The organism is Mucilaginibacter gossypii (genome assembly GCF_017569325.2).
In the GTDB taxonomy this organism is placed as follows: Bacteria; Bacteroidota; Bacteroidia; order Sphingobacteriales; family Sphingobacteriaceae; genus Mucilaginibacter; species Mucilaginibacter gossypii.
Genome location: NZ_CP071878.2, coordinates 2,361,187 through 2,591,872 on the forward strand (window position 1 = coordinate 2,361,187; position 230,686 = coordinate 2,591,872).

Below are 230,686 nucleotides of genomic sequence, written 5' to 3' on the forward strand. Positions count from 1 at the left end.
GGACAACGCACCTGCAACCAGGCCGGCAACTGTAGCCAAAACAATAGGCTCTCTGGTACTACTTGCTGCCGCAACGCCGATCGCAAGACTCGAGATGGAGATGATCCCGTCGTTGGCACCTAAAACTGCAGCCCGCAGCCAGTTACTCCTATGGATATAATGGGATTCCAGGTAATTATCTATCGTTAACATAAATGATGATTAAAGTGTTACGAATTAACGGAAACTATATCGCATTTTTCATGACCAATATTTGTACAATAAATGACAGTTAACAGCCTCCGGAGTAATTTACCCAGATAGTTATCAACGTGATTGAAAGAAAAGCAACAAAATCAAATACCTTTTATGAGCAATATCATTTTTTACAACGTTGGCAGTCATACTTTTAACGATGGGTGGTTGCTTTCTTTGTAAAAAACTCTCATCATGAAAAAGCTAAAACACCTACTCACCGTTGCGGCAATTATAGTGTTTGCGGCGGGTGCATTTGCTCAAAAAGCAAAAGATTCAACCAAGTATAATTTTATCACCATTGATGGCAAAGGCGGTATACATAACCACGCCGGTACAAAACTTGGTTACATCACCAAAGACAACATTGTTAATGACAACCAGGGCCACAAATTGTATTTTATCGACCGCGACGGCAACGTTATAGATGCCAAAGGCAACAAGCTCGGCAAGGCTGCAAAAAACGGCAATTATTACAACAATAATGGCGAAGAAATATTGCAGCTAAAGAACGTTGACGAAGCAAAATGTGAGATACTTGACCCCAAAGGTCATAGCTGGGGCTATGCTCACCGAAACTATAAGCTTCACGCTTGCGCTGCACATTGTTTTTTCCTGGAAAAGAAAAAGTTGGAAGAAGCAAAAAGAGATTCGTTGGCTAAGAAAGGTAAGAGCTAATTAAATCCCATTTCAAGGTGAAAAGAGTTTATCAACGACATCCATAGCCCTGTTACCACCCTGAACTGAACCGATGCGCCTTGAACCACCACTGCAAGAATCATCCCCAACGTGTCAGCTATGATATGCCTTTTTATCCCTTTTATCCTTTTTTTGCATCAAAACCTTTGCTTTCACACTTACAATGTAACCCTCCCTTAGTTCGGACTGGTGTTTGTAGACTTATTGATTCAAAAATATAATTATCATTGTTGTTGTAACCGTTGAGATATTGAAAACTCGATCGAGTTTCCAATATCTCAACGGTTTATCAGCTTATACAGATCAGGAGTTATGTGTCGCAGTGCTTCATGCGGCCTACGGTAATTGTGATCTTCCATCCATTCATCGGTTAAAACCATACCTGATGAATATCTTTAAATAGGTAAGCATCCAAGATGTTTCCCCTAAAGTTTCTGTTAAAGCGTTCGATATAGCCGTTGGGCATTAGCTTGCCTGGCTGTGTAAATTGAACTGTAAAATCCTTACCCTCACACCAATCCTTGAACCCTTTGCTGTTGAATTCGGGCCCATTATCTACCCTCATACATTTTGGTTTACCTTGCTCACGAATAGTTTGCTCCAAGATCTGTGTTACTCTTATTGTTTACTGTTGTTCCCTCAATGGTGCTTCGGCATGAAGATGATGTGTTTTTTGGATCAGCACGTGAGCTTCGGTCCTGTTATGCCCCGGAGGCGCTAAAAGCAAACTTGTTTTGGATAAACCCGACCATAAGGTTTGATTTTGAAATGCAATTGTACAGCCGCCGCGCCTTCTTTGCGAAATCATGCGGTTGATATCGCCAACACAAACCCAGGGGTCATGCAATGTGACTCCCCATTTGGCATGGTCATGTGTTTCGGGCCAGGCCCAGTGTGCGCCCATGAAACCTAAATTGATATACTTGATATCAAAAGTTTTATGAATACCATCGCTATCAGCGATAGGAGGAATAGGACCGCGGATCCAGGTTTCAATGTCTAAATCATCGTTTAGGATAGGCCCTACCAATTCGTTCCAAAAATCTTTATTCCATTCACGGTTCTTGGCTATAACTTTGAATGACATACCGCCAATAGACTTTAAATCAATGGAGTCGCCCAAAGCAATCGGGTGGCTCGCCAAAGGCTGTGTCAGCGAATGCAACTCGGCAGTTGCGGGCAGATTAGCGGTATTATGAAGATAGATTTGCGGCTCCTGGTGGTTCAGCATCTGTTTGGCAATAAGATTAGCGGTATCCAAATCCAATGAAATGCACAAATAGGTTTGCCCGTATTTGGGAGTAGGATCTTTGATGGCACCAGGGTCTGCAAATTTCGGCCATGAGTGAAGTAACCAAAATGCAGTTTTAGATTCGGTATCAAATGCCAATACTCCCTTAGTATGCCCTTTGGTGCCATCATCATGTTTATTGGCACTTTCGGGCATCTCGTCATTATAAAGAACCCATCCGGTACTCGGAGCCGGTGATTTAATGTTTTTGAATACGGAGTCCATAGTCAGGTTGAGTGCTCCTTTATCGCCATTCAAAACATTGGGAGACTTGGTAATCGTCCTTTTTCGGGCGTCGGTATTGGCATCGATAGTTGAGTCGTAATAAACATATTCGTACCCTGTAGCTTTGTCATTACCCACACCTCCGTCAAGTTGAGGAACTTTGTAGATAAACCACCAGTCGACTGGTGCGCCGTTCTCATCAAGCGCAGAAATTTTCATAACTTTTTTGGTTAGGTTGAAAAATTAATTGATTAATTGTTTGCAGGCGTTGACGAGGTTTGCAATAAAGATAAAATAATATCGTGCATAAATGACCACGTAATTTCACGGAATTTTCAGAAGAGTTTCCCGTATTTTTACGCATAAAACAATTAATCGATCAATAGAAATTTAAGGCAATCAGGTATAAAAAACTCGCTATCTGGTTAAGAAAGCGAGCTCTAAGCATCCATATAATATGATACAGATGACCTGTGGAAGCGAGATTAAACCCAGCTATTTTCCCGATCAATCATCATCGTCTTGATCTTTGCCCGCCAGTTTAGCGGGATAAGCTTTTTTACCCTTAGCCGCAAACCAAAGTATCCTGTTCATCACATCATCATTACCACCGTCAATATGATCGTATTCAGGTCTTGATGATAATTGTGCAAAATGCAATGCAGAACCTTTGAGCGCAGAAAAAGGCTGGTTGATTTTATTGAGCGGAACCCTGTTTTTTAAACTGGTATAAGTGCATGCAGATGGATTGCCGGTAAAGCAATCAAACATAGGTAATGCAGTAGCATCGATGATATTCATTGGTGGTAAGCCCAATATTTGCTCAATAGAACGCACTATACAGGTTTGATTATAGTTTTTGCTCACCTTATGCTGTAACCTGCTATACTGACTAATCACAAACCCTGTAGTACGATATGCAGATACATGGTCCCACCCTGCCTGTGAATCATCTTCGGTGACAAATATTACCGTATTTTTCCAAAAACGACTTTTTGAGACTGCTTCAACTATACGGCCGAGCGCCAGGTCATTATCAGCTACCATAGCGTCAGGTGTCGGGTAGCCTGGCTTGGTGCCTACAGTATGATCGGCCGATAGGGCCATGATCATCAGTTGCGGTAACTGGTCGCCGGGCTTTTGCTCATATTCATGAAGCTCTTTAATAAAAGCGGTGGCCCGTAACTGTTCATTAATCTTATGCTCGTCGGATCCCGGGAAGTTTTGTGACAGCATTGGCCTCACCCGAGAAATAGTGCTGGTGTTTTTAAATGCGAATGGTTTACCTGCTGTGTAATTGTTATAAATATCGCTCCAGCTTAACTTATCATCAAAATGCACGGCACAGGCTTCACCGTAAATTCTGACCGTTTTGCCATGATCGGCGGCATTATTCCAGATAAAACCGTTCCCGTCATAAACTAAGGCGTCCTCCTGCACATGCGGATAACTTCTAAACCAGGAGCGTACACTTTTTTCAACATAATCGGTTACCATAGCGGCATCAGTCCATTGGTGCCCTTCGGCAGAGCATTTTCCTGAGGCATAATAATTATCAAGCAATAAAAAATTGCGCGCCAAATTATGCTGATTAGGAGTAACACTATCACCATAAATACAAAGCGATTTATTGCCTTCACCTTCAGGCATATCGCCCAAAACCTGGTCGTATGTACGGTTTTCCTTGATAATATAAAGTACGTGATTAAAAACCGAAGGCTCGCCAATACGCTCTGGTATGGGTTTAGGCGCAATATTTTTGCGGGGCAGCAGCTGCGCTATCTGCTGCCGGAAACTCAGGTTTAGATTTTGGACTTTTTGAGTATACTGTTTTAGCAAAGCATCATCCGGAATAGTTATTATTGATACGGTAGCTTTTGAATGGTGCGAGTTATAAGCCGTACCATCTGCTCCCGAGGGTAAATCACCTTTTAACTTGCTTTTACCTATCTCGTCGGTACCTAATCTTGAGCCCTCTCCTTCCAGATTGGTTACAAATAAATTATTACCGTCAACAGCCAGGCCTCCAGGGTATGCTTCCGTTGGAATAAAGCCTTTCACTTCGTTAGTGCCGGTTCCTTTAAGAGATGTTTTACTACCCAATTTTACCATGGCCACAGCGTTATCCAAACCATTTGCTACATAAAGTATAGTACCATCGGCATTAATGGCTAAGGCATTGGGCGTATCACCTATATAACTCTTTTTGCCAGGATTTAATTTAACATCAATCGCTGCTATATTTTGTAATGAACTTGTTGAAATTACCGATACCATGTCACTATTCCCATTCGCTACATAAACAAAATCTTCATCTGCACTGTTGACAATGGCATTAGGATGCAGTCCCACAGTAATTTCCTTGATCACATCTCCCTTAGCCAAATCCATAACCATTACTGTACCCTGCACTGTTGCCCCGGTTTTGGGATCGACGTAAGCATTACCATAGGGTACACCCGCTGTTTCACGCTTCAATGTATCAATAGCTTGCGGGCCGGCCCAGTTAGTTAAAAATATCTTGCCCTTTGCTATCGTCAATCCATAAGGTGCAACACCGGTCGATCTTGTCCAAACGGTTTTATTATCAGTTAAATTAATCTTTACCAGTTGATTATTCCCGTTTAAAACTACATATAAGTAATTTATGCTGTTTTCTTTATTGATGGCTAAATCGTTAGGTAATGCCAATGGCGATTCACCTTCAGCTTTAAAATTGAAAGTGTTTTGTATGCTGATGTTGCCATCTTTCCAGATAGCCTGGAAAACGTATGATTTTGAATCCTTACCCTTGCCTGCTGCAGCACTCCAATATATTTGAGTTTGATTGTCAATATTCACAACTTTTAAGCCGGAGTAAGTGCTTGTAAGTTCGCGATAGCGGGGATCTTGTTTATAAGTCCAGCGGTTGGAAACTTTCTTAGCTACAGTATCGATTATAGTAAGCCCATACCGGTCTTCGACAGCGATAAACCTGGTGCCGGGGATCAGCCTTACGTCCATGCTATGATTTTCGTCGGATGCATCGCCAAATGATATCACTGTTCCTGCCGGATCGATAATACGGTTGTAGGGCATTAAAATCGGCAATATATGGCGATTTAGTGTGCTGTCGTCATAAGCGCTATGCATATTAACCTGTTCATTATCGGAGGCTTGCTTATTGCCCGAAACGGTGTGGCATGCATAAAGGAAAAAAGAGATTGCTAATATGGGTAGATGCGATAGTAATTTGGAATACTTCATAGTACTGAACTAAGTGGCTAAATTAAGGCAGATACGTTTACTAAAGATAAATATTTGATAAAGAATATAATTGTTACATAGTTCACGAAAATGCGTTGGTGATTGTCTTCTTTTATATAATTGTTATGATATTTACCCGGTAACACATCAATGTACGAGTGATCAGGATAATCAGCTACCAGGAAGGCGAAAGCAACCATAATGTCATCATCAAAGGCGCAGCCATAACCGACCTTAGCGAAAGTGTTATTGCTGCTCACGCAGCCGTCAGCATTTATTTTGACAACCAAAGTTACAGGCAAATACTGGCCAAACATTTGGAAATTAACCACGGGGCTTTTACCAATCAGTCGGGTACGGTTGCCTTCCCCGAGGTAATCATTACCAGTCATGAAGGGCAGCTGGCACTTTCGTGCGGGTGCCATGCCACAGGTAATAAACTGTGCGAGCACCAGGCACAGGTACTATCGGCAATAACACAGCGTGATGAGTTTAGGGTGTTTTTTGATGATGAACTACGGCATACAAAACTAAAAAAAGCAGCGGTCGATTACGGGCTTGAAGAAGAGCCTGACCTGGACAAGTTTTTTGAGGTAAGACCATTGTCTAAAAATTTCGAAATAGTCCCCCGCTCCGCCGCGTTAACAGCCATTACTAAAGAAAGCCTTGCAAATTTGCAAGGTGTTATAGTTAATGACGTTTCCGAACCGGTTGGGCACGCCGGCGAGGACACCGATAAAACAACCTGTATCGTGCTGAAACAGCATAAATATTATAAATATTTATTTATTGAACTATACACCGCACAAAGCACCAAAGATGGAAAAATCAAGAACCCGCTGGTGCCTATAGCTCCTTTAGAGCTGATCTGGGAAACGAATGACGCACAGCAACTCAAATTCTTTACCGGGGTACACAAGTTTCAAAATCATATAAACACGCAAATAACCGCCGCCGATATTGCTGCACTAAAGGCTATCGTTAAAAACCCGTTGGCCTACAGTTTCTACGCGCATGACAACACCGTTTCAGACAACGTAACAGCTGGCTCAATAAATCCTGTATTGGTTAAGAATTTAAAAAGTGATATCGAGCTGAAAGTAAATACCTGGGATGATTTTTATGAAATAAGCGGCATTTTAAACATTGATGGTTTGCAGTATAATGTTAAGGATCTTGATATCAGGTATACCTATTTTATCGGCATAGGCAATACGCTTTATCTTATTGAAAGCCTACAGGTATTAAATATCCTCGACCTTTTGAAAAAGAAACAAGGCAGCCTGCAGGTACATAAGAGTAAGTTTGCAGAATTAAAATCACATTTGCTTAACAAACTGGAAAACAAGCTTCTTATCGACTATACTTACATTAAACCTGCAACACAGGAGCAAATAAAAAAAGAAGGCTTTGATCAGCCTGCCGAGAAGATCATTTATCTGTCGGACTTTGGCGCACATGTCATGATCATACCTGTGCTGCGTTATGGTGAGGCCGAGATACCGATTCGCACGCAAAGGCAGATCTACGGAACCGACGAAAAAGGCAACCAATTTTTAGTTAAACGGCGCGATGATGAGGAAATAGCCTTTACAGCCCTGCTTGTAAAACTCCATCCTTATTTTAACGAACAATTGGATAACGGCCTTGATTACTTTTATCTGCATAAAAGGCATTTTTTAGATGAGGAGTGGTTTTTAAACGTATTTGACGAATGGCATTACCACAATATCGAAATACTCGGCTTTAACGAACTGGAAGGCAACAAGCTGAACCCTCATAAAGTAAAGATTACTATCAACGTAGTGAGCGGGATCAACTGGTTCAATACAGTTATCGATATAAAATTTGGCAAAAAAAGGGCTTCGTTAAAACAGGTTCACCAGGCTGTAAAAAATAAAAGCAAGTACGTACGCCTTGATGATGGAACCCGGGGAATTTTGCCCACCGAATGGATAGAGAAATTCACCGATTATTTTAATTCGGGAGAGATTGCTGATGATGACACGCTGCATACTTCAAAAAGTAATTATACTGCTATACAGCAATATTACGACGAGGAAATGCTTGACGAGGACGTGCGAAACGAGCTTGCGATATACAACAGAAAACTTACCGGTACCGACACCATTGATGAAGTACCGGTTCCTCCCGGATTAAACGGAACGCTTCGCGCTTACCAGCGCCAGGGCTTAAACTGGTTAAATTTTTTAGATAACCTTAATTTTGGTGGCTGCCTTGCCGATGATATGGGTCTGGGTAAAAGCATTCAGGTGATAGCATTTGTACTTTTGCAGCGAAGTAAAACAGAAAACAACACTAACCTTATTGTAGTGCCCACCTCGCTCCTGTTTAACTGGCAACAAGAGGTACAAAAATTTGCGCCTTCAATCCGCATCCATGCCATTTACGGTGCTGAACGGCTTAAACATACCAAACACCTGCACCAGTATGAGATAGTGCTTACCTCCTACGGCACATTACTGTCAGATGTTAATTTTCTAAAGGATTTTAATTTCAACTACGTTTTTCTCGACGAATCGCAAAATATAAAAAATCCCGAATCGCAGCGTTACAAGGCTGTAAGGCTCCTAAAATCGCGCAATAAAATTACTATAACGGGTACCCCGATAGAAAATAATACATTCGACTTGTATGGTCAACTTTCATTTGCCTGCCCCGGTTTATTGGGGAGCAAACAATATTTCAAGGATATTTATGCTGTTCCAATCGATAAATTCAAGGGTAGCAAACGCGCGGCCGAACTACAGGAAAAAGTAAAGCCTTTTATACTTCGACGTACTAAACAGCAGGTTGCAACAGAACTGCCCGAGAAAACCGAAATGGTGTTGTATTGCGAAATGAAGCAGGAGCAGCGCCATATTTACGACTCATACGAAAAAGAATTCAGAGAGTACATTTCGGCCACAACAAACGAAGAGCTAAAAAAGAGCTCGATGAACGTATTAAAAGGGTTAAACAAATTGAGGCAGATCTGCGACTCGCCGATGCTCATAAAAGGCGAGAAAATGCCGGGTGATGCATCGGCCAAATTGGAAACGCTGATTGAAGAAATAGAAAGCAAAAAACACCAGCATAAGATCCTCGTATTTTCGCAGTTTGTTTCCATGCTTGATCTTATCCGCAAGGAATTGATATCCCGCGAGATTCGCTTCTCGTACCTCACCGGTCAAACCCGCAAACGGGAGCAAGTGGTTAATGAGTTTCAAAACGATCCCGGCATCAGGGTGTTCCTCATTAGCCTAAAAGCTGGTGGTACCGGTCTTAATTTAACAGAAGCAGATTATGTTTACCTCGTCGACCCGTGGTGGAACCCGGCTGTCGAAAACCAGGCTATAGACCGCTGCCATCGCATAGGGCAGGATAAAAAAATTGTGGCAGTAAGACTCATTTGCCCCGGCACTATCGAAGAGAAGATCATGGTGATGCAGCAATCAAAAAAGGATATCGCCAATAGCCTGATCAGGCCCGACAGCGCTGCTACAAGTTCATTGTCAAAAGATGACCTCCTTGATTTATTGAATTAGTTAATCATTGTTGAGCATTCAAGCTACCCGTCGCTATTGCATTTTAGATTTTCGTAACCACGGGATGACTAAAAAAGTAACAATAACGTGAGCAACTAATGACAGGCCGAAAGTAAAAAGCACGATATATGATCTCCTCATCCAGGTATTAAAATAATCAAGGAAGGCCGACCGGTTTGTACCACTATATAAGGCAGCTAAAGCAAACACAGATAAACCGGTAAGCCAAAGCGTTAGGTGCGAGTAAAAATAGCGTGATGGAATAATGCCGGCATTTGAAAACGAACTAAATAACAAAATAACGTGAGCAAAAAAAAAATAATTGCCACTGAGATTAAGATATAAAGCATAGTAAAGATTTTTAACTATGAAGATAAAACTTTAGCCGTCACAGCTAAAGTTTTTAAGCTGTATTTTTCTCTTTAAAAGTAAACAAATGTCAAATACTATTCAACCGGATCAGGAGGCGCCGGTTTCGATGGATCATATACAGCTACGGCTACCCGCGAATCTGCACAGCCATAATAAAGGAACCATTTCCTTTTAAAATAAACCATTCCTTCAATAAAAACTGTTCCGTTAATATATTGGCCGCTTTTCTCGAAAGGTTCCATTGGTCTTAAGAAAGGAATATCAAGGCGTGTTTTGAACTTAGAAGGATCTTTTGCATCAAACAAGGCTTGCCCCGCACAGTATGAATTAGGGTTAAACCGGGTGTCCCTGCCTTCGGCGGGCTTGTTTTTGCCATTGTAAAACAGGATTACACCATTTTTGGTCATCAACGCAGGCGGGCCGCATTCGGTTAAGTCGCTATCGAAATAACCATCACGTGGGGACATGAGTTCTTTCAACTCTTCTTTATTATCAACCACCGGGGCCCAGTCTACCAGGTTTGTCGATGTTGCCGCGTATACGTGATGTTCGCCCCAGTACAGCCAATATTTTCCATTTGTTTTAATAATCACTTGTTTACCATTAACCACCCGGGTTAATATAGAAGCCGATTTACTGGCGATATTGAAAAACTTGCCATGATAGGCAGCTTCAAATATCGGCCCGTGTTTTTTCCAATGGATGAGGTCTTTCGATGTGGCTACACCTAACCTTGGCAAGTCGCGGTTCCATTCGGTGTAAAAAACAACATAAGTCCCCCCGGCGGTAACGGCTACGCGAGGGTCTTCGCAGCCTCCGGGCCATTCGTACTTTTTAGCAATATCATTATCGGGATACAGCACCGGGGTTTTTCTTCTGCTAAACTGAATACCATCGGCACTTTCGGCATACCCAACACGTGAAGTACGGAAGCCAATACCGATGCCGTATAGGTCTTCCGCCCGGTATAATACTATTATTTTGTTGTTTTTTACGGTTGCGGCCGGATTAAAAGTGTCATTGGCCTCCCATTGCACCTGCTTTTTACTCATCGGATCAAGAAAGCGTGAAACCGTATCTGGTGAGATAATAGGATTGATATTTGCCGGCCGGACAAAACCACCAAACGCCCAGGAAGGCAGGGTATTCACTCGCAACTGTCCATAGCATAGCTGGGTAAGTAACAACGAAAATATAATACTTCCCTTCCGTAAAAAGTTTATCATAATAAATGGATTGTATATTTTGTTTTATAATTGGCCTATGCCCTGATATCTATTATTTCTCTGCGATAATATCGCACAAAAAACCTTGAAAACAAACCAAATACCAGTTATATTCTTTTCAAAAATAGTAAATTTATGGTCTGTTATAAACCAGTTACCCCTCCTGCAGCAGGGTATAATTTTAGGCCGATGAGAAAACTTTTTTTACTCGCATTTTTATTCTTTGTACTTAATGCAAAATCACAAACACTTACACCCCGGCAACAATTTCCAGGATTGTTTGAGGCGGTTCAAACTTCAACCATTTTCCCTGATAACAAAACTTTTGTCGACGCAACACCCAAACAGGATCCAGCACTGATCATGAAAGCTTATAACGAACAGAAAGATCAGCCGGGGTTTAACCTGCAGACATTTGTATTGGCCAATTTTAACGTACCTGTATCCCACAACAATTTTCAAACAGATATATCTGCAGGTATCCGCAAACATATTGATACTTTGTGGCAGGTATTACAACGCCGTCCGGATGAAACAAAACCTTTTTCATCAACCCTGGCGCTGCCTAACCCTTACATTGTACCTGGTGGCAGGTTCAGAGAAATTTACTATTGGGACTCTTATTTTACGATGCTGGGTTTACAGGAAAGTCACCAGGTTAAAGTGATCCGCAACATGGTCGAAAACTTTGCTTACCTCATTGATAAATATGGCTTTATACCCAATGGCAACCGAAGTTATTATCTTACCCGTTCGCAACCGCCATTTTTTGCTATGATGGTAAACCTGTTGGCAAAAATTGAGGGAGAGAAAGTATTGGTACATTTCAGGCCGCAATTAATCAAAGAATATGAATATTGGATGTATGGTTGGGAAGCTGTACAAGCCAATCAGGCTGCACACCGGGTTGTACGAATGCCGGATGGGCAGATAATGAACCGTTATTGGGACGAAAGTGATGAACCCCGCGAAGAATCATATATAAAAGATGTTAATGCCGCCAAAGAAAGCAAACAACCGGCAGCGCAATTTTACCGCAACGTACGGGCGGCTGCGGCTTCGGGTTGGGATTTCAGCACCCGTTGGTTTGATGCTTCGGGAAAACTGCCAGCTATACAAACCATTGATATTATCCCCGTAGATTTGAACTGTCTTTTGTATAATTTGGAAATGACAATCGCCCGCAGTCTGAACCAGGGTCAGAATGCCAAACTTGCTAAAATGTATCTAAAACGAGCCCGTGACCGTAAGATTGCTATCCTGAGATATTGCTGGAACCAGAAAACAGGCTGGTTTGATGATTACAACTGGCAGCTGAAACAACAATCTGCCGTGGAAACACTTGCCGGTGAGTTCCCTCTCGAATTTAAAATTGCCAGTGATGAGCAAGCCCGCCTTGTAGCCGACGGGCTTAAAAATAATTTCCTGAAACCCGGCGGACTAGTTACTACCCTCAACTTTTCCGGCCAGCAGTGGGATGCACCCAATGGCTGGGCGCCACTGCAATACATAGCTATAGACGGCCTTGAAAAGTACAATTACAATACGCTGGCTAAAGAGATAGCCACCCGCTGGCTTAAACTTAATATCCGGGTGTTTAAACAAACAGGCAAATTGCTTGAAAAGTATAACGTGGTTGATACCCAATTAACTGCAGGCGGTGGTGAATACCCCCTACAAGATGGCTTCGGCTGGACAAATGGGGTATTGCTGCACTTAGTAAACAGGTATCATATTGATACCCAGCAATTAGAAAGGGCTCCGGCAGAAGTTCAGAACTAACTACCTGGTTAGCAAGTTTCAGAAGCCAGACTGACGAAGTTTTTAAAACTTCGTCAGTCTTCCATTCGCCAGTTCTCTGTCTGTCAAACGCAGGAGATTTTAAAGGGCATAATGTATAAAGTTATAAAACAGTTACTTTATTGTATAAGTAGCCTTATTCATCCCCACGCCTGTAATTTTCAATGATTTCCAGTTAGCAGGCAACTTGCTTTTAACTTGTACTATGCCGGTTGGTGTAATATCCAAACCGCCAAAACCCATCAATAAACTTTGAATAATACCACCTGCACCTGTAGCAAAATACGGATTGGTTCCACCTTTTGTTTCGGCAATTACCCGGAATGGCGGGTTGAGATTAGGTTCGTAAGCATCCTTAAAAAAGTGAAATGCCTTTTCGCCATTGCCCAACCGCGAGTATAATAAAGCAAAAACGGCCTGGGTCATGGCAGGAGTACCTTCGTTAGGTACACGGGTTTCATAATATTCAAGGTCTTTTTTTATTTGTGCCGGATCGGTTATTGTTTTAAGCGGATAAGCTAACAGGTTAACATCAGCCTGCTTAATCCCTTCACCCTTATAAGAAGCATGCTCGCGGGTAACGCCGTTATCTAACCTGAGGATCGGGATGTTTTGAGCAACATTTGCCCAATCGGCATCGGCCTTCTCTCCCAAGATTTTGGCAGCAGCGGTAGCATTTAGCAAGTTAGCTTTTGCTGCAGCATTGGTGAAAGCATTGTTGTCAATATTTTCGGCCCATTCATCTGCAGCTACTACGTTTTTAATATCATAATGACCGGATCCATTGCGTTCAACTCTGCTTGCCCAAAAATCGGCAGTGGCTGAAAGTATCGGCCAACCTCTTTCTTTTAGCCATTGTTTATCCTGGGTTACGCAATAGTAATTCCACGCGGCCAGCGCTACATCCGCAGTAATATGGTGCTCAAACGGACCGCTCAACGCCCAAACCGGTGTTTCCTCTACCCCACTGTCAGCACTTTCCCAAGGGAACATCGCTCCTTTATAACCATGTGAAAACGCGTTTTTACGTGCGGCATCCAATCGTTCAAACCGGTATTCAACCATAGATTTGGCAATGTCGGGGTGTAAAACCAGCATAGCCGGATACATCCAAACATCACAATCCCAAAAAACATGACCATTATAACCTAACCCCGAAAGCCCCATTGGCGACGGCGAATAGGCTGTACCTGCTCTTGAAAAGGAATATAAATGATATAGCATGCTATGAATATCCTGCTGCGATTGGTCGTCGCCTTCTATTTGGATATCGCTTGTCCAAAGGTCGTCCCAGGCCTTATTATGAAATTTAATTAGCCTGTCCCGACCTTCCAATTTGGCAAAAATGGTGAGGCGTTCGGCTTCATTCAGTGGGTCGGCATGGTGTGCCGAAGTTATGGATGAACCAGTTACCGCATAATTATAAGTTTGTCCAGCGGCGATAGTTTTACTAAACTTCATGAGGTGCATGTTATTATCCCACATTTCATGAATAATACGCGGCTCCTGTCCGTGCGGTTCGCTGAATAAAAATGAGGTAGATGCACACAGCTGCATTTTGCCGGTAGGGGTTTTTGCTGTTGAAGTAAGCAAACTGATGGTTACATGCGGCCTGTCAATTTCGTTATAATAATTCTGCACTTCTTTGAGCGCATCGGGCGCTTCCATTACACTGGCCGATGTAATGTTGATGGCCTGTTTTGCCATTACCGAAACATCCATCAAAACGGTAAAAGGCAATTGCCGCAGCGAGTAATAGGTATATTTTATAGTTGCTTTATCAGCATAATCAAAAGTAGTGGTGAACGCAGCATGCTGCATATCCAGTTCCTGCTTAAAATTGCTGATACTTTTAGCATCGATCCGCCTGCCATCTATTTCAAGGTACATATTAAGCAGGTTAAAGCTGTTCAGGAAATTGCTTACGCGCCCCCTGCCGTACAGATCATAGGCGCCGGCCAGTACTACATTTTTAACCTTGAAAGGCTCCGGTGCTGATACTATCCCAATCATCCCGTTGGCTACGGTAATTCCGTAATAGTTTGCGGGATCAATTTTGTCGGCTTTAATTTTCCATGGATCGATGCTTTGCGCCTCAGACACAGCAGGTGTTAGCAAAGCGAAAAACAAGCTCAATTTAAATATCTTGTTCAAAATCAATTATTTAATGAAATAAATAAAATACTACTTAATTTTTAATTGTAGCTTTTTCACCACCAGTTGCCCAATCTCGGCACCTTGTTTATTGCCCACAATACAGGCATTCTTAAAATGGATCCCTCCCATTACCCTTGACATCCCTGCCGATTTCGCGGCCGCCCGGAATGATTTAAAAGAAAGCGGATCGATCCCAAACTCCATTTCTGATGAATCTGTATATGCAAAATTATCACCGATCCTATTGGTAAGTACTTCGGCCGCGGCTGCCGAAATTACGGCATGGCCGCTACTATACTCCGGAAAGGGAGGCGTTTGAATATATGGGCGCCATTCGGCATCCATATATTTGGTAATTATGGTTTCGGGGCGAACGTAATTTGAGCGGTATTTAAGGTACCAGCAATTGATAAAGCCATCAAACAGAGCGATCGCCGTTTCGGTATAAACGCTTACTGTGGTTCCAAAATCAAATTTTTTACTTCTTGTACCGATTGCAGTAATATTCATCCAGTGCCCTCCAGGGGAAAATTTCTTGGTTGCAAACGATGCATGGCCAACTACATTAAGTTTAAAAGCATTATCATCCCAAAAATCGGCCTGATGTTTCTCTTCTTTGGTTAAGCTGTCAACTATTTGTTTTACCTCAAGCGCTTGTTTATAAAACGGACTATTATGGTCTTTAACATTGAAAGCCGGCGGATCGGGCGGAATAAATTGGGCTGTGGAATCCAGCACCATGGGCCTGATCTCACCCCAATGGGCCTCAAGGGCCTGCGCGTACATGGGCGGCGTGGGGATCCAACGACCATCCTGCTGTTTTACCGTGTATTTACTTGCCGACCGGGTTTGTGCATAGTGATCGCCTTTGCTCCACTTCAATATAAATTTAGCGACTTTATCAGCGTAGTTTACGGAACCTTCAAACAAAACCGACGGCATACCTGCATCTTTGGCCTTGTTTTTAAGCTCATCAACATATTGATCCATACTGCCTTCCGGAAACGTTACCGCATTGCCGACTGTGCAAAAGGCAAGCAACGAAGCAAATTGGTAATCAACAGCAGTATCTTTTGACGCTTTGGGTACAGCCGGTAAGTGCTTAATTTGCCCGGCTAAAGATCTAAAATGCTCAGGATCGCCGGAAGCTACAACTTCATAGGCGGCTATATTGGCATATACATAATTACGGGAAGCTGTAACCGGCGGAAAGTTATTTTCCAGTACAATATCATTAAGTTTTTTAACGGTTATACGATAAAGTTCGGGATCGTGGAGTACTTTTTCATAGTAGGGCTTTTTACAGGATGTGAATAAAAATAATACACCGGCAAGACAAAATAAAAAGGATCTCATAAGTTATAAAATAGGTTAAAAACCGGGCAGATACACAAGGAGAAAATCTGTTGGTTTTTTGATTGATCAACAGCCAATATAGGCTTTTTTCAGTACGCTACAGCATATTTACATTAGTTTTTTAACCCGATCAGGCATTTTTTTTATTTAATCAAAAGGCAACATATTTTATAACAATATACACATGTTAATCCACCCGATATTATTAAATTTATCACCCCGGGTATCCGTCTTTTATAAACTAAATGAAGAAGATCTTTTTTATTGTACTTACCGTTATTATAATTATTGCGGCAGCTTATATTTTGCTCCCCGAAAAACCTGTTATAGCACAGGACCTGTCAATTGATACCTCCGATGTTATTGCCGGAAAATTCCTGACCACAGAAGGTGGATGGGATAAATGGTGGCCCGGTACCAAAACCGGGGACAGGCAATACAATTTTAAAGGTACAAAGATCAGCATCGATAAAATGACCAATAGCAGTACCTATCTTAAATTGAAAAAAGATAACCTGACTTTTGATGGCGAAATAAGTTATTTTGCCGACGCCGAAGGTTCTGTCAAATTTAAATGGGATGCTGTTGATAAGAATAACACCCAATTTTTTTCACGGATAACTAATTATTTCAAAACCAAAGATGCGGAAAAACTGGTTGGCGAAATTTTACTAAGCCTTAAACACTTCCTTGAGGATGAAAGAAACGCATACGGTTATAGGATCTACTTAAATCATGCTAAAGACACAGTTTTGCTCGTTTCAGCTAACACCTATCCGATATATCCTTCATTACAGGTAATTTACAACACCGTTACAACCCTGCAACAACAAGCTGGCAGCCAGGGGGCCAAACAAACAAACTTCCCTATGCTTAATGTTACCGAAACAGATGAGCACGAATACCAGGTTAATGTCGCCTTACCGATTAACAAAAGGATAATTCCTTTTCAAAAAACAAGTTTAAATAACATACCAAAGGGGGGCAATTTATTGGTGGCTGACGTACGTGGCGGCCAAAACACTGTCAATAATGCATTGGTGCAAATGAAAATATATATGAAAGACCACAGGCTGGTATCACCTGCCATGCCTTTTCAATCGCTTGTTACCGATAGGCTGGCACAAAAGGATACCTCAAAATGGATCACCAAAATATATTATCCAATATTGTGATATTACGCTACTTGCTTAATAACATTACCCGGCCATCATAGGTAACCGCGAGATAAGTATTCAAGTTAGTTGCTGTTTTCACTGGCACCAGATAATTGATTTCCTGTGAGTTGATTGCACCGTTAAAATAGTATGTCGGCGCATCAAATTGCTTTTGCTGTTTATTGTAGTGTAAACCAGCCAGGCCGAGTGCATCGTACTTTCCCTCATAAGGCACAACACCCCAAAAGTTTCCGTTCAGTAATATATCGCCATTGTTATATTTTAGCATCGATTTAATTGGAGCCTGCTGATAAAGATATGGCAGTGCAGTAATCGAAGCAGAATGCAATACATCGCTCACAAAAATACTATTGAACTGGTTTACACTTAAACGATCATTGTCATCCAGTTTGTCCTTAAATACCTCAGTGGTAGTTTTGTCAGCCATTTTTTGATAACTAAGCCATTCTTTTTTGAGATATGGAAGTTCCTGCTCCAAATCATTTTTGGGACGAAAAGGGAAATAAAGGCCTTTATAAAAATATGATAATATCAAATCGTTTTTACCATCCTTGTCCAAATCGGTATTATAGGCATACAGCGGCTGATCAGCAGTAACATTATATTTGTTATTCAATCCCCAATTACCGGCAATAAGGTCCGCCTTGCCGTCGCCATCCATATCGCTTATTATAGCCGACTGCCACCAGCCCTTTTCCTTTTCCAAAACCGATGATGAAAAACGACTTAATTTTTTTCCATCATTCAGGAAAATGTAAATGGGCTGCCACTCGGCCGTAATCAGCAGATCAGACTTGCCATTGTGGTCGATATCGACAGTTGTTATACTGGTGACATATTGCAGGTTCATGATTTGATCATAAGCTTTGTCATGACTTATTTCAAACTTTCCATTGCCTTTATTAATGAGTATTGAAGAAGGAATAGTAGCTGTATAATCTTTAAATGAAACGGCGCTGGTAAATAAAATATCGTTCAGCCCATCTCCGTTAAAATCAAACAACGTAATTTTTGATGCCTGGTAATTTAGCTTTGGTAAATGTTGATCTTCAAACTGAAAATTGCCTTTATTGATATATAACCGAGGCTGTATCAATTTCTCGGTTTCCTGAAAAGGATGGTTAGCGCTGATCACGATCAAATCGGGCTTACCATCGTTATTTACATCAGCCCATGTAGCCTGCTCGTCCGCAATATATTTATCCCGGTCAAATGATGACACTTTAACTTTGGTAAATCCACCCGATTTATTACCTGCAAGTATGTATTTTTCTTCGTCGGCTATGCCTCCTACGTAAATATCATCAATGCCATCATTATTGGCATCAGCTACAGCAATTGCGGGAGTATGCTGCAAATAAGTGTGCGGTAAAAGCGAATAATAATTAAAGTCGGGAGTGTCAAAAGTTTTAACGTTGGCCAAAAGCTTTGCTTGTATAGATTTGCTGTCAAACTGTTTTTTATCGCTGATGAAAGCTTCGATAACCTCAGCTATAGGTTTACTATTTTCAACTGCTTGAGGGTTATATCTTAAAGTAGTTTTCTGACCGGGCCTGAAATCCTTCACCACTTCGTAGCTATTGTCAGGCCAAACCACTAACAGCGATTCTGGTTTATCGTCAGGGGCAAATGTAAAAAGCAGCTCGTTATTCAAATTACTTTCGTACGCGTTGCTGGTTTGTATTTCCTGGTGATCGAGATGATGCTTTGACTTAAGGAAAAATTTAGTACCGATGCCATCACGGTTTAAAAGGTTATATTTTACAGTGTATTTAAGATAGCCCGGCTTGCTTTCTTTGCGGCCTTCCATTGTGGTATTATTATAGATATATGCCGGCTCATCCATATTGTTGGTCACAATATCCAAATCGCCATCATTATCTAAATCAACGGCAACAGATCCTGCCGATATAGATGCCCGCTGCATATCGTTGCCGTTAGAAACATCTGTAAATTTCAATTTATCCTCACCGTGATAAAAGTAATTATGTACGCCGCCTTCAGGCATTCTGTTGATCTTGTCTTTGTCAAAAACGCGATTTTGTTTATATGCCTGCATAACCATAGGGTCACCAAGGTATTTCAGGTAATCCATATCATTGAGACGGCGTTTGATACCGTTAGAGAAGAACATATCTTTCTTTCCGTCCATATCAAAATCCTGCACCAGTGGCGACCATGTCCAATCTGTAGCAGAATTCCCGCTATACAAGCTCAGGTCGACAAACTTATTGCCGTTGCCCACGTTCAATTGCATGCAATTTTTTGAATATTGATAGTAATACCCGGCATTAACTTCCTGGTTATAAATATCCAAGGGTTCATCGTTGATGGTTGATCGTAACACCTTCATTTCTTCCGGAAGCATGTCGGTGCTAAGCACATCTAAATGGCCGTCCTGATTGACATCACTGATAGTATTCCCCATTGAAAAAAGGCTGGTATGTCCGAACGCATTTTTCAACTCTTCCTTAAATGTGCCGTTATGCTGGTTGACATAGTAATAATCCTGCTCAAAAAAGTCGTTACTTACATAAAGATCATCCCAGCCATCGTTATTCAAATCACCTACACTTACGCCTAAGCCGTAACCGATCGGCGCCGAATAAATACCTGAACCCGCAGTTACATCTGCAAAGTGACCATTGTCATTCCTGAAAAGATGATCGCCGGCATCATGGCTGTATTTAAACCTTTGAGTTGAGTCACCATAGGTATCATTGCTATGAACTGATGAAGTAAGCAGGAACATATCCAAGTCACCATCCTTATCATAATCAAAAAAAGAAGCCTGGGTAGAAAGTCCTGCAAAATCGAGCCCGTATTTGGCCGCGCTTTCGGTAAAAGTTAAATTACCGTTATTGATATAAAGCTGATTTTTACCTTTAAAGGTTTTATAACCTGAAACCACGCTTACGTAGATATCTTTAAATCCATCGCCATTGATATCAATTACAGTTACACCGGTTTTCCAATTCCCGGTACCTGCAACACCCGCTTTATCGGTGATGTCTTCAAACTTCATCCCTCCTTTATTAAGGTAAAGTTTGTTAGAACCCTGGTTTGATACGAAATAAAGATCGGGCAAGCCGTCGTTATTAAAATCAGCGGTAGCTACGCCGGCACCGTTGTAGAAATACAAATAATCTAATACATTAACTGAATCGGATACTACGTTCCTGTTTTCGAAGCTTAGTCCCGTTTCATTAGCTGGGAGTAATTTAAATACACCTTCTCCTGTTTTTTGGGGTTTACAAGAAGACAAGCCGACCACACCAATACCAAGAAGGAGAATGAAATATCTAAGAATATATTTGGCAAACAGCATTAAATTGATGTTAACGTAGTTCATAAGCTTTAAGCGGTTCATCATTAATGCCAAACAGATAATAATTTTTACCGGCTGCATTTCTTATACCTAACGATGAGCGTACCTGTCCGTTTAAATTGAGGCCCGTTTTGGAAGCTGGAAAATAAGTAAATCCATTTTTTGTATATTGATAAACAAGCCCCCGATTAGCATCAAGCCGCCCGACTTCAGGTTTAAAGCCGTAAAAGTTGCCCCCTAAGATGATCTTCACAGCTCCGGTATTATCAAAATCTGCACACAAAATAGTATTTATCATAGATAACTGTGCATCGGCAGGCAGTGGTTTACAAATAAATTTTCCGCCTTTATTAAAAAATACCGCCGAAGCCAGGAAATTCATCTGGTGCTTTTCAGCGCCATCAAGCATCTCAGCAGGAAATACCTCGTCAAATGGTTTGCCCGCATAGTCAATATAGCGCAGAAAACGTTTTTTGAAGATTGGCATCTGGCCCACTAAATCAGGCTTCATATGAAAAACATAGTTTACTCCATCACTTTTATACATGGAAGTTACACATTCTTTTGTACCATTATTATCAAAATCCTTTACAAAAATTTCCATGGGCCGCTCAAACGAAGCCCTGAATTTTGAGTTAAGCCCGATGTTACCGCCAATAATATCAAGGGTGCCGTCGCCATCCACATCAGCAATTTCGAGACTGCTCCACCAGCCTTTGTAATTAGCCAATTGTTTATCTTCCGCAAATTTCCCTTTGTTGTTTTTGAAGATCTTAATCCCCATCCAATCACCTGCAATTATCAAATCTGGCGAACCGTTATGATCAATATCAGCCCATTTGGCTGCTGTTACCATACCAATCTTTGTATCCGTGCCCAATACTAATTTTGATACATCGGTAAAATGCCCGTCGCCTTCATTATGAAAAACAAATGATTGCGGCGAACATCCGTAAAGCCCGGGCACACTTCTGCCCCCAACAAAAAGGTCGGGCTTGCCATCGCCATCATAATCGGCCGAAATAATCACCGAGGCATTAACAGCCGCATGTAGTGTTCTCTCAGGGTCCCTATGAAAATTCCCCTTGCCATCATTCACAAAAAAACGAGGATTGTACACTGGTGTTTCGGCTTCATCGGCGTTACCTCCTACTCCTATTATCAGGTCCTGGTCGCCATCGCCATCAAAATCTCCAAAAACAGCCCCGGCATTTTCCAGGTATTCCTGCTTTTTAAAATCTTCAGGAATGGTTTGTTTAAACTTACCGTTCTTTTGTTGGATATAGATGCTGGCAAAACTGTTTTTTGAACTTCCGAAATAAAAATCAGTCAGCCCGTCGCCATTAACGTCACCGGTAACCATATAAGGGTTTTCTGTCGATAACATCTGGAGCATCAGGCGCTCGTTGTCGAAATCGATAAAATCGTCCTCCTTATGCTTAGGAATGCTGTCAAATATTGATTTGGTAACATCGGCAAATAGTGTTTTAACAGCAGGCTTTGTCCAGTTATATTTCAAGACGGCATCGGTTTGCTTAACCGGGTAAACTTTATCCGCGTTTACGTTTTTTAACAACTGATAAGTATTACCCGGCCAAATCACCTGGATCGAATCAATAGATTTGTATTTACCTATACCTATTGTAAGTAAATTGGGCGATGTGCAACTTTGAAAACCACGTGTTGGCTGATTATAATAAATTAGCGAACTGCCCTTCATAAACACTTTTACCGTAGTACCTATTCCAAAAGTATTCAGGCCTGTTCCCTTTAATTTTATCTGGATGTGGTGGTTCCCATTTTTTTCGGCATTGTTTTTAAAGATAGAAACGGGGGCATTTTCATTATTTATAATCAGGTCATTATCCCCATCATTATCCAGATCTGCATATGACGAGCCATTACTAAACCCAGGCCTATCCAAACCAAAATCAGTTGATTTATTGGTGAAAGTAAGGTTGTGATTGTTCAGATAGGCATAGTTAGACAAAGGCGATGAAGCCATTTTATCGGTAAAATCTTTATAATCAAATTTTTTCCGGCCTTCGGCTATTTTGGCCATGTTATCGCGATTACCCAAAAACTCAATATAATCTTGATCGGTAAGGTCTTTATAGATGCCGTTCGACACAAAAATGTCTTTCCATCCGTCATTATCCATATCAAACATCAGCGCGCCCCAGCTCCAGTCGGTTGCTGCTACGCCCGAATAGAAGGCAGTTTCGGAGAACGTACCGTCGCTATTACGCACCTGCAGGCAGTTTTGCATGTATTGGTTATAATAACCATCGCGCTGCTTAGCTTTGATCACATCGTACGATTCAAACGAGGTCATTTTCTTTAAACGCCGATCGCCTTCGGGCAGCATCTCCGTAGTAAAAATATCATACTGCCCATCGTTATTAATATCGGCAATATCCGATCCCATTGAAGCCAGGCTCAGGTGGCCGGTTTCATTTTGAATATCCTCTTTAAAAGTTCCGTTTTTTTGGTTGATATAAAGATAATCGCGTTCAAAAAAATCATTGGAGACATAGATATCAGGATATCCATCCTGGTTGATATCGGCTACAGAAACGCCTAAACCAAAACCTATATCACTTGAATATATGCCCGCTTCTTTGGTTACGTTGGTAAAATGGCCGCCATCATTACGATAAAGACGGGCACCACCCAACTCATCAACAACAGCGCGCAGGTTTTTACTAAAATCAAACGACTCTATAGGCCTGAAAGAATTATTTAGTACAAAGCAGTCGAGATCGCCGTCATTATCGTAGTCGAAAAAAATGGCCTGGGTGGATAACCCATTATCTACCAGGCCATACCTTTGAGCTTCTTCTTTAAACGTACCATCGTGCTGATTAATAAATAGTTCATTACCCTTTTCGTTGCCGCGGGCATTACCGCTGTGACAAACGTAAATATCAAGCCAGCCATCGCCATTGATATCAACCATAGTAGCCCCGGTGCTCCAGTATTTAGTACCCCTAACCCCTGCCTTATCGGTTATATTTTCAAATTTCCAATTTCCCTTATTAATATAAAGTTGATTGCCGCCCATGTTTGATGTCAGATAAACATCATTGAGGCCATCATTATTGACATCGCCAATGGCAACCCCGCCTCCATTGTAATAATTACGAAAGGTGAACACATTGGTACGGTCCTGGTCATTGAGCTGATTAGCGAAATTGATGCCGATGGTTTCATTATTCTGCTCGGTAAACAGGGTTTGTTTATCCCCCCCATTACAGGCGCAAAAAACAGTTGGGATCAAGATAAGCAGAAACAGGAGTATTTTTGGTTGCATATACTTTGCGAAAAAACAAACGTAGCGGAAAATTCCGCTACGTTCCTTTCAATTAAATAAATCTCAATTATTAATAACCTGGGTTTTGTTTAAGATTAGGATTTGTATCCACCGCACGCTGAGGAATTGGATAAATTGTTTTGCTTTTATCTGTTTTGGCTGGGCGCTGATCAACCGGATCATTAAATTTCTCAAAACGGATCAGGTCATTCCTTCTCCAACCTTCCCAGTAAAGTTCACGGCCCCTTTCAGCAAGCATCGCGGTCAAATCAACAGAAGTTAAGGCTGTGGCACCGCGAGGTACGCGGATTGAATTTACAAGCTGCAACGCTGTTTGTCCCATAGGGTCAGTACCACCACGTAAAATAGCTTCGGCTTTTTCAAGCACCACGTCGGCGTAACGCAAAATCACATAGTCATTAGATGTATTATCATCGTTAACTGTGTTATCAGCTTTTGGTTGAGGGAAATATTTAAATACCCTGATCCCTTGAGCTTCGGTTGAAAAGTTAAGGTTAACATCCGGTGTAAAAATCAGAGGCTTGCCACTACGTTGTGTTAAAGCTTTGTGACCAGGGCCATATTGTTGTCCCACAGCAAAACCTGCCCTTAAACCAACTTTATCAGTTAATCCCGGATAATCTACACCACGGCGTTCGTCGGTAGCTTCAAATGAGTTATAAAAATCGGCCAGTGTGGTAAAACCGTTCCAACCATCCGGAGTTTGGTTATAATGAAGGCCCATCCTCCAGCGGTTTTTGGCAGGCGCAGGAGAAGATGTGGCGGTGTTGTAGAAGCCAAATATGTTTCCGTGTGATTGTTCTGAGTTGTCCCATGCAAAATCCTGGAAATATTTGCCGGCCGGCTCCAAAGTATATCCTGCCGCGGTTACCTTGTTGGCATATTCTATCACTTTATCCATATCTGCCTTAGCAAATGTAAACGGACCACCAACTGTGGTTGCGGCATAAACCGCCCTATTTAAATAAACTTTTGCCAACAGTGCCTGAGCAGCTGCTTTATTAGCAACACCAATATTTGCGGTAGTGGCTGCCAGGTTAGCTTCCGCAAATTCCAAATCTTTGATTATGAAATCAGTTGCTTCTGCCCGTTTCATAACTGTAGGAATAGATGAGGTTGGCGCATCAGGATCACGCATAGGTTGCTGTCCGTACAAATCAACCACCTGGAACATAAAGTAGGCCCGTAAAAAGCTTGCCTGTGCTTTGATATTGTTATCGGTTGCCTTTGAGATTACCTGTGTTGCACGGAATACACCAATATTTAGCTGGTCCCAGGTATCATTTACCTGGTTGTGGGTAGGTGTCCAGGTATGGGTGTGCAATTTACGCCATGTACCAAAATCGCCCCAGTCAGTACCGCGGGTAGGACCCATCATTTCATCCGTTGGATGTTCCTGTAGGGCATATGTATTGGCCTGATCGGTTTGTCCATATAATTGTGTGTAAACACCATTCAGTTCGGCCGATCCGGCATTGTTACCATATAACGATTTCGATCCGTAAAGTTTTTCATCCAGTTTTGCACAACCGGCTGCGGTTATCAGAACTAAGCTACAAAGAGCTGCTCGTGATGTTATATTTTTCATTTTCATGTTATTAAAAGCCTGCGTTTAAACCTAAAGTAAATATACGGGCCTTGGGATAAGAGGTATAGTCGATACCCTTTGAAGCCACGTCATTACGTTGTTTATCTGTGTTAATTTCCGGATCCAAACCAGAGTAACCGGTGATCAGGAATAAATTCTGCCCTGTAAATGACACCCTTAAAGTTTTTATCGCCTTAGATTTAAGCGAGAAGGTATACCCTAAGGTGGCATTGCTTAATCTTAAAAAATCACCTTTTTCAAGAAAACGGGTTGATACCTCACCAGAGTTAAGCGGGTTTTCATTGGTTGCTGCTACTTCTTTTGTTACGTTACGACCACTAACAAGGTTGCCTTTGTAAAAGAACGCGTTTGCAGTGTTGTTGTAAATATAGAAGCCTGTAGCAGCATTTAGGAAGAAGCTTAAGCTCCAGTTTTTATAATTAAAGTTATTGGTTAAGCTGGCAGTGAATTTAGGATTAGGGCTTCCTTGTAGTGAAGAAACATCGACACCCTGAGGATAGATACTAAAGCCATTTGCGTCAAGCCCTTTATAATTCGGAACGTTGAAGGTATATAGCGGCACGCCGTTGGTAATTAATTGCGAATAAGCGCCAGAAAGGCCTTGTCCGTCGATATTACCCGTAACAATATAATTTTTAAAGTTTTTAAGCGTGTTGCTTATAAAAGTCATGTTGTAAGCAACATCCCAATTAAAGTCCTTGCTCTGTATAGCAGCAAGGTTCAATCCTACTTCGACACCTTTATTGATTACGTCACCATCCAGGTTTTTATAAATTCTCGAAGAAAACGTTGGCTGCGCAATATCCTGGAAGAAAAGCAAATCTTTAATTGATTTGTTGAAATAATCAACCGAACCCGTTAACCGTCCCTTTATGATCGAGAAATCGAGGCCTGCACCATAGGTGGTGTTAGTTTGCCATTTCAAATCGGGATTAGCCTGGTATAACGGAGCAACTGAATTACCTGGAAAATCCTGTAATTGCTGCACAGGTAATGAAGCGTACGCCGGAATTTCCTGGTTACCGGTTTTACCATAGTTTAACCTAAGGCTCAGATCATCAAATAAACCATCTTTAGGCATGAAGCTTTCATTGGTTATACGCCATTTTACAGCCAAAGCCGGGAAGTTACCATATTTATGGTTAGCCCCAAAGCGTGATGAACCGTCCCTTCTGATTGTACCAGTAATAATGTAACGATCTTTATAAGAGTAATTTACACGAGCAAAGTATGATTGTAATTTATAGCTCGAGCTATCGCCAACCGGATAAGGAAGATGCGTTTTAAAATCATCATAATTTTTAACTAATACACCGGCAGTTGATGTGCCGAAACCAAATTCATTACGGTTAAAGTTTTTGAAAGTCTGGTATGAATAACCGGCCAAAGCTGTAAGTGAGCTTCCATCCTTCCACTTCTTGTCATAGTTTAAGGTATGTTCGGTTGTGTAATTTGTTAACTCGTTATGTGTAAGGATAGCAGTACCATTACCTGTTGGCGACGGGAAGTTTATCTGCCTGATACCGATAGCATCTGTATAGCCAACAATTTTAGGATCATAAAAAGTCTTTCTTAATCCCCTTGATATATCAGCTCCAAAATTGCCCTTGTATGAAAGACCTTCAAATAACTTCAAGGTAAGTGTAAGGTTATTCAAAAACCTGTTTATATTATCCCTGTCATCTATCTGATTTAATAACGATACCGGGTTCCTGAAACTGTTACCGTTAGGGTAACCAGCATCGTTATAGCCGTTAAGGTTAAAATATCTTCCTTGTGAGTCAAATACCGGGGCTGTTGGGTTTAGCTGTATAGCTGCACCCACTAAACTTCCGTTAAAACCGGCATTATTAGTAATTGGGGCATACTGGTTTTTAACATTTGAATAGGTTGACTGGAGATCTAACTTGATCCTATCGTTTAAAAATGATTTGGAAGCATTAATACGTCCGTTTAAACGTTTAAGGCCTGAATTTTTCACGATGCCCTGCTGGTCGTCATAGCCAAAGGAGGCACGGTAACTTGCAGTATTATCTTTGCTTGCGCCACCCAGGCTTAAGTTATAGTTCTGCGATATCGGACTGCGGAAGATCTGTTTTTGCCAGTCGGTATTGGCACCATAATCAATACCTCCATCAGCTACCGGACCCGCATTAGCACCAACTGCAGCTACTGCTTTCAAAAACGCATCCCTGCCAAGTACGTCATAACGCTTTGCAGTGCTTGAAACACTTGTATTTGATGAAAATTGGATACCCTGACCTTTACGCCCTTTACGAGTGGTTATCAAAATTACACCATTAGCACCACGTGAACCATAAATAGCAGCCGAAGACGCATCTTTTAACACAGAAATGTTTTCAATATCAGCAGGGTTCAAGAAAGCCAGCGGGTTGCGTGCAGATGAGCTACCTGCTCCAACACCATAACCACCGCTTGTACCTCCACCGTTATCCAATGGAACACCATCAACTACATAAAGCGGGCCATCGCCTGAACGAATAGAACCAGCACCACGTATTGCGATTGTAGCCCCAGCACCCGGTTCACCGCTTGATGGTGTAACCTGTACGCCCGAAATACGGCCCTGAAGTAATTGATCAGGAGTTGAAATAACGCCTTTGTTAAAATCTTTTGTGCTCAATGAGGCTACCGAACCAGTTGCATCCTTAACTTTCTGTGTACCGTAACCGATCACTACAACTTCATTCAGCGCACGATTCGCTTCTTCCATCTGCACATCAACAGAAGTCCGACCGTTTAATGGAATAGTTGCGTTCAGGAAACCAACATAAGTAAAAGTAAGACTTGGGGTATTTGCCGGAACCGAAATTTTGTACGATCCGTCTGTTGCTGTTATGGCGCCACCCTGGGCACCTACAGCAGTTACTACCGATACTCCTATTAAAGGGGAGCCATCTTTTTTGTCGGTTACTTTACCTGTTATTATCTTATTTTGGGCCATAGCAGGCTCCATCAAAAAGAGAAAAACAGCAAAGAAACATACGTTGAGTAAATGTTTAATTTGCATAAAACTTGAGATTTAGTTGAAATTGGTTGTTGTTTGGGTTTAGTTTTCAATCCGTAAAAAAAGATCCCAACATTTATACGAAGTCACGCTAATATAGTTTCGGGTTATCATAATAAATAATACCCGAAGTATACGCATAATGGCCATGCAAACATCGCCCGTACCGGTAGATAAGAAGATGAGCACAGGAAAAGGCTAACAATGGCCGATCGTTTAAAAATGTAATGGTTTACAATTATTACAGGTTAAATTCTGATGCAATTTACTTATAAATAAACTCAGAAAAAGACTTATCCGTTGCGGTAATGGTGAAAAGGGCTTATTTTAATAATTTTATAATTTTTTTCGATGTTTTTCAAATTTAAAATATTGAAAAACAGATATTTATATAAAAAATGGCGATAAAAAATATAATGTTTTTTTAATCATTTATAATACTTTTTTTGCTAAAAACCCTGTAAGGTTTGGCTACTTTACAGGGTTTTTAGCATGTATCTTCAAAAAAAATCATTCGTAATCAAAAGCCTTAATATCCATAATCCGTTGTTCAAATTGATCAGGGTGCAACGATTTGGCTTTGATCCTCATTTTGTAAACATAGATTGTATTGACAGAATATTCCAATATTTTGGCAATAGTTTCATTATCAGCAATACCCATCCTTATAAGCGCGAATATACGAAGGTCGGTATTTAATACTTCGTCCTCATCAGGCCAGATCTGATCTTTCTCGGCAAACAAGCTATTGAACACCGTAATAAAGTTAGGGAAGATCTTTAAAAAAATATGATCAAAGCTGTAATACAAGCTCTCTCTTTCTTTTTTAATATCGATATTATTTACAAAAGTATGAATGGCATCATACTTCTTCATCGAGAGCTTGGCATCAATAGAGATTTTCAAATTTTCGAGCTTAACGATATAACCCGAAATGGCTTTAAAAAACTGCCCGATATATTCCTCTTTAATTTTCGCATCTTCTATTAGTTTCGCGTTTATGTGGTTTAATTGTACATTTTTCCCTTCAATTATTGCTTCTTTAACCTTCAACTTTTTTAATTGATTAATGATCATCACCAGGAAAAAGACAACCAGCAGTGCAAGCGCAGTAATAATTAACAGGAACACCAGGAAGCGGTTTTTTTGATGCTCTGTATTATTAAGCTCGGCTGCTGCTATTAATGGTAAAATTGAAGCAATTTGTATTTTACGCTGGCGGGCCCCGTAAAAGTCGGCATCAGCTTTTGCCAGTTGAATGAAACTGTAAGCATCTTTGATGTTACCCTGTTTGTACAATAATTCGGCCAGCGTATAAAGCGCAACCGTTTCACGGGTTGATGATTTGATATCGGCTATTGCAGCCCTCATCATCAAATTAAGGCCCTCCTGCCTTTCGTTATCTTCCAGGCAGATTGATCCCAATGAGCATGACACCATTGCACGTAGGTGCATGGAAATTGGCATATCCTTTTCCAGTAATTTTTTAAAGCGTATCCGCCCTTCTACATAATTCTTTTCCTGGTAATCCTTCAAACCAAGTAAATAAGTATGCATTATATGGTCGTTGCCGCAAAACGAGACCGCTGAATCAATGTATTTATTACCGGTCTTAATATAATCGGGGCTAAAATATTTGTCATTACTGTAATTCGCCAAGTCATAATTGCACCTGGCTAAAAAGAAATAGTAATCAACTTTATCGGCATTACTGAGGGCTTTTACATTTACTTTTCGCAAATAGTCAAAGGTCTCGTTAAACATCCCCGACGAAAGAAGAATAAAAGCCATCCTTACGTAACTATAATACTCCTTTGGTTTGTTACCGGTTACCTTGCTTAGTGATATCATTTTATCGACATAAACATATGCCGAATCAAACTGATATGATTTGTATTCGATGTAAAGCTTGTCCCAGGTATCAAACCGCGCATCATAATTGGTTTGCGAAAGGGTTGATTGATATGCCTTTAATTTTCGGATCCTTGCTTCTTTACTGCTATCATATATATTTTTTTTTGCGATTTCAGTTTTTAATTCTTCGAGTAAGGTATTAGGATCAGTGAATGCATTTGCCGAAAGAATAATTAATGAAAAAAGCAAACAGAAGATATATTTCATTTTTGTTATAAAGGTTTTTAATAACGCACCGATCCGATTAATCAAACACACAATTTCTGCAAATCAAATACGGCAATAAATTAATTAAACTGCAACCAACAAGGCTATCATTTCAGAAGATAAATTGCACACCTATCCCCGGTTTATATTCTCAAATATATGGATTTACAGTATTGCTAATGCGTTTTAGTTTTGTTTTTTGATCCACAGAAATTACACTGTCCGAACCTGAAAAAGATTGAGTCATGCCACCTAAACGACGAGTTTTATTTTTAATCTATTCCGGCCCGTGAGCGTATCTATTTAGATATTGATGCTAAACACGATGCAGACAATTGTATCCGTTATCAATATAAAGACAGCGGCCATTGATACAGGGAGATAGATTGATACAGGGAGATAGTTTGTTATTAGATGCAATAGGTTTCCGCGTTTACAAAAACAAAATAGTGAACATTTATCTTTTTTTTAAGATGGCTGACGCCTATAAAATACTGGACTATTTCTTAAAAGCATTTGGGCCATTTACCGGGCGTCCGAACGCTTATGCCGATATTTATAACTGGGATACAACCGCACTGAATTTGTCATTGAGATACCAGGTAAAAACCGAGATGGGGGTAGCTGTATTTAGCAATAAAAACCTTGAAAACGCAATTGCAGCCAACGGGCCTTCAGTACTTGTTAAAGATGTATACCAGTCGTTCTCTGTTTTGTATTGATGACGTCCTATTATTAAGAGTCACAAAATGCCTTTTTAGGACCATTACTGACTTGAAAACAACGAATTATTAAATAAACTTTGGTTTTAACGCGAAAACATCCTTTATTTAAAAAAAATCAAACGAAATTTGTGTACGGTGGTTATCTATCATCTTAATCTCAATTTATAAATGGTCAAATTATTTGTAGGCGGCTTTCCTCTGGAAATGACAGAGCTGGAACTTGTTAAAATGATAGGTCCACATGGCGATGTGGAAACGATTAAAATTGTACGCGACAAAAAAACAAGGATATGTAAGGGGTATGCGTTTCTTGAAATGAAGGACCGCACCGGGGCAGAAAACGCGGTGATCGCCTTAGACGGTACGCCTATTGCCGATCGGGTATTAAGTGTAAAAATAAACGACGACTTTGTAAAGAAAACTCCTCCACCACGTAAGTCATTTGGATACGGCAATAACAGAGGCAGCGGGGATAGAACTAACAATACCCGAAGCTATAATAGCCAAAGCAATTACCGGAGCAATAATGATCAGTCGCCCGGAAGTGACAGACCAAGGCGCCCCAGAAAAACGATGTAACGAACGACTGATAAATCATACATAAAAAATCCCGGCCGATTGAGATCTGGCCGGGATTTTTTCAAACATCATTATCCATAGTTAAACACCGAGATCCTGCATAATTGAGGCAATCTTAGCGTCAAGGTTTTTGTCTGTTTCACTATATGTATCTTTACTTTCAAGTTTGCCGTTCACACTGCAATAAAACTTAATTTTAGGCTCCGTGCCTGACGGGCGGGCCGAAATGATACTACCGTCCTCTGTAATGAATTGCAAAACATCCGATACAGGCAATTCAATTGGTTTGCTTGTATTGGTTGCTAAATCAGTTTCAATACGTTTTTCATAATCCTTAAGTGTGCTTACTTTTGAGCCGCCTAGGGTCGCCGGAGGATTGGTACGGAATTTCTCCATCATTTCCTTAATTTCTTCGGCACCGGTTTTACCTTTTTTAGTCAGGGAGATCAGCTTTTCTTTATAAAAACCATATTGCACATAAGTGTCAATTAATGCTTCAAAAAGGCTGCTTCCTTTGTCTTTGTAATAAGCAGTCATTTCTGCAATGAATGCGCTTGAAACTACAGCATCCTTATCCCTAACCAGTTCGCCTATCAAATAACCATAGCTTTCTTCACCGCCACCTATAAAGGTTTGTTTACCCTCAAAATGGGTCATCAACTCGCCGATATATTTAAAGCCGGTAAGGGTGTTATAGTAAGTAACATTCTTGGCTTCGGCTATGCGTTCGATTAGATTTGTGGTAACAATGGTTTTAACGATGTATTCTTTACCAGTAAGCTTGCCTTTTTCTTCCCATGCGGTTAATAAATAATTGATCAGCATAGCGCCGGTTTGGTTACCATTGAGCAGGATAAACTCGCCATCGGTATTTTTCACAGCAATACCCACACGATCTGCATCCGGATCTGTAGCCAATACCAGGTCGGCGTCAGTTTCCTTTGCTTTTTTAAGGGCAAGTGTAAGCGCTTCCTTTTCTTCGGGGTTAGGGTAAACTACTGTTGGGAAATTTCCATCGGGAGTTATTTGCTCATCAACCAGGATCACATTTTCAAAACCAAACCGTTTCAAGGCTTGGGGGACCAATGTGATACCGGTACCATGGATTGGCGAATAAACTATTTTAAGATCTTTTTGACGTGCAATAGCATCAGGCGAAACAGAAAGCTCAGTGATCTTGCTCAGGTAAAGCTCGTCAATGTCCTCCCCTATTTCTTCGATATTAGCATCAACGCGATTAAATTTGATGTCATCAATGCTGCTGATTGCAGCAACCTCGTCCATTACGGCTTTATCGTGCGGAGAAACAAATTGCCCGCCATCGGCCCCATAAGCTTTGTAACCGTTATACTCTTTTGGGTTGTGCGATGCTGTAAGCATTACGCCGCTTTTGCAACCTAAATGGCGCACGGCAAATGAAAGCTCGGGTGTAGGACGTAATGCCTTAAAAAAGTAAACATAAATGTCATTAGCTGAAAAAACTTCGGCCGTAATAGTCGAAAAAAAATCGGCATTGTTACGGCTGTCATGAGCAATAGCTACTTTGATTTTTTCGCCGGGGTAGGTTTTTTTCAGATAATTAGCTAATCCCTGTGTGGCGGCGCCTATAGTATACTTATTGATACGGTTTGAACCCGGCCCCATAATGCCGCGAAGGCCACCGGTACCAAACTCCAGATCACGGTAAAATGAATCCGTCAGTTCGGTATATGCCTTATCGTCAATTAATTTTTGAATTTCCTGCTTTACATCAGCATCATAATTTCCTTGAAGCCATGAGTTTGCTTTTTGAAGAATGGTGGGGTCTAATTCCTGCATAAGTGGTTGTATATTTTCAATTTATCAGATTCGGTTTTGTTTTAAATATGATAATAAATAATCAAAACAGAACGCCTTAAAGTTAAATCATCTTTTTAATTATGCCAGCCCAATATGCAATAACTTTTAAATATAATGCACGGCAAGAGCGGCAGCCGCCGAACCGTTATCTGAACAAGATACTCCAGTAAAAGTTTTATCAATTTCAAGCTATAAATGGCGCTGCCATCCTTCGCCCTCGATTTATCGTTGGCCGACGAACCGTTAATCAAATCTGTTAACGTCCTTTAGTAAACAAGTTGAGTATCGGTATATCAACTAAAACCCCAACCGACCAACGTGTATATAACTTATTATCGCCGTAAGTGTTAGTTATCACATCTTTATTGGCTCCTGTTAAACTAACGCTACGCAAATTTGGCGCAACCTGGAAACCACCCGAAATTGAGATTGGTGTAGATGGTATACCTATAGATAAAAACAAACCGGGGCTTATGATATTCTTCAGCTCAATTTTGGGCACCTGCGCTACAGTGGCGCTGGTATCTTTTGCTACTGGGGTACTTCCGGATGTAAAACGGTATGAAGCAAGTGCGCCGATATCAATTAAAGAAACAAAAACAGAAGTCGACCATTTTTTATCGCCCGTAGGAACAAATAATAAACGGTGCCCCCAGCTAAATGAAATTCCTACCGGTGCTGAGAGCCCGTATGTACCTTTATACTTTTCATCAATGCCATGCACTTTTTCTTTACCTACATAAGGGCCAACATAGGCGTTTAGAGCGACATTAAAAATAGCCTCGCGTTTAACGGTTGAACTGCCTACCGGTAAAGCAATTGCTTCAATAGCATTTTTTACTTCGTCACTGTTTTTCGCTTTTGATACCTCAGCGGCAAAATTGGCATATTTAATAAACATTTTATTTATTGCCGGCCACTCGGTGAACGCTGCAATTTTCGCTTCAAGTTCATTTATTTCTTTCTTTATGGCAGTTTTGGCGACTGCATCCTGCAGTTTATCATATTCTGCTTTTTTGTCTGCAAGATTTCTAACTAAATCCTGTTTTATTGGGTTGGTAACGACTTTATTAATAAACAGGTTATCGTAAACGCCGCTAAGCTCAACTATGGCCGCTGGGTACTGTTTTTCGTAAACATCAATGTAAACATTGCCAAGACTCCTGGCTGATGACAGGTACTGATCAATCTTTGTGTCTTTCCGGTCAATCATTGGTATAGTAATATTGGCCGGGTCGACATTTAAAAGCAATGGTGATTTCAATAATTGCTCAAAAAGGTTTAGTGATGAATTATAAAGCGCGTAATAATCCTGGTAATTAAAAGTATTCTCGCCTTTTTGCTGAAGTTGCTTTAAATTAATGAAATACCTGTTTACTATTGTTGCTTTTTGGATAAATTCAATATTATAACTCTGATAAATTTCCTCAAACTTTAAAAAGTCGCCACTACGATCTTTCAGAAACTGCTTCATTGACCCCTCTTTAAAATTAATGTCTTTTTTTTCCAATTGCTGATAAAGCAAACCAAGGTAGATTTGGAAAGTTACAGGGTTACTAAACAGCATCTTCGCCGAATCGGCATCGACCCAGTATTTATCTCTCTGATTTGACCGTAATGATTGTGAAAAAAGATCAAAAGCTTGCAATGCCGGATATACATTTTCATTTACAAGCTTTAAGGTGCCATTGCCTGCTTTATTAACCAGATAGGTATGAAAAATATCCCCGGGATGGGAACCCTCATGAAACTCGTTGGCTATATACAAGGCATCGATGAAGATTATCCTGACGTGGGGCATGGCAGCAAACAATTGATCCATGCACGGGTCGTCAATCAAATTGGAAACATTGGGAAGTAATAGTGCCAGGTCTTTCTGAAATGACTCCCGCAGCAAATCCGTATAGGCGGCGTAATTATAGATCTCAACATCTATAGCTGTAAGTGATTTGTAAGTAACCGGGAATAATAACTGCAACTGCCTGGTACTGTCCAGTTCTTTTTTAAACCGAGAAAAAAAAGCCGTTGAAAGTTCCTGCTTTGTTCGTTCGACCAAAAACTTTGCAAGACCGTCGGCAAGATTGGTAACATCAAGAGAGCCTATGGATTGTATTAATCCGGATGGGCTGGGTATTGTCCCTCCGCTTGCACCTCCGGCTTCATAAATCCCGCTCAAACTAAAAAAAGGGTTTTTCTTGATAATAGTATCTACATTAGTGGTGTTCTTGAGATTAAAATAATAGGCAAACAAGGGCTTGTTTTGTGGGCTGATCCTTATTTTTCCGTCTTTGTCGTAAAGGCTTTTCAAATATAATACATCATAAAAAACGCGCCTTTCGGGTTGTTGTGCAAACATTTTGCAGGACAGAAGCAAGAGCAAAAAAAGGGAGGCGTATTTATATTTCATACAACATCATTAAAAAAATTCCATAAAAGTTCGGGTTTTAGCATTGGAAGATCGAAGGATGCTGGCGGGTTTCCATCGTCGGTTATAATGAACGTTGTTTTCTGCGTCATAGCCGCAAATTTTTCAATGATCGTAGCAAATGAATAACTAAAATTCATTTTTTGAATCATCAGCGCAATTATACCCGATGTAATAGCCGTCGCAAAACTACTTCCGCTATCAGCTATCAATTCGTTATCCTGATCATATGATTTTATTTGCGAGCCATTGATCACCAGCGATAGGAACTCATTTATACAAGGATAGCCATTCTCCTTATCCGGAACCATGCCGACCCCGATTGTATTTTTCAAACAGGCCGGATAATATTTACTTGTATCTCCAAATACTATCGAATTTCCGATAGAACAAACAATTATTTTATTGTTAGCTACGGCATTGTTTATAGCTTCCTGAATTAAACTTAGAGTAACCGCATTACTTATACCCGACGACCAACTTATTGAAACTATATGAATATCAGGATTTTTTGCACACCAATTAATCGCGTCAGCATATCTTTGTGCATCTCTCTCCGTGTTTTCAAATGTTCTTTTTTCGGATATTTTACAGGCGAATAAATTACAACCCGGAGCCACACCGACATAGTTACCGCTGATATTCCGTAGCCCAACAAGGGAAGCACAAAACGTACCATGACCGGCATTGTCTTTTATCTCAACATCATCGCCATAAACATAATACTTACTCTGATTATAAAACAGGTCTGTTATGCCTGGCGCAATACCGGTGTCAACCACAGCAACACCAACGCCTGTGCCTGCATACCGGCCCCAAATCTCCGGCAGGTTCAAGTCAATCATCCATTGCTGATAATTGCTCCCGGCACTATCTATTTGTTCGGCACCACCGCTCCAATAATGACTATTAGCATCGTCGCTCGCTTTATACCAGGTGTTGTTTCCGTCAAGTTCCTCTCCCTGCACAATCCCCGTTACTTCTATAATGTCACCCGGCTCTCTTACAGCACCGGTTTGATAGGTTGTATGAGCGCCTCCTACCCTGGTATTAAGCAGCTTGGTTACTTTAATGCGCATTAGCCTACTGGTTTTACGGTTACAGTGGTATTTTTAGTTGGTGTGGTTGCTTCTTCTTCAGGCTTTTTGCCTGCCGCACGTAAACTTACAATTTTGTTGATCAAATCGAACCAAAAGGGAGCGCCTAACATTAAAGCTATAGCTGTTAATAATAAACCAGTTATCTTGATTAAAAGCGACAAAAGGCTTTGGCAGAATGTTTTACCCTTCAAATCTGGAGTGTTTTGTGCCGTCCAACCCACAGGGATACCAGAGCTTACCAGAAACGTACTAACTGTGCTGATTTGCTGGGCGACTTTTTTTCCGTTAGGTGCGTTTTTACTTGTATCGGCAGGTATGTTTTTAATAACCGTTACTTTGCTGGCTTCAAACTTTATCGTATCAGTTTTAGGATTATATCCTTTTTCATTTACTTGTTTAACTACGGTTTGTAAATTGTCGGCTGTATGTTTCAATGCTTCCTGGTTACCCCAAAGCTTGTTTACAATATTTATGGTGTCAACATTTAAAGAGGCGCAGATTACCACCGAAATAATAAACACAATAAGCTGAGATGATCGTTTATAAACTCCCGAAGCCCTGTCCATGGCCGAGTTATAAAATGTTTCGATCTGTTTTTGAAAACTCTGAAGATCGCCCTGGGCGCGCTCATAAAAATTAAGAAGAAGTTTCCTGATTCCGGCAGAGATGCCAACCTGTGCCGCTATGCCGTCATCTGTTAAAACATCCCTAATCTTATTCATATCAAGGATAATATTTTTATCGTCTTTAAACTGATCCATTAAAGCCGCAGCGAAATTGCCAGCTGGGATATAAGATGGCAAACTGTTTAAATCTTTCTTTAAAGATGTAATGTTAGGATTGTTATAAAGCTTTTCTGCTATTTGTTTCCAGTCCTGGTCAAATAGTAAACATTCAATAGCATTTTTCAGATACTCCCCCCGCTTGTTAAGCAGGGCAGACAGATACTCATGAATTGTACTAACAGTTAGGCTCAGTGAAAAATAGGTGAACGACAGCGTGAGCGCAAGATCGATAATTGGGGAATTAAACATAAGGTTGCGGGTTTAGCAGACATAAAAATGTTTACCAATTTACAAAGCAATCGACCAAATATCAATCCGTTAAAATACGGTATTTTCATACGTAATTTTGCGCAAAAATCAGATGTTCCCTTGTTTTAAATTGGCTCAAAACAGCGAAGGCGTAAATTTTTATGAGTTGCCGAAAAACTAAGATATTACGATGATCAGTTTTGAGGATCATCATTTACCGCACGCGGAATAGTCAATAGTACCTCATTTTTTATGGCCGGCGGAATAACCAGCATCGGCTGAGAAATGATCTCACTTTTACCATCCGGCGAAAGGCAGCTTGCAACTAAAACCAAACATCCCTTTTCAGCTTCAAATGTCACTGTTATTTTTAATTGCTTCAGGCACTCAAGGTCTTGGTAGGCTGTACGGGTACTGATATGAAAATGTGATTTCAGCAGGTCGATAGAAACCACATCCCTGGTTTGCAGCAGCACCAATACCTTGAGCAACCTGTCGGCTCTGTTCATAACGGATCACATTTTTATATACAAAGGTGTAATGCGCTATTGACAACAGTGTGTCAGCAGTAAAGATGCGTTTTTAAACCGGTCGGTTTGATGCTGTTACCTAAGTTAACTAGGTGATTGATAAACCATCAATATAACACCCGATGAAAAAACTTTCTTTAAAACCAGTTTTAAAAGCAAGTGGCTTTTTACCCCGTTGAAAAGTGCTTTACCATTGCCTAAAATTACCGGGTGGATCCAAAGCTGGTACTCATCAACCAAATTCGCGGCCACCAGCTTTTTGACCACACTGATGCTTCCGTAAGTAAGGATGTCACGACCCTGCTGCTTTTTTAAATGCTTAACAGCCTGCTTTAGATTTCCTTTGACCAGTAATGAATTGTTCCACAACGCGGAGGTCATTGTTGAGGATATAACCACTTTTTGGTAGTTGTTCATCATATCTGCATAAGCAATATCCGTACGCGGAAAATTTATGCACTTGGCCTGAAAGGGCCAATAGGCAGCCATAGCCTGATACGTGTTTTTGCCCAATAAAATAGTATCTGCCCGGCTAAGCAATTCTGTTGTTGTCTCGGCTATTTCATCCGTCCAGTATTGATAGTGCCAATCCAGGCCTTCGTTCTCCGCCGCTACAAAACCATCCAGCGTAATGTTTAAGGATACGATCAGTTTGCGCATGGTAATAAATAAGCAAACCGGATTTGATAAACCCGGGATTTATAATAAAACTGAAAACACTAAGCCAGTTCAGTATTTCCGGCAAGTTTAGTGTTGGTTAAGCCCAGTTCTTTTACCTGCTCATACCTTTTCCATAAATAGTAGGTAAAGAACATGACAAGCAGCATAACTACCGGCGGAATGAGCATGGCAGCCCCGGCTCCAATAGCAAGCCACGATAAAAATGCACCGATAAAGCTAATGGTGAAGCCAGAATAAGCCCATTCTTTAATAACCAGGTACCTGGTTTGCGCTATGGCCAGTACACCTGCTATTTTTGCCCACCCCATAATAACCATGAGGTAAAAGGGATAACCAAGTTTAGCTAATGAATCTTTGCCAGCCTGCTGCATAGTGATTCCCCCGTAAGCATCGCCCAGCATAGCCAATAAAAAAAGGACGGTAAAGATCCAGTACAGGGTTTTAATTGTTTTTGGTTTCATGATGATATTTGGTTTGCGTGATTATATGTTTGTTAACGGTACAAAGTTATTTGGTGCGATAAAGTTGTGTAGCACGTAAAAAGGACTTGTTAAGGGGTTGTTTGCGACTTTAGTGTTCATTATCTTTATCCCAGATAACCAGTTATACAATAACAAAATGAAACATGTTGCCATCCTGATACCCAATGAAGCGGTTTTAGCCAGCATAGTTGACGCCAGAACCATTTTCACAGGCGCCAACGATTTTTTACAATCGATGAGGAGGCAACCTGTTTTTGACGTACAGATGGTTGGGATTTCTAAAGAAGTTAAGGTGCATGGCGGCATGTTTTCGGTTCATACGGATATTTTATTAAGTGATCTGCAAAAAAGCGATATGGTGATCATCCCTGCCATAAGTGGCGATCTTCAAAACGCGGTAAACGTAAACCGGGATTTTGTACCGTGGATCATCAACCAGTACAATAATGGTGCAGAAATAGCAAGTCTTTGTATCGGCTCATTTATATTGGCCTCTACAGGGTTATTGAACGGTAAAGAGTGTTCCAGCCATTGGATAACAGCCGATGCGTTCAGAAATATGTTCCCGGAAGTGAAGTTGGTTGACGGGCGTATTGTAACCGAACAGCAGGGTTTATATTCAAGTGGCGGCGCTACCTCTTACTGGAGCTTATTACTGTTATTGATTGAAAAGTATGCTGGGCGGGATATAGCCATCATGGCCGCCAAGATCTACGCACTGGAGATCGACCGAAAAAGTCAGTCTCCATTTGCGATGTTCACGGGTCAAAAAAAACACGAGGACAATCCTATAAAGCAAGCCCAGGAGTACATAGAAAATAACGTTACCGAAAAAATCTCAGTTGAAGACCTGTCATCAATGTATGCTATTGGCCGCAGGCATTTTGAACGCCGGTTTAAAAAAGCCACCAACAATACGCCGGTTGAATATATACAGCGCGTAAAAATTGAAGCAGCCAAAAAACAATTGGAAAGTACCCCCAAAAACATCAATGAGGTAATGTATGATGTTGGGTATACCGATGCCAAGGCATTTCGTACAGTTTTTAAAAAGATCACCGGGCTCTCGCCAATTGATTACCGTAATAAATATAACAAAGAAGCGGCTGTAGCATAGGTATGTTCATCAAAATTTTAGGCGCTTGCTACCCCTTCCCGGATCACCTATGTTGTAGCTTGGTTATTATCGAAAATATCTATTGATTATTAACCGCAACATACTGTATTGCAGTGGGTAATGGCAAATCTGGCTTCTACGGCAAAAACATTACATTCTGTCAATAAAATTAATCCTAACAAATAGCCAAATATTCCGTTTAAAAATTACATTTTTGCCCAAAATTTTTAAGGATGCAGAGTTATCAGGAATTTCTTGACTTAAGTGTAGGCTTTCCACAGGATGGTTTTGAGATCATCGACGATGAACTATACTTTCAGGACCTAAATTTGATGGAGATGATTGAAACGTACGGTACTCCCCTACGCTTTACTTATCTGCCTATGATATCCAAAAAGATCCAGCAAGCTAAACTGCTGTTTCAACAGGCCATCATCAAAAACAACTATCGCGGTAGTTATAAATATTGCTATTGCACCAAGAGCTCGCATTTCAAGCACATTGTTGAAGAAGCCCTGAAAAACGAGATTCACCTGGAAACATCATCGGCGTTTGATATGCCTATGATTGACGCGCTGGAGAAAAAAGGCACTGTAACAAAGGAAATAACCGTAATATGTAACGGCTTTAAAACCTTCCAGTACAAAACATATATTATTGATATGTTACATGATGGCTTTAAAAACATCATTCCGGTATTGGATAATAAAGAAGAATTTAACCTTTACGACGACGAAATTGAGATGGACACTCCTTGCAACCTGGGCATCCGGATTGCAGCTGAAGAGCAGCCTGATTCTCAGTTTTATACTTCACGTTTGGGTGTGCGTATGGAAGATGTTATTGATTTTTATCATAACAAAATTGAGGATAACCCTAACTTCCAGGTTAAGCTATTACATTTCTTCATTAACTCGGGTATTTCCGATACACCATACTACTGGAATGAACTTGAAAAATATGTAACTCTTTACTGCAAATTCAAAAAAGTAAATCCACATCTGGATACGCTTGATATTGGCGGTGGTATGCCATTTAAAGATTCACTGGTTTTCGATTTTGATTATGAATACATGATCAACGAAATAGTAAGCCGGATCAAAGAGATATGTGCCGAGCATGACACGATGGAACCGGATATCATTACCGAATTTGGTAAGTATACTGTAGCCGAAGCTTCTGGTATCCTGTACAAGGTATTAGGCCGTAAACAACAAAACGACCGCGAACGCTGGCTGATGCTTGATGGCTCGTTCATTACCAATCTGCCAGACGTTTGGGCGCTGAACCAAAAGTACATCCTGTTGCCGGTTAACAACTGGGATTCGGAATACGAACGTGTAAACCTTGGGGGTATCACCTGCGACGGGCAGGATTATTACAACCAGGAAGCGCATATGAACAGCGTATTTATGCCTAAAACCCGTAAGGTGCAATATTTAGGTTTCTTTAATACCGGCGCCTACCAGGAAGTATTAAGTGGCTACGGCGGTATCCACCACTGCCTGCTGCCATCACCCAAGCATGTGATCATTCGCCGTAACAGGGACGAAACGTTTAACTTTGAGGTGTTTGGAGAAGAGCAAAACAGCAAGCAAGTATTGAAAATTCTGGGTTATACCACGTAATTTTATATATAATCATAACAGCAAAAAAAAGGTGGCCATTTCGGTCACCTTTTTTGCTTAACGGCCTATGGTGCCATCTCCGACACCTGCTCCTTCAACATTTGGATCCGGAAGATCAGCCAGGCTACCATCCTCATGTAAAACTTTAAAGTGTTTTCTTTGAGGACCTTTTGTTTCAAGACAGGGATTGTTTCGGGCAGCATAGTTATAGCTGTCTTTAATGTTACTTTCCCTGGTCTCCTTAATATTACCCTGCCGGGAAGCAGGATAGTTATTTTTATAATCATTCATGATTATACCCTCCTTTTACTAAATTCCTTCAGTTCCTGGTTCATGACCAACCATCCTGCCGGTGGTGCGTCCTTGCGGGCGGCTCTCAAAATCAGTTTTAGCGGGGCCTACCGACGGAAATTCCTTTTTATTCGGCGGTGTTACATCTGTTTGCTCACTAAATGAAGTATCGGCACTTCTGTTGGGTTGATCAATCTCCGATTGGCTATGGGTACCCACCTGTTCGTCTTCGGTTTTTTCTACCTCAGGCTGTTCATCATAGTCTACTATATCATTTACCTCATCCAAATCATCATCATTTTCAAGATCACGGTTTGGATCGGTTTCATCACCATTCACAGAAAATGAGTTGGTGTTGTTTTCAAAATCATTACGATCATTATCCTGGTTTCCCCAGTTTCCATTATTGGTATTCATAGGTTTTAATTTTAGTTGTTATTTAATAAACCTACGAAACAATTGTATTGTTTTATTTTTTATCCTTTTAAGAAATTAAATATCGTAAATTAAAACTATTATAGTTGTAATTATTAGGAAGCTTCAAAATAGTTTATAAATGTTATGCAGCATGGCATAATTGCTCCTTCGCGAGCCGAACCAGATTACAGAGCTTGATTCGGACTAATCTCGAACGATACGGCAGTTTATCCGCCAATATATTAAAAACGCTTTTTAAAATTAAAAAGTATGCTGAGGGCAAGTTACTTTATATCGATTATTAAGCAGGATGCCTAACACAATTTCATGCGAACCATGACTCACCGTATTTAGGGCAGATGTTGTAAAATCGTATGAGTAGCCAACATTAATAAGCGAACTCAGGTTAAATCCAACCAATGCCGCGTATGAATCATTACGGCGGTATGAACCACCAATCCAGAATCTGTCTTTGAATGACATTTTCATGTTCACATCAAAAGTTACCGGAACCGGTGCTATAAATTTCAACAAGGCTGAAGGCATAAGCGTAATATCATCAGATACAAAAAGCTTAACGCCGCCGGTCACAAAATAATGGGGTACCGTTTTGTTTTGTACAGCAGTTGTCGAAGTAGTTACATATAAATTTTGCGGAAGGATTTGCTGTACCGACGCACCAAAAAAATAATTAGATGAATAAGCCCATACGCCTACTCCCAAATCAGGTTTCCACTGCGCGCCCGCGATGCTATTAATGGTTGGGTCATTTTGATCAACATAGGTAAGTTTACTTTTATCTATAATATTATGACTTACCCCAGCAGACACCCCTACCGCTAAATTCAATGTTTCGGTAAGGCCGAGGTGATAAGCGTAAGTAGCGTCAATATTGGTTTGTGTTATCGGGCCTGTTTTATCAGACACCACCATTAATCCCACGCCATGATGCGGCTCGGCAGCCATGTAATTTTGTGTATATGACCTGCTTGATGGGTTTAAACCTCCACCCGCAGGAAATGCAGTGGCATCGCCCTGCAAAAACCGGTTACCTATAGGCGCGTTTACTGAAAAATAGGACGTTACCGGTGCACCTTCAAGCCCTGTCCATTGGCTGCGATAACCCAGTTTTACATCGGTATAGTTTTCAATACCGCTTAACGCAGGGTTTAAAAGGTAATTATTGAATACGTATTGAGTGTACTGCGGCCGTTGCTGTGCTTTTGCTAATTGAATTGTTACGGCAATAATAAGTAGAGTATATAAAATTCGCTTCATTTTATCTGATAATGGTCACATTACCTGCAATAACCTCCCGGCCATTTTTCGGATCAATAATATAATAATAAGTCCCGGGAGGCAAATATGAGCCTTTGTATTTCCCATCCCAGGGTACACTATAACCAATTGACGAATATACCTTTTCTCCGAATCGGTTGTATACGTCAACCTTATTATTTGGATAACTTTCTAAATATTTAACATTCCAAATGTCATTTACCCCATCTCCATTAGGCGTAAACACATTGGGAACGACTAAAAATTTTAAAACCTTTACCGATACGCTGGCCATAGCCTGGCATCCATGTGCCGATGTAACCACTACCTGATAGGTAATATCCTGCGACGGACTTGCAACAGGATTAGCCACATCATCATGATCAAGGCCTGTTGCCGGTGTCCATTTATAACTTAAGTTATTATCGTTTACTATGGGTTTTAAAACGCGCTTTGTGCCTTCAAGCATAGTAAAATCCGGCCCCAACGTTACAACAGGCGATACATCTACCTTAACCTGCTGCATAACTGTATCAGTGCACGCATCCCGGGTGGTATAAATGTACATGATATCAAATTCGCCGACGCCCGAAACAGCAGGGTTAAACACACCATCTGTACTAATACCAGTTCCTGAAAATACGCCCGAACCGGCAGGGGCTTTAATTTGGGGAATCAATTTTTTGGGCTCCGATTCGATACAAAAAACAGGCGCCTGATCAAAGGTGACTACAGGCGAAGCTTTTAAATTAACCGGAATTTCTGCGACATCAGAGCATGATGTACCCGAATATGCAATTACTCGCAAGATAGCCTGCCGCGATCCTGATGTGAACAAAGGATATTTATGCCTGAGTTGCCTACCATATGCCGGATGGTCATAAACTACCGTAGTTGATGGGTCGTTGATGTCATAAGTAACCTCCAGCCGGGTAATCTCGCCGAAATTAACCGAGGATTGGTTTTCAAAAAACACTTCCTGAGCGCTGCACAAACCTGCCGGATCCTTAATAATTACTTTAGCTTTTGGCTTACTACCGTTAATTGTTAATGACTTTGAAGCCGATGTAAAAGAGCATCCATTTTTTGAAGTAACCTTAAGTGTAACCTGGTAATTGCCGGCTAAAAACTTGTGCTTCGGGTTTTTATCGTGGGAAATATTCGGGTTAGCTGGTGCTGCATTAGGGTCACCAAAATTCCATTCGTAGGTAAAGCCAGCTTCTGTGGCATCAGCAATTGTACTTTGATCAGTAAACTGAACAAAGTCATCTTCACAGGCATCGGGCAACAAAAAATCAACTACCGGCACAGGATAAACTTTGACAGGCAGCGGGGCTATATTACTTGTACAACCATTATCATTTGTAACGGTTAGCTTAACCAAATAATCTCCCGGTCCACTAAACGTATGATTAAATGGGTTCTTGCTTTTAAGGGTTTCAACCGGTGTGCCATCACCAAAGTCCCATTGCCAGCTAATGATACTTCCTTCGGCAGATGTGGAGTTATCCGTAAATGTAACATCCTGACCTGTACAGCTTGGCGACGAATAGCTAAAAGATGCAAGAGGTGGTTTTGATATATGTATTTTTATTGGATCAGATGCAGCGCCGCATCCATTTTCATTGGTAACAAAAAGTTTAACCAGGTAATAACCGGGTTGGGCGTATTTGTGTACAGGGTTTTGCACAACATCAGTTAACCCATCGCCAAAGTCCCATCGCCATGTTTTAATTTGCCGTGTACCTGAGGTTGACTGGTCGGTGAATTGAACATCGCTGCCAAAACAGGTGTTTGCAAAATTGAACTTTACAATCGGTGGCACTGAGATATTAAAATCAAACTCTATATCTTCATTCGATCCGCATTCATCTGCAATAGGGTTAAATACAGTCGCCACTACACTATAATCGCCGTCGATATAGGTTTTATCTCCCGGACATTCATAAGTGTAAAGCACCTTCGAATCCTTTATGACAGAACCGGTTGGTATAGGGTTGTCTACAACAATAGCAGCACTGCCATCCTTAACGTCCCAGCTTATTTTATTGGTTTGAAATGGCAGCGTAAGCTGCAGTTTATAATGAGTATCAGTACAGCCATTGGCCTGCACCGTCTTGTCCGCAGGATTTAATAATACAATAAACTCATTCAGGTTTTTAAGGTTGGTGCCCGCAGCATAACCATATGATTCCGTTTTGCCAAACCCATAAGCAATTGCGTTGAACCCCTCGGATGCTTTGATATTATGTACACCTGCATTTACGCTGATTTGTGCATAAGAATAAATACTGTTCGGCACAGGAGAAAACTGAGTATAAGGTTCTCCATCGAGCGAAAACGTTGGCACCGCAGCTGTTTTAATAATAACATTAATAAAATTATTCAGGATCCTATAGTTTCCGGTTGAGTTTAGCGTAACGTGATCGAGTGTTTGTTCAATCGGGGTCAGATAGATCATTTCAGGATCACCTGTATCACCTTGAATAAACTGGCAATTTAAACCTTCGCCCTGGGTTACCGCATACTGCACTACCTGGATTGGTTTATCGGCAGCGATAACGTTAGTTGTGGTTGATGTAAACTCGTAATACAAGCCATTGTTTAGCCCTCCCGTTGGCGCGGCACCGTTTACAGTAACCTTTGTATCGGGCGAACTAAGCACTATTCTTAAGATATCATAATAGCGCCCTTTTAAAGGCGCGGTTACATAGTTCTTACCCCAAACTGCTAAAGGATAAACCTGCTGAAAGAGGTTATCTGATGATCCCTTATCGCCCTGACACCCTATGCTTATTTTTGAGCTGCCCGAAAAAACAGCAATTTTTTTACAGGCCCCGGCTGCGCTCACAATTGAGCGAATGCGGCTGCCGGTAAGGTCAGTAGCTGATAAGGCCTGGTATACTTCGCCTTTTTTCAAATTAACGGTAAATGGTTGGTTTGCAGGGATCCCGTTTAGCAGTGGCTGCGAGGGGGTTATTTCAACCGTGGTATTATCTTCTGTAGCTATTACCGCAAAGGTTGAATATGAGGGTACTTCTTCAGTATTTTTTGTACCGTTGTTTGAGTTTGATATTTGTTTATAGTTAATGGAGAGGTAATCTTTACCGAGCGTATTAACGGGCAGAAGAAGCGTTGCGCCGGATACGTTCTCTGCAAAAATATGCGCGTAAACTGCAATAGGTTTTAACGATGTGATATGAATCCCCTTTAAAAACTGCCCCTGGTTTCCTACAAAGGCTTCGGGGGGGATAGCTACCGTCAATATATCCTTTGCGTTAACCTGGTAGGTACTTGAAAAGCTGCCATCTGCAACTTTAACTGTTACAGTGGTATTTACGTCGGCAGTTATGTAAAGGTCCATCTGACTACCCCTGCCCAACGCGGTAGGACTGCCTGCTGCACCATCAACGTGGTCAATATATGCGGTATAAAACTCCGTACCCTGGTTTGAACCTTGCGCGTTAGTGCAAATGGCAATGCATATGAAAATAAAAGAGAGGCTTAACGACCGCAAAAAAATTATCTTGCTCAAAGGTGTACAGTTGGATTTGGTTTTGTAGTATTAAACTAACCCTTTAAAAATACAAAAACCTTTAATTTATACGGTATGATTATATAAAATAACCAGCCCGTTTAATTGCCCGGTCAATTTCATAATTAGCTACATTTAATTTATAACTAAGCTCAGTCGCTTTTCCGCAGATCATAAGCTTCAAGAGCATTTTAAATGATGTATTTCAGATCGTCACGCTATCATGGTATAGTAATGGTTTTGTGAATCCCCGCGATAACAGTATCAGAAAAAATATGGCTATTTAAAAACCCGGTCAGCAGGTTTAGGTGGTAATAAAAAAACACGTGCTAAAACAGGACACACGCAAATAACAGGGGTTAACACGACTTAACACATTTCAAACACCACGCATTCAATTACCTAATAATCATTTATTTATATTTTCATAGGGTTAACACTAAACTAATTTTTGAGTAATCATGCACATCCGAATGTTTGCGCCTGTTATTAGTAAAAACATGCTGACAAGACCGGGTGCATTTAAACCACATCAGGCCATAAAACAAGCATAATTTGATGTTAATTACCAACCCGACACCATTTCGTTAGTTATATGAATAACAAGGCGTTGTCACTAAAATATTAAAACGCATTTGTTCTGCATGTTAAAAAAACTTATCCGGGTTGGGCACCAGGTTCAGGAACTTTTCAAAATTTTCCTCGTAATGCGACTGATCAAGCTTATAGTAAAATGCACCTTTTTTTGATGAAAGCTTATCTTTTTCGGGAAGCTTTACAAGCAAACCTGTTGAAAGCAGCTTACGGCTAAAGTTCCTGTCATCAAACTTGGTTTGATAAACTCCTTCATAAAGGGCCTGTAATTGCGGAATGGTGAACTTTTCCGGAAGCAATTGAAATAAAATCGGGTGAAGCGCGGCTTTATAACGCAGTTGTCTTTTAGCCAGGCGCACCATTTCATTATGATCAAAGATCAGATCGGGCATCTCATCCAGTAAAAACCATTCGGGGTGATATTCTTCACTTAGTTGGGCTTCATATTTATGAATGTCGATAAGCGCGAAATAAGCAACGGAAAGGGTCCTTTCTACCGGGTCACGTTCCGGTTTACCGAATACCTGGAACTGCTCCATATACACATTCTTAAGCCCCGTGCGCAATTCAAGCACACGGTTTGCAGCATCTTCGGGTGATTCGGTTGGTTTTATAAAACCACCTATCAGGCTCCACTTGTGTTTTTCGGGCTCAAGGCCACGCTGAACAAGCAATAACTTAATATTTGCCCCGTCGAATCCAAATATGATACAATCTGTTGCAACTAAAATGCGCGTTTCGCCGCTGTACTTATGCATAACTTAGGTTAAGTTTATATGCAATTGTAAAAATAATTTAGCAATTATTTAGTGTTGATCGGACAACTATTTTATATACCGGCAATTTATCTCCAAAAATTTAAAACGATTTATCAAATCCGGATAAAAAACAAGGCAAAACCGTGATACCGCATATCCATATCCCAAGAAAGATCAGCTTACCCTCTTTCCTTGCAACAATAAATCCATAGCGTCATCAAATGATCCAGCCCTGATCACCTCACCCGAGTTTACAAAAAAGATCTCATCAGCATTTTCAATCGTATTTAAACGATGTGCTATGATTACCCTTGTAGTAGTTTTAGGCAGTTTATCCAAAATGTCGCTCAACAGTTTTTCGGTAATGGTATCAATGTTGGCTGTGGCCTCATCCAGTATCAAAATTTCCGGGTTGCGTAAAACAGCCCGCATAAAGGCAATAAGCTGCTTCTGGCCCAAGCTAATGCTGTCGCCGCCTGATAGAACTTTGGTGTCCAACCCTTCTTCAAAAATTGCCAGCAGGCTGCCCAGGTTGGCATCCCTGATCACCTGTTCCATTTCTTCGTTGGTATGATCTTCAAAAAGCTCGTTGCCATAAAGGATATTATCTCTTACCGTGCCTGTAAACAGGAACGGCTCCTGTAAAATAAAGCCTATTTTTCGGCTGCGTTCCTCGGCCGTAAAACTCCTGATATCTTTCCCGCCAAGTAACACCAACCCTTTAGTAGGGTCATACAAACGTGCTATTAATGAAGCCGTTGTTGTTTTGCCGCCACCTGTGGGGCCAACTAAGGCATAGGTTTTGCCGCGCTCTAATTTAAAGCAGATATTATGGAGGATCTCCCTGCTTTCATCATAACTAAAGTGCACATGTCTGAACTCTAATAAAGCAGCATCTGGTTCGTTAATGCCTACCTGCAGCACGGGCAAATCGGTTTCAAGGGATAAGATCTGCGAGATCCTGTCCCAGCCCGCCATCGCCAGCTGAAAATTTGTCCATAAGGCAGCTAATTGCCTTAACGGGTTATAAAAATTAGTAGCATATGATAAGTAACTCACCAGCAATCCGATAGAGAACATACCTTTACTGATTAGGTAGATACCAAAACATAGTACAGTAAGCTGGGCCATACTGGCAAGTAAACCATATACTGGTACAAACACGTTGTTAGCCAGGCCCGATCCAATAGCTGTTTTATAGTTTTGATTGTTAGCGATGTCAAAACGCTTCCTGAAATAATCGCGCCGGTTAAAAGCGATGATCACTTTAAAATTATTAATGCTCTCCTGGATCTCACCGCTCAATGCACCGGTACTTTTCAAATTTGCTGCATTTTTTCTTTTTATCCATGGTGATAATACCAGCGTTAAAAACAGGATGACCAAGGCCGGAGATAAAGCAGCTGCTCCCAACTCAATATTGATAGCCAGCAAAAAAATACCGGCGCCAATCATAATAGAGATATTGCCGATAAACTGCATCAATGACTGGGAGAAGAATTGATTAAGCTTGTCGGTATCGTTGTTAACCCTCGATATCAGGTCGCCGGCCTTGTTCTGATTAAAAAAGGCTACCGGCAACTGCTGTAACTTATTAAAGATAGAATTGCGTAGTGTAAATAACATCCTTTGCCCTACCCCTCCCATCAGCGTGGTTTGTTTATAGCTGGTAAATAACGCCACCAGGTACATACAAAATAAAATAGCCGCATTATGTAAAACTCCGCTAAAATCCTTGTGCTGCACATATTTGTCAATAGTATGACCAATAATGAGCGGCCCGAGCAGGTTAAGTGTAGAGTTAACAAGGATTGCAAAAAAAGCAATGATGAGTGTACGCTTTTCATGGGCTATCAGCTGGAGCAGCTTTTTTAACCCGGCCAGCGTAGAAGTTTTTGGCTGATTTTTACCTAATTGGTTAAGATCGTAGTTCATTATAATCAATATTTTTTCAGTCGTTAACTTTATGTTTAATGGTTAACACCCTGTTCGTAATTGCTGGTACTTTGCTGTGAATTAAAGATCTGTACATAATCCGGGCTGGTTTTCATCAGCTCATCATGCACGCCGCTGGCTACTATTTCGCCCTGCATCAATAGTATGATTTGGTCATAGTGTTCAACAGACGCAATTTTCTGGGTTACGGATATCAAGGTTAAACCCGGATAGTTCTTTTGGATATTAGCCAGGATCTTCCTTTCTGTGTTGTTATCAACCCTTGCCGTAAAATCATCAAGCAGCAAAACCTTTGGATTAACTGCAAGTGCCCGGGCCAGCATAATGCGTTGCTTTTGTCCGCCCGAAAGGCTTGAGCCCCGTTCAGAAACAATGGTGCTTAATTTATCGGGCAGGTTATCGATAAACGTACTTAACTCGGCCGTTTCAATAGCTTTTTGAAGCGATTCATCAGTTACCGTATCACTGAAAGCTATATTTTCACGGATGCTCATGTTAAAGATGATGCTATCCTGAAAAACAAAGCCAACCTGCCGGTGAAAGGTTTCGCTGTCATATTCGGCAACGTCTTTACCATCAAACAACACTTCTCCCTCGGTAGCGTTGATCAAACCTGTAAGCAGGTACAACAATTGTGTTTTACCGGCAGATGTAGGCCCGATGATGGCGATTTTTGAACCCGCATTTACTTTAAATGAGATGTTTTTCAGCGCCGATTTTTGGCCGTAGCTTATTGTAACGTTCCTCAGTTCCACATCGCCGCGTAAAGTATCCTTCAACGGGCCACCGTCGGTAACATCCGGCGCATTCAAAACCATGCTGATCCTCGTAAATGAAGCGGTAGCCTGGGCTATCAGGTTGCTCATGAAACCTAAAATGAATATCGGGAATATCAATAACGACAGGTAGCTGTTGAAAGCCGCGAAACTACCCAGGGTCATGCTGCCGCTGATTACGAAATGCCCGCCCATTACCAAAATAGTAAATGCTGCCATGTTAGCGGTAAACGTTACAATAGGAATGAGCCCGGCAAAAAAACCAAGGATCTTTAAACCGTAATCCTTTGCTTCGGTATTGGCAGCGAGGAATTTATTGTATTCCAACTGCTGCGAGTTGATCACCCTGATGAGTGCTGCGCCAAGTATGCTCTCGTTAATTACCTTATTCAACTGGTCGATAACGCCGCGGCTTTTCATAAACAACGCGCGCACGTTTTTCAAAACGTAAAAAAAAGTACCGCCAATGATGGGAATAATAGTGATCACAACCAGCGCAAGTTTCCAGTTAATGGTGAGCAGCATAACACTGCAGCCAATAATGATAAATAGCGACGATACAATAGAAACCAAAGCCTGCGATACGAATAGTTTGATCGAATCGATATCCGAAGTAAGGTTGGTTAACAGTTTTGAAGGGTTTGCCTGTTCGATAAAAGCATGGGTTTGGCGGGATATTTTATTAGCCAGTTGCTGCCTGAGATCACGCGCTACTTTTTCAGATGCATATATTTGCACAATTGCCTGTAAGCCTGCAAACAAAAATACCACAATTGTCGCCGTCAGAAATTTGGCCATAACCTCGTTTATCACAAAATGATGATTGGAGTAGGCATCAATACCGTTAGCTATAATTTTAGGCAGCCAAAGGTTCATGGCATTGCCCAGTAAAGCAAATAACAGTAACAGCGCCACAAGCCCTTTATATGGTTTCAGCAAACTAAATACGCCGGGAGGTTTACTGTTTGTTTTTTTTGTAGGATCAGGTTGCATAGTGATCTTTGATTTATAATTCTCTTCTGCGGGTATCAAATCGCGCTTTTATTATAGTTGACGACTCAGCCTGCAAAACATTTTTATTTCAATCTAAAATTATCGAAATAAATCAGAACAGAACGGCAAGCCATTCTCATTTTCCATATATTTCTATTTCGATATAGTTTGGCAAATATATTTCTATTTAGGAACAATTAAAACATTTTAGAAATAAATTTATAATTTTACACCCAAACCGTAATAAAATGAAACCAATAGTGCAATTAGTTGATGAATGGACTGCTTTTGAAGAAGTAAGTGAACAACCTACTGTAGAAGCGTTTTGCAGATATTATCTGCAAAAGCAACGCCCAAAACCTAAACAAGCCGGCAAAAAAGGTGAGCGCATCATGAACGGCGCATACCTGCTTAAAACCCTCGGCCGCATCCTGAGCGCTTATTCGCTTTATTTCCGGTCGGCAGTTAACCACATCGGCATCCCTCCTGCCGAAAGTTTCTATTACCTGAATGGTTTACTTCACCTTGGTGAAGTAAGAAAAAGCGACTTGATCAACTATATGTTTGCCGAAACAACAACGGGCATGGAAGTCATTAACAGGCTCATCCGGGAAAACAAGATAGATGAACGCACCTCGCCCGATGACAAACGGGCTAAACTGATCAAGATAACCGAGAAGGGCATTACGGCTCTTGACGAATATTATAAGATCTCTGGAAAAGTGGTGGAAATGACTTTTAAAGGTATCGATGATGATATTTTAACCGATTGTTATGAAATGCTAAAATATTGTGAGCAGCGGAACTCCGCTGTTGCCATCGAACTAAAAAATAAACCTTTTGACCAGATGTATGAGCTTGCAATGGCAGATAAAGCTTAACTTCAATCCCGGTTACGTCGTTATTATTCAGATAAAAGCCAACCTCAAAACTCAATGTCAGCTAAAAGTAAAGATGGCATAATACTTGGGTGTTTAATGGCCGGGCGTAGTAACAACCCCGGCTTTTTTGTATCTATACCAAAAAAACATCCGTGGACAATATCCTCAATATCTCTGATTTAAGTAAAACATACCAAAGTGCAGGTCGTACACTCACCGTGCTCGATCAAATAAATTTCTCAGTCGCAATAGGTTCAACCAATGCTATAGTCGGGCCATCAGGCAGCGGAAAAACCACCCTGCTTGGCCTTTGTGCCGGGCTTGACCGCTCAACTTCAGGCACCGTTGAACTCAATGGCATTAACCTTAACAAGCTTACTGAAGATCAGCGTGCACAAGTGCGGAATCAGCATGTAGGTTTCATATTTCAGAATTTCCAGTTGCTACCGACACTAACTGCACTCGAAAACGTCATGGTGCCACTTGAGCTTAGGGGCGAAAAAAACATCAAAGCAAGGGCTTTGGATCTTTTAGATAAAGTAGGCTTATCAGAGCGCAGCCATCATTACCCGCTCCAGCTTTCGGGCGGCGAGCAGCAGCGTGTATCACTTGCACGCGCATTTTCAAATGCTCCCCGGATCCTGTTTGCCGATGAACCCACGGGGAACCTGGATGCAGAAACCAGCGATAAGGTGATCAAACTTATTTTCGACCTGAATAAGGAAGCGGGCACTACCCTCGTGGTTGTAACACATGACCCTGAGCTGGCAGCCAAAACCCAGCGCATCATCAGGATCAAAGGCGGCAAACTGATTGCTGACGAGAAAACCATTAACGGATAAGCTAATGGACAATACCGCAATTGATTTTAAAAGAAAGATAAATATCCCCTGGCTATTCCGAATGGCCTGGCGCGATAGCCGGCGCAACCGTTCAAGGCTCTTCCTTTTTATATCCGCCATTGTGTTTGGGATAGCTGCACTGGTAGCCATTTATTCGTTTAAGTACAATGTACAAAATGATGTGAACGATCAGGCAGCCACGCTCATAGGTGCAGATCTCGCCATATCCGGAAACAAACCTGTTGATGATAAATTGAAGCATATGCTCGATTCATTAGGCGACGAGCGCTCACAGGAACGAAGCTTTGCGTCCATGCTTTATTTTCCGCGCACAAATGGTACCCGGTTGGTGCAGATCAGGGCTTTACAGGGAGGTTTCCCCTACTACGGCACTTTAGAAACTACACCCGAGGTAGCCGGACTCACCTTTAAAAAAGGCAGAATGGCGCTGGTTGATAAAACCCTGATGCTGCAATTCGATGCCAAAGTGGGCGATTCGGTAAAAGTTGGCAATCTCAATTTTCAGATTGCCGGCATTCTGAATAAAGCACCCGGTCAAAGCGGCGTAATGGCGGGTATTGCCCCGGTGGTTTATATCCCCATGCAATACCTGGAACAAACCGGGCTTGTAAAAATTGGCAGCCGGGTTAATTACAGTTTTTATTACAAGTTCAATTCATCTGTAAATGTAGATAAGCTCAGCAAAAAAATTGACCCAATACTCGACAGGGCCGGAATGCGCTTTGAAACCATCGAAACCAAGAAAGACAATACCGGCCGAGCCTTTGGCGACCTGAGCCGTTTTTTATCATTGGTTGGTTTTGTAGCCCTATTGCTGGGCTGTGTTGGGGTAGCCAGTGCTATTCATATTTATGTAAAAGAGAAAATCGCGTCAATAGCTATCATGCGCTGTTTGGGCGTTAAATCCTCTGAGGCATTTTTAATTTATCTGATACAAATTGTTGGGATTGGCATTATTGGTTCTGTTACGGGGGCAATATTGGGTACGGCTGTTCAACATTTATTGCCCCTTGTATTCAAAGACTTTTTACCGTTTACCATTTCCGTACAAATATCGTGGATGGCTATTGGCCAGGGTATTTTACTTGGGGTCATTATCTCCATATTATTTGCTTTACTCCCTTTAATTTCTGTTCGAAACATTTCGCCGCTTAACACGCTCCGAATTTCAGTTGATGAGAGCGTGAACAGACGGGATCCTTTGCGTTGGCTGGTTTACCTGTTGATACTGATCTTTATAATAGCTTTTACTTATTTACAGTTAGACAGCGTGATAGGCAGTATCCTGTTTACACTTGGGATCTTAATTGCATTCCTGATCCTTACCGCTACGGCCTGGCTGTTAATGCGCATCACTAAAGCAATAGTAAAAGGTTCATGGAGTTACCTGTGGCGACAAGGTTTTGCTAATTTATACCGTCCCAATAATCAAACAATTATTCTTATCGTATCAATCGGCTTAAGCACAATGTTTATCTGCACACTTTATTTTGTGCAGACGTTATTGGTACAGCAGGTTAATCTTTCATCCAGCGGTAATCAATCAAACATGATCTTGTTTGATATCCAAAGCAATCAGGAAAAAGGTGTTGTTCAGTTAACAAAACAACAGGGGCTTCCGGTACTGCAACGAGTACCAATAGTTACTATGCGTATTGAACAAATTAATGGCAAAACCGCTGCCGATCTTACGAAGGACACTACCATCAAAATACAGCATGGTGTTTTTGCCTGGGAATACCGGGTAACCTTCAGGGATTCATTAACATCTTCAGAAAAATTACTGGATGGCAAATGGATCGGTAAAGCTGATCCTTCAAAAGAAATCCCGGTATCCGTTGAAGAAAACCTCTCCAAACGGGGAAATCTTAAAATTGGCGACAAAATAGTATTTAATGTGCAGGGCGTACAAATGCCGGCATATGTTGCCAGTATTCGCAAGGTTAACTGGGGTAAGGTACAAACCAATTTTCAGGTGGTTTTTCCGAAGGGAATACTTGAGGGTGCACCGCAATTTCATGTGTTGATGACACACGTGCCATCAAACAAGGTATCAGCAGCTTTTCAGCAGGTTGTAGTAAGGGCTTATCCTAACGTTTCGATAATTGATCTGGGGCTAATTTTAAGTGTTGTTGATGAGCTGTTAAGTAAAATCAGCTACGTTATACGTTTCATGAGCGCGTTCAGTATTATAACAGGTATTGTGGTGCTGATAGCATCTGTGCGGATCAGCAAATACCAGCGCATCCAGGAAAGTGTTTTATTACGTACGCTTGGTGCAAGCCGTAAACAAATATTCACTATAACAGCGTTGGAGTATTGGTTTTTGGGCAGCCTGTCGGCCTTAACCGGAATCCTGATAGCTTTTGCAGGCACTTATTTCCTGGCAAAATATAGTTTCGAAATACCGTACAGTGTGAACATGTTACCGGCACTTGTACTATTTTTAACAGTAAGTTTGTTGACTGTTGTTATCGGCTTACTGAACAGCCGTGGAGTGTTAAACAAGCCGCCGCTTGAGATTTTAAGAACAAACGCCTGAGCGCATTGTATTTATTTTATATGAACAAAGTTACATTAAGCGGTATCTTGCTTGCGGCCCTTACAATGGCGGGTTGCGGTGACGGTGCTAAATCATCAAACAATGATCAGACGCAAGCTGCCACAGAAACTGCTAAAACTGATTCGGTTTCAAAAAAAATAGTTTTATTTTTTGGCGATAGCCTCACTGCCGGTTATGGTCTTGATGACCCTGCCGATGCATTTCCGGGTGTAATCAGTCGCCGGGTTGATTCATTAAAATTACCGTATAAAGTAATAAATGCTGGACTAAGCGGCGAAACTACTGCAGGCGGCAATGGCCGCATAGACTGGCTGTTAAAGCAAAAAGTAGACGTTTTTGTATTGGAGCTGGGGGCTAACGACGGCCTTCGCGGGATTCCGGTAAACGAAACCGCCAAAAATCTTCAGTCTATAGTAAATAAGGTAAAAGCCAAATATCCTGATGCTAAACTTGTTTTGCTGGGCATGCAAGTACCGCCGAACATGGGCGCCGATTATACCGGTAAGTTTAAAAACGTTTTCCCCCATCTGGCTAAAAAAAACAATATGGCCCTTGTCCCCTTTTTATTGCAAGGCGTTGGCGGGGTACCCTCACTTAACCAGGGCGATGGCATCCACCCTACTGCTCAGGGTGCGAAAATTGTAGCCAACAATGTTTGGAATATATTGAAAGATGAATTGAAATAATCAACCGTTCAGGACTTGGTACACCATCACCCTGAATTCATCCTGCAAAATAGTTCATTAGTTTGATGAATCCCTGATAATTAGTTCGGTTGCTAATGTTATGTGTTGATTTTTTTCTTCAGGGACAGTAGCGTTAAGCCTTTCCATCAGCAGCTTGATCACGTTGTCGGCTATTTCGTCAATTGGCTGAGCTATAGCGGTAACAGCCGGGGTATACAATTCAAAAAGTTCGTAATCGTCAAACGCGATCAAAGCAATATCACCCGGTATATTTTTACCTGCCTTACGGATGGCCTTCAAACCGCATTTACCCAAATGATTATTGGCGAACAGAATAGCATCGACATCCTTATTTTTTTCCAGGAAGTTTGTCATTAACTTAAGCATCTCCTGAACGGTAGTGTGAAAATCGACCTCGGTTATATTGGGTTTTAATTTGCTTTGGTGCATGGCTTTTTCATAACCCTCAAGCCTTTCTATCATTTGAGTTTGGATAGAGCTATAAGTTATAAAAGCAATATTTTTATGTCCCTTATCAATAAGATATTGTGTGGCGTTGAAGGTGCTGAACAGATTATCAACCACTACATAGTCGGTAGCTACTTTAGGCAGGTAGCGGTCAAAAAGCACCACCGGGAAACCATCTTTGATCAAATCGCTGATATCTTCTTCGATATTATCGGGCGGGGTAATAATGTAGCCGTCAACATGCCTGTCGCGAAACATAGCTATCAGTTCGCGCGTTTTTTGCGTATCGTTATCTGTACTGCTGTAAATGATCTTATACCCATTTTGGTAAGCGAGATCCTCTATGCGGCGTGCTATTGTGGCAAAAAAATGATTGGAAATATCCTGCACCAGCAAGCCAATGATATTTGATTTGCCGGTGCGTAAACTTTTGGCTAACGAATTGGGTTTATAACCAACCTCTTTTACATATTGAAGCACTCGCTTCACCAGCTCGTCGCTGATGCGTTTTTCCTGTGCGCGACCATTAAGGATAAAAGATACGGTAGTTTTAGATATATTCAGACTATTGGCAATGTCAACTATAGATAATTTCTTCTTCAAGGATTTAGTATTTTAAAACCAAATATATAATATAAATGGTAATGCTAAACAGGTTTAGTAGATAATAAATGGTTTATATTACTTATTAATTAATGCATGCAGCATAACTCAAAAATGCACAACAATATATAAAACAAAAAAGATCGCCCATACCAGGCGACCTTTCAGTTAATATATAGGGAGTTAGAATATTAAAACCTGCGCATGCCGCGGCCGTAATTTCCATTTTGAGAAAAACGCTCACCACCATTGCCCCTGTCATAACCGCCGCCGTTCGATGGTCGGCCACCCCAGTTGCCGCGATTGTCATGACCGCCATGGTTATCATTGTTGCCATTGTTAGGCTGTCCGTTACCCCATCCGCCATGATTACCATGGTTGTTATTGTCAGACTGGTTTCCATTACCCCAGTTACCACGGTCATGATTACCGTTGCTCCAGTTATGATCATCCCTGCCACTTCCCCAGTTACCACGGTTATCATATGGATTAGGCCTTCTGCCCCAGTTTCCACGATCACCACCCCAACCCGGGCGATAAGCATAGCCACCTGCAGGCCTTCTGTCAAAGCGGTGCCCCCAGTTACCGTGGTCGCCCATGTAACCGCCCCACCTTTGCCTGTAAAAATCGTGACGCAAGTATGGTCGTGGAGCTCTTACTTCGTAACGCACAGCGGTACGCCAGTTATAGTCCCGGTAAGCGCCTGGCAGGTAAGCACAGCTTACCCAGCGGCTTCCGTCATTGTAGTAGTAGCATCCGGCTCCTACATTATAGTAAGCTTCTACTTCCGGTAAATAGTAATAATCATCGTCGTCACTAACATTTACATTATCATCATAAACAGGCTCTTCTTCAACTACTGGCGGAGGAGGGGCAGGTACGTAAACGCGATGAGCGGGGATATTGATACCAAATTGTATAGATACCTGTGCGTTGGCTTTACTGATAAATAAGCTTCCGGCTGCTATTGCTGATAATATGGCTAACTTTTTCATAATTGTAAATTTTATATAGTTAGGACGATATCTATCAGCAATGGTTTAATCAAACACAGCATTATATGTCACAACATTAGTTAATTAATACTATATTTTATTCACAATGCATTTAACCAAATTTTATTTCAAACAATTAAGACCGCAGCCTATTGTTGCCAAATTTTATTAATTGATATGCTTAAATATAAAAACAACAATGTTACTCGATTACTACAAAACAGATTTTAGGATTATCGGTATATTTACTTAATTTGATAACCATTAATTTTTACCATGAAAAACCGCAAATTATTACGTTCCATAGTGCCTGTAGTTGCTATGGGAGGTATTATGTTTATTACAGCCTGCAAAAGTAATAGCGACTCAAAGAAAACTGCCGATAGCACTTCTACCCCTGCTCCATCAACAGAAAACGCGGGTATTAAAACTCCTGAAGGCTTTAGCGCCAGTATTATTGCTGAAAAACTTGGTGGCACCCGCCATATTGCCATTACACCGCAAGGCGACATCTATGTAAAGCTTACAAATGTTAAAAACAACAAGGGGATATTAATGCTTCACGAAGATGGCGGCAAGGCAACCGTAAAGAACAGCTTTGGCGCTTATAGCGGCACAGGCATGTCGATTAAAAACGGGTACCTGTATGCATCGTCGGATGAAGAGGTTTTTCGTTATAAACTGAACGATAAGGGCGAGGTAATCAATGCTGACCAGCCCGAAAAAATTGTTACCGGCCTTATTAGCCGTCATGAGCATGAAGCTAAGGCCATAACGCTTGATAACGATGGCAACATTTACGTAAACATTGGCGCTTACTCAAATGCCTGCCAGGTTGAAGACCGAAAAAAAGGTTCCCCGGGCCAAAAGGGCTGCCCTATTTTAGATTCGGCCGGCGGCATCTGGCAGTTTAAAGCAGATAAATTGAACCAGCATTATGGCGATGGTATACGTTATGCCACCGGTCTGCGTAATGTTGTAGGTATCACCTGGAACCAGCAAAACAACCAGCTTTTTGTAATGCAGCACGGCCGCGACCAGCTTTTTGAATTCTATCCACAATATTTCACCGCTAAACAATCGGCCATATTACCTGCCGAGTGTATGTATGCGCTTAAAAAAGGAGATAATGCAGGCTGGCCTTATATGTATTACGACCAGGAACAACATAAAAAAATGCTGATGCCTGAATATGGCGGCGACGGCAAGATTGAAGGCGGAAAAGATGCTATCGACCCTGCTGCTGCTTATCCGGGCCACCTTGCCCCTAACGGCCTGTTATTTTACACCGGCGATCAGTTCCCCGCGAAATATAAAAATGGTGCATTCATAGCTTTTCATGGCTCATGGAACCGCGCACCTGAACCGCAGGCTGGTTACTTCGTGGTATTTCAACCATTTAAAGATGGCAAGCCTGATGGTCAGTGGGAAGTTTTTGCCGATGGCTTTTCTGGCTCTGCTGCTAATACTGCTTCAGGCGCTGCGGCCCACCGTCCATGCGGCTTAGCGCAAGGCCCGGATGGCTCACTGTATGTTACCGATGATGTAGCTGGAAATATTTATAAAATCACCTATAAGAAATAATAACGGGCTAAAAAAAGCTGTCATTTTATTATTCATAATCTCACTTACAAGTATTGCCTCACAGGTAAAAACAAGACGTAAAAACCGGCGACAAGGTAACCTGTCGTCGGTTTTTTTTATTTTAATGGCCTTTGGCAATAAGGCAAATGAGGTAACTGCTGCACAGGTAAAGGTAGCAAGGGCTGCCAATAAAAAGTAATAACACGTAAATCAGACTGCGAAGTTTTTAAAACTTAGCAGGATCAATATCAACCTCACTTCTTTTTGATAACAGCCGTTGCTTTTATCTCAATTAAAATATCATCCCTGAAAAGCTTGCTTACCTGCACCAGTGTACTTGCCGGTGGCTGCTTTGTATTCACATATTTATCCCTGATATTACGAACTACCTGTACCTGCGATGCGTCTATGATATAGTAGTTCAATTCAATCAGATCATTCATGGTGCCGCCTGCAGCCTCAACAATGTTTTTGATATTAGTAAAAACCTGTTCAGTTTGGCTGGCCAGATCACCTTTGCCGGCATGCTTACCGGCCTGATCCAAACCAACCTGGCCCGACATGATCACCATTTTATTTTTACCCAGGTCTACAATTACAGCGTGAGAATAGCCAAATGGCTTACCGACTGTGGATGGGTTTAAAAAAGTCACGTCTTTATTAGCCTCCTGGGCAAAACAAGCCGACGATGTGCAGAACAAAATGAGATAAAGGATTTTTTTCATCAGGTGATTATTGGTTTGCACAAATTTGACCATATTAAAGCACACTTACAATATGGTGATACCGGCCGACCAACCGATCCAGCCCTTTGTACGGTTGCTCCAATCAATCAAACCGGGTTTGTTTTTTATGATCTGCTGAATATCGCTATCTCCGGGATGATTGCCATAATTAGTGTAAACATTAAACGACGGCCCTGCAAAGAAGCTAACTTTTGAACCTGCTCTGAAATTGAACAACGCGCTTACCCGGTTTATCTGATTTTGGTTTTTCCATCCTTTTGCCAATAGTAAGTGAGTCGAACCCTCAGCCGACAGTGACATATTATTATTGAAGATAAAATCGTGACCTAAGCCAAAACCTGTGCTGTAATAAACATGCTTATCTGTAAAATTAACGCCGCCCGATATAATGGAATACAGTTTAGCATTCCCCGATTTAAAGGCAATGTTTGTTGTAGTGATCTCGTTACTGTACACTTCAATTTTAGCATATCCATTACGCGAAATATTCAGTAAGCCGATGCTATAACCATCAAGCGTATCGGCAATATTTACCATAGCAAATGACACACCTTTTATCACCCTGGCTTTATTAAAAATTCCCGCCATCTGCATTCCGCTTGCTTCGTTGCCTGTAACATTGGCTATCCCCGCAATACTAAAACCTATGTTGTTTTTCCGGGTGTAATTGTAAATACCTGCCGCCTGGATACCTTTGCTATTGCTCACGTGGTTAAAGATCCCGGCAAGCTGAACACCCTTAAGACTGTCTTTTACCATATTATATATGCCCGCCGCCTGGATACCTTCTATGTTTTTCTGGTCGTTATTATTAATGCCGGCCAGTTGAACGCCTTTGCTGTTACCCCCAACAATATTAAAGAGCCCGGCCGCCTGTACATATTTAACTTCCTGTTTGTTGATATTAAACAGTCCCCCAAGTTCAACGCCATTAACGCCGCCGTTATATCCGCCTAAAATATTGAGCGAAAAGTTATTGACTATTTGCCCGCTCATGATACCATGGCTTCCTAAACTTGGTAGAAGCGAGGTTTGTACCGGAACTGTTGAAAGGTAACCGCCTAAATTAAGGTTCTGTATTTTCTGGCCGGATGAAAGGAACATTCTGCCCAGCCAGCTCCTGTCTGATTTTGAATTTGCGGCATCGGCGCTGTAATAATATTCGCGTGATTTTATGGATACGTTTACATTATTTAAAAAATTGATACTGGTATCACGATATAGCTCCTTACTTACATTAAGAGTAATCATACCATTGGCTTTTATCTTGAGCTGGAAGTAACCGTTCTGATCGGTAAGGGTTGATTCCAGCGAATTTTTTTCATAAACACTGGCATTGTAAAGTTTTTTGCCGGTGAAATCATCATACACGTAACCGCTGATGTAATAAACATTGCCTGGCCCGGCCAGGGTATCAGGCACAAGGGTTAACCTGTATGGGGTAGGCCGGAGTATAATATATCCCGGCGACTCCTTATAATCAACCCTGCCATGAAACAGCTCATCAAGCAGGCTTTTAATTGTTTGCCCGGATGATACTATGCTCACCACACTATCAGTTTCAATGACATCATTGCTGTACGAGAAATAAAACTTCCCTTTTTCGCCGATAATGGTGAGGATCTCGGCTATCTTTTTTTGTTTAACATTGAGCGCTACAGTACGGTTCAGGTTATCCTGCGCCAGCGCATTGGTAATGAGCAGGCAGCCCGCCAACACGAGCATTATATAAAATAATATGCTTAGTTTCTTTTCCATCAGTTTTTGATTATGATGAGATGAGGTTTTTTGATCACCTTAACATCGCCAAGGGTTTTGCTTATGATCTCTAATATCCCATCAAGTGAACCTGCTTTAAATGTGGTTGTTATAGTCCTGTTAGCCAGTTTTGTATTATCTATGACAATATTTGCGCGATAAGCCTCATTAAGCACATCCACAAGCCGCCATAGTGGTGTTTTATTGGCTACGAACTTTTGGGTACGATAATAATTATATAGCTCATCCTGGCTGCTGCCTTTCTGCAGGCGGCCGCTTTGTATCGATGCTTTCTCCTTAGGTTTTAGTTTCACCACTATCTCCTGCTGAATTACCTGCACAACGCCGGTTTCAACAATAACCTCGGTATTGGGGCCGGTAGTTTTGATATTGAACGATGTACCTACCACCTTCACAACCAGATCATTAACGTGGATCATAAATGGTTTTGATTTGTCATGAGCCACATCAAAAAAAGCTTCTCCTTTTAACGATATCTCCCTGGTATCGCCGGTAAATCTGTCCGGGTAATTCAACACCGAGTTTTTATTCATGGTGATCAATGATCCATCTGATAAGGTAACCTTGCGTACTATATTACCACTTTGCAGTGCAAGCATATTAACTTTTACCGGCTTGAGCAGGGTGTATAAGGTACCGGCAGTGCCTAATATCACCAGCCACATAGCAGCCATTTTAAGCCAGCGGTTTACCGGCTTTAAAGATTTAATTTTAGCCGGTGCTTCACCCCTGTTTTGTGCCAGCTGTTTAAATTCGACCCATGAAGTATCGGGATCAAGCTTACTTTCTATTTTAAGTTCGCGGCTGGTATCCCAGATCAGTTTAAAATGATCAAAATATTTCCGGTTATCATCATTTTCGCCAAGCCAGCGGTTGATGGTTTCATTCTCAACCGGTGTGGTCTCGTTTAGCATGTATTTGGTTAATAAATCGTCCATCATGTTAAATAATATTAAAAGCCCGGCTTATAAGCCAAATGATCAACGGCAGGTAGTCAACTAATTTGAGCCGTAATGTTTTCAGGGCCTTGCCCATCTGGTTTTCTACTGTTTTTATGGAGATGCCTAATTCATCAGCAATTTCCTGGTATTTTAAATCCTCAAACCTGCTCAACTGAAACACTGTACGGCATTTTTCGGGCAGGTCATTCAATGCCTGTTGTAATTTTTCTTTGAGGTCAAGCAGTTCCATACCGGCGGCCCCATCAACTTTATCCTTTGTCATATACAGTACGTGCTGCTGGTGATTAACCTTTACTTTCTGGTGCCTGAGGTTGTTAAGGCATTCGTTATAAACCGCGCCATACAAATAGGCCTTTATCGAGCCGGTAAAATTCAGCCGTTCCTTTCGTTCCCACAGCCGCATAAAAACGTTTTGTACCATCCCCTTCGCCGTATCTTCATCTCTTAAAATAGAGATAGCATACACATGCAGCGGCCTGATGAAGTGCTTATATACCTTTTCAAAGGTTGCTTCATCGCCCGAGAGCAGCAGCGGAATCAATTGTTCGCTATTTATATCCAAAATATGATCAGTTTGGGTTAACATTCAATTAAATCTTAATGCGGTAATTAATGGTTGTAAGGATGTTTATCCATTTATTTTCCTCCATTATCCGCCTGGCCCAATTATTATCGGAAGGGTAAATAAAAGTAATAAGAAGTAATAAGGAAGCTAATCTGTTCATTTTAGTAAAATTTATCCTGAAACACGCCAGGATCATTTTACCCCTATGAGTAAATGAAATTTTTATTCAGAAAATAAACAGGAAGTTTGATTCAGGAACATCTTACACATGCTCCTGCTTAAAAACGTGGTGCAATACTTTACTATGTAGTTCATCGGGTAAAAAAGGCTTCATCACAATGTCATCAAAACCTGTTTTATAAGCTTCGTCCTCTACATCTTTGGGAAGATTGGCGGTAAGCGCTATAATGGGGATGTTTATGCCGTTCAATCTCATTCTCTTTGTAGATTCATACCCATCCATCACAGGCATTTGCAAATCCATCAACACAAGACGATGTTTTGACGTATCCAGCTTGTCAAGTGCTTCCTGTCCGTTGGTTGCAACGTCGGTAGTAGCCCCCCAGCGTTTTAAATAAGTTTGCGCTACCAGCACATTCATCGGGTTATCATCAACCAGCAAAATAGAGATTCCGCTCAGCAGCTTATCATTTGCATCGGGTTTAACGTTAACATTAACCGCCTCGGATATTTTGCCCGCTTTTTCAAAGGTTTTAATAAAATAAAATACTGAGCCTACTCCTTCCTCACTAATTAACTGCAAGGACGATTCCTGTAACTCCAATATTTTTTTACTGATTGCAAGACCTAAACCTGTCCCACCAAAACTGCGTGATATGGACGAATCGGCCTGGGTAAAGCGTTCAAATATGAGTTTCTGTTTGCCGCGGGGAATGCCGATACCAGTATCTTTAACAAACACCATTAATGTAGCCGTAGTTTCGGTTTGTTCTTTCACCTCAATTCCTAAAACTACCTCGCCGCTTGGAGTAAATTTTATGGCATTATGAACGAGGTTGGTAATTACCTGCGATAAGCGGGTAGGGTCGCCAAGCAGTTTATGCTGCAATTTCTTATCAAAATCAAGGCGTAGGGTTATATCCTTATCGTGTGCTACTGTTTGCAAACCACCTACTACATTACGGGCAAGTGCAGCCAGGTCCATTTCAATGCTTTCAAAAGTTATCTTCCCGGCTTCTATCTTGTTATAATCCAATACATCATTCACTATCGCCAAAAGATTATTAGCCGAAAAAAGCATGACGTTGAGATGTTCAATCTGATCCTTGCGGGGCTCGTTCTTAAGCAGCAGATGGCTCATCCCTATTACCGAATTAAGCGGTGTCCGGATTTCATGGCTCATCGTGCTCAAAAATTCACTTTTAACCTTTAAACCCTGTTCGGCTTCAGCCCTCGCCTTTTTCAATACAAATGATACCCGGTGCGCTAACACCAGCGACTGCAAAAAGAAAAAAGCGATATATCCTAAAAAACTAATCAGCTGCAGCGGAGGTATTAATGCCCAGTAATGAAAAAGCGATATCGCAAATACCGACATTAAAGCAAATGCGCTCATTAAAGCATAAACAGATCCGGGCCTGTTATTGCGCCAGGCTTTTGAGTATACATATGGAATATAAACAAGGCAAAACAGCATCACTGCTAAAAATGGGTTCACGAGCTGGGTAAAAATCCACGGAGGACTAAATAATGTCATTAAAGTGAACGAAAAGCAAATGCCATTAATAATATTTACAACCCGCCGATTTACATCTGCCGGATATAAGTATAACGTGTAAAGCCCAAACAGACCTATCCCCGAAAACAAGCTCATATATTCCAACCGGGCCGTTATGTACCAGTTAATATTAGGCAATAAGGTGTGCAGCACATAGTTATCTGTACCTATGATTCGGTAACTATAAACTATAGAGAACAGGGCAAAAAGTAAAATGGCTTTATCACGGCTGCCCAGCAGATATAAACCGAGGAAAAACAATCCCCCCATCAGTAAACAGCCCGTCAGCATCAAATCAATTCCTTCGGCGCGATGCCGGGCCAGGTCAATTCTTTCCGCAGGCCCTATGAAAATGGGTTTACTGATCCCTCCTTTACTGTGTATAAAATTGGCAACTTGTAATGTGATATTGATGGTATCGCTGCTGGGCAGGTCTACAGCATGATATTCCCAATGTGCTTCAAATCCCTTTCGGGAAGTAGTTACTTTCCCGTTCGACGATACTAACTTTTTGTTAATATAAAGCCTGTACGCGCTGTAAACATCAGGCATGGCCAGCTTTAATTCGCCGTGTTTTTGGGGAAGTAAAATTTTAAGCCGGTAAGTACCATAGCCAAACGCAGGTAGCTTTTTGCCCCGCCAGGTATAGCCACTCCATTTAAATGGGAACTCAACCAAAAGCCTGTCTTTAATAGCAGTGGTGTCAGTGGGATTTATTAATTGGTTCCAATAAAACAGCCAGTTTCCCGTCAGTTCAATTTTATCGTTGATAGGCTGATTACGAAGATCGAGCACGCCGTGCACCGCGGCTACATAGGTGTTTTGTGCAGATACCCTTGCTTTGGTTCCGATCAATAATATAAATATAACATATAGAACCTTACTGATCTTCATCGATTTACGGCACCTATTATCAAACCAAAAGCTTGCAAATTGTTTCGTTCAGAAATATGAAACAGGATTTATTTTCCTTAATCTAACTTAAGAATTTCATAATTAAGCGTGAATATAACAACCCGTACGAATATTTAGAACTATTATTAAGGCTTATCTATTGATATAAACGATAGGTTAAATTACCCCTTATGTTTAAATAGTAATAGTTAAATATCAAAACCCAACCCTATTGAATAACAGCCATAAAAAAGACGCCAGGATAATTTCCTGCCGTCATTCCTTAAGTTAAATTATATTATTTACTCAGCGGGCCATCTAATACCGGCATGGTTACCGTAACAATCTCCGTTTGCTGGATATCATTCAACTGATCAAGTACAACGATACTGTTTGTACCTTTTTTAAGCCAGCAGCCGGGTAAATAAAGCGTTTGCTGTGGGCCAATTTTCCAATAGCGGCCAATGTTGATCCCATTTACAAATACTATACCCTTTCCCCAATTCTTCATGTCTAAAAAGGTATCTCCCACTTTATTCAGGTCAAATGTTCCCTGGTAAAGTTCTGGATGGCCGGTTGTGTTTGTTGTGCCTGCCCCGAGCGCCGGTACTTTATCCATAGGTAGCTTATACATTTGCCAGTTGCCGTTAATTTCATGATCATCAACCTTCACCGGGCTGATGATTCCTTTAAGATTGTGAATGATCTCGCCCCCGTAATTGATCCTGCCAAGGTTTTCAACAAAAATATCCAAACGCGCATTAAAAGGAATATTTATAGGGCAGCTGAATTTATTACTTTGCCTGTTAAGCTCTGCAACTTTTTCGCCATTTACATATATGATTGCATAATCCCGCAGGCCTTCCAGGTTTAAAGTGCCGCTGACAGGCTGGGTAAATTTACGACTGTATAATACATAGCCATAGCCCTGATTAAGCGCTTCAAATGTTTGTGGGGTATCGCTTTCTACTGCCTGCTGGGCTTTCGCCATCTCCAGCAAATCGGCCGTTTTGGTAAGCTTAATAGCCGGAATACGAATCACAGGGATCTGCGCGGGCACTTCAGGAATAGCATAGGCCGCATACTTTTTCATCAGGTTGCGGATAGCTGTAAACTTGGGAGTTATCCATCCTGCCTCACTAATAGGGGCGTCGTAATCATAGCTGGTGATATCCGGCTGAATTTGATGTTCCTTGTCATAATTAGCACCGCTTGTGAAACCAAAATTGGTGCCACCATGTGCCATGTATATATTAAATGATACGGTATCTTTCAAGTACTTCTCCACGTCTTTGATTACCGAGGTTTCTGATACTTTTTCAAATTTCTCGCCCCAATGGTCAAGCCAGCCAGGATAATATTCGGCCACCATATAAGGGCCTTTTCCTCCGTTATATTGGTTAATGAGCTTCTTCAAATTTTTGGTATCACCTTCGCCATTGGCAGTTGGCAATGCCCCTTTAATTACGCCGCCTTCAAACAACCAGTCGCCATCAGAAGTAAACAATGGCACATCAACGCCCGCTTTTAAAAGCAGATCTTTTATAGCTGCGCTGTAAATTTTATGATCGGCAAGCGGCACGTCCCTACGCTGGGCTACATATGATCCAAATTCATTTTCGGCCTGAACCATGATTATTGGCCCGCCATGGGTTATTTGCAGGTCTTTAACCTGCCCCATCAACTGGTTAATATAAGTTTTGCATGAATCAAGGAAGCGTTCGTTTTTACTGCGGATAACCAATTGTTTATCATTTTGGAGCCACCAAGGATAGCCGCCAAATTCCCATTCGGCACAAGCATAAGGCCCCGGCCTTAATATTACCATTAAGCCCTCCTGCTGTGCGGTTTTTACAAACTCGCGGATATCGCGGTTATCCGTTTTAAAATCCCATACACCCGGACTAACCTCATGATGGTTCCAGAAAACGTAAGTGGCAACCGCATTCATACCCATTGCCCTGAGCATTTGCAGGCGCTGCTTCCAGTAAGCTTTAGGGATTCTCGCAAAATGCATTTCGCCCGAGTGGATTTGGATAAATTTTCCATCATAAATAAAATTGCCTTCAGCAATTTTAAAACTATGTTTCGCCTGGCTAAAAACCTGTGAAATTATGAGGGTTAGCAATAATAAAGAGAGGAGTGTTTTTTTCATTTCCATTTGTAGGGTTAAACATGATTGACCGTGTGTTAAGTGTACCGACCATGATGTTTTCAAGTTCCTAAATTATAAAGGTTAAATAGGAATGCCTAATTTCCTGCAATCTTAATTTAGCGCAAACGTTTGCTTAATCCAGCGGATGCAAGATAAATAGTTCAGCAGCTCATTTTAATCGCAAATTAGCCCTGAATAATGGACTGGTGAAGTTAATGCAGGATAAAGTATCGAAAGAAATTAAGACGCAGAAAAAAATAAAATCCCTACCTGCTTATTTTAAATTTCAAGCTTTTTCAAATTAGCACTTTCCCTAAGCTTGTCAATAGCCCGGTTTCGTAGCTGCCTCACCCTTTCTGCGCTAATACCAAGCCGGTTACCGATTTCGGGAGCCGAGAGTTCACTGTGCCCGTCCAGACCATAATGATAAAACACAACAGATCGTTCAGCATCGTTTAGCTTATTAAGCAAATCATCGAGCTGTTGTTTAAGTTGGTAAGCTTCCAAAAGGCCTTCTATTCCGGGTTCATCTGTATGTAAACGATCAAGCAGGCTGTATCCGTCATTGCCGGGTGTATCGGCTTTATCATACGAATGTGTAAAAGGCGCCGCATGCAAAGCTTCTTTCACTTTCCATTCAGCAGTTTCCAGGAATGCCGCTATTTCATCCTGAACGGGCAGTCGCTCAAGTCGTTGTTCCAGAACCCCTGTAGCCCTGTTAACATGAACAATCATATCCACCTGGTTGGCAGGCAGGCGGATCATCCGCGTTTTATCTAACAGTGCTTCCATGATTCGCTGCCTGATCCACCAAACTGCATAAGATATAAACTTGAAGCCGCGGGTTTCGTCAAACCGTTTCGCAGCTTCAAGCAAACCCAAATTACCTTCGCTTATCAGGTCGCCCATGGGCATGCCCTGGTGCTGATACTTTTTTGCCACGGAAACCACAAAACGCAGATTGGCCTTTACCAACCTATGCAAAGCCGACAGATCTCCCTGCCGGATCTTCCCGGCTAACAGAACTTCTTCTTCCGTATTAATAGTTGGCTCGCGGGCAATATCACTAAAATACTTCTCCAACGAAGCAGCATCCCGGGCTGTGATCGATTGGGTAATATTCAGGTCTCTCATCAAACCCTTATTTAACTCACTGTTGCAATGTTGTTGTTTTTATAAACAGGTGTAAGATGATCAAGCATATCTGCAGTCATAGCGACAAGATCATATTCAGGGTGCCAGTTCCAGTCGCGCCTTGCTTCAGTATCATCAACACTGGCCGGCCATGAGTTTGCAATGGACTGACGCTTGTCGATGCTATAACTAATGGTAAAATCGGGCAGGTGCTTGTTCAGTTCTGTGGCAAGCTCGGCAGGTGTAAAACTTAAAGCACCGATATTATATGCTCCGCGTTCTTTGAGTGCTTCCACGGGCGCGTTCATCAGTTGAAGTGTAGCCCTTACCGCGTCATCCATATACATCATAGGTAATGCAGTGTTGGGGCTTAGGTAGCATTCGTAACGTCCATTCTGCAAAGCTTCGTGAAATACAGCTACCGCATAGTCTGTAGTCCCCCCGCCAGCCGGGGCGCTGTAACTGATCAATCCTGGATAACGCAGGCTGCGTACATCCACCCCATAATGCTCCCTGTAATAGGCGCACCATTGTTCACCAGCTTCCTTGCTGATACCGTAGACCGTTTGCGGATCAAGCAAAGCATTCTGGGGACTGATCTTACGTGCTGTTGAAGGCCCAAATACGGCAATACTGCTCGGCCAAAACACTTTATCCAATTTATGATCTTTGGCTGCTTCCAATATATTGAGCAGGCTTTGCATGTTCAGGTGCCATGCTTTTAGCGGGGTCTCTTCTCCTTTGGCAGATAAGGTAGCTGCAAGATGATAAATTTGAGTTACTCCATAGGTAGCAACCAGGTTTTCCAGCTCATCTTTGTCTAATACATTTAACTGATGATATGGCCCTTCTAAATCCACGATTGTCGTAGCATCGTGTAAGTCGGTGGCAATTACTTGTTCCCTGCCATAAACATTTCTTAAAGCGGCAACCAGTTCGGTACCGATCTGCCCCCGGGCGCCCGTAACAAGGATTACCGGCGATAGTTGTTTTTTGTCGTGCTTCATAGTATTACGATGTAAAATTGTATATTCACAATCTCATAATCCACACAGAACTTAAAATTTGGTTTTTAAGACTAAAAATATTCTTAAAAACAGGTTTTAAAACTTTTGACAAATATTTGAAGCTTATATTTTAGTTTTTATAACTCTTATGCTCAACCAACTCGATGAAACAGACATCCGCATACTCCAGCTTTTGCAGGAAAATGCACGGCTTACCGGCCAGGAGATAGGCCTTAAGCTTAACAAAACCACTACTCCTATCAATAACAGGATCCGTTCGCTCCAGGAGCGAGGTTATATTAAAAAATATGTTGCGGTGCTTGATCATGAAAAGCTTGAGCTGGATTTCATGACCTTTACGCATGTGCAACTGAAGGACCACAGCCAGCACAGTTTAAGTCATTTTGAAAGTGAGATCATTAAACTTCCGGAAGTACTGGAATGCTATCACCTCACCGGCGATTTTGACTTTATCCTTAAGGTAACCGTAAAAGACCGCAAAGAGTACTATGATTTTTTGATGAACCGGCTTTTCGCGGTTGTTGCCATTGGCAAGGTAGAAACCAAACTCGTAATGAAAGCTGCGAAAACAGAAACGGCTTTACCAATCGGCAAACAGTAGTTTTAGTGCATTAAAAATAGGTCTCCGTAGACGTCACAAGCGAAAGCAGCTCAAGCTTAGGTTCGACTTCTAAATCACTGGCCTCAAGTTCGTCAGCAAACTTATGGAACGAAGCCAGCCCTTGTAATACAAGGTGGGCTTCTTCATTTTCGAGTTGATCAAAATGCATGAATGTTTTACCGTCGGGCAATAGCCATGCTGTATATTTAATACCGGGATGATTTAAAGTTTTCAACTCTTCAACAATGGCAGCAATGTTCCGCTGATTGGTGGCCGCAAACTCCGCGCGTGTGGTGTATTGTACTCTTACTACTTTCATACCATAAAATTAAGATCAGCATGATTACTATTAAACAGGCAAATGTGCCAACAAACGGGTGTGTTTGTGACAAAATGAAACATCTGAGGAGCATCGCTCCCCCATAAGGCTTGCCCATATATCCTTTTATTGTCATTTATGCGCTTTAAATACATAGAAACATTTCTATATGTTAATATTATTTTACCTTTACACTATAACGTTGAATATATATAATTAACGGCAAAAAATGGACAACAAAAAAATAGAGAAAATATCCAGGGCGCTGAGCGATGCGAACCGGATAGCTATTTTACAACAGTTTAAAAAAAGGAAAGATTGCCTTTACTGTGCGGAGGTAAATGATCTGCTTGACCTTACGCAGCCTTCCGTATCACACCACCTTAAACAACTGGTTGATGCCGATTTATTACTATCACAAAAAGAAGGTCGGAACCTTAAATATGTATTGAACCAACAGGTACTTGACGACTACATTGCCTGCCTGAACGAACTGAAAAGCTAAGTACTGACATCTTCTGATTTGACTGGTTACTTCAACATAAAAACATCGAAACATTCAAATATTCAAATACATCTACTCATGAATAAATTAATCTACATTATGGCCCTTGGTGCCTTCGGCATCATAACCACGGAGTTCGGAGTTATCGGTATCCTTCCTGACCTGGTGAAAGAATTTCATATTTCCATTGATACGGCAGGTTGGCTGCTTAGTGCTTTCGCGTTAACGGTGGCGCTTGCCGGACCGTTTACCAATATGCTAACAGCACGTCTTAACCGCAAATTTGTGATGTGCCTGGTATTAGGGATATTTGTTATTTCCAACCTGTTATCGGCAATAGCGCCGAACTTCACCGTGCTTATGATTGCCCGTATATTACCGGCGTTTTTACACCCGGTGTTTTGGGCTGTATCCATGACTGCAGCTGCAAAACAAGCAGGGCCAAAAGACGCGCCAAAAGCCATCTCGATAGTAATGGCCGGACTTAGCGTTGCCACCGTGTTGGGCGTACCCTTAACCACCTATATGGCAGATCTTTTTAGTTGGAGGGCATCTTTTGTCTTATCGGCCATCATTAACTCATTAGCCTTTGGCGCATTGACGCTATTTGCACCTTCAATGCCGGTTAATGAAGAACAGCCAAGCCCCAAAAGCCAGGTAAAGCTGCTGCGGAGTGTACACTTATGGATTAAGCTACTGGCTTCAACCATTGTCCTTGCAGGCATGTTTGCCACCTATGGTTATCTTGCCGAATACCTGGATAAAGTTTCGCGTATGAGCGGGGCTCAGATTAGCATCATGTTGCTGGTATTTGGAGGAACAGGGATAGCGGGCAACTGGCTTATGGGTATAGCGCTTAGTAAAAATGTAACGCTTACAACGCGGCTGTTTTTGCTGTCTTTAGTTGCAACCCATGTATTGGCCTATATGTTTGGCGGACATTTTATTCCAATGGTTATTATTCTTTCAGTTTGGGGATTTATACACACCGGAGGATTTTTGGCGGCAAATATACAGCTTACCCATGGCATTCAGGAACCAGCGCTTGACTTTGTAAACAGCCTGCTTCCCTCCTTCTTTAACGCCGGTATTACATTGGGCACTTTACTGGGTGGTTTTGTGATTGCTCATTATGGTATCCATCAGGTAATCTGGATGACAGTACCCCTGCTTTTACTTGCATTTGGCATGAGTTTTATTACCTCAAATGCTACAAAAAAATCGATATCAGCTCAAATTGACGAAATACCAGAGGACGAACCTGTACAAGTAGCCATTTATGAATAAGCTCAATTGTAAACGATAGCTATATTAAAGTAAAAAGCCCCTGGCTAACACCAGGGACTTTTTATCACTTTTAATTTTTAAACAGTTTAATATTAAACACTGTAAAATAATTGCCCGGGTTTCCATTACCGACCAGATTACCCAGAAATCCTATGGACACCACCTGCGGTGAAGAGATTGTAAAGGTGAAGGTTTTTACGTCTCTTGAATTCGGACTGGTTGTACCTACATTTGCACCGTTATACATCTTTACAGATCCCAGCGCTGTTGAAAGGTTTGCGAGTATCGGGATGCCGTTCCCTCCGGCAGCTGCCACACAATAAACCGATGAATTTGATTGCACTTCCGAATAGGCATCAAATGACACAGTATAACTTCCTGCCGATAGCTGCGAAGAAGTAACCTGATATACGATACCGTTTACTACCGGGGTATTATTCCATGTTTCCCAGTTAATGGTACCACCGCCATCAGAACTATAGCCCCCATTGGTACCGCCATCTTTATTTTTGGCCGCCGTATTGGTTATCCAGGGCGCAGCGAGGGTTCCCCAACGGCCATCAAAGGTGTTTCTTTGAAAAGGCCCTGTGTTTAAGAGGTAAGCATTAGTTACATCGATTACCTTCTGATCTACGTAATCTGCATAAAAAGTATCAATGGCCGTTTTATTGGGTTTAAAACCTGTGCGGTAACTAAGCGTTTTTCCAGCATTAAATTTAGGCAGAGATGTGCTTAAACCAGTTGGCTGCGATACAATTACTGTATCGCGTTGTTTGTTGGCAGCGTCTGTGTATTTTAGTTCCATTGAAACCAATCCGTCATCAGCATTCACGTCAGCCCAGTTAATTAACGCTGAGCCATCTGTTTGTAATTTGACCGCGATTATACCTCTGTTGATAAGTGAACTTTGGTAAAGATTACCATATACATTGGCAGCCAACGTAACCGGAACGGAAATATGCCCCCCGTTATCAAAAGTGCGGACCTCGAAGGTCATTGTACCTTCAGGTAAATTGGGTATGAACAATTTAGCCGTGTCAACCCCTGATGTACGGGTTACCGGCGTTTCTATCGAATCTTGTTTACTATTCCAGTATACCCGGTATTTCACAATTTTAGGGTCAGATGTAAACAGACCGGTTAGCAAAACACGGTTCCTGCCAGAAAACACCTGAACGGAATCCAGTTTGCCCGGATATATTATTGCCCCATTGGGCTCATATTTCTTTTTATAATCATCCATTTTTGTACAGGCGCTCATAGTGAAAGCGGCCAGCACTAAAAGATAGCATGATGTTATTTTATATAGTTTCATAATTGTAATTAAATTGATAAATGCATCGGCCTTGTTACTTTCCAAACATGGTAAATTCACTGATACTCATAAAGTACGATCCTGTCCAGTTACGCAAGCTCCTGATCCTGATGTACCTGTAAGCACTTAATCCGGCAGGGAAATCAAAACCCCATCCGTCATGTGCATATTTGTAATCAGCAGCTGTTTCCGTACCTGAAGGGGAACCAGATGGTTTTACTATGTTACAGGTTAACAATTTTGTCCACGAAGCATCCAGCGCCCCATTCACATTTGGCGAATTTGATCCCCATATTTCAAAATCACGCAAATTACCCCGTACATAATATACGTTGCCGATCTCGATGAATGGATTGAGAATAAAGCGGCTGAATACCCTTTGTTTACCAAGATCGATTGTTACCATTTGCGGGCTTCCGGCACTTTCAACCGTGAAGAGGCAATTTGGCCAACCGCCGGTAAAGTTTCCATCAAAAATTTTAGTTACATCGGTATATGAATACAAGTTGGTTGCGTCGCCTGGCAGCTTGTAAACCGACCAATCCGATTTTGAAAACTGCTCCTCATAAAAAGGTGTAAGATTTAAAAATAAAGTGTCGGATTTATTTAAAAATCTATCTCTTACAAAGAATGCGTACTTACGCTCAATAGCCGGCTGACCTCTTACAGCAGCTTTTATTGAGATGCTGTTACTGTAAACATTATCCATACCCTTTGGCTGCACATATAAACCACTGTTAGCGGTATCAACCATTGGTACAATAACCAGGTTATCCTGGGTAAGGTTATCACAAGCAATGTTAAAACCACCGAAAGTAGCAGTTATTTTAAGTGATCGGTAAGCAAGAAGATACGGTGGCGTTAAAGGGTTTGCTGTGACACTAACAGGTGCCGAAACCTTTTCGCTTGAATTTACTGCGTAAAGCTTTATCACATGTGCCAGAGTATCGCCAAAGCCATCAACAGTTAATGTATTGGTGTAGCGTGATGCAATTACCTCGCGTGTTTTACCCGGAGAGGTTTCGTAAACTGCTTTTACGTAAAACAGATCATTATCTCCGGGTAACGTATAAGTTAAACTGGCTTTACCGTTTTCGTTTTGTACCTGCACGTTGGTAACAACTCCAGGCGGGTTGTTATTAGTTATAGTAGGTTTATTAAGTGTTTCCTGCTTACAGCCCGTTATTATTATTGCTAACAACCCGATCCAGAAAGCAGCCCGTAATTTCATTGTTTCCATGTGAATGTTTTTATTGTTAAACATATTGTCGCTATATCTACCAGTTAGGGTTTTGAACCAGGTTTTGGTTAACCAGTAAATCGCTTTCTTTTATCGGCCATAAGTAATCGCGCGGAATCACAAAATGCCGCGAAAAAATCAACCGTTCGCGATAATATAACTGAGGTGAATTTTCGCTTATTGTCCATCCTGTTACGTTTCCATTAAGTTCAACACCGGCTGTTTTCCAGCGTAAAAGGTCCCAAAACCGGTGGCCTTCAAAACAAAGTTCAAGGCTGCGTTCCCGCTGTATAATCGACCGCATTCCTTCTTTCGTAGTATATTTGGTTGGATTAATACTGTAATTAGTCCAGGCATCCTGAACCGTAGGCAGGCCGGCCCGCGCCCTTACGCGGTTTACGTAGGTATATACATCAGCTACAGGCCCCTGAGCTTCATTTAATGCCTCTGAATAAAGCAAATACAGATCAGACAAACGCATTTCGGGCCAAGGGTAATTGATATAGGTAACCGTTGCCCATTCGTAGTGCCAGTTAAGGGCTTTTTTCATATAAAAACCAGCAATTGGTATAGGTGAAGATTGGCCTACTTCAGCACCACGAGCCTTCATCCACCAGGTATCTTCATCGGTTTTAGTTGGGCTGTTGGCCATATACCAAACACCGCGGTCAAATCCCAGATCGGCATAGTAGCGCGGTTCCCTGTCAAAATTAAGCCTTGCAGTTGTTTCCCCTTCTTTGATGTTAAAACGCTCATCATGAGTACCAACTCTTAACTGGGCTACATCACTAAAATCAAGAGTTTTATCTTCGTTAATCGGCACCCCGTTTTTAGTGTAGAACATCTTAGCCATTTTTAAGGTAGGGCCAAGTAACGGGCGATTGGCTGACTTTGCTGCATCGGCATTGTTAAAATCATATTGCCCGGCGCACATCGACTGGAAGAATGAATTATAGTTGATGTTATTATTGGCAGTTAGCCCCCATATCAGTTCTTCATTCCACTTTTCGCTCATCGCGTTTCTGATACCCATTTGAGTCATAGTAGTTTGACTAAGTGGATTAGTAGGTGTAGGAAACGTATAAAGGCGTATATTTTGGGATTCGCAAAAATCAATGGCTGCTTTGCAGGCATCGGCAGCGCGCTGCCATTTTTCGACACTAAAAGTAGGGTTAAACAACTGCTCGCCATCCTTATTCTTGAATGAATTATAATCCGGGTTGCCATTAAACAACGGGCTTGCCGCCGTTACCAGCAATTTGGCTTTCATACTCAAAGCAGCCGCCTTGGTAACACGCCCCAGTTCACTTCCTTCATTCCTGATTGTTAAAGGTAGTTTTGCAGCAGCCTGATCATATAATCCGGCTATATAATTTACTACTTCATCAACCGGCCTGCGTTTTACCCGTATATCGTCGATGGACGCGTCAATGGGCAGATTTTTATCGATAATGGGTATTGGCCCATAAGCCCTGAAAAGTTGAAAATGATAAAAAGCCTTTAAAAATTGGGCTTCCGCTATCCAACGCTCACGTGTGTCAATATCCAAATCCAGCACCTTGCTTTTGTCGCTTACATTTTCAATAAAAACATTACAATCCCGTATAGCCTTATAATTCGCAGCCGCGTCCCTGGTACCATTCATATAATTGGCTATAGGGTCAGACGAGTTTTGGAATCCTCTGGGCAGTTGCAGTACGTTTGTTGACCGTATGTGATTTGCAGGGTCTTCCACCCAAACTTCATCACCGGCGGTAAGCCCAACGTTATAAGTAGGATCTGTTTCCGTTGGCAGGTATGAGTAGCAGGTAAATAAATACTTTTCGGCCTCGGTTTGTGAAACAAAGGCGTTGGCTATTGTTGATACGTTATCAGGCACAACATCCAAAAATGATTTTTTACAGGATGTTACCGGCACAATCATTATCAAGATCATTATTACCATGGAGATATTCCTCTTTGGTGTTTGACTTAATACCGATTGCTTAATTTTTTGTATAAAATTACTTTTCATATAATTAATTTGAAAGCTTTTAAAATTCTACGCGCAGGCCCACGTTAAATACTTTTTGAATCGGGTAACCCAATCCTGAGGTTCCCATTTCGGGATCCCAAAGCTTGAAGCTGCTGAAGGTTAACAGGTTTAAGCCGTTTAGATAGATACGTGCGCTATTCAAATGGATAAACTTGAGTTGACTCTTATTGAAATTGTATCCAAGTTCTGCCGACTTCAGGCGCAGGAACGAACCATTTCTTAACCACCATGTTGATGTTGGAGAATTTGGGGTTGCGCTGTTGTTGGCTTGTATGGTATTACTTAAGCGTGGCCAAAACGCGTAAGGGTTACGATTATCTTCAGACCAGTGATCATCGGCAATTGATTTTAACAAGCCGCTTTGGTTACCGGTGTTAAGACCGTTATCCTGCCTGCCGCTCACTAAATAAAAAGGAGAAATATCTGCCGAATTGATGACGAAAGAAGATCTCGCCGAGCCCTGGAAAAATGCACTGATATCGAAGTTTTTATACCCAACAGAAAAACCGAAACCGTAGATGATTTCCGGCACTTGCGGATACCCTATCGGCACTATATCTGAACTGGTTATTTTTCCATCGCCATTCATGTCGCGGTATTTAATATCGCCGGCTTTATAGTCGCCAAAGCTTTGGACGGGCGAGTTGGCTACCTCTACATTATCAATAAATAACCGCTCGGCTATAAGTCCATATATCTGGCTTAAGGAATTACCTACTTTGCTCAGGTATTGAAGGTTATTTGGGTAAACAGGTTCTTCATTTTTCAACAGCTTGCTCTTAGCATAAGTAAGCGTACCGCGCGATTGGATCCAGAAAGAGTTGTTAAAGTTTTTCTTGTAATCCATAGCAATGTCCACCCCTTTACTGGATGATTTACCTGCGTTTGAAGATATATCAGCCTGTAAACCCATAGAGGTTGGGATGGTGCTGCGTACCATTAAAATATTATCACGTTTTTGTTGGTAGGCATCAACTGTTAATGTGAAGTTTTTGGCCACAGTTAAATCCATACCGATGTTAGTTTGCCTTGATTGCTCCCAGGTGATATTTTGATTTTCATAACGATTGGTAACCACGCCCGGCCTGCTATACAGGTAGTTGGTACCAAACTGGCCATAGGCGCCATTATTTAAGTTAACATCAGACAGGTAGAAAAAACGATCTTCCGGCTTTCCTATCTGATCGTTACCCACTAAACCATAGGTAACCCTGAATTTAAGGTTATCGATAGTTGAAAGCAATGGCTCAAAAAACTTCTCGTTAGATACTACCCAACCTGCACCCACAGACGGGAAAAAACCAAAACGGTGATTACTTGCAAAACGCTCAGACCCATTGTAACCAAAGTTAAACTCAAATAGGTAGCGGTTATCATAACCATAGGTAAACCTGCCCGACACCCCTTGATTACGTGACGGCAATGATAATTGTAATGTTTTGGCATTACCTGTAAGATAGTTACGCATAGTCCCGATCAGTAACCCGCTAACAGCGTGTTTTTGGGCAAAGGTGCGGTTATAGGTTACCGCCGTTTCAATGTAAGCTATGGAATTAGAAACATTTAACGCCGGATCTTGATTATAAGTCAAATATTCGGTTGGCGTATTGCCAACGCTGCTGCCTGCCAATCCGTTATTAAGTAGCGTTAAGCCATTAAATGTTCCGTTAACTACATCCGATTGGTAATAATAAGGGCTATACTGACGCGAAACAGTGAAGTATGAATAACGCGTAGTATACGCCATTGCCCTTGCCGATAAACCCTGCGTTATAAAATCAAGCTTTTGACTTAAGCTTAATTGCGCTGTCAGTGTGCTGGTATTTGAGCTTTGGAAACCAGACAGAGATTGCGCATATGGATTCATATACAAACCGCCGCCGGGTATAATGGCATTACCGAAAAGCGGGTGGTTTACATATGGCAGCAAATTACCCGGATAAATTGCCGGAAAAGCTACAGGATTACTCCAAAGGGCATTTAAAAAAGTGTAACCGCCGCCGCCGATAGGGCCATGATAACTATCAAACTGACCTTTTAAGCTCACCACCGCCTCTGTGGTTTTAGTAAGGTTTAAAGTTGTATTTGATAAAAGAGAATATGATTGCAGCTTAATGTTGTTGCTGAAATTGTTAAGGCTGTTCTCGGCCAGGTTGCCATTATCAATATTATAGGTCATGGCCAGATAGTACTTAGCTTTTTCTGACCCGCCGCTGGCGTTCATATTAAACCGTTGGTTATTGGTTTTGGTTTTGATCAACTGCTTGATCCAATTATTACTGGGATATAACAGCGGGTCATCACCTTTTGCAGTATGATCTATTTTATTTTGAGAATAAGGCAAGATGCCCAGCGGATTACGGGTAAGTACCGCTTCATTAGCCAATGTCATGTAACTAATATTATCGGCCAGATCAATATTCTTGACGTTTGATGATGTTGAATTTTCACCCCGGATATTGAATTTTACAGCCCCTGTTTCACCACGCTTAGTGGTTACCAATATTACACCGTTTGCCCCCCTTGCGCCATATAGTGATGAGGCTGTAGCGTCCTTCAGTACCGAAAAGCCCGATATGTCATCCGGCTGAAGCCTTGCCAGATCGGTTGTGCCCATTTCAATGCCATCGATCAATATCAGCGGATCAACCTTACCAGCTCCAAACGTACCCACGCCCCTGATAAAGAACTGGGCATTATCAGCACCCGGTTCACCACTTCTTTGATAAGAGATCATCCCCGGTACAACGCCTGCCAACATGGTGGTAAGGTTACTTGACGGACCTTTGAGCTGTTTAGGGTTTATAGAGGTAATCGAACTGACAAGGCTCGCCTTTTTTTGCGTACCGTAGGCAACTACAGTAACTTCTTCAAGGCCATTTTTATCAGCGCCCATTTGCACATTTATTTTATAAACGCCGCCTGCCGATGGGGAATAATTTGCAAGATCAAATTCCTGCGATTTTGATCCCACAAATGAAAATACAATAATTGAACTTCCGCCTTCCTTTAAATTGAGAGTGTACTTTCCATCCATGTCTGACTGTGTGCCGTTCATGGTTCCCTTAACCTTAACACTTACACCTGGTAAAGTAAGCCCCTTGTCATCAGAAACAACCCCTTGTACCTTTTTGGGTACCGGAGCGGCCGAAGGCTCTTTCTTTGATGGAGGGGCAACAGGCGCGGGTTCACTCTTTTCAATAACAATGAGTTGGTCGCGCACTACATAAGTCAGGTTTTTTCCTTTTAAAAGAACGCCGAACACTTCTTTCAGTTCAGCGTTTTTAAAATCTACAGTAACCAATTCTTTGTCATTCAAAAGAGTGTTACTGTAAAAAACGGTTAGGCCCGTTTGCTTTTTGATTGATTTAAATACATCGGCCAAACTGATGTTAGCCTTTTTAAGTGTTATTGGTCCGGTACCCTGCGCTTGTACAGCGCTATACCGGGTTACCAATAAAAGAAAAATAAAGGGCAGTATAAGCCGCCGGCTGAATAGAATTCTCTCCATATTTATTGGGTTTACGATTTGGTTTTCTCTAAGACCTGTTCCTGCTAAAACGGGTGAACGGAAATAAGAAAAATTGTATTTTTTATTAAAATGAAAAACCAACATTGTTAATCAACACTATTTCAATACATTACTAATGCTATCCGTTTGACAAACAAGGGCAAATGATTCCCATGGCGCATAACGGCCAGGCATTAAATAACCAGGAAACAGGTTGTGGTTTAACCGTGGCGTTTTCTTACCTGATGTGTAAAACCCCTTCCTTTAAAAGGGCCGAAACTCCTGCAGATGCTTTAATATTTTGAATAAAAACTTCAATTGGTTTGTTTTTTTGAATAGCGCCACTAAATGCTTCATCAGCTTTCGCAGGATCGTCAAAAACTACTTTTACATCAAACCAGCGGAGCAGTACATCGCTTATATCGTGAAGTTTAGTGTTATGGAAATAATAAATATCATTCATCCAGGCCAGTTCAACGCCAGGATCAAATGGCTGAGCCCGGAACCCGGAACCCGATGTATAAACAGCCTGGTAGCCTGGTTGTAAAAGCATTTTTTGCTTATCCCCCCCGCTTGTTGATACCGAGCCTTCAACCAACGAAGTTACTGTTTCATCGGCATGGTAAGTATTTACATTAAACTCTGTACCTAAAACTTTCACATCAGTTTGGCCTGTATGAACTATAAAGGGGTGAGCAGCATTTTTTGCAACTTTAAAAAAAGCTTCGCCGGTTAAGTACACTTCCCTGGTTTTGCCTAAAAATGAAAACGGGAAGCGCAGGCTCGATACCGAATTTAACCAAACCTGTGTACCGTCTGAAAGTACTATCCGGTAGTTTAATTTTGAAGGAATAACGAGTGTGCTCCACTCCTCATTTTTACTATTATCTACCTGGTAACTTAAACCGTTAACACCTTTCTTTAAATGAGCAAACGACATATTAATCACCTTTTTGCTGGTATCAGACAGGTTGATATGCTCACCGTTTGCCAGCCGTAACTCAATGGACGGTTTTTTAAGATTTTTTTTTGCAGCAACAAGAGTATTAACCGGTATTTGCCGCCAATAATATCCGGCAGTAAAAGCGACACATAATAAAGCCGCTATAGAAAGCCATTTTATTGCGCCTGCCCATCCAGGCCTGATCGATCGTACCGGCTTTATTTCGGGCTGGATTGTATTCCAGGCTTTATTTTCATCAATATTATTAAAGAAGGTTTGAGCTTTATCTGAAGTAAGTACCTGTTGCATTTCATCCCACAGTTGTTTAATCCGGGGATCGTTTTGTATAGCCTGTTTAAGCAAATGACTGTCTTCCTCACTTATTACGCCTGCAATTTGCTCAATTATCAGTTCCTGAAAATACGCTTTATTGTATGTCATTATATATAAGACCTCATTATGGATAAAAGGGTGAACTTATTTGGCACTTTTTAACCCTTCTTTTAAAGTTTTTATCGCCAGTTTCAAATGAGTTTTCAAAGAATTTATACTAATACCCATTTCAAGGGCCGCATCTTTATACTTTTTATGCTCATAATGCACCAGGGTAAAAGCCTGCATCCGCTGTATCGACAAATCAGCCAGCACTTTTTCAGGATAAATTTCTGGTACAGGTGTTTCTTCCTCCTCTATTTCGGTAAGTGTATATTTATAATCTACCAATTTTTTTTGCGTTCGTGTTTCGCTTTCAACTTTTTTGAGGCATCTGTTACGGATTGCTGTAGTTAAATAAGCTTTTAATGACGAATTAATATTGGTGTATAATTGTCTTTCCCAAAGATCGACAAAAAAACCCTGAACGGTGTCTTCAGCTTCCATTTCATCCCGTAAAATATAAAAGGCCGATACATTAAGCAGCTTATAGTATTTTTTAAATACTGCTTCAAAGGCCTCCTTGTTCCCCAATTTTAATTGCTCAATAATATAAGCATCGTTCAAAATCTCCATGAATTGGTCTTAACTGGTTTATAACTAAATAGGTTGGGCTACTATAGAAAGCTAAATGTAAAAACTTTTATTGTCAAAACAACAATTATAAAAAAAATATTAAAAATTGTCACTTTACTCAAAAACAGGATCTGTAACAAGCCTTTTTTACTAAACGGGCCATTTAATTATAGCGGAGACATTCTTGATACATCGTAAGAAACGGGATATGCCTTGGTTTTAAAAAATGTTCAAAAGCAATCGATTTCATTCGGTAATTAATGTAATAAAAACAATTAAAAAATGAAAATAAGGCATTCCCTTTTAATTCTTTTTAACTTAGAATATCCAGTTCAGCATCAAAAATTCATCCGGCTCTTTTTTTACAAAATGAGCACAAACACTCGTTCTATTTCGCATTTCATTTAATCCGGCTTTGTTTTTAATTTTGTTTTGATGATAAACAGCTTGCAAATTAAACTTCACAAAGGGCAGCTCGATGAGTTAAAGGATGAACCTGCCAGCTTATTGAATTTTTTGAATACAATATTTGAGCCTCTTTCAGCAAACTACGAACAGCTTAAGTATGCCCTTGAACGTGAATTCAGACCTGAGGGCTCGCCGGAAGTGGTCAGCTTAAATTTTGACCGGATCAAATTTGATCAGAACACAGGCCAGGGAAGTTTCCGAATAGTATTAGATATAGATTATGCGTTCGGCTGCGAAGACCTGGTTACCCATAAAAAAAATCAAACATCAGAATGGACTTTCATCGTTGATTATAAGCTTTTAATTATAAATCCTTATAGTTCTCCATTTACAGACAGTCGCACAACGTTTGATGAATTTTAATTTCGCTATCACCAATATTGACAGGTATTAAATCTTTAACTACGTAATTGTATTTTTTTAACCGGCCGGATATTTTTCATCTCAAGCTATTTTTTCTGCCACATAACTTTTGGTTAAAATAAAAGCTTCCATTTCCATAACACCCACAACATTTAACCCAGGCGAAAATCATCTGATAAAGTATAAGTTACATGTTTAACCCTGCCTTAAAGAAACCTGACAATCAACGGTAGCAATCGCTGAATGATTCTATTATTTTTATCATTATCATTGTTCTTCAAAACCATTGGGAACGTCGGAATCGATTTTAAATTAATAAAGTCCGGCATACTGATGAAAATAAATATATGAACGTTTTATCAAGGAAAATCCTGCTTGCTTTTTTAGCATTTACAATAATTTTAGTCATCGCCGCCCTTTTCGTGAGGGACAAGATCACCGAAAGATTGGCGCATACGGCCCGGGTGTCGCACCTTATGGATCTTAACAACTCCAGGCCGCAGCAGGCGTTATTATTACTCCACGAGGCCGAAGATCTGTTTCAGTCATCGCTTGTAGATGCCAGTACCGCTAAAGCTCAGGCCTATCAGGATAAACTTTCAATGGCTTTTGCCGAAATTGACACGCTGCTTAATATGCAGCATGATACAACCATGCTTAACACAGCACAACGTGCGCAGCTCCACACATGGCACACTCAAAAAGTAAAGTTATCCGCCGAACTCTTCTCCGCCCGGCGCGACTTTGATTCCCTGTTAACCACTTATTCAGACCTCAATACGGCAACAGCTCAAAATAGGTTAGCAGTTAAAAGCAGCCGAACGGTGCAAAGCAGCAGCGACACTTTAACTCAACCAGGAAACGTAAAAAAGAAAGGTTTTTTTGCAAGGATCAAAGAGGCTATAAAAAATAAAAATGCCTATGCAACCGGCACCGGTAATGTTGTCATTAATCATCAAACACGCGTTTACATAGATTCGGTTACTCAAAAGCTCCGAACTAAAGATAAATACGCCTATCTCAACAAACTCAAACAGCTAGAACAGAGCAACTTAAAATTACAGGAAACACAACGGCAGCTCATTATGCTTAATATGCGTATTACTCATAAAATGGAGCAACTAATTGCGGCTATTAAAGATATCAACTACAGCATGACCGACGCCTTTAAGGGTTTGGCTTTTAATAGCTATCTTGAAACAACAAGCTTACTGAATAAACTTTACCTGATTACGCTATTGCTGCTTTTGGCTTTCGCCATATTGCTGATCGTGTTTGTTATTAAACTGGGAAAATCTGAAGAACTTTTACTTAAGGAGAACGAGCGCGCAGTAATGATAGCCCGGCAAAAAATGGACTTGCTGCTGCATATGAGCCATGAAATCCGTAATCCGCTTACATCAATAAATGGTTTTCTATACATTTTCAGCAGAACGACACTCACGCCCAAACAGGCGGAAATGTTGGGTACTGTGAGAGCATCATCCGACCTGTTGTTACAAACACTTAACGATACACTTGATGCTGCCAAAATGGAAAGCAGTGAACTAAAAATCCATCAAGACCCCTTTTGCCCTGATAAAACATTGAAAGAGGTTATCGAAAGTATGGCATTCAGCGCCGATAAAAAACAACTGGGGTTAAACTATCATTTTGAAGGCGACCCTGACGCTGAAGTTTTGGGCGACAGCTTCAGGCTTAAACAGATCATGGTGAACCTCATTAGTAATGCCATTAAATATACAGATACCGGCAGCATAAAGATCATTGCAACCCTTAAATTTGCGGAAAGTAAAGGCGAATTAACAATTGATATTACTGATACAGGGGCAGGTATCAGCCAGGAGCAGCAGGTTAACCTGTTCTCCAAGTATTATCAAACCAATTCGGCCAAAGGCAATACTGGTACCGGGCTCGGTTTGTATATCTGCAAGCAGTTGCTCGAGTTGCAAAAAGGAAAAATCAGTGTGAAAAGTGATGCAGGTAAAGGAAGCACTTTTAGCTTTGAGATCCCTTACGAAAAGTATGAAATAGACTAACTGCCGACGTTTTACTTAAAATTTGATGCAAATACCCAGAATCTTAAAAAGCTGTTCATTCTCCAGCTAATTATAAGTTACACCAGTACGTCCATTTTAACGTTAACTGTCTGTTTTTTACTGTATACGGTGATGGCGTGGTATTATCGCCATAAACAATAAACAGGTCGGAAGCAGGTTTATAGCGCCATTGCAGGCGGGTATTAATGTTGATATTATCCACCTGCTCATTATATTGTATATAGGTGGTAAAATACAAGCTATTGGTGAAGGTAACATCAATTTTTGGCCCTACCAGCCAGAACGTATTATGGCCAAATGGCTGCGGCAACCTTAAATCATTGAAGGAGGTATTGATAGCAATATTTACATAGGGCTGAAAACGATAGCCTATTAAACTTGTAACGCTATTACGAACGCCTTTATCATAATACCCACCGTGCGATACTTCCAGCAAATAGGTAAACACATTTTGCGGCTTCGATACAAACTGCACATCAATAGTGTTCCAGTTATGCTCAGAGCCGGTAGGTAATAAACCTTTACCTATATTGGTTGGATCATAAGGCCTCAGAAGGCGCACATAATCATTTATACCAGACACCGACAATGTTGCCCGGTTACGGAATGTGATCAAATATGACAGGATACTTTCATTATCAGTACGGTGAAACGACTCATCGAAAAAGTAATTGGAGGTAAGCTGGATGCCATGGCTCAGAATATTGCCCTGCTTAGGAAAAAAGTTACGGAGTAACAGCGGACTCAGCTTCACATAACCAACACGGGGAACATACCCCACTTCGGCATTGTAGTTTTCACCTACGTACTCCTCCTGCATATAAAGCGTCCAGTATTTGCTCAGGTATTGAAAATGATCGGATAACACGTAATCATGCCCGCTTACACCTGGTGTAAATGATTTAAGAGCGAGTACTTTGCCTGTCCAGATATTGCTGCGTGAGGCAAGGTTAAACTCGGCGCCTATGTTACGGTTATAAGCAGTTGATCCGGTATTGGTGCCGGGAATATTGGCAGTAGCGTCCTTATTTACAAATAGGAAAGCGACGTTTGAGCGATCAAGGATCCGTCTTTGCAGGGTAATAATGCCATAGTTTTCAGGAGCCTGACGGGCGCTGCCCGAGCCGCCTGTTTGAATATCCATAGCGCCTATACGCCAATCCTTATCTAATTTACCTGTCAATCTTGCTCCAAAATCAATCGGTACGTTGAGGCCTATCCGCCTTGAAAAAAAAGGGCGAATATCAGAGTAACCAAAGTTGGCAAACAGGTCGCCATTTTCTAAAAAAAACTGCCGTTTTTCAGGAAAGAAAAGTTCGTACCTGTTGAGGTTGATTACCTGTTGATCAACATCAACCTGCGAAAAATCGGGATTGACTGTTAAATCGAGGTTAAGGGATGGTGTGACGGAGATCTTGGCGTCCCCTCCTATTTCAGGTTTATATTCGGTTTTGGTATTATGCTGATAATCTTTAGATAAACCCGTAAGCGCGTATGGGATTATAGATACGTTACTGCTGGCTGTTGGGGGCGCTTCGTCCCAAACAAGTGTGCCGGTATAAGCCAATGAAGCTGTAGGAAATTGCCGTGGGATGGGTGTCCAGCTTGATTTTTCGGCAGTCTTGAGATCATTACGGCTAAAGTTGATTCCCCATTCCTTTATACCTTTTTTGTAACGGATACTCTTAAATGGGATGGATGCTTCCCAAACCCATTTATCAGGATAATTTTTTACTGCCGAATACCAGCGGTTATCCCAGCTCAGGTCAACCTTGCCGCCTTCATACATGCTGCCGTCCCACTGCCCTCCCGCCGCGTTGGCGCCAAAACTAAAGCCATCGGTGCGGGCATCAAATGGGTCCATGAAAATCAGGAAGTTATCATTTTTTACAAAACTGAAATCACGTTTTAACGATTCAACCATATAAGGCCCCGGGACCGAATTATAATTGATAGCCATGATGTACAGGTTTTTATCATCGTAGGTCATCCGTACCTCGGTTTTAACAGTAGCCTTGCTGGTATCCATCGGCAGTACCATAAAAAAATCACCCGCCGAATCGGCCTGCATCCAGGCTTGCTCATTCATCACCCCGTCTATATTAATAGCCGAAGCAGCCCTGCGGATATGGTACTTATACCCCGCGTTCTTTTTTTGAGCCGATGCATAAAAGCAGGTTATACAGCATAAGATGATGAGCAAGAATGTTTTTGCCGAAAGCTGGCAATAGCGTTTTAAGGGCATTAAGATAAGGGTATATAAACTTATTGGTTCACGAATTTTAAAACTACATTTTTTTAGTAAAAGTAAATGCCTTGTATCATATAATTTACCGCTTGGTTTCTCTATGTAATTGGCTATATACCTACTAATCAGTAAAATATGCTCAACTCGGGTAAATTAAGTTTATTCTTATAATGAAACAGCCAGCTTAACCGATCTGTTAAGCTGGCTGTTTCATTATAAGCCGTCATCGTTAGTTTTGGAATCCTGCGGACTTTGAAAGGCAATGACAAAGCCAGAGAAGAAAGACTTACGAAGTTTGAAAAGTTCTTAAGTCTGGATTCTACAACGTGTCATGGCAAATTTTTATTTTGACAATGTTAATTAATACTTTCCAGCATCTTAATATACAACTCAATGCCTTCTCTGATCTCATCTACATAAACAAACTCATCGGCAGTATGTGAACGTGCGGAATCGCCGGGACCAACTTTTATGGAAGGGATATCCAGCAATGATTGATCGGATGTTGTTGGTGAGCCATAGGTGGTACGGCCAAGAGCTATGCCAGCCTGAACTATGGGATGTTCTTTAGGGATAGATGATGGTTTTAACCTGATAGAGCGCGGTTTTACATCGCTGGCAACATGCTCACGAATAATCTCCAGCACTTCCTCATTGCGGTAAGCATCAGTAACTCGCACATCAACGGTATAAACGCAGCTGGCTGGCACAACGTTGTGTTGTGAGCCAGCATTAATAATGGTAACCGACATTTTTATCGGCCCAAAAACTTCTGATTCTTTCGGAAACTTAAAAGTACGGAACCATTCAATATCTGTTAATGCTTTGTAGATAGCGTTCTCCCCTTCTTCGCGGGCGGCATGGCCGGCACGGCCATGAGCAGTGCAATCTAACACCATTAAACCCCGTTCGGCAATTGCCAACTGCATCAGGGTTGGCTCACCTACTATACCAAAAGATAGTTGCCCCAAATCGGGAATGATCAGCTCCAGGCCGTTCACGCCTGAAATTTCTTCTTCGGCGGTAGTCGCCAGGCAGAAATTATATTTCAGGTTCTCCTTATCATAAAAATAAAGAAATACCGCTATAAGTGAAACCAGGCAGCCCCCTGCATCATTACTGCCAAGGCCATATAATTTACCATCTTCAATTTTGGCATCGTAAGGGTCGCGTGTATAGCCCGAATTGGGCTTTACAGTATCATGATGTGAGTTAAGGAGGATAGTTTCTTTAGCCGGGTCGAAGTGTTTATTCCAGGCCCAGATATTGTTAAGCTTACGATGAGTGGTTACCCCATGCGACTGCAGAAATTCGTTGATCAGATCGGCTGTGCGATCTTCTTCTTTACTAAACGACGGGATGGATATTAGTTGTTGCAGTAATGTTACCGCCAGTTGAAATAAATTGCTTGTGTCAGTCATAAATTTAAGGGTTATCCCTTGTGATGAACGGGCAAAATTAATACTTTTTATTGATCAGAATTTTCAGAATTCGAGAATTCGCAGAATTGACATCAGAAATATCAGCCCCATTGATCTATAATTAACCATTAAATAACAATTAATTAACGCACCCATTCAGTTAATTCTAAAATTCTGTAAATTCTGATTCAAACTACTCATCTTCCATTTTTGAATGTTTGCGGGTATCATTCATGGTGATATATAAAACCAATGATAGCGCGATACAAACAGTTACATACCAATAAAACCATTGCGCATGATGTTCATTTTTGAACCACAGGGCAATATATTCGGCAGTGCCGCCAAACAGGGATACGGCTATTGCATAAGGGAAACCTACGCCCAGGGCGCGCACATTGGCCGGAAAAAGTTCGGCCTTAACAACAGCATTGATTGAGGTATAACCGCTTACAATGACCAGCGCGCAAAGGATCAGCGCGAATGCAACCCATACATCTTTAGTATGGCTTAGCAATGTCATGATAGGAATTGTACAAAGCGTACCCAATATGCCGAAACCAATTAGTAATGGTTTCCGGCCAACTTTATCCGACAGTAAGCCAAATAAAGGTTGTATCACCATAAATACAGCTAATGTTAAGGTTGAGATGAGCGTAGCGGCACTCTTACTAAAGCCGGATGTATTAACCAAAAACTTTTGCATATAAGTAGTAAAGGTGTAAAACGCCAGCGTACCGCCAATGGTTAATCCAATTACCGTAAAAACAGCTTTAGGATGCTTTGTTAAAGCTTTTATAGTGCCATTCAAGGCATCAGCTTTTTTACTTTCTTTATCAAACGATGCTGATTCCTGTAAGCTTCGCCTTAAATACATAGTAGTGACAGCCAGTATTGCCCCGATTCCAAACGGAATGCGCCAGCCCCAGTCATGTAATTGTTTTTCAGATAAAAACGCTCTTTGCAGCAAAACCAAAACACCCAACGCAAGTAATTGTCCCATAATGAGCGTTACATATTGAAAGCTTGAGTAAAAACCACGGTTTTTTTTTGTAGCCATCTCACTCAGGTAAGTGGCGCTGGTACCATACTCCCCTCCTACACTCAGGCCCTGGATAATGCGGGCCAACACCAGCAATATAGGTGCAGCAACTCCAATGGATTTGTAGCCCGGAGTTATGGCAATAATCAAGGAACCAACGCTCATGAGCAATACAGAAAATGTAAGCGCTGTTTTACGGCCGCGTTTATCCGCAAAGGTCCCCATTGCCCAACCGCCTATAGGGCGCATTAAAAAGCCGATGGCAAAAATACCTGCTGTGTTTAAAAGCTGTACGGTTTGGTTGTCTGAAGGAAAAAAAGCATCTGAAAAATAAAGGGAAAAGGCGGTGTAAGCATACCAGTCATACCATTCAACCAAATTTCCCAGCGATCCGCCTATGATGGACTTGACGCGTCCGCCCGTGGTTTGGGGTATTGGTGATTTTATTTCATTCATAGGTTTGGCAGATATTGTTGGTTTCCGTAATATTAGGGATTTTAAAATAGAGGCGCAATACCAATATAATAACCGGCATATTTGCTTTAATAAAACTTATTCACACAATAACGCTATCAACCATTCAGCCAAACCACAACCATGCTTTTCACCGAAGATTTTTTGCATTACATCTGGAAATTCAGGCTTTTTGAGCGCGAAAACCTTCAAACTGTAGATGGAGAGGAACTGGAAATCTTTTCGGCCGGGCTGCACAATTCAGATTCAGGTCCAGATTTTCATAATGCGAGGATCCGCATTGGCGAAACTGTTTGGGCAGGTAATGTAGAAGTGCACCTTTCCGCGTCCGACTGGCAAAAGCATGGCCATACTAATGATGGCGCTTATGATAATGTGATATTACATGTAGTTTATCGTAACGATGCGCAGTTGTTTTTACCAAATGGGCGCAAAGTTCCAACGCTTGAACTGCAAAGCCGTATTAGTGAAGCGCTTTACAACAAATATCATAAACTGGTTTTCGGTAACCAAAGCTTTATACCCTGCGAAAACGGCATCGCCACGGTAGATGGCCTCACCATGCAAAACTGGCTTACCCGCGTACTGGTTGAACGAATGGAAAAACGATCGGCTAATGTGGTGGCAGCTCTGGCACTTAACAAAGGCGATTGGGAGGAAACTTTTTACCAGTTTTTAGCGGCAAACTTTGGTTTTAAAGTAAACGCCCTACCGTTTGAGCTGATGGCTAAATCGCTGCCTCAGCTTATCCTCGCCAAAAACAAAAACAGCCCGATGCAAATTGAAGCTTTGATATTTGGGCAGGCAGGCTTTTTAGAGGGTGAATTTAAAGATGATTATCCCCTGAAACTCCAAAAGGAGTATGAATATCTGCGTAAAAAATACAATCTTAAACCTATAGAAAGCCACCTGTGGAAGTTTATGCGGTTAAGGCCTCAAAACTTTCCAACCATCAGGCTGGCGCAATTTTCCGCACTTATCGTACAGTCAAACCACCTGTTATCTAAAATATTAGAAATTAAAGAGGTAAAAGCACTGCGTAGTTTATTTACAGAGATCAAAGTAAACGATTACTGGGAGGATCATTACCGGTTTGATGTACAATCCAAGCCATCATCAAAAAATATGGGCGATGGTTCTGTTGATATTTTGCTGCTCAATACAATGGCTTTGTTCCTGTTCAGTTACGGCAAGCAGCATCAGCAGCAATATTATATTAGCCGTAGTCTTAAATTGTTAGAAAATTTACCAGCCGAAAAAAACAATATTATTGCTGATTTTGTTAACTTAGGAGTGAAAATTGAAACCTCGTTTGAATCACAGGCATTGCTTGAGTTAAAAAATAATTACTGCAATTATAAGAAATGCCTGCAATGCGGCGTTGGTAATAAGATACTAAAACTGGCCTGACACCATGCTACAACGGATACTTACTTTTTTTGAACGGTACTCTTTTGGTGTATGCACCTACCTTGGCGAACGCTTTAATATCTCGATCTCCAAGATCAGGCTTTTCTTTATCTACTCCTCATTCCTGGCGGTAGGCTTCCCGCTTATATTTTATTTTTTTGCAGGTATTGTGTTGGATATCCGCAACTTTATTAAACGCAAGCATACCGGGGTTACTGATCTTTAACAGCTGATCATTTCAGATTGCGTTGATTTCGCTGATTTTTATTGGGAGATTTCACCGATTATTTCCTGATTTCACCGATTTTGATTAGTAAAAGCACATCTTCTCATTAAACCAATTTGCCAGTTTTTACGGCATCTTGTAAGTTGCGCACCTTAAATTTGGGAGTGTAGCAGTATTGAGCCAGCTGTTTAACCCATGTGGTGTTGTAGCCAAACATCAATTTTATCATTTTTACCCGCGTTGAGCCTTTGGGATAGCCATATTTATACCAACTGAATTTAGATGGATCTATATTGAACTGTTCGGTAAAATCGGCAAGAAAAAGGTCTATCTCAATGTCAAAAATATCCAGATCAAGATCAATACTGGTATCGAGGTTCAGGCTACGCGGATCAACCTTATGGATCTTATACCTGTTGCAATAATCAACTATAAATTCTTTTAAGGGTGGCAGTATCTCTTCCATTTAAACGAATGTTAATTTGACCATTTAAGTTATGAGACGTAGCTTTTTAAATAAGGTTGCATACAAATTTACTTTATTTTTAAATCGTTTAAATTGAACCTGATAGTTAATAAATGTTAAATATTTATTGCTGTACAATGGAGCTTTATGCTACTAAAATCAACCTGATGTATTATTATTGCACCAGGTAAACCAGATACTTCAAATGAACCTAAAAGTAATTGCCTTTGATGCCGACGACACCCTTTGGGTAAATGAACCTTACTTTCAAGCCACCGAAGAAAGGTTTTGCAGTCTGCTCGAAAATTTTTCGCCACAGCACACCATTTCCAAAGAGCTTTTTAAAGTTGAGGTCGATAACCTTCCGCTTTATGGCTATGGGATAAAAGGCTATATCCTCAGCATGATAGAGGCAGCGTTGAGCATTTCTGAAAAAAATATCACCGTTGATGTAGTGGAAACCATATTACAGTATGGTAAGGATATGCTTAATCAACCGATAGAGTTACTGAACGAGGTAGAACATGTTTTATCCTCATTAAAAGATCATTACAGGCTGGTGGTAGCCACCAAAGGCGATCTGCTTGACCAGGAGCGGAAGCTCAAAAAATCAGGGCTGGCACATTACTTTCACCATATCGAAATTATGAGTGATAAAAAGGAGGATGATTATATCAAGCTGATCAAACACCTTGACATCAATCCCGATGAGTTTATGATGATCGGCAATTCCTTAAAATCAGATGTAATGCCCGTGATCAACATTGGCGGGCATGCTGTTCACGTACCCTATCATACAACATGGGCACACGAACATGTAGAAACCGTTTTAACACACGAAAACTTCAAACATGTGCATAAGATCAGTGAAGTACTGGAATTTGTGAAGTTCTAAGTCTTGAGTCCTAAGTCGATTATACCAATTTAACTTTTGACTCAAAACTTAGGACTTAAACGCTCTTCTCCATTACAATTAGCTCAATATGCTGTTTGGCGTCACCAAAACGGCCATGTGCATGAAAAGGCTGAATTTCGCCGGTTGGTTTGTAACCGCGGCGCTCATACCAGCTTATCAGTTCGGAGCGGGTGCTGATTACTGTCATAGTTAAAGTATCGCAGTTATGCTTACGCGCGTAAACTTCAGCTTCTTCTATCAGTGCGCGGCCCACACCTTTATTCTGCAATAGTGGCGATACACTAAACATGCCAACATACAACTTTGGAGTTCTGACTTCAAGATAAACAGTACCTGTAATGTTGCCATCCTCATCAGTATGCTTTAAAATGATGATATTTTCATCATTCATATACCCCGTCAGAGTTTGTTCATCAATGCGGGCACCACCAATTAAGTCGGCCTCACTTGTCCAACCCCGTTTGGAGCTTTCACCACGGTAAGCGCTGTTTACTAAAACATTAAGTTCGGGTACGTCGGTAAGGGCAGCTTGGGTTATTACAGGCATATGATTAATTTAAGGATGCCAAAGGTAATGGTTGCGAATTTTAAATAAAAGCCATAACCCATAATTTTAAAGTCCGCGCACTTATATCAAATGACATTAAAAAAGCCATAAGTTTTAAAACCAAGCTGTATATTTAGTAGTTAATAACACATCTGTTTATATTAAACCCCGCCATGGCTTTTATAGATTATTACAAAGTATTAGAGCTCGACAAAAATGCATCCGAAAAGGATATTAAAAATGCTTACCGTAAACTGGCCCGCAAATATCACCCCGATCTTAACCCTAATGACGAAGATGCCCACAAAAAATTCCAGCAGCTAAACGAAGCAAATGAAGTATTAAGTGACCCTGAAAAGCGAAAGAAGTACGACAAATATGGCGAGCACTGGCAGCATGGCGAAGCATACGAACAACAAGCGCGCCAACAAGCCGGTGCACAAGGAGGTTTTGGTGGTTATGGCGGCTTTACCGGAGCCGAAGGATTTGGTAGCGCCGAAGGGTTTGGAAGTGACGATTTTTCAGATTTTTTTCAATCGATGTTTGGCGGTGCAGGAGGCGCACGTAGCGGCAGGCAGGCAAAATACCGCGGGCAGGACTATAACGCCTCGTTAAGTTTAAACCTTCGAGACGTTCTTGAAACACATAAGCAAACGCTGACTGTCAATGGCAAAAACATCCGGATAACCATACCCGCAGGTATTGAAAACGGGCAAACTATCAAAATAGCCGGGCATGGCGCCCCGGGTGTAAACGGCGGCCCCGCCGGAGATCTGTATATTCAGTTTAATGTTGCACCTGATGCAAATTTTAAGCGTGATGGTAATAATTTGTACACCACGTTGAAACTTGACCTGTACACTGCAGTTTTAGGTGGAGAAATAACTGCCGATACATTAAACGGCAAAGTTAAAGTGAAAGTAAAACCTGAAACTCAAAACGGCACTAAAGTAAAGCTTAAAGGCAAAGGTATGCCCGTTTACAAAAAAGAGAATGAATTTGGCGATCTGTACCTGACCTATGATATCCAAACTCCTACCAACCTTACTGAAAAGCAGAAACAATTATTTGAAGAACTGGCAAAATCCTCAGCCTAAATTAAAAACATTATGAAAACAGCAGAATTAATAGCAGCAAACGATTTTTGTGTATATCATAATGTTGAATACACGTTCATCACATCTTTACATGAAGCAGGCCTGGTTGAGGTGACCGTCATTAATGAAATCGTCTTCATCCCTCAAACTGAGCTTCAAAAGCTGGAAAAACTGGTGAGCCTGTACGAATTGGATATTAACGTAGCCGGCATTGAAGCTATCTCCCACCTGCTTGACCGGGTTGAAAAATTACAGGAAGATGTGCGGTATTTAAAAAACAGGTTGAGCTTATATGAATAAGAAAGCTTTCTTTTCAGGAATGCTTAAACCAAATATTTATTCATCATCCGCTCGCTTACAATATTGGCTTCATCGATAACACGTTCTGGATATCCCATGGATTTGAGTATGGCGATTCCGTTAGTGTTTTTAAGCAGGCCCTGCTTCAGGATATAGTCAAATACCAGCATGCGCCCATCTTTTGATTCTGAAAAGGAATATACAACAAAATCCTCGTCGAGCAGTTCGGCCAGTTCAAGGTCGTGGGTTGATACAAAAACAAAATTTTGGTTAGCGGTAATGTATGAAAGCACAGACTTAGCCGCCGCTATACGTTCGATGGTATTGGTACCCCTGAAAATCTCATCGATGATCACAAGGCTTTTTATATCCTCTTTCTGAGAACTGTTATCAATGATATCTAAAATAGCTAAGGCCTGTGCCTGAAAATAACTCTTGTGTTCATCAATGTTATCGCTGGTTTTGATGCTGGTTTGTATTTTGAGAAAAGGAGCCTTATAGGCCTTTGCACAACTTGTAAATATAGTTTGCGATAGCAGCGTATTTAATGCCAGTGCTTTAATAAATGTAGTTTTGCCAGACATGTTTGACCCTGTGATCAATGCCCCCCTGTCTGCATCAGTTGTATAAAGGGAGTTGGTTACACAATTAGCTACTAATGGGTGAAAAAGTTCGGTAATCTCTATTTTGCTATCAACACCCGTAAACGCGGGTTTTGAATAAAAAGGCATGCCGTCACGTATTGATTGTATGGCTATCAGCGTATCGGCCCGGCCAATAAATTTATACACTTCTTTAATGTCCTCACGGTATTTACTTACTTGTTTTAATGATGATGTATAAGTATTGGGCTCAATCACAAAAAGCAGTTTAAACAAATAGAAGGCTGCGTAAGCAATATCACTTTTACCATTCACGAAGCCGCTTTCTATATTTACAAACTTAAGCGCTCGTTTTAAAGCTCTTAGACTGGAAAGGGAACGCTTTACCTCGTTTACCTGACCAAATTTACCGCTTTTAACTAACGCCACTGCAACTTTATACATAACCAGCAATTGCGGTAACGATTTGGTATACCCTGAAATAGCCTTGCGGTTGCTGAAGTAAATAACAATGTTGTACGCAAACAACAATAGCAAAAAGATAAAGCTGAAAATGTTAGGAATAATAATCAGCGATAATAACGCAGCCAGGATCAGAAAAGGTGAAACCTTTATATAAAAATTAATTACCGATGCAAATACCGGTTCATGTGCCCTGAGAAAAAGATCAGCTATAAAATAAGCATCGGGGTGGTTAAGTTTTGACAATTCCACTTCAAGCAATTCGCGGCCGGGTATATCCATGTTAAGATCCTCAATATCATTGTCGAGGTCATGCAAAATATCAATGTCGGTTGTCGGGTGATGTAATAAATTAAACAAATATTGTTTACCAGGCTTACTGTTTGTTCTGTCGATATAATTGAAAACACCTATCAAATCAAGATCGTCGGCTGTTTGAGCCGAAAGCTTTTTTTTACTATCTTCCGAATCCAGGTAAATCTTTATTAAGTCAAAGTTTCGGCGGGCGTTAACCGGTTTGCCCCACTTCTCCTGAATTTTTATCAGCTGCTTTTTTGTCCAGTGTAATTTATCATAATACGACTTAATACAAAGCACTCCAATTACGATAAAGACAACTATCGCAGAAAAAACAAAGTAATACATATCTAAAAATATAAAAATTTAATTAAACCAACTTATCCATCGCCAGTCATAATTATGTATTACAATTCAGGTATTAACTAAAATTTATGACCATGAAATTTATCCGTTTTTCAATAATAGCTTTTGTGATGATGTTTTCATTTCAATTTGCAAAAGCTCAAAGTATAAGTATCAGCGCACATTTTGGCCGTCCTTATCATAGGGTAGTTTACACAAGTGGATATTACGAAGCACCTGTTTACTATGACAGGGACGTCTATTATGACCGGCCTGTTTATTATGGTCGTCCACGCTATTACGCAACAGGATATTATGACGCGCCGGTATACTATCAAAGGCATTATCGTGTTCATCGTTACTGCAGGCACTGGTAAAAACAAAAAAGCCTCCGGATTTCCGGGGGCTTTCTTACAATAAGCAACTATGCCAGTATAAAACGGTCATATAATTAACCAATACTATTTAGATATACACAAAATTAGCCCCATTAAAAATGAGAAGTATCAAGGGTTGTGTTAAAATACAGGCAGTTATTACTCAAATGTTACTTGGATCTATCCTTAAAAAAAGAATGTAATGCCCGTTGCGTAAATTCCGATAAAACCAATTCACCGCTTATAGCCGCACGTTGTTTAAGCAAATCATCCCAATCAGCAGTGCCTTCCCAAAGTACCTGTTTTAAGCCGGTAAGTGCTGCCGGGTTATATAAAGCTAATTTTTGAGTAAGCTCATATACAGCCGCATCAAGGCTTGGAGTATCTGCATAAACCTCATTATACAAGCCGTTTTGCTTTGCCCATTGGGCAGTTTGAAAATCTGAAGCCTTGATAGTGAGCTGGGAAAATGCTGATAACCCTATTTTACGGATCACAGCGGGGGCTATCACAAAGGGGCCAATACCTATAGTAAGCTCGCTTAACTTTATTGATGCCGCCTCGCTGGCCAGGCAATAATCGGCAGCGGCGGCAAGGCCAACCCCTCCTCCAACTGCTTTCCCCTGTACCCTCGCAATTATTATTTTGGGGCATTTGCGGCAGGCACTAATCACATTGGAAAACCCTTCAAAAAATAACGCGCCGGTTTCCCTATCCTTAATTTGCAACAGCTCGTCAAAGCTTGCACCCGCGCAAAAAGTACGATCTCCCGCGCTCTTTAAAACAATGACTTTTGTTTCCGGGTTATTACCGGCACTGAATATCGCATCGGCAAGTTGTTTTAATAGCGCCGAGGGCAGGGAGTTTTGTGCCGGATGATAAAAACAAATGGTGGTTATACCGTCAGGCTCATATGTAACGGATATATTTTCGTTTTCGGCAGACATATTTTATGTTTTATATCAGGTGGTTTTCCAACCAATATCAGAAGTATTTATGTCAACTGCAATTTTGAACCTAAATAAACAATGCTTACTTTTCAAGCAAGGGCAACTCAAAATAAAAAGTGGCGCCTGCACCAAGCTCACTTTCGACCCCTATATCGCCGCTATGATTATTAATGATCTCGGCCGAGATATAAAGCCCCATACCAAGGCCGCTCGTCATAAATTTTTTATCCTCAACACGATAAAACCGCTCAAAAATATGCTCGATCTGCGCAGCCGACAATCCGATGCCAAAGTCCGTTACTGATACACGTACCTTTCCGTTTATATTACCTGTTTCAATAATGATATTTTTATTTTCGGTTGAGTATTTTACAGAATTGTTAATGAAATTTATCAGTACCTGTTCCAGTCGCCCGGCATTTCCATCTATAAAAAAATCAGTTTCCGATTTATTGATAAAATTAAATTCAGGGTATAGGTGGATAGCGTTTTCTAAAGTTGACGCTACCAGGTCGCGAAGATTTATTTTCGCCCTGGCATATTCAAGCCCTCCCGCATGAATTTTACTTACATCAAGCAAATCGTTAACCAAACGCTGAAGCTTATTTAAAGCAGTGCCGGCCTTTTCAATATATTGTTTTACTATTGAAGGTACTTCCTCCTTTTTATAAGCCAAAATAAGCTGTAAATAACCTTTCAGGCTGGTTAAAGGTGTTTTAAGTTCATGGCTGGCCACACCAATAAACTCATCCTTCAAATCAAGCTGCTTTTTCTGTTCTTCGATATCTGTTGCGGTCCCTACCCAAAAAAGAATTTCTCCATTATCATCTCTTAACGGCACTGCGCGGTTAAGGTGCCAGCGATAAGTATTATCCCAGCGGAGGTACCTGTTTTCAAGTTCATAAACACTCCCGCTTTGCAAAGATTCGAGGTAAGCACTCATTGTTTTTTGCAGATCATCTGGGTGTACGATCTGTTGCCAGCCCCAGCCTGCTGTTTCACCATATCGCCTGCCCGTATAATCAAACCAGCGCTGATTATAAAAATCGACTTCGCCACCGGGCAAATTCGTCCAGGTCATTTGAGTAATGTTATTAGCCAGCAACTTAAAATGTTCCCGGCTGATAAGTAAATCATTGGTACGCTCCCTCACAGTATCTTCCAGATCATTATTCAGCCTCTCGGCAATATTCTGGGCTTCTTCAAGCTGATCATTTTTAATTTTCAGCTCCCATTCGGTTTCCTTTTGAGCAGTCAAATCGGTCAGGATCAAACTCAATGCCGTTCCTTCATCAAGGTCAAGCGTGGTAGATGATAATAAACAGGGAGTCAGTTTACCATCCCGATTTGATAACAAAACCTCGCCCTTACAATCGGCATTCCAGCCATCCCTAATTATCTGCTTATACTTTTCCACCGAAACTTCGGCAACAAAAGAGTTAAAATCCAGCCCGATCACTTTTTCTAACGGTTCATTAACCATAGCCGCAAAACTCGAATTGCTATATAATATAGTACCGTCGCCATTCAAAGTAACCGCTCCTTCGTTCATTTTTTCAATAAAAACGCGGTAGGTTTGGTCGGCCGTTTTCAACGTATAAAGCTGGTGACCTTCATCATCTTTAACTATAAAGGCATCAACCTGGCCATTACGAATAGCAGAAATGACGTCGGTAGCTTCTTCTAATTGATATCGAAGCTTATTGTTTTCCGCAAGCAACTGCTCATATGTAAGTTTGTCCGGCTCCATAATTAGCTTTCTGTAAGTATTCCCAGCCCTTTTAAAACTTTGTCGGTGTTTGACATATCTCCGATAAGCTTACGTTCGACGCCGGGAGATTTTTTAATAAGTAAAGGCAATGCTATGATCTGTTCTTCCTTGGCTATGAGCGGTTGCTGATAGACATCAATTATCTCGAGCTCGTAATTAGGCTTAAGGTACTGCTCACAAATAATTTTCAAGTTGGCTATTGCCCTGACAGAATTGGGCGATGCTCCAATTACAAATAAACGCAATCGAAAAAATTGACTTTCTCCCTGATCTAAAGGCAACTGGTTTTGCTCGGTCATCTAACTATTTACTTACTGGTATTATATTCAATCCAACCAAAACTTTTTCCTCATTGCTCAAGTCGCCTATTATTTTGCGAATCGGTTCAGGTACTTTTCTTACCAGCGTGGGGATTGCAAATATTTGATCCCCTTCGGCCAGTTGAGGCTGCTGTAGCAAGTCAATTACTTCAATAACATACTGACCTTTCAAATGTTCTTCACAATATTTTTTAAGGTTGGTGAGCGCGGTAACTGATTTAGCAGTTTTGCCCGCTATATATAGCCTTAACTCATATTTTATAACTTCATCCAGTTCCATTATTTTTTCCTTTTTGATTTACTTTTAAGCGTATCCGCATTTCCCCGGCGAATGTCGGTTATCTCTTGCCGGTTTCTTTCTATAATATCCTGTTTCAACTCTTCTTCCAGGTATATTTTGTTCAACTCCTCCTCTGTCGACTCAAATTCGGCCTGCAAGCTTGCAATTTTTGATTCAAGCATCATACGCCGGCGCAATATCTCTTTATCTTTACGAGATATAGCAAACTCCCTTAGTGCCACACCAGTTTTTTCCCTTAATTTTTGTGCTTCCCTTGCCGATCCTGTGAGCACTCCATCGGGGCCAAGATAAACATCAACCAGGCTCAGCCCCTTATCAGTAATGGTAAACTCGCGTACCTGGTTTGAATGGCTCATACCGCGCGACTTCATGATGTATAACCCCCTGTTGCGCTCTCCGTTCGATTCGATATCTCTTACAAGCAGCCAGGTATCAACTAATGATGATACACCTTCGTCGGTTTGTTCACTTACCACCGTATTTAAACTGAGAGCAGTAAACATAACCGTGATCTGTTCGTCCTGTAAAAAATCTATCAGCCTTATCAGCATCGATTTTACTTCACTTACCGAACCCACCGTAATGAGGTTTGTAATTGGGTCGAGGATCACCGCTGCGGGCTTAAATCTTTTAATGATCTTGTAAATAGCAACGAGGTGCATTTCAATACCGTAAAGCGTAGGACGCGAGGCATGAAACTCGAGCAAGCCATTGTCGATGTGTTTTTGCAGGTCGAGATTGATTGATTTCATGTTGCGAAGGATCTGCTTAGGCGCCTCCTCGAAAGCAAAATAAAGGCACCTCTTTTTGTTGCCGCAAACCTCATTGGCAAAGCTGGCCGCAATACTTGTTTTACCGGTACCGGCCGTGCCCGAAACGAGGATACTGCTGCCCTGAAAAAAACCTTTGCCTCCAAACATACTGTCAAGAGAGGGTATCCCCGATGAAATTCTTTCGGATGACACTTCTTTTTCCAAGCTTAAAGATGTTACCGGAAGTACAGAAATGCCATCTTCATCAATTAAAAAGGGATATTCATTGGTACCATGCTGTGTACCGCGGTATTTTACCACGCGCAAACGACGGGTTGAGATCTGATTTATAACCCTGTGATCAAGCAGGATCACACAATCTGAAACATATTCTTCAAGCCCCTGCCGTGTCAATGACGAGCCATCACCTTTTTCGCCGGTTATAATAGCAGTTACACCTTTTTCCTTTAAAAAAGTAAAAAGCCTTCTAAGCTCGGCCCTCAATATAATTTGGTTTGATAAACCCGAAAAAAGATTTTCCAGGGTATCCAGTACTACTCTTTTTGCCCCGATGCTGTCAATAGCAAAGCCTAAGCGGATAAACAAACCTTCCAGGTCATATTCCCCTGTCTCCTCAATCTCACTTCGGTCTATATGCACATGATCAAGTCTTAATTTTTTATCATCCTGGAGTTTAATTAAATCAAAGCCCAGCGATGCTACGTTCGAAGCCAATTCATCTGCCTTTTCTTCAAAAGCCATAAATACACCGGGCTCGTTAAATTCGGTAGCACCCCTCACGATAAACTCAAGCGACATAAGTGTTTTACCACAACCCGCTTCACCACATATCAGCGTTGGTCTTCCATTAGGTAAACCACCGCCCGTTATTTCATCTAAACCGGTAATACCGGTAGGAGTTTTGGGCAATTGCTCAAATGTTATAAGCTGCTGTTTTTTATGCAATTTGGTCATAACAAATCCAATCTGTTTAAACTACCCGCATACCACAACTATCAAGTATGCAGGATTTTGTTTTATTGGTATGGTAATAGTAATACTTATAAAATTGTTTTGGTATAATTGATTTTGTGAAGTAAAAAAATCAAAAAACATGGTGAAATTACCGTACTATTAATACAAATAATTCTCCCGATTATACAAACGTTTGAAACCTCATATTATAAAATTCTCTAAAAACAGATTTAAACATTTATACAGGTATACTGTTTAAAAAACAAGGTATACGCTTCTATAACCCGTTTTTATCAATAACTGCTATATAACGTCATACTCATTAATTGAAAATTATGATGTATGAATTGAGATTTTTATCTTAATTATTATAGCCTATATTTATACATATTATTTATATAATGAATAACGACGCCGGCCTTCATCAACAATTAAACGAAGATATTTTCCGTATTCTGTTCAGGGAATCTCCTACCCCTATAGCATTATATGTTGGCAAAACAATGGAGATCAGGATTGCCAATAAGGCCATGACAGATATATGGGGAAAGGGAGATGATGTTATTGGGCATAATTACTTTGACCTGCTGCCCGAATTCGAAGAGCCGGGCTTTCATGCAATATTATCAAATGTATACGATAACGGTACGGCTTATAAGTGGAGAGAGCAAAGGGTTGATCTTATGGTTAACGATAAGCTTGAAGAATTTTACTTCAACTTTATTTTTAAACCGTTACGTAACGACGATGGTAAAGTTTGGGGTGTGTTGACTACAGCTACAGATGTTACCGAACTGGTTAACACCCGTAAAAAGCTGGTTGAAAGTGAACAGCGTGCTCAATTTGCCCTGCAAGCTGCCGAACTGGGAACCTGGGATTTAAACCCCAGATTACAAACCGCAACATGGGACGACCGCTGTAAAGAGCTTTGCGGTTTTCGAAAAGATGATGAGATAAAGTATGATGATCTGTTGAAATTTGTCCACCCGGAAGATGAGCAACGCTTGCGAACAGCAGTAATGCAGGCTTATGATCCTGTAAGCAATGGAAATTATGATATAATCGTCCGCACCGTTGATGACACAGGATACCTGAAATATTGGATCCACCTGAAAGGTAGGGCTTACTTTAACGATAATCATGAGCCTATCCGCTTTGCAGGTACCGTACAGGATATAACCCGCGAAATATTAGATAAACAAGAACAACAAAAACTGATTGCACTGATTGATAAAACAGCCGACGTGGTTGCAGTAGGCAGCATGGATGGTTCTGTAACCTATATCAATAAAACAGCCTACACTATATTAGGTATTGGGAGTACAAAAGAAGCTTTAAAACCCGGCGTTGAATATTTTGCAGATCATGAAGCAGACAAAGTAAATAATGAGATAAACCCCGCGGTACAGCAGTATGGTAAGTGGGAAGGTGAAATGCACTACCGGCATTTTAAGACAGGAGAAAATATTCCGGTTTACGTTAACTGTTTCAGAATCGATGATCCGTTAAATGGCTTGCCTATTGGTATGGCATCCGTAGCCCGAGACCTGCGCCCTGAAAAAGCGGCAAGAAATGAACAGTATAAATTATTGTCGCTTATTAACCATACCTCAGATTTTGTAAGCCTATCCAACCTTGATGGTAATGTAACTTACGTAAATACCGCCGGGCGAAAAATGTTGGGTATCAAAGGCGCCAACGAGCACAGGAGGCACAACAGCGAATATTTAATGCCTGATGAGCTTGATAAGCTGAGGGACAAAGTAAATCCAATTTTAATGAAGCATGGTAAATGGAGCGGTGAAGTACATTACCGTCATTTCCAAACCGGCGAAGCCATACCTGTGTACGGCACCACTATGCTGGTTTATGACGCTGTAACCGGCTTGCCACAGGGCCGGGCTTCAATTGCTAGGGATCTGCGAAGGGAAATTGCCGATAAAAAAGCCCTTACTGATAGTGAAAGATTGCTTAAAAACATCACTAATGCATCGCCAACAGTACTTTGGATGGCCGATGCTCAAGGTAATATTACTTACGTAAATCAAACCTGGGTTGATTGGACTGGTATTAAATATGAGGATAATATGGGCGCAGGGTGGATCAACGCACTTTTAGAAGAAGACAGAACCAGGGCCGGTGAAAAGTTCTTAGCCGATTTAAATGCCCGCCGGTTCTATGAAGTTGATTTTAGGATCACACGCCGGGATGGTGAAATAAGATGGTGTATAGCCACCGGCAATCCGCAATATAATGAGCAGGGGGAATTTACCGGGTACATAGGTGCCTGTACCGATGTCACCGATAAAACACTTGCCGAAAGCGAAGTGAAATTACGTAACAGGGAATTGAATAACCAGATCAGGCAGTTTGAGTTTGTTACTGGTTTTATGCCGGTGCAACTTTGGACGGCCCGCACGGATGGTCAGGTCGACTACTTTAATCAACGTGCTGTAGATTATTTTGGTGCCCAAGCAAATGAAATAGCAGCATCCTGGCTCAATGCTATTCATCCCGATGATAGGGATGCTTGTGTTGAGGCTTGGAACTATGCAGTGAACACGGGTAATGTTTACCAATGTGAATTTAGATTAAAAGACAAAGATCAAAATTACAAGTGGCATTTGTCCAGGGCTTTACCTTTCATAATTGACGGAAAAATCATTAAATGGTTTGGTACCAATACAGACATTGATGAGCAAAAACAATTACAACGACAAAAAGATGATTTTTTAGGTATCGCAAGTCACGAATTAAAAACCCCGGTTACGAGCATAAAAGCATATGCCCAGGTATTGGGTGCTATGCTTACCAAAGAAGGCGAACAAAAAAAAGCCGAAATGGTGCTTAGGATGGATGCCCAGATTAACCGTCTTACAAACCTCATAGGCGATCTCCTTGATGTTACCAAGATTAACTCGGGCAGGCTACAGTTCAATAAAATATGGTTCGATTTTAATGAAACCCTACAGGAAACTGTTGAAGACCTGCAGCACACTACACAAAAACATAAACTTATCCAAAACTTTACACCAACAGGCCGTATCTATTCAGACAAAGATCGGGTAAGCCAGGTTATTACCAACCTTATTACAAATGCTATCAAATATTCGCCTCATACCGATACCATCATCATCAACACTCGCCGCGAAAACAATGAGGTGATTGTTTGTGTACAGGATTTTGGCATCGGGATACCCGAAGACAAGAAGGACCGGGTGTTTGAGCAATTTTACCGCGTAAGTGGGAACAAGCAGCATACATTCCCCGGTTTGGGGTTAGGATTATACATCTCATCAGAAATTATTAAGCGAGAAGGCGGCAGAATGTGGGTAAACAGTATTGAAGGCAAAGGGTCTACTTTTTGCTTTGCATTACCTGTAGACGATACCAACAGTTATTCACCTGTTGGATAGTTCACAATAAGGTAAATTTATCACAGCTAATTTCAGAGGGTTTAACCAAGCCTTTACGCCTAAAATGAATACAAAGAACAAGAAAATCATGATTGCAGATGATGACCCGGGCATTGTTGATGCTATGGAAATGCTGCTTGAATTTGAAGGCTACGAGGTAACATCAACCGTAGATGGTACAACAGTACTTGATATGAAAGACGAACTCCCCGACTTGCTACTGTTAGATATCTGGATGAGCGGCGAAGACGGTCGCGATATCTGCAAGAAGCTAAAACAAGACGAGCTAACCAAAGATATACCTGTTATCATGATATCGGCAAGTCGCGATATACGTGATTCTGCAATGATGGCCGGCGCCGACGACTTTTTGGCCAAGCCTTTTGACATGAATGAGTTACTAAAAAAAGTGGCCCATTTTGTTCGAAAAACTTAATAATAGACAAGCAACATCAATCAACTAAATAACAATTACCCCCCTCTTCGGAAAGAACCTTATAGCGGCCGTCTCACCCGGCCGCCGGTTCTTCCAGTTGCTTAAGTTATCCCTTTAAATTAATATAAACGTGGCATGCTAAATGCTATTACGCCTCCCGGAATGCCCCCGGCGATGTCTGTTTTATCCGGCTGCCGATTCATCCAGTTGCATTTATGGCATGTAGTTAAACTGGTCATTTCACTGGTCAACACCTAACTAAAATATAAAAACATTAACCCATACGGTATGTTATTTATTAAAACAAAACAACAACGCCATGGGAGTTTTACAGCACGTACAACATCAGATCTCAGCACTGAACGATCTGATCAAAATAAATAACGACAGGATAACCGGATATCACAAAGCTACCGAAGCAACAGATGAAGTCGGATTGAATTTACTTTTTAATGAATATATTGATCAAAGCAAAAACTACGTTAGTGAAATACGCGATTACATTCATGTATTAGGAGGAGATCCTACAGACGGTACTACCCTTGCGGGGAAATTTTATCACGCCTGGATGGATGTAAAATCGGTTTTTGTCAGTAAAGACAGTCACTCGATACTTTCGGATTGCGAATATGGCGAGGATGTAGCAAAAAAAGCTTATCGCGCCGCGCTTGACGATAAGGAGCTGATATGGGAAGATGAGCAGGTTGTAACCATGCTTAATAACCATTTAGAAGGTTTAAAAAAAACGCATGACACCATTAAATCGTTAAGAGATGCGGTTAATGCCTGATCATAATTTTGTTATATTGAGCAGATGAGCAATTCAAATCAATCATTTTTTTCGGCATGCCGCATGCCTGATCAATTCGCTAAGGTTACCTGCACACAGGATAAGGTGATTTATACGCTTTCGCAATTAAAGCAAGCCACAGTAGCTGATATTGCATTGAAGCTAAAGGAATACGAACCTGCGGTAAATGCTTTTACACACGAGAAAAACACGATTGAAGTACTTAATTATCTTTTTGACCGGGGATTGGTAAAGATCACCAAACAAAACGGCGAGTTAAACTACAACCTGGTCAACGCTTAAGCAGGTTGTAGTTTAATGTATTTTATTACATACCAGGCGCAAGTGGTTTGGCCGAAACTACGCTATCAACCACAAAAACGCTTACTCCCCGCCATGGCAGCGTATGCAGGTATTCTTTATAGTGAAGTTCTAAAAATGAGCCTGCGTTACTGCTCAGTTTTTTTGCCACTTTTTCATCGGTTACAGAAAACATAAATTCATTTGAGCCAATTGTACCCCCTGTTACCTGCGTACGGATTCCGCTTTGAATTAACCTACCTTCATAAGTTTTAAATACGTAACCTTTCTTTACAAAATAGTTCATGGTACCGGCTTTAGTTCCCTCGCCAAAAACAAAATAATATCGATAGTAAAAAAAGCCTACTATAATCAGTAGTAATATAAGGGTGATAATAACCTTGGTTTTTGTTTTCATCGGAGATTTTATTTGCTAACTAAGCTACAAAAACTTAGCAGGTAAGCAAACATTTATATAATGACAATGGCCTGTTTAGTTTGCCGGCTTCTCTCCTTCTTTAATTTTCGTGAGGTTTACTTTTTTAAAAGACTCCACTAAAAAGGTAACCAAACCAGTTAGGTTAAAAGGTGGATCATTGGTAGTTAGCGTAAGTTTGTCCTTATTGTTTTCAAAATCGATATCCAGGTAATAATTAGGTGCATCTGTAACCTGGCTACCCTGTTTCCAATCGTACATCTTTCTTAATTCACTCCGTTTTAGCCAATAGTTCAGGCTATCGAGCTGTAGCCTGGTAAGCTTTCCGGCATAATCACCTTTGTAGGGGTCAGCAAATTCGCCCCCTTTTAAACGATACGTACCATCTGCCCAAATATTAATCAGTAATTGAGGGCAATTGCCATAACAGGTTGATGATAGGAAACGAAGTTTTGAAAATTTGATCCCATTATCAAAACTGGATTTATAGTTTTTAAACTGCAAGGGAGGGCGACCGGCTAATTTTACAGCATTATCATTAACAGCTTTAATAGTTAATTTCTTGCCGTCGAAATAATTGATGATAAACTTAGAAACGTCAATATGCTGTTGTTTAAAATTATCTGCACTGGTAGTATATGTATCAATTATTTTAAGCGTATCATGTTCTATTTTGTATTTGTTTTCGTGTTTCTTATATCCATCCAAATTAAAATAAACCTTGCCGCTATTAAAATAAAGATAACCGAGATCTTCGGTTATCCACTGTTCTGATTCAACAGTAGCATGCTGGCCCATTACCGGGCCGCACAGGACAGTCAGAAATAAGATAAGCAGTGATACGCTTTTCATTTAAACTAAACTTACAAACTCAAATAATATTGGGTAAGGGATTCAAAATCGTCAAACTTATTGTCATAATCGTCGGTGTTGCCGAAACCGTAGCTAACAAACACAAAGGGTATACCTGCAATACGTGTTTGCTCGGCATCGCCATTAGTATCGCCTATGTAAACCGGGTTCTGCAAATTGTGTTTATTCATGAGCAGATGCATATTATGGTTTTTAGGCATCTGGTTGGTGCCATAAGCCATGCTATCTGTAATAACCTCATTAATGCCTGCCCACGTTAAAAACAGCGGTATGATACCTACCGCGCAATTGCTTAAAACAAAAAGTTTGTATTTGCTTGCCAATTGTTTTAAACCCTCTGTAACCCCACCGTACATAATACCACCGCTGGTTGGCAATATTTCGCGTCTTACCTGGTTTACAGCATTGTAGATCTCCATCCCCTTTTCCTCATCAAATTCGGGCAGCATTACCCGGGTAAGTTTTTTACCATCCATACCTATCACGTGCAGCAGTTCATCTCGTTTAATAGTCCTTTGAATGTCAAGCTTTTGAAATATCAGGTTCCATGATTCGGCGTAGGTGTCAACGGCATCCCAAAGGGTTCCGTCCATATCAAAAATAAGGCTATCGGGTTTCTGCATTAGCTAAAAGTATGTTTTTCGCTAAGATGAAAAATTAACGGCAATTAATGTTCATGTTTTCTTCATTATTAATCCTCACCTTAGCATTGTGATAAGGTTAACGCGGGTCGGCTTAGCAGGAGGCTGGGCTCGCAAAGAACCCCCGCCTCTCGGCGGGGGTTTCTTTTTTAAAGGGTTATATTTTTATGGTCTCAGGTTCTCAGTTATGGTTATCTCGCTAAGACTTCCCACTTAGAAGCTGTTTAAAAACGATTCAAGATTCTTTCAGGTAGAGACGCATAATTGCGTCTCCGGTAAGACAATCGCTTTTGCAGGCCATCTTACCACCGTAAATTGCATACGGGAGACGCAATTATGCGTCTCTACAATTAAAAACAACCACATTTAAACAGTTCTTGGAACTTAAGGCTTCTTATTAAAGACTTATCCCATCTCCTACTTTATAAATTTCATGAAACTTGATTCCTTGCTTGTCAAAATGTTTTTTGTACGCGGCATAACGCTGAAGTATGAAAAAATCTTTAGCAAACCCGTCGTGCACAGGCAAAATTTGCTTAGGATGCAGCTTATCTGCAAAGGCCGAAATTGTTGGTTCATTGGCAAATGGAGCCATCGAAACCATGATCAGCAACTCGATACCTTTAAAGTTCAAAAGCTTATCTTCCATCGAATCAACGGGGTGCAATACTTTGTTATTGATTAGGAAGCCCGTCATTTGCGGTAGCGGATTATCCATGATAAGTTCGTGCCTCACCGGGAAAGCCTGGAGTTTAAATGGCCCGGCTTTATGAGTTCCCTCTTCAAGCAATGTATATTGAAAATTGATTTTCTCCAGCTCCTTTCCTACCTGCGAATTAGTGACAACCGCTGCGCCGCTTAATTCTACAATACTTTTTAAGATATCTATATCGAAATGATCAGGGTGGATATGGGTGATCACAATAGTTTTTACATCAACAAACAATTGTGGAGTAACCAGACCTTCGGCAAATGAAAACTTTCCGGGGTCAAACAAGAGCTGATAACCGTCTAATTCAAAAAGCAGGCATGAATGAAGGTATTTTGATATTTTCATAAGCGCGTAGGTTTATTTCTTAAAGATACACAGGAAAGACTTATGAAATTTTAAAAAGTTAATCCTGATTGAAAAGCGGATATCACGCTCAGTGTTTGGACTCCAGGAATTTAGGGAGCGAATTATATATAAAAGCGTAAAGCCTTACGAGGTTTTAAAACTAAGTAAGGCTGATTTTTACAACAACTCCGTAGCCAAATTGGCCAGTTCGCTCCTCTCCCCCTTTTGCAGGGTGATGTGAGCATAAAGCGGATGCCCTTTCGCTTTATCTATTAAATACGACAGTCCATTACTTTCGGCATCGAGATATGGGGTATCTATCTGGTAAATATCACCTGTAAATACAAATTTGCTGTTTTCACCGGCCCTGGATATGATAGTTTTCACTTCGTGCGGGGTGAGGTTTTGCGCTTCATCAACAATAAAGAATATCTTACTGAGCGTGCGCCCGCGAATAAAAGCCAGTGGAGCTATCGAGATTTTATCATTATTGACTAACTCATCAATTTTGGCCTGCATTTTTTCGTCGTCACCGAACTGATCCTTTATAAATTTTAGGTTATCCCATATCGGGGCCATATAAGGATCAATCTTTGATTTAATATCACCAGGCAAAAAGCCTATGTCTTTATTGCTTAAAGGAACAATAGGGCGGGTAACAAAGATTTGACGATAATATTTACGTTGCTCAAGTGCGCTGGCCAAAGCTAATAGCGTTTTACCCGTGCCGGCGTTTCCTTGTATAGTTACTAATTTTATATCCGGGTGCAATAACGCATGAATAGCAAAAGACTGCTCGATATTACGAGGGTGAATATTTAAAACAGGCTGCTCGGTAACTTTTTCAAGCTGCTTAATTTGTGAATTGTAAAAACCTACAGTATCACCTTTTTTTCCTTTTAATACGTAAAAATGATTGTTGGTGTACGAACCTATCTTTAAATTTTCGGCCGGTAAATTTTCATTTTTATTCAGAGTGGTGATCAGTTTTTCCGTCACCTTATCTACATCCGTTTTACCCGTATAAAGTTCCTCCAGGTTTTTGATCTTGCCCGTTTCATAATCTTCGGCATGCAGGTTAAGGGCTTTGGCTTTGAGGCGAAGGCAAATATCTTTTGATACCAACACTACTTTTTTGCCAGGATTTTCTTCCTGTAAGCCGAGGGCCGCGTTGAGGATGCGGTGATCCGTTTTATCTGAACCAAAAATCTGCTCGGCATCCTGGCCGGTAGTTTTAGTATCCATGGCAACTTTAAAGCTGCCTTTAGTTTTACCGTTAAGCGGGATCCATTCGTTGATCAGTCCATTGTGCGACAGGTCATCCATCAACCGGATGAAGCTTCGGGCTTCAAAGTTGCGGGTATCATTACCGTTCTTTTTATTATCGAGCTCTTCCAATACCTGAATGGGTATGGCAACATCGTGCTCCTGAAAGTTTTGAAATGCGTTGTGATCATACAGGATCACAGAAGTATCTAAAACAAATATTTTCTTCTGGTTACGCTGACCGTCCTTCATATCCGCCTAAAATAACGATTTTAAGGTTTGAAGAAAAATTTCTCCTCAAACAAAAAACCTGTAAAAGCGAAAACGGGAGTCATCTCTTGCGATTTGAACTCCCGTTTCCAAACTGTTGTTTAACCGTAGTTGCCCAACAGCATCAAGTTTTGTGTATCTCTTACCGACATGATCTTCGTCCGTTGCTCTCACGAGCGGTCGACTATTTTCAATGTCACCGGTTTCTGTTGTTTCCCTCCGTAGAGTTCTTCTTCTTAATTCCGGTACCTCCTTTAATTGCTTTCTTTTTTCAAAAGACTTTCGCCTTTTTCATTTTTTCTTGCAACTCAGGGACTTCCCTTGATCTTTAGTTCCCCCGAAGGTTCACCCGATTCAATTTCTGTTTTCCTGAAAGGCTGTCAAAGTACGTCGTTCTTGATGATTTAAATATCGGGACATTACCGTGATTTGGCAAATATTTTTGGTTGTTTTTATTAACAGTTTATTAACAATAAATCAACACTTATCAACATTAAATTTCAGTCCTTCTCAAGTATAAATTAGGGTAATTAACTGAAATACAGACTACATTATTAACATCAACCTTTATTAACAAAATGCATGAAAAACCATTTGTATCGAAAAAGAAAAAATGCGCAAAATCTTAAAAACGTTAAATTTTCTCTGTTAAATGCCGCCAATATCGCCTGGGAATATGACGCACATGAAGCCTGGTATTTTTGCGTGAAGCGATGTTTACACTGGCAAAATAATTTTTCCAAAGGATTTGATAAACACCTTCATCCTCACTATAAGCGGCAATAACATTAATTGGTGTATTTAATTCGGCAAAGTCCATTTCAACGAATCGCGTATCATGCAGGTCATAATATAAGCCATAGGCTCTTTTAATATCATAGATCATCCATTTTTGATCAGCGTACCGGCTTTTGAAGTGTTTAATTAACAACGGCAATACATTAAAATCAGGCTCAATGGCAGCATAAAAAGTTCCGTCATTCAGTTTTTGAAACCTAACAAAAGCTTCCATCCTGTGTTTTTCGCGCCGCACCATTTTTAAAATTTCCGACAGGCGCATTACATATTTATTGCCATAATCTTCTTCAATGTTTTGGTCGCTGTCAAAAACATGACGGATAAAACCAAGCACGTTGCAGTCTTCGCCGGCAATTTCGGCCATGTGACTAATGTAAAGGCGCTGCACCCCAGCAGCTGAAAGTTTTTTCCGCAATCCCTTTAATACCCGGCCGGCGCGCGCCTCGTCAGTAACAATAGGAATTACCTCTTCAAACAACGTACCGCTACGCCACTCCCCTTTCAATAACTTTACAGGATACAGTTTACGCTCGTAAATCTCAAACACAACTGTAAGCAGCCCCTCAAACGATCCGTCGTAAACCAGTGTATTCATTGTTAAAACAGGTTAAGTTGGGTTTGTGTATTTTTAATGTACTTGCTTTGCGATTGGGCCATAATAAACTGCTTAATGTTTTGCCCCGTTAAATCCCGCCGTTCAAATTCATTGCTATTGCAGATAATAAAGTATCGCGCCCGGTTAATGGCCACTCCTATTTTTTTTAGCTGTTCCCAGCCCAGCCCGGCAAATTTACGTGCAGCCAAAATTTTTTGTGCCGATAACAAACCGATACCCGGCACCCGGAGGGTCAGTTGCAAATCGGCCTTATTGATATCAATAGGAAAAGCCTGCATATTGCGGATTGCCCAACTGAGTTTGGGATCAATATCCAGATCAAGTAAAGGGTTTTGATTATTGACGATCTCGTTTACATGGAAACCATAAAAACGCATGAGCCAGTCGGCCTGGTAAAGACGATTTTCGCGCACCAGTGGCACCGCGGTATTAAGGGCAGGAAGCCGCTTATCGGCCAGCACAGGTACATAACCCGAATAATATACCCGTTTTAAGTTAAAATTTTTATAGAAATAATTAGCCGATTGCAGCACCTGCTGATCGCTTTCGGGTGTGGCACCAACAATTACCTGGGTACTTTGCCCTGCAGGTGCAAACATGGGGGCATTTTTGAAAAGCTTTTTCTCTTCTGTGTTCCGGATGATCTCCTGGTTCAAAAAATGCATCGGGTCGATCATGTCCTGCCGGTTTTTATCAGGTGCAAGCAGTTTTAATCCAGCTTCTGTAGGCATTTCTAAATTCACACTGAGCCTGTCGGCATATAACCCGGCCTCCTGCATTAGCTCCGCACTTGCACCCGGAATGGATTTTAAGTGGATGTATCCGTTAAAGTTATGCTCAGTTCGGAGTTTTTTAGCTACCTGCACTAATCGCTCCATGGTATAATCAGCATTTTTAAAAATACCAGAGCTTAAAAACAAGCCTTCAATGTAATTGCGGCGATAAAAGTTAATGGTAAGGTCAACTACTTCCTGTACCGTGAACGCGGCCCGTTTGATATCATTATTCTTCCGAGACACACAATATGCGCAATCAAAAATACAATGATTGGTAAGCAGGATCTTCAATAACGAAACACAACGCCCATCTTCCGTATAACTATGGCAAATTCCGTTACTGGCATTTCCCAAACCCTTGTCCTTATTTTTCCTGTTACTTCCGCTCGATGCACATGAAACATCATATTTAGCCGCGTCGGCCAAAATATTGAGCTTTTCCGTTATCCTGTCTACATTCATACCAACCAAAATTACTAATATTTTTAGCAATCAATCAAATTGCGGGATAAATAATGGGAAGCCATTTTGTTTTTTTTCGCTGTATGCCTCAACAACTTTTTCCTTCACGACATTGATACCGCTTTTTAGCACTATTGTTCATATTTACTTCCAGCACCGCGTGAGCATCTATAGCGAAAAATGGAACCACCTGCCCATCGTTGCGGAATTAAATATTTTTTAAAAAAAGCTCCGCAGCTACATAGATAAGCCAGATCAAGCGTTTTTGGAGTCAATCAACGCAACAAACTCTAATGTATTTGCAACAAGCGCGAAAGTAAAACTGATTTAAATGCCGTTTTTTTGAATGCCTTTACTAATCATAAAATCCGCAATGCAAAAAATCTATTCAGTCCACATTTGCCTATATCCCACTTGGGACACCTATTGCCGTTGGTACAGTGAAAAGCCTTAAATGTGTCTTGTATACAAAACAAATAGAAAAATCCAAGTGGGCGCTTTTCGAATCAGTTAACCACTTGATAGAACCAATGCATTTTTCATCAAGCATTTAAGAAGATTTAAGCGGTTCGAGAATTTGAAAAAGGCTACTTGGTGGAGATTGCTGCATGCTTGGCCACGTTGTTCCGCGTTCATCAGATAAACAGTTGTGTCGATGAATACCTAATTTTAAATATGTAATTCAGAAAGATAGTATGTAAAAGTGTTACAGAATACAATGCCCCCTTCTCCGGAACACATTGATCAATGGCTCCTGGATATCCACTAAGACACGACAATCGCCGATGGAGTTTAGGCTTCATTCAAGTAATCAACGGTTAGGTGATCAGACGTTGAGCAAATGTGTCGCCGCAGCCTTGTTGAGTTTCGCCGTGTCTTTCCGACCGGTCGCCTGTGCTACCACCATTGCTCCCAGGATGAGACTGAGTAACTGTGGTAGCAGTGTTTTGGCCTGAGCAGGTTTAACCATTTGACTTAAACGTTCCTGAATAAACGCCGATGCTTTTTCCAGGTGCCGGTCTACCTTTGCCCGAAGCGGCTTTTCCTCGTCTGTGCTAAAATCACTCAAGCCACGCGTAAAAACACAGCCATTGAAATCCGGGTCCGCGATCCAGTCATCCACCGCGTCAAAAGCAGCCAGCAACTGCGCTTTAGGCTCATTACTTGCTTCCCCTACCCGTTTTTCCAGGATATCAAACCGGAAAGCGTCCCAAAACTCCAGGTAAGCTGCGGTCAGATCAGATTTTGAAGGGAAATAACTGTAAAAAGTTCTTTTAGATACCTGGCTCTCCGCAATGATCCGGTCAATGCCGATCGTGTGTACATCATGTTCATTAAAAAGACGAATCGCGGTCTTTAGTATCCGTTCGCGTGGTTTCAGTTCTTCGATCTTCTCCGTCCGCAAATCCCTGAAGGAGCTAAGTGTATCTGCCATATTCAAAATTAAAAATTTTAAGTGCATGGATTATCAGCGGAATGTAAAAGTAGACAGTTCTGTTTACTTTTAATTGCAAAAGTATACAGATCTGTTTACTTTTGATCCAACAAAATTCACAGACATGACAAATCTTAGCCAATTCGAATTCAGGAAGCAACCCTGGTTCGACCAAGAACATTTCGAAGGCTTCAATCAAGCCATTCCCATGAAAACCATAGTCATTCATTGCTTCGACCCCCGCGCTTCGGAAATACCGCAAGCGGTAGCCAACTACTTCGGAGACGAAGTGTACCCGGGCGAAAACATCCTTGACGCCGACGGTAACCGGGTGGGTAATACCCGCACGCTGTTCACGGTATCCAATGCCGGCGGCCGCGCCTTCTCTGCGCTGCAATCCGTCGCTACTATGGACTATCTCTTTCATTTTGAGAAGGTGGTTGTGGTTCACCACTCGTTCTGTGGCGCTACCGCCTTTGAGCCGGAACATCTCATTCATTCGTTTCATGAGCATCACCATGCCGACATCGCAACACTGATCGATCATGACAGCATGGCCATACTTGACTTCGAGCAATCCGTTAAACACGACTTGGAAATGCTGCGCAACAGTCCGCTGGTGCCAAAAAATATCAAATTGTATGGTTTCTTTTATGAAATCAACAGCGGTCAGCTCACCGAGATCGCCCGTGATATCCCGGGCGAAAATCAATAACCTGCAAGCAGGCGAGCCTTGTTCGGCGACCCGCCTGTTCATTTTAATATTTAGTTCATGAATTCAATAATTTTAAAACCGGATACACCACCGGTCCGCGCGGCGGAAGCTTATGCACGCAGCGTCTCCAGCCCGATGCTGTTCAACCACGTTATGCGCTGTTATCATTTTGCCGACCTGTTCGCCAAAAAGCACCAGGTAGCGGCAGACCAGGAACTTCTGTTTCTTTCCGCTGTTCTGCATGATCTCGGTTTTACATCATCCGTGTCCGGCCAAAACCGCTTCGAAATCGAAGGCGCCGAAGCCGCAAGGCAATTCCTGCTTGAACACGGCGTGAGCGACGAGCGCGCCTGGAAAGTATGGCACAACATCGCGCTGCACGTTGGCGACCTTAACCTGTTTAAAGATGATGCTACGCGCATGCTGCAATACGGCATCCTTTATGATATTACCGGGCTGCCGGCTGGGTTCGAACTGGATGCCCAGGCAGTAGACGATGTCGTACAGCATTATCCACGGCTGGGGTTCAAACAAGGCTTCCTCGAACTGTTCGAGAACGAGTTCGACCGTAAGCAGCCCTACCCGCACCGTTTCCATATGTGCGCCTGCATCGAGCATCACCGGACCGGCCAGCTCAACATCCCAGTTCCGCAGGCCTTTTTTAATAGCGCCCCTTTTGCCGACTAATGAAAAACTACCAACGATGGATCTGGGCGCTGGCCCTGGCGATCAACGGATTGATCGCACTCTCGGCTTTTTTACCCAAAGCAGCACTACCTGGCGGCATAAAAATTATGCTACTGCCACAGATCAATGCCATTTTAAATGGCCTTACCTTTGTGGCCTTACTGGCCGCACTGATAGCCATTCGGCGTAAACGCCGCGACTGGCACCGGCGTTTCATCGGAATCGCCTTTGCCGCGACCAGCCTGTTCCTAATCAGCTACCTGGCCTATCATTTTACCACACCATCTACCAGATACGCAGGCAAAGGCACCCTGCAATATGTGTATTATTTTATCCTTATCACGCATATCCTCCTGGCCATCATCATCGTACCGCTGGCGATATACACCATAGCGCTGGCTCTCAATGACGAGATCAACCGTCATCATAAAGTGGCCCGCTGGACAATGCCCATCTGGCTTTACGTCAGCCTTACGGGTGTTATCGTTTACCTGATGATGTCACCATATTACGCGCATTAATGACACCAGCCCTGTGCTGCAGGGCTGGTTAGCCAAAAGTTTGATTTACTTACCCAATAATAATGCCTCCTTAAAGCCCCGACAATCTGTGTCAGTAATTCAGCATTCCGGGTTAGCAGCCCCCGCCAGGCCCGGGCTATCTTTGATCATTCAATATAAAACAAATGGAAAAGCAAATCAAAGTACTCATCACCGGCGCGACCGGCAAGAGTGGTGGCGCCGCCATCGATGAACTATTAAAAATGGGCTATCCAGTGAGGGCGCTCGTCCATCAACCGGATGAACGTTCGGCGCGACTGGCTGCCAAAGGCGTTGAGGTGGTAGCCGGTGACCTGTTGAACCTCGACGACATCGCTGCAGCCATGCAGGGCATCGACACCGCATACTTGTGTTACCCAGTTTTGGTGCCCGGCGTATTACAGGCTACCGCTTATTTTGCCATAGCCGCTAAGGAGAATGGACTGAAAGGCATCGTCAATATGTCGCAGATATCCGCCAGGCGGGAAGCTAAAAGCAACGCAGCCCAGGATCATTGGGCAGGAGAGCAATTGCTCAACGCTACCGGCATTCCCAGCGTTCATTTAAGGCCTACCTTTTTTGACGATTGGTTCTTGTATATCCGCGACCTGATCCGGGAAAACAACGAAATCGCATTGCCTTTCGGCGACGGACTCTGGGCACCGGTGGATTCTGCCGACCTGGGACGCGTAGTCGCCAAAGTAGCCACCAATATAACCGCCTATGCCGGGCAGATCCTTCGGCTTTACGGCCCGCAGGAATACAGCCTGGCAGAAATGGCTGCGGTCATATCCGGCGAACTGGGAAGAACGATCCGGTACCAACCCGTGACCATAGCTCAATTTTTTGAACGTAATGCCAAAAGACCGGCCAGCAAACATTTTATCCAGCACGTGACCCACGTTGCGGAAGATTGTATAAACGGCGTTTTCGCCGGGACGAACGACCTAATTGAAACCATCACCGGCCAGCAGCCGGAGACACTGTCCCATTTTTTCAGAAAGAACAAAGCGGTGTTCAGCTAAACGGTAAATCTGTGTCAGTATTCGTGCGATCCAGGTTAGCAGCACTGGCCGGCACCGGGCTACCTTTGGTGTATAAGAAATCGGTAAATCATTTAAAATCAAAATCATGAAACAAAAAATTTGGCTAATCACAGGTGCCAGCAAAGGCTTGGGCTTGGAAATCGTTAAAACCGTTCTTGCAGCGGGCGACAAGGTCATTGCTACCGTTCGTAACGACGCCGCTGGCCTAAAGGTTGCCCTGGGTAACCCGACAGACCTGTTGGTTGTGAGTCTGGATGTCACCAAAGAGGCCGAAGTAAAACAAGGTGTCAGCGAGGCCCTTAAGCAGTTCGGACAGATCGATGTACTCGTCAATAATGCTGGTTTCGGCATCGTTGGCGCGATCGAAGAAGCTTCGGATGAAGAAGTGAAGCGACAGTATGACACCAATGTGTTCGGTGTGCTGAACCTGGTCCGCGCCCTGTTGCCAGGTATGCGGGAAAGAAAGTCGGGGCACATCATCAACATTTCTTCCCTGTTCGGCTACGGTGCTTTAGCGGGCTGGGCCTTATACGGCTCGACCAAATACGCTGTTGAAGGCTTATCCGAAGGCCTGGCTCTAGAACTAGCTCCCTTTAACATCAAGGTTACCGCCCTGGCACCCGGCCTGTTCCGCACACAGTTCCTGAATGCCCAGAGTTATTCTCTGACCAAAGAGTCGATCTCCGACTACCAGACTACCACGGTAGGCCAAATGAAGGCTGTACCGGAAGCCCTGCACGGTAACCAACCCGGCGACCCCGCCAAACTGGCGCGAGTGGTACTGGAACTGGCGAACACTGAAAATTCGCCGCTTCATTTACCGGTCGGAAAGGACTCCCTGCAAACTTACCGCAGCAACCGCGATAAAGTCAGCCAGGAAATCGAAGCCTGGGCCGGTAAATTCACACCCACTGAACTCACCGCCTGAATTGCCTGCCATGAAACGTAACCTCATCAACAAGGAACTATGGCTTTACGTTATCGCCACCCTTCGTTATCTGCCCAAAACTATTATTACGCTACAGGTAGACGGGTTGCTGTTTTACAGCCCGCAAAAGCAGACCGAGATCCGGCGGCGGATGCAAGGCCTGAGCCCGATCTGAACGGGTGTGGGGGACGATGGCTGCAGCGCAGATGTTGCACCACTTCAACCTTTCGCCGGGCGGGGCATTGGGTTATTTCAGCCTTTGGGATGAGAGTTACGGGCTCAGTCGTACGATATTCAAATGGTTACTGGTGGACTTCTTTCCTGAGCAGCCGCGGGGACTGCGTATGCCCCTGAATTTTGCGATACCGCATTACCAGCAATTTGATTTTGAGCAGGAGAACAAGCTGTTGCTAGATATCCTGGACAAAGCCTGGATCACGCCAACCGACGCCTGGGGGCCGCATCCCCTGTTCGGCAGGCTGACTAGCAGACAATGGGGTAAATTGGCGCTGATCCATATTGATTGTCATTTAAGACAATATAGTACCTGATCTTTTTTAAATTGGTCCTCATGAAACACTTCCGCTCACTAAGCGAGATGCACAGCGAGAATGGCCTGCCAGAACCGGAGCACCCCATGCTCAGCCTGCTGAAGATTACGCCCGGCCTGGTCCTGAACTTCCGGGAATTCACCTGTGATTTTTACATGATCGGCCTGAAAAATATCAAAGCCGGGCACTGGCTTTACGGGCGCACGCGCTTCGATCACGAAAAAGGCTCGATGGTGTTTTGGAAACCCCGCCAGGTTATCGAGATAAATAACCTGGAGCTGGAAGAAGGTGGCTATATCCTGTTGTTCCATGAAGACTTTTTACTGGGCAGCGCCCTGCAGCGCGAGATCGGGCGGCATGCCTTTTTTGACTATGAAGCGGATGAAGCCTTACACCTGGCGCCCAAAGAAGAAAAGATCATCGTGCGTCTCTTCGAATCGATCGACGCAGAATACAATAATAACCAGGACGAGTTTAGCCGGAACATTATACTGGTCAATATCGACTCCTTATTGAAGTACGCTGAGCGTTTTTATAAACGGCAGTTTATCAACCGCCGGGAATTAAGCGGCAAAACGGTTTCGGCTTTCCAAAGGCTGCTGGACGATTTCATCCGCCAGGACAAATTGATGAAAGAGGGGCTGCCCTCAGTATCCGCACTCGCCGCCGAGCTGAACATGTCGCCACGTTACCTCAGTAATGCGCTGAAATTGGAGACCGGGAAAACCGCGCAGGAACTGATCCATATTGCGCTCATCTCGGTCGCTAAAAACCGGTTGCGGGAATCTGGCGACCATATTTCAGAAATTGCCTATTCTCTCGGGTTTGAGAACATGTCTTACTTTTCCCGGCTGTTCAGGAAAGAGGTGGGCCAACCTCCGAAAGATTTTAAAAAGACGCTGTTGAATTAAAGCCAATTGCCTGAACTGCTTCAAGGCACTTTTTTCAACAGGATCTACAAGTTGGACGGCCGATTCGCCTCCGTATCAAACCTTATTCATCTACACGGCGCGCGCGCCAGAACATCAGGTCGCCCAGAACATAGATCATTTTTTAACCGAATATCACTACGCCGTATGCGATGGAAATATGAGCATGGTTGTAATTACGCACGAACTGTAGCAACTATTGTTATGGCCGACTACATCACCGCCTTAGTTAGATATCTCTACACCTGCTATGATTGCGGGCACCCAAAAATCAATTTTAAGAGAATTTAGACCAGATGAATCTGGATATATCGCAGGCGGTGCCTATGGGCCTGATATTAAACGAAGCTATCACCGATAGTATCAAATATGCATTTAATAAAACAGGAGGAGAAATACTATTAATGCGAAGCTGTCGGAACCAGAAATCATCGCCTTACTTATTAGTGACGACGACAAAGGGCTGCCTCCAGATTTTAATTTAACCGGGACCTCTTCATTAGGGATGGAGATGATTAAGGTGCTTAGTAAGCGATTGGGAGGTAGTTTTGAAATAACAAACAACTTTGGCGTAACAGTACTGGTAATATTTAAAGTTGAGAGGCAAATAAGAGAACTTTTTGATGATAACCGGATAAGAACATATGCCAAATTCAGAACTTCTCCGTTCCGAAAAACGAATTTACATTGGTTTGCTATATGTTCTTGTTGCGTTTTTCTTTTAACTCATTGACCAATCCTTCGGTAAGCGATTTGCTGAACGTGTCACCCGTTAATCAGAGTGGCTTTAACACCATGCGTGGTTGAAAATATAAAATATACGATCGCTTCATCAGATGGATCAGACATCATGGTATTCATTGTTTTTTATAAATATAGGTATTGTTAATGCTTAGTCCCAGTTGCCTGATAGCGTAACATCCATGTCTTTATTTTTGACATCCATCTCTAACGGAAAGACGATTTTATAACTGTCCATGTTCATTTTTTGCGAACTAATCAAACCTGTAGAGTCGGCCCACAACTGCACTATACATGTTTGTTTATATAGCGCTTGTTTGAGACTCGAAGTTATACCCAGCGTAACCGGCAATGGCAGGTTTGACGGATATGAAGCAGATTTACCGATAACTCGCTGCTGATCTGCGGCGTCAACAATCCTGACGTAAACATGCTGCAAGCCGGAGTTTTTGTTTGTGTAGGCGTTTATGGTAACCGTTTTTAATTTAAAGTTTTGGTTATCTTTTTGGCATGCAGTCGTACTAACGATGATAATAGCCAACAGGGTTATATATTTCATTTGTTGTTTAATATTAAGTAATTAGATTATGCAGGTACAAGCCGGCGCGAACGCAGGTAAACTGCTGTACGATTTAGATAAGGGAATAAAGCAATAAGCAGCAAGGTTGCTACTAACATCATTGACATCAGCTCGTAATAATCCATAGCGAACCTGATTTGGATTTGCTGATTAACGGCGCCTACCAACTGCTTGTTTGCGCCTTTACTGGCTTGCTTTAACGAAAGCCCCTTTGACAACAGTTCAGTCCCACGCGTGGCCAGCGCGTGCAATGCAAATCGGTCGACTTTTGTTAGATGGTCCTGAAATGCATTGTAATGCCGGCTTTTTTCGTAGAGCTCGCAAAAATTGATGATCGCAGCACTAACACAGAAACCAACATACCCCATAGTTGAACATATCGAAGTTGCTGACGGGCCAATTGTAACAGGCACTGCAGAGATGGCATACACAATGGTGGGTACCATGATCATCCCCACGCCTATCCCCTGCATAAAAAGCGGAGCGTAAAAGTTGTTTTCATTTGCCTCTGTAGCAAACAAAAAGAACATAATGACGTGAAAAGCCAGCAATAATATAAAGCCCGGAAACCAGATAAACCTGATATTTTTTTTCTGCAGGATCATAGCACCTGAAATTATAATACCAATTATGAGGCCGCCCAGGTTGCAACTGTTTATATAACTTACGTGAATAGGATCAAGCTTAAGTACACCTGTAAAAAATGAATTGGTGATATTAACCGCAAACCGACATATATAAAGTACGAAGATGAGAAAGGCCGCGAACTTAAAATTGCGAAAGCGAAATATACCCAGATGCAGATATGGTCTTTTTAAACCTCTTTGGCGTACAATGTAAATCAATGTGCTAACTATCATAGCGGCAACGCTATAGTAAATGCGGGCATCATCCAACCAATAATATTCCTGCCCATAAATACTAATATACCCCAACAAAGTGAGCATGATGCTCCAAAACACAAAACTTTGCCAGTCGAGTTTGTATAAGTGAAAGCGGGCGTTTAACCTGACGTTATTCATACACAGCATGATAAGGCACAGGCATGGCAGGTAAGAGAACAATGCGCCCTTGTAAACCAGGTTAAAATTATAAGAGTCTATCAAATCGGCGGTAACCAAATTGGTAAAGGGCAGGATACATATCAGCATTCCGAAAAAAACCGAGAAGCTTATTTCGCGGGCCCTTTCGCTGTGCAGGCGGGTAAACATGAGGGATAAAGACAGATTTACTGTACTGGAGAACAACATCCCCTGGAAAAAACGGATCGGGAATAATATATAAAGATCATTGGTTAAATAACATACCAGTGTTGTCAGCAACTCCAACATGGTAAAAATGATAAAATATTCTTTTGCTGCCAGGAAGTTAAAGAATCGCCGTTCAAGGCTGTAAAAGGCTATATACCCGGCATAAAACAAGGCTACCGCAAATTGTATATCTGCCGGTTCGCTGCCATAATAGCCTGCTGCCGCATTGATGTTTGCAAATGGCAGAAAAAAAAGCACCAGCGTGGGCAGGATAAGCGAAAACAGGATGATCTTAATAGCCCACCCGGGAACCCAGCGTCTAAAAATTGGAATCCCCCTATCCATGGCGCTGCTGTTTTTTTGGAACGTAAACATTAACATTCATCCCCACTCTAAGCATGGCCAGCTGCTTTTTTTCAGCATCGACCCTGATACGTACCGGCACACGCTGAACAATTTTCACATAGTTACCGGTAGAGTTATCCGGAGGCAGCAACGAGAAGCTGGAACCGGTCGCGGGCGACAATGAAATGATAGTGCCCTTAAACCCCTGGTCCGGAAATGCGTCGGCAACAATTTTTACGGTATCACCTATATGCATGCCGGCAATCTGGGTTTCTTTGTAATTGGCTATCACCCATTTGTCAGTTTCGTTATCAACTATATAGGCCAGCACTTCGCCAACATTAATCATTTGACCAACCTCTACCGTACGACGTCCCATTCTTCCATCATATGAAGCCCTGATAACGGTATATTCAACATCAAGCATGTTGCGGTCAAGCAAGGCTTTTAAACGTGCAATTTCTGCCCTTAATACCGTCTTTTCTGCTATAATATCGTCTATTTTTGATTCTGCGGCTCCGTAGTTTTCCTCTGCCGACTGGAAATCGCTATTGTTCACATCCAGGGCAGCCTGAACATTTTCAAGCTGTTGTTTAGTTGCTGACTCCTCTTTATAAAGGCGCAAATAACGTTCAAAGTCAAGCCGCTGTTTCCAAACTTTTGCAGCGCTTGCTTTAATTTGAGCTTTAGCAGAACCGGCAGTTTTTTGCGTGGTGTGTATGTTACTTTTTAATACCTCTAACTGTGCCTCGGCTTTTTGTATAGCTGCCCGGGTCTGCGCAACTTGTAACGTGTACTCCCGGTTATCTATAATTAATAAGGTATCTCCCTTTTTTACCGGCTGGTTCTCTTCAAACTTTACGGCCACTATAAAACCTCCCGCACGCGATATAACAGGGTTTACGTACTCCTGTACCTGTGCGTCATTAGTTTGCTCATACTCATGATACTCCCAAAGTGTAAATACGGCCCAAATTGCCAGGGCTATAATGGTAAGGCCGGCTATCCAACCGGTTATCTTGGTAATAATTCGATCTGTTACTATATGCTTTTTTTTCATGTTAAAGTACGCCGGTGATGTTTTGAAGTAGATAATATTTGTTTTGGGCCACAATACGTGCGGTTGCCAGCTCAAAGCGTGTTTGCAGCACCTGCACATCGGCATCAAGCAAATCGGTAATTAATGAAGTTTGATTGAAATAGGTATTTTTAATAATGCGGGCATTTTCCTGTGCATGGGCCACATCAACCTCGGCCACACCAATTTGCACCAGCGATTCCTTATATCGTAAGTAAGCCTCTTTAACCTGTTGCCGCACTTTGTCCTCAATGTCTTTATGAGTGGTTTCTTCTTTATCAAGCTCCAGTTTAGCCGAGTTCACTTTATGCCTGTTTTGATAAAGTTGCGATAGCGGCATAGTAACCTTGATACCGGCAACACCAAGCGAGTACCAGGCAGGATTGTAAGGAAATAGGAATATTTGCGGGTTAGCGTATGAAAAATCGCTGTAAAGCCCAACCTTTGGCTGATAGTTGGCTTTTACCTGGCTAAGATGCAGTTTGCTAACCTGCGTTTGCTTTTCAGAAATATGGTACGCAAAGGAATGTTCCATTGCGTCGGCGAGGTATTTTTCATAAGGCGATTCTGGCACGTCAACTGAATCGAACTCTGTGGGGATGATCACACTTTCATCCGGTTCGCCCATAATGATGTTTAGTTTCTGTGTAGCGATAAGAATATCATTCTCTATGGTTACCAAAGCCATCTTACGCCTGGAAAGATCCAGTTCAACACGCAGCACATCGCTTTTTAAGACCACCCCATTTTTTTGAAGGGCTTTTATCTCCAACAATTGCTTTTCCTGATCGGCAATATCCTTAATGATCAGTTTCCTGAAGACCAAGGCCTTTTGAAGATCAAGATACAGCGCGGCCGTTTTATACCTGATGACAGAGATCGCTTCGTTATTATGGATAACCGCAATCTGGTACAATAGCTTATTCTCTTCAATTTTAAGGTTAAGCTTATTGCCATTATAAAGGTTCAGATAAAAATCGGCCCCCGCTTTGTATAAAGTGTGTATAATTTCGTGTTCCTGCGTGTGCGAAGAAAAAAGGCCATTTTCATAAATGGGCATATTGGTTGCCTTTTCAATGCTGCCAAGCAAACTTACTTCGGGCAACCGTTCCATTATTGCGTCCTTAATCTCCTCGTCAGCAATCAAATTGGCTTTTCTGGTAATCTCAATCTGCCTGCTGTTTTGTTCGGCTTTGCGCCAGGCGTCCGGCAATGTAAGGAAGGCAGTGTTTTTAGACTGGCTATATGCGCTATTTGCGGCTAACAAACCAGCAAATGCGATCAATATTTTACTGTAGTACATATTTGTGGCAAAAATATGCCTCTCACAACTGTTCACTTTCGCCTAAGTTGCCAATATTTTCATCATTCCGGCCAATTTTTATTAACTTTGAATTGCGATGATATTCTAATGACGAAGATTGGATTAATAGCTTCCCTCCCCGAAATTGATAATAAGCCGGATTCGGTTTTTGTGATGCATGAAAGATCAGAGAAATTAATCCCTTTTCATACCCATACCAAGGGCCAGTTAAGCTACGTTGAGGGCGGTCTGGCTTACATCACCACACAAAACAAAACCTATGTAGTGCCTGCAAGGCACTATTTCTGGATTCCGCAGGGCTTGATACATGAACTTCGGGTGGGCGTCTTCGCAACAGCTTTAAGATCACTTTATTTTTATTCCACCAACGACGACGCGAACGAATTTTATGGCAAACTGGGTATTTATCCGGCTAGCGAGTTGCTAATTCAAATGATCAATTATACCGAGCGTTGGGACGAACTCCATATAGGCATTGGCGATCGTAATTTCGATTTCCTGGTAGCGCTGAAGAATATGCTGCCCGACTTAAACAAAAGGTCGTTGCCTATTATGTTGCCCAAAACTGAACATGAGCTAATGCAAAAGATCATCAATTATTTAGAAAGCCATATAAGCGAAAAATTAGTTATAGCTGATGTAAGCGGACATTTTGCCATGAGCGAGCGGTCGTTATCGCGCCTGTTTCAGTCGCAATTACGTATTTCGTTTTTGCAATATGTTAAGAGCCTGCGTATGATAACGGCGATAGAGATGATTGTGAAAACACAAAAACCTATCGCTGATATTGCTTTTGAGGTGGGGTATGCCAGTGTTGCATCATTTAGTGATACATTTTATGCTTTCACCTCATCACGTCCGTCTGACTTGCGGAGGCGTTGATCTAAAAAGTCAGCTGAACGGTCAAGCTTTCCCGCTACCGCTTACCCATACACCAGTACGCTTTGCACCTTCAAGGTAGAATACCAATCTCTACTTGGCTGTCTTAAGTCCACCTATCATAAAATAGATATCATTAAACCCTTGTCTTCATTTAATCCCATACAAAGGTCTGGGGCGCTAGCCCCATCCGACGAAACCATTAAAACAATTAAGTTTTGGTGCAATTTGGTCAACCTTTTGAGCAACTCTTAGTCTGAAATACTGCCGGTCTTGCTTAGCATCCACGGCGAACAAACCCAAGGCCAGCTCTGATCAGCCAGTATTTCGCTTACGCAAAAACCGTTCATGTAATTTTCCTTAACCCGGATACACCGTGACCGTTCAAATTTGCACAGGCAAAAGTAAATTCCTGCCCGCGCTTATGTATGGAAATTTTCGGTGATTTAGCTAATAGATAGTAAGTTTAATCAATTCAATGAAGATTTGAATTGAGCAGGCGACAGCTGCGTTTTGGTCTTAAAAAGGCGGCTAAACGATTGCGGATGCTCGAATCCCAATCGATAGGCGACCTGGCTAATGCTCAATGTAGATGTTGCAAGTAATTCTTTAGATCTCTCGATCAGTTGCTCCTGGATGTGCTGTTGTGCGCTAAGCCCGGTAAGCGAGCGCAACATATCACTCAGGTAATTTGGTGTGTAGTTTAATCGATCCGCCATGTGCTGAACGGTAGGCAACCCTCTTTTTGTTGGCATTTCTTTTTGGAAATAACTGTTGAGTGCCGCTTCGAACCGCTGAAGCAGGTCGCTGGTGGCGGCCTGTCTCGTCAGGAACTGACGTTTGTAAAAGCGTTTGGCGTACGTCAAAAGCAATTCGATCTGCGCAATCACCACCTCCTGGCTGAAATCGTCGATGCGGCTGTTCAACTCTTCTTCAATGATCTTAAAAATGGATGAAACGGTCGTTCTTTCCTGTTCAGAAAGGTGAAGCGCTTCGTTTGATGAATATGAGAAAAAACCATACTGCCTGATCTTGGCAGCTAAGGGAAAACCTTGCAAAAAATCCTGATGAAAGATCAACGAATAACCTTCATTTCCTTTATATACGGCTGTGCTGCCAACCACCTGGTTAGGTGCGGTGAATACCATACTGCCTTCGTCAAAATCATAATAGCCCTGCCCGTATCTAAACTTGCCGCCCAGCTTTTCAATAAAGGATATCTTGTACAGAGAGGTCACGTAACTGACCGGTAAGCAGCTTAAATTGGTCCGTTCGTCGCGTGTATCAAACAAGGTGATCAACGGATGCTTAGGCCCTGGGAGATTCAGCATACGGTGAACCTCTTTAATCGATTCTACTTTAGCGATTTTAGGATTTTCTATTTTCATAGCTAAAATTACTTAATATGACCGGCAACAGCCTCAGCCGCCGGTCATTTAAGCGTCAGGTAATAGCGATTAATCGAATTACCAGGGCAGTTTTCCTTCCGGGCCGGTAAATCCGCCTGTCGGGCCATCTGTCTCGAGTGCGACGCGTACCGGCTCACGCGAACCTACTTCCAGACTATCTGTTCCCTGGAAATTATTGAGCGCAGTAGCTGTATAACCTGGGCTGGTCGCGTTTACCTTGATCCCCTCTTTCTCCAACTCTAAGGCAAAAGCCAGGGTTACCGCATTTAAAGCAGTCTTAGATGCAGCGTAGACGATGCCGAAATGTTCACGTGCCCAGCATTCCGGATCGGAGATCCAGGTAAGGGAGCCAAGGCCGCTGGATACGTTAACGATGCGTGCTGCTGCCGATTTTCGCAGTAAGGGCAACGCCTTCTGGGTTACAGCGATCACACCGAAAACGTTGGTTTCCCAAACAGCGCGTACCTCATCCAGCGATACGTTAACGGCACGGCCGGTGGCCATTAACTCTTCCGGTTTTTTGGGAGATGTTCCTGCGTGAGAGATACCTGCGTTATTCACCAGCAGGTCCAGGCGTCCATATTCACTGGTTATTTTAGCTATCGCCGCATTGATACTTTCCTGCTGTGTGACATCCAGTTGAACCGCTTTTGCATTATCGCCAATCTCGGTGGCTGCCTTTTCGCCGTTCTCCAGGCTACGGGAACCCAAATAAACAATATAGCCGTTAGCGGCAAGTGCTTTAGCAATTTCATTCCCTACACCCTGATTAGCGCCCGTTATCAGCGCGATCAGTTGATTATGATCTTGACTTTCCATTTGCTTAATTATATTAATAGAACAAAGGTCTGTATTACGATCTGCACCGTTTAAACCAAATCAAGGATATTCCTAACCAAATTATTCTTTTATTAAAAGGGCTACCTATCCTAAGACATTGCCCTGACGCCATTCCGATCAAACGGGAGATACAATCTACGGTCATCTCTTTGGATGGTCTTTATTTAATTTAACTACTAAGTCATTAGTTAAAATATCTTACAACTACAGCTCGGTTATTTTGCAAAAAAAAAACGCCCCATAACAGGGCGGCCTTCAAACCAAACTAACTACTTTATGAAAACAGTCTTTAATTATTTAACAGCTATTTCTCTTGTTTGAAATTTAGCTTCTTCTCTTTTTGCTACAGTAAGCTTCAGGATACCATCGGTATAATCGGCTTCAATTTTTGATTGATCGGCACTTTCAGGCAATGTGAATGACCTTACAAATGAATTGTAGCTATATTCACGTTTGCTGAATTTTTTACCTTCTTCAACATTTTCGGCTTTCTTTTCTGCAGCTACGCTTAATACATTTTTGTCAAGATTGATTTTAAAATCCTCTTTCTTTAAGCCAGGTACAGCCAGTTCAACATGAAACTCATTTTCGGTTTCTGCGATGTTAACTGCAGGCACACGGGCAATCAGTTTATCACTTAAAAATGAATCATTGATCAGTGAATCAAATACATCGCTAAAAAATGGGTTAGCTGAAGTGTTTTTAAGGCCGTTGTTAAATTTTACTAATGTCATTTTTATATCCTCCTAAAGTTTTGTTTTTTATTAACTTCGTAACCTATTGATCAACTGCTGTACCAACAGCAAAACCGCCTATATCAAACGACAAAAAGTCACTATTAAATATTTTAGGCAGACAAAATGACCGAAAATGGCTGAAAAACTTACAGATTATAAATATAAAACCCTTATCCCTATCCGCTTTTCGGATATCGATTCATTTGGACATGTAAACAACGCCGTTTATCTTACCTATTTTGAAATAGCCCGGATTGGTTATTGGAAGGAAATTATCAACTGGGACTGGAGCAATACCGGCATTATTCTGGGCCGGTCGGAAATCAACTACCTTAAGCCTATTACTGTTCAGGATAATATTGCCTGCTATGTACGTACCATTCGTATAGGCAACAGCAGTTTTGATATGATGCATGTATTGGTAAAAATAACCCCCAATGGCGAAGAAATTGTAACAACCGGCAAAACGGTTTGTATCAGCTACGATTACTCGGCCAATAAATCTGTTTCTATCCCATCTCCCGAAAGGCACAGGATGATCAATTATGACGAACCGAGGTTAATTCTGAATACGAATTAATGTATTGATGTGCAAATTTCAAATGTGCTGGTAAAGCTTGTATTGCGCAGATTTCAAATATGCAAATGGAGCTTACATATCTAATTCAAACATTTACGCACCTGAAATCTGCACATTTGCACATCCATAATCCGCACATTTGAAATCTAAAATATCTTCCCGGGGTTCAAAATTCCTTTAGGATCAAACACGTGCTTTATCCCTTTCCACAACGCAAAATGCATTTCCGAATATTTTATCGGCATAAACTCTTTTTGTACCAGGCCAATGCCGTGCTCACCAGACAAGGTGCCGCCAAGTGATACAGTTAATTCAAATATCTCCTGGATGCCGGATTTGAGCTTGTTATTCCAGTCGTCATCGCTCATGTTGGCTTTAATGATATTTACATGCAGGTTCCCATCGCCGGCATGGCCATAACAAACTGATTCGAAGCCATATTTAGCTCCGGTTTCTTTTATTCCCTTAATCAGCGGTGGCAGTGCGGCGCGGGGTACAACAGTATCTTCCTCTTTATAAACCGAGTTTGACTTTACCGATACCGCCATGGTACGCCTTAAACGCCAAAGCTCTTCCTTTTGAGCAGTCGAATCGGCAAACAACACATCGCGGCAGTCAAACTCTTCAAGCACTGCATTTATTTTTTCGCAATCGGTAAAAATCACGTCCTGGTTGGTACCATCTACTTCAATCAATAAGAACGCTTCAATACCATCCTGCAAATCAAAAGCAATATCATCATGCTCCTTAACCCACTCCACTCCTCTTCGCTCCATAAATTCCAGCGCCGACGGAATAATACCAGCTCTGAATATTGCTGAAACCGCCGCACAGGCAGCTTCATTGGTTGGGAATGAGGCCAGCATCAAAGCATCTAAAGTTGGAGCAGGAATAAGCTTCACCACAATTTTAGTGACAATGCCAAGAGTGCCCTCCGAACCAATCATCAATTGGGTTAAATTATAACCGGATGCATATTTAAGGGTATTTGCACCCGTCCATATGATCTCGCCCGATGTTAAAACCACCTGTAAGTTCAGCACATACTCCCTGATGGTTCCATATTTAACAACCCGTGGCCCGCCTGAACCATGCGATACGTTGCCTCCAATAAAGCAACTACCTTTACTGGCCGGATCAACGGGGTACAACAAGCCTCTTGCAGCCACCGCGTTCATGAACTCTTCAGTTATAACGCCGGGTTCAACGGTAGCTTGCAGGTTTTGTTCATCAATTTCAAGGATTTTATTAAAACGCTCCATGGCTATCAGCAAACCGCCATTAACCGGAAGGGCGCCACCGCTTAAGCCAGTACCCGCTCCGCGCGGCGTTACGGGGATCAGGTTTTCGTTACAGATTTTCAACAATGCAGCAACCTCTTCGGGTGTTTGCGGACGCGCTACAACTTCCGGATAATAAACAAGATCTTCGGTTTCGTCATGGCTGTACTTTTCGAGGCTTTCTTGGCCGGTTAAAACATTACCGGTGCCAACAATTGCGGTTATGGCCTCTAATATTTGAGCCGATATTTTATTGAATTCCATGATCAGGATTTCTTGTAATTTATAATAACAGCCGAATGCGCTACCTTACCGCTTAAGGGCGGAGTAAGTTTTTTAATGGTAACCTCAATACTTTCAACAAACGGGTATTTCTTTTTTATACGATCAATAATTGCCTGACCAACGGTTTCAATCAATTTACGTGGTTGTTTCATCTCTTCGCATGTTATAATATACACACGTTCATAATCAACAGTTTTACTTAGATTATCTTCCAGCAAATCGCCGGGAGGCACAAAACCAACATTCACATCAACTAAAAAACGGCAACCTATTTTTTGTTCTTCGGGATAAAATCCGTGGTACGCGAAAAACTCCGCGCCCTGTAAGGCTATATTGATCATGGCCAAAAATAAAAAAAAGCCCTCTCTAAATCTCACTCTCTATAGAAAGACTTTTAAAAATATTTTTATTTCGGCTGATTTCCAGCAGCTCAAAAAATATTTTACAATCAAAAACATGTTTTAAACCGTTTAAACCTGCTTTTTATCATAAAGTGGCTTCGCATATCAAAAAACAGCGTTTTTGGCTTGCTTTTACCGGCGATAAATGCTTTATATTTGCCCACCAACTATAATTTTATGGCCAAAACAGATCTGTACGAAGCCCCCGATTACTATTTATTAGATGAGTTACTAACCGATGAGCATAAGTTGATCCGCTCATCAGTTCGTGATTGGGTGAAGAAGGAATTGAGCCCCATTATTGAAGAGTACGCTCAAAAAGCTGAGTTCCCTTCGCAACTGTTAAAAGGCCTTGCCGAAATAGGTGCTTTTGGGCCTACTATACCAGTAGAATATGGCGGAGCGGGCTTAGATTATACTGCTTACGGCATCATCATGCAGGAATTAGAGCGCGGCGATTCTGGCATCCGTTCAACAGCATCTGTTCAGGGTTCGCTGGTGATGTATCCCATTTATGCCTACGGCAGTGAAGAACAGCGTAAAAAATATCTTCCTAAGCTGGCGAGTGGTGAATTAATGGGATGCTTTGGCCTTACCGAGCCCGATCATGGCTCAAACCCTGGTGGCATGACGACCAACATTAAAGATGCCGGCGACCATTATATACTTAATGGCGCTAAAATGTGGATCTCCAATTCGCCTTTTGCTGATATTGCCGTTGTTTGGGCTAAGGATGAAGCTGGTAAAATTCGCGGGCTGATAGTTGAGCGCGGCATGGAAGGTTTCACCACACCTACAACCCATAATAAATGGTCGTTAAGGGCATCGGCAACCGGTGAGCTTGTTTTTGATCATGTTAAAGTCCCAAAAGAGAATCTGCTACCTAACGTAGCAGGTATAAAAGGCCCGCTGGGTTGTTTAAACCAGGCCCGTTATGGTATTGCCTGGGGTGCATTAGGTGCTGCGATGGATTGTTACGACACAGCCCTCCGTTACACCAAAGAACGCGAGCAGTTTGGCCGGCCGATAGCTGGATTTCAGCTTCAGCAAAAAAAACTGGCCGAAATGATTACTGAAATCACCAAAGGGCAGCTGTTAGTTTGGCGTCTTGGAGTACTTAAAAATGAGAACAGAGCTACGCCTGCCCAAATATCAATGGCTAAGCGAAACAGCGTTGAAACGGCCATTACTATAGCCCGTGAAGCCCGGCAAATGCTCGGCGGTATGGGTATTACCGGCGAGTACCCTATTATGCGCCACATGATGAACCTTGAATCGGTAATAACTTATGAAGGGACACATGACATTCACCTGCTTATTACCGGGATGGATGTTACCGGACTCGACGCTTTTAAGTAATAGATAATCGATATACTTTAACTTTCAGCAGCGCCGGTGTTATTCATGCGCATAAATATTGTTCATTATAATTATGAGCGTTATATTTGTGGTGTAACCACTTAATGTTGTCAACCCCTGATAGCCCAGTTAGTTTAAACAAACTGCTGGTCAACCATTTAATTTGGCTGGCCCTGGCTTTTTTATTGATATTTAATTCCTGCGCAAACAGCGTTAATGATACAGGCGATTACTCCAGGCACTTTAAAACACTATTTGATACGGTAAACCTGTATAATGGGGAAAGATCCCAACCACAGAAGGGCATTCAATACCTTGACTCAGCCTACCGCACTATAAAACACCCGTTTGTAAGCGACAGGTTCCGTTTTTATGCCTTCCATTTTCTTTACAATTTAAAAGGGCTGCATGACCCTAAAAAAGCCATGCTTTATGCTGATACTATGCGAGCTGTGGCTACCGAAAGTGTTACCCCGGATCAGCATATTAAATTAGCTGCCGAAGCTGATTTCGCAACCGGGGATACCTATTCGGCCCTGGTAAGATACGATGAGGCTTACAGGTATTTTTACAAGGGCTACTCTATCGGCAAAAACGCCATTGACGATGCCATCCTGGCCGAATACACTTACCGAATGGGTATGATTATGTTTAAGCAGGGGCATTTTAGGGAAGCGGCCAATTATTTCAAGATCAGTCATAGGCAAAGCTATGCCTATGCTGATGATTTTCGTGCCTTTTATCAGCGGCAGGAGCTTTTGGATAATATTGGCGAGAGCTATAAAAACAGTGACGATATTGACAGCTCAAGCCTTTATTTAAATAAGGCGCTTGTTTATATCAATGAAAATAGTTCAAGGTTTGCCGAAAGGGCAAACCTGCTTGAAGTTGCAAGAGGCGTAGTATATGGCAACCAGGGAGATCTGGCTTTATTAACCCATAATTATAACCAGGCACACGAATTACTGAAAAAAAGTATCGCCATTAATTTAAAACAAGGTTATGATAACCGCGATGCCGAACTAACCGAAATAAAACTTGCCCGACTATATTTAATAACCAATAAACCAAACGACCTTTTTGAACTACTGAAAAGACTCCGCGCCCAGCTCGATACTATCAAAAATGATGACGCTGAAACCAACTGGAATGGTTTGATGAGTAATTATTATCTGCAAAAAAAAGATTACCAGAATAGCTTGTTGTATTTAAAAAACTATTCATCGTTAAAAGATTCGGCAACAAAAAGAACTTCATCATTAAAACGGACAGATATTAATCAGCAACAAGCCAATTTTGATAAAGAAAATCAGATAGAAGATCTTAAAAGTCATAATAAACTGCAGTTGATATACATCTATCTTGCTGTGCTTTTTTCAGTGATGGCAGTGATTATTATCTTCCTTGTTTTTCGTAACCTTAAAAGGTCAAAACGAGATATGGTAGCTATAAAAATGCTAAACGACCAAATTAAGTTGCAAAAAACCGAATTAGAAAACACACTTGAAGAAGTAAACCGGGGAAGCAGGGAAAAAGACCGAATTCTACGCGCTGTAGCACATGACCTCCGCAATCCGCTTGGAGGAATAGCATCGTTATCGGCCTCAATGGTTGATGATGCAACTGATGAAGAACAAACAGAGCTGATCAACCTCATAAAAGAAACTTCCTATAATTCCCTCGAACTCATCAATGAAATTTTAGAGGCGGCAAATACTGCCAACATGACTTTTAATAAAGAATGGGTTGAAATTAATAGCCTCATTAATAAAAGTGTTGATTTGTTGCGGTTTAAAGCAGCTGAAAAAGACCAGGATATCATGCTGAGCTTATTGGATGCTCCCACTGAAATACTAATAAACAGGGAAAAAATATGGCGGGTTATCAGCAACCTGGTTAGTAACGCCATAAAGTTTAGTCCCAAAGGTGCCGTTATTTATGTAATTGTAAACCAAAAACATCAAGGTGTTGAAATATGTGTTAAAGATTACGGTATAGGCATTCCTGATAAATTACAGCAACAAGTGTTTAATATGTTCACCGAAGCTAAACGGCCCGGCACCGACGGCGAAAAATCATTTGGCCTCGGGCTTTCCATCTGCCGTCAAATAGTTGAAAAACATAGTGGCAGAATTTGGCTAAAAAGCGAATCAAATAATGGTTCAAGTTTTTACGTCTATCTTCCGGCCCAGGCATCTTAACATATCGGTTATTCCAAACCAATTTATTTTGGACAGGTGATAGATAAATAAAAAAATATTGGTAAAACAACCCGGTCATTTTTATTTTTTTTATAGATTACCCTTGTTTTACAATCAACTCTAAACCTCGCATAATTTAATATTGATGTTTATATACAAAAGCTTCAGGCAAATATGGCTATCCGGTAATATACAGGGTTGTTTGCTTTTTGTTTACTTTTTGTTGATAACCACTTCATGCGGGCAACAGTCAAAGGGCTTTCTTTCGTCTTCAGCTTATAATAAGGCTGTTGACACTGCAACGATAATGTATGATAATGGGCATCACAAAGCAGCAGTAAATTATCTTGATTCGGCCTTCCGTCATTCAAGCAACCTTAGCTTCAAACAGGTTTATAATTACTATTATTTTATCTATAATTATGCTTCGCATATAAAGGCCGATCGAAAAATGGCTTTGCTTTACGCCGACAGTATGCTTAATATTTTCGATACGCCGGAGAAGAAGCTAAAATTTACCAGTGAATATGGCCAGGCTCATCTTGCCAAGGGAGATGTGTTATTTGACGAGCATCGTTACAACGAAGCTTACAGTTATTTTTACGAAGGAAAAGTAATTGCCAATAATAACCTTGACGATTGTACCATGGGAGATTACAGCTACCGGATGGGCATGATCTTGTATAAGCAGGAACATTACAGCCGGGCCGCCGTATATTTTAAAAAAAGCTTTGATGAAACCAGGTCATGCGAAGGAAACTTCAATTATTTTTATCGCAGGCAGGAACTATTGAATAATATAGGTTTAAGCTACAGTAAAATGTTGATGAATGATAGTGCTATGCATTTTTACAACAAAGCCCTCGATTACATTAATGATAACATTGCAAGGTTTAAAGACAGGCCCCAAATGGGGGAAGTATCCAAAGGGGTTGTATATGGCAATATGGCTGATATAAGTATCAGGGAAAAAGATTATAACAAGGCTAAAAGTCTTCTCAGAAAAAGTATAGCTATCAATCTGCGCAAAGGAAACGATAATAATGACGCTCAACACTCCGAATTAAAGCTTGCATCTATATATGATCAGCAAAACTTAAATGACTCTTTATTAAACCTCCTCAATATTATTAGCCTCCAGTTTGATAGTGTCCAAAGTCGGGAAACAAAACAAAAATGGCACTTATTGATGTCAAATTATTTCGAGAAGCAGAATGATCATCAGCAGGCTATGACGCACTATAAGCAATATGATGAACTTAAGGACATCATAGCAAATGAAAACAAAAAACTAAAAGAAGCCGACGTTGCAGAACAGGTTAAAAGCCTTGAAAAAGATAACGAGTTTAATAACCTTAAAAAAAACAATGAATTGCAGCATATTTATCTGAGGGTAACTGTTGTTTTTGCCCTGATGCTCATTATTATCATTTCCCTGGTATTTTTAAACTGGCAAAAATCAAAAAAGAACATTAAAACACTTGGAAGCCTTAACAGCCAGATAAACCATCAAAACCACCATCTTGAAAACGCCCTCCGTGATTTAAAACTCAATAACCAGGAAAAGGACCGGATTTTACGTACTGTTGCACATGATCTGCGCAACCCTATAGGCGGAATAGCTTCGCTTACCAGTGTAATGACTGAGGAAAATTATAGCGACGAACAAAAAGAGCTGTTAAATATTATTCGGGAGACTTCATTTAACTCCATTGAACTAATCAATGAAATTCTGGAAGCCACTGAATCTGCTTCGGCTATATTACATAAAGAAGCGGTTGAAGTTAATTCTTTATTGGGCAACAGTGTTGAGTTGATGCGTTTTAAGGCCGCTGAAAAACAGCAGATTATCAATACTTTCCTATTAAATTCACCACTCGAAATTTATATTAGCCGTGAAAAAATATGGCGGGTGATCAGCAATCTGATAAGTAATGCTATTAAATTCAGTCCGGAAGGATCGGCTATTTTAGTTATGGCTATTGATTTGGAAAACGAAATCCAGTTTTCTGTAAAAGATCGCGGTATAGGGATTCCCGAAAAGCTCAAAAACCAGGTATTTAACATGTTTACAGATGCTAAACGCCCCGGAACCGCTGGTGAAAAATCATTTGGCCTTGGTCTTTCCATCTGTAAGCAAATTATTGAAGATCATAACGGCCGAATCTGGTTTGAAAGTGATACCGAAAATGGCACGTCATTTAATTTCACGCTGCCAAAAAACTAACAGCTTATTTCAGAAATTCAGCGTACCATCTGCCGGATGTTTTAACCGTGCGCTGCTGGGTTGCATGATCAACATGAATCAGCCCAAAACGCGGATGATAACCTTCGGCCCATTCAAAATTGTCGGTGAGGGTCCACACAAAATAGCCATTAACTTTACAGCCTTCGTTTTTTGCCTTTAACACCTGTGCTATGTAATCCTTTAAGTATTTTAATCTTTTGGGGTCATTTACTTCACCATCAGTAACCTCATCGGGAAAAGCTGATCCGTTTTCCGTAACGATAATCTTTTTAACATTAGGATATGCATCATATTTTTTTATCATATGGTAAATAGAAGGCGGGTAAACCTCCCAGCGCATAGCTGTAAGGTCAACACCCCTCTTTTCGGCTTTGACCATACTTGCGTTGATATACGGCGTAAAAAACGAATATTTTACAATTTCGCGGGTGTAATTCTGTATGCCGATAAAATCAAAATCAAATCTCAGCTTATCCTCGTCGCCGGGATAAAAATACTTTTTCAGATCTTTAAGTGCAGGCAGGTCTTTTATTGGGTAACCCATGCCCAACAAAGGTTCAATATATAGACGATTGATCAGCGCGTCGGCACGGACTGCGGCAGCTATATCCCTTGGCTTATCTGTGTAAGGCTCTATTTGCGAACACGAAAATGTGGTACCTATTTGCGCCGTTGAAGGCAGCAATTTTCGCAGGATCCTGCCACCTTCAGCAATACTCATGGTAACGTGATGTATGGCGGGCACAAAGTTTTTCATACCACTGCGTCCCGGCGCATGGATGCCGAAAAAATAGCCGGCTCCCGTAAAAACTACAGGCTCGTTCATTACCATCCAATGTTTTACCCTATTGCCAAAGTTTTGAGCACAAATAGTGATAAACTCACTAAACCAGTTTATTGCTTCACGATTTGTCCAGCCGCCTTTAACTTCAAGCACATGCGGAAGGTCCCAGTGATAAACAGTTAACCAGGGTTCAACGCCTTGCTTAATACAGTAGTTGATTACCCGGTTATAATAATCAATGCCGGCCTGGTTAATTTTCCCGGTGCCTTCGGGCAAAATACGGGTCCAGGATATAGAAAAACGAAAATTGGGGATATTAAGTTCTTTTATGAGGTCGATATCACGCTCATACAAATTGTAAAAATCGCAAGCTGTTTGTGCATGGTCGCCATTCAGGATCTTTCCTTTTTTTGTGGTAAAAACATCCCACACAGATAGTCCTTTTCCATCGGCATCATGAGATCCTTCTACCTGAAAAGCAGCAGTTGAAACGCCCCATTCAAAGTCGGCACCAAAAAGATCTTTGCTTAAATGTATTTCCCGGTCAGTAAGTTCCATTAATTTGAGCTACAAGCCCAAAAGTGCAATTATATTTATAAATGAAGAATTATAAGTGATAACTTAATGTATGAACGACGAACGCATACTTTTAAGCATCATCCACTGACGGAAATTAATCAGCAGTTTAGAGATATTGATAATGAATTTCATAACCTTTGTGTTTTAGCTATAAAATAAAGGTAACAAGCAGATGTTTGCTGAATGTGACAACTATGTTATTTAATTGTTAACCAGCATTTTCATAAATATACAAAATTGCTTTAATACATTAGCCATTAATTTACAAACGCTATGAAAACACACTTTATAAAAATGTTTGGTTATAACCTGTTTGCCAATCAGCAGTTGATACAGACAATGGAAGCAAACGGTTCGCCGGAGGTAACGCTTAAACTGATGGGCCATCTGCTGGCCGCCGAACAGGTATGGCTCGAAAGATGCAAACTTATCCCTTCTTCTCTGCCTAACACATGGCCCGAAAATGTTACAATTGAGCAATGCAAAAAACAGGTACCGGAGCGTTATGAAGCATGGGTCACATTTTTAAACGAAATCGATGAGGAAGATCTGAATAGCATAATTCCGTATCATAGCTTTACCGGCGACTATTTTGAAAACCAACTTGGCGATATTATTACGCAGGTTCTTAACCATGGTACACATACCAGAGCCCAAATTGGGCAACAGCTAAAGTTTGCGGGTACAAAAACTTTACCTGTTACAGACTATAGTTATTATTTAAGGGTGTTAAACAGCTAAACATTTAGCATATTTGCCAAGTTTTATCACGCATCAAAAACCATGAAAAAACATCTATTCGCAGCTGCAGGCATTGCCTTGTTATTAGGTTGCACCGACACTAAAAAACAGGAAAAAGATCTTTTAAAACAGGTAATTGCCGTACATGATAAAGTAATGGCCAATGACGAGCAATTGATGAAAAATAAGATACTGCTGGATAGCCTGATAAAAAAGAACGCTCCCAATATCAATAAAGACAGCGCGCAGGTTTATTTAAAACTGGTTGATGATGCTGATAATGCGATGAGCGACTGGATGCATAAATTTGATGCGGAAAACAAAGGCAAATCCCATCAGGAAATTATGGACTATCTTGAAGCTCAAAAGAAGCTCATCAGCAAAATAGATACCCAAATAAATGTAGCTGTTACCGGCTCAACTAAATATATAACCCAAATACCGGCAAAAAAATGAGGAAATTGTGGATAGGCATTGTTATATTAATGCTTTTCAATGCCTGCAAATCAAATACTAAAACCGCCCTTCCAATATTGGGTTATAAAACTCCGGTAACTAAAACGGTTAATGGCAAAACAGTAACAGATACTGAGTACGCCACTATCCCACCCTTCAAGTTTGTAAACCAGTATGCTGATACTATAACTCAGAAAAACCTGGATGGAAAAATATATGTAGCCGACTTTTTTTTCACCACCTGCCCTTCTATTTGCCCGGTGATGCACCGAAATATGCTTAATGTATACAAGGAGTTTAAGGATGATGATAACTTCAGGATCATTTCGCATACCATCGATCCCAAATATGATACCGTTCCTGTATTAAAACGCTATGCGGATAAATTAGGGATTGAGGGCAATACCTGGTGGTTGCTGCATGGTGAAAAAGGCGATACTTATAAAATTGCCAAAAGCTACCTGCAAAGTGTATCCGAAAAAAATCCCAAAGGCGAATATATCCATGACGGCTTTTTTATTTTGATAGATAAACAAAAACGTATTCGCGGTACCTACGAAGGAACAGATCCGGCAGAAGTAACCAAACTGATTGCCGATATCAAAACCCTGAAAGCCGAACCCGACCAAATTGCTGCCAAATGAAGATAAAGGCAATAGGCGCTATAGCTATTTTGTTGATCATAATTGGTGCATCATGCCAAAGCGAGGATCAAATTGAGTTTAAACGCTATTACTCGGGCGGAAGCCTTGTTTACCAGCAGCATTGTCAAAATTGCCATGGCGATAAAGGACAAGGCTTGTCGGCACTTATTCCTCCATTAACAGATTCAACGTATCTAAAACAGAACAAAGCTGTACTTGCCTGTTTTATCAAAAACGGCCTTAAAGGAAAAATAACTGTAGCCGGCAGAACATTTGACGATGACATGCAGGCGGATGATATTGCGCCCTTAGAAATTGCTAAAGTGCTTACTTATGTCTCCAATTCCTTTGGTAATAAGATGGGGACAGTTACTTTGCAGCAGGTTCAGGATGATCTTAGAAACTGCAAATAGTTTTTAGTTCATGGTTCATAGCAAAGACTTATTGGTCGGCTCCATTTTACCATGATCCATGAACTATCAGCCATGAACCACAAAATTTCCCTATCTTTATCCCCGCAAAACGTTCTATCGCTGCCAGCTTGTTTGGCGGAGGAAAGTCCGGGCAACATAGAGCATCCTGCTTCCTAACGGGAAGGCGCCGGCAGCCGGCGACAGCAAAGTGCCACAGAGAAAATACCGCCCGCTTAGGTGGGTAAGGGTGAAAACGTGAGGTAAGAGCTCACGGCATAACCGGGCGACCGGCTATGACGGTAAACCTCAGGAGTTGAAAAACCAAATAGGTCCTGAAAGCGGAGTTGCTCGCTCCCGTATCTGCCGCAAGGTAGGTCGTTAGGATGGGTAGGTTGTTTAAACCTGTTAGTGATAACAGGGCCAGATAAATGATAGAAGTTGCCCTTTAAAAAGGCAAAACAGAACCCGGCTTATAGGTTTGCTGCTGTATAAACCCCTTGCTGTAAAGCGAGGGGTTTTTTTATTTGTATCCATTTATTTTTAATAAATTTTATAACCCTGCAAACATTTATCCGCCTTAAACCTTTATAGCACATTAAAAGTGTTTGTTTTTCTATACAAACCCATATATTAGCAAACAACAATTACATATCGGTACATAATTACAAAACATGGCTAAAATTTTAATAATTGATGATGAACGGTCTATTCGTAATACGCTTCGCGAGATTTTAGAGTATGAAGATTACGAGGTTGAAGATGTAGATAACGGGGTTGACGGCCTTCAGTTAATTGAAAAAAAAGACTATGACCTGGTACTGTGCGACATTAAGATGAACCGCATGGATGGTATGGAGGTGCTTACCGAAGGCCTCGCCATTAAACCCGATCTTCCTTTTATTATGATATCAGGCCACGGCACGGTTGAAACCGCTGTGGAAGCCAGCAAAAAAGGCGCATTTGACTTTATTTCAAAACCACCTGATCTGAATCGCCTGCTCATTACCGTTCGTAACGCGCTTGACAGGGGAAGTCTTGTTGTTGAGGCTAAGGTCCTTAAACGTAAAGCATCAAAGGTGCGCTCGATTTTAGGCGAATCGCAGGCTATCCTCAAAATAAAAGAAACTATTGACCGGGTGGCCCCCACCGATGCCCGCGTATTGGTTACGGGTGCCAATGGCAGTGGTAAAGAGCTGGTTGCGCGTTGGTTGCACGAAAAATCAAACCGCTCAAGTGCACCTATTATTGAGGTAAACTGTGCTGCCATTCCATCAGAGTTAATTGAAAGTGAACTATTCGGTCATGAAAAAGGTTCGTTTACATCAGCCATTAAACAACGCATCGGTAAATTTGAATCGGCAAATGGCGGCACTTTGTTTTTGGATGAGATAGGTGACATGAGCCAGTCGGCCCAGGCTAAGGTATTGCGTGCATTACAAGAAAATAAGATTACACGCGTAGGCGGCGAAAAGGAAATTGACGTTGATGTACGTGTAGTAGCGGCAACCAACAAGGACCTGCTGAAAGAAATTGAAGCCGGTAATTTCCGTATGGACTTGTACCACCGCCTAAGTGTAATATTGATCCACGTACCACCGCTTATTGAACGCAAAGACGATATCCCGTTGTTAACTCAAAGCTTTTTGGATGAGATCTGCAATGAATATGGCATGCCCGTTAAAAAAATCTCTGATGCTGCACTTGAGGCCCTTAAAGCCCTGCCATGGACCGGTAATATTCGTGAACTCCGCAACATGGTTGAGCGTTTGATCATCCTGAGTGATAAAGTTATTACAGATAACGATGTTAGAGCGTTTGCCAACCCATCTGCACCAACAGCAGTTGGCACTGGCAGCGCCGCCGCTCCTGCACCGCAAACGGATTTTGATCAATTCAATAACTTTCAGGAATATAAAGACTTTGCGGAGCGTGAATACATCAAATTCAAGCTGGAAAAAAATAATTGGAACGTTTCAAAAACTGCTGATGATATCGATATTCAACGCAGTCATCTTTACAGTAAAATTGAAAAATTTGGCCTTAAGCGCGGCGAATAACATAAACTTTTGAAATTATTTTAAAAAGCATCGGCAAATATGATAGCCGGTGCTTTTTTTATGTTATTATTGTATATCAATAACCTTTATTAACACCATGAAAACCTATTACATAGCGTCTTTTTTATTGCTCGCGTTATGCTCATGCAGTAACCCGCCAAAGGCAACTACAGAAACAACCGAACCTGCCGGTAAGCTTGACGGGACCTGGCATCTGATATCAAGCAAAAGCATTATGAAGGGCGATACTACGGTAACCACCCCTCCTAAAGACCAGGAAATGTTTAAAATGTTTAACGCCACTAACTTCGCCTTTTTCACGCATGACCTGGTACACGGCAAAACAGCCAAACCGGTTTATTCGTCGGGCGCGGGCACTTATACCCTATCCGGCGACGATTATACCGAGCACTTGGCTTATTGCGATGCCCGCGATTGGGAAAACAGGGATTTCAAATTTAAGCTCACAATGAAAAATGATACCCTAACTCAAAAAGGAATTGAGAAGATAGACAGCCTTAAAGTTGATCATGAGATCATTGAAACTTATGTAAGAGTGAAATAAACGTTAAAACTTATATTTTAAAGCCCGGCGTGTTCCGGGCTTTTTATTTGCACTGTCCCGTCCTAAACGAACCGAACAGCATTTCAACCTTTACAATAACAATAAATCGTAACCTGCGCGGTAACCTATTCGTTAAAACCTAAATTATCCATGCTTATAATAAGTGAAATTTTATTGAAAAGCCTTCACAAAAAATTAGCCGGTTGTTGTTTGTAAAACGATGAAATTCATTGAAGAAGTCTTGTTATCGGCCCGGATTTAATTGTAGTTTACCCGCTAAAAACCACTCAAAGGATGAAGCTGTTAATTAACCATAAGATACTGTTAATGGTATCGTTATTTACTTTTTCATTTAATCGCTGCCGGCCGCAAAAAAGCTCAGAAGCCATTACAACTATTAAATCTATTCACACAATTTCAGCTACGAGTTCAAATATTCCGCTTAAAAACATGTTTGGCATAAACGCGTATGAATGGAATTTTTTGCGGGATCCCGCCAATCCGGAGCAAAAAGGAGCCATTTACGAAACCAACATGAACCTTATCAAGTCATTCAGTGCGGTAAGGCATTATTTAGGCTGGGCCCGGATGGAAAGCACTAAAGGCAGCTATACCTTCAACCCCACTCATAAAGACAACTGGAACTATGATCTCATTTATAGCCGTTGCAAGCAGGAAGGTATATTGGTTTTAGCAGATATAAAAAATTGTCCGCCATGGTTGGTTAATACTTATCCTAACAATATGCGGGATCTTGAAAATGCGCCGCTTATTTATGGCTTAAGTAAGGCTGATCCGGCAAGCTATATTGACCAGGCGCACATGGCCTTTCAATTTGCCGCCAGGTATGGCTATAATACCAATATTAACAGAGCATTTATAAAAGTTGACACCAGCATACGATGGACAGATGACTCGCCTAACCAGGTAAAAGTGGGCATGGGCCTTATAACTTACGTAGAGTGTGATAATGAGCGCGATAAATGGTGGAAAGGATCGGCAACACAACAAACCGCTGAAGAATATGCAGCTAACATGTCGGCCTTTTATGATGGCAACAAGGGGAAGTTAGGAAAAAATGCCGGTGTAAAAAATGCTGATCCTAATATGAAAGTGGTAATGGGTGGATTAGCTACAGCCGACATAAATTTTGTAAAGAAAATGGTAGAGTGGTGCCGAATCAACCGTGGTTACAGAGCCAACGGCAGTATCAATCTGTGTTTTGATATTATTAACTACCACTATTACAACAATAACGGTAATATTTTAACACATCAGTCTAACACGTTTGGCCTGCCGCCGGAATTGTCGATGGCGGGGCAAATTGCTGATTCGTTTGTTCAGTATGCAAATTCTTTTGTTAAACCAATCCCTGTTTGGGTAACCGAGTCTGGCTACGATATAAACAAGGGAAGCTATCAGAGAGCTTTAGATGTAGGGCAAAAGACATCGAAAAACACCCAGGCAGATTGGATTTTAAGAACTTCGCTTCTTTACATCAGGCATGGTATACAACGTGTATTTTATTACCAGCTTTTTGACGATGCTCCTAATGCTGCTGGTCAATATGCTACATCTGGTTTAGCCGAAAATGGCAAACGCAGACCTGCCGCCGATTTTATATTGCAAACATCAAAATTAATGGGTAACTATACCTACTCAGCCACCATTAATACCGACCCGTTGGTTGATAAGTATTCATTAGGTTTACAAAGCATGTACGTATTAACCGTCCCTGATTATCAGGCACGTACAGGTACATATACACTTAACCTTGGTACAGCTAAAGCAAATGTTTATACACTAAAAACAGGTGCCGATAATGTTGTTAAAACAACCCTAAAAACAGTTAACGGGAAACTTATTATTAAAGTAACCGAAACACCAATCTTTGTACAGGGCACAAACTAAATAAATGCCGAAAGATTCTCCTTTGCCTGCCTGGTGTACATGCTGCCAAACAGGTTTACGTGAACCAGCAGCGGATAAAGGTTCCAAAGTTTAAGACGCTGTTGCCAGCCGGGCCGTAACGGAAATTCCTGGTTATAAGCCTCATAAAAAGCGCGGTCAAAACCACCGAAAAGCGTGGTCATCGCAATATCAAACTCACGATTGCCATAACTAACCGCCGGATCGATCAGGTAAGGTTTGCCACTGGTATCAATCAAGTAATTGCCTCCCCAAAAGTCTCCGTGCAGTAATGCGGGTGGTTCTTCCGTAAATAAACCTGGAAGCTTTTTATAGAGCTGATCAAACTGGTGAATATCGGTTTGGGTAAGCTCTCTTTTATCTACAGCCATTTTAACCATCGGTTGCAATCTTTCTTCAATAAAAAACCGGGCCCAGCTATTGTGTCGATTGTTGCTTTGATGGAGCGAACCCATATAATTATCTGCCTCAAACCCAAATTGTGCAGCTGTGTCACGATGCATGAGAGCAAGTTGCCTGCCCAATTTTTGCGATGATATCGCATCGCCGTATCCTGCTTCAATCCATTGCAGCATAAGATAACTTTCGTCACCGGTATCGCCCTGTAAAACAACCTCAGGTACAGCTATTGTATTTGTTTTGTGGATAGCAGCTAAACCACTCTCCTCGCTTTTAAACATGCCCGGAAATTTATGGAGGCTATTTATCTTAATAAAAAAATCACCTAACGTGGTTTGCAAACAGTAAGCTTGATTAATATCGCCTCCACTTATCGGGCTTACATTCTTAATCTGAGCGTTTAGCTTACGTTCGATATCACTTATTATGCTTGCCGAGACAGCCATTTTGTTCTGATATTATTTAAATTAAACATTTCAAAATAGTTAATTTATTAGCCGATACAAATTATCGGTTTAAAAAGTTATTTTTGCGGTTCAATGGAGCACATTCGTAATTTTTGTATCATAGCACACATCGACCACGGCAAAAGCACACTTGCTGATAGGTTATTAGAGTATACTAACACCATAACGCAGCGCGAATCCCAGGCACAATTGCTTGACGATATGGATCTGGAACGCGAGCGCGGCATCACCATAAAAAGCCATGCCATACAAATGGATTATGTGCTTGACGGGCAAAAATACGTGCTCAACCTGATCGATACCCCCGGTCACGTGGATTTTTCATATGAAGTATCACGTTCAATAGCAGCGTGTGAAGGCGCTTTACTGATAGTGGACGCTGCACAGGGTATCCAGGCACAAACCATTTCAAACCTCTATCTGGCTTTAGAGAACGACCTGGAAATTATCCCGATCCTGAATAAAATGGACCTTCCCGGCGCTATGCCCGAGGAAGTTAAGGATCAAATAGTCGATCTTATAGGCTGCAAACGTGAGGAGATCCTTGCCGCATCGGGCAAAACCGGCATGGGTGTTCATGATATTTTACGCGCCATTGTTGAGCGTGTGCCCGCTCCGGTAGGTGATCCTAAAGCTCCGCTGCAGGCACTGATCTTTGATTCGGTTTTCAACTCGTTCCGTGGTATTATAGCTTATTTTAAAGTTGTAAACGGCGAGATCCGAAAAGGCGATAAAGTAAAATTCGTCGCTACCGAAAAGCAATACCTTGCTGATGAAGTTGGCACGCTTAAATTGCGCCCGTTAGCTAAAGACGTAATCAAAACCGGCGACGTAGGTTATATCATATCAGGCATAAAAGAAGCAAAAGAGGTTAAAGTTGGTGACACCATTACCCACGTTGACCGTCCCTGCGAAGTAGGGATTCAGGGCTTTGAAGAAGTAAAGCCAATGGTATTTGCCGGTATTTACCCGGTTGATACCGAAGATTATGAAGAACTTCGTGAGTCAATGGCTAAATTACAGCTCAATGATGCATCGTTGGTTTTTGAACCGGAATCATCAGCGGCTTTAGGCTTTGGTTTCCGTTGCGGTTTCCTGGGCATGCTGCATATGGAGATCATCCAGGAGCGTTTGGAGCGCGAATTTAACATGACGGTGATCACTACCGTTCCCAACGTATCATATCTGGCTCACACCACCAAGGGCGATTCGTTTACGGTAAATAACCCGTCCGATCTACCTGATCCAAGTAAAATTGACTTTGTAGAAGAGCCTTATATTAAAGCTACTATCATCACCAAATCTGAATTTGTTGGCCCGGTAATGTCGCTTTGTATTCAAAAACGCGGTACCATCGTAAATCAGTCATATCTCACATCGGAGCGTGTTGAGCTGATCTTCGAGATGCCAATGGGCGAGATCGTATTTGATTTTTACGACAAGCTGAAAACCATTTCAAAAGGATATGCTTCGTTTGATTATCACCAGATAGGTTATCGCCAGTCAGATTTGGTTAAACTTGATATCCGCTTAAACAGCGAACCTGTTGACGCACTTTCATCCCTGATCTTCCGCGGTAATTCATATGATTTTGGTAAAAAGATCTGCGAAAAATTAAAGGAACTTTTACCCCGCCAGCAGTTTGAGATTATTATCCAGGCTTCGATCGGCGCCAAGATCATAGCCCGCGAAACAGTAAAAGCTTTACGTAAAGACGTAACCGCCAAATGTTACGGTGGTGATATTTCCCGTAAGCGTAAACTGTTGGAAAAACAGAAACAAGGTAAAAAACGCATGCGTCAGGTAGGTAACGTAGAGATACCGCAGTCGGCATTTATGGCAGTTTTAAAGTTGGATTAATCTCTTAATTCCTTTGAAGGGGAGCGAGAGTGAATAAATTAATATATTCTGTACAGGTTAGTTACATATCTTACAGCAACCGGATTTGTTAAACATATTCATTTAGGAGACTTTGTTTATGGCAAATGGATTGTGTACGATTCCAACGAACCGAAATATTATATTGATGCCTTCAATAAAGACGCAGAATCAAATAAAATTATATTTGAAATGCTCCTGAACAACAAAACAGAAACTATTGAAAGTATCATTAGCAAGATCAATCAAAATCACGGATTAAAACTATCCCTGGATAACAGGCCTTTTATAAGAATACGAGTAAAATCAGAGCCGGCAAATTTAAGTTTGCCTCCGTTGCCTGATCACTTGGTTAAACACATTTAATAATGCAGCTTTTAGACGGAAAATACGTTTCAGAAAAACTTAAGGTTGAAATAGCTGAAGAAGCAGCTAAAATATTAGAAAAAACCGGCAGGAAGCCTCACCTGGTGGCAGTATTGGTTGGTCACGATGGTGGCAGTGAAACTTATGTAGCCAGCAAAATGAAGAACTGCGAAAAAGTTGGCTTCAAATCATCGCTGGTGCGTTATGAAGACGATGTTACTGAAGAAGAGTTGCTGAAAAAAGTTGAAGAGCTCAATGCTGATTCTGATATCGACGGCATTATCGTACAACTTCCGCTACCAAAACATATCGATCCTGAAAAGGTAACCGAGCGTATCGACCATCGCAAAGATGTTGATGGTTTTCACCCGGTTAATCTGGGCCGGATGCAGCGCAATTTGCCGTCGTTTATTCCGGCAACTCCTTACGGCATTACTTTAATGCTTAAAGAATATGGCATTGAAACAGCAGGTAAACATTGCGTGGTTGTTGGTCGCAGTAATATCGTGGGTTCGCCAATGAGCATCCTGATGGCACGTAACACCGCTCCGGGTAACTGCACAGTTACTATTTGCCACAGTCGCACACCCGATATCAAAAAATTCACCCTTGATGCAGATATCCTGATCGTAGCTATCGGTAAAAAGAATTTCATTACGGCCGATATGGTTAAAGATGGTGTAGTAGTTGTTGATGTGGGTATGAACCGCGAAACCTCAACTACAACAAAATCGGGCTTTAAACTTTACGGCGATGTTGATTTTGAAAACGTAGCACCAAAATCATCATGGATTACCCCTGTACCGGGCGGCGTAGGCTTGATGACCATTGTCGGTTTGCTTAAAAACACATTGGCTTCGGCTAATAAAGAGGTTTATAAATAATAAGTAGTTTATTGGGTTGATTAGGTGAATAGTTTTAGTTTATAGAATTAATTATTCACTTAATCAACCATTTACTTAAACCCAGACTTCAGCTTGTCCCAAAGCGTGTTTACACCTACGTAAACACCATCGTCCCTTACTTCCACAGGATAAGTTTCAATAAAATCATTTTGCCCTTCGCCACCTTTTCCTGTTTCAAGATTATAAGTATAGCGATGATATGGACAAACGATCAGCTTCCTCACGCACAGGCCTTCGCTTAAATCGGCTCCGGCATGGGGGCATTTTGCTGATACCGCATAAAGTTTACCTTCAAAGCCTACCAGGCAAATACTTTTACCGCCAACCTTAACCTTTTTTATAAATGTGCCTTCCATATAGACTAATCCCAAAACTTTATACCATTTCATTTATCGAATATATTAACAAAGGGATTTAAATCGGGATTGTCCAGATCAAAGCTGAATTTTTCATAAGCTATACGGGATAACAAGATCTTTACTGGCAGGGCTTCTTTAAACCCGTTCATATCATAATAATATACAAACTTTTTTTCCGCTGTATCCCACCTAAAGCCAAGATTTATTAAAGGATATCGAGATGCTATATCATCGTCATCAAAGTCTGTCGAATCAACAAAATTATTGTACTGTGAATCTAACTGATGGCTGATTTTTAAAAACTCTCCGGAGACTTCAAAATCAAGATTAAAATTTTCTTCTGCGCTCAGGCACAACCTGAATTTTCTAATTCGCCTTTCATACAAATCGAACAATGCGTTGTCAATTACCTGGCTATCATTAAAATAAAGATCTGTTTGCTGCCGGTTTAATTTTTCAAGTTCATTTCTCGTTTCAACTATTTGCTCTTTATCAAAAGCAGAACGTTCGCCATCTTCAAAAGAAGAGCCCATCCACCTAATCCATCTTTCAAGTAAACTCTTTTTAACGTAAAAAGTATCTTTAAACCGCTTTAATGCGCCAAGATGACTATCTAAACGCCAAAGGCCTTCTTGTTGATAATGGGCATATAAATAGTCATACTCAGCAAGGCTTTTCTTAATTGATACTTCAAGCGATTTCTTTTCACCTTCAAAATATTCGATAATTTGGTCAAGGTCAGATTTCATGAGTACAAGTTATGCACTGCAAGTTTCAAAATCTAATATTACGCCAACATTTCTGAATCTTATTGAGCCAACCAATTTTAAAAATCAATTTTCAGATTCATCACATTTGGATTCTTAATTACCTCGTCCATGCTGGTAACAAGCGTAACTTCCCTCCTGTCGGCCGAGAGCATTGCCTTTGAATTATTGATCTTCTTTACAGGATGAGCAAATCTCAGGATCACCTTATAGGGCATGTCGATCAGCATCGCCTTTGCCATCATAAAAGTAGCCTGAGTTTTCTTTAAAAAAGCGTTAAACTTAGCTTTATCAATGATGCGGTAAAATTTATGAGGAGTTATATCATACGAGTAGTAGTCCTGCCCTCCTACCATTTGCCGTGCGTCGAATGGCTTATTCGTTTTATCGGTGGTGGTGATAGCGCTTATCTGGGTATTAAGTGCAATTTTTGATACATTTTGTAAGTAATATTGCAGGTCTGCGGCGTTTTTTGCCGTATGATTAAGTGTTACTTTCATAACACTCTTTTTAAGGTTCATATTCACCGTTAGCTCACTGCTTTTGGCCATTTCAATTTCTTCAGCTTTTAGTTTTTGCTGCGCACTGTCGGGTATAGCACTATAAAAGTTAAGCGTAGTGTCCTTAACCAAACTAAATTGAGGCGTTTCCTTAACCGAATCAGACATCAAATTAACCAATACCGATACTGCCCTACTCATATCAAAGGCGTAGGCAACTTTACAGGTTCCGTCGCTTTTAAAATCGTAATGCTCTTCAATATCTACACATGAACTAAAACAAAGCACTGCCATTAAAAATAAAGGAAGGTAAAGCTTTTTCATCTCCGGATATAAATTAAGCGTTAACGATACAGTTATTGCATTTTACGAAAAGGGATTTAATTGGTTATCTTAAAATTAAAGTAATTATAACAATTATAAATGAAAATAAAAAAAGGCAAAAGGATAAAGGTGAAAGGCAAAAGGTATTTTAGCATGTACTTTTATTTTTTTTATAATGTAATTTGATGATAAAGCCAAGACCTTTCACCTTTGGCCTTTTACCTTTCGCCTTATTAAGGTACTTCCATATTACCTTTTGGCTTTCACCTTTTAGCTTTCGCCTATATTTCAGTACCTTTGCACCCTCAAATAACTATGGCACACCAAATACCAGACGACGGCACGCTGCTTCCTTTAATGGAAGAGTTTTATACGATACAGGGGGAAGGGTACAATACGGGCAAAGCCGCATATTTTATTCGCCTTGGCGGCTGTGATGTAGGTTGCCATTGGTGTGATGTTAAAGAAAGTTGGGATGCCGAGTTACATCCCCTTACCGCGGCTGATACAATTGTGAGCAACGCCGCCCTTCATCCTGCAAAAGCTGTTGTAGTTACCGGTGGAGAGCCGCTTATTTACAACCTTGATTATTTGACCCACAACCTCCACGAAAAGGGAATAAAAACATTTATTGAAACTTCGGGCGCGTATCCGCTTTCGGGCGATTGGGACTGGATTTGCCTTTCACCCAAAAAATTCAAAGCGCCTACGCCAAACGTGGCCGAATGTGCCCACGAGTTAAAAGTGATCGTTTTCAATAAATCCGATTTTGAATGGGCCGAATATCACGCCAAAATGGTATCACCCGACTGTAAGCTTTACCTACAGCCCGAATGGTCAAAATCCAAAGAAATGACCCCGCTGATTGTGGATTATGTAAAAGAAAACCCGCAATGGGAAATTTCACTACAAACACATAAGTATCTGAATATTCCATAATCTTTGTAACTTACGGTATTAATTATCCTAAGTTACAAATGAAAATTGCAGTATTATTGGTGCTTGCATTGTGTTTACCTGCTTTGCTTGGCGCCCAGCAGCAAACCCGGTATTCGTCATCCAATAAAGAAGCTGTAAAATATTTTGCTACCGCTTATCAAAACCTTGATGAACATCTTTATGATGAGGCGATTCAAAACTCGCTTAAAGCTATTAGCGAAGATTCAAAGTTTATAGAAGCGCGGTTATTACTCGCCGACCTGTACCGAATGAAGCGCATGTACAAGCCAGCTGTTGAGCAATACGCTAAAGTAATTTCACTTAGTCCGGAATTTAACAGGGGAGTTTATCTCAAAGCCGCTGAAATGGAAATCCACGATGCAAGCTATACACAGGCCCAGCAACACCTCGAAAAATATCTTACCTACCCTGATATCAGCCCTCAAAACAATACCTACGCAAAAAAACTGCTTGCCGATGCCAAATTCAGTGTTCAGGCAATGACCCATCCGGTGCCATTTAAACCTGTAAATATCGGCCCTGAAATAAACACTGTTAATGACGAGTACCTCCCGGTTGCTACAGCCGACGAAGGCACGTTGATATTTACCCGAAAGATCAATAACAACGAAGACTTTTATAAAAGCGAAATGATAAATGGCAAGTGGAATACTGCCACTTATTTAAGCAACCAAATTAATACTGAAAAATATAACGAAGGTGCGCAATCCATATCGCAGGATGGTAAATACCTGTTTTTCACGGGATGCAATCGCCCCGACGGTTTAGGCCGTTGTGATATTTATATTGCTCAAAAACGGGGAAATGACTGGGGTAAACCTGTTGACCTGAACCCACCGGTAAATACGTCGGGCTGGGAATCTCAACCCTCGATAAATGCCGATGGTCGCACGCTTTATTTTGTAAGCAACCGTAAGGGTGGTTATGGCGGTTATGACATTTGGAAAAGCACGCTGGGTGAAAAAGGATGGGGCGAACCTGAAAACCTTGGCCCCAATATTAATACCCCCTACAATGAATTATCACCGTTTATTCACCCTGATGACAGTACACTTTATTTTAGCAGCGATGGCTGGCCGGGTTTAGGCAGCAAGGACCTGTTTGTTAGCCGCATGGATAGAGACGGTAAATGGCAAAAACCCGAAAACCTTGGATATCCTATCAATACCAGTGGTGATGAGGGCGGCTTATCATTAACTGCCGCCGGAGATTATGCTTTCTTTTCATCGGATAATTTAAAGGGTTTGGGCGGTTATGATATTTATAAGTTCGAGCTGCCTGTAAAGTTGCGGCCCCATTTGGTAACGTATGTTAAAGGCTTTGTAAAAGACGTAAAGACGAAAGCCCCCCTTGAAGCTGCAATTGAGATTATTGACCTGGAAAGTAATTTGCCGGTTTACCAGGATTACAGTGACGATGAACAGGGGGACTTTTTAGCCACATTAACGTCGGGCAAAAACTATGCGCTTAATATTTCAAAAAGCGGATATCTGTTTTATTCCGAAAACTTTTCGCTTAAAAATTATAAGATTAAAAGCCCGTTTAACATTGTGGCACTGTTATCACCCATTGAAATTGGCAATAAGGTAATCCTTAAAAATATTTTCTTCGATACTAATAAGTTTGACCTTGAAAAGGAATCAAAAGCCGAACTTGCCAAGCTCATTGAATTTTTAGGGGTAAACTCAACTACCCGTATTGAGATCTCAGGTCATACAGATAATACAGGTAATCACCAGGGTAACCAAACCTTATCTGAAAACAGGGCAAAGTCTGTTTATCAATATCTCGTGTCGAAAGGAATTGCCCCTACCCGCCTTGTTTACAAAGGATACGGTGAAACGCAACCGATAGCATCCAACACAACAGAGGAAGACAGGGCAAAGAACAGGCGTACGGAATTTATGATCATAACTAAATAAAATTAAAGCCAACAGCAGTAATCAGGGGAAAAGCAAAAAGCCTTCAGAATTTAATCTAAAGGCTTTCTTTATCAGAACTTTTCAGCAACTAATTCCCCAACTCCGACATGAATTTGATACGCATTAACTGCACCTCTTCACGGGTGTAATCATCACTGCCCAGTTCGGCTAAGGCTTCATCAATAGAGTCGGCTTCTGCAGTGCGGAAATAATCAAATACTTCTTCCTGCTTATCTTCGTCAATCACCTCATCAATATAGTAGTTCAGATTGAGCTTTGTTCCTGAGTTAACGATAGTTTCAACTTCTTTCAGGATCTCCTCATAAGTAAGACCTTTTGAAGCAGCAATATCATCAAGGTTTAAATGCCTGTCGATATTTTGGATAATGAACACTTTAAGCGCCGATTTATTGGCAGCACTCTTGATCACCATATCAATTGGCCGGTCAATATCGTTATCCTCTACATATTTCTGGATCAAATCCGTAAAAGGTTTACCAAATTTTAGCGCCTTGCCTGCACCAACACCCGAAATTTGTTTAAGCTCTTCGGTGTTGATCGGATAATGGGTGCACATCTCTTCTAACGAAGGATCCTGGAATATTACAAATGGTGGCAATCCTTTTTGTTTGGCCAGCTTTTTACGCAGCTCTTTAAGCATTTGCAGCAATTGGGTATCAAGTGCACCGCCGCTTTGTTTTGGTCCGTCATCATCGTTGTCATCGTCAGCAGCCTCCATTACCTTATTCAAAACAAAACGGATACTGTGCGGATTCTCAATAAAGCCAATGCCACTTTTAGTGAGCCTTAAAAGCCCGTATTGATCAATGTCTTTTGAAATGTAATTGTTGAGTAACGCCTGCCTTAAAAGCGAGTTCCAAAGATTTTTACCTTGTTCTTTGCCCGAGCCGTAATAGTCAAGCTGATCATGCTCATAATTTTTGATCTGCGAATTTTCCTCACCCATTAATATGCTGAGGATATGGTGGTCGTCAAACTTTTCGCCAATATGCTTAATCAAACTTAATGCCCTGTGCAGGTGCTCCTCCCCATCAAAATGCTCTTTATGGGTGCAGCAATTATCGCACATATTATTACAGCCTGCCTCATTGAAGTTTTCGCCAAAATAATGCAACAACTGTTTACGACGGCAAACCGATGATTCGCAATAGTCAATAACTTCCTTAAGTATCTGAGTACCTATTTCACGTTCTGAAACAGGCTTGTCTTTCATAAATTTCTGAAGCTTATCAATGTCCTTCTCCGAATAAAAAGCCACGCAAACACCTTCTCCTCCGTCACGCCCGGCCCTTCCTGTTTCCTGGTAGTAGCCTTCCATACTTTTAGGCACATCATGGTGTATAACGTAGCGAACATCGGGTTTATCAATACCCATACCGAATGCAATCGTAGCAACAATAACATCAACATCTTCCATCAGGAATTTGTCCTGGGTTTCTGCACGCACTTTAGGATCAAGCCCTGCATGATAGGGCAATGCCCTTACCCCGTTAAGGTTCAACGCCTCGGCAACTTCCTCAACCTTTTTGCGGCTAAGGCAATACACAATTCCCGATTTGCCCTGGTTTTGTTTTACAAATTTTACAATCTCTTTGATAACATTACGCTTGGCCCTAACTTCATAAAACAGGTTGCCCCGGTTAAATGACGATTTAAATACGGTAGCATTATTCATTTGCAGGTTTTTTTGAATATCCTGCTGAACTTTTGGGGTAGCCGTAGCTGTTAGAGCAATTATGGGAATATTTTCGCCTATGTTACTGATCACCTGGCGTATTTTACGATATTCGGGCCTGAAATCATGCCCCCACTCCGAAATACAATGCGCTTCATCTACCGCCACGAATGAAACGTGGTTAAGGCGTAAGAAATCAATATTTTCCTGCTTGGTTAACGATTCGGGGGCTACATATAATAACTTGGTTTTCCCCGCAAGTACATCTTCCTTAACCTTGCCTATCTCTGATTTTGTAAGTGATGAATTTAAAAAATGGGCTATACTATCTGATCCTCCAAACGCCCTGAGCTGATCTACCTGATTTTTCATCAGGGCTATCAATGGTGAAATTACGATTGCCGTGCCATCGCTCATCAAAGCTGGTAACTGATAACACATCGATTTGCCGCCACCGGTAGGCATAATAACGAATGTATCATTACCGGCCAAGATGTTGGTTATTATCGCTTCCTGTTCTCCCTTAAAATTATCAAACCCGAAAAAATTCTGGAGATTGTCAAATAGCGATTTCTTTGTTTCTATCATTATTTTAACAAATTCTTAAATTGTATTTAAAAGTTTAAAGTAACAAAATTTTCTAAATAAACGATGGATTTACTTTTAAATTTTATGCAAAAATGATGATTAGATGAAAAACAATTTCATTGCTCGTTCATTTAAAGAACCAGACAAATTTGTGGTTATGCCCACCGTTAAATTATTTAGCTACACTTAATGGATAATTAACAAATTATTACACATTTTTACGGTCGATATACCAAATTAAAATTCTTTACTTGCTCATGAATAAAAACTATTATGCGATAATTATGGCTGGAGGGATTGGAAGCCGCTTTTGGCCGATAAGCCGTACATCGCACCCTAAACAGTTTATAGATATACTTGGTACCGGTAAAACCTTAATACAAAACACCTACGAACGTTTCCTGAAAGTTTGCCCCAAAGAAAATATTTACGTTGTTACTAACGAAAACTACACCAAACTGGTAAAACAACAATTGCCCGATATGGAGGATCAGCAGATTCTTACCGAACCGGTAATGCGTAATACGGCACCTTGTGTTGCCTATGGCTGTTTTAAAATTGAAAGTCTTAACCCCGATGCAGCTATTGTTGTAGCCCCTTCCGATCAGCAGATCCTGGATGAAGATGCTTTTGTTGCCGCTATCGAAAAATCATTGCAAACCGCCGCTTCAAATGATTATCTGATAACCCTGGGCATTAAACCATCAAGGCCCGATACCGGTTACGGATATATTCAATACACTGATAACGTTATCAATGATGAGTTTCATAAAGTAAAAACCTTTACCGAAAAACCCACTCTTGAAATAGCTAAAACCTTTATTCAAAGCGGCGACTTTTTATGGAATGCCGGCATCTTTGTTTGGTCGGCCAAAACTATTGTTAAGGCCTTTAATCAGTACTTGCCCGAAATGCATGAGATCTTTGCTGATGCGAAGCCGGTTTATAACTCAGACGATGAAAAGTCTTATATACACAAGGCTTACCAGCAATGCGTTAATATCTCGATAGATTACGGCATTATGGAAAAAGCAGATAATGTGTATGTATTACCTTCGGATTTTGGGTGGAGCGATCTGGGTACCTGGGCATCAATATATGACCTTGCCGAAAAGGATTATGTAGGTAATGCCGTTATCCCTGCCGAAAAAGTGATCATGTATGACTCTTCAAACTGTATGGTAAACGTGCCGGGCGAAAAACTGGTAATATTGCAGGGGCTGCATGATTATATCGTAGTAGAATCGAACAACTCCCTGCTCATTTGCCCCCGCGACCAGGAACAGAACATTAAACAGGTTGTGGCTGATGTAAAAAGTAAATTTGGAGCGAAGTATATTTAGCCCCCTCCGCCCCCTAAAGGGGGTACCTACTTACAATCACTCTTTAGCTGTAATGCTAAACAAGAAAAGCTTTGCCACGGCAAAGCTTTTCTTGTTTAAATACTTTTAAGTTTAATACGACAGATAAAAACCAGCCGTAAGTAAGCACCCCCTTTAGGGGGCGGGGGGGGTTCTCTGCCTCACTGCCTCATACAAAATCACCCCGGTAGATACCGATACATTCAACGATTCAATTTCGCCGAACATAGGGATCTTGGCCAGGTGGTCGGAGATCCGGATGATCTCGTTACGAATGCCGTCTTCTTCCGATCCCATAACGATGGCAGTAGGTACGGTATAATCCGGAGTGTAAATATTGTCCTGTGTTTTCTCGGTACAACAAACCAGTTGCAAGCCCGATTCCTGGAGGAAGCGTACAGTTTGCATAAAATTATCATGCCGGCAAACAGGGATTTTGTATAATGCGCCGGCCGATGTTTTAATGGCATCAGGATTTATCTGCGCCGAGCCTTTGGCTGGGATCACGATGGCATGCACACCGGCACATTCGGCAGTACGGGCAATCGCACCCATGTTCCTTACATCAGTAATGCTGTCTAAAACTAAAATTAACGGCGTTTCCCCCTTTTCAAATACTTCTGGAATGATGTTCTCTATCTTTTGATAAACAATAGGCGAAATCACAGCTATAACTCCCTGGTGATTTTTCTGGGTAATGCGGTTTAGTTTTTCAACCGGAACCTGCTGTGCGGTTATCTGATATTCGTTCATCAGTTCTTTGAGCTCCTGTATCAGGCCACCGCCTATGCCTCGCTGTATAAATAACGCCTCAATCTCTTTACCCGAGCGAATCGCTTCTACTACCGCCCTGATACCAAAAACCATCTGATTGCTTTCGCGCTGAGGCCTTGAATTAAATGCCATTTTATGATTTAAATTTTGGCAAAAGTAGCTATATTAATTGATTAAGCCGTTATTGAACTGATAACCCTTTTGGGTTTACCGGCGTTTGAGTGCAGATGCTATCAACACTTGAAAACTTTATTAACATTGACTCAATTAGCTGAAAATCAATCAGCCCAAATACCCTTAAAAAGTTATCAACACTGAGGTGTTTATTAAAAACCTTAAAATTATCACCCTGTGTATGATTATTTTAAAATGCCGATACACTATGTTAGGTGTTTACTTTGCCTGTCGAAGCGTTTTTTGTATATTTTTGTACCCTTATGAGTTTTGAGAATAACAACCAGTATAACAAGCCAAATACTTTTGAACGCCGCAGCCGGATCCCCAATCCTACCCCATTCATTGCAGGCGGCAAATTGCAGCCACAGGCTACGGATTTGGAGGAAGCAGTTTTAGGCGCCCTTATGCTGGAGAAAGATGCCCTTTCATCTGTTATAGATGTTTTAAAACCCGAAGTTTTTTATCAAACCAATCACCAAAAGATTTTTTCTGCAATAAAAATCCTGTTTGAAAAAACACAGCCTGTAGACATCCTTACAGTGACTGCCGAATTGCGCAGGCTGGGCGAGCTGGAAATGGTTGGCGGTGCTTACTATATTACTGAACTTACAAGCCGCGTTGCATCAGCCGCCAATATCGAATTCCATTCGCGCATCATCATTCAAAAATTTATCCAGCGCGAACTTATCCGCATTTCTACAGAGGTGATCAACAATGCATATGAGGATACTGCCGACGTATTCGACCTGCTCGATATGGCTGAAAAAAATCTGTTTGAAATAGCCCAGAGTAATTTACGCCGCGATGCCCGTAATATGGACGATCTTGTTCATGAGGCCCTACGCGACATTGAAGCCCTGAAGGATAAAAAGGATGGCTTAACAGGTGTTGCCTCTGGCTTTACCAACCTTGACCGGATGACGTCAGGTTGGCAAAAATCAGATCTGGTGATCATTGCGGCACGTCCGGCGATGGGTAAAACAGCTTTTGTATTAAGCTGTGCCCGTAACGCAGCGGTTGATTTTGACAAACCTGTTGTTGTATTTTCGCTGGAGATGTCATCTGTACAGTTAGTTAACCGTTTGATAGCCGGCGAGGCAGAAATTGAGCAGGAAAAAATACGTAAAGGCACACTTGAAGAATGGGAATGGCAGCAGGTACACTCTAAAATTGGCAGGCTTGAAAAAGCAACGTTCATCATTGATGATACACCTGCCCTAAACATCTTTGAGTTCAGGGCAAAATGCCGCCGCTTAAAATCACAGTATGATATCCAGTTAATCATTATCGACTACTTACAGCTGATGCATGGCAAAGCTGAAGGCAAAGGTGGCGGGGGCAATCGTGAGCAGGAAATCAGTAGCATTTCTCGTGCTTTAAAATCAGTTGCCAAGGAGCTCAGTGTGCCGGTAATTGCACTTTCGCAGTTAAGCCGTGCGGTTGAAAGCCGGCCGGGCAACTCAAAAAGACCAATGCTTTCAGACTTACGTGAATCGGGCGCTATTGAGCAGGACGCCGACATGGTATTATTCCTCTATCGTCCAGAATATTATGGTCTGACCGAAGATGAGGACGGTAATCCAACCCAGGGTGTGGGCGAGGTAATTATAGCCAAGCACCGTAACGGTGAAACAGGTACTGTTCGGCTTAAATTTGTGGGCAAATATGTTAAGTTCACAAATCTTGAAGAAGGTATGGATGGCTTCCCCCCTCCCGCAGGTAACGCTTTCGCAGGCCTTGCCCCTTCGCAGGATTTTGAAAAGCAGAGTAACTTCATTATACGTCCTTCAAGAATGGACGACATAGATGATGAGCCTCCGTTTTAATCTCATTTCGAATGTGGGATTTTCGATTTCGGATTTATTTAAAGACAATATCCGAAATCAAAAATGCGAAATCGCAAATCAAAATATTATTCCTAAAACCACACCGATAATGATCACTATCGGTGTTTTTATTTTGGTAAAATGCAGCACCAGGAAGGTGCCGATCATTAAGGCATAGGCTGTCCAATTTAAGCCAAAAGGCCTTACCAGTAAAATCAGCGCAGTAGCCATAAAACCTACAGCTACTGCATTTATACCGCTCAGTGAGTTTTTTATACGTGTAATCTTCTTCAGATCCTCCCAAAACGGCACAATAAACAGGATAAGGATAAGGCCTGGTGTATTGATGCCAATAACAGCAACCAGGCTCCCAATTACCTGCCCCCAAATAGTGTATCCCTTGTTGCCAAGCGTTATGCCGCCCAAAAACGAAGTAAATGAAAATGTAGGCCCGGGCAAAGCCTGCTGCAAGGCATATCCCGACAAAAACTCCGACCGGCTTAAGTAATGCTTAACCTCAACAAATTCGGTATACATGAGTGGTACCAGCACCTGTCCTCCTCCAAAAATAAGGATGCCGTTGCGGTAAAAGTTTTCAAATAAACGGATTGGTAAACTTAATGGGGACGTTTGATTTACAACCGCACCTAAAGCAGCAAAAAAAAGCAGAATCCCTATAAAGTAAGCTACTTTATTAGGGTTTACATTTGAATACAGCTTTACCCTCAATTCGTTTTCATGCTGCTGGGTTTCCATGGCCGATGATATAATGCCGCCAAGCAATATTAGTATCGGGAAGGCATAAGCATTTTGAAGGATGAGTGTCACAATCAGTGAACCAATAGCCAGCATGGTGCTGACCCTGGTCTTCAAAAATTTATTGGCAAATGTATAAGTGGCATAAGCAACTATGCCTACCGCTATAGGCTGTACATAACTGATTACATGAGCAAATTTGGCCTTATTAGCAACCATACTGTAACTGATAGCCGCCATACACATAATAGTAGCCGAGGGCAGGATCCAAATTAAAAATGTAATAATAGCCAGCCTAAGTCCACCCACTTTCCATGCTATCCCAACCAGCGTTTGGGTTGACGAAGGGCCGGGCAATACCTGCGATAAGGCATTAAGCTCCATCAACTCATCTTCGGTAATATATTTTCGTTTTTCAACAAACTCGCGCAGTAAAACAGCAATGTGGGCCTGCGGCCCGCCAAAAGCGGTAAAAGTATAAATTAGCACATCCCGAAGGAATATAAGTTGCCGTTTTTTCATTCTTTAAAAAAGATCATAGTTGATGGTTCATAGTTTGTGGTGATAGCTCTTAAGACCATGCTTTATAGCCTAATATCAATTATTATAAGTAAACTCATTTAGTTTATAAAGCTAAAACCTAAAGGTCATTATTCAGTTGCCATGAACTATGAACCATCAACTATGAACCCTAAAGGCTAATAATCGTCATCGTCTTCTTCAAAACCCATTGCTTGCCTGTACACTGCCTGCAATTCAGAAAAAGCATGGTTATCGCGCTTTTCTTTTGTCATTTTCATGCCGGTTTCATAAGTTTTAATGGCGTCATCCTTTCGGTTTAACGCTTCATAAAGCTTACCCAAATGATAATAGGTACCTGTATAGCCGGGGTGGTTATTTACCAGGTCTTCATAATAGGCAAGTGCCTTATCTGTCTCATTCAGACGCAGATATTCAGTTGCCAGGGCATATTTCAGAAACTCATCATCCGGTTCATTTTTTATAAATTCCAACAGCTTATTCAATCTGCTTAACTCCATTTTAAACTCTATCTTTTTTAACTAAATTTGCAAAAACCTATTGATATGAAGATTCTGGTATGTGTAAGTAATGTCCCTGATACCACCACAAAAATAACTTTTACTGATAATAACACGCAATTTAATACAAACGGGGTTCAGTTTATACTTAACCCTTATGATGAAATTGCACTTGCCCGCGCCATTGAACTAACCGACGGCGGTAAAGGTACAGTAACTGTAATAAATGTTGGGGAAGCCAATACAGAAGCCACTATACGTAAAGCCCTGGCCATTGGCGCTACCGACGCGGTACGAATAAGTGCTAAACCGCACGATGCCTGGTATGTAGCGTATCAGATTGCGCAATATGTAAAATCAAATCCTTTTGATCTGATCCTGACAGGTCGTGAATCTATTGATTATAATGGATCAAAAGTTGCCGGTATGCTTGGCGAACTGCTTGATCTGCCATCGGTATCCATCATTAAAAAATTAGATGCCTCTGACACAGATGCAACCGTTGAGCGCGAGATTGAAGGTGGTAAAGAAGTTTTAACTATCCCCTATCCTTTTGTAGCCGGTACAGCCGAAGGAGTGGCCGAACCAAAAATACCCAATATGCGCGGCATTATGTCTGCCCGAACCAAGCCACTTACAGTTGTTGAACCGGTTGAGGTAAAAACATTTTCGGAGATCATTAGTTATGAAACACCTGCTTCACGCGGCCAGGTGAAGCTTATACCTGCTGATGATACTGCTAAACTGGTTGAGCTACTGCATACCGAAGCGCGTGTTATATAAATTATGATCTAAATCATTAACAGATAAATATGTCAGTTTTAATATATGCGGAAAATACCGGGGGCAAATTCAAGAAATCAGTTTTTGAAGCCGTTTCTTATGCCCGCGCCATTGCCGATCAAAATAATACTTCCCTTACCGCTGTTTCAATAGGCAACGTTGACGCCACCGAATTAGCTTCATTAAGTAAATACGGTGCAAATAAAGTGCTTAATGTATCAGGAGATAAATTGAAAGACTTTGTAAACCAGGCCTACGCCTCTGTCATAGCCGAGGCGGCCAAAAAAGAAGGTTCTTCAGTTGTGGTACTATCAAACACATTTTCGGGCCGTGGTTTAGCGCCCCGTATAGGTATTAAACTGGAAGCCGGTGTTGCCGATGGAGCAGTAACGTTACCTGAACAGGCCGGTGGCTCGTTTAAAGTAAAAAAAACAGCGTTTTCTGGCAAAGCTTTTGCCACTGTTGAGCTTACTTCTGCTATTAAGGTTATCGCGCTTGTACCTAACTCTTATCAAGTTGTGGAAAAAGCTGTCGCTGCCCAGGTTGAGGATTTCAGCGTCGAAACCAAAGCATCTGACTTCAAGGCCATGATCAAAGAAATCGTTCGTTCAACCGATAAAGTTTCCCTGCCCGATGCAGAAATTGTTGTTTCGGGAGGTCGTGGTTTGAAAGGCCCGGAAAACTGGGGCATGATAGAAGATCTTGCCAGCCTTTTGGGTGCTGCCACCGCATGCTCAAAACCTGTATCAGATGCTGGCTGGAGACCACATAGTGAACACGTTGGACAAACCGGCATAGCTGTCAGTCCAAATTTGTATATTGCAGTCGGTATTTCAGGTGCTATTCAACACCTGGCCGGGGTAAGTTCATCAAAAGTTATTGTAGTCATAAACAAAGATCCGGAAGCACCGTTTTTTAAGGTGGCAGATTACGGAATTGTGGGCGATGCGTTTGAAGTACTCCCTAAATTAATTGCAGCCGTTAAAGAATATAAAGCTTCAGCATAAATACAGGTGTGATGGGGAATAACATGAAAAAAATAAAGCTTGATATTGTCGGCTTATCATACAGTCAAACTCAATCGGGTGCCTATGCACTTGTTTTGGGCGAGGTTAGCGGCCGTCGTCGCTTGCCTATTATCATCGGAAGCTTTGAAGCTCAGGCTATCGCTATCGAAATAGAAAAAATGACCCCAAGCCGCCCGCTTACGCACGATTTGTTTAAAAGTTTCGCCCAGGCTTACCAGATTGAAGTTCAGGAAGTGATCATCTATAATTTGGTTGATGGGATATTTTATGCCAAATTGGTTTGCAGCGACGGAAAGCGTTCTGTAGAAATAGATGCCCGCACTTCTGACGCTATTGCGGTAGCTGTACGCTTTGACTGCCCAATCTTCACTTATGAATTTATTCTTTCAACTGCGGGCATTGTTATAGAAGGCAACGATTTTGTTTATCTGGAAAATATCAACGAAACACCCGAAGAAAAATCTGTTAGCGCATCGGTGAGCGGTTATGCTTCTATCAGTACCGAGGAGCTGAAAACAAAACTCCAGGAAGCCCTGGCCGAAGAGTCATACGAAAAAGCAGCGAAGATCCGCGATGAACTGAACAAGCGTAAAGCTTCCTGATTTCGGAGTTCGGATTTTCTATTTCGGATTTAGCCGAATGTACTTTTTCAAAAAATATAATTTAATCGTGAATGACATATAACAGAAACTCACCCTGGGTTTCTGTTTAACAATCGTAATTTCTACACTTGTAGCTTTCTGATTTACATTTATTTCACTACTTTCCGCTTTTAATTTAACACTGACTAAAATTATTTAAACCCGGTACCATATGAATATTAAGTTCCGCTTAATACTGATGAATTTTATGCAATTTTTTATCTGGGGTGCCTGGTTGCTTACCATTGGTGCATACTGGTTCCAGGATAAACATTGGTCGGGCGCACAATTTGGGGCAATCTTCAGTACTATGGGTATTTCGGCAATATTTATGCCTGCCCTTACCGGTATTATAGCCGATAGGTTTATCAATGCAGAAAAGCTTTACGGTATCATGCATATTTTAGGGGCGGCATCCTTATTTACCTTGCCTTTAATTACCAGTCCTTCCGCCTTTTTCTGGGTAATGCTGATCAACATGATCTTTTATATGCCAACCCTTTCATTATCAATAACAGTGGCATATTCGGCGTTAAAAAGTAATAACAAAGATGTAGTTAAAGATTATCCTCCTATCAGGATTTGGGGAACTATTGGATTCATAGCTGCGTTGTGGACAGTGAGTCTCACACACAACGAAACCTCTCCCAACCAGTTTTATATTGCATCGGCTGTAGCCCTTGCACTTGGCATTTATTCTTTTAGTCTTCCTAAATGCCCGCCACTTTCGGCCAAAGCAAATAACAAATCGTTTGTTGATTCATTGGGGCTAAATGCCTTTAAACTATTCAAAGATGCAAAGTTTGCTATTTTCTTTGCATTTTCGATGCTTTTGGGCGCAGCACTGCAACTTACCAACGCGTACGGTGATACCTTTATACAAGACTTTAAAAATATAGCCATTTATAAAGATTCGGTCGGCGTAAAATATCCGGCCATTATCATGTCCATCTCCCAGTTTTCTGAAACCTTTTTTATTTTACTGATCCCGTTCTTCCTGCGCAAATTCGGCATCAAGTATGTGATGTTATTTAGTATGCTGGCCTGGGTACTACGTTTTGGCCTTTTTGCCTTTGGCGACCCCGCAGGCGGTTTATGGATGATTGTTTTATCATGCATTGTTTATGGCATGGCTTTCGACTTCTTTAACATATCGGGCTCTCTGTTTGTTGAAACGCAGGCTACCCCCGATATCAGGGCAAGTGCACAAGGCTTGTTTATGATGATGGTAAACGGCTTCGGGGCTTTTTTCGGAAGCATAGCAAGCGGCCTTATCATTGATAATTTCTTTTTGCTGCCGGGCGGTGGTAAAGACTGGCATGGCATCTGGCTTACCTTTGCAGGCTATGCCCTGGTAATAGCCATTGTGTTCCCTTTTGTATTCAGATATAAGCACAATAAGGCACTCGTTGAAGCGATACAACATGCGTAATTTCTGAACCATGATTTAGGGGATTAAAGGATTTTCTTACTTAAATAGAGAGGGCTCACGATAATTCGAGAGCCCTCTCTATTGCATGTTATCCGGGAAATCTCAAAAATCTCCCCAAATCCCGGTTCAAACTACTTCTTCCAACCCATTGCATATTTGATACCACCTAACAGATGGTTCAAATATAATGGATCAGCATATGATTCATCAGTATGACCTAATTCGGTATAAAAAGCCCTGCCGCCGGCGAAATTATGATACCAGGCCATTGGGTGATTATCGCCGTTTTCGCCACCAGTGTAGCTTTTCTCATCTATCTTGATCAGTACGTGCAGATCATTACCAATCCATTTATAGTTATACCATTCGTCCCAGCGTTTCCAGGTTTCAGGCAGGTGTTTGGTGGCAATAAAATTACGGTCGACCACATGTAATGTTGCTTCCTGTTGTTTTGGATGACTTTTAAAATAAGCCCCTACTAGTTTACCATACCATGGCCACTCATACTCGGTGTCTGTTGCGGAATGTACACCAACAAAACCGCCGCCGGCCTTAATATATTGCTCAAATGCAGTTTGTTGGGCATCATTTAAAACATCGCCGGTGGTGTTTAAAAATATTACTGCCTTATATTGTTTTAAATTATCTACCGTAAACCTCGCGGCATCAGTGGTGCTGTCTGCATCAAAATTATTTTCCCGCCCCAGTTTAATTATTGCAGTTACGCCTACCGCTATTGATTTATGAGGGAAACCCGCGGTTTTACAAAATATCAGTACTTTATCTTTAGCAAGTACCTGGCTTATTAGTGTGCCTATTAAAAGGCAAATGGTAAGTAGTTTTTTCATAGTTGATTGTTATTGGTTATCAGATTAAAAATGAACGTCATGCTGAACTTGTTTCAGCACCCCACATGCCAAGTAGCCGACAAGTATGGCGCATACTTAGCATGTGGGATCCCGAAATAAATTCGGGATGACGTGTTGGATAAATTATAAATTCCCTTTCTTCAATTCATCTACTGCAAAATGAGCAGCGCGGGCCGTCATAGCCATATACGTTAATGATGGATTTTGACAAGCTGCCGAAGTCATAGCCGCACCATCGGTAACGAAGACGTTTTTAGCATCCCATACCTGGTTGTTTCCATTAAGTACCGAAGTTTTAGAGTCACGTCCCATCCTCGCAGTGCCCATTTCGTGAATTCCGTCGCCAACATTATGACCTCGGTCGTGCGTTTCAACATTTTTCACACCGGCACTTTCAAGCATGGCTTTAGCTTCCTTCACAATATCAATACGCATTTTTTTTTCATTTTCTTTGATCTCAGCGTCCATCGCTAAAATAGGCAACCCCCATTTGTCCTTGCGGGTTTTATCAAGGGTAATTTTATTTTCGTGATAAGGCAGCAATTCACCAAAACCGCTTAAGCCTATAGTCCACGGACCTGGCTCTGTAAGTGCGTCTTTATAGTCGGCTCCAATGTTCAATTCAGCAATCTCACGGCTCCATCCCATACGGCTTGCCGCGCCCTGGTAACCGAAACCACGCAGGTAATCGCGTTTATCACCAAACAGGTTGGCAAAACGCACAACATAAATACCATTGGCCCGGCGACCGTAATAATATTTATCTTCAAAACCTTCAACCAATCCGCTTGCGCCGAGATTGTAATGATGATCCATAATGTTATGGCCTAACTCTCCGCTGCTGCTGCCCAAACCATCAGGCCAAATTTCGGTAGCCGAATTCATCAATACCCAGGCGCTGTTCAAAGCAGAGGCGTTTACAAAAACGATCTTTGAATAATACTCATAAGTTTGGTTGGTTTCGGCATCAAGCACTTCCACCCCTCTGGCCTTTTTAGTATCTTTATCATACAATATTTTAGTGACGATAGAATATGGCCTCACGGTTAGATTGCCTGTAGCCAAAGCCGCTGGCAATGTTGACGATTGCGTGCTGAAGTATCCGCCAAAAGGGCAACCCTCCCAGCACCTGTTCCTGAACTGGCAAGCCGTACGTCCCGGAATAGCAGCAGTTAAATTGGCCGAGCGACCAATGATCATATGCCTGGTGCCGTTGTAATTTTTCTTGATGCGGGCAGCGACATCTTTTTCCACCCAATTCATATCCATCGGGGGCAAATAATGACCGTCGGGCAGTTGTGGTAAGCCCTCCAATGAGCCGCTTATACCTGCAAATTTCTCTACATGATCATACCATGGCGCAAGATCTTTATAGCGGATAGGCCAATCAATAGCCCAGCCGTCCTTAGCATTTGCTTCAAAATCAAAATCGCTCCAGCGATAGCTTTGCCTTCCCCATAAAATGGAGCGACCGCCAAGCTGATATGAACGCCACCAGTTAAAGGGTTTGATCTCGGTATACGGAGCGGCTTGCTCGTCGGTCCAGTAATCCATAATAGGTTCGGAAGCTCCCCAATTACGTGAAATTACGGGGCGTTGCTTACGTTGGGCTTGCGTTGGCTTTCCGGCATGATGTCGGTCCCAGGGGTCCTGATTAGCAGTTTTATAATCTTTAATATGCTCAAAGTTTCGGCCCCGTTCAAGCATAATGGTTTTCAAGCCAAGTTCGGATAACTCTTTTGCTGCCCAGCCACCGCTGATGCCTGACCCTATTACAATGGCACCATAGGTATTATTAGCCTTAGCCTTGCCGTTTATATTACTTAATGGCATAGTTTATAAATTGGTTTTGAAATTGGATAAAACAATTATATTAATTAAAAATCGATATAGCAATCGATTGTGAAGAAAAAGAACCATGTTTTTTTTGATTGAAGGATTGACTTGATGGAAAGTCTGGATTCAAACATCCTTTAATCTCCTAATCCCGAAAATCATGCCTCAGATTTCTTATTTTTACCACATGCTACAAGTAAGTGAATTATACATCTACCCTATCAAATCATTGGGCGGCGTTGCTGTGCAAAATGCGGAGGTTACCCGTCGTGGTTTACAACACGACAGGCGTTGGATGCTGGTTAATGAACACGGGCATTTTATAACGCAACGCGGGTTTCCGCAGATGGCCTTATTGAAGGCATCAATCCAATCGGATGGGATAACAGTACATCATCAGTCAAGTGGGTCATTATTAATTCCGTTTAATTGCGAAAGAAAACCTTTGCAACAGTTTGCAGTTTGGGAAGACACGTGTTTTGGACAATATGTAAGCGAAGAGTTTGACGAATGGTTCAGCGAAGCACTTAATATGAAATGCCGCCTCATTTACATGCCCGATGACAGTGAACGCGAAGTTGACCAGCGCTACGCCAAGCCCGGCATGATCACTTCCTTTGCAGATGCCTATCCTTTTCTGCTTATTGGGCAAGCTTCGCTTAATGACCTCAACAAACGTATGTCGTTGCCTTTGCCAATGAACCGCTTTCGTCCCAATATAGTTTTTACAGGCGGCGAAGCTTATAGCGAAGACCTGATGAATGAGATTGAGATAGCAGGCATAACCTTTTACGGGGCAAAGCTTTGTGCACGCTGTGTGCTCACTACTATTGATCAGCAAACGGCTGTAAAAGCCAAAGAGCCTTTAAAAACCCTCGCCTCCTATCGTATGAAAAACAATAAGATCATGTTTGGGCAAAACCTGATACATGAAAATACCGGCATAATTTCGGTGGGTGATGAACTTAAGGTTTTAAGTACCCATACCGAAGAAAGATTTATTGTAGCAAAGAAACCAATCACAACTGCATGAAACCAACCATAACAATCGAATATTGCCCTAAATGCAACTGGATGATGCGTGCCGCTTACATGGCGCAGGAACTGCTTACAACCTTTACCGATGACGTAAATGGCGTTACCTTAAAACCAAGCGAAGTGAGCGGCAGATATACGATAAGCGTAGGTGAAGAAACACTATTTGACCGCAAACGTGATGGCCATTTTCCAGAAATCAAAGAGTTAAAACAGGCCGTTCGTGATAAAGTTAACCCGGGTAAAAGCCTCGGCCATTCAGACAGGCATACATTGTAACTTTTATATAACAATGTCTGTATAAAATATCCTTTCTATATAATCTATAATATTACTCGAAAAAATAGTTAATTTAGAAAATATCTTTATTTACCTTTGTGAGTTTTATTTTAGAAAATGCTTTCAAAAAAAACTAAGTATGCTATAAAGGCACTTGTGGTTCTTGGCAAGAACATGGACCAGCCGCCTATGCAAATTTCGAAGATTGCCGAAATTGAACGAATCCCTAAAAAGTTTCTTGAGCAGATACTGCTTGATTTGCGCAATGCAGGGTTTCTTTACAGCAAAAAAGGAGCAGGCGGTGGCTACAGTCTTAACCGCGATCCTAAAGAAATATTCCTGGTAAGCATTATGCGTATAACCGATGGGCCTATAGCCATGGTGCCCTGCGCCAGCTTAAATTTTTACCACAAATGTGATGAATGCCACCAGGAAAGCACTTGCGGCATAAGGGATGTATTTGTTGATGTAAGAGATGCCACACTTAAAATATTAAGCGAAACCAGCATCGCCGATATCATCAAACGCGAAACCACCCTCATCAGCGTTTAATTTTAAAACTTCATAAAACTGTCATAACGCAGTTTTTTTTAATTAAATGCTACTTTTTCCGTATACTATATATATATTTGGGAAATGAATCGTGAGAGCATTAATATTACTTGTCTTAACCAGCTGACTTATTGCTATATGTGCAATGAGAAAACGAGGCTGTAAACGTAATATTTAACCATATATGCCTCTTTAGCCACAGCCAAAGGGGCTTTTTTATAAAAGATTAATACTTAGAATATGCAGAGCTTCAGAACGGAACTGGAGAACCCTATTGTTGAGAAGGATATTATAGATCTTGAAAAAAAGATCCATGCTTTTCGTGAAGGTAAAATTCATGATGAAAAATTCAGAAGTTTACGTTTGGCGCGCGGTGTTTATGGCCAGCGTCAGCCAGGCGTGCAAATGGTACGCATTAAACTACCTTTTGGTAAAGTTAGCTTTAAGCAACTATTGAAGATTGCCGAGATTTCTGACGAGTTTGGGAGCAGTAATCTCCACCTTACCACCCGCCAGGACATTCAGATCCACTATGTAAGTCTTGACCGTACACCCCAGCTTTGGGCCAAGCTTGCACAGGATGATATCACTCTGCGCGAAGCATGCGGTAATACCGTGCGCAATGTTACAGCCTCTCCTACTGCAGGTGTCGACCCAAAAGAACCATTTGACGTTTCTCCTTATGCATATGCTACGTTTGATTATTTTCTGCGTAACCCGATATGCCAGGAAATGGGCCGCAAATTCAAAATCTCTTTCTCGTCAAGCGATGAGGACACAGCATTTTCATACATTCATGATATCGGTGCCATACCTAAAATAAATGCCAATGGCGAACGTGGGTTTAAGATCATGCTTGGCGGCGGTTTAGGTGCACAGCCAATTTTAGCCAGTATTGTTGAAGAGTTTTTACCAGAAGATCAGCTGATCCCTTATATCGAATCAGTGATTCGTGTTTTTGACCGTTACGGCGAACGCAATAACCGCAACAAAGCCCGTATGAAATACCTTATCCAAAAATTAGGTTTGGACGAGGTATTGCGTTTAACCAAAATCGAGCGTACTGCCAACAAAGTAAAATTATACCCTATCAACCGGGATGCTGTTGATGCTCCGGCTTTACCACCAACTGATAGCTATCCTGAGGTAACCATCAGCAACCCGTTGCGCTATGAACAATGGATGGCTACCAACGTTTTTGAGCAAAAGCAAAAAGGTTTTTACGGCGTGTATATTAAAGTGCCTGTAGGTGATATCTCATCGGATACTGCCCGCGCCCTTGTTAAAACATTAGAGCCATTGGTTGGTCACGAGATCCGCATTACCCAAAACCAGGGGTTACTTTTAAAATACGTTCAAAAAGAAGCATTGCCTGCTTTATATGAAGGCCTGGCTAAGCTTGATTTGGCTGCGCCGGGCTTCGATAGCATTGCTGATGTTACCACCTGCCCGGGTACAGACACCTGCAATCTTGGCATCTCCAACAGCATGACCATGGCCCGCGTATTGGAAGACCTGATCTATAACGAATACGAGGATTTTATTTATAACCGCGAAATCAAAATCAAAATAAGCGGTTGTATGAACTCTTGTGGCCAGCACGGCTTAGCCCACATTGGTTTCCACGGCAGCTCGCTAAAAGCAGGTGCCAAAGTATTACCTTCGGTACAGGTAATGTTGGGTGGAGGTACTGTTGGCGATGGTGTTGGCCGCGCTGCCGAAAGGGTGATCAAAGTACCTACCAAACGTGCTACCGATGTGTTAAGGTGGTTATTGAACGATTATAAAGAGTTTTCGCCCGAAGGTGAAACTTACCATGAGTATTACGACAGGCAGGGTAAAGATTATTTTTACCGTTTGCTGAAACCACTTGCCGATTTAACTACTCTTACCGATGACGAATACATTGACTGGGGCCACCAGGAAACATTTGTTACCGCTATAGGCGTAGGTGAATGCGCGGGTGTGATCATCGACCTGGTAGCTACCCTCCTGTTTGAATCGGAAGAAAAATTAGGCTGGGCTAACGAAGCTTACGCCGATGGCCGTTGGGCGGACGCTATTTATCATGCCTATAATGTGTTTGTAAGCTCAGCGAAAGCGCTATTGCTTGACAAAGGTGTTAATAGCAGTACACAAATAGGTGTAATCCGCGAGTTTGATACGCAATACGTTGAAAAAGGCGAGTTCGAATTGAACGGGAGCTTTAATGACCTGGTATTACAACTCAACCAAAATGAGCCGTCACAAGAATTTGCCACAACATATTTAGCACAGGCTACAGAATTTTTAAGCAGAAGCAAGGATAAGAGAGAGGCGCTTGTACAATAATGACTGAAACTAATAAAAATATAAAAGAACCACGCATCACGCTGGTGGGTGCAGGCCCAGGCGATGCCGACCTGATAACCGTAAAAGCGATCAAAGCTTTAAAAGCAGCCGATGTTGTTTTGTACGATGCTTTGGTTAATGAAGAACTACTTGAGTATGCCCCTGCAAACTCAACCAAAGTTTACGTAGGCAAACGTTCTGGCGATCATACTTTTTCGCAGGAAGCAATTAACAACCTGATGGTTGATTATGCGGTGAACTACGGTCACGTGGTTAGGTTAAAAGGCGGAGATCCTTTTGTATTCGGTCGTGGATATGAGGAATTGATCATTGCAGCAGCTCATAACATACCTGCGACCATTATTCCTGGGATTTCAAGCTCGATAGCGGTAGCCGAATTGCAGCAGATCCCAGTTACACACCGCGGTTTAAGTGAAAGTTTTTGGGTGGTTACCGGCACTACTGCAAATGGCAAGATCTCGAACGATCTTATTGACGCGTCAAGATCGAATGCTACCGTGGTTGTATTGATGGGCATTCATAAGCTGGCCGAGATCACTGAAATATTCAAGTTACAAGGCAAGAACAAACTACCCGTAGCCGTTATTCAAAGCGGTTCTACTGCAGACGAGAAGATCGCTGTTGCTACGGTGGATACTATTGTCGATACTGTTGAAGAAAGTAAGATCTCATCGCCTGCAATTATTGTTTTGGGCGAGGTAGTATCGCTTCATCCAAAATTCCAACTGATAAAAGAAGTTTATGACTTTGTTGCCCGGGGATAAGAGTTTAACCAACATCCAGGATGAAAAACAGGAAGGCAACCAGCTTTTTCCTGTGTTTTTAAAACTGAATGATCTGCATACGGTGCTTATTGGCGGCGGTAATGTTGGTTTGGAAAAACTTACGGCTGTACTTAATAACAGCAACAGTGCAAGGGTAACCATTATTTCGCGCGAGTTTTTGCCCGACGTACATAAGCTTGCATCGCAGTATCCGGGCGTCCGCATTATACAAAAATCATTTGCCGACGATGACCTGAATGATGCCGATATAGTTATTGCCGCTACCAATGATAGCGAGCTTAATAACTATATCCGCAATGCCGCCCATGACCGTAAGCTGCTGATCAATGTAGCTGATAAGCCTGCGCTATGTGATTTTTACTTAGGATCGATAGTGCAAAAAGGCGACCTGAAACTGGCCATATCTACCAATGGAAAATCACCTACTGTGGCTAAACGATTAAAAGAAGTATTGAATGAAAGCCTTCCTGCGGAGCTTGACATCACTTTGCAGCAAATGAGCGAACTAAGAAATACCCTTGAAGGCGATTTTGCCGACAAGGTAAAAAAATTAAACAGTGTAACATCCATACTGGTTGATCCTAAGGCTGCCAGCCGCAAAAATTTTATCTGGCTAATTTGGTCAACCATTATCATATCACTGGCCATTGGTATAACCGCACTTTATTTCAAAGAGCCTAACTTTAAGCACTTCGTAACCGGCATCGATCCTATCTTTTATTACTTTTTAGGAGCCGGGTTTGTATTTGCTATGATTGATGGCGCCATCGGCATGTCGTACGGTGTTACTTCAACCACATTCTCTCTTTCTATGGGTATCCCTCCGGCCTCGGCCAGCATGGGCGTACATCTTTCCGAGATCATGAGTTGCGGTATAGCCGGTTGGATGCATTATCGCATGGGCAACATCAACTGGAAACTATTTAAGTTATTAGTTATTCCCGGTATAATAGGAGCGGTAACGGGAGCTTATCTCCTATCTTCGCTTGAACATTACAGCATGTACACCAAACCTGTTGTATCGGTTTATACCCTGATATTGGGTATAGTGATATTCAGAAAAGCATTCAATACACAAAAGAAAAAATCGGCTGATAAGGTAAAACGCATTTCACTGCTGGGTTTAGGCGGTGGCTTTATCGATGCTGTTGGCGGCGGTGGCTGGGGATCAATCGTGCTATCAACCCTGATAGCCGGGGGCCGCAGTCCACGTTTTTCATTAGGCACTGTTAAACTTTCACGTTTTTTTGTGGCGATGATGGGATCAATAACCTTTATCGCCATGGTAAGCAGCGATCACTGGCAGGCTGTAGCAGGCCTTATCTTAGGCAGTGCACTTGCTTCACCAATTGCAGCTAAGATCTCCAATAAGATCTCTGCAAAAACTATCATGGTGGCGGTCTCGATAATCGTTATCCTCATCAGTATCCGTTCTATTATCATGTTTATTACTAAGGTTATATAAAATGAGCACTGCATTACAACAAATACAAAGTGTAACCACCGGACTTGGCCCTGTGGAAGCCCTCACTAAATTGGCAGAGCTTTTCCCTGGTGAAGTTATATTTTCAACTAGCTTTGGTTGGGAAGACCAGGTGATCAGTCATATGATCTTTGCCAATAACCTGCCAATTAAAGTATTTACGCTTGAAACCGGCAGGCTGTTCCGCGAAACCTATTCAGTTTGGGCGGCTACAATGAACAGGTATCAAAAACCTATACATGCCTACTATCCGAATAATGAACTATTGGAAGAAATGGTAAGCAAAAAAGGCCCAAACAGCTTTTACGAGTCGGTTGAAAACCGCAAAGAGTGCTGCGGGATCCGTAAAATAGAACCGCTCAAACGCGCTTTAAAAGGCAACAAAATTTGGATTACCGGCATTCGTGCCGAGCAGTCGGTTAACCGTCATGATATGCATGACATGGAATGGGACGAGCAAAACCAACTGGTAAAGTTCCACCCTATTTTCAGCTGGACACTGGACGAAGTAAAAGCCTATATCAAACAATACAACATTCCATATAACTCACTGCATGATAAAGGCTTCCCAAGCATCGGCTGTATGCCATGTACCCGTGCCGTAGCCGAAGGTGAAGATTTTCGTGCAGGCCGCTGGTGGTGGGAAGATCAATCGAAAAAGGAATGTGGTTTGCATGAGGTAACCGCTAAATAAGTCAAAGACGCTTTTTTTTATACGTAGGTCAATTGGTTGAAAAATCAGTTGGCCTTTTTTGTGTCCGTCACAATCTCCACCGTCATTGCTAGGCACGAAGCAATCGCGAACTACAAAGGCTAGATTTGCTTAGCCCCATTGTATTTAGGGGATTGCTTCGTGCCTAACAATGACGCTTTTATAATGACGATAGACAAAATAGAAAAGGGGACAAAGCTTATCACTCCATCCCCTTACAAACTATATAAAACCTTATAAAAGCTCTTACTTGTTGTTATTATTGCCTGCTAATAAGCCATCAAGCGTTACCGATACGTAATACAAGCCACCGATTGTCGGGCCGCCTGCATATTGATAATATCTTTTGTTAAAAATATCGGTAGCCCCCAACTTAAATGTTGCATAGTAAGAAGGCACGCGGTAAGTAACCTGTGCATCAACTGTTTTAATTGAAGGCACGGTACCGGTAACCAATGGGCTCTCCCACAGGTAAGACTGCTGCCATTTGTAAACCACGTTGAAACCGAAGTTTTTAACCACCTCACGGTTACCGAACGATACATTGCCCGACCACTCCGGGGTATTGAAACCTGTAACAAAAATATCTGAAGCTGTTTGGGCTTTCAGCTTATTGAAGCTCACGTTACCCGATACCGTGTAGTGCTGGTAGAAATTGTAAGTGATACCCGCCGAAGAACCATAATTATGGTAAATATTCTTAGCATTGGTATAAACGCGGTACCTGCTTTGCCCCTGACTGGCTGCGTTACTTGATGTGCCTGTTGTGGGATCACGGTTAATGTCAAGCATGGCTAATACAGCTGCGTCTGAACCTACGGTAACACCGTTTGGCACAAAAACTTGTACCTGGCCGAGGAAACCATCATAACGGTTGGTGTAAGCGTCAATATCGATGAACACTTTATTGTCGGCTACGATACCTTTATAACCTACCTCGAAAGAAGTAATTTGCTCCGGGCGGGCAGGTGGCAGGTCCGCTACTTTTAACAGGTTGCGGTTAGCCAAAGCTGCCTGGTCTGAGCCGCCTGCAGCGTTTACTGCAGCATTGAATGCCACTACCGATGTTTGGGTATAGCTATTACCAAGGTATCCTAAGCCTTCGTTAATGAATGGTAAACTACCCACACGTTTTACGCGACCATTATTTACATATGATAAAGCCTCAAACAATGAAGGGAAACGATAACCATTCTGGAATGTAAACCTGAAGTTATGGTTTTGATTAACGGTGTAAACAGCAGCTAAACGCGGTGTAAACTTAGGATCGAAGTATGGATTGCGGTCCCAACGGATAGAGCCGAATACTTTCAGTTTTTCGTCAAAAAAGGTTTTGGTAACCTGGGTAAATGCACCGTATTTTTTATAGATAACGTCTTTACCGAAAGAGCCATCAGCCAATGGGGTATTCCTGTCTGCAATAGGACGGCTGAAATCAACGAAGTTATTGCCATCAGGTGTAATACTGTACACACGTACATCAGCACCAACCAACAGGTCAACAAATTTAACCTTCCTGCTCAGGTCCCACTGGGCCTCGCCGTTGTACATATGGCTTTTTTGCCATAGAGCTGCACCGCCTGTTTCCGGGGCGTTGGGGATCAGGCTCGACTTAATATCCCAGTTATTGATACCAATGATGGTTTTGCGTAACGCGTCAAACTCAGGAGTGCCTGGTTCAACCCGGCCTTTATCGGCGGCAGCACGTGCAGCTTGTTCTGCCGCGGCAAGATTTGCGGAAGTAAGCACCCCTCCGTTATACGCTTTTAAAGCGTTACCATATAAAGTTGCCCAAGCCGAATTACTGGCGTGTTTAAGGTCGAGGTTATCGGCCAGTGGTTTTACGTTAAACGAGTTACCAGTGTTTTCAATTGATTCATAGCCTCGAACCAGGAAGTCTTTCCCTTTTAATTCAATTTTATGATTCTGAACTGTAGCTCCCTGTAACGAGATTTTATTACCCCGCTGAAACACGCCGTCAAGTCTGCCATAGCGATAAGTATACGACAAGATGGTGTTTGGCGATAATTTATAAGCCAGCGTACCATCCAGTTTTAAGTTTTTCACATGCGGATCAACCAGATCAACCTCGTTATAGCCCGTCCGGGCTACGGTAAGGTTTGGGCGGGCTTTACCATCAACCGTGATACCTTTTATTGATACAGTATTACTACCTGCAAGCGCGTCATCACCGTATTTGTTCCAGCCATCATAAGCTGCGTTGCTGGTACCTGTTAATTCAGGATAAGCAGGGTTGGCCGATTTAAGGTTGGTTGGATTTTGATCAAGACGGGTATCTGATTGCCAGTCCTGGCCTTGCATATAGCTAAAGTTTACTTTCACCGCAAACTTATCGTTAAAAGCTTTGGCATAGCGCAAAGCATCCTCGGTAAGTGAACTTGCCCCTAAGCGGTCTTTACCAACATGGTTTAAACCCTGGCGATGGTAAAAGCTTAAGCCCTGGTATTTGAATGGATCTTTAGTAAACAGATTTGATAAACCATTGATAGCGTTGGTACCATAAAGGGCAGCAGCAGCGCCCGGGGTGATTTCCACACTGGCAATATCCAGTTCAGTCGGCCCAATGGCATTGCCAAGCGGTACACCCAATGTAGCCGACTGCATATCAACGCCATCAACCAGTTGCATAAACCTGAAGTTGTTGGGACTGTTGAAGCCACGGGTGTTAGGCACTTTGAGGGTGATACTGGTGGTTGTCATCTGCACGCCTTTCACGTTCTCCAAAGCATCATAAAAACTTGGGCCGGGCGATTGTTTTAACGCCGTGATACTCAATTTTTCGATAGCTACGGGCGAGCGAAGCAATTTTTCCTCCTTACGGGATGCTGTTACTACCACCTCATTAACCAACAATGATTGTGTAGTTAGGGTAATGTTTACCGCGCTGTTGGCATTTTTTATATAAAATTCCTGGGGTTGATAACCTATTGCTGTAAAAATAAGCGTATAAGGAAGCTTTGCGCTTGTGGTTAAAGAAAATTTTCCGGTGGTATCGGTTGATGTTTTATTGGTTGTGCCTTTTATTGATACGGTTGCCCCTACCAGCGGCTTGCCCTGGTCGTCGTCAACTTTTCCGCTCAATATATATGAGCCGTTAAGCTGTGCATAACTTATACCCGGCAATAGTACCAGGAAGAGTACAAGTATTCTAACTATGTTTGTAAAAATTTTCATGAAATAATTTGTGGTGGTGGTAATTAAACTTGTGATTTTGGGTCGTGTATTATCGTTGATGGAGGCTATGCCTCAACAACAACACATTGCAGTTAGGAGCTGCATTTTTAACTTGGACAGAACGGCAATTGCATTAAAATGATACATTGTCTATAGAATTAGTCGACAAAAATATAAATTTAATACTGACTGTCAAGCTTTGCGGTCTGTTTTTTAAAATTTTTGATGACTTCCGCATCATTTCACTATAAAATCCATCACTTTACTGGATATTTCAAAATAAACAAAGCCTAATTTCTTCCAAATTTGTAATATTGAAGCCTCAACCTGTACTATACTAATGGCTTTCAATTATCAACGCATCGTTATCAAAATCGGCTCAAATGTTATTACCCAGGAAAACGGGCTCCCCGACCTGCCGCGAATAGCCCATCTGGTTGACCAGATAGCTGCGATAAAAAAACAGGGCACCGAAGTGATACTGGTTTCGTCGGGAGCTGTGGCATCCGGCCGCAGTTTGATCTCTGTCGCAGAAAAATCAGATGCTGTTGCTGCCCGCCAGGTGCTGGCCTCTATTGGGCAGGTAAAACTGATCAATACCTATTCGCACCTGTTTGAGCAGTTTCAGATATTATGTTCGCAGGTTTTGGTTACCCGCGAAGATTTCAGGGACAGGATGCATTACCTCAATATGAAAAATTGCCTTGAGGCATTGCTGCAATATGAGGTGATCCCTGTTGTCAATGAAAACGACGTGGTATCTGTAACCGAGCTTATGTTTACCGATAATGATGAATTGGCAGGCCTCATAGCATCTATGCTAAACGCTAATGCGCTCATCATCCTCACCAACGTTGATGGCATTTACAATGGCGATCCTAAAGCAGCTGGCTCGGCAGTGATAGATGAGGTTAGCGGTAATGAACTTGATTTTTCAAGTTTTGTATCATCTGGCCGTTCGCAATTTGGCCGGGGTGGCATGATCACCAAATCAACCATGGCGCAAAAAACAGCCCAGCTTGGTATTTCAGTGCATATAGCCAATGGTAAACGTGATCAGATCTTAACAGGTGTTTTGGAAAACCAGGTTACACATACCCGCTTCATTCCAAATAAAACAGCATCGGGTAAAAAGAAATGGATTGCCCATTCCGAAAAATCAGCGACTGGGAGTGTACTGATCAATGCCGGTGCAAAAGCCGCGCTCATCTCAAACAAGGCAACCAGCTTATTGCCGGTTGGCATAGTGGGGGTAATAACCGACTTTAAAAAAGGCGATATTATTAAACTGATAGATGATACCGATAAGCTGATTGGTTTAGGCATTGCCGAATATGGTGCCGATAAGGCCCGTGAACGCGTCGGCCAAAAAAACCAAAAAGCACTGGTACACTATGATTATCTTTACTTACAAGGCTAAATACAATGAACTATAACAGCTATTTTGATAAAGCACGTGAAGCAAGCCGCAAAGCGCCCCTTGCCCCTACCGTAATCAACGGGATTTTGGAGGATGTTGCTGCCGAGGCTATAGCACAAACCGAATATATCCTGGCTGAAAACCAACGAGACCTTGACCGTATGGATCCGGCCGATCCAAAATACGACCGCCTTAAACTTACAGCCGACCGCATCAAAGGTATTGCAGGCGATATGCAAAGCGTAGCCCAACTTGATAGCCCGCTTGGCAAACAGCTTTCTACTACAGAAATGTCCAACGGTTTATCGATATCAAAAATACGTGTCCCGCTTGGCGTTGTTGGTGTTATATATGAAGCCCGCCCCAATGTTACTTTTGATGTTTTTGCTCTTTGCTTTAAAACAGGTAACATCAGTGTATTAAAAGGTGGTAGTGATGCCGATTTCTCTAACCGGGCTATTATTTCGGTTATCCATAAAGTATTGGCAAAACACGGCGTTGATGTCAATGTGGTTACACTGCTCCCCGCCGAACGTGAGGCTACAACAGCTTTGCTGAATGCTATTGGTTATATTGATGTGCTTATCCCAAGAGGAAGCCAGTCGCTGATTGATTTTGTGCGGGATAACAGCAAGGTACCTGTTATTGAAACAGGTGCCGGTATTGTGCATACTTATTTTGATGAATCGGGCAACGTAGAGAAAGGTGCTGAAATTATTGCCAACGCAAAAACCCGCCGGGTAAGTGTTTGCAACGCTTTAGATTGTTTGATCATCCACTCCGCCCGCTTAAGCGACCTGCCGCAACTGGCACACATCCTAAACGAAAAAGAAGTAGAAATCTTTGCCGATGAACGAGCCTTTGAAGCGTTAAAAAGCAATTACCCCTCCAACCTTTTGCATAAAGCCAGTCCGGAACACTTTGGTACTGAATTTCTTTCGATGAAGATGGCTATAAAAACGGTAAGTTCATTTACTGAAGCGTTAGAATATATCGCTGTAAACAGTTCAAAACATAGTGAAGCCATTATCTCTGAAAATGCAGAAAACATTGCTAAATTTTTAAATGATGTGGATGCTGCAGCTGTTTATGCAAACGTATCAACAGCGTTCACTGATGGCGCCCAGTTTGGTCTTGGCGCCGAGATTGGTATCAGCACTCAAAAACTTCATGCCCGCGGTCCTATGGGCCAGGAAGAACTTACCAGTTACAAGTGGATAGTTAGAGGCAACGGGCAAACACGTAATCCGTAAGACATCCTGTAAACCATATGCATAAAAAAGGTGCTTACTCTGTGTAGTAAGCACCTCAACGTGTTTATTCGTATTGTTAAGCGTTACTTTATTAAGTAGTTGGCTGCTGCAATAAAGCAAATAATCACTAAAATTACGCCCTGTAATTTTTGTTCTAAAGTCAATTGAGTTAACATTGTTTTATTAATTAGGATATAGCAAATTTATAATGTAATAGGTCCGTTACAATAGGCAGCATCACTTTTACGTTATTTTTAATAAATAATGTTGCTTGTTTTTATAATAGTCAACTCTACATTTATTATTTAAAATTTTAGCAACAAATGTCTTTTAATGTTGAAATTAGTGTATCACCTACACCTGTTGCAAATACACTTTTTACAACGAAATGCACTCTTGGAGCGCCCGTTTAATTCCTTTTTTTAATCAGCCCTTTTTACACTAAGTAGATTAAATTTTATCAATTATTATACAATATTAATAGTATGTTAAGGAAATAGCTATTGGGGTATTTTAACTTATATTAAAGAAACAATAAAACTAAAGACGACGCAATCAGGATTTATGAGCAGTATTTATCCCGAATTTGTTTTGAATATGACCATCACTTTTGCTTAATATAATCTATATAAAATACTGAAATACAGCATTAATTAACTATTAATTAACACAAAGCAATACCTGTTGGCGGAATTAATTTCATAAAAATAAATAATTGGAGGCGATTTTTCAGATCGTCTTTTTTGTTGAAAACTTTAGTTGAATTTTAGCTTACAATAATAGTCATTTGCATTAAATAAATATTAACAAATGACAGCCGTTGAAATCTTAAAACAAGAGCGAGCAACACTTCTTCAGAGGGTAAAAGCAATTGATAAAGCCATCAATGCTCTAACTAAGGAGGCCCCTAATATCAGGTGGACAGAACGATCTCTTAGTTGTATTCGCGAGAAGGGACATGTTTGCCTTTCTGCTGAAATCCTCGAATGTTTATTTTGGGATGAACAGACAAATTTGGCTGACCCTAAAATCAGGAATAATTACATGACAGGCTTATCAATAGCCTTAAAGAACCTTGTTGAAAATGGAATTCTCAAAAAGATAAGCCGACCAGGTATAAGAGGGTTTTATTATGGCTTACCTGAATGGTTCGATGAAAACAACGTTGTAAAAGCGCAATATGATGTGTTAAAAGAAATAAACTACACTATCTCTATTTAAAAAACTGAGATTATGATATAAACGAAAGCCCCACAAGTTTGGCGACCGGGGGCTTTCTAAAGATCATAGTTTCTTATCGGTTTACTGACTCGACATAGCTATTCTCCCGTGTGCAAAGATACGGGATTAAATGGCTTATGACCAAATCCCATGCACAGCATCAAGTCAAATTTCGACAAGATATTATGCGCACTAAGAGAAATCTTAGGCGGGGATATGTCTATTAATAAAAAACAGGTCAAGCCCGGACCTAAAACCAAATTCAGTGATATTGAAGTAATTGCTCTGGCTTGCACCGCCGAATGCATGGGGCATAACAGTGAGAACTATTTCTTTTCTCTACTGAATAAAAAAGATTTTCCTGATTTATTAAGCCGCAGGCAATTCAACGATAGGCGAAAAAGACTTCATACTAAAATAGAAGATGTTAGAAAGCTTGTTTTAGCGCGAATAACCAAAAAGCAAGAGGCGTATGTTATAGACTCAATGCCATTAAGGCTTTGTAAATATGCTCGTCGTAACCGTGTTCAAATTGGCAAGGAAACAGCTGAAATTAAACCCAACATCGGTTATTGTGCTTCACAAGAGGAAAGATATTTTGGCTTCAAGCTACATGCTGTATGTTCACTGGAGGGTGCTGTCCAATTTTTTGATATAACTTCAGCATCAGCATCGGATGTGCAATATCTTTCAACCGTAGGGCAAAAACTTAAAAACTGTCATTTAATCGGTGACAAAGGTTATATCAGCGAGTCTTATAAGCAAACACTTAGAGAAGAATCAAAGATATTCTTGTTTACAGATTCCAGGTCGAATGCTAAGAAGCCTCATTTCATTCCTCCTATCTACAAAGGAAAGCGTAAAAAGATTGAAACCATATTTTCGCAGCTATCCGATCAATTTAACATTCAGCAGAATTATGCAAAGACACTGCTATCTTACTTTAACAGAATTAGATCAAAGCTACTATCCATGACTATTCTCAACTACATCAATCAGCATGTTAATAACAAGCCTATTAGCCAGATAAAATATGCGCTTAAGTGATATTTTATTTAATAGTATCAACAGCAACCTTTAAACAATCATAAGCAAAAGTGGCGGACGTAACACTGAGACTATCACCCGGAAGATTCCTTAAACCGTTAGGATATTTCGTTTTAAATTTTACCAACACACAATCGCACCATTTTTTTCGTTCTACATCATTCAAATGGATTTCAGTTGACTTTTTTTGAATGATGGTTTTCAACGGCAACCATTCATCATCAGGGGCGTTGTTAGTAGTTACAATTTCTGTATTTTCATGAAGAGCTCTGTAGGCCTCTTTACTTATAGCCATTATTACAAGGCCAATAACAATTACAATCCATTGAGGGAACTTTCTTTTTGGTTTCGTCTGTGTAGGGTTCACGGCTGGGCAAAAAAATGAGTTGCCATAAGCCCCTACCTGGCGGTGATACAAAAAAGAAGCGTGGGGCCTCACCGGACAGCAGGCACGACCAAGCGCCTATATACGAGTGATTCTCCCCACGCTGTTGCGTACGGCAAATCTCGGCTCGTATAGTTCGGGTTTGATTGTTTGGTCGTTTCGCTGCCCTGAACGAGTTCGCTAATAAAATTGTATCAAATATATGAAATGGCCGGCGAAAAGTCTGATAGCTTTGTTAATTTTATACCATGAGTATTGATGAATATAAAATAACCGAAGTTTCATTTTATCGAGATATTGATGATCTTGAGTTTGGACAAAATTTATCGATGCCGCTATTCAAATACATCGAATTAAGACCGCGATTTAAATCTGAATTAGTAAATATTTCGATGTGTTTTATCTCTAACAATGAATTGACGGTAGAACTGAGAGAAAAGTGTGCAACTATTTTTTCGAAGTATTTTCCCGAGCCAATTGGCATGCCTGTTCATATTTTATATCCATGTTAATACTACGTTGATGGAACATATCCCTTAATTCCTCAATGCCAATACAGCTAACTTCAAATGAATTGTCATCGCCTGCAAAATGGAATCTAATTACACGCTCACCATCAACGGATAATTCGTTATCACCATTCAATATTTTTAGTTCAAGTGCCATTATTTTGTATTTTAAATAAATCCCTTTTCAGGGCTATATATTAATAATTAATTCCGCCAACGGGTAAAGCAATAGTTATCTCAACACATTTTACCCTATACTGACCAAGCTTGTGTCAACATAAAAATCAAATAGGTATCTTTGCAGCATTATGAGTAAGCATGGCAGGATATTAGTGGCAATGAGCGGCGGGGTTGATAGTTCGGTGGCGGCAGTGATGCTGCATGAACAGGGCTATGAAGTTATTGGTTTAACCATGAAAACCTGGGACTATGCCTCATCGGGCGGAAGCTCAAAAGAAACCGGCTGTTGTAGTTTAGATAGCATCAATGACGCGCGTGCCCTTGCCGTTGGTTACGGCTTCCCTCATTATATATTAGATATCCGTAATGAGTTTGGCGATTTTGTGATCGATAACTTTGTTGATGAATATTTAGCCGGCCGCACCCCTAACCCATGCGTTTTGTGCAATACCCATATTAAATGGGAAGCATTGCTAAAACGTGCTGATAAACTCGATTGTGAATTTATTGCCACCGGTCACTATGCCAATATCCGTTTGCAGGATAATGGCCGTTATGTGATATCAAAAGGCAAGGATACCAATAAGGATCAATCGTACGTGTTATGGGGGGTATCTCAAAAAAACCTTGCACGTACTAAATTCCCGTTGGGTAGTTTTTCAAAACCCGAGATCAGGCAAATGGCGCTCGATATGGGCCAAATAGAACTTGCAGGTAAAAGCGAAAGTTACGAGATCTGCTTTGTACCAGATAACGATTATCGCTCATTTCTGCGCCATAAAGTTGAAGACCTTGACGAACGTATCGGCCCGGGTAATTTTGTACTTACCAACGGCACCGTAGTGGGCAAACACCAGGGTTATCCTTTTTATACCATTGGCCAGCGTAAGGGCTTGGGCGTGGCATTAGGACATCCTATGTTTGTTACGCGCATCGATCCTACCACCAATACAGTTGTTTTAGGCACCGCCGACGAGCTTGAACGCAAACAAGCCTGGGTAAAAAACCTCAACCTCATTAAATATGAAAATATAAATGAGCCGCTCGAAGCCATTACCAAAATCCGTTATAAAGATGCCGGAGCGCAAAGCACCATTCTTCAAATGGGCGAACATATGAAAGTTGATTTTCATCATAATGTATCAGGCATAGCACCGGGCCAATCAGCTGTATTTTATGAAGGGGATGACCTTGTTGGCGGCGGCTTTCTGATGTAAACACCCTATTTCCTGCATTTTTTAATGCTTGACAATGCGAGCTGCCGCATTTGCTTGTTATCATTTTGTTAAAATGAGTTTAGTTATTTTGCAAGAATATAATTTCCAAAGACATTTTTTCATAAAATTCTCAACTTAAAACATATTTTGCCTTCAACTTTTACACCTTTTACCAAAAACTAATTGGTGTTTCGCTTACTTTATGTTTTATTTGCAAAAACTAAAACTGATTAGATGGCCAAAAACTTACTGATAGTTGAATCACCAGCGAAAGCTAAGACCATTGAGGGATACCTTGGTAAGGACTTTACCGTAAAGTCCAGCTATGGGCATATCCGTGATCTGGTTAAGTCGGAAGATGCAATTGATATAGCTAATAACTTTAAACAAAAATACGAGGTACCTGCAGATAAAAAGCAGGTAGTTAGCGAATTAAAGAAGTTAGCTAAGGAAGCCGAAATGGTTTGGCTCGCATCGGACGAGGACCGCGAGGGTGAGGCTATTTCCTGGCACTTATTTGAAACATTGGATCTGAAGGACACACATACCAAGCGTATCGTTTTTCATGAGATCACTAAGCCGGCCATTTTAAAAGCAATAGATACACCACGTAAAATCGACTATAACCTTGTTAACGCTCAACAGGCACGCCGTGTTTTAGACAGGTTGGTAGGTTTTGAGCTCTCCCCTGTTTTGTGGAAGAAGGTAAAACCATCACTTTCGGCCGGTCGCGTACAATCAGTTGCGGTAAGGCTTATTGTGGATCGCGAGCGTGAGATCAATAAATTTAAATCAGAAGCTTCATTTAAAATTGTAGCCATATTTGGTAAAGGTAAAGAAGCTTTCAAGGCGGAACTTCCTGAGCGTTTTTCTAAACAGGAAGATGCTGAAAAATTTTTACAGGATTGTATTGCGGCCTATTTCGATGTAAAATCGTTAGATACCCGCCCAACAAAGCGTTCGCCAGCTGCACCGTTCACTACCTCTACCCTTCAACAGGAGGCAAGCCGTAAACTTGGTTACTCAGTAGCGCGGACTATGCAGGTTGCACAAAGGCTATACGAATCTGGTTACATTACCTACATGCGTACCGATTCGGTAAACCTGTCTGAACTGGCTTTAAATTCGGCTGCAAGCGAGATCGTATCTGCCTACGGCGAAAAATACCATCAGCAAAGAAGATATAAAACCAAAAATGCCAGTGCACAGGAAGCGCACGAGGCGATCAGGCCAACATATTTCAATAATCATTCTATCGATGGTGAATCGGCAGAAAAGCGCTTATATGAGCTAATATGGAAACGCGCCATCGCCTCGCAAATGAGCGAAGCCCAGTTTGAGAAAACCACAGCAAAAATCAGCATCTCAACCCGTAATGAAGATTTAGTGGCAAACGGCGAGGTAATGAAATTTGATGGCTTCCTGAAAGTTTACCTCGAATCGAAAGATGAGGAAGACGAACCACAACAAGATGGTGAAAATGCAATACTGCCTCCTTTAGCCAAGGGTCAGCGTTTAGCATTACAGGAAATGTCGGCTACAGAGCGTTTTTCACGTCCGGCGGCACGCTACACTGAGGCAAGCTTAGTGAAAAAACTGGAGGAGCTTGGTATCGGTCGTCCGTCAACCTACGCTCCAACTATCTCAACCATTCAAAACCGTGGTTATGTGGTTAAGGAAGAACGCGAAGGTAAACAGCGTAATTTCCGGGTGTTAACATTGAAGGCGGGCAGCATCACCAAAGAGGAAAAAACAGAGAACACCGGAGCCGAACGTGGCAAACTGTTCCCTACTGATATTGGTGCAGTTGTTAACGACTTCCTGGTACAATACTTCAAGGATATTGTTGATTTTAACTTTACCGCCAGCGTTGAAAAACAATTTGACGAGATAGCGCAAGGAATGAAAGAGTGGACTGCAATGCTCCATGATTTTTATAATCCATTCCATAAAGAAGTTGAAAGCACCATCGAAAAAGCCGACAAAGCAACCGGAGAACGCGAATTAGGCATCCACCCGGAAAGCGGAAAAAAAGTCTCTGTTCGGATAGGCCGTTTCGGGCCATTTGTACAGGTTGGAGAGAGCGCTACAGACGAAAACGAAGAGAAACCCCTCTATGCAAGTCTTCGGAGCGGACAGAGTATCGAGACCATCAGCCTTGAAGAAGCACTTGAGCTATTCAAGCTTCCCAAAGTTGTGGGCGAGTATGAAGGCAAGGTAATGAAAGTGGCCATCGGCCGTTTCGGGCCTTATATCAGTCATAACAGCGCTTTTGTATCTTTACCTAAAGAGATCGACCCGCACGATGTTACCGAGGAACAGGCCATTGAGCTAATCAACCTAAAGCGTAAAAAGGATGCTGAAAAGCTGATCAAATCTTTTGATGAAGATCCGGACGTTAAAGTACTGAACGGCCGCTGGGGGCCCTATATTGAATTTGGCAAACTGAACGTTAAGATCCCTAAAGATAAAGATCCTTTGACCCTGACCTACGAGGAATGCAAGGCACTCGCCGATGCAACACCGAAGGATGCAAAAAAAGGCCGCTTTGGTAAAGCTGCTGCCTCAGCTAAACCTACTGCAACAAAAGCACCGGCTAGGAAAAAGGCGGCAACTAAGAAGAAGTAGTGAATAGTTAATTGGGTTGATTAGGGGAATGGTTCTAATCGCATCTTTACTAAACCACTCACCTAATCACCCCGATTAACCCAATCAACCAAAAGAATGAAAAAAGACCTGCCCGAAAACAATGTAAAGGATATTGCTATTGCGGTAGCATTAGAGAGCGAGAGCGTGGAAAGTAAGGTATGGTATGTATATCTCATTAACCTTAAAAACGAGCCGATCGAAAACGTGCTCATAACCTCAAAAGGCTATGGGGAAAAGGACGGTGAACAGGTAAAAACCTCCACCCTGAGGCATATGATCCCTGTTGTTGACAGCAAAGCATATAAGCTTATTGAGCCTATTGATGAGCAAACCTTCGGCCTTAATAACGAATATTGGCTCAGCTATTATATAGGCAAAGACATTTTCGACAAGAAATTTATATTCCTTCCTGAAAGTATTGTGGAGATGAATTTTATCAAGATCCCGGTTTTAAATAAGCCCGGGGTTATGATAAAATAATTTTCGCTTTAAATTATTTATTGTCATAAATTTCATAATTTACCTGATAATAAATAAACCTATTCATGGAAAACGGATACAATCAATTCCGCAAACGCCGAACCTTAATCACTGTTGTCACTACCATTGCTCTTGCATTACTTATCATATACCTGGTAGCTCATGGCCATAAAAAAACAATAGTTGATCCTGCTTTCAACAAGTATATCGAGTCGTATACAACTGGTGTTATTTCCAAACAGAGCCCCATTCGTATCAGGCTGGCCAGTGACGTGCAGGTAACGCACCAGCAAAATGAAGAAATAAACGAAGATCTTTTCAACTTTTCACCAGCTATAAAAGGAAAGGCTATCTGGACGGATGCACGAACCATCGAGTTCAGGCCCGATGAAAAGCTCGACCCCGGTAAAAACTATACTGCCGATTTTAAATTGAGCAAGCTTATTGAAGTGTCGGATCATTTTGAGCACTTTAAATTTAATTTCCAGGTTATTCAGCCCGACTTTACCGTGTCATTTATCGGCATGCAAACCGCCAGCAGTACTTCAAATACCGAAATGAAGCTTACAGGTGATATTCAAACAGCTGACGCAGAAGACCCATCGGCTGTTGATAAGCTTATTGTACCCAATTATGATTCGCCGGTTAAAATAAACTGGGAACACGACGCGGCCCATAAAAACCATCATTTTACCATAACCGGTTTAACACGTATAGCCGGCAAAGCCAATCCACTTACAATTAACTGGGATGGCAGCAGCATTGGCGTGGATAAAAAAGGCAACCAGAATTTTGAAGTGCCCGCCATTGGCGATTTTAAGGTACTGAATATCCGCGCTGTGCAGGACAATGATCAGTATGTTGAGGTACAGTTTTCGGATAACATTTTAGTTGGACAGGAACTTAACGGCCTTATCAGCATCAACAATATCACTGATCCGGCGTACAGCATCGACGGTAGCCTAGTAAAAGTTTACGCTCCTGATCGCCTCCAGGGGGATTACACCATATCTGTGAGCGAAGGTATTAAAAATACGCTCCTGAAAAGGATCACGAAGGGCTATACTGCTAATTTATTCTTCGAAAATCGTTTGCCTGCAGTTACTATCCCCGGCAAGGGTGTGATCCTCCCCGATTCGGGCCGCATTATGATGCCTTTTGAAGCAATTAACCTGAACGCGGTTGATGTCACCATCATCAAGATCTACGAAAACAACGTACCGCAATACTTTCAAAGCAATGGTTTTGACGGCAGTGCAGAATTAAGGCAGGTTGGTAAGCCTATAGTGCAAAAAACTATTCGGTTAGATACTGATAAGGGTCTTAACCTGCACAAGAAGAACCGTTTTATGCTTGATCTTGACCAGATGATCCGAACTGAACCTGGCGCTATATATCGAGTGGTAATCGGTTTCAGGCGATCATATTCCTTGTTCAACTGCAAGGTTTATAGCGGTAAGGTTCAAAAAGACAATGGTGACGACGAAGAAGGCGGTTACTACGGCGGTGAATACAGCGACAATTCATCAAAAGTAAGCGACGAGGACGACGACTTCTGGAAACGCTACGACAATTACTATCCCGAAGGGTATAACTGGCAGGAACGCGACGATGCGTGCACAGATTCGTATTATAGTAAGCAACGCTGGGCTACCCGAAACATCATATCCTCAAACATTGGTCTTATTGCCAAACGTGGCAATGATAACAGTATGCTGATAGCTGTTACCGATATCCTAAGTGCCGAGCCTATGAGCAATGTAGATCTTGAGCTGCTCGACTACCAAAAACAAGTAATCTACAAAACCACTACCGACGGCGACGGTCTGGCTAAATTAAATCTTAAGAGGAAACCATACTTATTAGTAGCCAAAAAAGGCGTGCAGCGCGGCTATCTTAAACTTGATGATGGCAACTCTTTACCTTTATCAAGATTTAACGTGGGCGGTGAGGAAGTACAAAATGGCCTAAAAGGTTTTATTTACGGCGAACGCGGCGTTTGGCGTCCGGGAGACTCCATTTATACATCTTTTATTCTGGAGGATAAATTAAAAACTCTTCCGGCTGATCATCCTGTCGAATTTGAATTATATGACCCAAGCGATAAACTTTACAGGCGCATCACCCAAACCAAAAGCTTAGATGGCTTTTACAGTTTCCATACCGCAACAGAAACTTCGTCCCCTACCGGCAACTGGACGGCTAAAGTTAAAGTTGGCGGCGCCACGTTTGAGAAAAAAATTAAGGTTGAAACCATCATGCCTAACCGGCTTAAGCTTAGTCTGTCGTTCGGCGGGGCTTCCGAATTAACCAAGGGAAACAATGCCAATGGCAAGCTAAGTGCCCAATGGTTGTTTGGTGGCGCGGCGCAAAACCTAAAGGCTAAGGTTGATGCTTATTTATCGGCACAAAACACCAGCTTTAAAAAGTATAAAGACTATGTTTTTGACGATCCTACACTGGCCTTTAATACGCAGGTTCAAACTGTTTTCGATGGCAAACTAAGCGAAACAGGTACAGCCGATGTTGACGCAAATGTAAATGTGGAGAAACAGGCCCCTGGGCAGCTTCGCGCAAATTTCCTAGTTAAGGTATTTGAGCCGGGCGGCAATTTCAGCATCAACCAGGTGAGCATGCCTTATAACGTTTACCCAGGCTACGTAGGGATCAAGACACCTGAAGGCAGTGACCTTTCGGGCATGTTGTTTACTGATAAGGACCATTTAGTTGACATAGCCGATGTTGATGTAAATGGAAACGCCCTGCCGGGTAGCCGCGATGTGCAGGTTGAACTATACAAGGTACAATGGCGCTGGTGGTGGGACCAAACCGGCAATGAAATGAGTAACTTTACCCAGGATAAGTATAATAAACTTATCAAAACTGAAACCGTAAGGCTTACCGGTGGCGCAGGCAAATGGAAGCTGCATATCAACAAAGCCGACTGGGGCCGCTACCTCATTAAAATTAAAGACGAACAAACAGGCCATTCAACAGGAAAGATCATTTATGTGGATTGGCCAAACTGGTCGGAAAGGTTACAATCCACCAATCCTACCGAGGCAGCGATGTTATCTTTCACTTCAGATAAACCTGCATATAAAGTTGGCGATGAGGCAACTTTGACCATTCCAACAGGAGATGCTGGTCGAGCACTGATTAGTTTTGAAAACGGCAGCAAGGTTTTAAAAACAACCTGGATAGATACGAAAAAGGGACAAACCCGATATACATTTACTGTTGATGGAACAATGGCACCGAACGTTTTTGTTAACGTTACCCTGCTTCAAAAACATTCGCAAACGGTTAATGACCTACCTATCCGCATGTATGGCGCCATTCCGCTGCAGGTCGAAAATCCAGAAACAGTCCTGAAACCAATCATCAGCATGCCTGATAAGATCAGGCCGGAAACACAGTCAGCCATTACCGTATCCGAAGCATCGGGCAAGGAAATGACCTATACTATTGCAATTGTTGATGAAGGCCTGCTTGATATCACCAATTACAAAACGCCGAATCCACATGATACCTTTTATGCTCATGAAGCTTTAGGCGTAAAAACCTGGGACCTGTTCGACTATGTGATAGGCGCCTTTGGCGGAGGGCTGGATCGAATTTTAAGCATCGGCGGCGACGGAAACCTCGGTACCAACAAAAACGTATCTGTAAACCGTTTTAAACCTGTTGTAAAATTCCTTGGCCCTTTCCACCTCGGTGCAGGCGAAAAGCAAACACAGCGCTTTATATTGCCGCAATACGTGGGTTCTGTTAAGGCTATGATAGTAGCCGGTCACAATGGTGCTTACGGCATTGCCGAAAAAGCCGTAGCGGTTAAAAAACCATTAATGATCCTGGCTACCCTGCCGCGTGTGCTTGGCCCTTCAGAAAGCATTCAATTGCCGGTAACAGTATTTGCTATGGAGAACAATATCAAAACCGTTAACATACAGGTGCAAAGTAATGCCTTCAGCAATTTGGGCGGTAATAATCAAAAGACTCTCACTTTTGACAAGCCCGGTGACCAAATGGTAACTTTTGATTTAAATGTTAAGGATTTTGTTGGCGTAGGTAAAGTAAAAATAATTGCCAAAAGCGCTTCGGAAACAGCTGCTTATGATGTTGATCTTAACGTTCGCAACCCTAATCCGCCGGTTACCCGCATTGTTCAGAAAGAGCTTGCACTGGGCGAAGTGTGGAATACCGATTATCAGCCGGTTGGTATCAACGGTACTAATAAAGCCACGCTTGAAGTAGCTTACATCCCGCCATTGAACCTTTCAAAACGTTTGGATTACCTGATTGAATATCCACATGGCTGTGTGGAACAAACCACATCATCAGCTTTCCCCCAGTTATACCTGAACCAGTTGCTTGACCTTTCACCAAAACAAAGAGCCGAAACCGACCGGAATATTAAAGCCACCATTAACAGGCTCAATGGCTTCCAGGTACAGGGCGGTGGCTTAAGCTACTGGCCTTACGGCGGCGAAGCCGATGAGTGGGGAACCAATTATGCGGGGCATTTCATGTTAGCAGCACAGGCAAAAGGCTTCAGCATGCCGATCGGCTTTATTGACCGCTGGAGAAAGTATCAAAAAGAAAAAGCCCTGAGCTGGGCACCACGCAAGCAGCCATATTATTATGAAGATGACCTTACCCAGGCCTATCGTTTATATCTGCTGGCACTGGCCCGCTCACCCGAAATGGGCGCAATGAACCGGCTGCGTGAGTTTGCATTGCTGAGTGATGCAGCGGCCTGGCGACTTGCAGCGGCTTATAAGCTTGCGGGACAGCCCGAAGTTGGTTTAAGAATGATTGCGAGATTATCAACTACTGTTAAACCATACAATAGCCTTTATGGCACTTATGGATCCGATTTAAGGGATGAGGCAATGATACTGGAAACCCTTACCCTGTTAGGCCAAAAACAGAAAGCGACCGGATTGGTGCACACCGTTGCTGCACGTTTATCACAGGATGATTGGTACAGTACCCAAACTACAGCATACTCGCTGATAGCATTGGCCCAGTTTTACGGGCAAAACAAACCTGCAGGCAAACTTGAATTTAACTATGCAGCAGGAAGCGCCAAAGCCACCATTAGTACAAGTTCTTATTTATGGCAAGGGGCGCTGGCTGGCAATGGAGGTAAAGTATACCTTAAGAATAACAGCAATAATAAACTGTACATTAGGCTGATACAAAAAGGACAGCCATCATCAGGGCAGGATACCAAATCAATCCTTAACCCGGATGTATTACAGATGCGTGTCGGTTATTTCTCGCTTAAAGGTAAGCCTATTGACCCATCATCATTAAAACAAGGGACCGATTTTGTAGCACAGGTAAACATCAAAAACCCCGGTAAACGCGGCAGGTACGATAACCTGGCCCTCACCCAGATTTTTCCGTCGGGCTGGGAGATCCTGAATACCCGGCTGCTTGGCGACGAAGCGTTTAAATCATCACCATCTGATTACCGCGACATCCGTGATGACAGGGTGAACACATATTTCAGTTTATACGAAGGGCAGGAATCAACCTATTATGTAATGCTTAATGCAGCATACACCGGTAAATATTATTTACCGGCTGTTTATTGCGAGGCGATGTATAATAACCAAATCAGCAGCTTATTGAAAGGACAATGGGTTGAGGTGGTGAAGTAACGATAAATTCAAACTTACGAAGTTTTAGAGACCCCGTAAGTTCTTAAAAAACAAAAAGCGCTTCTAATTAATTGGGGAAGCGCTTTCTTTTTGCTGCGATAATAAAGTCTTACAACCTGCCGGGTCTTGAAGGTTGATCTGTCGCAGATATATGCCTAATGCTTTATTATCTTGTGGTCTGACTCGCTAACTTGTGTTGCAAAGCCTCTAACGCATTAGCCAGATAAGCCAGCGGGGCATTCCAGTTTATGGCTATTTCATTGGCGGCGTAAGCGTGCTCATCATCAATATAGTCCTCATCGGGCACTTTTGATGGCACTTTGACACCATCCTGCATACCAGGATTAGGGCCGCCAACAAGCAGGCCTGGTATTGGGTCAACTATACCGTCAGTTGCAGAAGGCCTGTGATGCGGATGCATTGGCGTTTTAGTACCATACCCTGTTACAAAGGAATAACCAGTGCCGTTACGACCAAGCAAGTAGTCAAGATTTGCTAAAGCATAATCCAGGTATTTTTTATCACCCAATAACTTGTAAGCCTGGATAAGCAGAACTCCTTCGTTTGCGGCCTCGGATGTGCTGCCCCAGCCAAAATGCCTGGCGGATTTAGTCATCACTGTTTGATAAGCGTTTGAGTCAACCCCATTGATCATATCATCGGCAGTGTTGATAAGTCGCTTCCTGATTTCAGGTAACGCGGGCACAGTTTTCGCTGTTATATCATTTTTGATCAGCGTATAATACCCCAACAGCCTAACCTGCGACCATGTAGGTACCGGCATCCGGCCATCAGGCAAAAGATCAATATTTTTAAGATAGTCAACCTCACCCGTGCTGACTGCCAGCTCGGATGCCGCCCAGATAAACTCGTCGGTAAAGTTATTATCGCCATACCCCCCTGTAGTGATCTTCGGTTCAAACTTTTTGTTCATCTCATCCTGCCGGTAGGTCACCATCGGATTTTTACGAGCCCAACCCCAGGCTTTTTGAGCAGCATTGATACATGAATCGGCTAAGCCTGGTAGCTCGTTAGGATATTGTTTAAAAATGCGGGAAGCTTGCGCCATAACGGCCGCAAAATCAAGCGTAGCCGCAGTACCTTTTTGTACCACATAACGTGGCGATGTGTCTTTATCGGGCATTTCAAACTTATCAAAAGCAGCATTAGTAAGCTTATGATATACGCCGCCATCGGCGGGATCTTGCATAGTCAGCATCCAACGCAGGTTCCAAAGCACCTCATCCAAAACATCCGGAATTTTATTGCTGCTTTCGGGGATATTAAGCTTAACTGTTTTCATGTAAGCGGGAAAATCCTCAAATAAAGAAAGCAGCGTACTTGTTGTAATACCACTGTTCACAATATACTTGTTATAGTCGCCGGCATCACACCAACCGCGCGGTGATGAGATTATTGAGCCAGCCTTCCGCCCTTCACTTTCGGCAGATGGATGGATCAGTACAACCGTATCAGGATGACCTGCGGCCCGGTGCCATTTGCCTGCATACTTTTCGGGTAAAGGTGTACCTGAGCGCATAAAATAATAGGCTTTGATAGCAGCGGCGGCCACAGTTTTATGAACCGAGGCCTTAACTTCAAAGGGATAGGAATAACCTGCAAAGGGGACATAAAGTATATATCTGCCGGGCTTGCCGAATGTACTAAAGTCGGCCAATTGAACAATATGACCGGCAAAGTTTGGTTTAAGTGATGGTTTAAGCTTACCGGTAAATACTGTTTGCTTTTGAAAGGTTTGGATAAAAAAGTCGCTTCCTCTGTCACTTAAAACAATGGCCTTTTTTATGGCACCAGGGTAAAAGCCTATTTGATTAAGTCGGATAAGCCTCGAAGTTGTATCCGTTTGAGCAGCAGCATTGTTCCCTATCAGCGATAGCGCAAACAAAATTTTGTAAAATGAGATTGAAAGGTATTTTTTCATCTGCCCTGAATTTTAGGAATGTCCGAAACCCGCGTTTAAACAGATAACCGACGCATAAATGGCACCTAAATATAGGTGTACATTGTACAATAAGCATAATACTATTCTATCAAATAAAAGCTAAAATATAATACTAAATATACAATCGATTGCGTAACTTGAACAATAGGAAAGTTCACACTCCGATCTAACGCAAAAAAGACCCGCCGTTACCGGCAGGTCTTTCAGTATTTTTGAGGGACTGGGAGATTATAATGAGAACAATTTATAAGCAACAGCAAGGCTGAACAGGCTAACACGCGTGTGTGAATTATCGTTGCCATAAGCTATTTTATTTAAACCACCTTCGTAACGAAGATCGATAGACAGGCTACTGATATCAACACCTGCACCCACCTGTATTGCGTAATTCGCATCTTTATACCTTAACGCTGTTGCATCATTAAATGCATCCCTATCTCTTCCGGTTGTAAATGAAAGCACCGGCCCACCATAAAACCTTCCACCTAAACCTAAAGCACCAACTTTAGCACCTACAAGTAATGGAACATCAAAACTTTTAAAGCTTTGTTTATTTGAAACACCTCCATTATTTACAGTAACGCTTTTATCAGTATAATAAAGCTCGGGTTGAAAAATTAAGCCTAAGCCGCCGATCCTTGCCCAAGCGCCAGCCTGATAACCAGCTTTATTATCGTTGTTAAAAACGCCGTTTGACGGAAAAGTTGAATAATTTAAACCGCCCTTAAGGCCGAAAGAAAAGCTGGGGATTACCTGGGCTTTTGATATGCCTATTGACAGCAAAAAAATAGATAAGGAAAGTAAAATTGCTTTTTTCATATTTATTAGGTGTTCGATGATGTATTAAGTTTATGAAAACGATATTGTTTGCAAAACTACCGCTAAAATAGAAATATCTGGTTAAACCCAACCGATAAGTTCGGTAAAAGTTAACCAGATATTTAACTAAAAATTGGGAATAAAAGTATAGGTTTTAAAAATCTTAAAGAGTTTATTAATTAAAGCGCCAAGTTTCCCTGGTAATAATCAAGGATTTTGGTACGGATAAAATAGTCATACCGGGCGTTGATCAGGTTGGTATTAGCCTGATCGAAGTTTGATTTTGCTATCACAAAATCTACCGAAGTAATAGCACCCGAATTAAATTTAACTTCAGCAATCCTGTACGATTCGCCATAGGCATCAACCTGGTCGCGCAGCAAGTGATAGCGCTCAAGGGCCGATGTCATATTGATATAAGCCTGATCAATATTTTGCTTCAACTGGATCCGGGTAAAGTCATTGTTATACTTTGCAGTTTGCAGGTCGATACGGGCCAGTGCCACTTTATTACGATTTTGGAAATAATTAAGGATAGGTATGCTTAAACCAACTCCAAAACCCGAACTGTAATTATTTTTTATTTGCGAATAATAACCGGTATTACCTGTACTTGAGTAATTGGATGCAAGCGATCCAAACGCAGTGATAGTAGGCCATAAAGCTCCTTTGGCTGATTTTACACCTTTTTCGGCACTTTTTAAACGCAAGTCATAGGCTTTAACCAAGGCAAGGTCGTTAAGTGCCTTGGTGTAGATCTCATCTGCATTTTTATCATAATTTCCAGGCAATTGATCGGCAGATAAACGCACAAGTTTAACGCTCTTATCCAATGGCACATTCATGATCTGCAAAAGGTTAATCTTTGAGATCCCCATCGCCGCTTTGGTATTAACCGCGCCTATCTTACTGGTAGCCAATGTGCCTTTCAAATCGTATAACGTTGCAGGCGGTGTAGCGCCGTCTTTATTCAATATTGTCAATCTGTCAACCTGTTTCTGTGCCTGCTCAACCTGTATATCGGTTGCCTTTAGCAAATCCTCATTATCAAGTACCTGCAAATAAGCAGTAATAACGTTCAGGGTAACAAGGTCCTTAGCCTGTTGAAAATCCATTTTACCTGCCTGGTATGCCAGCGAGTAGCGTTTGATATTATTAATGAGGCTCATGCCATTAAACAATGTCAGGTTACTGTTTAAATTATACTGGGCGTAAGTAATTTGCTGTGTTACGTAGTTATAATTTGTAGGATCCTGGCTACGGCCATTACTGATGTTGTGGCTCACATTGCCGTTAATTGATGGCAGCAGGTTTTCGCGGGCCTGGTTATAGGCAATTTCCTGTGTCTGCATCTGCAATTCGCTCTTTTTTACATCGAGGTTGTTTTTGATTGCAAGATCGATACATTGCTGTAAAGTAAGCACAGAATCTACCGGGGCCTGGCTGTAAGCCTTTAAGTTTCCAAATACAACAAGACCGAGAAATAGTAATTTATAGTATCGCATTTTATTATTGAGTTCAGAGTTTTCTTGATGAATCGATCTTGCCGTCCAGCAGATCGATAATGCGCGAACCGTATTCGGCATTTTTTTCGGAGTGGGTAACCTGAATAATGGTTACACCATCTTCCTTATTCAGCTTGCGGAACAGCTCCATAATCTCCTCCCCTTGTTTTGAGTTGAGGTTACCGGTAGGTTCGTCGGCTAATAACAACTTGGGTTTAGCAATAAGCGCGCGGGCGATACCCACTAACTGCTGCTGTCCGCCCGATAACTGTGCCGGGAAAAGATCTTTTTTGCCAACAATGTTAAAGCGGTCAAGCATATCTGCAACCATGGCTTTACGCTCCGCACTTTTAAAATCCTGGTAAATAAGCGGGGTTTCAATGTTTTCATAAACGGTTAGCTCATCAATTAAGTGATAAGCCTGAAAAACGAAACCGATGTATTGCTTGTACAAAGCCGAACGTTGTTTTTCTTTAAGCTGATGTACTGCATGGCCTTCAAAATAATGATAACCGTCTGATGGTTCATCGAGCATACCGATGATATTCAGCAACGTTGATTTGCCCGAACCCGAAGGTCCCATGATAGAAATAAATTCGCCTTCGTCAATGTCAAGGCTCAGATCATTCAGGATGATATTTTTGTTGCCCCCTACCTGGAAATACTTTGAAATATGCTGCAGTGATAACATTTTTAATTATTGAATTAGTTTGTTAGTAAATAAATGAGTTAAACAATAATACTCATCATTTTGCGATTAACATATCAATAACATACCAAAGTTATATCCTATTAATTATCAATAAATTACACCATCATACCAAAACTTCACTGTACGCTTATGTAACAGATTGCGTACGGTTATGATACAGTGTTTTTTGAGGTAAAAGGTAAAAGGCGAAAGGTTAAAGCTTTTTTCCATTGCCCAGATATGTACCGGCAGGTAGAGTATAATTACTTTTGATTCCTGTAACATGCTATAGCTTAATTAAACGGCGAAAGCTGAAAGAATTATTTAACACTGTATTTAATGTGTTATAAACCTTTCAGCTTTTGCCTTTTACCTTTCAGCTAAATAATCAATCTCCAGACCGCAAACTTTTAACCGGATTAGTAAGCGCTGCTTTAAGGGATTGAACGCTCGCGGTAATAAAGGCGATAAGTATAGCTACTGCACCCGCGGCTATGAATACCCATATTTGTATGCTGATCTTATACGCAAAATCCAGCAGCCAACGATGCATGGCATACCAGGCTATCGGCGAAGCAATGATAACCGATATGATAACCAGTTTCAGAAAATCGCCTGAAACAAGCTTTACTATACTGAAAACGCTTGCCCCCAAAACTTTACGCACTCCAACTTCTTTCACTCTTTGCCTGGTTGAAAACACTGCCAATCCGAATAAACCCAGACAAGAGATGAAGATAGTGACCAAAGTAAACGCAGTTAATATTGAACCGGTACGTTGCTCGGCCTTATACATATCATCAAATTCCTGATCAAGAAAGTGATATTCAAAAGGTGTGGCAGGATTAAAAGCGCTCCATTTTTCTTTTACTGCAGATATGGTTTTGGCAATATTATTTCCTGAGGTTTTGATAAGCACTTTACCAAAATAATCTTCAGTAAACATTACAATTGGTGTAATTTCCTGGTGAAGGGATGCGAAATTAAAGTTTTGTACAACACCTCTTACTTCACCGGTGCGTCCGTTAAGGCCAATATGTTTACCTACTGCTTCTTCGGCTGTCCAACCCAGTGCTTTGGCGGCTTTTTCGTTGATGATAAAACCGTAATAGCGCTTATTTTCATCAACATCCGTAGAACGTTTCTCATCGGCATCTGTAAAATTAATGCCCTGCACCAGTTTAAGACCAAGCGTATTTAAAAAATTCTTTTCTACCGGTAAAGCAGTTACCGAAAGATTATAGTCGCTGTTTTTGCCGTCGGCGTGGTTAATGCTATATCCGCCGTGAACATCAACCGGCGAATCGTACGAAGCAGTTGCATAAAGCACTCCCGGTAATTGAGTTACCTCGTTGTTAAATGATTTAATATCTTTTAATGATTTGCCGCCAACATCAATCACCATCACCTGCGACCTGTTGATACCTATATTGAGGTGTTGGATATACCGCAGTTGGCTACCCGCGATAACCGTACAGATCATGAAGAATACGGATACCACAAATTGAAATATAACTAACGATTTGCGTAAAGCCCGACCGCCGGAGGTATTTGTGAGTTTCCCCTTTAAGGTAACAATAGGATTAAATGCTGACAGATATAATGACGGATAAGTTCCGGCCAAAAAAGTTACCGTTACAAATAAGGCAACCATGGCCATAATCAGCCATGATGTATTCCAGGTTTGAAAGCCCAACTGCTGCCCCGAAAAATCGCTGAACCATTTAAAGCTCACATCCGCCAAAAACAGGCCCGCCAACAGCGATACGAGAGTGATCATGGCAGATTCGATGATAAATTGTGTAAAAAGCTGCGAACGTGCAGCACCCATTACCTTTCTTACCCCTATTTCGTGGCCCCGTTCTATAGCTTTGGCTGTTACAAGGTTCAGGAAGTTGACACAAGCCAGCAACAATAAGATAATGGCAACTGCCCCTAAAACGTAAATGTATCTGATATTGCCGGATGGCGTTAGCGGATATGTAGCCTGCGATTTCAGGTGGACATCGGTCAAAGGTTCGAGTTTGAACCACATTTTATGCCCTTGCCTGAAATCATCCTTAAACATCTCTGCTACATAGTTGTTCATTTTCTGCTCAACCGAGCTTATATTAACGCCCGGCCTTAAAAGCAGGTAAGAATAATCGTTAGCCGAATCCCATTTGCGCGTTTTAGCATGTTCCGAACCTGCGGACGAACCAATAATGTCAAACTTGATCTGCGAATACTCGGGTACATCTTCCACCACCCCTGTAACCATCATGTTTAGTTTGTTATTAACCTTCAAAACCTTACCGATAGCATCCTCAGTACCAAAATATTTTTTTGCGGTAGACGCGGTGATCACCAAAGCCGAGGGATCTTTAAGTGCGGTAGCTGCGTTCCCCATCAAAAACTTAAAGCTGAAGATCCTGAAAAATGGTTCATCGGCTAAAAAGAACCGTTTTTCATTGAATAGTTTATCCTGGTATTGCACCGGGTTATTATACCAGGAAATGCGCACACCATCCTCAATTTCCTGCAATTGCTGTTTAAATACGGGTACTGGTGCGGTTGGCGTTACTGCCACAGATTTTGCCTCCACATCATCAGAGGATTTGTAGTTATAAGCCACGCGCATAATACGATTGGCATTAACGTGAAACCTATCATACCGCAGCTCATTTAATAAATAGGTAGCTAATAATATAAAGCAACCTATTCCAACTGCTAAACCCGCAACACTTATTAATGAAGTAACCTTGTTTATAACCAGGTTACGCCATGCTGTTTTTATATAATTTTTAATCATTTACCCCTCCTAACCTCCCCAAAGGGGAGGAATTGTTGTTTGCTCTTCGACTCTTAAAGCCCTCTCCTTTGTAGAGGGTTTGGGTGAGGTTATTCGCTCCTCAAACTTTTAACCGGATTAGCTACAGCCGCCTTAATGGCCTGGAAGCTTACAGTAGCAAAGGCTATAACCAGTGATGTAAAACCAGCTATACCGAATACCCACCAGCTAATATCAATGCGATAAGCAAAATCCTGCAGCCATTTACTCATGGCATAAAACGCTATCGGCCAGGCGATGACGTTGGCAATGAGCACCAGTTTTACAAAATGCCCCGAAAGCAGCATCACTATATTCTGCACAGATGCCCCAAGCACCTTGCGCACCCCTATTTCCTTGATCCGTTTTTCGGCTGAGTATGAAGCGAGGCCGAATAACCCCAAACAGGATATAATGATGATCAGTCCAGCTAAAATACTTACTACAGTGCTTACCTGATTGTCTACACTGTAAACTTCTTTAAAATGATCGTCAAGAAACTGGTATTCAAAGGGTATCCCGGGAAACTCCTTTTGCCAGGTTGATTGGATAAATGCAACAGCATCTTTAGCCCTGCCGCCGTTGATCTTAACCGACATTTGGTTGAACCCTTTACCGTTTACCAGGAACAGCGTTTCAATTTTATAATGCAGGGAATTGAAATTGAAATCTTTGGCTATTCCGGTAATCACACCCAACGAATCAAAACCAAACCTTTGTCCCAGTAATGATTCCATATTTTTTCCTTTATGATCTTTCAGCAATTCCTTAGCCAGGGCTTCATTGATTATGTATTGCTTCCAAACGGCCGAAGTATCGGTAGAAAAGTTTTTGCCCATCAGCAGCTTGATCTTATACAGATCGAGGTAATTATTATCAACCACCAGCAAGGTTGAGGTTAGCTGGCGCAATGGTGAATCACCAAGTTTAAATGAAATGCCGGTTTGGTCAAGGTGACTGCCTAAAATATCCTGCGACGCGGTAACTCCCTGTATTATCGAGTTGGAAAGCAACTCCTGTTTAAACAAATCATATTTGTTTTGTGGGATCAAACCTAAAGGAACATTAACAATCTGATCGCGGTTAAAGCCGGGATCTTTTTTCTGCATAAACTTAAGTTGCCTGATAACCAAAACTGTAGCTATCATTAAGATTACAGCACTCGTAAACTGGCCAACAACCAAAATATTACGCAATGGCACTTTATTGCCACCCGCCGTTGCTAAAGCCCCCTTTAATACTTTAATCGGTTGAAACGACGACAAAAAAAGCGCAGGGTATATACCTGAAATAATACCAACAAGCACGGTGCTTATAAGAACCACTCCTATAAGCATGTTATTGTCATGCAGCGGTAAACTAATATCACGCTGGCTTAAACTGTTTATAAAAGGAATGGCAAGGCTTACAAAAATGCAGGCAAAAGCCAGGGCTATCAAGGATAATAACACGGTTTCGCCCAAAAACTGCATGGCCAGTTGAAAACGTCCGGCCCCGATAGATTTACGTACGCCAACCTCCTTAGCCCGCTCTGATGACCGCGCGGTTGAAAGGTTAATGAAATTAATACAGGCTATCACCAAAACAATGATCCCTATAACTGTAAACAGGTTGGTGATATGTTTATCAAATTTTTGATAATTGATATAATCCAGCCCTATATCAGCCGAGTTAGCGTGAACATCTTTCAGGGATAATAAGAATAGCTCGTAATTTTTAGGGCCGTCTTTACCTTTATATTTTTCAAGATAGGCTGGAAACTTTTTTTCAAGCGCCGCTATATTGGTACCAGGGGCCAATTCAAGATAGGTATTTAACCAGTTGCCGCCCCAGTTGGTAAACATCCATTTCTTATAAATACTACTGAATGAAAACAGGCAATCAAACTGCAATTGTGAGTTTTTGGGCACATTAGCTAATATACCGGTAACCGAATAGGTTATAGTATCCTGCCCGTAATTTGTTACAGTTTTACCTATCGGGTCATCATTACCAAACATTCGTTTGGCTGCATCTTCTGTTAATAAAACGATGCGGGGTTTTAACAAAGCGGTTGCCCGATCGCCCCTCAGCAGTTTAAAATCAAACATTTTCAAAAAAACCGAATCCACAAAGAATACCTGTGGCATGTATACTCGTTTAAGTCCGTTATTGAGCGGAAACTTTTGCTGCCAGCGAACACGCGTAAAATTTTTTATTTCCGGGAAATCGGTTTTCAGAGTCGGCCCCATCGGAAACATGGATAACGCAACCTTTTGTGAGGCGCCCATTCCCTCAAACTTTTGCACCTCGTTTAAGCGGTAGATGTTTTTAGTATGCAGATTATCAAAGCTTTTTTCATAATAAACAAAAAGCGTGATCACAATGCAGGCCGCCATACCAACGGCCAACCCAAAAATGTTAATAGCCGAAAAAAACTTGTTTTTCCAGATATTGCGCCAGGCGGTTTTGAAATAATTTTTTATCATTAGTTTATCTCGTTTAGGTCATTTTGCCCCGCATTCCATTAATAAGATGAAAGCATGGCTTAATGACAATTATTCGGAACGTAAACTTTTAACCGGGTTGCTTAATGCTGCTTTTATTGCCTGAAAGCTAATGGTAGCTACTGCCACCAAAACGGCTAATACACCAGCCAGCACAAATACCCACCATTGAATATCTATACGATAGGCAAAATCTTTGAGCCATTGATGCATAAAATACCAACCTACCGGCATGGCTATTATGCAGGATATCAATATCAGCTTTAAAAAATCAAAGGATAGCAGGTTAACAATACCGGGTACCGACGCGCCAAGCACTTTGCGGATCCCTATTTCGCGGGTACGTTGCAGCGTGCTGTACGAAGCCAAACCAAGCAAGCCCAAACACGAAATGAATATGGCGAGAACGGCGAAGTTGAAAAATAGCTTACCGAAACGCTGTTCAGAGCGGTACTGCCTGTCAAAAAACTCATCTAAAAAATAAAATGAGTATGGCCTGTTAGGGATAAATTGTTTCCACTTACCTTCTATCTGCGCCAATGTGCTATTCAGATTTTTCGGGGAGACTTTTACAGTTATCAGATCAAGACTATGAAGCTCGATTCGCATGGTAAGCGGCTTGATTACCTCCTGTAACGAACGGAAATGAAAATCTTTCATTACACCTACTATTTTACCTTCGCGCCCCCATTGTTTAAACCGGCGACCGATAGCATCTTTAGGAGAGCTATAGCCAAACAATTTAACAGCGGCTTCATTGATAAGCATCGCCTGGGCCGTATCAGTACCAAATTCACGTGAAAACGAACGACCCGCAACCATCTTTATCTTAAATTGGTTTACATAGTCATAATCAACAAAATACAGATCAAGGTTAGCTATTTGCAAATCGCCCATTTTATTTTCTATCTCGGAGTAAGCCCCGTTATTTCCACCTCCAGGGATACTTGAAGCAGATGCCGTTGATACTACGCCGGGAATTGAACTGATAGCATTTTTTAGGGATTCTTTAGCAGGATCGCTGTTGGTGTTGAGTACAAGCATTTGTTCTTTATTAAAACCAAGATCGCGGTTTTGCATAAAGCTCATTTGGTTATAAACTACTATAGTTCCAATAATAAGCGCTATGGAAATGCTAAACTGAGCAACAACAAGCGTTTTGCGTAAAATCCCGCCCTTCCGGCTTCCGGAAAAACGGCCTTTCAAAACCATCACCGGTTTAAAGGACGATAGTACCAACGCAGGATATAAACCGGCAAGCAGGCCGATGCAAATAGACGTTACAAACAGAATAACTACATAGTACCAGTTTGAAAAGATGCCGGAACTAACAGTTTTACCAGCCAATTGATTAAATGCAGGCAACAATAAAGCAGCGATACCAAGCGTAAGTAAAAAAGCTATGATACAAAGTACCACCGATTCACCGATGAACTGGCCTGCAAGCTGGCTCTTTTCGGCGCCCACAACTTTACGAATCCCTACTTCTTTGGCGCGTTCAACCGAGCGGGCAGTAGTAAGATTAACGAAGTTGATGCAAGCTATCAGCAAAATAAAAATCGCGACAATACTGAATATATACACATTGCTAATGCTTCCAACTTCCTGTCCGCCTCTTTTTGAGTAGAGGTAGGTATATTTTAAAGGCTCAAGCATGAGCCTATAGAACATCTGGCTTTTCTTCATTCCGTCCCCGTCACGATTTTGCAAAAAGGCAGGCATTTTAGCTTCAACAGCCTTTGGACTTGTACCCGGTTTTAACAAAAGATAAGTCGTAGCGCCGAAATTGCCCCACTGCCCGTCAATTCCTTTATTAAACTTTTGGGTTAACGATGTCATTGAGATGATCATATCGGCCTTGATTTGCGAGTTGCCAGGAAAATCCCTCATAACACCGGTAACCGTGGCAGGTACGGCATCGCCGGTAATTAATACGGTTTTGCCAATTGGCTCAGCACTGCCAAAATATTTTTTCGCGGTAGATTCGGTAAATACTATTGTAGCGGGCGCGGTGAGTACAGTCCTGGGATCGCCTTTAACTAATTTAAAATCAAAGACCTTAAAAAATGTCGAATCCGCGAACATGGAGTTTTCCTCCTGGAATTTTACATCTCCCCTGCGCACCAAAAAACTGCCGCCGCTTGTGCGTACAAATGCTTCTACTTCGGGCAAGTCTGCCTTAATATTAGGTGCAAACGCCCATGATGTGCTATTGGTATTAATAGTTTCGCTCGGGGTTTTGATATCGGTTACCAAACGATAGATCCTATCGGCCTTTGTGTGAAAGTTATCGTAACTCAGCTCAAAGGCCACGTATATAAAAATGAAAAAACAGGCTGTTATCCCTATTGATAAGCCCGTAATATTAATAAACGAAAAGCCCCGGTGGCGCCAAAGGTTCCGGAGGGCTATTTTAATGTAATTTCTGATCATATTTTTTATTTTTTAATGTCATGGTCATATGGTCATTTATCTTACCCGTTATAACAACACAAAGCAAACTGATACAATTACCTATTATTCAGAACGTAAACTTTTAACCGGGTTGGCAATCGCGGCCTTAATAGCCTGAAAACTGATTGTCGTTAGTGTGATGACAATTGCTGCTGTCGCCGATATAATAAACACACCAGGGCCAACGGTTACCCGGTAATCGTATTTCTGCAACCACCCCCGCAAAAAGTAAAAGGCTACCGGCGAGGCTATTACACAACTAACAAGCACCATCAACACAAAATCCTTCGACAGTAAAAACCATAACTGGCCTACAGTTGCACCTAATACCTTGCGTACGCCAATTTCTTTAGTTCGCTGCTCGGCGATGTATGCGGCTAATCCAAACAGGCCGAGGCATGAAATAAATATGGCCAGGCCCGCAAAAATGCCCGACAATTTCCCCACCAATACTTCCTGGCCAAACTTGCGGTTATAATCATCATCTACAAAGCGATATGTAAATGGATAAGCAGGACTATATTTTGAAAACACCTGCCCTATTTTATCAATGGCATCGTGCGGGTTTACTTCAGGCGAGAGGCGGTAGATCATGTTTTGATGCGGATCGTTATTATACAAAAACATGGTGGGATCGGCCTGTGCAAATGGAGATAACATCAGCGCGTTTTTAACTACCCCAATTATCTTGCGTTGCTTGCCCCCATAAGTTATTACCTGGCTTATCGGGTCGCCTTTAAGGCGCAGGCGCTTAACCGCTGCTTCATTGAAAATAATATTCAATGAATCGGACACCACATTATTATAATCTCTCCCGGCAAGCATTTTCATGCCTACAGTCTTGAAATAATCATTAGCTACAGCTATTACCCCCATTTCAACGGTTTCGCCGGTAAATTTACCGGGCCATTGGTCAAGGTTGTTGTGCATGTTAATATCTGTAATGGTGCTTGACGCTGTGGAGATACTTTCAATCACGCCGCTTTGCAATAATTCATTTTTAAAAGCGGAATAGTGCTTACCCAAATCTTCGTTGGCGTTAGTGGCTATTAACCTATTAATATCGTATCCCGCCGGGCGGTTTTTGGCATACTGAATTTGCCTGTAAATAACAGCTGTACTTATGATCAATGCTATTGAGCAGCTAAACTGCATTACTACTAAAACTTTACGCGAATACGATGCTGAGCGGCCAACCTGAATTGTACCTTTTAATACCTTAACCGGATTAAATGACGAAAGATAAAACGCAGGGCGGCTACCGGCCACCAGGGCTGTAAGCAATACACACCCTATGACAATCAGCCAAAAGATTGCGCTGTTAAAGGGGATGGAAATAGTAGTCCCGGTAAGCGAGTTAAACGGCCCGAGCGCTATTTGAACAAAAAGTATTGAGCATATAAAGGAGATCAGTGTGATCAATGTAGATTCTGTCAAGAACTGGAATATCAGATGCTGACGTTGTGATCCGATAGCTTTACGGATACCGACCTCGCGCGCGCGTTTTTCAGACCGGGCAGTTGTGAGATTGATGAAATTCACGCAAGCTATCAGCAGTACCAGTAAACCAACAATACTAAAGGTGCGTACATAATCAATAAACCCACTTACTGCAACTCCATTTTTATAATCGGCAAAAAGGTGCCAATCGGTCAGGGGCTGCATAATTACATCCGAGTTTTCGGCGTTAATATTTTTTTCGCCTTTTTCGATGTGAAGGATCTTTGGGGCCAGTTGTGCGTAAGTTACACCTGGTTTTAGCTTTGCAAATAGCTCGAAGCTATTGTTACCAAAGCTATCGTGGGCGTCTTTCATGTAAGGCTGTTGCTCCATCAAACTGAATGGAATAACATATTTAAATTGAAGCGACGAATTCAATGGTACGTCCTGAATCACGCCGGTAACCTTTAAATTGTAGTTATTATCAACCTTAACAACCTTATTAATCACATTCCCGGTGCCAAATAAAGCGAGAGCAGTAGTTTTGGTCAGTACAATTGAATATGGATCATTCAAAGCGGTTGTACGGCTCCCCTGTAAAAAATTGTATTGAAAAATTTTCAGGAAATCGCTACCTGCCTGCACGCCATCAATAGATAACTTTTTATCGCCTACCATTAACCCATGTGTGCCACCCCAATCTGTGGGTGCTACATATTCTATTTCGGGCATAGTTTTCAACACATCTGCCAGTTTTAGCGAGGTTGAACTAAACGTTAATTTTTCGCCATTACTGTTAAAATTACGGCGAACCTGGTATGCCCTATTGGCATCAGGCAAAAACCTGTCGTACGAGTACTCATTAGCAACCCAAAGTGCTATCATTAAGGCAACAGCCATCCCGGCTGCCAATCCCAAAACGTTTATAGCTGTATAAGCCTTATTGTTAGCGATGTTTCGCCAGGCTATTTTGATATAATTTCTAAGCATACTGTTGGTTCATTAGTTCAATTGTTCATTAGTTCATTGGTTTTATTCGCGAGTAAAAATTATTTGCACAACCTTGCCCGCGTTCGCTAATGAACTAATGAACAAGTGAACAAATGAACCCTACTCCGAACGCAAACTTTTAACCGGATTGGCAAGCGCAGCCATTGCAGCACGATAACCTACCGTAATCCACGCTATAATAAATGTGGATAGTATGGACATCACAAATATTTGTGGACCGATACTAATCCTGTATTGAAAATCCTTTAAGTAATTATGCATTGCCCACCAGGCCAGCGGAGAGGCTATTACAAATGCTATAAGCAGCAATATGCTGAACTCTTTGCCAAACAACCATAAGATGCTGCTGATATTTGCACCCAATACCTTACGAACCCCGATCTCCTTGGTTTTACGTACAGCCATAAATGACACCAGGCCATACAGGCCGAGACAACCTATAATGATTGCGATACCGGCAAACGCTTCAACCAGGATTAGTAATATATTATCCATCTGATAGAAACGGGCAATGGTATCATCCAAAAACTGGTAAGAATACAATTCTTCAGGGAAAGTTTGGTTCCAGATCTTATCAATATCCGCCAGTGTAGCTTTGGCACTACGCATATCTATCTTCACAGCAACGGTAGATAGTGATTGATAGTTAGGCATCACACATAATGGTGAAATCTCCGCATGGAAAGAGTAATTGTAAAAATCTTTCATTACGCCTACAATGGTACCTTTATAGTCGCGGCCATTAATTGCCATTTGTTTCCCTATTACATCCTGCGGTTTAAGGTGCAGTTTATTAACGAAGGTTTCGTTCACCAAAAACTCTTTAACCGAATCGCCTTTGAAGAAGTTTCTGCCGGCAATAAGTTTAATGCCGAAGGTTGAAATGTAATTTTCGTCGGCCTGTTTGGTGTTGATGCTCCAATGCTCGTCTTCGGCACGATTATCATATTGAATACCGGTATTACTATTTGAACGCGACGCCGGCGGGTTATAACAGTAAGATACATTTTCAACACCCTTAATTTCGCTGAGGCGATTACGCATCGTGCTCATTTTCATCTTATCGTTTTGAGGAAGCGGCACAAGCACTACGGCATTTTTATTAAAGCCCAGATCGGCAGTTTGTGAATAATGTAATTGCGATACTACGATGATAGTACCGATGATAAGTACCTGCGATATAGTGAACTGGGTAACTACCAGTACCCTGCGCAACGAAAAACCACCGACATCCTTTTGTGACAGTTTACTTTTAAGCGCTTTAATTGGCTGGAACCTCGCCAGTACCAAACCAGGATATGAACCCGAAAGAAATACAACAACAAAAGTAATAACAACTATAAAAGCGCTTAATTCAGCCCAGTTAAAGGTCATCCTTGCATGGAAGAGATTGTTTAATGGCGTCAAAGCAATCTCGGATAAACCAATAGCAACTCCCACAGCAATAATGCTGATGATAGCTGTTTCGGCAATAAACTGCCAAAATAATTGAAAAGGCTGACTACCCAATACTTTACGGATGCCTACCTCTTTTGAGCGGTTTAGCGCCTGGGCCGTAGCCAGGTTTATAAAGTTTACCGAAGCAGTGATGATCAGGAACACGCCGATAAAGAACAGCGCCCATAAATAGCTTTTATCGGCATAACCGCCAAGTTCACGGTCAAAGTGCATTTCAGCAATAGGTTGTAATTTAAAGCGCCAAACCTGCAAATCCCTGCCGGTGTAATTCTTTTTAACCAATTGCAGCATGGCTGTTTCAACCTGTGCTTTGGTTACACCCGGTTTCAACCTGGTAAAACCCTGACAGCCGCTGTAAACACCGCCCCAGTTATTTTCACGGCCCTTACCTGCGTACACCTCCATACTTGCATACGAAATAAAGATCTGTTGCTTTTGGTCGGTGTTATTTGGCAAATCCTGCAGCACACCGGTTATAGTAACAGTTATATTATTATCTAGCTTAAAGGTTTTGCCTATGGGGTTATCATTACCAAAATATTTTTGGGCCATTTTTTCGGTAACCAATGCTTCATTCGGGTTAACAAGCATGGTTTTCTTATCGCCTTTAAGCAATGGAAAATTCAGGATATCGAAATACTCGGGCTCAACAAAGGCAACACCGTCATCCTCACCAAATTTTTTCACTTCATTTCCCTTGGTAATCGTGATCAGCGTTTTATTAAAGCTGATATATCTCGCCGTTTTTTCGCTAAAGGCAAAGTCATTTCGATAACCCTTGGCCATCGGTTGCGGAATAGCGCCTACCCGGTCTACACCCTGATCGTGAAACTCGGTATAAAAACGGTAGATCCTGTCTTTATCCTTATGAAAGGTATCAAAGCTCAGGTGGTAAGTGATCAGCGTAAATATTAATACCCCACAGGCTATACCCAAAGCCAAACCAATAACACTGATGGTTGCGTAAGCCTTGTTACGCACCAAATTTCGCCATGCAATTTTTATGTAGTTTTTGATCATAAACCCCTCCTAACCTCCCCAAAGGGGAGGAATTGTACTTGTGATATATTTAGTTATTATTTATGTATTTTAATCTTCTTAAAGCCCTCTCCTTTGGAGAGGGTTTGGGTGAGGTTACTCACTTCTCAAACTCTTCACCGGATTTGTCAGCGCAGCTTTTATAGCCTGGAAACTTATAGTCACCAACGTTATAATTATAGCGGCAACAGCCGAAAGCACAAATACCCCGGGCCCTATTGTTATCCTGTAATCATATTTTTGCAACCAATCCTTCAAAAAGTAAAAAGCTACAGGTGTTGCTATTATGCAACTTAACATCACCAGCAAAATAAATTCTTTTGATAGCAGCAGCCATACCTGTGCTATTGAGGCACCCAATACTTTGCGAATGCCGATCTCTTTGGTACGTTGTTCGGCTACATAAGCAGCTAACCCAAACAAACCAAGGCATGAAATAAAAATAGCCAATCCTGCAAAAACACCTGCCAGCTTGCCAACTAATGCCTCGAGGCTAAATTTGCGATTGTATTCCTCATCAACATACTGATAGATATAAGGATACGCCGGGTTATAAGTATCAAAGATCTTCCCTATCTTCTTAATGGCATCCTGCATATTTACGTTAGGTGCCAGGCGATACATGATGTCGTTACCTCCCCTGCCATGATTAAATACAGCAGGCTGCACAGGTGTAAATGGCGATTCCATCAGAGCATCTTTAACCACCCCTATAATGTGAACCCGCCCCAAAAAGCTATAATTTATCACTTTGTTAATAGGATCTTTTAAGCCCATGCGTTTTACGGCAGCCTCATTGATGATCACATTTGTTGTATCAGCTGCCCATTCGGCCGAAAAGTCACGGCCTTCCTTCATGGTCATGCCCATTGTTTTGAAGTAATTAGGCGATACGGAGATAGCGCCAACGTTTATTCCTGTTTCGCCACCTGCTTTTCCGGGCCAGTTATCGATCCCGGTATGGCTATAGATATTGGTAACCGGGCTTGATGCCGACGCCACACTCTCTACCATTCCGCTTGCTATCAGATCGTTTTTTAATGCGCTGTAGTTTTTTTCAAGATCACCGCTCATATCGGTCATCATTAAACGGGTTGAACTATAACCGGTAGGCCTGTTTTTGGCGTATTGTATTTGCTGGTAAACAATAACAGTACTGATAATCAAAGCAACAGAACAGCTAAACTGCATTACTACCAACACCTTGCGCGGCAATGATGCCGAGCTGCCAACCTTAATGGTACCTTTTAATACCTGTACGGGATTAAATGACGACAAGTAAAATGCGGGGCGACTACCTGCCAATAAACCGGTAAATAACACATACCCTATCATCATCACCCAAAACCAAACATTGGTATAAGGAATATTAATGGCACTGCCTACGATAGCATTGAAAGACGGAATAGCCAGCTCCACTATCACAATTGACAGCAAAAATGAAATGAAAGTGATCATTACCGACTCCGCGAGGAACTGGGCTATCAGATCGCTGCGTTGCGAGCCGATGGCTTTGCGAACACCTACTTCACGGGCACGTTTTTCAGACCGGGCTGTAGAAAGGTTCATGAAATTAATACAAGCAATAAGCAGCACCAAAAAACCTATCACGCTAAACATGCGCACATAGTCAATGAAACCACCAACAGCTTTTCCGTTTTTGAAGTCATTATACAAGTGCCATTTTTTAAGCGGATGAATAATTACCTCTGGCTTTGCCGGGCGCATCTGCTCGCTGTGATCGTACACTATATTTTTAATTTTCGGTGCGATTTGCTCCATTGTTACACCGGGTTGCAACTCCAAAAACATATTGAATGAGTTATTAGTCCACATGGTGCGGGAACCTTTCATCCAATCTTCAGTGGCTTCTTTAAAAGCAAAGGGTATTAAAAAGCTAAACTGAATGGTAGCATTTTTCGGGATATCCTTTATAACACCGGTCACCTTCAGATTGTGGCTGTTATCGTAACGTATTACTTTATTTATCGGGTCTGCATCTCCAAAAAGTGCTTTAGCTGTCGATTGATTAATAATAATAGAATTTGGCTGTGCAAAAACGTCCTTAGCATTCCCTTCTATAAAAGGATATTTAAAGATCTGTAGAAAATCGGAATGAGCGGAGCCACCCGATACATAGAGCTTCTTATCCCCTACCAAAAGGTCGTGCCATTGCATGCCTACCCAATCGGCTTCGGCAACGCGTTTGATTCCGGGAATCTCTTTGCGCAATACTTCAGCCAGCGGCAACGAAACCGCGGTCTGTGTATGCTCACCATCATGCTGGGTAGTGAAATGTTGTTCAACCTGGTAAAGCTGCTCATAATTGGGCAAAAACCTGTCGTATGAATATTCATTGACTACCCAAAGACCAATCATCAGCGCAACCGCCATGCCTGCGGCAAGCCCCAATATATTAATTGCACTATAAACCTTGTTGTTAAGGATATTGCGCCAGGCGATTTTTAAATAGTTCTTTATCATGATTCAATTCATTAAGTCATTGGGTCATTATGTCATTTTTACCCGCGTTCAAATGAATAATGACGCGAAGCAAAATGACACAATGAAATTATTCCGACCTTAAACTCTCCACCGGGTTGCTCAATGCAGCCTTAACAGCCTGAAAACTCACTGTTACCAGCGCTATAACAATAGCAGCAATGCCGGCGGCAGCAAAAACCCACCATTGCACAGTCACCCGGTACTGATAACTTTGCAGCCAGTTATTGATTGCATACCAGGCAACTGGAAAGGCTATCAGGCAGGAAACCGCAACCAGCTTTAAAAAATCGCGGGATAATAATCCGGTTAAACCGGCTACCGAAGCACCAAGTACCTTACGGATGCCTATCTCTTTGATCCTTCTTTCGGCAGTATAGGCTGCTAACCCAAACAAACCAAGACACGAGATCACGATAGCCAGCGATGCAAATATGCCCGATAGCTTACCGGTAAGGGCCTCCGTTTTAAACAGCTCATCAAAATCAGCATCAACAAACTTGTATTCGAATGGATAACCCGGGTTGGCGCGTTTATAAACTTCGCCTGCTTTTGCCAGCGCCTCGGTTAAATTAACGCCCTGTTTAAAGCGGATAGTTAAAATGTTATTGTTTTGCGGACGGCTAAACAGCATCAGCGGCGCACCAGAAACATACATGTCATTATAAAGGAAATCTTTAATGATTCCCGCGATTTGGTAGGGTTTACTACCGCCATCCCTGATAATGCCACCTACGTGACCGGCCTTCCCCATTTGTTTGGCAAAGGCTTCATTAATGATCACGTTACTGCTATCGAGCTTTGCATTGGCATAAAAATCCCTTCCGGTAAGCAGTTTCATATTCATGGTTGATACAAACTGAGGGCTTACGCTTTCGATAGTGATCAGTGGATTTTTTGAGGCATCTTTTCCGTCCCATGAAAAATTATCAGTGTTACTCCAAATTTGTAAAATTGGATATTCACTCAATGAAGCGTCGGCTACAACCCCGGTTTGCTTTAATTCATTATTTACTGCAGCAAAATGATCAGTCAGTTTGCCTTTTGTATCGATATAAACAAGGTTATCTTTTTGATAACCCAGTTGTCTGTTTTTAACGTGCTGAATTTGTTGGTATATAATTACTGTTCCGATAATTAATATGATGGATACTGAAAACTGGATCACCACCAAACTTTGCCTGATAAAACCTGCGCCTGCTGCAGATGGTAGTTTGATATTTTTCAATACGGCAATAGGATTAAATGACGACAAGTAAAACGCGGGATAGCTGCCAGCCAGCAAACCGGTAACCAAACCTATCGACAGTAAATAAAACAAATGGAGTGGTTGTAAAAGGTCGATAGTAAGCTCTTTTTGAACCATATTATTGAACGATGGCAGAACTGCGTAAACTAAAAACACAGCTACAATTACCGCTATAAACGCCATAATCACCGCCTCGCCTATAAACTGGGCTACAAGCTTACCTTTACCGGCTCCCATCACCTTACGAACGCCAACTTCTTTAGCTCGCTTTTCGGACCGCGCGGTAGACAGGTTCATGAAATTGATACAGGCTATAATGAGGATGATAAAGGCAATTGCCGAAAACAGGCGAACGTATTCAATTCGCCCACCATCCATTTTACCATCAGTAAATTTATCGCGTAGGTTCCAATCGTTCATACCGAACAGGAACGAGATTGTTTTGTTGCCATTTTTCTTGGTACCGATGTAGTTGGCCAGTTTTTTATTAACGGCATTAACGTCTGCCGATGGTTCCAGCTCCACATAGGTACGAGCCCAGTTTGCTCCCCAGTCCTGCATCCAGGGCTGCATATGATCGATATTTTTCAATGGTGCAAACCATTGCATTTGGAATGTTGAATTTTTGGAAAAATCTGCAAATACCCCGGTAACCGTAAAATCCTGCTCATTGTTCATCTTCAGAGCCTTACCTACCGGGTTGGCATCACCAAAAAACTTTTTAGCCATAGTAGTGCTGATCACTACCGAATGCAGTTCATGAAAAACATTAGCCTCATCGCCTTGTAAAAGCGGCAGTTTCAGCATCGGAAAAATCTCAGCATCAGTATAGGAGCCATCTTCATTGATCACTTTGTCGCCCAAAGCAAATACTATATTATCAGAGCCGGCCATACGTGCCGCATTTTTTACACCGGGAATATCTGCTTTTAGTGCAGCGGCCATTGGCCCCGGCGTGGCGCGAAATGTGGAGGTTTTACCATCATAGGTTTGATTTTCACGAACTGTGTACAGATTATCGCGCTTTGCAAAGCTGTGATTAAACGTAAGCTCATCTTGCACCCACAAAAATATCATGGATGCGCAAGCAACACCTATAGCCAAGCCGGCAATATTCAAAAAGCTGTAAGCCCGGTTTTTCATCAGGCCGCGTACGGTTGTTTTAATGTAATTTCCTATCATAGGTTTAGTCATTAGGTCATTTACGTTGTGTCATTTGCTTCGCGTCATTTGCGTTACATCATAGGGTCATTACGTCATTTTTTGCTTTGCGTATTTGTCAATGACTCAATGACGCGCAGCAAATGACCTAATGAAATACTATTCCGACCTCAAGCTTTTAACCGGGTTAACAAGTGCCGCTTTAACAGCCTTATACCCTACTGTCACCCAGGCTATTATCAGCGATGATATTATTGCCGATAAAAAGATCCAGGCGCTCATCGAAATACGGTATACAAAGTTTTGCAGCCAGCCGTTCATAATATACCATGCGGCGGGCATGGCTATCAGGAACGAGATACCAATAAGTACCATAAACTCTTTTGAGAACAGGAATACAATGCTGCTTACCGATGCTCCTAAAACCTTGCGGATGCCAACCTCTTTTGTGCGCTGAACGGCCATGAATGATACCAGCCCATATAAACCAAGGCATGATATAAAAATGGCTATCCCGGCAAAAATTTTGTACACCAACGCCATTTTGTTCTCCTGCTCGTAAAATTTGGCAATATTATCATCCAGGAAATAACCGTTATAAGCATATTCGGGATAAGTATTCTCCCACAGTTTTTGCAACTGAGATACAGTTTTGCTCAAATCAGCAGTTTGGATCTTGATGCCTATCTGACCCTCAAATTTCTTAGCAGGTGATATTACTATTGGTTTTATAGCCTCGCGAAGTGAGTTGGTTTTAAAATCCTTAACTACCCCCACTATCGGCAGCCATTTGCCGCCGCCCAAACGTAGTGTTTTGCCAATGGCATCATTAGCATTCTGGATACCCAATTTATGGATAAAGGTTTCATTAACCACGTACTGTCTTGCGGTATCGCTTACGTCATATCCTTTGCCCGCTGCAAACTTTAACCCATAAGTTTTGAAGTAATCAACATCTCCAAATTTAAGGTAGGTATTAAAGCCAACGTCCTTGGTTGAGTTATTGAAATCGAAATTTGTACCCCAGTTATTTTCTGATGATGGTACATCCGAAGAGAAACTGATTGCTTTAACATTAGGATCCTGCAACACCTGTTGTTTAAATGATTCCATTTTACGGAGGCTTAAACTATCAGTATAGCCTGGAATAATGAGCAACGCATTTTTGTTAAAACCGAGATCGGCTTTATTTACAAAGTCCATCTGGTTTACCGCTACGATGGTACCAATAATGAGCAATTGTGATATGGCAAACTGTGCAATCACCAATCCCCGGCGAAGCGGAATACCGCCGATAGAAGCTGCTGTTATTTTATTTTTAAGTGCAAGCACAGGTTTAAAACCTGATACTACCAATGCGGGATAAATACCCGATAATAAAACGATAGTAACTGTACTGGCCGCTAAAAAAAATAAGCTCCCAGTAGTAAATAAGCTGATACTATCAGGCACATTGGCTATATTTTTCAATTGAGGCATGGCCAGCCGGGCAACTGCCAAGGCAATTAAAGCCGAAGCAATGACGATAATTGTTGTTTCGCCAATTACCTGAAAAATCAATTGCGGACGGGTACTGCCCAGCACCTTGCGGATGCCAACTTCTTTTGACCGGCCCACAGATTGCGCTGTCGACAGGTTAATAAAATTGATGGATGCCATGATAATGATCAGCAGCGCGATGAATGACAAAGTACTCAAAGTAGCGCGGCTGGTGCTGTGGTCACCAAGCGGGTTACCTATCCTGGTATCAAAATGCATATCGGCAAGCGGCTGTGGTAACAGCGTAGTTTGCGATGATCCTTTTTTAAAGTGTTTGGCCGAAAACGCCTTTAACTGGGCGTCAATATTATTTTTTGACATGCTGGCTGGCAACAGCATAAACACCTCATGACTGCTACTGGTTGATCCCCATTCGGCGCTGTAGTTGTAATCTTTAGGATGCTGTCTCCAGGTATCAAATGATACCATTACTTTAAACGGAAAATCGCTGTTAACCGGGGCATCTTCTACAATTCCGGATACTTTCAGCGTCAAAACATTATCCATTTTAAGAATTTTGCCTACAGCATTTGTCCAGTCGCCAAAATACTTAATGGCCGAGCTTTTATCCAACACAACCATATCCGGACTGGCCAATACAGCGGGACTTCCAGCCAGCCATTTGTAACTAAAAATATCGAAGAATTGAGGCTGAATAAATAACACGCCAATATTTTCAGTAAATTTCTTATCACTGCTACTACTTCCGGTGGCTTGCGGCACTGTGATCTGGCTACCATAGCTGCTGTTCAAAGCTGCCACTTTAGCCTGAGGTATATCCAAACGAAGGGCATCTGTAGCAGGAACAGCAACTCCGGGATTGGTGGTAGTTTCCGATTCGTGCTTTTCCTGGGTAACTATACGATAAATGCTTCTATAATTAGGATTGAAAGTATCAAAACTAAGCTCAAACTGAATAATCACAAAAATGAGCAGGCAGGCAGCCAGGCCAACTGTTAAACCCGCAACATTTATAGCAGAATAGCCTTTATGACGCACGATATTGCGCCAGGCTATTTTGAAGTAATTTTTAAGCATATCGTACAGTAATTTTCGAAACTGATGTAAAAGCTATACCAAAACCAAAATCAACTGAATATCAATTATTTAAATCAAATAAAAAACATCAACTGTTCGTAAGTGTAACACCTTGTGTACGGTATTGATACAGTGAGTTTAATTTCGGATTTGGGATGTTCGATTTAGAAATTTATTTTCCGGTCACCTCTACCCTCCACTGGCGCAAGTGTTGTGTGCAGGCAACTGTAAGGCTCACTTGTGCCCTCGCCGGTTAAATAAATAATCACGCAAAGGCGCGAAGACGCAAATTTATTTTTAGAATTTTCGTGTCTTTGCGAGAAATAATCTATAAAAATAAACTCTATTCTCCCGACCTCAAACTCTCAGCAGGGTTTGCCATCGCTGCCTTAACGGATTGAAAACTTACTGTGATAAATGCTATCAGCAGCGCTACAAAAGCAGCCAGCACAAATACCCACCATTGAATATCTATCCGGTAAGCAAAATTTTGAAGGTATTTGCTCATCATAAGCCAGGCAATAGGCGATGCCACAATAACAGCAATCAGTACCAATTTCAGAAAATCAACAGAAAGCAAACCTGTTATATTGGTTACCGATGCACCAAGCACTTTACGGATGCCGATCTCTTTGGTACGCTGAAGCGTTAACAGCGATATCAGGCCAAGTAAACCAAGGCAGCTGATAAAAATGGCAATTATCGCGCTCGAGATGATCAGCTTATTTAACAGATCTTCCTTTTGATAAAAATCGGCTATTTGCTGGTCGAGAAAGCGGTATTCAAATACATTATCCGGATAAACAGCCTGCCACTCTTTCTTAATACGGTCGATAACAGCTGAAGGGTTACCCGAACCGATTTTTACGCCTGCATATTGATATCCTTTTCTGAAGGTGGAAATATATTCGGGTGCTATAGCTGTGTATAATGATTTGGCATGAAAGTCTTTAACCACACCTACTATAACTCCCGGATTGTTGGATAAATCCCCGGCGGTAAAAAACCTGCCGATAGCTTGTTTCGGGTCTTTTAAACCTAATTTATGTATCAGCACTTCGTTAACCAGGTATTCACGGGCGGTGTCGGCTTCAACAATATTGCGGCCCGCAATTAACTGCATTCCAAAAGTTTTAACATAGTCGGCATCACCTATCTGAGTATACCCAACAAATTTTTCCCAGTCGCGGGTATCAAATTTAATTGATCCGCCTTTATCAGCAGTAGAAGATGGCGCACGATAACAAAATGAAATACTTTTTATCGCAGGATCGGCCAACAACTGGTTACGCAAATAATTGGTTTTACTTTTATCATTATCTGGCACCGGAATCATTACAACGGCATTTTTATTAAAACCGAGGTCAGCAGTTTTAAGATATTTAACCTGCATGGCTATCAATATCGTGCTAATGATAAGCACCTGGGCTATTATGTTTTGAACCACAATTAAACCTTTACGGGTAAAACCAGCAGCGTGCGTTTTACCGCCAACCTGGTTTTTCAAAGCGTTTACAGGCTTAAACCTGCTTAATATCAGTGCGGGATATGAACCGGCAGCTATTATGATAATGACTAAAACAACTACAGTAAAACCAGCAAGACGATAGTCATTAAAAAGCTTAAAGCTCAGTTGAGTTTGCAGCCAATTATTCAACACCGGGATGGCTGTAATCACCATTACAAATGATAACAATGCCGCAAAAACTACGATACATGATGTTTCGGAAATAAACTGGATAAATATCGCTCCTGGTGAGCTGCCTAAAACTTTGCGGGTACCTATCTCCTTGGCCCGCTTAAAGCTTTGGGCTGTAGCCATATTGATGAAGTTAACGCAAGCAATAATAATGAGCAGCAAACTAATTATACCAAGGGTTACCAATAAAGAGCGTTGGATAACACCCGCAAAGCGGCCGTCGAAATGCACTTCGCTTAGCGGAAGCATCATAAAATGGTATGGTTTTGCGGCTTCCGCACCATGTAATTTCACATTCAACCGATTGATATCTTTTTCTACCGATTGCGGATTTGCTCCATCCTTAAGTTCTAAATAAATTGAGTTAGTTGAATTGATAAAGCCCCAGTCATTTTGAAGGCCATTAGCAATATCGGGATAGATATTTTTTAATGTGGCGAGAGAAAGAAACAGATCTGCTTTGATATCAGTATTAGCCGGGTGATCTTTAACAACACCTGTTACCCTGAAGGTATTCTTATTATCAACCCTGATAGTTTTTCCGATAACCTCCTGGCTGCCAAAATACTTTTCGGCAAGATAGTGACTTAAAACTACGGTATTAGGTTCGGTAAGAGCGGTATTCTGATTGCCTTGCTCCCACCCGTAATCGAATAAATTAAAAAAATGGCCATCGGTTATGCTGATATTTTCATGCTCGGCAAACATTTTTTTACCAGCCCCATCATTTTGAGGAATGCTGACATTGATATCATGCATTCGTAATAACACACCTACATCTTTCACCTGCGGATTGTTCGCTTTCACATCTCTTGCCAAAGCCAAAGGCGCTCCCTGGTCATATAACGGCATGCCATCATCAAAAGTAAGCTGGTGAACAACCCTATATACCTGTTTGGCATCATGGTGATAAGTATCAAAACTCAAATGATAGGTAATAAACTGACAAAGTATAATACTGCAGCCTATGCTCAGCGCCAGGCCAAACATATTAATAAAGGTGTAAAACTTATGTTTCCAAAGGTTACGCCAGGCTATTTTAAAGTAGTTTTTTATCATATCAAATACTTTATACGATGATACGCAAAACCCTTTAAATGAGTAGTTAAAATGTGTTAAAGTTAGAGGTTAGAGGTTAGAGGTTAGAGGTTAGAGGTTAGAGGTTAGAGGTTAGAGGTTAGAGGTTAGAGGTTAGAGGTTAGAGGTTAGAGGTTAGAGGTTAGAGGTTGAACGCGTCTACCATTTCTAAGTTTCGGAGTATCAACAACAAAATGCCTTCAAATCATATCTGAAAGCATTTTGCTGTTCGCAAACTGACTGCTGTTCCAAAACCTAATCTCTAACCTCCCTATTCGCTCCTTAAGCTATTTACCGGGTTGGCCAGTGCAGCTTTAATAGATTGGATGCTTACAGTTATTAACGCTATTAAAAGTGCTATGCACGCGGCAACGGCAAAGATCCACCATGTGATATTTGTGCGGTATGCGAAATCCTGCAGCCATTTGTTCATCATGTACCAGGCCACCGGGAAAGCAACGATGTTGGCTATGACAACTGTTTTTAAAAACTCGGCAGATAGCAGTCCTATTATATTTTGAACACTGGCGCCAAGCACTTTACGAATACCTATTTCTTTTACCCGCTGTTCGGCGGCAAAGGCTGCCAGGCCGAGTAAACCCATGGCCGATATTGCAATGGCTATAATGGCGAAAGCGGCTATCAATGTTGACGAACGCTGTTCAGCATGGTAAAGTTTATTGTACCCGTCATCAATAAAACTATAATCAAACGGCTGGTCGGGAACAAATTCATTCCATACATTTTGGGCTATCTTTATAGCTACCGCCGTATTACCTGGAGTTGTTTTAATATAAAAGCTCCGTGCCCAATCGGTATGATTATTAATAAGCATAGGGCCTATCTTTTCATGAAGACTCCTGAAGTTAAAATCTTTCACCACGCCGGCTACTATGCCAGAGTCGCCGTTAAACTTAAACCGCTGCCCGATAACGGGTTTATGAATCCCAAGCTGTTTCACTGCGGTTTCATTCAAAATTACATTATGCTGATCCGAGCCATTTTTATCAAACCAATGCCCGTCGGCCATTTTAAGGCTTAGTATATGTTGAAATTTTTCGTCGGCCGATATGGTGGAAACCGAAGGTTTATAATCAAGTGGCCTGCCTTCCCAATCCATTGATCCTGAAACCTTGTTGCTATTATTAAAAAAGGCATCGTTGGCCGATTGAGAGACCTCAGCTATCGCGCTTTGCTGTGTTAATTCGCTGGCGATGCTTTTTAATTTCGACTCTCTTGTCTTATCGTCTAAGCCAAGCACCTGCCATGGTATAGTCATTACAAAAACATGTTCGCGCTTATAACCTAAATCAGCATTTTTCATAAAATTAAGCTGGCGATAAATGATCATTGTGCTGATGATAAGCATCACAGAGATACCAAACTGCAAAACAACCAGCGTTTTACGGATGCCACCATCTTTAAAATTCAATAACGACCTACCCTTAAACACACTTAATGGCTTAAATGACGATAATAATACAGCCGGATATAAGCCATTGAAAACAAAGCAAACTATCAGTGTACCCAACAATATCAACCATGTAATACCGGATGTTAGTGGTTGTACAAAATGCTTTTCGGTAACCTGGTTAAACCAGGGCAGGCAAATCTGGATAAATAAAATAGCAAATAATAATGATAAGAAACTAACAACCAATGATTCGGACATAAACTGGGCAAAAAGCTGCCTCCTGCCTGCACCTACAATTTTACGCACGCTTACTTCTTTTGAACGTACGCTTGCCCTTGCGGTAGTTAGGTTTACATAGTTAATGCATGCCGTTGCCAAAAGTAAAAAAGCCAGGATCAGGAAGATGTTAACCAATTTGCGGTTGCCGTTTTCAAATGAGGTGCTTAGCAAACCACTTTCAAAATGGATATCCTTGAGGCCTATCACACTCATG

Annotated in this window: 173 protein-coding genes and 1 other RNA gene (2 of these 174 running past the window's edge); 74 read left to right on the plus strand and 100 right to left on the minus strand. The window is 41.7% G+C overall.

What is annotated here, in order from left to right; genetic code table 11:
• A protein-coding gene (locus J3L18_RS10005) for a VIT1/CCC1 transporter family protein (protein ID WP_112652532.1) crosses the window boundary here: on the minus strand, nucleotides 1-192 show its 5' end (the start). The gene continues 510 nt to the left of window position 1, outside the view; 192 of the gene's 702 nt are visible here — the first part of the coding sequence; the start codon lies at nucleotides 190-192; the stop codon falls past the left edge of the window.
• A gap of 237 nt (nucleotides 193-429) precedes the next feature.
• On the opposite strand from J3L18_RS10005, the gene J3L18_RS10010 reads away from it, so the two are divergent.
• Nucleotides 430-912 carry a 5-fold beta-flower protein gene (locus tag J3L18_RS10010; protein ID WP_091162883.1) on the plus strand — a complete coding sequence of 161 codons (483 nt, stop codon included), beginning with the start codon at nucleotides 430-432 and terminating at the stop codon, nucleotides 910-912.
• Between the two features lie 391 nt (nucleotides 913-1,303).
• Here J3L18_RS10010 and J3L18_RS31090 read toward each other — a convergent pair whose 3' ends face one another.
• The 3 genes from J3L18_RS31090 to J3L18_RS10025 all read right to left on the minus strand — a co-directional run bounded on the left by J3L18_RS31090 (nucleotide 1,304) and on the right by J3L18_RS10025 (nucleotide 5,695).
• On the minus strand, nucleotides 1,304-1,537 hold the full coding sequence (locus J3L18_RS31090) for an integrase core domain-containing protein (protein ID WP_189549065.1): 234 nt from the start codon (nucleotides 1,535-1,537) through the stop codon (nucleotides 1,304-1,306).
• A 21-nt stretch (nucleotides 1,538-1,558) separates the two neighbouring features.
• A complete protein-coding gene (locus J3L18_RS10020; protein WP_129568041.1) occupies nucleotides 1,559-2,668 on the minus strand; it encodes a deoxyribonuclease II family protein in 1,110 nt (369 codons plus the stop codon).
• 288 nt (nucleotides 2,669-2,956) lie between these two features.
• On the minus strand, nucleotides 2,957-5,695 hold the full coding sequence (locus J3L18_RS10025) for a bifunctional YncE family protein/alkaline phosphatase family protein (RefSeq protein WP_129568042.1): 2,739 nt from the start codon (nucleotides 5,693-5,695) through the stop codon (nucleotides 2,957-2,959).
• Between the two features lie 158 nt (nucleotides 5,696-5,853).
• On the opposite strand from J3L18_RS10025, the gene J3L18_RS10030 reads away from it, so the two are divergent.
• Complete coding sequence (locus tag J3L18_RS10030) at nucleotides 5,854-9,243, plus strand: DEAD/DEAH box helicase (RefSeq protein WP_223266087.1); 3,390 nt, start codon at nucleotides 5,854-5,856, stop codon at nucleotides 9,241-9,243.
• A gap of 446 nt (nucleotides 9,244-9,689) precedes the next feature.
• Here J3L18_RS10030 and J3L18_RS10035 read toward each other — a convergent pair whose 3' ends face one another.
• Complete coding sequence (locus tag J3L18_RS10035) at nucleotides 9,690-10,841, minus strand: beta-1,2-mannosidase (RefSeq protein ID WP_129568043.1); 1,152 nt, start codon at nucleotides 10,839-10,841, stop codon at nucleotides 9,690-9,692.
• A gap of 189 nt (nucleotides 10,842-11,030) precedes the next feature.
• On the opposite strand from J3L18_RS10035, the gene treF reads away from it, so the two are divergent.
• Nucleotides 11,031-12,623 carry an alpha,alpha-trehalase TreF gene (treF, locus tag J3L18_RS10040; RefSeq protein ID WP_129568044.1) on the plus strand — a complete coding sequence of 531 codons (1,593 nt, stop codon included), beginning with the start codon at nucleotides 11,031-11,033 and terminating at the stop codon, nucleotides 12,621-12,623.
• 132 nt (nucleotides 12,624-12,755) lie between these two features.
• Here treF and J3L18_RS10045 read toward each other — a convergent pair whose 3' ends face one another.
• Both J3L18_RS10045 and J3L18_RS10050 read right to left on the minus strand, forming a co-directional pair.
• Nucleotides 12,756-14,795, minus strand: a complete 2,040-nt coding sequence (locus J3L18_RS10045) for a kojibiose hydrolase (protein ID WP_223266088.1) — start codon at nucleotides 14,793-14,795, stop codon at nucleotides 12,756-12,758.
• 30 nt (nucleotides 14,796-14,825) lie between these two features.
• Entirely contained in the window at nucleotides 14,826-16,154 is a 1,329-nt protein-coding gene (locus J3L18_RS10050; RefSeq protein WP_129568045.1) for a vanadium-dependent haloperoxidase, read from the minus strand.
• Between the two features lie 245 nt (nucleotides 16,155-16,399).
• Between J3L18_RS10050 and J3L18_RS10055 the strand changes: the two genes are divergently transcribed.
• Entirely contained in the window at nucleotides 16,400-17,329 is a 930-nt protein-coding gene (locus J3L18_RS10055) for a GyrI-like domain-containing protein (RefSeq protein ID WP_129568046.1), read from the plus strand.
• A 7-nt stretch (nucleotides 17,330-17,336) separates the two neighbouring features.
• Here the strand turns inward: J3L18_RS10055 and J3L18_RS10060 are convergent, their stop codons facing one another.
• From J3L18_RS10060 to susR, 5 genes are all read right to left on the minus strand, one after another.
• Nucleotides 17,337-20,684, minus strand: a complete 3,348-nt coding sequence (locus J3L18_RS10060) for an FG-GAP repeat domain-containing protein (protein WP_189549067.1) — start codon at nucleotides 20,682-20,684, stop codon at nucleotides 17,337-17,339.
• Nucleotides 20,671-23,973 (minus strand): VCBS repeat-containing protein, encoded by a 3,303-nt coding sequence (locus tag J3L18_RS10065; protein WP_129568048.1) that lies wholly within the window; start codon nucleotides 23,971-23,973, stop codon nucleotides 20,671-20,673. Before J3L18_RS10065 ends, J3L18_RS10060 begins: the two co-directional genes overlap by 14 nt.
• Before the next feature lie 70 nt (nucleotides 23,974-24,043).
• Nucleotides 24,044-25,582, minus strand: a complete 1,539-nt coding sequence (locus tag J3L18_RS10070; protein ID WP_208102466.1) for a RagB/SusD family nutrient uptake outer membrane protein — start codon at nucleotides 25,580-25,582, stop codon at nucleotides 24,044-24,046.
• A 10-nt stretch (nucleotides 25,583-25,592) separates the two neighbouring features.
• Complete coding sequence (locus J3L18_RS10075; RefSeq protein ID WP_091162870.1) at nucleotides 25,593-28,634, minus strand: SusC/RagA family TonB-linked outer membrane protein; 3,042 nt, start codon at nucleotides 28,632-28,634, stop codon at nucleotides 25,593-25,595.
• 507 nt (nucleotides 28,635-29,141) lie between these two features.
• On the minus strand, nucleotides 29,142-30,752 hold the full coding sequence (gene susR / locus J3L18_RS10080) for a SusR family glycan utilization regulator (protein ID WP_129568050.1): 1,611 nt from the start codon (nucleotides 30,750-30,752) through the stop codon (nucleotides 29,142-29,144).
• 473 nt (nucleotides 30,753-31,225) lie between these two features.
• On the opposite strand from susR, the gene J3L18_RS10085 reads away from it, so the two are divergent.
• Entirely contained in the window at nucleotides 31,226-31,474 is a 249-nt protein-coding gene (locus J3L18_RS10085; RefSeq protein WP_129568051.1) for a hypothetical protein, read from the plus strand.
• A gap of 171 nt (nucleotides 31,475-31,645) precedes the next feature.
• A complete protein-coding gene (locus J3L18_RS10090) occupies nucleotides 31,646-32,056 on the plus strand; it encodes an RNA recognition motif domain-containing protein (RefSeq protein WP_129568052.1) in 411 nt (136 codons plus the stop codon).
• An 81-nt stretch (nucleotides 32,057-32,137) separates the two neighbouring features.
• On the opposite strand, the gene J3L18_RS10095 is transcribed toward J3L18_RS10090, so the two are convergent.
• The 7 genes from J3L18_RS10095 to J3L18_RS10125 form a co-directional block, all read right to left on the minus strand.
• Nucleotides 32,138-33,874: a phospho-sugar mutase gene (locus J3L18_RS10095; protein WP_129568053.1), complete on the minus strand. Its 1,737-nt coding sequence runs from the start codon at nucleotides 33,872-33,874 to the stop codon at nucleotides 32,138-32,140.
• A 277-nt stretch (nucleotides 33,875-34,151) separates the two neighbouring features.
• Complete coding sequence (locus J3L18_RS10100; RefSeq protein WP_129568054.1) at nucleotides 34,152-36,251, minus strand: hypothetical protein; 2,100 nt, start codon at nucleotides 36,249-36,251, stop codon at nucleotides 34,152-34,154.
• A gap of 47 nt (nucleotides 36,252-36,298) precedes the next feature.
• Nucleotides 36,299-37,399: a S8 family peptidase gene (locus J3L18_RS10105; RefSeq protein ID WP_129568055.1), complete on the minus strand. Its 1,101-nt coding sequence runs from the start codon at nucleotides 37,397-37,399 to the stop codon at nucleotides 36,299-36,301.
• Nucleotides 37,399-38,454, minus strand: coding sequence for a hypothetical protein (locus tag J3L18_RS10110; protein WP_129568056.1), 1,056 nt, complete (start codon nucleotides 38,452-38,454; stop codon nucleotides 37,399-37,401). Before J3L18_RS10110 ends, J3L18_RS10105 begins: the two co-directional genes overlap by 1 nt.
• A 194-nt stretch (nucleotides 38,455-38,648) precedes the next feature.
• Nucleotides 38,649-38,963: an HTH domain-containing protein gene (locus J3L18_RS10115; RefSeq protein WP_129568057.1), complete on the minus strand. Its 315-nt coding sequence runs from the start codon at nucleotides 38,961-38,963 to the stop codon at nucleotides 38,649-38,651.
• 105 nt (nucleotides 38,964-39,068) lie between these two features.
• Complete coding sequence (locus J3L18_RS10120; protein ID WP_129568058.1) at nucleotides 39,069-39,644, minus strand: dihydrofolate reductase family protein; 576 nt, start codon at nucleotides 39,642-39,644, stop codon at nucleotides 39,069-39,071.
• Nucleotides 39,645-39,703: 59 nt separating this feature from the next.
• The gene (locus J3L18_RS10125) at nucleotides 39,704-40,126 is read right to left on the minus strand and encodes a DoxX family protein (RefSeq protein ID WP_129568059.1); all 423 of its coding nucleotides are present in this window, start codon (nucleotides 40,124-40,126) and stop codon (nucleotides 39,704-39,706) included.
• Between the two features lie 157 nt (nucleotides 40,127-40,283).
• On the opposite strand from J3L18_RS10125, the gene J3L18_RS10130 reads away from it, so the two are divergent.
• Nucleotides 40,284-41,264 (plus strand): GlxA family transcriptional regulator, encoded by a 981-nt coding sequence (locus J3L18_RS10130; RefSeq protein ID WP_129568060.1) that lies wholly within the window; start codon nucleotides 40,284-40,286, stop codon nucleotides 41,262-41,264.
• Nucleotides 41,265-41,497: 233 nt separating this feature from the next.
• Nucleotides 41,498-42,892 (plus strand): arginine decarboxylase, encoded by a 1,395-nt coding sequence (locus J3L18_RS10135; RefSeq protein ID WP_091162859.1) that lies wholly within the window; start codon nucleotides 41,498-41,500, stop codon nucleotides 42,890-42,892.
• Nucleotides 42,893-42,949: 57 nt separating this feature from the next.
• On the opposite strand, the gene J3L18_RS10140 is transcribed toward J3L18_RS10135, so the two are convergent.
• The 7 genes from J3L18_RS10140 to J3L18_RS10170 all read right to left on the minus strand — a co-directional run bounded on the left by J3L18_RS10140 (nucleotide 42,950) and on the right by J3L18_RS10170 (nucleotide 53,490).
• Nucleotides 42,950-43,183: a hypothetical protein gene (locus tag J3L18_RS10140; protein WP_091162858.1), complete on the minus strand. Its 234-nt coding sequence runs from the start codon at nucleotides 43,181-43,183 to the stop codon at nucleotides 42,950-42,952.
• A gap of 18 nt (nucleotides 43,184-43,201) precedes the next feature.
• On the minus strand, nucleotides 43,202-43,600 hold the full coding sequence (locus tag J3L18_RS10145) for a hypothetical protein (RefSeq protein WP_129568061.1): 399 nt from the start codon (nucleotides 43,598-43,600) through the stop codon (nucleotides 43,202-43,204).
• 261 nt (nucleotides 43,601-43,861) lie between these two features.
• Nucleotides 43,862-44,878 carry a PorP/SprF family type IX secretion system membrane protein gene (locus tag J3L18_RS10150; RefSeq protein WP_090525486.1) on the minus strand — a complete coding sequence of 339 codons (1,017 nt, stop codon included), beginning with the start codon at nucleotides 44,876-44,878 and terminating at the stop codon, nucleotides 43,862-43,864.
• Nucleotide 44,879: 1 nt separating this feature from the next.
• Nucleotides 44,880-48,413: a PKD domain-containing protein gene (locus J3L18_RS10155; protein WP_129568062.1), complete on the minus strand. Its 3,534-nt coding sequence runs from the start codon at nucleotides 48,411-48,413 to the stop codon at nucleotides 44,880-44,882.
• A gap of 647 nt (nucleotides 48,414-49,060) precedes the next feature.
• Nucleotides 49,061-49,765, minus strand: a complete 705-nt coding sequence (locus J3L18_RS10160; RefSeq protein WP_090525482.1) for an NUDIX hydrolase — start codon at nucleotides 49,763-49,765, stop codon at nucleotides 49,061-49,063.
• Nucleotides 49,766-49,939: 174 nt separating this feature from the next.
• The gene (locus J3L18_RS10165; RefSeq protein WP_129568063.1) at nucleotides 49,940-51,700 is read right to left on the minus strand and encodes an ABC transporter ATP-binding protein; all 1,761 of its coding nucleotides are present in this window, start codon (nucleotides 51,698-51,700) and stop codon (nucleotides 49,940-49,942) included.
• Nucleotides 51,701-51,735: 35 nt separating this feature from the next.
• Nucleotides 51,736-53,490, minus strand: coding sequence for an ABC transporter ATP-binding protein (locus J3L18_RS10170; protein WP_129568087.1), 1,755 nt, complete (start codon nucleotides 53,488-53,490; stop codon nucleotides 51,736-51,738).
• A gap of 248 nt (nucleotides 53,491-53,738) precedes the next feature.
• Between J3L18_RS10170 and J3L18_RS10175 the strand changes: the two genes are divergently transcribed.
• The 4 genes from J3L18_RS10175 (at nucleotide 53,739) to J3L18_RS10190 (ending at nucleotide 58,483) form a co-directional block, all read left to right on the plus strand.
• Nucleotides 53,739-54,371: a MarR family winged helix-turn-helix transcriptional regulator gene (locus J3L18_RS10175; RefSeq protein ID WP_112651272.1), complete on the plus strand. Its 633-nt coding sequence runs from the start codon at nucleotides 53,739-53,741 to the stop codon at nucleotides 54,369-54,371.
• Nucleotides 54,372-54,523: 152 nt separating this feature from the next.
• Entirely contained in the window at nucleotides 54,524-55,213 is a 690-nt protein-coding gene (locus J3L18_RS10180; RefSeq protein WP_129568064.1) for an ABC transporter ATP-binding protein, read from the plus strand.
• Between the two features lie 4 nt (nucleotides 55,214-55,217).
• Nucleotides 55,218-57,776 carry an ABC transporter permease gene (locus tag J3L18_RS10185; protein WP_208102465.1) on the plus strand — a complete coding sequence of 853 codons (2,559 nt, stop codon included), beginning with the start codon at nucleotides 55,218-55,220 and terminating at the stop codon, nucleotides 57,774-57,776.
• A 20-nt stretch (nucleotides 57,777-57,796) separates the two neighbouring features.
• Complete coding sequence (locus J3L18_RS10190; protein ID WP_129568065.1) at nucleotides 57,797-58,483, plus strand: arylesterase; 687 nt, start codon at nucleotides 57,797-57,799, stop codon at nucleotides 58,481-58,483.
• Between the two features lie 57 nt (nucleotides 58,484-58,540).
• On the opposite strand, the gene J3L18_RS10195 is transcribed toward J3L18_RS10190, so the two are convergent.
• The gene (locus J3L18_RS10195; RefSeq protein ID WP_091162851.1) at nucleotides 58,541-59,554 is read right to left on the minus strand and encodes a LacI family DNA-binding transcriptional regulator; all 1,014 of its coding nucleotides are present in this window, start codon (nucleotides 59,552-59,554) and stop codon (nucleotides 58,541-58,543) included.
• Nucleotides 59,555-59,745: 191 nt separating this feature from the next.
• A complete protein-coding gene (locus J3L18_RS10200; RefSeq protein ID WP_091162850.1) occupies nucleotides 59,746-60,549 on the minus strand; it encodes a hypothetical protein in 804 nt (267 codons plus the stop codon).
• A gap of 276 nt (nucleotides 60,550-60,825) precedes the next feature.
• Here J3L18_RS10200 and J3L18_RS10205 point away from each other — a divergent pair, with 276 nt between their 5' ends.
• Entirely contained in the window at nucleotides 60,826-62,133 is a 1,308-nt protein-coding gene (locus J3L18_RS10205; protein WP_223266090.1) for a PQQ-dependent sugar dehydrogenase, read from the plus strand.
• Between the two features lie 254 nt (nucleotides 62,134-62,387).
• On the opposite strand, the gene J3L18_RS10210 is transcribed toward J3L18_RS10205, so the two are convergent.
• From J3L18_RS10210 to J3L18_RS10245, 8 genes are all read right to left on the minus strand, one after another.
• Nucleotides 62,388-62,858, minus strand: coding sequence for a RidA family protein (locus J3L18_RS10210; protein ID WP_189549069.1), 471 nt, complete (start codon nucleotides 62,856-62,858; stop codon nucleotides 62,388-62,390).
• A gap of 45 nt (nucleotides 62,859-62,903) precedes the next feature.
• Nucleotides 62,904-64,637, minus strand: a complete 1,734-nt coding sequence (locus J3L18_RS10215) for a carboxypeptidase-like regulatory domain-containing protein (RefSeq protein WP_129568067.1) — start codon at nucleotides 64,635-64,637, stop codon at nucleotides 62,904-62,906.
• On the minus strand, nucleotides 64,637-65,599 hold the full coding sequence (locus J3L18_RS10220) for a FecR family protein (protein ID WP_129568068.1): 963 nt from the start codon (nucleotides 65,597-65,599) through the stop codon (nucleotides 64,637-64,639). Before J3L18_RS10220 ends, J3L18_RS10215 begins: the two co-directional genes overlap by 1 nt.
• A 1-nt stretch (nucleotide 65,600) precedes the next feature.
• On the minus strand, nucleotides 65,601-66,206 hold the full coding sequence (locus tag J3L18_RS10225; protein ID WP_091162847.1) for an RNA polymerase sigma-70 factor: 606 nt from the start codon (nucleotides 66,204-66,206) through the stop codon (nucleotides 65,601-65,603).
• A 241-nt stretch (nucleotides 66,207-66,447) separates the two neighbouring features.
• Nucleotides 66,448-68,817, minus strand: coding sequence for a response regulator (locus tag J3L18_RS10230; protein ID WP_129568069.1), 2,370 nt, complete (start codon nucleotides 68,815-68,817; stop codon nucleotides 66,448-66,450).
• A 298-nt stretch (nucleotides 68,818-69,115) separates the two neighbouring features.
• Nucleotides 69,116-70,972 carry a beta-galactosidase gene (locus J3L18_RS10235; protein ID WP_129568070.1) on the minus strand — a complete coding sequence of 619 codons (1,857 nt, stop codon included), beginning with the start codon at nucleotides 70,970-70,972 and terminating at the stop codon, nucleotides 69,116-69,118.
• Between the two features lie 279 nt (nucleotides 70,973-71,251).
• The gene (locus J3L18_RS10240) at nucleotides 71,252-72,106 is read right to left on the minus strand and encodes a sigma-70 family RNA polymerase sigma factor (protein WP_129568071.1); all 855 of its coding nucleotides are present in this window, start codon (nucleotides 72,104-72,106) and stop codon (nucleotides 71,252-71,254) included.
• Between the two features lie 11 nt (nucleotides 72,107-72,117).
• On the minus strand, nucleotides 72,118-73,113 hold the full coding sequence (locus J3L18_RS10245; RefSeq protein ID WP_129568072.1) for an NAD-dependent epimerase/dehydratase family protein: 996 nt from the start codon (nucleotides 73,111-73,113) through the stop codon (nucleotides 72,118-72,120).
• Nucleotides 73,114-73,261: 148 nt separating this feature from the next.
• Between J3L18_RS10245 and J3L18_RS10250 the strand changes: the two genes are divergently transcribed.
• A complete protein-coding gene (locus tag J3L18_RS10250) occupies nucleotides 73,262-73,735 on the plus strand; it encodes an Lrp/AsnC family transcriptional regulator (RefSeq protein WP_090525447.1) in 474 nt (157 codons plus the stop codon).
• Between the two features lie 10 nt (nucleotides 73,736-73,745).
• Here the strand turns inward: J3L18_RS10250 and J3L18_RS10255 are convergent, their stop codons facing one another.
• Entirely contained in the window at nucleotides 73,746-74,054 is a 309-nt protein-coding gene (locus J3L18_RS10255) for a hypothetical protein (protein WP_129568073.1), read from the minus strand.
• A 229-nt stretch (nucleotides 74,055-74,283) separates the two neighbouring features.
• On the opposite strand from J3L18_RS10255, the gene J3L18_RS10260 reads away from it, so the two are divergent.
• Nucleotides 74,284-74,559 (plus strand): ArsR/SmtB family transcription factor, encoded by a 276-nt coding sequence (locus J3L18_RS10260; protein ID WP_129568074.1) that lies wholly within the window; start codon nucleotides 74,284-74,286, stop codon nucleotides 74,557-74,559.
• Nucleotides 74,560-74,637: 78 nt separating this feature from the next.
• Complete coding sequence (locus J3L18_RS10265; protein ID WP_129568075.1) at nucleotides 74,638-75,846, plus strand: MFS transporter; 1,209 nt, start codon at nucleotides 74,638-74,640, stop codon at nucleotides 75,844-75,846.
• A gap of 70 nt (nucleotides 75,847-75,916) precedes the next feature.
• Here the strand turns inward: J3L18_RS10265 and J3L18_RS10270 are convergent, their stop codons facing one another.
• The 6 genes from J3L18_RS10270 to J3L18_RS10295 form a co-directional block, all read right to left on the minus strand.
• Nucleotides 75,917-77,161, minus strand: coding sequence for a DUF4998 domain-containing protein (locus J3L18_RS10270; protein ID WP_129568076.1), 1,245 nt, complete (start codon nucleotides 77,159-77,161; stop codon nucleotides 75,917-75,919).
• A 34-nt stretch (nucleotides 77,162-77,195) separates the two neighbouring features.
• Complete coding sequence (locus J3L18_RS10275; protein ID WP_129568077.1) at nucleotides 77,196-78,401, minus strand: DUF5000 domain-containing lipoprotein; 1,206 nt, start codon at nucleotides 78,399-78,401, stop codon at nucleotides 77,196-77,198.
• A gap of 37 nt (nucleotides 78,402-78,438) precedes the next feature.
• Nucleotides 78,439-80,415: a RagB/SusD family nutrient uptake outer membrane protein gene (locus tag J3L18_RS10280; protein WP_091162838.1), complete on the minus strand. Its 1,977-nt coding sequence runs from the start codon at nucleotides 80,413-80,415 to the stop codon at nucleotides 78,439-78,441.
• Between the two features lie 19 nt (nucleotides 80,416-80,434).
• Entirely contained in the window at nucleotides 80,435-83,947 is a 3,513-nt protein-coding gene (locus tag J3L18_RS10285) for a TonB-dependent receptor (RefSeq protein ID WP_129568078.1), read from the minus strand.
• Between the two features lie 238 nt (nucleotides 83,948-84,185).
• A complete protein-coding gene (locus tag J3L18_RS10290; protein WP_129568079.1) occupies nucleotides 84,186-85,331 on the minus strand; it encodes a FecR family protein in 1,146 nt (381 codons plus the stop codon).
• Between the two features lie 36 nt (nucleotides 85,332-85,367).
• Entirely contained in the window at nucleotides 85,368-85,898 is a 531-nt protein-coding gene (locus J3L18_RS10295; protein WP_091162836.1) for an RNA polymerase sigma factor, read from the minus strand.
• A 435-nt stretch (nucleotides 85,899-86,333) separates the two neighbouring features.
• On the opposite strand from J3L18_RS10295, the gene J3L18_RS10300 reads away from it, so the two are divergent.
• Entirely contained in the window at nucleotides 86,334-86,729 is a 396-nt protein-coding gene (locus tag J3L18_RS10300; RefSeq protein ID WP_129568080.1) for a hypothetical protein, read from the plus strand.
• A 347-nt stretch (nucleotides 86,730-87,076) separates the two neighbouring features.
• Nucleotides 87,077-88,768, plus strand: a complete 1,692-nt coding sequence (locus tag J3L18_RS10305; RefSeq protein ID WP_129568081.1) for a sensor histidine kinase — start codon at nucleotides 87,077-87,079, stop codon at nucleotides 88,766-88,768.
• Between the two features lie 70 nt (nucleotides 88,769-88,838).
• Here the strand turns inward: J3L18_RS10305 and J3L18_RS10310 are convergent, their stop codons facing one another.
• From J3L18_RS10310 to J3L18_RS10320, 3 genes are all read right to left on the minus strand, one after another.
• Complete coding sequence (locus J3L18_RS10310) at nucleotides 88,839-91,034, minus strand: carbohydrate binding family 9 domain-containing protein (RefSeq protein WP_129568082.1); 2,196 nt, start codon at nucleotides 91,032-91,034, stop codon at nucleotides 88,839-88,841.
• A gap of 359 nt (nucleotides 91,035-91,393) precedes the next feature.
• Nucleotides 91,394-92,458, minus strand: coding sequence for a M20 family metallo-hydrolase (locus J3L18_RS10315; RefSeq protein WP_112656903.1), 1,065 nt, complete (start codon nucleotides 92,456-92,458; stop codon nucleotides 91,394-91,396).
• A gap of 193 nt (nucleotides 92,459-92,651) precedes the next feature.
• Nucleotides 92,652-93,956, minus strand: coding sequence for an MFS transporter (locus tag J3L18_RS10320; protein ID WP_129571138.1), 1,305 nt, complete (start codon nucleotides 93,954-93,956; stop codon nucleotides 92,652-92,654).
• A 141-nt stretch (nucleotides 93,957-94,097) separates the two neighbouring features.
• Between J3L18_RS10320 and J3L18_RS10325 the strand changes: the two genes are divergently transcribed.
• On the plus strand, nucleotides 94,098-95,384 hold the full coding sequence (locus tag J3L18_RS10325; protein WP_129571139.1) for a DUF2851 family protein: 1,287 nt from the start codon (nucleotides 94,098-94,100) through the stop codon (nucleotides 95,382-95,384).
• 4 nt (nucleotides 95,385-95,388) lie between these two features.
• The gene (locus J3L18_RS10330; RefSeq protein WP_022830549.1) at nucleotides 95,389-95,610 is read left to right on the plus strand and encodes a PspC domain-containing protein; all 222 of its coding nucleotides are present in this window, start codon (nucleotides 95,389-95,391) and stop codon (nucleotides 95,608-95,610) included.
• 106 nt (nucleotides 95,611-95,716) lie between these two features.
• Here J3L18_RS10330 and J3L18_RS10335 read toward each other — a convergent pair whose 3' ends face one another.
• On the minus strand, nucleotides 95,717-96,076 hold the full coding sequence (locus tag J3L18_RS10335; RefSeq protein WP_129571140.1) for a DUF1493 family protein: 360 nt from the start codon (nucleotides 96,074-96,076) through the stop codon (nucleotides 95,717-95,719).
• 205 nt (nucleotides 96,077-96,281) lie between these two features.
• Here J3L18_RS10335 and J3L18_RS10340 point away from each other — a divergent pair, with 205 nt between their 5' ends.
• Nucleotides 96,282-96,971 (plus strand): HAD family hydrolase, encoded by a 690-nt coding sequence (locus tag J3L18_RS10340; protein WP_129571141.1) that lies wholly within the window; start codon nucleotides 96,282-96,284, stop codon nucleotides 96,969-96,971.
• A 55-nt stretch (nucleotides 96,972-97,026) separates the two neighbouring features.
• On the opposite strand, the gene J3L18_RS10345 is transcribed toward J3L18_RS10340, so the two are convergent.
• Nucleotides 97,027-97,539 carry a GNAT family N-acetyltransferase gene (locus J3L18_RS10345; RefSeq protein ID WP_129571142.1) on the minus strand — a complete coding sequence of 171 codons (513 nt, stop codon included), beginning with the start codon at nucleotides 97,537-97,539 and terminating at the stop codon, nucleotides 97,027-97,029.
• A gap of 173 nt (nucleotides 97,540-97,712) precedes the next feature.
• On the opposite strand from J3L18_RS10345, the gene J3L18_RS10350 reads away from it, so the two are divergent.
• Together J3L18_RS10350 and J3L18_RS10355 are read left to right on the plus strand one after the other, a co-directional pair.
• On the plus strand, nucleotides 97,713-98,636 hold the full coding sequence (locus J3L18_RS10350) for a DnaJ C-terminal domain-containing protein (RefSeq protein ID WP_129571143.1): 924 nt from the start codon (nucleotides 97,713-97,715) through the stop codon (nucleotides 98,634-98,636).
• 12 nt (nucleotides 98,637-98,648) lie between these two features.
• Nucleotides 98,649-98,936, plus strand: a complete 288-nt coding sequence (locus tag J3L18_RS10355) for a chaperone modulator CbpM (protein WP_129571144.1) — start codon at nucleotides 98,649-98,651, stop codon at nucleotides 98,934-98,936.
• Between the two features lie 23 nt (nucleotides 98,937-98,959).
• On the opposite strand, the gene J3L18_RS10360 is transcribed toward J3L18_RS10355, so the two are convergent.
• On the minus strand, nucleotides 98,960-100,645 hold the full coding sequence (locus J3L18_RS10360) for a MutS-related protein (RefSeq protein ID WP_129571145.1): 1,686 nt from the start codon (nucleotides 100,643-100,645) through the stop codon (nucleotides 98,960-98,962).
• Between the two features lie 92 nt (nucleotides 100,646-100,737).
• On the opposite strand from J3L18_RS10360, the gene J3L18_RS10365 reads away from it, so the two are divergent.
• Nucleotides 100,738-101,019, plus strand: coding sequence for a hypothetical protein (locus J3L18_RS10365; RefSeq protein ID WP_129571146.1), 282 nt, complete (start codon nucleotides 100,738-100,740; stop codon nucleotides 101,017-101,019).
• Nucleotides 101,020-101,189: 170 nt separating this feature from the next.
• On the opposite strand, the gene J3L18_RS10370 is transcribed toward J3L18_RS10365, so the two are convergent.
• The 5 genes from J3L18_RS10370 to kaiC form a co-directional block, all read right to left on the minus strand.
• The gene (locus J3L18_RS10370; RefSeq protein WP_129571147.1) at nucleotides 101,190-101,966 is read right to left on the minus strand and encodes an enoyl-CoA hydratase/isomerase family protein; all 777 of its coding nucleotides are present in this window, start codon (nucleotides 101,964-101,966) and stop codon (nucleotides 101,190-101,192) included.
• A gap of 85 nt (nucleotides 101,967-102,051) precedes the next feature.
• Nucleotides 102,052-103,719, minus strand: a complete 1,668-nt coding sequence (locus tag J3L18_RS10375; RefSeq protein WP_129571148.1) for a PAS domain-containing sensor histidine kinase — start codon at nucleotides 103,717-103,719, stop codon at nucleotides 102,052-102,054.
• 2 nt (nucleotides 103,720-103,721) lie between these two features.
• Entirely contained in the window at nucleotides 103,722-104,039 is a 318-nt protein-coding gene (locus J3L18_RS10380) for a circadian clock KaiB family protein (RefSeq protein WP_090526013.1), read from the minus strand.
• Between the two features lie 4 nt (nucleotides 104,040-104,043).
• Nucleotides 104,044-104,340 (minus strand): circadian clock KaiB family protein, encoded by a 297-nt coding sequence (locus tag J3L18_RS10385; RefSeq protein WP_091162821.1) that lies wholly within the window; start codon nucleotides 104,338-104,340, stop codon nucleotides 104,044-104,046.
• Complete coding sequence (gene kaiC, locus J3L18_RS10390; RefSeq protein WP_129571149.1) at nucleotides 104,340-106,088, minus strand: circadian clock protein KaiC; 1,749 nt, start codon at nucleotides 106,086-106,088, stop codon at nucleotides 104,340-104,342. The genes J3L18_RS10385 and kaiC overlap by 1 nt, the downstream gene beginning before the upstream one ends.
• 401 nt (nucleotides 106,089-106,489) lie before the next feature.
• Between kaiC and J3L18_RS10395 the strand changes: the two genes are divergently transcribed.
• From J3L18_RS10395 to J3L18_RS10410, 4 genes are all read left to right on the plus strand, one after another.
• Entirely contained in the window at nucleotides 106,490-109,504 is a 3,015-nt protein-coding gene (locus J3L18_RS10395; protein ID WP_129571150.1) for a PAS domain S-box protein, read from the plus strand.
• A 64-nt stretch (nucleotides 109,505-109,568) separates the two neighbouring features.
• Nucleotides 109,569-109,940 (plus strand): response regulator, encoded by a 372-nt coding sequence (locus J3L18_RS10400; RefSeq protein WP_129571151.1) that lies wholly within the window; start codon nucleotides 109,569-109,571, stop codon nucleotides 109,938-109,940.
• A 319-nt stretch (nucleotides 109,941-110,259) separates the two neighbouring features.
• A complete protein-coding gene (locus J3L18_RS10405) occupies nucleotides 110,260-110,730 on the plus strand; it encodes a ferritin-like domain-containing protein (protein ID WP_129571152.1) in 471 nt (156 codons plus the stop codon).
• Between the two features lie 63 nt (nucleotides 110,731-110,793).
• The gene (locus tag J3L18_RS10410) at nucleotides 110,794-111,033 is read left to right on the plus strand and encodes a hypothetical protein (RefSeq protein ID WP_129571153.1); all 240 of its coding nucleotides are present in this window, start codon (nucleotides 110,794-110,796) and stop codon (nucleotides 111,031-111,033) included.
• 25 nt (nucleotides 111,034-111,058) lie between these two features.
• Here J3L18_RS10410 and J3L18_RS10415 read toward each other — a convergent pair whose 3' ends face one another.
• From J3L18_RS10415 to J3L18_RS10450, 8 genes are all read right to left on the minus strand, one after another.
• Nucleotides 111,059-111,448 (minus strand): hypothetical protein, encoded by a 390-nt coding sequence (locus tag J3L18_RS10415; RefSeq protein ID WP_091162815.1) that lies wholly within the window; start codon nucleotides 111,446-111,448, stop codon nucleotides 111,059-111,061.
• 75 nt (nucleotides 111,449-111,523) lie between these two features.
• A complete protein-coding gene (locus tag J3L18_RS10420) occupies nucleotides 111,524-112,318 on the minus strand; it encodes a DUF6438 domain-containing protein (RefSeq protein ID WP_129571154.1) in 795 nt (264 codons plus the stop codon).
• An 11-nt stretch (nucleotides 112,319-112,329) separates the two neighbouring features.
• Nucleotides 112,330-112,962: an HAD family hydrolase gene (locus tag J3L18_RS10425; RefSeq protein WP_129571155.1), complete on the minus strand. Its 633-nt coding sequence runs from the start codon at nucleotides 112,960-112,962 to the stop codon at nucleotides 112,330-112,332.
• 415 nt (nucleotides 112,963-113,377) lie between these two features.
• Entirely contained in the window at nucleotides 113,378-114,037 is a 660-nt protein-coding gene (locus tag J3L18_RS10430) for an MBL fold metallo-hydrolase (protein WP_129571156.1), read from the minus strand.
• A 177-nt stretch (nucleotides 114,038-114,214) separates the two neighbouring features.
• Nucleotides 114,215-115,555 (minus strand): PhoH family protein, encoded by a 1,341-nt coding sequence (locus J3L18_RS10435; RefSeq protein WP_129571157.1) that lies wholly within the window; start codon nucleotides 115,553-115,555, stop codon nucleotides 114,215-114,217.
• A 652-nt stretch (nucleotides 115,556-116,207) separates the two neighbouring features.
• Nucleotides 116,208-116,966 carry a TIGR03915 family putative DNA repair protein gene (locus J3L18_RS10440; RefSeq protein WP_129571158.1) on the minus strand — a complete coding sequence of 253 codons (759 nt, stop codon included), beginning with the start codon at nucleotides 116,964-116,966 and terminating at the stop codon, nucleotides 116,208-116,210.
• A 2-nt stretch (nucleotides 116,967-116,968) separates the two neighbouring features.
• The gene (locus J3L18_RS10445; RefSeq protein WP_129571186.1) at nucleotides 116,969-118,225 is read right to left on the minus strand and encodes a putative DNA modification/repair radical SAM protein; all 1,257 of its coding nucleotides are present in this window, start codon (nucleotides 118,223-118,225) and stop codon (nucleotides 116,969-116,971) included.
• A gap of 826 nt (nucleotides 118,226-119,051) precedes the next feature.
• A complete protein-coding gene (locus tag J3L18_RS10450) occupies nucleotides 119,052-119,660 on the minus strand; it encodes a TetR/AcrR family transcriptional regulator (protein WP_129571159.1) in 609 nt (202 codons plus the stop codon).
• A 124-nt stretch (nucleotides 119,661-119,784) separates the two neighbouring features.
• Between J3L18_RS10450 and J3L18_RS10455 the strand changes: the two genes are divergently transcribed.
• The 8 genes from J3L18_RS10455 (at nucleotide 119,785) to J3L18_RS10490 (ending at nucleotide 125,037) form a co-directional block, all read left to right on the plus strand.
• Complete coding sequence (locus J3L18_RS10455; protein WP_129571160.1) at nucleotides 119,785-120,375, plus strand: carbonic anhydrase; 591 nt, start codon at nucleotides 119,785-119,787, stop codon at nucleotides 120,373-120,375.
• A 57-nt stretch (nucleotides 120,376-120,432) separates the two neighbouring features.
• Nucleotides 120,433-121,062 carry an HD domain-containing protein gene (locus J3L18_RS10460; RefSeq protein ID WP_129571161.1) on the plus strand — a complete coding sequence of 210 codons (630 nt, stop codon included), beginning with the start codon at nucleotides 120,433-120,435 and terminating at the stop codon, nucleotides 121,060-121,062.
• Nucleotides 121,062-121,583 (plus strand): DUF420 domain-containing protein, encoded by a 522-nt coding sequence (locus J3L18_RS10465; protein ID WP_129571162.1) that lies wholly within the window; start codon nucleotides 121,062-121,064, stop codon nucleotides 121,581-121,583. Before J3L18_RS10460 ends, J3L18_RS10465 begins: the two co-directional genes overlap by 1 nt.
• A 164-nt stretch (nucleotides 121,584-121,747) precedes the next feature.
• On the plus strand, nucleotides 121,748-122,626 hold the full coding sequence (locus tag J3L18_RS10470) for an NmrA family NAD(P)-binding protein (protein ID WP_129571163.1): 879 nt from the start codon (nucleotides 121,748-121,750) through the stop codon (nucleotides 122,624-122,626).
• A 106-nt stretch (nucleotides 122,627-122,732) separates the two neighbouring features.
• A complete protein-coding gene (locus tag J3L18_RS10475; protein WP_129571164.1) occupies nucleotides 122,733-123,575 on the plus strand; it encodes an oxidoreductase in 843 nt (280 codons plus the stop codon).
• Nucleotides 123,576-123,585: 10 nt separating this feature from the next.
• On the plus strand, nucleotides 123,586-123,750 hold the full coding sequence (locus J3L18_RS10480; RefSeq protein WP_189549412.1) for a hypothetical protein: 165 nt from the start codon (nucleotides 123,586-123,588) through the stop codon (nucleotides 123,748-123,750).
• A gap of 16 nt (nucleotides 123,751-123,766) precedes the next feature.
• Nucleotides 123,767-124,126 carry a DUF1569 domain-containing protein gene (locus J3L18_RS10485; RefSeq protein WP_129571165.1) on the plus strand — a complete coding sequence of 120 codons (360 nt, stop codon included), beginning with the start codon at nucleotides 123,767-123,769 and terminating at the stop codon, nucleotides 124,124-124,126.
• 20 nt (nucleotides 124,127-124,146) lie between these two features.
• Nucleotides 124,147-125,037, plus strand: a complete 891-nt coding sequence (locus tag J3L18_RS10490) for a helix-turn-helix domain-containing protein (RefSeq protein WP_129571166.1) — start codon at nucleotides 124,147-124,149, stop codon at nucleotides 125,035-125,037.
• Nucleotides 125,038-125,947: 910 nt separating this feature from the next.
• Here the strand turns inward: J3L18_RS10490 and J3L18_RS10495 are convergent.
• Genes J3L18_RS10495 through J3L18_RS10510 form a run of 4 tightly spaced genes read right to left on the minus strand, consistent with a single transcriptional unit; the run spans nucleotide 125,948 to nucleotide 130,352 of the window.
• On the minus strand, nucleotides 125,948-126,355 hold the full coding sequence (locus tag J3L18_RS10495; protein ID WP_129571167.1) for a hypothetical protein: 408 nt from the start codon (nucleotides 126,353-126,355) through the stop codon (nucleotides 125,948-125,950).
• 26 nt (nucleotides 126,356-126,381) lie between these two features.
• Nucleotides 126,382-127,971, minus strand: a complete 1,590-nt coding sequence (locus tag J3L18_RS10500) for an MFS transporter (protein WP_129571168.1) — start codon at nucleotides 127,969-127,971, stop codon at nucleotides 126,382-126,384.
• The gene (locus J3L18_RS10505; protein WP_129571169.1) at nucleotides 127,964-129,031 is read right to left on the minus strand and encodes an HlyD family secretion protein; all 1,068 of its coding nucleotides are present in this window, start codon (nucleotides 129,029-129,031) and stop codon (nucleotides 127,964-127,966) included. The genes J3L18_RS10500 and J3L18_RS10505 overlap by 8 nt, the downstream gene beginning before the upstream one ends.
• A 1-nt stretch (nucleotide 129,032) precedes the next feature.
• Nucleotides 129,033-130,352 (minus strand): TolC family protein, encoded by a 1,320-nt coding sequence (locus J3L18_RS10510; protein ID WP_129571170.1) that lies wholly within the window; start codon nucleotides 130,350-130,352, stop codon nucleotides 129,033-129,035.
• Between the two features lie 108 nt (nucleotides 130,353-130,460).
• Between J3L18_RS10510 and J3L18_RS10515 the strand changes: the two genes are divergently transcribed.
• Entirely contained in the window at nucleotides 130,461-131,255 is a 795-nt protein-coding gene (locus tag J3L18_RS10515; protein ID WP_208102464.1) for an AraC family transcriptional regulator, read from the plus strand.
• A 467-nt stretch (nucleotides 131,256-131,722) separates the two neighbouring features.
• Here J3L18_RS10515 and J3L18_RS10520 read toward each other — a convergent pair whose 3' ends face one another.
• The 3 genes from J3L18_RS10520 to J3L18_RS10530 all read right to left on the minus strand — a co-directional run bounded on the left by J3L18_RS10520 (nucleotide 131,723) and on the right by J3L18_RS10530 (nucleotide 134,235).
• Entirely contained in the window at nucleotides 131,723-132,640 is a 918-nt protein-coding gene (locus tag J3L18_RS10520; protein WP_129571171.1) for a helix-turn-helix domain-containing protein, read from the minus strand.
• Nucleotides 132,641-132,718: 78 nt separating this feature from the next.
• Nucleotides 132,719-133,480 (minus strand): SDR family NAD(P)-dependent oxidoreductase, encoded by a 762-nt coding sequence (locus J3L18_RS10525; RefSeq protein ID WP_129571172.1) that lies wholly within the window; start codon nucleotides 133,478-133,480, stop codon nucleotides 132,719-132,721.
• Between the two features lie 314 nt (nucleotides 133,481-133,794).
• Entirely contained in the window at nucleotides 133,795-134,235 is a 441-nt protein-coding gene (locus J3L18_RS10530) for an Hsp20/alpha crystallin family protein (RefSeq protein ID WP_090525968.1), read from the minus strand.
• 136 nt (nucleotides 134,236-134,371) lie between these two features.
• Between J3L18_RS10530 and J3L18_RS10535 the strand changes: the two genes are divergently transcribed.
• Nucleotides 134,372-134,818 (plus strand): acyl-CoA thioesterase, encoded by a 447-nt coding sequence (locus tag J3L18_RS10535; protein ID WP_090525969.1) that lies wholly within the window; start codon nucleotides 134,372-134,374, stop codon nucleotides 134,816-134,818.
• 146 nt (nucleotides 134,819-134,964) lie between these two features.
• Here J3L18_RS10535 and J3L18_RS10540 read toward each other — a convergent pair whose 3' ends face one another.
• Nucleotides 134,965-136,362, minus strand: coding sequence for an FAD-binding oxidoreductase (locus J3L18_RS10540; protein ID WP_091163958.1), 1,398 nt, complete (start codon nucleotides 136,360-136,362; stop codon nucleotides 134,965-134,967).
• 2 nt (nucleotides 136,363-136,364) lie between these two features.
• Complete coding sequence (folB, locus tag J3L18_RS10545; protein WP_090526249.1) at nucleotides 136,365-136,724, minus strand: dihydroneopterin aldolase; 360 nt, start codon at nucleotides 136,722-136,724, stop codon at nucleotides 136,365-136,367.
• Nucleotides 136,725-136,961: 237 nt separating this feature from the next.
• On the opposite strand from folB, the gene J3L18_RS10550 reads away from it, so the two are divergent.
• The 3 genes from J3L18_RS10550 (at nucleotide 136,962) to J3L18_RS10560 (ending at nucleotide 142,571) form a co-directional block, all read left to right on the plus strand.
• Nucleotides 136,962-138,143 (plus strand): acyl-CoA dehydrogenase family protein, encoded by a 1,182-nt coding sequence (locus tag J3L18_RS10550; protein ID WP_090525972.1) that lies wholly within the window; start codon nucleotides 136,962-136,964, stop codon nucleotides 138,141-138,143.
• 104 nt (nucleotides 138,144-138,247) lie between these two features.
• Nucleotides 138,248-140,344 (plus strand): ATP-binding protein, encoded by a 2,097-nt coding sequence (locus J3L18_RS10555; RefSeq protein WP_091163955.1) that lies wholly within the window; start codon nucleotides 138,248-138,250, stop codon nucleotides 140,342-140,344.
• A 145-nt stretch (nucleotides 140,345-140,489) separates the two neighbouring features.
• Nucleotides 140,490-142,571 (plus strand): tetratricopeptide repeat-containing sensor histidine kinase, encoded by a 2,082-nt coding sequence (locus J3L18_RS10560; RefSeq protein WP_129571173.1) that lies wholly within the window; start codon nucleotides 140,490-140,492, stop codon nucleotides 142,569-142,571.
• A 4-nt stretch (nucleotides 142,572-142,575) separates the two neighbouring features.
• On the opposite strand, the gene J3L18_RS10565 is transcribed toward J3L18_RS10560, so the two are convergent.
• A complete protein-coding gene (locus J3L18_RS10565; RefSeq protein ID WP_129571174.1) occupies nucleotides 142,576-143,934 on the minus strand; it encodes a GH1 family beta-glucosidase in 1,359 nt (452 codons plus the stop codon).
• 294 nt (nucleotides 143,935-144,228) lie between these two features.
• Here J3L18_RS10565 and J3L18_RS10570 point away from each other — a divergent pair, with 294 nt between their 5' ends.
• The 8 genes from J3L18_RS10570 (at nucleotide 144,229) to J3L18_RS10605 (ending at nucleotide 150,742) form a co-directional block, all read left to right on the plus strand.
• Complete coding sequence (locus J3L18_RS10570) at nucleotides 144,229-144,696, plus strand: DinB family protein (RefSeq protein ID WP_091163949.1); 468 nt, start codon at nucleotides 144,229-144,231, stop codon at nucleotides 144,694-144,696.
• Between the two features lie 42 nt (nucleotides 144,697-144,738).
• Nucleotides 144,739-145,152, plus strand: coding sequence for a hypothetical protein (locus J3L18_RS10575; protein WP_091163947.1), 414 nt, complete (start codon nucleotides 144,739-144,741; stop codon nucleotides 145,150-145,152).
• On the plus strand, nucleotides 145,149-145,796 hold the full coding sequence (locus J3L18_RS10580; RefSeq protein WP_129571175.1) for an SCO family protein: 648 nt from the start codon (nucleotides 145,149-145,151) through the stop codon (nucleotides 145,794-145,796). Before J3L18_RS10575 ends, J3L18_RS10580 begins: the two co-directional genes overlap by 4 nt.
• Nucleotides 145,793-146,209, plus strand: a complete 417-nt coding sequence (locus J3L18_RS10585; protein ID WP_129571176.1) for a c-type cytochrome — start codon at nucleotides 145,793-145,795, stop codon at nucleotides 146,207-146,209. The genes J3L18_RS10580 and J3L18_RS10585 overlap by 4 nt, the downstream gene beginning before the upstream one ends.
• 101 nt (nucleotides 146,210-146,310) lie before the next feature.
• An RNA gene (gene rnpB / locus J3L18_RS10590) (RNase P RNA component class A) lies at nucleotides 146,311-146,698 on the plus strand.
• Nucleotides 146,699-146,880: 182 nt separating this feature from the next.
• Nucleotides 146,881-148,266, plus strand: coding sequence for a sigma-54-dependent transcriptional regulator (locus J3L18_RS10595; protein WP_129571177.1), 1,386 nt, complete (start codon nucleotides 146,881-146,883; stop codon nucleotides 148,264-148,266).
• A 97-nt stretch (nucleotides 148,267-148,363) separates the two neighbouring features.
• Nucleotides 148,364-148,831, plus strand: coding sequence for a DUF4488 domain-containing protein (locus tag J3L18_RS10600; RefSeq protein WP_129571178.1), 468 nt, complete (start codon nucleotides 148,364-148,366; stop codon nucleotides 148,829-148,831).
• A 450-nt stretch (nucleotides 148,832-149,281) separates the two neighbouring features.
• A complete protein-coding gene (locus J3L18_RS10605) occupies nucleotides 149,282-150,742 on the plus strand; it encodes a hypothetical protein (protein WP_129571179.1) in 1,461 nt (486 codons plus the stop codon).
• Here J3L18_RS10605 and J3L18_RS10610 read toward each other — a convergent pair.
• Nucleotides 150,739-151,605: a fructosamine kinase family protein gene (locus J3L18_RS10610; protein WP_129571180.1), complete on the minus strand. Its 867-nt coding sequence runs from the start codon at nucleotides 151,603-151,605 to the stop codon at nucleotides 150,739-150,741. The genes J3L18_RS10605 and J3L18_RS10610 overlap by 4 nt on opposite strands.
• Before the next feature lie 93 nt (nucleotides 151,606-151,698).
• Between J3L18_RS10610 and lepA the strand changes: the two genes are divergently transcribed.
• Together lepA and J3L18_RS10620 are read left to right on the plus strand one after the other, a co-directional pair.
• Nucleotides 151,699-153,486: a translation elongation factor 4 gene (gene lepA / locus J3L18_RS10615; RefSeq protein ID WP_091163934.1), complete on the plus strand. Its 1,788-nt coding sequence runs from the start codon at nucleotides 151,699-151,701 to the stop codon at nucleotides 153,484-153,486.
• 386 nt (nucleotides 153,487-153,872) lie between these two features.
• The gene (locus J3L18_RS10620) at nucleotides 153,873-154,754 is read left to right on the plus strand and encodes a tetrahydrofolate dehydrogenase/cyclohydrolase catalytic domain-containing protein (protein ID WP_129571181.1); all 882 of its coding nucleotides are present in this window, start codon (nucleotides 153,873-153,875) and stop codon (nucleotides 154,752-154,754) included.
• A 71-nt stretch (nucleotides 154,755-154,825) separates the two neighbouring features.
• On the opposite strand, the gene J3L18_RS10625 is transcribed toward J3L18_RS10620, so the two are convergent.
• The 3 genes from J3L18_RS10625 to J3L18_RS10635 form a co-directional block, all read right to left on the minus strand.
• Nucleotides 154,826-155,164 carry a Rieske (2Fe-2S) protein gene (locus J3L18_RS10625; protein WP_129571182.1) on the minus strand — a complete coding sequence of 113 codons (339 nt, stop codon included), beginning with the start codon at nucleotides 155,162-155,164 and terminating at the stop codon, nucleotides 154,826-154,828.
• Nucleotides 155,161-155,883, minus strand: coding sequence for a hypothetical protein (locus tag J3L18_RS10630; RefSeq protein ID WP_129571183.1), 723 nt, complete (start codon nucleotides 155,881-155,883; stop codon nucleotides 155,161-155,163). Before J3L18_RS10630 ends, J3L18_RS10625 begins: the two co-directional genes overlap by 4 nt.
• Before the next feature lie 77 nt (nucleotides 155,884-155,960).
• Entirely contained in the window at nucleotides 155,961-156,725 is a 765-nt protein-coding gene (locus tag J3L18_RS10635) for a hypothetical protein (RefSeq protein ID WP_129571184.1), read from the minus strand.
• A gap of 315 nt (nucleotides 156,726-157,040) precedes the next feature.
• On the opposite strand from J3L18_RS10635, the gene J3L18_RS10640 reads away from it, so the two are divergent.
• Together J3L18_RS10640 and J3L18_RS10645 are read left to right on the plus strand one after the other, a co-directional pair.
• On the plus strand, nucleotides 157,041-157,664 hold the full coding sequence (locus J3L18_RS10640; RefSeq protein WP_090525991.1) for a 7-carboxy-7-deazaguanine synthase QueE: 624 nt from the start codon (nucleotides 157,041-157,043) through the stop codon (nucleotides 157,662-157,664).
• Nucleotides 157,665-157,702: 38 nt separating this feature from the next.
• Complete coding sequence (locus J3L18_RS10645; protein WP_129571185.1) at nucleotides 157,703-159,607, plus strand: OmpA family protein; 1,905 nt, start codon at nucleotides 157,703-157,705, stop codon at nucleotides 159,605-159,607.
• Between the two features lie 88 nt (nucleotides 159,608-159,695).
• Here J3L18_RS10645 and recQ read toward each other — a convergent pair whose 3' ends face one another.
• Nucleotides 159,696-161,888 carry a DNA helicase RecQ gene (recQ, locus tag J3L18_RS10650; RefSeq protein WP_129571188.1) on the minus strand — a complete coding sequence of 731 codons (2,193 nt, stop codon included), beginning with the start codon at nucleotides 161,886-161,888 and terminating at the stop codon, nucleotides 159,696-159,698.
• A gap of 260 nt (nucleotides 161,889-162,148) precedes the next feature.
• Here recQ and J3L18_RS10655 point away from each other — a divergent pair, with 260 nt between their 5' ends.
• A complete protein-coding gene (locus J3L18_RS10655; RefSeq protein WP_090525993.1) occupies nucleotides 162,149-163,234 on the plus strand; it encodes a mannose-1-phosphate guanylyltransferase in 1,086 nt (361 codons plus the stop codon).
• 153 nt (nucleotides 163,235-163,387) lie between these two features.
• On the opposite strand, the gene rlmB is transcribed toward J3L18_RS10655, so the two are convergent.
• Nucleotides 163,388-164,158, minus strand: coding sequence for a 23S rRNA (guanosine(2251)-2'-O)-methyltransferase RlmB (gene rlmB / locus J3L18_RS10660; protein ID WP_091163917.1), 771 nt, complete (start codon nucleotides 164,156-164,158; stop codon nucleotides 163,388-163,390).
• 305 nt (nucleotides 164,159-164,463) lie between these two features.
• Between rlmB and dnaB the strand changes: the two genes are divergently transcribed.
• A complete protein-coding gene (gene dnaB, locus J3L18_RS10665; protein ID WP_091163915.1) occupies nucleotides 164,464-166,029 on the plus strand; it encodes a replicative DNA helicase in 1,566 nt (521 codons plus the stop codon).
• A 78-nt stretch (nucleotides 166,030-166,107) separates the two neighbouring features.
• Here dnaB and chrA read toward each other — a convergent pair whose 3' ends face one another.
• Together chrA and J3L18_RS10675 are read right to left on the minus strand one after the other, a co-directional pair.
• Nucleotides 166,108-167,307 carry a chromate efflux transporter gene (chrA, locus tag J3L18_RS10670; protein ID WP_129571534.1) on the minus strand — a complete coding sequence of 400 codons (1,200 nt, stop codon included), beginning with the start codon at nucleotides 167,305-167,307 and terminating at the stop codon, nucleotides 166,108-166,110.
• A 176-nt stretch (nucleotides 167,308-167,483) separates the two neighbouring features.
• Complete coding sequence (locus J3L18_RS10675; protein ID WP_112654867.1) at nucleotides 167,484-167,825, minus strand: tetratricopeptide repeat protein; 342 nt, start codon at nucleotides 167,823-167,825, stop codon at nucleotides 167,484-167,486.
• Between the two features lie 45 nt (nucleotides 167,826-167,870).
• On the opposite strand from J3L18_RS10675, the gene J3L18_RS10680 reads away from it, so the two are divergent.
• The 4 genes from J3L18_RS10680 (at nucleotide 167,871) to J3L18_RS10695 (ending at nucleotide 171,709) form a co-directional block, all read left to right on the plus strand.
• Nucleotides 167,871-168,608: an electron transfer flavoprotein subunit beta/FixA family protein gene (locus J3L18_RS10680; protein ID WP_129571535.1), complete on the plus strand. Its 738-nt coding sequence runs from the start codon at nucleotides 167,871-167,873 to the stop codon at nucleotides 168,606-168,608.
• A gap of 29 nt (nucleotides 168,609-168,637) precedes the next feature.
• Entirely contained in the window at nucleotides 168,638-169,615 is a 978-nt protein-coding gene (locus tag J3L18_RS10685; RefSeq protein WP_129571536.1) for an electron transfer flavoprotein subunit alpha/FixB family protein, read from the plus strand.
• A gap of 23 nt (nucleotides 169,616-169,638) precedes the next feature.
• Nucleotides 169,639-170,238 (plus strand): bifunctional nuclease family protein, encoded by a 600-nt coding sequence (locus J3L18_RS10690; protein WP_091164922.1) that lies wholly within the window; start codon nucleotides 169,639-169,641, stop codon nucleotides 170,236-170,238.
• 211 nt (nucleotides 170,239-170,449) lie between these two features.
• Nucleotides 170,450-171,709 carry a nucleoside permease gene (locus J3L18_RS10695; protein WP_129571537.1) on the plus strand — a complete coding sequence of 420 codons (1,260 nt, stop codon included), beginning with the start codon at nucleotides 170,450-170,452 and terminating at the stop codon, nucleotides 171,707-171,709.
• 131 nt (nucleotides 171,710-171,840) lie between these two features.
• Here the strand turns inward: J3L18_RS10695 and J3L18_RS10700 are convergent, their stop codons facing one another.
• On the minus strand, nucleotides 171,841-172,557 hold the full coding sequence (locus J3L18_RS10700) for a ThuA domain-containing protein (RefSeq protein WP_129571538.1): 717 nt from the start codon (nucleotides 172,555-172,557) through the stop codon (nucleotides 171,841-171,843).
• A 144-nt stretch (nucleotides 172,558-172,701) separates the two neighbouring features.
• Complete coding sequence (locus J3L18_RS10705) at nucleotides 172,702-174,411, minus strand: GMC oxidoreductase (protein ID WP_129571539.1); 1,710 nt, start codon at nucleotides 174,409-174,411, stop codon at nucleotides 172,702-172,704.
• A 190-nt stretch (nucleotides 174,412-174,601) separates the two neighbouring features.
• Here J3L18_RS10705 and J3L18_RS10710 point away from each other — a divergent pair, with 190 nt between their 5' ends.
• The 7 genes from J3L18_RS10710 (at nucleotide 174,602) to J3L18_RS10740 (ending at nucleotide 181,594) form a co-directional block, all read left to right on the plus strand.
• On the plus strand, nucleotides 174,602-175,447 hold the full coding sequence (locus J3L18_RS10710) for an MOSC domain-containing protein (RefSeq protein ID WP_129571574.1): 846 nt from the start codon (nucleotides 174,602-174,604) through the stop codon (nucleotides 175,445-175,447).
• Complete coding sequence (locus J3L18_RS10715) at nucleotides 175,444-175,728, plus strand: Rdx family protein (RefSeq protein WP_091163894.1); 285 nt, start codon at nucleotides 175,444-175,446, stop codon at nucleotides 175,726-175,728. Before J3L18_RS10710 ends, J3L18_RS10715 begins: the two co-directional genes overlap by 4 nt.
• Nucleotides 175,729-175,845: 117 nt before the next feature.
• Nucleotides 175,846-176,280: an RrF2 family transcriptional regulator gene (locus J3L18_RS10720; RefSeq protein WP_090525408.1), complete on the plus strand. Its 435-nt coding sequence runs from the start codon at nucleotides 175,846-175,848 to the stop codon at nucleotides 176,278-176,280.
• Between the two features lie 240 nt (nucleotides 176,281-176,520).
• Complete coding sequence (locus tag J3L18_RS10725; protein ID WP_129571540.1) at nucleotides 176,521-178,611, plus strand: ferredoxin-like domain-containing protein; 2,091 nt, start codon at nucleotides 176,521-176,523, stop codon at nucleotides 178,609-178,611.
• Nucleotides 178,611-179,396: a uroporphyrinogen-III C-methyltransferase gene (cobA, locus tag J3L18_RS10730; RefSeq protein WP_129571541.1), complete on the plus strand. Its 786-nt coding sequence runs from the start codon at nucleotides 178,611-178,613 to the stop codon at nucleotides 179,394-179,396. The genes J3L18_RS10725 and cobA overlap by 1 nt, the downstream gene beginning before the upstream one ends.
• Nucleotides 179,374-180,882 carry a siroheme synthase domain-containing protein gene (locus J3L18_RS10735; protein WP_129571542.1) on the plus strand — a complete coding sequence of 503 codons (1,509 nt, stop codon included), beginning with the start codon at nucleotides 179,374-179,376 and terminating at the stop codon, nucleotides 180,880-180,882. The genes cobA and J3L18_RS10735 overlap by 23 nt, the downstream gene beginning before the upstream one ends.
• 1 nt (nucleotide 180,883) lies before the next feature.
• Nucleotides 180,884-181,594, plus strand: a complete 711-nt coding sequence (locus J3L18_RS10740) for a phosphoadenylyl-sulfate reductase (protein ID WP_091163883.1) — start codon at nucleotides 180,884-180,886, stop codon at nucleotides 181,592-181,594.
• 264 nt (nucleotides 181,595-181,858) lie between these two features.
• Here the strand turns inward: J3L18_RS10740 and J3L18_RS10745 are convergent, their stop codons facing one another.
• A complete protein-coding gene (locus J3L18_RS10745) occupies nucleotides 181,859-184,807 on the minus strand; it encodes a TonB-dependent receptor (protein WP_189549466.1) in 2,949 nt (982 codons plus the stop codon).
• Nucleotides 184,808-185,147: 340 nt separating this feature from the next.
• Here J3L18_RS10745 and proB point away from each other — a divergent pair, with 340 nt between their 5' ends.
• The 4 genes from proB to J3L18_RS10765 all read left to right on the plus strand — a co-directional run bounded on the left by proB (nucleotide 185,148) and on the right by J3L18_RS10765 (nucleotide 189,748).
• Nucleotides 185,148-186,227, plus strand: a complete 1,080-nt coding sequence (gene proB, locus J3L18_RS10750) for a glutamate 5-kinase (protein WP_129571543.1) — start codon at nucleotides 185,148-185,150, stop codon at nucleotides 186,225-186,227.
• Nucleotides 186,228-186,232: 5 nt separating this feature from the next.
• A complete protein-coding gene (locus tag J3L18_RS10755) occupies nucleotides 186,233-187,480 on the plus strand; it encodes a glutamate-5-semialdehyde dehydrogenase (RefSeq protein WP_129571544.1) in 1,248 nt (415 codons plus the stop codon).
• Between the two features lie 810 nt (nucleotides 187,481-188,290).
• On the plus strand, nucleotides 188,291-188,701 hold the full coding sequence (locus J3L18_RS10760; protein WP_129571545.1) for a hypothetical protein: 411 nt from the start codon (nucleotides 188,291-188,293) through the stop codon (nucleotides 188,699-188,701).
• Nucleotides 188,702-188,851: 150 nt separating this feature from the next.
• Nucleotides 188,852-189,748 carry an IS982 family transposase gene (locus tag J3L18_RS10765; RefSeq protein ID WP_129571546.1) on the plus strand — a complete coding sequence of 299 codons (897 nt, stop codon included), beginning with the start codon at nucleotides 188,852-188,854 and terminating at the stop codon, nucleotides 189,746-189,748.
• Between the two features lie 4 nt (nucleotides 189,749-189,752).
• On the opposite strand, the gene J3L18_RS10770 is transcribed toward J3L18_RS10765, so the two are convergent.
• Both J3L18_RS10770 and J3L18_RS10775 read right to left on the minus strand, forming a co-directional pair.
• Entirely contained in the window at nucleotides 189,753-190,115 is a 363-nt protein-coding gene (locus tag J3L18_RS10770; RefSeq protein ID WP_129571547.1) for a hypothetical protein, read from the minus strand.
• 465 nt (nucleotides 190,116-190,580) lie between these two features.
• Nucleotides 190,581-190,799 carry a hypothetical protein gene (locus J3L18_RS10775; RefSeq protein WP_129571548.1) on the minus strand — a complete coding sequence of 73 codons (219 nt, stop codon included), beginning with the start codon at nucleotides 190,797-190,799 and terminating at the stop codon, nucleotides 190,581-190,583.
• Between the two features lie 151 nt (nucleotides 190,800-190,950).
• On the opposite strand from J3L18_RS10775, the gene mnmA reads away from it, so the two are divergent.
• The 4 genes from mnmA to J3L18_RS10795 all read left to right on the plus strand — a co-directional run bounded on the left by mnmA (nucleotide 190,951) and on the right by J3L18_RS10795 (nucleotide 200,840).
• Nucleotides 190,951-192,039 (plus strand): tRNA 2-thiouridine(34) synthase MnmA, encoded by a 1,089-nt coding sequence (gene mnmA / locus J3L18_RS10780; protein WP_091163878.1) that lies wholly within the window; start codon nucleotides 190,951-190,953, stop codon nucleotides 192,037-192,039.
• Nucleotides 192,040-192,273: 234 nt separating this feature from the next.
• Nucleotides 192,274-194,667: a type I DNA topoisomerase gene (topA, locus tag J3L18_RS10785; protein WP_129571549.1), complete on the plus strand. Its 2,394-nt coding sequence runs from the start codon at nucleotides 192,274-192,276 to the stop codon at nucleotides 194,665-194,667.
• A gap of 96 nt (nucleotides 194,668-194,763) precedes the next feature.
• Nucleotides 194,764-195,168, plus strand: coding sequence for a hypothetical protein (locus J3L18_RS10790; protein ID WP_090525388.1), 405 nt, complete (start codon nucleotides 194,764-194,766; stop codon nucleotides 195,166-195,168).
• Between the two features lie 65 nt (nucleotides 195,169-195,233).
• Nucleotides 195,234-200,840: an alpha-2-macroglobulin family protein gene (locus J3L18_RS10795; protein WP_129571550.1), complete on the plus strand. Its 5,607-nt coding sequence runs from the start codon at nucleotides 195,234-195,236 to the stop codon at nucleotides 200,838-200,840.
• A gap of 166 nt (nucleotides 200,841-201,006) precedes the next feature.
• On the opposite strand, the gene J3L18_RS10800 is transcribed toward J3L18_RS10795, so the two are convergent.
• From J3L18_RS10800 to J3L18_RS10870, 15 genes are all read right to left on the minus strand, one after another.
• Nucleotides 201,007-202,782: a glycoside hydrolase family 9 protein gene (locus J3L18_RS10800; RefSeq protein ID WP_129571551.1), complete on the minus strand. Its 1,776-nt coding sequence runs from the start codon at nucleotides 202,780-202,782 to the stop codon at nucleotides 201,007-201,009.
• Between the two features lie 249 nt (nucleotides 202,783-203,031).
• Complete coding sequence (locus tag J3L18_RS10805) at nucleotides 203,032-203,622, minus strand: porin family protein (RefSeq protein ID WP_091163868.1); 591 nt, start codon at nucleotides 203,620-203,622, stop codon at nucleotides 203,032-203,034.
• Between the two features lie 179 nt (nucleotides 203,623-203,801).
• Complete coding sequence (locus J3L18_RS10810; RefSeq protein WP_091163865.1) at nucleotides 203,802-205,127, minus strand: TolC family protein; 1,326 nt, start codon at nucleotides 205,125-205,127, stop codon at nucleotides 203,802-203,804.
• Nucleotides 205,128-205,140: 13 nt separating this feature from the next.
• Entirely contained in the window at nucleotides 205,141-205,818 is a 678-nt protein-coding gene (locus J3L18_RS10815) for an ABC transporter ATP-binding protein (protein WP_091163863.1), read from the minus strand.
• 108 nt (nucleotides 205,819-205,926) lie between these two features.
• A complete protein-coding gene (locus tag J3L18_RS10820; RefSeq protein ID WP_176844393.1) occupies nucleotides 205,927-206,103 on the minus strand; it encodes a hypothetical protein in 177 nt (58 codons plus the stop codon).
• A 103-nt stretch (nucleotides 206,104-206,206) separates the two neighbouring features.
• Nucleotides 206,207-208,609, minus strand: a complete 2,403-nt coding sequence (locus J3L18_RS10825; RefSeq protein ID WP_129571552.1) for an ABC transporter permease — start codon at nucleotides 208,607-208,609, stop codon at nucleotides 206,207-206,209.
• Between the two features lie 89 nt (nucleotides 208,610-208,698).
• Nucleotides 208,699-211,095 carry an ABC transporter permease gene (locus J3L18_RS10830; protein WP_129571553.1) on the minus strand — a complete coding sequence of 799 codons (2,397 nt, stop codon included), beginning with the start codon at nucleotides 211,093-211,095 and terminating at the stop codon, nucleotides 208,699-208,701.
• A gap of 69 nt (nucleotides 211,096-211,164) precedes the next feature.
• A complete protein-coding gene (locus tag J3L18_RS10835; RefSeq protein ID WP_129571554.1) occupies nucleotides 211,165-213,546 on the minus strand; it encodes an ABC transporter permease in 2,382 nt (793 codons plus the stop codon).
• Nucleotides 213,547-213,630: 84 nt separating this feature from the next.
• On the minus strand, nucleotides 213,631-215,997 hold the full coding sequence (locus J3L18_RS10840) for an ABC transporter permease (RefSeq protein WP_129571555.1): 2,367 nt from the start codon (nucleotides 215,995-215,997) through the stop codon (nucleotides 213,631-213,633).
• 120 nt (nucleotides 215,998-216,117) lie between these two features.
• Entirely contained in the window at nucleotides 216,118-218,496 is a 2,379-nt protein-coding gene (locus J3L18_RS10845; RefSeq protein WP_129571556.1) for an ABC transporter permease, read from the minus strand.
• A gap of 114 nt (nucleotides 218,497-218,610) precedes the next feature.
• Entirely contained in the window at nucleotides 218,611-220,998 is a 2,388-nt protein-coding gene (locus J3L18_RS10850; RefSeq protein WP_129571557.1) for an ABC transporter permease, read from the minus strand.
• 88 nt (nucleotides 220,999-221,086) lie between these two features.
• The gene (locus J3L18_RS10855) at nucleotides 221,087-223,447 is read right to left on the minus strand and encodes an ABC transporter permease (protein ID WP_129571558.1); all 2,361 of its coding nucleotides are present in this window, start codon (nucleotides 223,445-223,447) and stop codon (nucleotides 221,087-221,089) included.
• A 138-nt stretch (nucleotides 223,448-223,585) separates the two neighbouring features.
• Nucleotides 223,586-226,003: an ABC transporter permease gene (locus J3L18_RS10860; RefSeq protein ID WP_129571559.1), complete on the minus strand. Its 2,418-nt coding sequence runs from the start codon at nucleotides 226,001-226,003 to the stop codon at nucleotides 223,586-223,588.
• Nucleotides 226,004-226,346: 343 nt separating this feature from the next.
• Nucleotides 226,347-228,761 (minus strand): ABC transporter permease, encoded by a 2,415-nt coding sequence (locus J3L18_RS10865; protein WP_129571560.1) that lies wholly within the window; start codon nucleotides 228,759-228,761, stop codon nucleotides 226,347-226,349.
• Between the two features lie 289 nt (nucleotides 228,762-229,050).
• A protein-coding gene (locus tag J3L18_RS10870; RefSeq protein WP_129571561.1) for an ABC transporter permease crosses the window boundary here: on the minus strand, nucleotides 229,051-230,686 show its 3' portion. 761 nt of this gene lie beyond the right edge of the window; only the last 1,636 of its 2,397 coding nucleotides appear in the window; its start codon lies beyond the right edge, outside the window; the stop codon is at nucleotides 229,051-229,053.

Coding starts and splice junctions, on each gene's coding strand:
- J3L18_RS10010 (WP_091162883.1), top strand. CDS start 430: ATGAAAAAGCTAAAACACCTACTCACCGTTGCGGCAATTATAGTGTTT.
- J3L18_RS10020 (WP_129568041.1), bottom strand. CDS start 2,668: ATGAAAATTTCTGCGCTTGATGAGAACGGCGCACCAGTCGACTGGTGG.
- J3L18_RS10025 (WP_129568042.1), bottom strand. CDS start 5,695: ATGAAGTATTCCAAATTACTATCGCATCTACCCATATTAGCAATCTCT.
- J3L18_RS10035 (WP_129568043.1), bottom strand. CDS start 10,841: ATGATAAACTTTTTACGGAAGGGAAGTATTATATTTTCGTTGTTACTT.
- treF (WP_129568044.1), top strand. CDS start 11,031: ATGAGAAAACTTTTTTTACTCGCATTTTTATTCTTTGTACTTAATGCA.
- J3L18_RS10050 (WP_129568045.1), bottom strand. CDS start 16,154: ATGAGATCCTTTTTATTTTGTCTTGCCGGTGTATTATTTTTATTCACA.
- J3L18_RS10055 (WP_129568046.1), top strand. CDS start 16,400: ATGAAGAAGATCTTTTTTATTGTACTTACCGTTATTATAATTATTGCG.
- J3L18_RS10060 (WP_189549067.1), bottom strand. CDS start 20,684: ATGAACTACGTTAACATCAATTTAATGCTGTTTGCCAAATATATTCTT.
- J3L18_RS10065 (WP_129568048.1), bottom strand. CDS start 23,973: ATGCAACCAAAAATACTCCTGTTTCTGCTTATCTTGATCCCAACTGTT.
- J3L18_RS10070 (WP_208102466.1), bottom strand. CDS start 25,582: ATGAAAAATATAACATCACGAGCAGCTCTTTGTAGCTTAGTTCTGATA.
- J3L18_RS10075 (WP_091162870.1), bottom strand. CDS start 28,634: ATGCAAATTAAACATTTACTCAACGTATGTTTCTTTGCTGTTTTTCTC.
- susR (WP_129568050.1), bottom strand. CDS start 30,752: ATGAAATATATCTTCTGTTTGCTTTTTTCATTAATTATTCTTTCGGCA.
- J3L18_RS10085 (WP_129568051.1), top strand. CDS start 31,226: ATGGCTGACGCCTATAAAATACTGGACTATTTCTTAAAAGCATTTGGG.
- J3L18_RS10090 (WP_129568052.1), top strand. CDS start 31,646: ATGGTCAAATTATTTGTAGGCGGCTTTCCTCTGGAAATGACAGAGCTG.
- J3L18_RS10095 (WP_129568053.1), bottom strand. CDS start 33,874: ATGCAGGAATTAGACCCCACCATTCTTCAAAAAGCAAACTCATGGCTT.
- J3L18_RS10100 (WP_129568054.1), bottom strand. CDS start 36,251: ATGTTTGCACAACAACCCGAAAGGCGCGTTTTTTATGATGTATTATAT.
- J3L18_RS10105 (WP_129568055.1), bottom strand. CDS start 37,399: ATGCGCATTAAAGTAACCAAGCTGCTTAATACCAGGGTAGGAGGCGCT.
- J3L18_RS10110 (WP_129568056.1), bottom strand. CDS start 38,454: ATGTTTAATTCCCCAATTATCGATCTTGCGCTCACGCTGTCGTTCACC.
- J3L18_RS10115 (WP_129568057.1), bottom strand. CDS start 38,963: ATGAACAGAGCCGACAGGTTGCTCAAGGTATTGGTGCTGCTGCAAACC.
- J3L18_RS10120 (WP_129568058.1), bottom strand. CDS start 39,644: ATGCGCAAACTGATCGTATCCTTAAACATTACGCTGGATGGTTTTGTA.
- J3L18_RS10125 (WP_129568059.1), bottom strand. CDS start 40,126: ATGAAACCAAAAACAATTAAAACCCTGTACTGGATCTTTACCGTCCTT.
- J3L18_RS10130 (WP_129568060.1), top strand. CDS start 40,284: ATGAAACATGTTGCCATCCTGATACCCAATGAAGCGGTTTTAGCCAGC.
- J3L18_RS10135 (WP_091162859.1), top strand. CDS start 41,498: ATGCAGAGTTATCAGGAATTTCTTGACTTAAGTGTAGGCTTTCCACAG.
- J3L18_RS10140 (WP_091162858.1), bottom strand. CDS start 43,183: ATGAATGATTATAAAAATAACTATCCTGCTTCCCGGCAGGGTAATATT.
- J3L18_RS10145 (WP_129568061.1), bottom strand. CDS start 43,600: ATGAATACCAATAATGGAAACTGGGGAAACCAGGATAATGATCGTAAT.
- J3L18_RS10150 (WP_090525486.1), bottom strand. CDS start 44,878: ATGAAGCGAATTTTATATACTCTACTTATTATTGCCGTAACAATTCAA.
- J3L18_RS10160 (WP_090525482.1), bottom strand. CDS start 49,765: ATGCATAAGTACAGCGGCGAAACGCGCATTTTAGTTGCAACAGATTGT.
- J3L18_RS10165 (WP_129568063.1), bottom strand. CDS start 51,700: ATGAACTACGATCTTAACCAATTAGGTAAAAATCAGCCAAAAACTTCT.
- J3L18_RS10170 (WP_129568087.1), bottom strand. CDS start 53,490: ATGCAACCTGATCCTACAAAAAAAACAAACAGTAAACCTCCCGGCGTA.
- J3L18_RS10175 (WP_112651272.1), top strand. CDS start 53,739: ATGAAACCAATAGTGCAATTAGTTGATGAATGGACTGCTTTTGAAGAA.
- J3L18_RS10185 (WP_208102465.1), top strand. CDS start 55,218: ATGGACAATACCGCAATTGATTTTAAAAGAAAGATAAATATCCCCTGG.
- J3L18_RS10190 (WP_129568065.1), top strand. CDS start 57,797: ATGAACAAAGTTACATTAAGCGGTATCTTGCTTGCGGCCCTTACAATG.
- J3L18_RS10200 (WP_091162850.1), bottom strand. CDS start 60,549: ATGAAAAAGTTAGCCATATTATCAGCAATAGCAGCCGGAAGCTTATTT.
- J3L18_RS10205 (WP_223266090.1), top strand. CDS start 60,826: ATGAAAAACCGCAAATTATTACGTTCCATAGTGCCTGTAGTTGCTATG.
- J3L18_RS10210 (WP_189549069.1), bottom strand. CDS start 62,858: ATGAAAAAAATCCTTTATCTCATTTTGTTCTGCACATCGTCGGCTTGT.
- J3L18_RS10215 (WP_129568067.1), bottom strand. CDS start 64,637: ATGGAAAAGAAACTAAGCATATTATTTTATATAATGCTCGTGTTGGCG.
- J3L18_RS10220 (WP_129568068.1), bottom strand. CDS start 65,599: ATGATGGACGATTTATTAACCAAATACATGCTAAACGAGACCACACCG.
- J3L18_RS10225 (WP_091162847.1), bottom strand. CDS start 66,206: ATGTTAACCCAAACTGATCATATTTTGGATATAAATAGCGAACAATTG.
- J3L18_RS10230 (WP_129568069.1), bottom strand. CDS start 68,817: ATGAAGATCAGTAAGGTTCTATATGTTATATTTATATTATTGATCGGA.
- J3L18_RS10235 (WP_129568070.1), bottom strand. CDS start 70,972: ATGAAAAAAACACTCCTCTCTTTATTATTGCTAACCCTCATAATTTCA.
- J3L18_RS10240 (WP_129568071.1), bottom strand. CDS start 72,106: ATGAGAGACCTGAATATTACCCAATCGATCACAGCCCGGGATGCTGCT.
- J3L18_RS10245 (WP_129568072.1), bottom strand. CDS start 73,113: ATGAAGCACGACAAAAAACAACTATCGCCGGTAATCCTTGTTACGGGC.
- J3L18_RS10250 (WP_090525447.1), top strand. CDS start 73,262: ATGCTCAACCAACTCGATGAAACAGACATCCGCATACTCCAGCTTTTG.
- J3L18_RS10255 (WP_129568073.1), bottom strand. CDS start 74,054: ATGAAAGTAGTAAGAGTACAATACACCACACGCGCGGAGTTTGCGGCC.
- J3L18_RS10260 (WP_129568074.1), top strand. CDS start 74,284: ATGGACAACAAAAAAATAGAGAAAATATCCAGGGCGCTGAGCGATGCG.
- J3L18_RS10265 (WP_129568075.1), top strand. CDS start 74,638: ATGAATAAATTAATCTACATTATGGCCCTTGGTGCCTTCGGCATCATA.
- J3L18_RS10270 (WP_129568076.1), bottom strand. CDS start 77,161: ATGAAACTATATAAAATAACATCATGCTATCTTTTAGTGCTGGCCGCT.
- J3L18_RS10275 (WP_129568077.1), bottom strand. CDS start 78,401: ATGGAAACAATGAAATTACGGGCTGCTTTCTGGATCGGGTTGTTAGCA.
- J3L18_RS10280 (WP_091162838.1), bottom strand. CDS start 80,415: ATGAAAAGTAATTTTATACAAAAAATTAAGCAATCGGTATTAAGTCAA.
- J3L18_RS10285 (WP_129568078.1), bottom strand. CDS start 83,947: ATGGAGAGAATTCTATTCAGCCGGCGGCTTATACTGCCCTTTATTTTT.
- J3L18_RS10290 (WP_129568079.1), bottom strand. CDS start 85,331: ATGACATACAATAAAGCGTATTTTCAGGAACTGATAATTGAGCAAATT.
- J3L18_RS10295 (WP_091162836.1), bottom strand. CDS start 85,898: ATGGAGATTTTGAACGATGCTTATATTATTGAGCAATTAAAATTGGGG.
- J3L18_RS10300 (WP_129568080.1), top strand. CDS start 86,334: ATGATAAACAGCTTGCAAATTAAACTTCACAAAGGGCAGCTCGATGAG.
- J3L18_RS10305 (WP_129568081.1), top strand. CDS start 87,077: ATGAACGTTTTATCAAGGAAAATCCTGCTTGCTTTTTTAGCATTTACA.
- J3L18_RS10310 (WP_129568082.1), bottom strand. CDS start 91,034: ATGCCCTTAAAACGCTATTGCCAGCTTTCGGCAAAAACATTCTTGCTC.
- J3L18_RS10315 (WP_112656903.1), bottom strand. CDS start 92,458: ATGACTGACACAAGCAATTTATTTCAACTGGCGGTAACATTACTGCAA.
- J3L18_RS10320 (WP_129571138.1), bottom strand. CDS start 93,956: ATGAATGAAATAAAATCACCAATACCCCAAACCACGGGCGGACGCGTC.
- J3L18_RS10325 (WP_129571139.1), top strand. CDS start 94,098: ATGCTTTTCACCGAAGATTTTTTGCATTACATCTGGAAATTCAGGCTT.
- J3L18_RS10330 (WP_022830549.1), top strand. CDS start 95,389: ATGCTACAACGGATACTTACTTTTTTTGAACGGTACTCTTTTGGTGTA.
- J3L18_RS10335 (WP_129571140.1), bottom strand. CDS start 96,076: ATGGAAGAGATACTGCCACCCTTAAAAGAATTTATAGTTGATTATTGC.
- J3L18_RS10340 (WP_129571141.1), top strand. CDS start 96,282: ATGAACCTAAAAGTAATTGCCTTTGATGCCGACGACACCCTTTGGGTA.
- J3L18_RS10345 (WP_129571142.1), bottom strand. CDS start 97,539: ATGCCTGTAATAACCCAAGCTGCCCTTACCGACGTACCCGAACTTAAT.
- J3L18_RS10350 (WP_129571143.1), top strand. CDS start 97,713: ATGGCTTTTATAGATTATTACAAAGTATTAGAGCTCGACAAAAATGCA.
- J3L18_RS10355 (WP_129571144.1), top strand. CDS start 98,649: ATGAAAACAGCAGAATTAATAGCAGCAAACGATTTTTGTGTATATCAT.
- J3L18_RS10360 (WP_129571145.1), bottom strand. CDS start 100,645: ATGTATTACTTTGTTTTTTCTGCGATAGTTGTCTTTATCGTAATTGGA.
- J3L18_RS10365 (WP_129571146.1), top strand. CDS start 100,738: ATGAAATTTATCCGTTTTTCAATAATAGCTTTTGTGATGATGTTTTCA.
- J3L18_RS10370 (WP_129571147.1), bottom strand. CDS start 101,966: ATGTCTGCCGAAAACGAAAATATATCCGTTACATATGAGCCTGACGGT.
- J3L18_RS10375 (WP_129571148.1), bottom strand. CDS start 103,719: ATGGAGCCGGACAAACTTACATATGAGCAGTTGCTTGCGGAAAACAAT.
- J3L18_RS10380 (WP_090526013.1), bottom strand. CDS start 104,039: ATGACCGAGCAAAACCAGTTGCCTTTAGATCAGGGAGAAAGTCAATTT.
- J3L18_RS10385 (WP_091162821.1), bottom strand. CDS start 104,340: ATGGAACTGGATGAAGTTATAAAATATGAGTTAAGGCTATATATAGCG.
- kaiC (WP_129571149.1), bottom strand. CDS start 106,088: ATGACCAAATTGCATAAAAAACAGCAGCTTATAACATTTGAGCAATTG.
- J3L18_RS10395 (WP_129571150.1), top strand. CDS start 106,490: ATGAATAACGACGCCGGCCTTCATCAACAATTAAACGAAGATATTTTC.
- J3L18_RS10400 (WP_129571151.1), top strand. CDS start 109,569: ATGAATACAAAGAACAAGAAAATCATGATTGCAGATGATGACCCGGGC.
- J3L18_RS10405 (WP_129571152.1), top strand. CDS start 110,260: ATGGGAGTTTTACAGCACGTACAACATCAGATCTCAGCACTGAACGAT.
- J3L18_RS10410 (WP_129571153.1), top strand. CDS start 110,794: ATGCCTGATCAATTCGCTAAGGTTACCTGCACACAGGATAAGGTGATT.
- J3L18_RS10415 (WP_091162815.1), bottom strand. CDS start 111,448: ATGAAAACAAAAACCAAGGTTATTATCACCCTTATATTACTACTGATT.
- J3L18_RS10420 (WP_129571154.1), bottom strand. CDS start 112,318: ATGAAAAGCGTATCACTGCTTATCTTATTTCTGACTGTCCTGTGCGGC.
- J3L18_RS10425 (WP_129571155.1), bottom strand. CDS start 112,962: ATGCAGAAACCCGATAGCCTTATTTTTGATATGGACGGAACCCTTTGG.
- J3L18_RS10430 (WP_129571156.1), bottom strand. CDS start 114,037: ATGAAAATATCAAAATACCTTCATTCATGCCTGCTTTTTGAATTAGAC.
- J3L18_RS10435 (WP_129571157.1), bottom strand. CDS start 115,555: ATGAAGGACGGTCAGCGTAACCAGAAGAAAATATTTGTTTTAGATACT.
- J3L18_RS10440 (WP_129571158.1), bottom strand. CDS start 116,966: ATGAATACACTGGTTTACGACGGATCGTTTGAGGGGCTGCTTACAGTT.
- J3L18_RS10445 (WP_129571186.1), bottom strand. CDS start 118,225: ATGAATGTAGACAGGATAACGGAAAAGCTCAATATTTTGGCCGACGCG.
- J3L18_RS10450 (WP_129571159.1), bottom strand. CDS start 119,660: ATGGCAGATACACTTAGCTCCTTCAGGGATTTGCGGACGGAGAAGATC.
- J3L18_RS10455 (WP_129571160.1), top strand. CDS start 119,785: ATGACAAATCTTAGCCAATTCGAATTCAGGAAGCAACCCTGGTTCGAC.
- J3L18_RS10460 (WP_129571161.1), top strand. CDS start 120,433: ATGAATTCAATAATTTTAAAACCGGATACACCACCGGTCCGCGCGGCG.
- J3L18_RS10465 (WP_129571162.1), top strand. CDS start 121,062: ATGAAAAACTACCAACGATGGATCTGGGCGCTGGCCCTGGCGATCAAC.
- J3L18_RS10470 (WP_129571163.1), top strand. CDS start 121,748: ATGGAAAAGCAAATCAAAGTACTCATCACCGGCGCGACCGGCAAGAGT.
- J3L18_RS10475 (WP_129571164.1), top strand. CDS start 122,733: ATGAAACAAAAAATTTGGCTAATCACAGGTGCCAGCAAAGGCTTGGGC.
- J3L18_RS10480 (WP_189549412.1), top strand. CDS start 123,586: ATGAAACGTAACCTCATCAACAAGGAACTATGGCTTTACGTTATCGCC.
- J3L18_RS10485 (WP_129571165.1), top strand. CDS start 123,767: ATGGCTGCAGCGCAGATGTTGCACCACTTCAACCTTTCGCCGGGCGGG.
- J3L18_RS10490 (WP_129571166.1), top strand. CDS start 124,147: ATGAAACACTTCCGCTCACTAAGCGAGATGCACAGCGAGAATGGCCTG.
- J3L18_RS10495 (WP_129571167.1), bottom strand. CDS start 126,355: ATGAAATATATAACCCTGTTGGCTATTATCATCGTTAGTACGACTGCA.
- J3L18_RS10500 (WP_129571168.1), bottom strand. CDS start 127,971: ATGGATAGGGGGATTCCAATTTTTAGACGCTGGGTTCCCGGGTGGGCT.
- J3L18_RS10505 (WP_129571169.1), bottom strand. CDS start 129,031: ATGAAAAAAAAGCATATAGTAACAGATCGAATTATTACCAAGATAACC.
- J3L18_RS10510 (WP_129571170.1), bottom strand. CDS start 130,352: ATGTACTACAGTAAAATATTGATCGCATTTGCTGGTTTGTTAGCCGCA.
- J3L18_RS10515 (WP_208102464.1), top strand. CDS start 130,461: ATGACGAAGATTGGATTAATAGCTTCCCTCCCCGAAATTGATAATAAG.
- J3L18_RS10520 (WP_129571171.1), bottom strand. CDS start 132,640: ATGAAAATAGAAAATCCTAAAATCGCTAAAGTAGAATCGATTAAAGAG.
- J3L18_RS10525 (WP_129571172.1), bottom strand. CDS start 133,480: ATGGAAAGTCAAGATCATAATCAACTGATCGCGCTGATAACGGGCGCT.
- J3L18_RS10530 (WP_090525968.1), bottom strand. CDS start 134,235: ATGACATTAGTAAAATTTAACAACGGCCTTAAAAACACTTCAGCTAAC.
- J3L18_RS10535 (WP_090525969.1), top strand. CDS start 134,372: ATGGCTGAAAAACTTACAGATTATAAATATAAAACCCTTATCCCTATC.
- J3L18_RS10540 (WP_091163958.1), bottom strand. CDS start 136,362: ATGGAATTCAATAAAATATCGGCTCAAATATTAGAGGCCATAACCGCA.
- folB (WP_090526249.1), bottom strand. CDS start 136,724: ATGATCAATATAGCCTTACAGGGCGCGGAGTTTTTCGCGTACCACGGA.
- J3L18_RS10550 (WP_090525972.1), top strand. CDS start 136,962: ATGGCCAAAACAGATCTGTACGAAGCCCCCGATTACTATTTATTAGAT.
- J3L18_RS10555 (WP_091163955.1), top strand. CDS start 138,248: ATGTTGTCAACCCCTGATAGCCCAGTTAGTTTAAACAAACTGCTGGTC.
- J3L18_RS10560 (WP_129571173.1), top strand. CDS start 140,490: ATGTTTATATACAAAAGCTTCAGGCAAATATGGCTATCCGGTAATATA.
- J3L18_RS10565 (WP_129571174.1), bottom strand. CDS start 143,934: ATGGAACTTACTGACCGGGAAATACATTTAAGCAAAGATCTTTTTGGT.
- J3L18_RS10570 (WP_091163949.1), top strand. CDS start 144,229: ATGAAAACACACTTTATAAAAATGTTTGGTTATAACCTGTTTGCCAAT.
- J3L18_RS10575 (WP_091163947.1), top strand. CDS start 144,739: ATGAAAAAACATCTATTCGCAGCTGCAGGCATTGCCTTGTTATTAGGT.
- J3L18_RS10580 (WP_129571175.1), top strand. CDS start 145,149: ATGAGGAAATTGTGGATAGGCATTGTTATATTAATGCTTTTCAATGCC.
- J3L18_RS10585 (WP_129571176.1), top strand. CDS start 145,793: ATGAAGATAAAGGCAATAGGCGCTATAGCTATTTTGTTGATCATAATT.
- J3L18_RS10595 (WP_129571177.1), top strand. CDS start 146,881: ATGGCTAAAATTTTAATAATTGATGATGAACGGTCTATTCGTAATACG.
- J3L18_RS10600 (WP_129571178.1), top strand. CDS start 148,364: ATGAAAACCTATTACATAGCGTCTTTTTTATTGCTCGCGTTATGCTCA.
- J3L18_RS10605 (WP_129571179.1), top strand. CDS start 149,282: ATGTTTGGCATAAACGCGTATGAATGGAATTTTTTGCGGGATCCCGCC.
- J3L18_RS10610 (WP_129571180.1), bottom strand. CDS start 151,605: ATGGCTGTCTCGGCAAGCATAATAAGTGATATCGAACGTAAGCTAAAC.
- lepA (WP_091163934.1), top strand. CDS start 151,699: ATGGAGCACATTCGTAATTTTTGTATCATAGCACACATCGACCACGGC.
- J3L18_RS10620 (WP_129571181.1), top strand. CDS start 153,873: ATGCAGCTTTTAGACGGAAAATACGTTTCAGAAAAACTTAAGGTTGAA.
- J3L18_RS10625 (WP_129571182.1), bottom strand. CDS start 155,164: ATGAAATGGTATAAAGTTTTGGGATTAGTCTATATGGAAGGCACATTT.
- J3L18_RS10630 (WP_129571183.1), bottom strand. CDS start 155,883: ATGAAATCTGACCTTGACCAAATTATCGAATATTTTGAAGGTGAAAAG.
- J3L18_RS10635 (WP_129571184.1), bottom strand. CDS start 156,725: ATGAAAAAGCTTTACCTTCCTTTATTTTTAATGGCAGTGCTTTGTTTT.
- J3L18_RS10640 (WP_090525991.1), top strand. CDS start 157,041: ATGGCACACCAAATACCAGACGACGGCACGCTGCTTCCTTTAATGGAA.
- J3L18_RS10645 (WP_129571185.1), top strand. CDS start 157,703: ATGAAAATTGCAGTATTATTGGTGCTTGCATTGTGTTTACCTGCTTTG.
- J3L18_RS10655 (WP_090525993.1), top strand. CDS start 162,149: ATGAATAAAAACTATTATGCGATAATTATGGCTGGAGGGATTGGAAGC.
- rlmB (WP_091163917.1), bottom strand. CDS start 164,158: ATGGCATTTAATTCAAGGCCTCAGCGCGAAAGCAATCAGATGGTTTTT.
- dnaB (WP_091163915.1), top strand. CDS start 164,464: ATGAGTTTTGAGAATAACAACCAGTATAACAAGCCAAATACTTTTGAA.
- chrA (WP_129571534.1), bottom strand. CDS start 167,307: ATGAAAAAACGGCAACTTATATTCCTTCGGGATGTGCTAATTTATACT.
- J3L18_RS10675 (WP_112654867.1), bottom strand. CDS start 167,825: ATGGAGTTAAGCAGATTGAATAAGCTGTTGGAATTTATAAAAAATGAA.
- J3L18_RS10680 (WP_129571535.1), top strand. CDS start 167,871: ATGAAGATTCTGGTATGTGTAAGTAATGTCCCTGATACCACCACAAAA.
- J3L18_RS10685 (WP_129571536.1), top strand. CDS start 168,638: ATGTCAGTTTTAATATATGCGGAAAATACCGGGGGCAAATTCAAGAAA.
- J3L18_RS10690 (WP_091164922.1), top strand. CDS start 169,639: ATGAAAAAAATAAAGCTTGATATTGTCGGCTTATCATACAGTCAAACT.
- J3L18_RS10695 (WP_129571537.1), top strand. CDS start 170,450: ATGAATATTAAGTTCCGCTTAATACTGATGAATTTTATGCAATTTTTT.
- J3L18_RS10700 (WP_129571538.1), bottom strand. CDS start 172,557: ATGAAAAAACTACTTACCATTTGCCTTTTAATAGGCACACTAATAAGC.
- J3L18_RS10705 (WP_129571539.1), bottom strand. CDS start 174,411: ATGCCATTAAGTAATATAAACGGCAAGGCTAAGGCTAATAATACCTAT.
- J3L18_RS10710 (WP_129571574.1), top strand. CDS start 174,602: ATGCTACAAGTAAGTGAATTATACATCTACCCTATCAAATCATTGGGC.
- J3L18_RS10715 (WP_091163894.1), top strand. CDS start 175,444: ATGAAACCAACCATAACAATCGAATATTGCCCTAAATGCAACTGGATG.
- J3L18_RS10720 (WP_090525408.1), top strand. CDS start 175,846: ATGCTTTCAAAAAAAACTAAGTATGCTATAAAGGCACTTGTGGTTCTT.
- J3L18_RS10725 (WP_129571540.1), top strand. CDS start 176,521: ATGCAGAGCTTCAGAACGGAACTGGAGAACCCTATTGTTGAGAAGGAT.
- cobA (WP_129571541.1), top strand. CDS start 178,611: ATGACTGAAACTAATAAAAATATAAAAGAACCACGCATCACGCTGGTG.
- J3L18_RS10735 (WP_129571542.1), top strand. CDS start 179,374: ATGACTTTGTTGCCCGGGGATAAGAGTTTAACCAACATCCAGGATGAA.
- J3L18_RS10740 (WP_091163883.1), top strand. CDS start 180,884: ATGAGCACTGCATTACAACAAATACAAAGTGTAACCACCGGACTTGGC.
- J3L18_RS10745 (WP_189549466.1), bottom strand. CDS start 184,807: ATGAAAATTTTTACAAACATAGTTAGAATACTTGTACTCTTCCTGGTA.
- proB (WP_129571543.1), top strand. CDS start 185,148: ATGGCTTTCAATTATCAACGCATCGTTATCAAAATCGGCTCAAATGTT.
- J3L18_RS10755 (WP_129571544.1), top strand. CDS start 186,233: ATGAACTATAACAGCTATTTTGATAAAGCACGTGAAGCAAGCCGCAAA.
- J3L18_RS10760 (WP_129571545.1), top strand. CDS start 188,291: ATGACAGCCGTTGAAATCTTAAAACAAGAGCGAGCAACACTTCTTCAG.
- J3L18_RS10765 (WP_129571546.1), top strand. CDS start 188,852: ATGCACAGCATCAAGTCAAATTTCGACAAGATATTATGCGCACTAAGA.
- J3L18_RS10775 (WP_129571548.1), bottom strand. CDS start 190,799: ATGGCACTTGAACTAAAAATATTGAATGGTGATAACGAATTATCCGTT.
- mnmA (WP_091163878.1), top strand. CDS start 190,951: ATGAGTAAGCATGGCAGGATATTAGTGGCAATGAGCGGCGGGGTTGAT.
- topA (WP_129571549.1), top strand. CDS start 192,274: ATGGCCAAAAACTTACTGATAGTTGAATCACCAGCGAAAGCTAAGACC.
- J3L18_RS10790 (WP_090525388.1), top strand. CDS start 194,764: ATGAAAAAAGACCTGCCCGAAAACAATGTAAAGGATATTGCTATTGCG.
- J3L18_RS10795 (WP_129571550.1), top strand. CDS start 195,234: ATGGAAAACGGATACAATCAATTCCGCAAACGCCGAACCTTAATCACT.
- J3L18_RS10800 (WP_129571551.1), bottom strand. CDS start 202,782: ATGAAAAAATACCTTTCAATCTCATTTTACAAAATTTTGTTTGCGCTA.
- J3L18_RS10805 (WP_091163868.1), bottom strand. CDS start 203,622: ATGAAAAAAGCAATTTTACTTTCCTTATCTATTTTTTTGCTGTCAATA.
- J3L18_RS10810 (WP_091163865.1), bottom strand. CDS start 205,127: ATGCGATACTATAAATTACTATTTCTCGGTCTTGTTGTATTTGGAAAC.
- J3L18_RS10815 (WP_091163863.1), bottom strand. CDS start 205,818: ATGTTATCACTGCAGCATATTTCAAAGTATTTCCAGGTAGGGGGCAAC.
- J3L18_RS10820 (WP_176844393.1), bottom strand. CDS start 206,103: ATGTTACAGGAATCAAAAGTAATTATACTCTACCTGCCGGTACATATC.
- J3L18_RS10825 (WP_129571552.1), bottom strand. CDS start 208,609: ATGATTAAAAATTATATAAAAACAGCATGGCGTAACCTGGTTATAAAC.
- J3L18_RS10830 (WP_129571553.1), bottom strand. CDS start 211,095: ATGATAAAAAATTATTTCAAAACCGCCTGGCGCAATATCTGGAAAAAC.
- J3L18_RS10835 (WP_129571554.1), bottom strand. CDS start 213,546: ATGATCAGAAATTACATTAAAATAGCCCTCCGGAACCTTTGGCGCCAC.
- J3L18_RS10840 (WP_129571555.1), bottom strand. CDS start 215,997: ATGCTTAGAAATTATATCAAAATAGCCTGGCGAAACATCGCTAACAAT.
- J3L18_RS10845 (WP_129571556.1), bottom strand. CDS start 218,496: ATGATCAAAAACTACATAAAAATTGCATGGCGAAATTTGGTGCGTAAC.
- J3L18_RS10850 (WP_129571557.1), bottom strand. CDS start 220,998: ATGATAAAGAACTATTTAAAAATCGCCTGGCGCAATATCCTTAACAAC.
- J3L18_RS10855 (WP_129571558.1), bottom strand. CDS start 223,447: ATGATAGGAAATTACATTAAAACAACCGTACGCGGCCTGATGAAAAAC.
- J3L18_RS10860 (WP_129571559.1), bottom strand. CDS start 226,003: ATGCTTAAAAATTACTTCAAAATAGCCTGGCGCAATATCGTGCGTCAT.
- J3L18_RS10865 (WP_129571560.1), bottom strand. CDS start 228,761: ATGATAAAAAACTACTTTAAAATAGCCTGGCGTAACCTTTGGAAACAT.